The organism is Polyangiaceae bacterium (genome assembly GCA_020633205.1).
Taxonomy (GTDB): Bacteria; Myxococcota_A; Polyangia; order Polyangiales; family Polyangiaceae; genus JAHBVY01.
The window spans coordinates 228,450-400,799 of the sequence record JACKEB010000017.1 but is presented as its reverse complement, the minus strand read 5'-3'; the positions used below and the strand labels follow the sequence as shown (position 1 = coordinate 400,799).

The 172,350-nt window shown below is 64.0% G+C and carries 154 protein-coding genes and 1 tRNA gene; 83 read left to right on the top strand and 72 right to left on the bottom strand.

The annotated features are described in order from the left end of the window. The 3 genes from H6718_28180 to H6718_28170 all read left to right on the top strand — a co-directional run. A partial coding sequence (locus H6718_28180) for a DNA-directed RNA polymerase subunit beta' (GenBank protein MCB9589326.1) occupies nucleotides 1-564 on the top strand: 564 nt, incomplete at its 5' end. Nucleotides 565-679: 115 nt separating this feature from the next. After that, entirely contained in the window at nucleotides 680-1,471 is a 792-nt protein-coding gene (locus H6718_28175; protein MCB9589325.1) for a hypothetical protein, read from the top strand. A gap of 173 nt (nucleotides 1,472-1,644) precedes the next feature. After that, a complete protein-coding gene (locus H6718_28170) occupies nucleotides 1,645-5,166 on the top strand; it encodes a protein kinase (GenBank protein MCB9589324.1) in 3,522 nt (1,173 codons plus the stop codon). On the opposite strand, the gene H6718_28165 is transcribed toward H6718_28170, so the two are convergent. After that, entirely contained in the window at nucleotides 5,163-6,017 is an 855-nt protein-coding gene (locus H6718_28165; GenBank protein MCB9589323.1) for a hypothetical protein, read from the bottom strand. The genes H6718_28170 and H6718_28165 overlap by 4 nt on opposite strands. 39 nt (nucleotides 6,018-6,056) lie before the next feature. After that, nucleotides 6,057-6,542 (bottom strand): hypothetical protein, encoded by a 486-nt coding sequence (locus H6718_28160; GenBank protein MCB9589322.1) that lies wholly within the window; start codon nucleotides 6,540-6,542, stop codon nucleotides 6,057-6,059. Between the two features lie 94 nt (nucleotides 6,543-6,636). Between H6718_28160 and H6718_28155 the strand changes: the two genes are divergently transcribed. From H6718_28155 to H6718_28140, 4 genes are all read left to right on the top strand, one after another. After that, a complete protein-coding gene (locus H6718_28155; GenBank protein ID MCB9589321.1) occupies nucleotides 6,637-7,221 on the top strand; it encodes a sigma-70 family RNA polymerase sigma factor in 585 nt (194 codons plus the stop codon). 101 nt (nucleotides 7,222-7,322) lie between these two features. Further along, nucleotides 7,323-8,174, top strand: a complete 852-nt coding sequence (locus H6718_28150) for a hypothetical protein (protein MCB9589320.1) — start codon at nucleotides 7,323-7,325, stop codon at nucleotides 8,172-8,174. Between the two features lie 109 nt (nucleotides 8,175-8,283). After that, nucleotides 8,284-9,480, top strand: a complete 1,197-nt coding sequence (locus H6718_28145) for a DUF2236 domain-containing protein (GenBank protein ID MCB9589319.1) — start codon at nucleotides 8,284-8,286, stop codon at nucleotides 9,478-9,480. Nucleotides 9,481-9,537: 57 nt separating this feature from the next. Continuing rightward, a complete protein-coding gene (locus tag H6718_28140) occupies nucleotides 9,538-10,068 on the top strand; it encodes a hypothetical protein (GenBank protein ID MCB9589318.1) in 531 nt (176 codons plus the stop codon). Nucleotides 10,069-10,147: 79 nt separating this feature from the next. Here H6718_28140 and H6718_28135 read toward each other — a convergent pair whose 3' ends face one another. Further along, nucleotides 10,148-10,789: a TetR/AcrR family transcriptional regulator gene (locus H6718_28135; GenBank protein ID MCB9589317.1), complete on the bottom strand. Its 642-nt coding sequence runs from the start codon at nucleotides 10,787-10,789 to the stop codon at nucleotides 10,148-10,150. Between the two features lie 600 nt (nucleotides 10,790-11,389). On the opposite strand from H6718_28135, the gene H6718_28130 reads away from it, so the two are divergent. The 9 genes from H6718_28130 (at nucleotide 11,390) to rpsS (ending at nucleotide 18,309) form a co-directional block, all read left to right on the top strand. Continuing rightward, a complete protein-coding gene (locus H6718_28130) occupies nucleotides 11,390-11,788 on the top strand; it encodes a 30S ribosomal protein S12 (protein MCB9589316.1) in 399 nt (132 codons plus the stop codon). Between the two features lie 10 nt (nucleotides 11,789-11,798). Beyond that, complete coding sequence (rpsG, locus tag H6718_28125) at nucleotides 11,799-12,269, top strand: 30S ribosomal protein S7 (GenBank protein MCB9589315.1); 471 nt, start codon at nucleotides 11,799-11,801, stop codon at nucleotides 12,267-12,269. Nucleotides 12,270-12,606: 337 nt separating this feature from the next. Then, nucleotides 12,607-14,730, top strand: a complete 2,124-nt coding sequence (fusA, locus tag H6718_28120) for an elongation factor G (protein MCB9589314.1) — start codon at nucleotides 12,607-12,609, stop codon at nucleotides 14,728-14,730. A gap of 13 nt (nucleotides 14,731-14,743) precedes the next feature. Further along, entirely contained in the window at nucleotides 14,744-15,934 is a 1,191-nt protein-coding gene (gene tuf / locus H6718_28115) for an elongation factor Tu (protein ID MCB9589313.1), read from the top strand. A 2-nt stretch (nucleotides 15,935-15,936) separates the two neighbouring features. Further along, nucleotides 15,937-16,245, top strand: a complete 309-nt coding sequence (gene rpsJ, locus H6718_28110; GenBank protein ID MCB9589312.1) for a 30S ribosomal protein S10 — start codon at nucleotides 15,937-15,939, stop codon at nucleotides 16,243-16,245. 7 nt (nucleotides 16,246-16,252) lie between these two features. Further along, nucleotides 16,253-16,885 (top strand): 50S ribosomal protein L4, encoded by a 633-nt coding sequence (gene rplD, locus H6718_28105; GenBank protein MCB9589311.1) that lies wholly within the window; start codon nucleotides 16,253-16,255, stop codon nucleotides 16,883-16,885. Further along, nucleotides 16,882-17,199, top strand: coding sequence for a 50S ribosomal protein L23 (rplW, locus tag H6718_28100; protein ID MCB9589310.1), 318 nt, complete (start codon nucleotides 16,882-16,884; stop codon nucleotides 17,197-17,199). The genes rplD and rplW overlap by 4 nt, the downstream gene beginning before the upstream one ends. Before the next feature lie 4 nt (nucleotides 17,200-17,203). After that, the gene (gene rplB, locus H6718_28095; protein ID MCB9589309.1) at nucleotides 17,204-18,031 is read left to right on the top strand and encodes a 50S ribosomal protein L2; all 828 of its coding nucleotides are present in this window, start codon (nucleotides 17,204-17,206) and stop codon (nucleotides 18,029-18,031) included. Then, a complete protein-coding gene (gene rpsS / locus H6718_28090; GenBank protein MCB9589308.1) occupies nucleotides 18,031-18,309 on the top strand; it encodes a 30S ribosomal protein S19 in 279 nt (92 codons plus the stop codon). Before rplB ends, rpsS begins: the two co-directional genes overlap by 1 nt. Nucleotides 18,310-18,398: 89 nt before the next feature. Here the strand turns inward: rpsS and H6718_28085 are convergent, their stop codons facing one another. From H6718_28085 to H6718_28065, 5 genes are all read right to left on the bottom strand, one after another. After that, nucleotides 18,399-19,862, bottom strand: coding sequence for a hypothetical protein (locus H6718_28085; protein ID MCB9589307.1), 1,464 nt, complete (start codon nucleotides 19,860-19,862; stop codon nucleotides 18,399-18,401). 119 nt (nucleotides 19,863-19,981) lie between these two features. After that, nucleotides 19,982-20,464 carry a hypothetical protein gene (locus tag H6718_28080; protein MCB9589306.1) on the bottom strand — a complete coding sequence of 161 codons (483 nt, stop codon included), beginning with the start codon at nucleotides 20,462-20,464 and terminating at the stop codon, nucleotides 19,982-19,984. 97 nt (nucleotides 20,465-20,561) lie between these two features. Continuing rightward, on the bottom strand, nucleotides 20,562-21,329 hold the full coding sequence (locus tag H6718_28075; GenBank protein ID MCB9589305.1) for a hypothetical protein: 768 nt from the start codon (nucleotides 21,327-21,329) through the stop codon (nucleotides 20,562-20,564). Between the two features lie 201 nt (nucleotides 21,330-21,530). Then, nucleotides 21,531-22,415, bottom strand: coding sequence for an SDR family NAD(P)-dependent oxidoreductase (locus H6718_28070; protein ID MCB9589304.1), 885 nt, complete (start codon nucleotides 22,413-22,415; stop codon nucleotides 21,531-21,533). A 200-nt stretch (nucleotides 22,416-22,615) separates the two neighbouring features. Continuing rightward, the gene (locus tag H6718_28065; GenBank protein ID MCB9589303.1) at nucleotides 22,616-23,380 is read right to left on the bottom strand and encodes a hypothetical protein; all 765 of its coding nucleotides are present in this window, start codon (nucleotides 23,378-23,380) and stop codon (nucleotides 22,616-22,618) included. An 860-nt stretch (nucleotides 23,381-24,240) separates the two neighbouring features. Here H6718_28065 and rplV point away from each other — a divergent pair. The 24 genes from rplV to rplQ all read left to right on the top strand — a co-directional run bounded on the left by rplV (nucleotide 24,241) and on the right by rplQ (nucleotide 35,984). Next, a complete protein-coding gene (rplV, locus tag H6718_28060; GenBank protein ID MCB9589302.1) occupies nucleotides 24,241-24,582 on the top strand; it encodes a 50S ribosomal protein L22 in 342 nt (113 codons plus the stop codon). Between the two features lie 37 nt (nucleotides 24,583-24,619). Next, nucleotides 24,620-25,312: a 30S ribosomal protein S3 gene (gene rpsC, locus H6718_28055; protein ID MCB9589301.1), complete on the top strand. Its 693-nt coding sequence runs from the start codon at nucleotides 24,620-24,622 to the stop codon at nucleotides 25,310-25,312. A 7-nt stretch (nucleotides 25,313-25,319) separates the two neighbouring features. Continuing rightward, entirely contained in the window at nucleotides 25,320-25,733 is a 414-nt protein-coding gene (rplP, locus tag H6718_28050) for a 50S ribosomal protein L16 (GenBank protein ID MCB9589300.1), read from the top strand. Then, on the top strand, nucleotides 25,733-25,942 hold the full coding sequence (gene rpmC / locus H6718_28045; GenBank protein MCB9589299.1) for a 50S ribosomal protein L29: 210 nt from the start codon (nucleotides 25,733-25,735) through the stop codon (nucleotides 25,940-25,942). The genes rplP and rpmC overlap by 1 nt, the downstream gene beginning before the upstream one ends. A gap of 83 nt (nucleotides 25,943-26,025) precedes the next feature. Continuing rightward, nucleotides 26,026-26,235, top strand: a complete 210-nt coding sequence (gene rpsQ / locus H6718_28040) for a 30S ribosomal protein S17 (protein MCB9589298.1) — start codon at nucleotides 26,026-26,028, stop codon at nucleotides 26,233-26,235. A gap of 10 nt (nucleotides 26,236-26,245) precedes the next feature. Beyond that, nucleotides 26,246-26,614 (top strand): 50S ribosomal protein L14, encoded by a 369-nt coding sequence (gene rplN / locus H6718_28035; protein ID MCB9589297.1) that lies wholly within the window; start codon nucleotides 26,246-26,248, stop codon nucleotides 26,612-26,614. Beyond that, the gene (gene rplX / locus H6718_28030; GenBank protein MCB9589296.1) at nucleotides 26,614-26,931 is read left to right on the top strand and encodes a 50S ribosomal protein L24; all 318 of its coding nucleotides are present in this window, start codon (nucleotides 26,614-26,616) and stop codon (nucleotides 26,929-26,931) included. Before rplN ends, rplX begins: the two co-directional genes overlap by 1 nt. Next, complete coding sequence (rplE, locus tag H6718_28025; GenBank protein ID MCB9589295.1) at nucleotides 26,928-27,485, top strand: 50S ribosomal protein L5; 558 nt, start codon at nucleotides 26,928-26,930, stop codon at nucleotides 27,483-27,485. Before rplX ends, rplE begins: the two co-directional genes overlap by 4 nt. Before the next feature lie 17 nt (nucleotides 27,486-27,502). Further along, nucleotides 27,503-27,688 (top strand): type Z 30S ribosomal protein S14, encoded by a 186-nt coding sequence (locus tag H6718_28020; GenBank protein MCB9589294.1) that lies wholly within the window; start codon nucleotides 27,503-27,505, stop codon nucleotides 27,686-27,688. 13 nt (nucleotides 27,689-27,701) lie between these two features. Then, a complete protein-coding gene (rpsH, locus tag H6718_28015; GenBank protein MCB9589293.1) occupies nucleotides 27,702-28,097 on the top strand; it encodes a 30S ribosomal protein S8 in 396 nt (131 codons plus the stop codon). Nucleotides 28,098-28,129: 32 nt separating this feature from the next. Then, nucleotides 28,130-28,678, top strand: a complete 549-nt coding sequence (gene rplF, locus H6718_28010) for a 50S ribosomal protein L6 (GenBank protein ID MCB9589292.1) — start codon at nucleotides 28,130-28,132, stop codon at nucleotides 28,676-28,678. Nucleotides 28,679-28,691: 13 nt separating this feature from the next. Then, nucleotides 28,692-29,054, top strand: a complete 363-nt coding sequence (locus H6718_28005; GenBank protein MCB9589291.1) for a 50S ribosomal protein L18 — start codon at nucleotides 28,692-28,694, stop codon at nucleotides 29,052-29,054. A 17-nt stretch (nucleotides 29,055-29,071) separates the two neighbouring features. Continuing rightward, nucleotides 29,072-29,665 (top strand): 30S ribosomal protein S5, encoded by a 594-nt coding sequence (gene rpsE, locus H6718_28000; protein MCB9589290.1) that lies wholly within the window; start codon nucleotides 29,072-29,074, stop codon nucleotides 29,663-29,665. Beyond that, on the top strand, nucleotides 29,662-29,847 hold the full coding sequence (gene rpmD, locus H6718_27995; protein MCB9589289.1) for a 50S ribosomal protein L30: 186 nt from the start codon (nucleotides 29,662-29,664) through the stop codon (nucleotides 29,845-29,847). Before rpsE ends, rpmD begins: the two co-directional genes overlap by 4 nt. Next, entirely contained in the window at nucleotides 29,844-30,329 is a 486-nt protein-coding gene (gene rplO, locus H6718_27990; GenBank protein ID MCB9589288.1) for a 50S ribosomal protein L15, read from the top strand. The genes rpmD and rplO overlap by 4 nt, the downstream gene beginning before the upstream one ends. 22 nt (nucleotides 30,330-30,351) lie before the next feature. Beyond that, the gene (gene secY / locus H6718_27985; protein ID MCB9589287.1) at nucleotides 30,352-31,683 is read left to right on the top strand and encodes a preprotein translocase subunit SecY; all 1,332 of its coding nucleotides are present in this window, start codon (nucleotides 30,352-30,354) and stop codon (nucleotides 31,681-31,683) included. A gap of 10 nt (nucleotides 31,684-31,693) precedes the next feature. Further along, nucleotides 31,694-32,317 carry an adenylate kinase gene (locus tag H6718_27980; GenBank protein MCB9589286.1) on the top strand — a complete coding sequence of 208 codons (624 nt, stop codon included), beginning with the start codon at nucleotides 31,694-31,696 and terminating at the stop codon, nucleotides 32,315-32,317. 14 nt (nucleotides 32,318-32,331) lie between these two features. Beyond that, a complete protein-coding gene (locus H6718_27975) occupies nucleotides 32,332-32,574 on the top strand; it encodes a translation initiation factor IF-1 (protein ID MCB9589285.1) in 243 nt (80 codons plus the stop codon). A 12-nt stretch (nucleotides 32,575-32,586) separates the two neighbouring features. Further along, nucleotides 32,587-32,700, top strand: coding sequence for a 50S ribosomal protein L36 (gene rpmJ, locus H6718_27970; protein MCB9589284.1), 114 nt, complete (start codon nucleotides 32,587-32,589; stop codon nucleotides 32,698-32,700). Nucleotides 32,701-32,715: 15 nt separating this feature from the next. Continuing rightward, nucleotides 32,716-33,081: a 30S ribosomal protein S13 gene (gene rpsM, locus H6718_27965; GenBank protein ID MCB9589283.1), complete on the top strand. Its 366-nt coding sequence runs from the start codon at nucleotides 32,716-32,718 to the stop codon at nucleotides 33,079-33,081. A gap of 50 nt (nucleotides 33,082-33,131) precedes the next feature. After that, nucleotides 33,132-33,524 (top strand): 30S ribosomal protein S11, encoded by a 393-nt coding sequence (gene rpsK, locus H6718_27960; protein ID MCB9589282.1) that lies wholly within the window; start codon nucleotides 33,132-33,134, stop codon nucleotides 33,522-33,524. Nucleotides 33,525-33,543: 19 nt separating this feature from the next. Then, complete coding sequence (gene rpsD / locus H6718_27955) at nucleotides 33,544-34,173, top strand: 30S ribosomal protein S4 (protein ID MCB9589281.1); 630 nt, start codon at nucleotides 33,544-33,546, stop codon at nucleotides 34,171-34,173. Nucleotides 34,174-34,428: 255 nt separating this feature from the next. Beyond that, the gene (locus H6718_27950; protein ID MCB9589280.1) at nucleotides 34,429-35,454 is read left to right on the top strand and encodes a DNA-directed RNA polymerase subunit alpha; all 1,026 of its coding nucleotides are present in this window, start codon (nucleotides 34,429-34,431) and stop codon (nucleotides 35,452-35,454) included. Nucleotides 35,455-35,492: 38 nt separating this feature from the next. Beyond that, entirely contained in the window at nucleotides 35,493-35,984 is a 492-nt protein-coding gene (gene rplQ / locus H6718_27945; protein ID MCB9589279.1) for a 50S ribosomal protein L17, read from the top strand. Nucleotides 35,985-36,219: 235 nt separating this feature from the next. Here the strand turns inward: rplQ and H6718_27940 are convergent, their stop codons facing one another. Continuing rightward, nucleotides 36,220-38,304 carry a hypothetical protein gene (locus H6718_27940; GenBank protein ID MCB9589278.1) on the bottom strand — a complete coding sequence of 695 codons (2,085 nt, stop codon included), beginning with the start codon at nucleotides 38,302-38,304 and terminating at the stop codon, nucleotides 36,220-36,222. A gap of 17 nt (nucleotides 38,305-38,321) precedes the next feature. Next, nucleotides 38,322-38,600 (bottom strand): acylphosphatase, encoded by a 279-nt coding sequence (gene yccX, locus H6718_27935; GenBank protein ID MCB9589277.1) that lies wholly within the window; start codon nucleotides 38,598-38,600, stop codon nucleotides 38,322-38,324. A 152-nt stretch (nucleotides 38,601-38,752) separates the two neighbouring features. Here yccX and H6718_27930 point away from each other — a divergent pair, with 152 nt between their 5' ends. The 5 genes from H6718_27930 to H6718_27910 all read left to right on the top strand — a co-directional run bounded on the left by H6718_27930 (nucleotide 38,753) and on the right by H6718_27910 (nucleotide 44,561). Then, complete coding sequence (locus tag H6718_27930) at nucleotides 38,753-40,795, top strand: GAF domain-containing sensor histidine kinase (GenBank protein MCB9589276.1); 2,043 nt, start codon at nucleotides 38,753-38,755, stop codon at nucleotides 40,793-40,795. Continuing rightward, nucleotides 40,795-41,883, top strand: coding sequence for a (Fe-S)-binding protein (locus tag H6718_27925; GenBank protein MCB9589275.1), 1,089 nt, complete (start codon nucleotides 40,795-40,797; stop codon nucleotides 41,881-41,883). Before H6718_27930 ends, H6718_27925 begins: the two co-directional genes overlap by 1 nt. Continuing rightward, complete coding sequence (locus H6718_27920; GenBank protein ID MCB9589274.1) at nucleotides 41,876-43,429, top strand: HAMP domain-containing protein; 1,554 nt, start codon at nucleotides 41,876-41,878, stop codon at nucleotides 43,427-43,429. Before H6718_27925 ends, H6718_27920 begins: the two co-directional genes overlap by 8 nt. An 81-nt stretch (nucleotides 43,430-43,510) precedes the next feature. After that, a complete protein-coding gene (locus H6718_27915) occupies nucleotides 43,511-43,870 on the top strand; it encodes a hypothetical protein (GenBank protein MCB9589273.1) in 360 nt (119 codons plus the stop codon). 37 nt (nucleotides 43,871-43,907) lie between these two features. Beyond that, nucleotides 43,908-44,561, top strand: a complete 654-nt coding sequence (locus H6718_27910; protein MCB9589272.1) for a non-canonical purine NTP pyrophosphatase — start codon at nucleotides 43,908-43,910, stop codon at nucleotides 44,559-44,561. Between the two features lie 37 nt (nucleotides 44,562-44,598). Here H6718_27910 and H6718_27905 read toward each other — a convergent pair whose 3' ends face one another. Both H6718_27905 and H6718_27900 read right to left on the bottom strand, forming a co-directional pair. After that, a complete protein-coding gene (locus H6718_27905) occupies nucleotides 44,599-45,843 on the bottom strand; it encodes a cellulase family glycosylhydrolase (GenBank protein MCB9589271.1) in 1,245 nt (414 codons plus the stop codon). A gap of 160 nt (nucleotides 45,844-46,003) precedes the next feature. Next, complete coding sequence (locus H6718_27900; GenBank protein MCB9589270.1) at nucleotides 46,004-46,948, bottom strand: hypothetical protein; 945 nt, start codon at nucleotides 46,946-46,948, stop codon at nucleotides 46,004-46,006. A 344-nt stretch (nucleotides 46,949-47,292) separates the two neighbouring features. Between H6718_27900 and H6718_27895 the strand changes: the two genes are divergently transcribed. The 4 genes from H6718_27895 to H6718_27880 all read left to right on the top strand — a co-directional run bounded on the left by H6718_27895 (nucleotide 47,293) and on the right by H6718_27880 (nucleotide 49,274). Further along, on the top strand, nucleotides 47,293-47,568 hold the full coding sequence (locus H6718_27895) for an AtpZ/AtpI family protein (protein MCB9589269.1): 276 nt from the start codon (nucleotides 47,293-47,295) through the stop codon (nucleotides 47,566-47,568). Beyond that, nucleotides 47,543-47,944: an ATP synthase subunit I gene (locus H6718_27890; protein MCB9589268.1), complete on the top strand. Its 402-nt coding sequence runs from the start codon at nucleotides 47,543-47,545 to the stop codon at nucleotides 47,942-47,944. The genes H6718_27895 and H6718_27890 overlap by 26 nt, the downstream gene beginning before the upstream one ends. 6 nt (nucleotides 47,945-47,950) lie before the next feature. After that, nucleotides 47,951-48,721 carry a F0F1 ATP synthase subunit A gene (atpB, locus tag H6718_27885; GenBank protein ID MCB9589267.1) on the top strand — a complete coding sequence of 257 codons (771 nt, stop codon included), beginning with the start codon at nucleotides 47,951-47,953 and terminating at the stop codon, nucleotides 48,719-48,721. Nucleotides 48,722-48,935: 214 nt separating this feature from the next. After that, a complete protein-coding gene (locus H6718_27880; GenBank protein ID MCB9589266.1) occupies nucleotides 48,936-49,274 on the top strand; it encodes an ATP synthase F0 subunit C in 339 nt (112 codons plus the stop codon). 120 nt (nucleotides 49,275-49,394) lie between these two features. Here the strand turns inward: H6718_27880 and H6718_27875 are convergent, their stop codons facing one another. The 4 genes from H6718_27875 to H6718_27860 form a co-directional block, all read right to left on the bottom strand. Then, nucleotides 49,395-51,083 (bottom strand): AarF/ABC1/UbiB kinase family protein, encoded by a 1,689-nt coding sequence (locus tag H6718_27875; protein MCB9589265.1) that lies wholly within the window; start codon nucleotides 51,081-51,083, stop codon nucleotides 49,395-49,397. Nucleotides 51,084-51,086: 3 nt separating this feature from the next. Further along, entirely contained in the window at nucleotides 51,087-51,530 is a 444-nt protein-coding gene (locus H6718_27870; protein MCB9589264.1) for a hypothetical protein, read from the bottom strand. Between the two features lie 20 nt (nucleotides 51,531-51,550). Next, entirely contained in the window at nucleotides 51,551-52,825 is a 1,275-nt protein-coding gene (locus H6718_27865; GenBank protein MCB9589263.1) for a L,D-transpeptidase, read from the bottom strand. Nucleotides 52,826-52,998: 173 nt separating this feature from the next. Continuing rightward, the gene (locus tag H6718_27860; protein ID MCB9589262.1) at nucleotides 52,999-53,379 is read right to left on the bottom strand and encodes an FHA domain-containing protein; all 381 of its coding nucleotides are present in this window, start codon (nucleotides 53,377-53,379) and stop codon (nucleotides 52,999-53,001) included. 158 nt (nucleotides 53,380-53,537) lie between these two features. Between H6718_27860 and H6718_27855 the strand changes: the two genes are divergently transcribed. Then, nucleotides 53,538-53,723: a hypothetical protein gene (locus H6718_27855; GenBank protein ID MCB9589261.1), complete on the top strand. Its 186-nt coding sequence runs from the start codon at nucleotides 53,538-53,540 to the stop codon at nucleotides 53,721-53,723. A 199-nt stretch (nucleotides 53,724-53,922) separates the two neighbouring features. Here the strand turns inward: H6718_27855 and H6718_27850 are convergent, their stop codons facing one another. Continuing rightward, on the bottom strand, nucleotides 53,923-55,614 hold the full coding sequence (locus tag H6718_27850; protein MCB9589260.1) for a hypothetical protein: 1,692 nt from the start codon (nucleotides 55,612-55,614) through the stop codon (nucleotides 53,923-53,925). A gap of 444 nt (nucleotides 55,615-56,058) precedes the next feature. Between H6718_27850 and H6718_27845 the strand changes: the two genes are divergently transcribed. Further along, nucleotides 56,059-58,788, top strand: a complete 2,730-nt coding sequence (locus H6718_27845; protein ID MCB9589259.1) for a DNA translocase FtsK 4TM domain-containing protein — start codon at nucleotides 56,059-56,061, stop codon at nucleotides 58,786-58,788. A gap of 65 nt (nucleotides 58,789-58,853) precedes the next feature. Here H6718_27845 and H6718_27840 read toward each other — a convergent pair whose 3' ends face one another. Then, nucleotides 58,854-59,738, bottom strand: a complete 885-nt coding sequence (locus H6718_27840) for a bile acid:sodium symporter family protein (GenBank protein ID MCB9589258.1) — start codon at nucleotides 59,736-59,738, stop codon at nucleotides 58,854-58,856. Between the two features lie 241 nt (nucleotides 59,739-59,979). Between H6718_27840 and H6718_27835 the strand changes: the two genes are divergently transcribed. After that, nucleotides 59,980-62,010: a cyclic nucleotide-binding domain-containing protein gene (locus H6718_27835; GenBank protein ID MCB9589257.1), complete on the top strand. Its 2,031-nt coding sequence runs from the start codon at nucleotides 59,980-59,982 to the stop codon at nucleotides 62,008-62,010. Nucleotides 62,011-62,031: 21 nt separating this feature from the next. On the opposite strand, the gene H6718_27830 is transcribed toward H6718_27835, so the two are convergent. From H6718_27830 to H6718_27815, 4 genes are all read right to left on the bottom strand, one after another. Next, complete coding sequence (locus tag H6718_27830) at nucleotides 62,032-62,790, bottom strand: hypothetical protein (GenBank protein MCB9589256.1); 759 nt, start codon at nucleotides 62,788-62,790, stop codon at nucleotides 62,032-62,034. 15 nt (nucleotides 62,791-62,805) lie between these two features. Next, nucleotides 62,806-63,612 (bottom strand): UDP-3-O-acyl-N-acetylglucosamine deacetylase, encoded by an 807-nt coding sequence (locus H6718_27825; protein ID MCB9589255.1) that lies wholly within the window; start codon nucleotides 63,610-63,612, stop codon nucleotides 62,806-62,808. 26 nt (nucleotides 63,613-63,638) lie between these two features. Continuing rightward, nucleotides 63,639-64,679 carry a site-2 protease family protein gene (locus H6718_27820; GenBank protein MCB9589254.1) on the bottom strand — a complete coding sequence of 347 codons (1,041 nt, stop codon included), beginning with the start codon at nucleotides 64,677-64,679 and terminating at the stop codon, nucleotides 63,639-63,641. 204 nt (nucleotides 64,680-64,883) lie between these two features. Continuing rightward, nucleotides 64,884-65,528 carry a hypothetical protein gene (locus H6718_27815; GenBank protein MCB9589253.1) on the bottom strand — a complete coding sequence of 215 codons (645 nt, stop codon included), beginning with the start codon at nucleotides 65,526-65,528 and terminating at the stop codon, nucleotides 64,884-64,886. 278 nt (nucleotides 65,529-65,806) lie between these two features. Between H6718_27815 and H6718_27810 the strand changes: the two genes are divergently transcribed. Beyond that, nucleotides 65,807-66,946 carry a hypothetical protein gene (locus H6718_27810; GenBank protein ID MCB9589252.1) on the top strand — a complete coding sequence of 380 codons (1,140 nt, stop codon included), beginning with the start codon at nucleotides 65,807-65,809 and terminating at the stop codon, nucleotides 66,944-66,946. A 168-nt stretch (nucleotides 66,947-67,114) separates the two neighbouring features. Here the strand turns inward: H6718_27810 and H6718_27805 are convergent, their stop codons facing one another. Continuing rightward, nucleotides 67,115-67,768, bottom strand: coding sequence for a hypothetical protein (locus tag H6718_27805; protein MCB9589251.1), 654 nt, complete (start codon nucleotides 67,766-67,768; stop codon nucleotides 67,115-67,117). A 69-nt stretch (nucleotides 67,769-67,837) separates the two neighbouring features. On the opposite strand from H6718_27805, the gene H6718_27800 reads away from it, so the two are divergent. From H6718_27800 to H6718_27790, 3 genes are all read left to right on the top strand, one after another. Further along, nucleotides 67,838-69,247, top strand: coding sequence for a serine/threonine protein kinase (locus H6718_27800; GenBank protein ID MCB9589250.1), 1,410 nt, complete (start codon nucleotides 67,838-67,840; stop codon nucleotides 69,245-69,247). 66 nt (nucleotides 69,248-69,313) lie between these two features. Then, nucleotides 69,314-70,390 carry a hypothetical protein gene (locus H6718_27795; protein MCB9589249.1) on the top strand — a complete coding sequence of 359 codons (1,077 nt, stop codon included), beginning with the start codon at nucleotides 69,314-69,316 and terminating at the stop codon, nucleotides 70,388-70,390. 137 nt (nucleotides 70,391-70,527) lie between these two features. Then, on the top strand, nucleotides 70,528-71,772 hold the full coding sequence (locus H6718_27790) for an HlyC/CorC family transporter (GenBank protein MCB9589248.1): 1,245 nt from the start codon (nucleotides 70,528-70,530) through the stop codon (nucleotides 71,770-71,772). Nucleotides 71,773-71,799: 27 nt separating this feature from the next. On the opposite strand, the gene H6718_27785 is transcribed toward H6718_27790, so the two are convergent. Beyond that, nucleotides 71,800-72,300 carry a hypothetical protein gene (locus tag H6718_27785; protein MCB9589247.1) on the bottom strand — a complete coding sequence of 167 codons (501 nt, stop codon included), beginning with the start codon at nucleotides 72,298-72,300 and terminating at the stop codon, nucleotides 71,800-71,802. A 106-nt stretch (nucleotides 72,301-72,406) separates the two neighbouring features. Between H6718_27785 and H6718_27780 the strand changes: the two genes are divergently transcribed. The 3 genes from H6718_27780 to H6718_27770 all read left to right on the top strand — a co-directional run bounded on the left by H6718_27780 (nucleotide 72,407) and on the right by H6718_27770 (nucleotide 75,743). Continuing rightward, a complete protein-coding gene (locus tag H6718_27780) occupies nucleotides 72,407-72,907 on the top strand; it encodes a hypothetical protein (GenBank protein MCB9589246.1) in 501 nt (166 codons plus the stop codon). Between the two features lie 298 nt (nucleotides 72,908-73,205). Next, a complete protein-coding gene (recA, locus tag H6718_27775; GenBank protein ID MCB9589245.1) occupies nucleotides 73,206-74,360 on the top strand; it encodes a recombinase RecA in 1,155 nt (384 codons plus the stop codon). Between the two features lie 594 nt (nucleotides 74,361-74,954). Beyond that, entirely contained in the window at nucleotides 74,955-75,743 is a 789-nt protein-coding gene (locus H6718_27770; GenBank protein ID MCB9589244.1) for a hypothetical protein, read from the top strand. Nucleotides 75,744-75,749: 6 nt separating this feature from the next. On the opposite strand, the gene H6718_27765 is transcribed toward H6718_27770, so the two are convergent. Next, a complete protein-coding gene (locus tag H6718_27765) occupies nucleotides 75,750-76,541 on the bottom strand; it encodes a hypothetical protein (protein ID MCB9589243.1) in 792 nt (263 codons plus the stop codon). Nucleotides 76,542-76,594: 53 nt separating this feature from the next. Further along, on the bottom strand, nucleotides 76,595-77,899 hold the full coding sequence (locus tag H6718_27760) for a hypothetical protein (GenBank protein MCB9589242.1): 1,305 nt from the start codon (nucleotides 77,897-77,899) through the stop codon (nucleotides 76,595-76,597). A 318-nt stretch (nucleotides 77,900-78,217) separates the two neighbouring features. On the opposite strand from H6718_27760, the gene H6718_27755 reads away from it, so the two are divergent. Next, complete coding sequence (locus H6718_27755) at nucleotides 78,218-81,568, top strand: thioredoxin domain-containing protein (protein MCB9589241.1); 3,351 nt, start codon at nucleotides 78,218-78,220, stop codon at nucleotides 81,566-81,568. A gap of 63 nt (nucleotides 81,569-81,631) precedes the next feature. Here the strand turns inward: H6718_27755 and H6718_27750 are convergent, their stop codons facing one another. From H6718_27750 to H6718_27715, 8 genes are all read right to left on the bottom strand, one after another. Further along, complete coding sequence (locus H6718_27750; protein MCB9589240.1) at nucleotides 81,632-82,624, bottom strand: peptidylprolyl isomerase; 993 nt, start codon at nucleotides 82,622-82,624, stop codon at nucleotides 81,632-81,634. Nucleotides 82,625-82,742: 118 nt separating this feature from the next. Then, nucleotides 82,743-83,282, bottom strand: coding sequence for a hypothetical protein (locus tag H6718_27745; protein ID MCB9589239.1), 540 nt, complete (start codon nucleotides 83,280-83,282; stop codon nucleotides 82,743-82,745). 153 nt (nucleotides 83,283-83,435) lie between these two features. Next, nucleotides 83,436-85,463 (bottom strand): VWA domain-containing protein, encoded by a 2,028-nt coding sequence (locus tag H6718_27740; GenBank protein ID MCB9589238.1) that lies wholly within the window; start codon nucleotides 85,461-85,463, stop codon nucleotides 83,436-83,438. Beyond that, on the bottom strand, nucleotides 85,460-86,374 hold the full coding sequence (locus H6718_27735; GenBank protein ID MCB9589237.1) for a DUF58 domain-containing protein: 915 nt from the start codon (nucleotides 86,372-86,374) through the stop codon (nucleotides 85,460-85,462). Before H6718_27735 ends, H6718_27740 begins: the two co-directional genes overlap by 4 nt. Beyond that, nucleotides 86,374-87,567, bottom strand: a complete 1,194-nt coding sequence (locus H6718_27730) for a serine/threonine protein kinase (protein MCB9589236.1) — start codon at nucleotides 87,565-87,567, stop codon at nucleotides 86,374-86,376. The genes H6718_27735 and H6718_27730 overlap by 1 nt, the downstream gene beginning before the upstream one ends. Continuing rightward, on the bottom strand, nucleotides 87,564-88,574 hold the full coding sequence (locus H6718_27725; protein ID MCB9589235.1) for a LysM peptidoglycan-binding domain-containing protein: 1,011 nt from the start codon (nucleotides 88,572-88,574) through the stop codon (nucleotides 87,564-87,566). The genes H6718_27730 and H6718_27725 overlap by 4 nt, the downstream gene beginning before the upstream one ends. Further along, on the bottom strand, nucleotides 88,571-90,331 hold the full coding sequence (locus tag H6718_27720) for a serine/threonine protein kinase (protein MCB9589234.1): 1,761 nt from the start codon (nucleotides 90,329-90,331) through the stop codon (nucleotides 88,571-88,573). Before H6718_27720 ends, H6718_27725 begins: the two co-directional genes overlap by 4 nt. A gap of 56 nt (nucleotides 90,332-90,387) precedes the next feature. Further along, the gene (locus H6718_27715) at nucleotides 90,388-91,299 is read right to left on the bottom strand and encodes a hypothetical protein (GenBank protein ID MCB9589233.1); all 912 of its coding nucleotides are present in this window, start codon (nucleotides 91,297-91,299) and stop codon (nucleotides 90,388-90,390) included. A gap of 519 nt (nucleotides 91,300-91,818) precedes the next feature. Here H6718_27715 and H6718_27710 point away from each other — a divergent pair. Further along, nucleotides 91,819-92,325, top strand: a complete 507-nt coding sequence (locus H6718_27710) for a hypothetical protein (GenBank protein ID MCB9589232.1) — start codon at nucleotides 91,819-91,821, stop codon at nucleotides 92,323-92,325. Between the two features lie 2 nt (nucleotides 92,326-92,327). Here H6718_27710 and H6718_27705 read toward each other — a convergent pair whose 3' ends face one another. From H6718_27705 to H6718_27680, 6 genes are all read right to left on the bottom strand, one after another. Next, the gene (locus H6718_27705) at nucleotides 92,328-94,397 is read right to left on the bottom strand and encodes a TonB-dependent receptor (GenBank protein ID MCB9589231.1); all 2,070 of its coding nucleotides are present in this window, start codon (nucleotides 94,395-94,397) and stop codon (nucleotides 92,328-92,330) included. Nucleotides 94,398-94,596: 199 nt separating this feature from the next. Continuing rightward, nucleotides 94,597-95,997: an HTTM domain-containing protein gene (locus H6718_27700; GenBank protein MCB9589230.1), complete on the bottom strand. Its 1,401-nt coding sequence runs from the start codon at nucleotides 95,995-95,997 to the stop codon at nucleotides 94,597-94,599. Then, nucleotides 95,990-97,363: an imelysin family protein gene (locus H6718_27695; protein MCB9589229.1), complete on the bottom strand. Its 1,374-nt coding sequence runs from the start codon at nucleotides 97,361-97,363 to the stop codon at nucleotides 95,990-95,992. The genes H6718_27700 and H6718_27695 overlap by 8 nt, the downstream gene beginning before the upstream one ends. A 101-nt stretch (nucleotides 97,364-97,464) precedes the next feature. Continuing rightward, nucleotides 97,465-99,033, bottom strand: a complete 1,569-nt coding sequence (locus H6718_27690) for a hypothetical protein (protein MCB9589228.1) — start codon at nucleotides 99,031-99,033, stop codon at nucleotides 97,465-97,467. A gap of 221 nt (nucleotides 99,034-99,254) precedes the next feature. Further along, nucleotides 99,255-100,760, bottom strand: a complete 1,506-nt coding sequence (locus H6718_27685; protein ID MCB9589227.1) for a glycosyltransferase family 39 protein — start codon at nucleotides 100,758-100,760, stop codon at nucleotides 99,255-99,257. A gap of 15 nt (nucleotides 100,761-100,775) precedes the next feature. Further along, nucleotides 100,776-102,371, bottom strand: a complete 1,596-nt coding sequence (locus H6718_27680) for a helix-turn-helix domain-containing protein (protein MCB9589226.1) — start codon at nucleotides 102,369-102,371, stop codon at nucleotides 100,776-100,778. A 262-nt stretch (nucleotides 102,372-102,633) separates the two neighbouring features. Between H6718_27680 and H6718_27675 the strand changes: the two genes are divergently transcribed. The 3 genes from H6718_27675 (at nucleotide 102,634) to H6718_27665 (ending at nucleotide 105,470) form a co-directional block, all read left to right on the top strand. Next, nucleotides 102,634-103,686, top strand: coding sequence for a thioredoxin domain-containing protein (locus tag H6718_27675; protein ID MCB9589225.1), 1,053 nt, complete (start codon nucleotides 102,634-102,636; stop codon nucleotides 103,684-103,686). A gap of 3 nt (nucleotides 103,687-103,689) precedes the next feature. Further along, nucleotides 103,690-104,433: a 3'-5' exonuclease gene (locus H6718_27670; GenBank protein ID MCB9589224.1), complete on the top strand. Its 744-nt coding sequence runs from the start codon at nucleotides 103,690-103,692 to the stop codon at nucleotides 104,431-104,433. 83 nt (nucleotides 104,434-104,516) lie between these two features. Next, the gene (locus tag H6718_27665) at nucleotides 104,517-105,470 is read left to right on the top strand and encodes a hypothetical protein (GenBank protein ID MCB9589223.1); all 954 of its coding nucleotides are present in this window, start codon (nucleotides 104,517-104,519) and stop codon (nucleotides 105,468-105,470) included. 14 nt (nucleotides 105,471-105,484) lie between these two features. Here the strand turns inward: H6718_27665 and H6718_27660 are convergent, their stop codons facing one another. Next, the gene (locus H6718_27660; GenBank protein ID MCB9589222.1) at nucleotides 105,485-105,910 is read right to left on the bottom strand and encodes a GFA family protein; all 426 of its coding nucleotides are present in this window, start codon (nucleotides 105,908-105,910) and stop codon (nucleotides 105,485-105,487) included. Nucleotides 105,911-105,964: 54 nt separating this feature from the next. Then, nucleotides 105,965-106,450 (bottom strand): hypothetical protein, encoded by a 486-nt coding sequence (locus H6718_27655; GenBank protein ID MCB9589221.1) that lies wholly within the window; start codon nucleotides 106,448-106,450, stop codon nucleotides 105,965-105,967. A 110-nt stretch (nucleotides 106,451-106,560) separates the two neighbouring features. Between H6718_27655 and H6718_27650 the strand changes: the two genes are divergently transcribed. Beyond that, on the top strand, nucleotides 106,561-108,180 hold the full coding sequence (locus tag H6718_27650; protein ID MCB9589220.1) for a hypothetical protein: 1,620 nt from the start codon (nucleotides 106,561-106,563) through the stop codon (nucleotides 108,178-108,180). 92 nt (nucleotides 108,181-108,272) lie between these two features. Here H6718_27650 and H6718_27645 read toward each other — a convergent pair whose 3' ends face one another. After that, nucleotides 108,273-109,319 (bottom strand): FHA domain-containing protein, encoded by a 1,047-nt coding sequence (locus tag H6718_27645; protein MCB9589219.1) that lies wholly within the window; start codon nucleotides 109,317-109,319, stop codon nucleotides 108,273-108,275. A gap of 148 nt (nucleotides 109,320-109,467) precedes the next feature. On the opposite strand from H6718_27645, the gene H6718_27640 reads away from it, so the two are divergent. Together H6718_27640 and H6718_27635 are read left to right on the top strand one after the other, a co-directional pair. Beyond that, complete coding sequence (locus H6718_27640) at nucleotides 109,468-111,519, top strand: PilZ domain-containing protein (protein ID MCB9589218.1); 2,052 nt, start codon at nucleotides 109,468-109,470, stop codon at nucleotides 111,517-111,519. 78 nt (nucleotides 111,520-111,597) lie between these two features. Beyond that, on the top strand, nucleotides 111,598-113,013 hold the full coding sequence (locus H6718_27635; protein MCB9589217.1) for a serine/threonine protein kinase: 1,416 nt from the start codon (nucleotides 111,598-111,600) through the stop codon (nucleotides 113,011-113,013). 17 nt (nucleotides 113,014-113,030) lie between these two features. Here H6718_27635 and H6718_27630 read toward each other — a convergent pair whose 3' ends face one another. Continuing rightward, on the bottom strand, nucleotides 113,031-113,525 hold the full coding sequence (locus tag H6718_27630; protein MCB9589216.1) for a hypothetical protein: 495 nt from the start codon (nucleotides 113,523-113,525) through the stop codon (nucleotides 113,031-113,033). A gap of 73 nt (nucleotides 113,526-113,598) precedes the next feature. Between H6718_27630 and H6718_27625 the strand changes: the two genes are divergently transcribed. Then, nucleotides 113,599-115,164 carry an FAD-binding oxidoreductase gene (locus H6718_27625; GenBank protein ID MCB9589215.1) on the top strand — a complete coding sequence of 522 codons (1,566 nt, stop codon included), beginning with the start codon at nucleotides 113,599-113,601 and terminating at the stop codon, nucleotides 115,162-115,164. A gap of 41 nt (nucleotides 115,165-115,205) precedes the next feature. Here the strand turns inward: H6718_27625 and H6718_27620 are convergent, their stop codons facing one another. The 8 genes from H6718_27620 to H6718_27585 form a co-directional block, all read right to left on the bottom strand. Further along, nucleotides 115,206-116,042 carry a PhnD/SsuA/transferrin family substrate-binding protein gene (locus H6718_27620; GenBank protein ID MCB9589214.1) on the bottom strand — a complete coding sequence of 279 codons (837 nt, stop codon included), beginning with the start codon at nucleotides 116,040-116,042 and terminating at the stop codon, nucleotides 115,206-115,208. 76 nt (nucleotides 116,043-116,118) lie between these two features. Continuing rightward, complete coding sequence (locus tag H6718_27615) at nucleotides 116,119-118,371, bottom strand: tetratricopeptide repeat protein (GenBank protein MCB9589213.1); 2,253 nt, start codon at nucleotides 118,369-118,371, stop codon at nucleotides 116,119-116,121. A 12-nt stretch (nucleotides 118,372-118,383) separates the two neighbouring features. Next, nucleotides 118,384-119,199, bottom strand: coding sequence for an SDR family oxidoreductase (locus H6718_27610; GenBank protein MCB9589212.1), 816 nt, complete (start codon nucleotides 119,197-119,199; stop codon nucleotides 118,384-118,386). A 137-nt stretch (nucleotides 119,200-119,336) separates the two neighbouring features. Then, the gene (gene tsaD, locus H6718_27605) at nucleotides 119,337-120,416 is read right to left on the bottom strand and encodes a tRNA (adenosine(37)-N6)-threonylcarbamoyltransferase complex transferase subunit TsaD (GenBank protein ID MCB9589211.1); all 1,080 of its coding nucleotides are present in this window, start codon (nucleotides 120,414-120,416) and stop codon (nucleotides 119,337-119,339) included. A 64-nt stretch (nucleotides 120,417-120,480) separates the two neighbouring features. Beyond that, nucleotides 120,481-121,107 carry a hypothetical protein gene (locus tag H6718_27600; protein MCB9589210.1) on the bottom strand — a complete coding sequence of 209 codons (627 nt, stop codon included), beginning with the start codon at nucleotides 121,105-121,107 and terminating at the stop codon, nucleotides 120,481-120,483. Beyond that, nucleotides 121,104-125,189 carry a HEAT repeat domain-containing protein gene (locus H6718_27595; protein ID MCB9589209.1) on the bottom strand — a complete coding sequence of 1,362 codons (4,086 nt, stop codon included), beginning with the start codon at nucleotides 125,187-125,189 and terminating at the stop codon, nucleotides 121,104-121,106. The genes H6718_27600 and H6718_27595 overlap by 4 nt, the downstream gene beginning before the upstream one ends. Nucleotides 125,190-125,424: 235 nt before the next feature. After that, nucleotides 125,425-126,363, bottom strand: coding sequence for a hypothetical protein (locus H6718_27590; protein ID MCB9589208.1), 939 nt, complete (start codon nucleotides 126,361-126,363; stop codon nucleotides 125,425-125,427). Between the two features lie 477 nt (nucleotides 126,364-126,840). After that, nucleotides 126,841-127,968 (bottom strand): c-type cytochrome, encoded by a 1,128-nt coding sequence (locus H6718_27585; GenBank protein MCB9589207.1) that lies wholly within the window; start codon nucleotides 127,966-127,968, stop codon nucleotides 126,841-126,843. Between the two features lie 859 nt (nucleotides 127,969-128,827). On the opposite strand from H6718_27585, the gene H6718_27580 reads away from it, so the two are divergent. From H6718_27580 to H6718_27555, 6 genes are all read left to right on the top strand, one after another. Next, nucleotides 128,828-129,535, top strand: coding sequence for a hypothetical protein (locus tag H6718_27580; protein ID MCB9589206.1), 708 nt, complete (start codon nucleotides 128,828-128,830; stop codon nucleotides 129,533-129,535). 223 nt (nucleotides 129,536-129,758) lie between these two features. After that, nucleotides 129,759-130,547, top strand: a complete 789-nt coding sequence (locus H6718_27575) for a TetR/AcrR family transcriptional regulator (GenBank protein ID MCB9589205.1) — start codon at nucleotides 129,759-129,761, stop codon at nucleotides 130,545-130,547. Between the two features lie 112 nt (nucleotides 130,548-130,659). Continuing rightward, the gene (locus tag H6718_27570) at nucleotides 130,660-131,064 is read left to right on the top strand and encodes a hypothetical protein (protein ID MCB9589204.1); all 405 of its coding nucleotides are present in this window, start codon (nucleotides 130,660-130,662) and stop codon (nucleotides 131,062-131,064) included. A gap of 245 nt (nucleotides 131,065-131,309) precedes the next feature. Beyond that, entirely contained in the window at nucleotides 131,310-132,680 is a 1,371-nt protein-coding gene (locus H6718_27565) for a TolC family protein (protein ID MCB9589203.1), read from the top strand. Then, nucleotides 132,677-134,506, top strand: coding sequence for an efflux RND transporter periplasmic adaptor subunit (locus tag H6718_27560; protein MCB9589202.1), 1,830 nt, complete (start codon nucleotides 132,677-132,679; stop codon nucleotides 134,504-134,506). Before H6718_27565 ends, H6718_27560 begins: the two co-directional genes overlap by 4 nt. Beyond that, complete coding sequence (locus tag H6718_27555; GenBank protein MCB9589201.1) at nucleotides 134,506-137,673, top strand: efflux RND transporter permease subunit; 3,168 nt, start codon at nucleotides 134,506-134,508, stop codon at nucleotides 137,671-137,673. Before H6718_27560 ends, H6718_27555 begins: the two co-directional genes overlap by 1 nt. Before the next feature lie 8 nt (nucleotides 137,674-137,681). On the opposite strand, the gene H6718_27550 is transcribed toward H6718_27555, so the two are convergent. The 7 genes from H6718_27550 to H6718_27520 all read right to left on the bottom strand — a co-directional run bounded on the left by H6718_27550 (nucleotide 137,682) and on the right by H6718_27520 (nucleotide 145,605). Next, a complete protein-coding gene (locus tag H6718_27550) occupies nucleotides 137,682-138,686 on the bottom strand; it encodes an NAD-binding protein (protein MCB9589200.1) in 1,005 nt (334 codons plus the stop codon). Nucleotides 138,687-138,737: 51 nt separating this feature from the next. After that, nucleotides 138,738-140,198, bottom strand: a complete 1,461-nt coding sequence (locus H6718_27545) for a multicopper oxidase family protein (protein MCB9589199.1) — start codon at nucleotides 140,196-140,198, stop codon at nucleotides 138,738-138,740. Between the two features lie 73 nt (nucleotides 140,199-140,271). Beyond that, nucleotides 140,272-140,631 carry a hypothetical protein gene (locus tag H6718_27540; GenBank protein MCB9589198.1) on the bottom strand — a complete coding sequence of 120 codons (360 nt, stop codon included), beginning with the start codon at nucleotides 140,629-140,631 and terminating at the stop codon, nucleotides 140,272-140,274. A gap of 77 nt (nucleotides 140,632-140,708) precedes the next feature. After that, the gene (locus H6718_27535) at nucleotides 140,709-142,862 is read right to left on the bottom strand and encodes a copper-translocating P-type ATPase (GenBank protein ID MCB9589197.1); all 2,154 of its coding nucleotides are present in this window, start codon (nucleotides 142,860-142,862) and stop codon (nucleotides 140,709-140,711) included. Between the two features lie 157 nt (nucleotides 142,863-143,019). Then, the gene (locus tag H6718_27530; protein MCB9589196.1) at nucleotides 143,020-143,796 is read right to left on the bottom strand and encodes a hypothetical protein; all 777 of its coding nucleotides are present in this window, start codon (nucleotides 143,794-143,796) and stop codon (nucleotides 143,020-143,022) included. Between the two features lie 329 nt (nucleotides 143,797-144,125). Next, complete coding sequence (locus H6718_27525) at nucleotides 144,126-144,914, bottom strand: hypothetical protein (protein ID MCB9589195.1); 789 nt, start codon at nucleotides 144,912-144,914, stop codon at nucleotides 144,126-144,128. Between the two features lie 40 nt (nucleotides 144,915-144,954). Next, the gene (locus tag H6718_27520) at nucleotides 144,955-145,605 is read right to left on the bottom strand and encodes a methyltransferase domain-containing protein (protein ID MCB9589194.1); all 651 of its coding nucleotides are present in this window, start codon (nucleotides 145,603-145,605) and stop codon (nucleotides 144,955-144,957) included. Between the two features lie 253 nt (nucleotides 145,606-145,858). Here H6718_27520 and H6718_27515 point away from each other — a divergent pair, with 253 nt between their 5' ends. Beyond that, on the top strand, nucleotides 145,859-147,322 hold the full coding sequence (locus H6718_27515) for a HAMP domain-containing histidine kinase (GenBank protein MCB9589193.1): 1,464 nt from the start codon (nucleotides 145,859-145,861) through the stop codon (nucleotides 147,320-147,322). Next, nucleotides 147,319-148,683, top strand: coding sequence for a sigma-54-dependent Fis family transcriptional regulator (locus H6718_27510; protein MCB9589192.1), 1,365 nt, complete (start codon nucleotides 147,319-147,321; stop codon nucleotides 148,681-148,683). The genes H6718_27515 and H6718_27510 overlap by 4 nt, the downstream gene beginning before the upstream one ends. Before the next feature lie 22 nt (nucleotides 148,684-148,705). On the opposite strand, the gene H6718_27505 is transcribed toward H6718_27510, so the two are convergent. Then, nucleotides 148,706-150,514, bottom strand: coding sequence for a VWA domain-containing protein (locus H6718_27505; GenBank protein MCB9589191.1), 1,809 nt, complete (start codon nucleotides 150,512-150,514; stop codon nucleotides 148,706-148,708). A 283-nt stretch (nucleotides 150,515-150,797) separates the two neighbouring features. Here H6718_27505 and H6718_27500 point away from each other — a divergent pair, with 283 nt between their 5' ends. Continuing rightward, entirely contained in the window at nucleotides 150,798-151,667 is an 870-nt protein-coding gene (locus H6718_27500; GenBank protein MCB9589190.1) for a carbon-nitrogen hydrolase, read from the top strand. A gap of 53 nt (nucleotides 151,668-151,720) precedes the next feature. Then, entirely contained in the window at nucleotides 151,721-152,764 is a 1,044-nt protein-coding gene (locus H6718_27495; GenBank protein MCB9589189.1) for an agmatine deiminase family protein, read from the top strand. Between the two features lie 174 nt (nucleotides 152,765-152,938). Here H6718_27495 and H6718_27490 read toward each other — a convergent pair whose 3' ends face one another. From H6718_27490 to H6718_27465, 6 genes are all read right to left on the bottom strand, one after another. Beyond that, the gene (locus tag H6718_27490; protein MCB9589188.1) at nucleotides 152,939-153,217 is read right to left on the bottom strand and encodes a hypothetical protein; all 279 of its coding nucleotides are present in this window, start codon (nucleotides 153,215-153,217) and stop codon (nucleotides 152,939-152,941) included. A gap of 68 nt (nucleotides 153,218-153,285) precedes the next feature. Further along, complete coding sequence (locus H6718_27485) at nucleotides 153,286-153,990, bottom strand: Rpn family recombination-promoting nuclease/putative transposase (GenBank protein MCB9589187.1); 705 nt, start codon at nucleotides 153,988-153,990, stop codon at nucleotides 153,286-153,288. A gap of 232 nt (nucleotides 153,991-154,222) precedes the next feature. Beyond that, nucleotides 154,223-156,313 (bottom strand): response regulator, encoded by a 2,091-nt coding sequence (locus H6718_27480; protein MCB9589186.1) that lies wholly within the window; start codon nucleotides 156,311-156,313, stop codon nucleotides 154,223-154,225. Between the two features lie 12 nt (nucleotides 156,314-156,325). Continuing rightward, nucleotides 156,326-156,892, bottom strand: a complete 567-nt coding sequence (locus tag H6718_27475; protein MCB9589185.1) for a hypothetical protein — start codon at nucleotides 156,890-156,892, stop codon at nucleotides 156,326-156,328. A gap of 131 nt (nucleotides 156,893-157,023) precedes the next feature. Next, on the bottom strand, nucleotides 157,024-158,700 hold the full coding sequence (gene ilvD, locus H6718_27470; GenBank protein MCB9589184.1) for a dihydroxy-acid dehydratase: 1,677 nt from the start codon (nucleotides 158,698-158,700) through the stop codon (nucleotides 157,024-157,026). Nucleotides 158,701-158,785: 85 nt separating this feature from the next. Continuing rightward, entirely contained in the window at nucleotides 158,786-159,799 is a 1,014-nt protein-coding gene (locus H6718_27465; GenBank protein MCB9589183.1) for an SUMF1/EgtB/PvdO family nonheme iron enzyme, read from the bottom strand. Nucleotides 159,800-160,023: 224 nt separating this feature from the next. On the opposite strand from H6718_27465, the gene H6718_27460 reads away from it, so the two are divergent. Further along, entirely contained in the window at nucleotides 160,024-161,217 is a 1,194-nt protein-coding gene (locus tag H6718_27460) for a LysM peptidoglycan-binding domain-containing protein (protein MCB9589182.1), read from the top strand. Between the two features lie 73 nt (nucleotides 161,218-161,290). On the opposite strand, the gene H6718_27455 is transcribed toward H6718_27460, so the two are convergent. Then, nucleotides 161,291-161,482: a hypothetical protein gene (locus tag H6718_27455; protein MCB9589181.1), complete on the bottom strand. Its 192-nt coding sequence runs from the start codon at nucleotides 161,480-161,482 to the stop codon at nucleotides 161,291-161,293. A 278-nt stretch (nucleotides 161,483-161,760) separates the two neighbouring features. Between H6718_27455 and H6718_27450 the strand changes: the two genes are divergently transcribed. Continuing rightward, entirely contained in the window at nucleotides 161,761-164,073 is a 2,313-nt protein-coding gene (locus H6718_27450; GenBank protein ID MCB9589180.1) for an erythromycin esterase family protein, read from the top strand. 33 nt (nucleotides 164,074-164,106) lie between these two features. Here the strand turns inward: H6718_27450 and H6718_27445 are convergent, their stop codons facing one another. The 3 genes from H6718_27445 to H6718_27435 form a co-directional block, all read right to left on the bottom strand. Continuing rightward, nucleotides 164,107-165,120, bottom strand: a complete 1,014-nt coding sequence (locus H6718_27445) for a hypothetical protein (GenBank protein MCB9589179.1) — start codon at nucleotides 165,118-165,120, stop codon at nucleotides 164,107-164,109. A gap of 121 nt (nucleotides 165,121-165,241) precedes the next feature. Further along, nucleotides 165,242-165,955: a response regulator transcription factor gene (locus tag H6718_27440; GenBank protein ID MCB9589178.1), complete on the bottom strand. Its 714-nt coding sequence runs from the start codon at nucleotides 165,953-165,955 to the stop codon at nucleotides 165,242-165,244. After that, a complete protein-coding gene (locus H6718_27435; protein ID MCB9589177.1) occupies nucleotides 165,921-167,753 on the bottom strand; it encodes a hypothetical protein in 1,833 nt (610 codons plus the stop codon). The genes H6718_27440 and H6718_27435 overlap by 35 nt, the downstream gene beginning before the upstream one ends. A 150-nt stretch (nucleotides 167,754-167,903) precedes the next feature. Between H6718_27435 and H6718_27430 the strand changes: the two genes are divergently transcribed. Continuing rightward, a tRNA-Leu gene (locus H6718_27430) sits at nucleotides 167,904-167,985 on the top strand. 597 nt (nucleotides 167,986-168,582) lie between these two features. Here H6718_27430 and H6718_27425 read toward each other — a convergent pair. After that, nucleotides 168,583-168,852 (bottom strand): transposase, encoded by a 270-nt coding sequence (locus H6718_27425; GenBank protein ID MCB9589176.1) that lies wholly within the window; start codon nucleotides 168,850-168,852, stop codon nucleotides 168,583-168,585. Further along, a complete protein-coding gene (locus H6718_27420; GenBank protein ID MCB9589175.1) occupies nucleotides 168,777-169,313 on the bottom strand; it encodes a transposase family protein in 537 nt (178 codons plus the stop codon). Before H6718_27420 ends, H6718_27425 begins: the two co-directional genes overlap by 76 nt. A 718-nt stretch (nucleotides 169,314-170,031) precedes the next feature. Here H6718_27420 and H6718_27415 point away from each other — a divergent pair. Together H6718_27415 and H6718_27410 are read left to right on the top strand one after the other, a co-directional pair. After that, complete coding sequence (locus tag H6718_27415; GenBank protein MCB9589174.1) at nucleotides 170,032-171,519, top strand: IS21 family transposase; 1,488 nt, start codon at nucleotides 170,032-170,034, stop codon at nucleotides 171,517-171,519. Continuing rightward, nucleotides 171,512-172,273, top strand: a complete 762-nt coding sequence (locus tag H6718_27410) for an ATP-binding protein (GenBank protein ID MCB9589173.1) — start codon at nucleotides 171,512-171,514, stop codon at nucleotides 172,271-172,273. Before H6718_27415 ends, H6718_27410 begins: the two co-directional genes overlap by 8 nt. The last annotated feature ends 77 nt before the right edge of the window (nucleotides 172,274-172,350 follow it).

Below are 172,350 nucleotides of genomic sequence, written 5' to 3'. Positions count from 1 at the left end.
GGTCCTGCGAACCCCCACGACATCTTGCGCGTGAAGGGCGAGAAGGAGCTCGCGGCGTGGTTGGTGAACGAAATCCAGCAGGTTTACCGCCTGCAGGGCGTAGGCATCAACGACAAGCACATCGAAGCCATCGTGCGTCAGATGCTGCGTCGCGTGCGCATCAAGGACGTCGGCGACACCAACTTCCTGATCGACGAGCAGGTCGAGAAGTACGTCTTCGAGCGTGAGAACGCGCGCGTGATGGAGCGCGGTGGGCACCCCGCCGTGGCCGAGCCGATGCTCTTGGGCATCACCAAGGCCTCGCTCTCCACCGAGTCGTTCATCAGCGCCTCGTCCTTCCAGGAGACCACGAAGGTGCTCACGGAGGCCGCCATCTGCGGCAAGACCGACGACCTCCGCGGTATCAAGGAGAACGTCATCATGGGTCGCTTGATCCCCGCAGGTACCGGTCTGCCGGCTTACAAGCGCCTCCAGGTCATCGTGGAGGACGACGTCCACCACGCAGCGGCCGCGCGGGTCTATCACCCCGCTCCGCAGATGACCGCAGCGATGAACGAAGACTGATAGCAGTCGACAGTTGGGCGCAGCCCTGTGAGCGAGGGATTCGGGATGAACCGGGTCCCTCGTTCGCTTTTGTGGTGGTTCGCTTTTGTGCCCGGCGCGCCCTAACATGAGGGGGATGGCTCGCTCTCGGGGGACGATCTGGCTACTGCTGCTGATGCTCAGCGGCTGTAGCTGTGACTCGGACAGCAAGCCCGCTCGGCCTGGAGCCAGCGCGAGCGCCCCGGTGGAACAAGGGACGCCACCTCAGCCTCTCGCCAGCGGCATTCGACCTTTGGTGCCGCGCGGAAGTGCTTCGGTCGCTCAGCGCGAGCAACTGGCGCCGCTCGCTGGGCCGAAGCAGCTCAGCCTGGAGCTCGCAGGTAAGCCCGTCGGGCGCACGCTGGTGCCCGTCGGTGAGAAGCTGACGCAGCCGGTCCTGGTGGTCTTGACCACGCCGGACACCGCCAAGGAGTGCGAGCGCTGGGAACAGGTCAAGCCGAGCTCAGGCTTCCTGCTGTGTCCCTCACCGGCTTCTGACTCAGCAGCGGGGGTAAAGAACTTCAAGGACTCCATCCAGGCGCTCTCTGCGAAATTTGGCAAGCACGTCGGGCAGCGCAGCACCTTGGTGGGCTACGGGGCCGGGGCAGACACAGCGTTGGATTTGCTTCGGGAGAGCCCTATCTTGTTTCCTCGAGGATTTTTGATCGGGGGAGGGGTTTCAGGCTTTAGCTCAGGTGTCGTGCAGGCTTTCGCAGCGCAAGGCGGCGAGCGAGTCCTGTTCGCGTGTCAGGACTGCGCGGCTGGCCGCAGCGTGAGCAATTTGCTGCGAAGCGGCATTCAAGCAAAGCACTTGGATCAAGCGGAGCTCGACGCCGAGGCGCTGAAGAGCGCCTGGGCGTGGCTCAGTGAAGGCGACCCCTGGTGGTGAGCTATTTTCCCGGTTTCGCCTTTCGCCTATGCTCATCTCAGGCAATCTGCGGGAAGATTGCTGGAAACAGCCCGGTGTTTGTCGCGGGGAAATGTTGGCTCTTCGCGCCTCCTACACGTGGATTGCCCGAAGGCTGACTGGTCGGTCATCGCTGCACCTGGCATCATCGCGGCGTGGAGCGACCCGCGGAGGACTCCGATGCGTTGATGCTTGAGCTGGCTCGCCAGGTGGAGCCCCCACAGACTCGGCTTGGCGCTGACTTCTCGAGCGATCGCTACACCATCGAGCGCCGGCTCGGGGAGGGTAGCTTCGGCATTGTGTACGAAGCGCGCGATCGACTGTTGGATCGCCCCATCGCGCTCAAGGTGTTGCGCGCTGCGTCTGCGGAAGCGCTGTATCGCTTCAAGCGCGAGTACCGGCAGATGCGGACACTAAGCCACCCTGGCCTCGCGCGCCTCTACTCGTTGTACGAGTCAGAGCACTCTTGGGCGTTGACGATGGAGCTGATTCGCGGCGAGCCCGTACTGCGTTTCCTCGCGAAATCACCTCAGAGCTTGCGTGGGGCTTTTTCGCAGCTCGCCGCTGCCTTGTTTGCACTACATACCGCGGGTTGCGTGCACCGAGATATCAAGCCGGACAACGTCCTCGTGGAGTACGGTGGGCGCGTCGTCCTGGTGGACTTCGGGCTCACGTCGGATGCAGACGGGGAGTCGACGGTGCGCTGCGGGACGCCTCAGTACGCAGCTCCGGAGCAGTGGACCTCTGGCGTCGCCACGCCCGCAAGCGATTGGTACGCGTTCGGTATTCTGCTCTATGAGGCTGTCTGCGGCCGGCGCCCCTTTGAAGGTAGCACGGAGCACCTGTTCGAGCAGAAGTGTCGGGGGCTCTCGGGGCTTGAACCGACGCAACTGGAAGTCGGTCATGCCGACCTGGCCGAGCTTGCGATGGCGCTCCTCTCCCCGGAACCCGACCAGCGCCCCTCTGGTGCGGATGTGCTGGAATGTTTCCAAGCGGATATTCCTGCAGTGGCCGAGGCTCAAGAGCCCTTCGTTGGAAGAGCTGTAGAGCTGCAGCAGTTGGAGGCGGGGCTCGAGCGACGGCAGGGGATAATCTGGATCGAGGGCCAGAGCGGTATCGGAAAGACCGCGTTGGTGGAGCATTGGCTGTCCACCTTGGGCGGGGGAGCACTAGTGCTCAGGGGCTTCTGCTACGACACGGAGTCGATTCGCTTCAAGGCGCTCGACGGCGTGTTTGATGATCTGGCGAACTACTTGCGGCGCCTACAGGAGCCAATCGCGGCGCGAATAACACCACGCGATCCTTCCGCCGCCGCCGATTTGTTTCCCGTTCTGCGTAGGGTGAAATCGTTCTCGCGGGACTCAAGCTCCGAGCTTGATCGCGAGTTTCGTTTCGCGCGTGGAGTCGAAGCGCTTCGTGACCTGCTCCAGGGGGTCGGAGGGTACACGTCCCTCGTCATCTTCATCGATGACCTGCATGCGATTGACAGCGACGGCGCACGCTTGCTTCAGCTTATCTGTGCCGGGCAGGACTCACCGCGCATGCTCGTCGTTGCCACGGTACGCAGTGACCTGGCGGGGAATGTGCAAGAGTTGAAGGCGGAGCTCGAGCGTCGCTGTGCTGCGTTTTCCACGATGACTCTTCGTGCGCTAGCGCCTTCGGCGTGTAGCGAGCTCGCCAGTCGGTTGCTGGTTGGAAGGAACCTTCCGCAGACCGGTGAGGCCGCGATTGTGCGGGAGTCCCTCGGTGTTCCCGGGTTCGTGCGTGAACTCGTGGACAGCATTGAAGCGCACGCACCCGTCGCACCCTCGCTTGATCGCGCGCTGCAGAGACGCATCAGTCGGTGCTCGCCCCCCGCCCAGCGTCTCCTCCAGGGGCTTGCATTGTTTGGTGCCCCGATTGCCGAGCGGATTTGCCTGGACCTCGCCCGCGATCCGCGAGCTCTGGACGAGGTAGTAGACTCCAGCTTGGTGCGGTCTACGGCGGGCTCGCCCCGCGGACTGGGAATTCGCCATGACCGCATCGCGCTTGCTGTTGTCTCCGGCATGCCCACGCAGCTGTGCCGCGAGCTCCATGGGGAGCTTGCGGTGTTGCTCAGTTGCCACGCGCCTGAGAGCGTGGGCGAAATTGCACGCCATTATCGGCTGAGCGGCAATCGCGCCGCCGCGCTGCGGTGCAGTCGTGACGCCGCGCACGCCGCGGAGGATAATCTCGCCTTCTTGCGCGCTGCGGAGTGCTACGGCGTGGCGGTCGAGTGCACGGACGAGCCTCAGGTTCGATCAGAGCTGCTCGAGCGCAGAGGGCATGCGTTTCAACTGGCCGGGCAGCCCGGCCTTGCTTCTCGCGCCTTCCTGGACTCCGCGCGGTTGTCTGGAAGCGTTGCCTTGCGGATTCATGCGGCGGGGCAGATGATGCTGAATGGCGAGCTTGGGCGAGGCTTCGCGGCACTGCATCCCATCCTCGATGACGTCGGGATTCAACTCCCCGAGCGCGGAGCTGCGGGTATTGCTCAGGCGATCAACATCGGAGCTGAACTGGCGGCAAAGGGGTACGACTTCACTCCCAAAACTCCCGCTGAGCTAGACCATCGCGACGTTCGACGGGTGGAGGTCCTCATGACCCTGGCTTGGAGCTTGCCATTTCACGATGTGCTTGCTCTGCCCATCTCGGCGCTGGCGTTCAAGCACGCCCTCGATCTTGGGGATGTCTCCCTGATTCAGGCCGCTGCTGGGCTGTATGTACACAACCATTCGCCGGTACTCACGCTCCTCCCGGGAGTCGCGACTGCCCCGCTCGAGCTGTGTCGCCGTCTCTCTCCGCTCTTGGGACAAAAGGCAACCCCTTGGCTCCGGATGGCCGAAGCTGCGGTTCACCTGTTCCGCGCGGAGCACGCCCAAGCTCTCGCGCACTTTGAATGGGTTGGGGAGTGTGCCGAGTTTCGACATCGGGACAGTTCCCGTGCGGCGTCGCTGATGACTCGGGCCGCGCACCTCACGGACTTGCGGGACGTACTCGATAAGCTCCCACGCTGGAGTCGAGATGCGGAGCTTCGCGGGGCCTACTTTTTACAGGGGACGATTGCCCTGTTCTCCACGCCATTCTGGCTAGCGGCTGATCGGGTTCAGGCCGCTCGTCAGAGCGTCGCGCGGGCGCGGGCCCACGACGTTGAGTCCGATGTGGTTCAGGTCATCACGGCGCTTCAGGAACTCAAGGTCGAGATCTACACTGGGGGCGACATCGACAGCACTCGGCGGCGTGTGGACGCTCTGGTGCAGAACAGCCCAGTCATGTCATCCACGTATATCGCTGGTGTTTACCGCGCGTTGTGCGCCGCGGCACTTCTCGTGGGGCCGGAGCCGAACGTTGACCAAGTGGCGTATGAACTTGATGCGCTGGCTGCCCTGCCCCCTACGAGTGGACCGCGCAGCATCGGTCTCTCCGCCGCGCTGCACGCACATGGGGCGGGGCCGAAGGCGGCGGAACGCGCGTGGCGTGATGCGATCGCGCAGCTCGAGGAAATTGATTCCCCAGTCTACCTCGCTCACGCGCGCTTTCAGCTCGATCGCGTGCGCTTTGGGGCGCGCGCGGAAGGGCGCCAAGCGCACCGCGATCTGCTCGAACTGGGCGTTGCGAATCCACGCAGCCACGCGCGGTTGCTGCTCGGGGTGGGTGACTAGATGCTGGGTGAAAGCAGCCAGCCGACTGAGGGTAGCCCCGTACAGTCCGCCGGTTGACCGAGGGGAGCGCAAACTCCAATACACTGGTAGTACCCTGTGGAAACGCCTGGAAAAGGACAGGCGAGAGTTTTGCAACTCGAGGAAGTGGACAACCCACCGCCGCAGCCTGGGGCCGCCTGATAGACCTGAACTTCGGTCCCGTTGATTTCCGTGCGGGTAATGCCGCTGCCTTTGACGGCGACCGTCCGCGAGCTCCCAGAACCGCTGATCGAGATGCCGGTGCCAGCGGAGAGATTCGTGAGGCCGGCGTCAGCGCTGCACGTCGGGACGCCGGACGCGCTAATGCCTCGCAAGTAGGAGCCAGAGCTGCAGGAAGCGGTCAGGGCCCGCTGATAGCTCGCCGGTCCAAGGCCGCCCAGCGCTGCTGCGTCGTCAGCGCTGCTCGCGACGCTGGCGAAGTCTGCTTCGGCAGCGTGTAACGCGTAGGGGACGGAGCCAATAGCGCTGCGAGGCGATAGCACCTCCGCGTTGATCTGGACCTCCAACCAAAGCGGAGTGCCATCGAATATCGCGGCACTGAGGGGCTGACCCGCCGTGCCGAGATCAGCCAACACCAAGCCGTTCGCTGCGGTGGTGGTGTGCGTCTCTGTCCAGACCTGGCTGCCGTTCGTCTCAGCGTCGAAGAGGCGGAAGGTGATGCTGATCGCGCCATCCACTGGACCAGCCGCAGTGGTAAGGCTACCCGAGAACGGCAGGCTCGTAGGCACCTGTGCCGCCGAGGTGCGAGCGAACGAGGCGCTTAGCGCTAGTGCGACCAGCAGAGGGGTTCGTTGGATGTTGAACAGTGACATGCGTGCTCCTCTCGGATGTCTGACCCGAGAATTGTTTCCCTAAGGATTTGACCTGGGTGCCGCGCATTCAAGCGAGTGCGTAGCGCTGCTGCCCGTGCGTTGATGTAGCGGCCGACCTAGCTGAAAGCTCAGTCGGTAGCTCGTGCCAGTCGAAAGACCCGAAGCGCCGGATAACTCGCTGGGCGCGGTCGACGTGCCACTCACGGCACCCACGCCAGCGGTTGCGCCCGTACCAGCGGTTCCGCCAGTGGCTCCCGTGCCGCCACTGCCGCTTGTGCCGCCGCTGCCCGCGGTTCCGGCGCTGCCGCCAGAGCTGCTGCCGCCTTGGGCCCCAAGACCTCCCGAGCCGCCGGTGAGCATCCCGGCGGCGCCGCCTTGGCCAGCGCTCGCGCCTGTTCCTGCAGCGCCAGCGGCTCCGCTCGTTCCTCCACTCTGCGTCTGGCCTGTCGCGCGCTCTTCCGCGCCACAGGCGCTGAGGACCAGGCTCAAGCCGAGAGCTACCCAAAACGTTCGCAACATGGACATGCCCGCTCCGCGCTGGGTGTTCCGCCAACGCTTACGGGTAGAGACGAGTCGTCTCGGGTGTGATCAAGAAAACGCACACGCTAGAATTCACCAGGTGGAGCGGGCTGCGTTAGAGGCTGAGATCAGCGCCTTTCGGGAGGGTGGCGACCTACGCGGCGCATTGGAGGTCGCGCTGGCGGGCTATGGCCGCGAAATTTCCCGCTTCCTGCTGGTGCGGGTGGGTGACCCAGTCCTGGCGGCGGACGCCTACTCTCAGCTTACCGAGGATTTGTGGATCGGACTCCCCACGTTCGAAGGGCGTAGTTCGTTCCGGACTTGGATGTACGTTGTCGCGCGCAACGCAGCCACCCGGCTGCAACGAAGTCAGCGCTCCGAGTCAAAGCGGAGCGCTGATCTCTCCGAAGTGGCGGACCTCGCGGAGCGAGCCCGCAGCGAGACCTTGACGTTTCTCCGTACGGAATCGAAAGAGCGGTTAGCGAAGCTGCGGAAGGAACTCGAACCTCTGGACGAACAGCTGTTAATGCTGCGTGTCACCCGGGGCCTAGAGTGGAACGAGGTGGTTGCCATCCTCGAGGGGAGTGTGGAACTCGACAGCGAACACCAGCGGCGTTTGGCCGCTCGCTACCGCCAGCGCTTCCGTGCGTTGAAGAACAGGTTGAAAGCCGAGTTGAGCGGGTGAGGTTTGTACCGCTGCTGATACTGGCCGTCGGCTGTGCGGTGCCGGCGATGGCCTGTGGGTGCGAGAGGCGGGCTCCGTCACGCGCGGCACCTCGACCGGCTGTGGCGAGCGCGCCTCACCCCCAAATCCAGGAGCCTCGAGTTCAAGACGCCGGCAGTGACGTTCAGGAGATCACGCCTGCATCGAAGACGCCCTCAGCGCCCAAGCCGCTGCAGGCCGACAACGAGTTTCAGACGCTCAGTGTGCCCGGCTATCGCGACGGCGTGATTGCGTTACCGCTCGGAATCATAGAGGAACGCCCGGTGTTGGTGGCGCTCCATGGCAACTACGATCGTCCTGAGTGGCAGTGCATGGTTTGGTCAGAGCTCATCCGGCACCAAGCCTTCGTGGTGTGTCCTCGAGGTGTGCCGCGTACCGACGCGCCCAAATCGGAAGACCGCTGGACCTACGGTGGGATCCCGGACACCCTGAAAGAGACCTACGCCGCGCTCGCAGCGGCTCGCGCCGCCTACCCCGAGTACGTCGACCCAGGTCCGGCGATGTTCACCGGCTTTTCGCTGGGAGCGATCTACGGGGTCCACGCCCTGGGCGCCGATGCGAAGAAGCGAGCCGCGTATGGGGCGGGGGAGGAACCACCGTTCGGTTATGCAGTTCTGGTGGAAGGTGGCTACCAAGGTTGGTACCCCGGGCGCGCGAAGCAGTTCCGCGCGGATGGGGCTCGGGGCGTGGTGTTCGGCTGCGGTCAGTACGCCTGCCGGGCCAAGGCGAATGGCCTCGTGAAGCTCCTCGAGCGCGCCGATCTGCGCGTCGGCGTTGGTTTTGGAGGCAACGTCGGCCACACCTACGACGGCCAGGTCGCTGCAGCCGTGGCGTCGCAGCTTCCAGCGATGTTCGGGGACGACCCGCGCTGGAAGCCCGTGGTGGACGCACTCTCAGCCGCCGAATCGCGCTGATTTCAGCCGCTTTCATGAACCCTTGAGCAGCGCTGATTGACTGACTCCACGACTCAATCTAAAACTGTTTTAGATGACGCGGTCGTAACGCTCACGTTGGAGGCTCGCCTTGAGTCAGATCCCTCTCGAGTTGGTGAACCTAGACCTAGCGCGCGAGCGCTATGGCACTGAAGTCGATGAGTACGCGCATTACTTCTACGCGACGGACCCGCTGGCCGATGCGGTGATCGACGACTTTGAGGAGCTTGGCTGGCAGCGCGGCTTCGAGATGCTGGCGCGGGCACTGGATCGCGGCATCGATGCCGTGGCGGACGCTCCAAAGAGCTTGCGAGCGCTTTTCCGTCAGGCGGACCGGGTTCCAGACTGGGTGGACTGGGAGCGGGTCGACCTCGGTGCGCGGACGTTTCAGCGCGGAGGCATCCACGCGAACGTCGTCCTCAGTGCTGTCAGCTTGATGGTGGCCTATCGCTCTTCGGTCGCGAACAAGCCCTTGCTCTTCACCCGAGCTCTGGAGCAAATGGCGCCTCGTCGCCTTGCGGAAACGGGTCGATTCGTCGTTGCTGTCTGTCAGGAGAATGGCCTCAGGCGCGATGCGGAGGGCTTCAAGCTTGCGATTCGTGTACGCCTGATGCACGCGAAGGTGCGGCATCTGATTCAACGCTCGCCCCGCTGGAACGCGGAGCGCTGGGGTGCGCCGATCAATCAGGCGAACATGGCCGGCACCACGATGCTCTTCTCCCTGGCGCTGGTCGATGGACTGCGCAAGCTCGGCTTCCACATCTCCTCCCGAGAGGGAGCCGCGGTGATGCACTTATGGCGCTACGCCGGGTGGTTGAGCGGCGTCGACGAACGCTTGCTGTTCGACGATGAAGATTCCGCGCGGCATTTGTATGAGCTGGGTTCGATGATCCAACCGGGCGCGGACGAGGGGGGTCGCGCTCTGGCGGCAGCGCTCAGTAGAGCTCCGCAGCTGCATGCGCGTAACCCGGTGGAGGCTGCCGTGGGTCGCGTCGTGGTGCGCTACATCGACGGCATGGCCTGGGCGCTCAACGGCGCTGACTTGGCCTCGGATCTCCGCATCCAACACAAGCACTGGCGTCACGCGATCCACCTCTCTCGGTTGATGATTCGCCCCCTCGAAGGCTTCCGCCGCACGTTGCCGTTTGGCTCCGAGCTGTTCGCCGCCTGGGGCAATCGCACCATGCACCACGGAATCGCCGTGCAACTCCGGGGGCTTGATGCGGATTTCAAGCCCCCGGTTCGCTTGCCGAGCGTGCCGCCACCGTCGGTGTTTCGCGCTGCCTGAGTCGGCGGCCGCCGTGAGGATTGTCGTCTGAGCGGACCAGCGCTAACCAGACGAGCGATGACCGACCGCAAGCTCAAGGTGATGACGGCCGTAGGCAGTGACAGGCCCGGGTTGGTGAAGGCGATCTCCGCCTTGATTCACGGTTCCGGCGCGAACCTCGAGGATAGCCGCATGGCCATTCTCGGCGGCGAGTTCGCCCTGGTTCTGCTCTACTCTGGGCCGACTGAAGCGCTGGATCGGGTTCAAGCGGGCACGGAGCCTCTGAGCTCGAAGCTCCAGCTGCAGTTCATCATCAAGGACACCGCGAGCCCGGCGGCGCGTCCCTATCGTTCCTACCGCTTGCGCGTGAGCGGCCTAGATCACCCCGGAATCGTTGAGCGGGTCACCGCGGTGCTCGCGCTGCGCGAGGTGAATGTGGAGTCTCTGGACACGCGGCTCGCACACCAGCCGATGACCGGCACACCGACCTTCGTGCTCGACGCCATCCTGCAGATCCCCCCGGAAGTAGCACTGGGTGAGCTACGCAAGGCGATGAATGAGCTGTGCGACGCCGCACAGCTTGATTTTCAGCTGGAAGCGCGGGTCTAGTAGATCCTCGCGGAAGAAGGCTTCGCGGGTTGAACCACGTCTGCTTGCTTGCCCGCCTCGATCGATTTTGGGGGTGAGGTCAGGCGTTCGTGCGCTGTACCGGCGCATCCATCAACTGAATCGCTGAGTGCACCAAGCTGCGCAGCTTGTCCTCGTCTCGAGCAAGCGGCCCCAAGTGCCCGTCCACCGCAAGGAACGCGAAGCCGTGCACAAGCGCCCAGGCGCCAAAGATCAGTGTTTCCTCGCGGACTCGCGCGGCGACGTTCGCTGCGCCTGCAACCAGCGCTTCACGTACCAGGGTAAACGCCGTGACAGCGCTGGCGGCGAGCTCGGCGTGCTCCGTGTTGCGCAGCACCCGGCGGCTGACCATCACGCGAAAATGAGAGGGATGAGTGGCTGCAAAGACGACGTACTCGACCCCCATTGCCTGAGCGACGGCCGTGGGGTGCTGCTGCTGGGCGGCTGCGGCTTGAAGGCGTTCAGCCAAGAGCTGAAAGCCTTCGGTCGCGATGGCCGCCAGCAGCGCCTCCTTGTCGGCGAAGTGGTGGTACGGCGCCGCGTCGCTGACGCCTGCGGCCTTGGCCGCTGCCCGCAAGGTGAATGCCTCGGGGCCAGTGATGTCGATCAGCTCCAGCGTCGCATCGAGCAGGGCGCGCCGCAGATCACCATGGTGATAGGTGCCTGCTTTCTTGCTCAGCGCGCGCTTCTTCGTTGTTGGCATGGAGTCTAGGTCGTGGAGAAACACCACGACTGATCGCAAGCAAAGACACATCGCCCCCAACCCGGTGATAGAGCGCGGCTAGCCGTCAGCTCGGAGGTCTATTGGGGATATGACTCTAGCGTTTTGTCGCTCGCGTGCATCGCGGAATGTGAGGCGGCGAGCGCGCGGTTCGAGAGGTCGAGGGAGCCTCGGTTGTGCCCCGAGGCAGGCGGTGTGAGTGACGCTCTGATTCGGCTGAGTTGCCGCGGAGCCACTCGCGGGCACCCCCGTGCGGGCCGTCGTGAACGCCTGAACAGGCCTTTTCAAAGCACCTCACCCCCGATCGATAAACTCCTGAGATCCATATGGATTTCGAAGTGGCGAGAGCGCTGTCCGAGGCCAAAAACGTTGTTTTGAGGGCGCTTGCCCGGCTCTGCTTGACAGGAGGCCCGCCGCAAGTACCCTTCCGCTCCCCCGCAGCCCGGGATCTATTTTCTTGGCTGTGGAGCGCCTTCGAAGCGCACGACCCTGCAGTCGGGTTCGCGCGCCGGGCTCTTCGAGTCAGGGTGCGAACCAAACCCAGTTCCTAATCAGTGGCTCTCGCCACGACGCAGCAGGCCAATGCCCACTATTCAACAGCTCATTCGCAGCGGACGCAAAGCCGCCGCCGCCAAGACGGACTCGCCGGCACTCAAGTCGTGCCCGCAGAAGCGCGGCGTTTGCACCCGCGTGTACACGACGACCCCCAAGAAGCCGAACTCGGCTCTGCGCAAGGTGTGTCGCGTGCGTCTCACCAACGGGATGGAAGTCACCAGCTACATCCCCGGTGAAGGACACAACCTCCAGGAGCACAGCGTCGTGCTCATCCGTGGCGGTCGTGTGAAGGATCTTCCGGGTGTGCGCTACCACGTGGTGCGCGGCACGCTCGACGCTTCGGGCGCTTCTGGTCCGAGCAGCACCAACAAGGCCAACCGTAACCGCAAGCGTTCCAAGTACGGCGTCAAGCGCCCGAAGTCCTGAGGTCAGACCAATGCCCCGTAGGCGCGAAGTTCCCAAGCGGAAAATCACCCCCGATCCCAAGTACAAGGACAAGCTCGTCGCGAAGTTCATGAACGCCCTGATGCTCGACGGAAAGAAGAGCACCGCAGAAGGCATCATGTACGGCGCGTTCGACATCATCGAAGCCCGCTTCAAGCAGGATCCGTTGGAGGTGTTCCGCAAGGCGCTCGACAACGTGAAGCCCCGCCTCGAGGTGAAGAGCCGTCGCGTCGGTGGTGCCACCTACCAGGTTCCGGTCGAGGTTCGCCCCGAGCGTCGCGTTGCTTTGGCGATGCGCTGGCTGGTCGGCTTCTCCCGTAGCCGCGGGGAAAAGACCATGCGTGAGCGCCTGGCCGCTGAGTTCGTGGATGCGAGCCAGCTGCGTGGTGGCGCCGTCAAGCGTAAGGACGACACCCACAAGATGGCCGACGCCAACAAGGCGTTCGCTCACTACCGCTGGTAGTCGCTCAGTCTTTTCGAGACGAAACCTTTTTCGAGTTCAGGAGTCACCGCGAGGCGATGCGTCAGCTCACATAAGGATCGGGTTACGAGATCCGTCGGCAAGAGCCGACCCTCCGAGGAGCCAGCACTTTCGAGTGCCCCGGGGGAGCTAGCCAAGAGCTAGTCACGATTGGCGTACCCCGAACCCCTTCTAGGCGAGGACCTTCCGTGTCCACGTGCTCTTCAAGAAAGCGAAGAGCCGAGCCTAGAGGGGGTTTCGTCCGTTACGAGCCCAAAACACAAACCTCACGGAAACACCGAACTACACCGACTCCCTCCGAACGCAGCAGCAACCCAGCATGGCACGCGAGTTTCCTCTAGAGCGCACCCGAAACATCGGGATCATGGCGCACATCGACGCGGGTAAAACCACGACGACGGAACGCGTGCTGTTCTACACCGGCATCACCCACAAGATCGGTGAGGTGCATGACGGCGCTGCGACCATGGACTGGATGGAGCAGGAGCAGGAGCGCGGCATCACGATCACCAGCGCTGCGACCAACTGCTTCTGGACGCCCACGGAGGGCAGCGGACCGCTGAGCGGCCAAGAGCACCGCATCAACATCATCGACACGCCCGGCCACGTCGACTTCACCATCGAGGTGGAGCGCTCCCTGCGCGTCTTGGATGGTGCCGTCGCGGTGTTCGATGGCGGTAACGGCGTCGAGCCCCAGAGCGAGACGGTGTGGCGTCAAGCGGATCGCTACAACGTGCCGCGCATCGCGTTCATCAACAAGATGGACAAGATGGGCGCTGAGTTTCAGATGAACCTGGACTCGATGAAGGAGCGCCTTGGCACGGTGCCCGTCCCGATCCAGTGGCCAGTCGGTGAAGCCGACCAGCACCGCGGTATGGTCGACTTGATCCGCATGAAGGCGGCCATCTTCGACAACGAGACCCTCGGAGCCAGCTTCGAGTGGACAGATATCCCCGCGGATCTCCAAGACAAGTGCGCAGAGATGCGCGAGGCGATGATCGAGGCCTGCGCAGACGTCGATGACGCGATCATGGAGAAGTTCTTGGAGGGCGGCGCCGATGCCATCTCCGAGGCTGAAATCCACGCTGCCCTGCGCAAGGGCACCATCGACTTCAAGTTCGTGCCGGTCCTTTGCGGATCCGCCTTCAAGAACAAGGGCGTGCAGCTGTTGCTAGACGCGGTGGTCAACTACCTCCCGTCACCCGCTGACTTGCCCCCGGTCGAAGGCACCGACCCCAAGAACGAAGAGAAGAAGCTGACTCGTGCCGCGAGCGACGACGCTCCGTTTGCCGCGTTGGCCTTCAAGATCGTCAACGACCCCTTCGGCAACCTGACCTTCTTCCGCGTCTACTCCGGCAGCGTCTCGAGTGGCACCGCGGTCTACAACGTCGCGCGCGGCAAGCGCGAGCGCATCGGGCGCATCCTGCGCATGCACGCCAACAAGCGCGAAGAGCTCAAGCAGTGCTTCGCCGGCAACATCTACGCTGCCGTCGGTCTGCGTGACACGCGCACGGGTGACACCCTCTGCGACGAGAAGCACCCCATCCTGCTGATGCCGATGACCTTCCCTGATCCGGTCATCTCCATCGCCATCGAGCCCCGCAGCCAAGCCGACGTCGACAAGCTCGGCATCAGCCTGCAGAAGCTCGCCCAGGAGGATCCCTCCTTCCGCACCTTCACCAACGAAGAGACCGGTCAGACCATCATCGCCGGGATGGGTGAGCTCCACCTGGAAATCCTGGTGGATCGCCTGCGCCGCGAGTTCAAGGTCGAGGCCAATGTCGGCAAGCCCGAGGTGGCCTACCGCGAGGCGATCTCCAAGGCGGTCGAGGCGGAAGGCAAGTTCGTTCGCCAGTCTGGCGGTCACGGCCAGTACGGCCACGTCAAGATCAAGCTCGAGCCACTGCCTCGCGGAACTGGTTTCCAGTTCGAAAACGGCATCGTTGGCGGCATCATCCCCAAAGAGTTCATCCCCTCGATCGAGAAGGGCATCCGTGAAGCCATGGGGCGCGGCGTGCTGGCTGGCTTCGAGCTGGTCGACGCGAAGGCGACGCTCTACGACGGCAGCTTCCACGAAGTGGACTCGTCGGGCCCGGCGTTCGAGATCGCCGGCTCGATGGCATTCCAGGACGGTGCGAAGCGCGCTGGGCTCCACCTGCTCGAGCCCGTCATGAAGGTCGAGATCGTCACTCCCGAGGACTACATGGGAGAGGTGATCGGGGACGTAAACTCTCGTCGCGGTCAGATTCAGGGCATGAATCAGCGCGGCGCGAACACACAAATCATCACTGCACTAGTTCCCCTCGCGACCATGTTCGGGTACGCGACGGACCTGCGCAGCAAAACTCAAGGTCGCGCGACTCACTCGATGCAGCTGGAAGGCTACGAGGCAGTTCCGGGACCGGTTCAAGAAGAAATCGTCGCGAGAGTTCGCGGCCACTGAGAGCGAGGAAGTCATGGCGAAGGAGAAGTTCGTACGCAAGAAGCCCCACGTGAACGTCGGCACCATCGGTCACATCGACCATGGCAAGACGACGACCACGGCGGCACTGCTGAAGGTCCAGGCAGACAAGGGTCTGGCGCAGCCGATCAGCTACGGCGACATTGCCAAGGGCGGCATCGTTCGCGACGAGACGAAGACGGTGACCATCGCGGTTAGCCACGTGGAATACGAGTCTCCGATTCGTCACTACGCCCACGTCGACTGCCCCGGTCACGCGGACTACATCAAGAACATGATCACCGGCGCGGCGCAGATGGACGGCGCGATCCTGGTGGTGAGCGCAGTCGACAGCGTGATGCCGCAGACCCGCGAGCACGTGCTCTTGGCGCGTCAGGTAGGTCTGAACCACATCGTCGTGTTCTTGAACAAGTGCGATGCGGTCGAGGACGAGGAGATGCTGGAGCTGGTGGAGATGGAAGTCCGCGAGCTGCTCAGCAAGTACCAGTTCCCGGGCGACGACGCCGCGGTGGTGAAGGGCGCTGCTCTTCCCGCGCTGCAAGGCGAGGCGAAGTGGGTCGACACGATCACGGAGCTCGTGCAGGCGCTGGATGACAACATCCCGGAGCCGGTCCGCGAGATCGACAAGCCGTTCCTGATGGCGATCGAAGACGTGTTCTCGATCAAGGGCCGCGGCACCGTGGCGACGGGTCGTATCGAGCGTGGCGTGATCAAGGTGAACGAAGAGGTCGAGATCATCGGCTTCGCGGACACCCGCAAGACGGTCGTGACCGGCGTGGAGATGTTCCGTAAGTCGATGGACTCTGGCCAAGCTGGCGACAACGTCGGCTGCCTGCTCCGCGGCATCGACAAGGACGAGATCGAGCGTGGTCAGGTTCTGGCCAAGCCGGGTTCCATCACGCCCCACACCAAGTTCATTGGTGAGGTGTACGTGTTGAAGAAGGAAGAGGGCGGACGTCACACGCCGTTCTTCACGAACTACCGCCCGCAGTTCTACATCCGCACGACGGACGTGACTGGCGCGGTGAAGCTGCCCGAAGGCGTGAAGATGGTCATGCCGGGCGACAACATCACGATGGACATCGAGCTGATTGCGCCCGTCGCGTTGGAGGAGCAGATGCGCTTCGCCATTCGTGAAGGCGGCCGCACCGTCGGCGCTGGTGTCGTCACGAAGATCGTCGAGTAATCATGGCTGACAACAAGATCCGAATCCGCCTGAAGGCGTTCGACCACCAGCTGCTGGACAAGTCCACCACGGACATCGTCGACACCGCGCGTCGCACTGGCGCGCGCGTGGCTGGCCCCATCCCGCTCCCGACGGCCATCCGTCGTTACACCGTCCTCCGCGGACCGCACGTGGACAAGAAGTCCCGCGAGCAGTTCGAGGTCCGGACCCACAAGCGTCTGATCGACATCCTCGATCCGACCCCCCAAACCGTTGACGCCCTAATGAAGCTCGATCTTTCGGCAGGCGTGAACGTCGAGATCAAAGGCTGAGGACGCCATGAAGATAGACGTCTTTAACCTCAAGCGTGAGAAGGTTGGCGAGCTCGAGCTAGCGGACGAAGTGTTCGCAGCCGACGTGAAGGAGCACCTGTTGCACGAAGTTGTCGTGTCGCAGTTGGCCTCTCGCCGTGCCGGCACGCATGCGGCAAAGGAGCGCTCCGCGGTGAGCGCTTCGAAGAAGAAGGCTTACAAGCAGAAGGGCACTGGTCGTGCTCGTCACGGTCAGATCAGTGGCCCCACCTTCGTTGGTGGTGGTCGCGCTCACCCCCCGCGTCCTCAGGACTGGAGCCATCGCCCGCCGCGTCGCGTTCGCGCGAGCGCGCTGAAGAGCGCTCTGAGCCTGATCGCCAAGGAAGGCCGCTTGGTCATCGTCGACGAGATGAAGCTCGACGAGATCAAGACCAAGGCTCTCGCTGGCGTGCTGGATGCGCTCAAGGCCCCGACCAAGACGCTGATCGTCGACGACAAGGGCAACACCAACCTCCAGCTGTCGATCCGCAACATGGAGTCGAACCAGTTCCTGCCCCCCGAGGGCGTGAACGTGTACGACCTTCTGCGGCACGACACCCTGGTGGTGTCTAAGGACGCGGCCAAGGCACTCGAGGCCCGTTGCATTGGGAGCAAGTCATGAACCTGGCCCCTGAGCACATCATCAAGCGCCCCATCGCTCTGACCGAGAAGGCGGCTCGCCTCAAGGAGGACAACAAGGTTGTCTTCGAGGTGGCCCTGGGCGCGAACAAGATTGAAATCAAGAAGGCCGTCGAGGCGCTGTTCGATGTCGAAGTCAAAGACGTCAACACCCTGATCCAGCGTGGCAAGGTCAAGCGCATGGGTCGTCGCACCGCGAAGCGCCGGAACTGGAAGAAGGCGATCGTCACCCTGCGTGAAGGTCACGACATCCAGTTCTTCGACGAGTCGGAAACCGCCGATCAGGACGAGGAATAGACCGATGGGAATCCGTAAGAGCAAGCCGACGTCCCCTGGCCGTCGCTTCTACACGGTGAGCGACTTTGCCGACGTCACCCGTGACGAGCCCGAGCGCAGCCTGCTGGCTCCCGGCTCCAACACCGGTGGCCGCAACAACTACGGGCGCGTTACCTCGCGTTTCCGTGGGGGTGGGCACAAGCAGCGTTACCGCATCATCGACTTCAAGCGCCGCAAGGTGGGCGTGCCCGCGGTCGTGGCTCACATCGAGTACGATCCCAACCGCACCGCTCGCATCGCGCTCCTGCACTACGCGGACGGCGAGAAGGCGTACATCCTGTGCCCCGATGGGCTCAAGCAGGGTGACACCGTCATCTCCAGCCGCAACGCGGACATCCGCCCCGGCAACTCGCTGCGCCTGCGGGACATCCCCGTTGGCACCGCGATCCACAACCTCGAGCTCCGCAAGGGCAAGGGTGGCCAGCTGGTCCGCTCCGCCGGTGTGGCCGCTCAGTTGATGGCGAAGGACGGCGAGTACGCTCAGGTGAAGTTGCCCTCTGGCGAGGTGCGTCGTGTTCACCTGGAGTGCCGCGCCACCGTGGGCACGGTGTCGAACTCCGAGCACCAGCACGTCAACCTCGGCAAGGCCGGGCGCGCGCGTTGGCTCGGGCGTCGTCCCCACAACCGCGGCGTTACGATGAACCCCGTCGATCACCCGATGGGTGGTGGTGAAGGCCGCACCAGCGGTGGTCGTCACCCCTGTTCGCCCTGGGGCCAGCTTGCTAAGGGCCTCAAGACTCGCAAGAACAAGCGGACCGACGTGATGATCGTCAAAGGCAGGAAGCAGAAGTAATGCCCCGTAGCGTAAAGAAGGGTCCGTTCATCGACGGACACCTGATGAGGAAGATCCAGGAGGCGGTCGAGGCCAACTCCAAGAAAGTGATCAAGACCTGGTCTCGCCGCTCGACCATCTACCCCGAAGCGGTGGGCCTGACCTTTGCCGTCCACAACGGCCGTAAGTTCGTTCCGGTGTTCGTCACCGAGAACATGGTGGGTCACAAGTTCGGCGAGTTCGCGCCGACTCGTACCTTCAACGGCCACGCGGGTGACAAGAAGAAGAAGGGCCGCTGAGCTCTTCCTTCCAATATCCGCAAAGAAAAAAGCCTCCAGGAGACTGGAGGCTTTTTTCGTTTGTTGGCGGGGAATTACAGGAGAAGCCGTTACTGGTTGCTGGACAAGCACTCGGTGTAGCACTGGAGCGTCCGACACTCCTCGTACATCGAGTACGCGAGACTGTCGGAACACGTGGGATCCCACCCCAGCAAGCACTCGCGGCAACGTGCATTGTCCACGCAGTGCATCAGTCGACGGCAACAGCGTTGCTCCACGCAGTCGGAACACGTGGTGGGGGTGAGCACGGCGGAGCAATCAAGTCCAGCGCTCTCAATATTGCCGCCGGGGTCCGTACCCGCTCCTTGTGGCGCCGGGAGCCACTTCAACGGGAACGGCTCATCACAGACGTCCTCGGGACACTTGATCTCCCAATATTGGTTCGGACCCCAGCACCAAACGGTGTCGTCTTCGCGCACTGCGCATGTGTGCGCGGCGGCCTGCGAAGAGACCACATGCTTCACTCCACTGAGCTTGATCACCGGACCAGGCAGGTAGTGGTCGAAATAGTCCTCGTCACCTCTCCCCAGAACCCCTCTCGAGCCGTGACCCCAGCAGAAGACAGAACCCTGCTCAGTAACTGCACACGAGTGGCGCGAGCCGATTCCGAGTTCGCTCACCGGGGGTAATCCGTACACCGCCTTGGGCTCGATGCAGTTGTCAGAGCCGCACCAGTCGTCATTGTCCAACCAAGGATACCCAAGCTGCCCGTATCTGTTGTCCCCCCAGCACCAAACGCTCTTGTCGAACCTTAGTGCGCAGGCGTGGCTGGCTCCGAAGTCCAAGGCCTTGACGCTCTTCAGTTGCGGTACGGGTGTGGCGTCGACGCCGTCGCGCCCCCAGCAGGTCAGGGTCCCATCTGTCTTGAGCCCACACGTGAACCAACTCCCGGGTTCGAACTGCTTGAAACCTTGCCCTACGGAAGTGGCAACCTTGATCTCGTCAGCGGTGTCATTGGGATCTACTTCGCCGTGGTCATTCTCTCCCCAGCAGTACCCCTCTCCGCTGGTGTCTATCGCACAGAACTGCGCGAAACCTGCCAGGGACACCACGCCTCGCAGCTCCGCACCGCTCGGCTTGAGTACTCGGTTGAACTTCGTGTCGTACCAGTACTGACACCCCACGGAACCGTCCTCCGCATAGATGACGCACGCGGCATTCACGCCAAGAGCAATGTCGCTGATAAGTCCGCCGACGCTTAGCGGCTTGTTGCAGATGAGTGTGCCTTGGTCGGTGACAGCACAGGTGTATTCGCCGCCGACTCTAAGCTTCACGATGTTTGGAACTGTTTGGGTGCCCCCAGAGCCGCCAGACGCTGCTTGACCGGTTGTTCCAGCGTCGCCGCCGCTCCCTGTGCTGCCAACCGCTCCGGTGCCTCCCTGAGCGCCAGCGTCGGTCGTGTTCGTTCCGCCAGCGTCCGGGTCATCCGATGGCAAGACCGGGTCCGGATCTCCCCCGCACGCAAGGGTCGCGACAACTACGACGAGGATGGGACCGAGCAGCGCAGTACGCATGGCTTACCAGCGTACATCATCCCTGGAATCCGTGTCGGCCTGATTGGTAGCCGCGCGGTCGCGTTTTGCGATTGCTCCCAACGGGCTTAGGTCCCGCGGCTGCGACCTCCAGCGGGATGTCATTGCGACGCGCTGTGCTGGCTCGGCACGTTGCGCGTCCAAACCGCTGTCTGCTTGGAGGTGTACAGCAGCTTGCCTGCCTGTTCGAAGCGGAAGCTGTAGCGACCAAATGTCTGGCCTCGCACCGACTTCACTTTGTCTGCGACCAGCTCGAGCTCGATGGGAGGACCAATTTCCCCGAGGTTACGAAAGCTGGCCTCGTGGATGTGTGTGCCAAAGCCAACCCAACCTTCGGTCATTTTCAGTCCGAGCCCGTACACCGCGTGGATGTTTCCCAGCGTGCCCGTGATCTGAATCATCAGAATCCCAGGCACATGCTTTGGCTGACCGGGCCACGGCTTTTGGGCGGCAACGACGGCGCCCATCTTCGAAGTGTCCGTGATGGCGCGCACGCGCTCTTTCGTTACTTCAAGAACGTCGTCCACGTACCACTGGTCGGGGGTGTACAGACTCTCGACCTCGAAATCGTCGGGCATTGCCATGGCGGCGAGAGTTGCGCCCAAGTGGCGCCGAAAATCAAGCCCGAGGGCGCTGCAGAACAGGACGCACTGGGACAGGACGCAACAGAGCCTCGGCGCACTAGAACAGCGGCAGCACATCGACCGCTTGATCAACGGCGAGGGGCTGCCCAACAGCAGTGGGCGTGCGAACCTCGGGGCCGCAGTAGCCGTACCCGGTATCTCCGTACCAGCACAGGCACTGGGAGTTCCCGCAGTAGTTCAGGGGGTCGAACTCCAGCGTCGCGTCATACAGGTGATACCCTGCGGAAACTGGCCCGTAGAGGTAACGCGCAAACCAGTTCTCGTTCGCTGGAACTTCATCCTGGGCGTAGACCAGCACCGCAGGTGCGATGTACGCGACCTGTGACGTCAGCTGCTGATAGTCGAGGACCTGTCCCACGCCAGGGTACAGCGCCACGATGCTCGTCGGCACGACCCTAGGGCCGCCTTTCTCATACTCGTCGCCCCATATCTCGGCGACTTCAAACGCTCCGCGAGGCGGCGCCGGGACCTGCAGCGTGAACGTACCGCCCCCTCCGGCAGCGGGAACGATCGGGGCCCGTGCGCCGATGAAGGGCACGTCCTGCTCACAGCCCGCGTTCTCCGGGTGGGCGCTCGAGCCAGCGCGGAACACGACCGCCACGTCGCCGTCCTCGAGGGGAGTGGTTCCGCTGAGCGTCAACACTGGCGCCCCGGGTGTTGCCTCCCAGGCGCAGACCGCGGCTGTTTCCGTGCCTGAACTTCCGGGGAGTCCTACGTCGCCCTGACCATCCCCGGCATCGCTTCCGCACCCAGCGGCAAACAACAAGCTGGAAGTAGCGGCCACACCAACGACTAGCTTCACCATTCCGTCAGAATAGCGTGAGGTCAGGGGCTCCGTCACTCACGCCGAGGGCACCCGCGTTGGTTCAGTCGTTGGAAGTACGTACTTGTGGGACCGCATGGCATCGCTTTTGGAGTTACACGTTCGGCGCTGCTGACTTCGTGGAGCAGTTCTGTTCGCGGATCAGTTCTTTGGCTTGTGAGTGGCTTGCTGAGGCTATGCGCCTCAGTTTAGCGCCTCTTGTGCCGTCTCCGGCTCGACCTCCGGCGCTTCCGGGCGGCTCTGAGCACTGCTCTTTCGGTAGCCAAGGCGATAGATCGCCTTTACGAGATGCATGCTCAGCGCAGGTGCGGCGCGACGGAGCCAATCGGTGACGTGAGCCTCGAGCCCAATCATCTGCCGCTGACGTCCATGGCGGATGGCTTTTACGATGTACTTCGCTGCTCGGGAGGGCGGCATACCCTGGCTCTCGAAGCGGTCAACCACCTTGGCCCGCTGGTACTCCTCTCCGGCGCTCATGCGACCAGCGCGCACGATGTTCGTTGCGATCATCCCGGGATGCACCGAGGTGACTCCGATTCCCAGCGGGCTCAGCTCAACCCACAGCGACTCGGTGAACCCACGCACCGCAAACTTGGTGGCGCAGTACGCGGTCTGCGTTGGGATCCCCGTGAGTCCAAACATGCTCGAAATGTTGACGATGTGGGCTTCGTCCGCGCGCTTGAGGTGCGGGAGGAACAGCTTGCAGCCGTACACGACGCCCCAGAAGTTGATCCCGACCAGCCACTCATAGTCACTCAAACTCTGCTCATCGAACGCCGACGTTGCCGCAACCCCCGCGTTGTTGATCAAGATGTTCACGCCCCCGTGGGCAGCGATCACCTCCTCCACGAAGCGCTCCATTGCTTTCAGGTCAGCGACGTTCACTGCGTGGGTCGTCACGCGGACACCCAAAGCTTCGGCTTGTTTCCGTGCGGACTCAAGTCCGGCCTCGTTCAAGTCAGCGAGCGCCAGATGGCAGCCCGCGGCCGCGAGCTCAAGCGCCGTAGCGCGCCCGATACCGCTCGCTGCTCCGGTGATAACGGCGACCCTGCCTTTGAACTGCTTCATGTGGACATCATTCCCCGCTGGGCGCGAGTAGTCAGGCGGGTCAGTCCCCGCTCTCCGGAGTCTGGTTCGCTATCGAACCAGGGTCAATAGGCCTTGGGGTTGGGGGAGAGGGAACGCCGAACGGGGCAGAACGGCCCTACAAAACGCCGCGAGGCGCCCCGCAATCGGGACGCCTCGTTGGGGCTCGACCCACTATTGGGTCAGTTTGCGTCGTTGGTGGTTGGATCCGCGAGACAGGCGTTGAAGTCGTCGGTGCAGTTGCCGGTGCCCGCGTTGAAGCAGTAGGCGATCTTCTCCTGGGCATCGAGCGTGTAGCCGTTGATGACTGCCTCGCAGGTGGTCTGCAGGCCGGCGCATCCCGCCTCGTAGTCGGCGCAGGTCGCGTCTTGGAACTGCAACTCACAGGCGTTCCCGAAGGCCGCTCCGTAGCAAGCGTCTGCTGCGGTGTCGTGACTCGCGCTGCAGGCATCACCGCTGATTGCGTCGAGGCAGTTGTAGACCGACTCGAACACACCAGGACGCCCGTACAGCTTGGTGTACGCGCAGACGACGTTGCCATAAGCCGACACGGTGTTGCCGTTGTCGTCGCACTGGGTCGCCGCGTAGGCCAGGTTGGCGCAGTCCGGCGTGGTAGTGGCGGTGTCATCCAAACACACCGCGCCACCGGTTCCACCGGTGCCACCCGTGGTGCCGCCAGTGCCGCCCGTGGTCGTACCTGCGGTGCCGCCGGTCGCGCCAGCCGAGCCGCCGGTTGCACCGGTGCCGCCCGTCGCGCCGCCTGTTCCCGCGGTGCTGCTTCCGCCGGTTCCCGCGGTTCCACCCGTGGCGCCGTTGCCTCCGGACCCCTTACCCGCGACACCACCGTCAGTGTTGTCGACGTTGCTGTCCTCTTCGACCACGCATCCGACGAGGGCTGAAGAGGCGATGAGGGCGACTGCGGACCAAGCGAAAATACTCTGCTTCATGCTGATTCTCCCAAGCTAGTGACGTTGGCTTAGAGTTGGTTGGGCTGCGGCCTACGTGGTTAACCCGGGCCCGTTCTGCATTATCCAAAGCAACCTGCGTGCCTTGCAGGTCGCCTGTACTTCCTCGCGCGGCGAGACCGCTCGTCTGACGAAGTGATACGAGCGTACCTTCATCGCATTCCCTCCAACTGGCCAAGCCAGTGGCGAGACGGCGAGGACGTTCCGATCGAAAGCACCGATCTGAAGCAGGGCGTTGGGAGGCGAACCAAGGGCGAACCAGGTGAGGGGAAACCGGCTCAAACACGGTTCGTGCTGCGCGCGTACGCTGCACCCTCACCCCCAACCCCGCGATCAATAGCCCCGACGAGGCGAGGTGCTGCGACACGGCTGCGCCTAAACCCCGCGCATTCCATCGATCTGCGGCATGTAACGAAAAATACCCGCGAAAGATCTTGATCCGCCCTGCTGATGGAGGCAGATGCGCCCGCCATTCTTCCAACCGGGCCAGCTCCCCTAGAGCTGTCCGGCGACGCAACGGGAGGACTTCGGAGCTCACCTCGCTGAGGTGACTCGGAGTTTCCCCGCGGCGACAAACGGAAGCGCGACCTGAACAGCTGTTCGGGAAGTCGTTGTAATCAAAACGAATCATCGCGCTTGCACGGTCGAAGTCTGTTTGCTAGTAAGGCGACCCCTTTTCGGAGGCCCCTACCAATTGTGGTTGGACCGCCTCCAACAGCCGCCCTTCGGCGGCGCGCAAGCGGCCCTCGGGCCTCCAGCGTGCAACCGGGACCTGGCTGTCATGTTCGGGCACCGGTTCGCCGGTACCCAGGGTCGACGTGTCTCTAGAGGAAACTGTCGAGATGATCAGTGAAGCTACAGCGAGATTTCAGCGCATCAGTCCGCGTAAAGCGCGGATCATCGCTAACCTCGTCCGCGGGCGAGACGCAGCCGAGGCACTCCAGATGCTGGAGTTCACCCCGAAGGCTGCCGCTCCGATCGTAAAGAAACTGATTGCCAGCGCCGTTGCGAACGCGCGCGTGAGCAATCCGAGCGTCGACGCCGACTCGCTGTTCATCAGCAAGGTGACCGTCGACAAGGGGCCAACCCAGCACATGCGCCGTTGGCGTCCTCGTGCGATGGGTCGGGCAACCCGCGTAGAAAAGGGCGTCAGCCACATCCACGTCGAACTCGACGCGCGCTGACCGAGAACTGGCCTGAACCAGAGAGCAACGAAGCGTTATGGGACAAAAAACGCATCCGTACGGCTTTCGTCTAGGCGTCATCAAGACGTGGACGAGCAAGTGGTACGAAGACAAGAACTACAAGCAGTGGCTCCATGAGGACGTGCGCATCAAGCGCGCGGTCAAGGACTACCTCTACAACGCCAACGTGGCGTCCGTTGAGATCGAGCGTGCTGCCAACAAGGCCAAGGTCATCGTCTACACCGCTCGCCCCGGAATGGTGATCGGCAAGGGTGGCAAGGGCATCGAGATCCTGAAGAGCGGCAACCTCGACTCGGCCCAGAAGGGCGAGACGAAGTTCCCCGGCGTTCAGGCTTTCACCGAGAACGAGGTCTTCATCGACGTGCAAGAGGTGCGCAAGATGGAGACGAACGCCCAGCTCGTCGCAGAAAACATCGCGACGCAGCTCGAGCGCCGCATCGCTTTCCGCCGGGCAATGAAGAAGGCCCTGAGCACCGCGATGAAGTTCGGCGCCAAGGGCGTGCGCATCCGCTGTGCCGGCCGCCTCGGTGGCGCGGACATGGGGCGTATCGAAACTTACCGCGAGGGCCGCGTGCCCCTGCACACGCTGCGCGCAGATGTCGACTTCGGCTTGGCTCAGGCCAAGACCACTGCCGGCATCGTGGGCGTCAAGGTCTGGATCTTCAAGGGCGAAGTGCTTCAGCGCAAGGCTCGCCGCATCCCCCAGTGAGGTAGACGTGCTTTCTCCGAAGCGCACCAAGTTTCGCAAGCAGCAGAAGGGCCGCAACCGCGGTACCGCGTGGAAAGGCAGCGATGTGTCTTTCGGCGACTTCGGGCTGCAAGCAGTAGGCGCCGCCTACCTGACCGCGCGTCAGATCGAGGCTGGCCGTATGGCGATCACCCGTCACGTGAAGCGTCAAGGCAAGCTCTTCATCCGCGTCTTCCCCGACAAGCCTGTCACGAAGAAGCCGCTCGAAGTCCGCATGGGTTCCGGTAAGGGCTCCGTGGATCATTGGGTCGCTCCAGTGAAGCCGGGTCGCGTGCTGTTCGAGATCAGCGGCGTGCCGGAAGACATGGCTCGGATCGCGTTCGAGCGCGCAGCTTCCAAGCTGCCGGTCGCGTGCCGATTCCTCGCTCGTGGGGTGCTGTGATGAAGGCCAAGGACCTGAGGGAGCGGTCAACGGAAGACCTTCTCGAGCTGAAGGCTCAGCTCAAGAAGGATGGCTTCGGCTACCGCATGAAGAACCACACCAGTCAGCTCGACGACACGAGCCTGATTTCGAAGGCCCGCAAGGACATCGCGCGCATCGAGCTGATCCTCAGCGAGCGTGCAGCGGCGGGTGAAGGAGCAGCCTCGTGAACGCAGAAAACTCAGCTGCACACCAGCACGACCCCAACCGCGGCTTTCGGCGCAGCCTGATTGGGCGCGTCACCAGCGACAAGATGAACAAGACTGTCGTCGTCGAGGTGACCCGCTTCAAGATGCACCCGATGTACAAGAAGTACGTTCGCGTACGGAAAAAGTACAAGGCGCACGATGAGAACAACGAGTTCAAGACCGGCGATCGCGTCGAGATCACTGAGCACCGCCCGCTCTCCAAGGAGAAGCGCTGGAAGGTGACCAAGCTGATCGAGCGCCCCGTTCAGGAGTAGGAGGCGTACCGTGATTCAGGCACTCAGCATTCTCGACGTCGCCGACAACTCTGGCGCCAAGCGCGTCCAGTGCATCAAGGTCCTCGGCGGCTCCGGTCGTCGTTACGCCAAGGTGGGCGACATCATCGTGGTCTCCATCAAGGAAGCCATGCCCGGCAGCAAAGTGAAGAAGGGTGATCGCGCCAAAGCGGTCGTCGTTCGCACCGCGCGCGAGCACCGTCGTCCCGACGGCAGCTACATCAAATTCGACGGCAACAGCGCCGTTCTAATCAACGCGCAGAAGGAGCCCGTTGGCACCCGTATCTTCGGACCGGTCGCCCGTGAGCTTCGTCACAAGCGCTTCATGAAAATCATCTCCCTCGCTCCGGAGGTGCTGTGATGCAGCGGCTCAGAGTCGGTGACGACGTGATCGTCACCAGCGGAAACAACAAGGGACGTCGCGGCCGCATCAAGCAGCTGCGCGGTGATCGTGTGGTGATCGAGGGAGTGAACCTCATCAAGCGCCACATGAAGGCCACCCCGAACCAGCCCGGCGGCATCCTCGAAGTCGAGGCGCCGATTCATGCCAGCAACGTGATGCTGATCGATCCCGAGAGCGACAAGCCAACGCGCGTTCGCTCCTCGGAGCAAGACGGCAAGAAGGTCCGCGTCGCGGTGAAGAGCGGCAAAGAGATTGCGGAGCCAGTCAAGTCATGAGCGAGCAAGCAACCACTGCGCGCCTGCGGACCAAGTACGACAAGGAAGTCGTACCCGCATTGATGAAGCGCTTCGAGTACCAGAACATCCACCAGGTGCCCCGCCTCGAGAAGATCGTGGTGAACATGGGCCTGGGTGCAGCGGTCGGTAACCCCAAGGTCATCGACTCTGCAGTGGAGGAAGTTCGCAAGATCACCGGGCAGCAGCCCGTAGTGACCCGCGCCAAGAAGTCGATCGCTGGATTCAAGCTCCGCGAGAACATGCCGATTGGCGTCAAGGTTACCCTGCGGAAAGACCGTATGTGGGAGTTCATGGATCGCCTCTTGAGTTTGGCGCTCCCCCGCGTTCGCGACTTTCGCGGCACCAGCCCTCGCGCCTTCGATGGTGCGGGCAACTACACGCTCGGTCTCAAGGAGCAGATTATCTTCCCCGAGATCGATTTCGACAAAGTGGACTCTGTTAAGGGCATGAACGTCACCTTCGTGACGACTGCGAACACGAATGAGGAAGCCAAGGAGCTCCTCGACCTGTTCGGCATGCCTTTCCGGAAGTAAGGCCTCAGGAGCATTAAATGGCACGCGCTAGTCAGTGGGCAAAGTTGAACCGCGAACCGAAGTTCAAGGTGCGGTTCGTCAATCGTTGCCGCGTGTGTGGACGGTCCAAGGCGGTCTACAGAGACTTCAACCTTTGCCGCATCTGCTTTCGGCAGATGGCGCTCCGTGGGGAGCTGCCGGGCGTAACCAAGGCAAGCTGGTAAGGAGCGGAACGAAATGGTTTCGGATCCCATCGCAGATATGCTGGCACGCATTCGCAATGCTGCCCTCGCGCATCACGAGACGACGCGCATGCCCCTCTCCAAGATGAAGAAGAGCATCGCCGAGATCCTCAAGCGTGAAGGCTACATCGCCGACGTGCGTACCGAAGAGGTGCTGGGCAAGCCCTCAATCATCCTGGCCCTCAAGTACGACCGTGATCGCACGCCGGCTTTCCGTAAGCTGCGTCGCGTATCGCGGCCCGGTCGCCGGGTGTACGTGGGGCACAACGAGATCCCGCGTGTCATGAGCGGCCTGGGGATGTCCATCCTCAGCACCTCTCATGGCCTGATGACGGATCGCGAGGCTCGCAGCCGCAAGGTTGGTGGCGAGCTCCTGTGCGAGGTGTACTGAAAATGGCCGAGGCAACTTCAACTCAACCGAAGCTGTCCCGCGTGGGCAAGCGTCCGGTTGCGGTTCCGAAGGGCGTCACTGTGACGCTCAAGGATCAGCAAGTGGACGTGCAAGGGCCCAAGGGCAAGTTGAGCCGCGCAGTGCCGCAGGGCACCGAGATCACTCGCGAAGGCGATGATCTCAAGGTCACCAGCAGCGCACCGGGTCGCGACGGAGCTCGTCTCCAGGGTCTGACCCGCGCGCTGCTCGCCAGCATGGTTCAGGGTGCAGCCACCGGCTACACCAAGACCCTCGAGCTGGTCGGTACCGGTTACCGTGCGGAACTCAAGGGCCGCATGCTGCACCTCTCGGTCGGCTTGAGCCACCCTGTGGCGTTCGAGCTCCCCGAGGGCCTCAGCGCAACCATTCCGGCGGAGTCCAAGGGCGCCGCGGTCGTGCTCGAGTGCGCGAACAAGGAAGTCATTGGGCAGTTTGCCGCCACCGTGCGCAACGTCCGTCCCCCGGAGCCGTACGGCGGCAAGGGGATCCGCTACCGCGGTGAGCAGATCCGTCGCAAGGCGGGCAAGGCCGGTAAGAAGTAAGGAACCAGCCGTCATGACAGCAAAAAGGCTAGAGGGCAGGGAGCGTCGCAAGCTCCGCACCCGGAGCAAGATCAGCGGGACCTCAGATCGGCCCCGTCTCAGCGTCTTCCGCAGCGCCAAGCACATCTACGCGCAGGTGGTGGACGATATCGAAGGGCGTACGCTCGCTGCAGCTTCCACGCTTTCTCGCGACTTGAAGACCACGCTTGGCGAGGACGACAAGACCGCGGCGGCGAAGAAGGTGGGCGCGCTCATCGGGCAAATCTGCCTGGAAAAGAACATCAACAAGGTGGTCTTCGATCGGAACGGCTACCTCTATCACGGGCGCGTCAAGGCGCTAGCCGAGGCCGCCCGCGAGGCTGGCCTCCAGTTCTGAGGCAGTAGGAGCTTACGATGGCATTCGAAAACCTAGTCGACGAGGAACGCCTCAAGGAGCGCGTGATCCACATCAACCGCGTCGCGAAGGTGGTGAAGGGCGGTCGCCGCTTCAGCTTCTCCGCGCTGGTGGTGGTAGGCGATGAAGCCGGTCACGTCGGCGTTGGTCTTGGCAAGGCCGGCGAGGTCCCCGAGGCGATCCGCAAGGGCAACGACAAGGCGCGCAAGAACATGTTCAAGGTGCCGATGATCGGTGCCACGGTCCCCCACGAGGTGATCGGCGAGTTCGGCGCTGGCCGCGTGCTGCTCCGTCCCGCCGCTCCTGGTACCGGCGTTATCGCGGGTGGCCCGGTTCGCGCGGTTGTCGAGTCCGCGGGCATTCAGGACATCCTGACCAAGTGCCTGGGCTCGAACAACAAGCAGAACGTGGTCCACGCGACCATCGCGGCACTCCAGGCGCTGCGTGCGCCCGAGGCGTTCGCTGCTGCTCGCGGCATGGACATCAACGGACTGCTCGAGGACTACCCCGTGCTCCGCATGTCTTCGCAGGCGGCTCAGTCCTCCTCGATCGTGCCTGGCACCACCAACTTCGGTGAGGGAGGCCAGCAGTGACTCGCTTGGTCGTGCGGCAAGTCGCCAGCACCATCGGTCGTCCACAGCCCCAGCGCTTGGTCCTCAAGGGCCTCGGGCTGCGCGGTATCAATAGCGTGGTCGAAGTCGACAACACGCCCAGCTTCCGCGGGATGATCAAGAAGGTCATGCACCTGGTGGAAGTTCAGGAGAAGAAGTCATGAGCGACGTGCTCTCACGTCTGACCCATCCCGCCGGTGCTCGTCACGCTGAGAAGCGTGTCGGCCGCGGCGTCGGTTCGGGTCTGGGCAAGACCTGTGGTCGCGGCATGAAGGGCCAGAAGGCTCGTCATGGCGGCAACTTCGGTAAGCTCCACTTCCAAGGCGGACAGACGCCCATCCAGCGTCGTCTCCCGAAGCGTGGTTTCCGCGTGCCGTTCCCGATTCAGACGGTCATCGTCAACCTGAGCGATCTCGAGCGCTTCGAGGCTGGCTCCACCGTAGACGAAGCAGCGCTCCGCGCCGCTCGTCTGGTCCAGGGTCGCGATGTTCGCATCAAGATCCTCGGGAATGGTGAGCTGACCAAGGCGCTTACGGTCTCGGCCAATCGCTTCAGCAACTCGGCCGTAGAGAAGATTCAGAAGGCTGGCGGCAAGGCAGTTTTCGTCGACGCAGGCGACGAGAACGCCGAGCAAGCCGCTTCCTGAGCTGCTACACACCCGGACCCTAATGGCTGCACTCGGCGGATTCGCAAGTATCACCAAGGTGCCCGAGCTGCGTCGGCGCATCGCGTTCACCTTGATGGTGCTCGCGATCTACCGCGTTGGCGTCTTCATCACGATCCCTGGCGTTGACCGTGGCGTGATGAAGCAGGTGGTGTCCGGCGGCCAAGGACTGCTTGGTCTGTTCAACTTGTTCAGCGGTGGTGCCCTCGCGAACCTTTCGGTGTTCGCGCTGGGCATCATGCCGTACATCTCCGCGAGCATTATCGTTCAGCTGCTTGGCATGGTGTCCAAGCAGGTCGAGGAGATGCGCAAAGAGGGTGAGGCTGGTCGGCGCAAGCTTGAGCAGTACACCCGCTACGGCACCATCGTTCTCAGCATCTTCCAGTCGCTGGGCATCGCCTTCATGTTGGAAGGCCTGCAAAACCAGAGCTTGGGAGGCAACCGCTTCGGTGACGTGGTCACCAACTCGGGTTGGCCGTTCCGTCTCACGGCGATCATCACGCTGACGACGGGCACTGCGCTCCTGATGTGGCTCGGTGAGCAGGCGACGGAGCGCGGCATCGGAAACGGCATCTCGCTCATCATCTTCGCCAGCATCGTCAGCGGCATTCCCCACGGAATCGGTCAGTACCTGCAGGCCAACTCTGGGCAGCTGCAGCCATTGACCATTGCGATCATCCTGGCGGTGATCCTGGCCTGTGTCGGCATCGTGGTGTTCTTCGAGCAGGCTCAGCGCCGCATCCCGATTCAGTACGCACGGCGGCAAGTCGGGCGGCGTATCTACGGTGGCCAACAGGCGCACCTGCCGTTGAAGGTGAACATGGCGAGCATGATCCCGCCGATCTTCGCCTCGAGCTTGCTCGCCTTCCCCGCGACTCTCGCCGGGTTCAACATCCCGGGCATGAGCCGTTTCAGCTCCGCGCTGAACCGCCAGGACTGGGTGTTCCACGCCCTGTATGGCGCACTCATCGTCTTTTTCTGCTTCTTCTACACCGCTGTGACGTTCCAACCCGTGGACGTCGCGGACAACCTGAAGAAGCAGCAAGCGAACATCCCAGGGATTCGTCCCGGGAAGCAAACCGCCGAGTACATCGACCGCGTGCTCACCCGCCTGACGGTCGGCGGCTCCGCTTACGTCGCCGCGATCTGCATCGTGCCCGCGCTCATCGCTCAGGGCCTCAAGGTGCCGTTCCAGTTCGGTGGTACCAGCCTGCTGATCGTGGTGGGTGTGGCGCTCGAAACGTCGAAGCAGATCGAGGCACACCTGATCACCCGCAGCTACGAAGGTCTGACGGGACCGCGCACCACTCGTTTGAGTGGGCGCCGGCCTGCGTAGGGAGGGGATGATGAGGATCGTGCTGTTGGGACCGCCGGCGAGCGGCAAAGGGACTCAGGCCAAGCGCCTGGTAGAGAAGCTGGGCGTGCCCCAGATCTCCACTGGGGACATGCTGCGCGCTGCCAAGGCTGCAGGAACCGCGCTTGGCAAAGAGGCCGAGAAGTTCATGAACCTCGGCCAGCTGGTCCCAGACGAGGTCGTCATCGGCCTAGTGAACGAGCGCCTAGACGAGGCGGATGCTCAGAAGGGCTTCATCCTCGACGGCTTCCCCCGCACGCTGCCCCAGGCCGAGGCTTTGGACGCGGTGCTCGAGAAGAAGGGCATGCCCCTGACCTCGGTGCTCGAGATCAAGGTGGCCCGAGACCTCCTGATTGAGCGCGCTGTCCTGCGCCGTACCGATGTTCGGACTGGACAGATCTATCACCTCAAGTACAATCCTCCGCCCCCTGATGCGGAGCTCCAGCATCGAGCAGACGATCAGGAGGAAAAAGTCGTCCAGCGCCTCAATGATTACGAGGCGATCACCTCGGCACTGCTCCCCTACTACGAGCAGCGCGGCTTGCTGAAGCAAGTAGACGGGGTGGGCGAGCTGGACGAAATCACAGCCCGCATCACCGAGGCTCTCGGCAACTAACGGCGAGCGCCCGGATGAGTTCTTTCAAGGAGGACGATCGAGATCAAGAGGAGAAGCAACAAGGCGAAGCAGGCCTAGTCGAAGAGGTACTACCCCGCGGAATGTTCCGCGTGCGTCTCGACTCAGGAAGAACGCTTCGTGTTGGGCTCACCCCGGCATCGCGCCACTCGATGGTTCGACTCATCTCAGGAGACCGTGTCTTGATCAAGGTCTCCAGCCAGGACCCCTCTCGGGGTCACATCATCAAGAAGCTCTAAGAGGGTACCCCCATGAAGGTCCGGCCCAGCGTTAAGAAAATCTGTGACAAGTGCAAAGTGGTGAAGCGCTCAGGCGTGGTTCGCGTTCTTTGCACCAACCCTCGCCACAAGCAGCGCCAGGGCTGAGAAGAGGATATCGGAATGGCCCGTATTGCTGGAGTTGATCTCCCCCGTCGCAAGCAGATCGAGTTCGCACTGCCCTACATCTTCGGAATCGGTCAGAAGACCGCCCGTGAGATCTGCGAGCGCGCCGGCATCGACAACACCAAGAAGGTGGACGAGCTGTCAGACGCCGAAGTGAAGCAGCTGCGCGACACCATCGAGAACAACTACAAGGTGGAGGGTGACCTTCGCCGTGAGGTGCAGCAGAGCATCAAGCGCCTGATGGACCTCGGGTGCTACCGCGGGTTGCGTCACCGCAAGGGCCTGCCGGTCAACGGTCAGCGCACCCACACCAACGCGCGTACCCGCAAGGGCCCGAAGCGCGGCGCCGTCAAGCGCCGATAGTCACAGGCTTTATAAGTTTTCCACTTGGATAATACGAGACAGGCGTAGCGATGGCGACGAGCAAAAAGCGTGGCGGCAAGAAGGTCGTCAAGAAGAACGTCGGAGCGGGCATTGCCCACATCCGTTCGACCTTCAACAACACGATGGTGACGATCACCGACGTGAACGGAAACACCATCTCTTGGGCCAGCGCCGGCACGCGCGGCTTCAAGGGTTCACGCAAGAGCACCCCCTGGTCAGCGCAGCTGGCTGCGGAAGAGGCGGCTCGTCGCGCGATGGAGCACGGGATGCGTTCCGTGGCTGTGTTCGTGCGCGGTCCAGGCGCCGGTCGCGAGAGCGCGCTGCGTGCGCTGCAGTCTGCAGGCTTCCGCGTGACGCTGATCCGCGACGTCACCCCCATCCCTCACAACGGCTGTCGCCCCCCGAAGCGTCGGCGCGTCTGATTCAGGCTTAGGAAGTATCATGGCACGGTACATTGGTCCGGTTTGCAAACTCTGCCGTCGCGACGGCACGAAGCTCTATCTGAAGGGCGCGCGCTGCTTCTCCGAGAAGTGCTCGGTGACGCGCCGTCCGTATCCGCCCGGTCAGCACGGTCAGGGCCGCATCAAGATGAGCGAGTACGGCCTGCGTCTGCGCGAGAAGCAGAAGGTTCGTCGTATCTACGGCGTGCTGGAGAAGCAGTTCCGCGGTTACTACGCCTCCGCGAGCGCGCTCCGTGGCCGTACCGGTGAGGAGATGCTCGGCCTGCTCGAGCGTCGTCTCGACAACGTTGTGCACCGCATGGGCTTCGCGGCGACTCGCCGTCAGGCTCGTCAGCTGGTGCGCCACAATCACCTGCTGTTGAATGGCAAGCGGGTCAACATCCCCAGCTACCGCGTGAACCCCGGCGACAAGATCGAGGTTCGCGAGAAGAGCAAGAAGATCGCCTACATTCAGGCGGCGATCGCGCTCACCGACTCTCGCCCGACCCCGACCTGGCTCGAGGTGGACCGCGAGAAGCTCGAAGGTGTGTTCAAGTCGATGCCTGCTCGCGACGAGCTCAACGAGCCGTCGATGCGTGAGCAGTACATCGTTGAGTACTACTCACGTTGATCACACACGGTTCGGCGCCAAGCCCGCGGTGAGCGAGCACGGCGTCGAACGAGCCTCCTAGAGGCTCAAAAGCAAGATGGATGACTTCGGCGGCAACATTGCCGCCGTCGTCGTATGGCCCGGTTGGAGTTTCCACTACGAAACACCGGGCAGCGGGCAGACCGCGAAGGGCACCGGCGGAGCGGGTTCCACGGGTCCTTGGGACGGTCGCGCAGGGAACACCTCGATAGAGGCTAGCAGCGAAAGGAACAGCGAATGGTAACTCCCATGATGGCGCGCAACTGGCGCGAGCTGATTCGTCCGAAGGCGATCCAAATCGATCCCGAGAGCAGCACGGACTACTACGGCAAGTTCACCTGCGAGCCTCTCGAGCGTGGCTTTGGCATCACCGTCGGCAACTCCCTTCGCCGCGTGCTGATCTCCTCGCTGCAAGGCGCTGCGATCACCGCCGTGCGCATCGAGGGTGCCCTGCACGAGTTCACGTCGATCAACGACGTGGTGGAAGATGTCACGGACATCGTCCTCAACCTCAAAGAGGTCGTGTTCAAGGCCGAGGCTCCCAAGCAGTACACGCTGCGCCTCGAGAAGGAAGGCCCTGGCCCCGTCGTCGCTGGTGACATCCAGCTGGTGGACGGCCTGCGCATCCTGAATCCCGATCATCCCATCGCGACCCTCGACAAGAAGGGCCCGTTGGCGATGGAGCTGACGGTCAACGTCGGTCGTGGCTACGTCTCAGCGGAGCGTAACAAGACCCCCACGATGCCCATCGGAACCATTCCGATCGACTCGCTGTTCGCGCCGGTCCGCAAGGTGAACTACACCATCCAGAACGCGCGCGTCGGGCAGCAGACGGACTACGACAAGCTGATCCTCGAGGTGTGGACCAACGGTGCGGTGAAGCCTACCGACGCCGTTGCCTTCGCCGCAAAGATCCTCAAGGAACAGCTCTCGATCTGGATCAACTTCGAAGAGACGGAGGAGACCCAGTACACCCAGCCCGCCCAGGACGAAGAGCCTCTCAACGAGAACCTCTTCCGCTCCGTCGACGAGCTGGAGCTCTCCGTGCGTTCCGCGAACTGCCTGCAGAACGCCAACATCACTCTGATTGGTGAGCTGGTTCAGCGCACCGAGCAGGACATGCTCAAGACGAAGAACTTCGGTCGCAAGTCTCTGAAGGAGATCAAGGAGATCCTCGCGACGATGAATCTGAGCCTCGGCATGAAGTTCGACAACTGGCCTCAGATGCTCGAGCGCTGGAAGATGCAGCAGGCTCAGGGCTGATTAGCCGAACGTTAGAAGATTCCACGAGGAAATAAGTCATGCGACACCGAAAAGCCGGTCGCCAGTTCGGCCGTAACACCTCCCACCGCCGCGCCATGCTGCGGGCATTGACCGCCAACCTGATCGCCCACGAGCGCATCGAAACCACCGACGCCAAGGCGAAGGAGCTTCGTCGCGTGGCCGAGCGAGTGATCACCCGCGCCAAGCGCTTGGGCAAGATCGCCTACACCCCCGCCGCGGAGCTCAGCCAGGCGGACCAGGCTCGGCGCCAGGCCGCCCAGCAGCAGGTTGGTCGCTTCCTGCGTCGCTTCGGCACCGTTCAAGACGGCGTTGAGGCCCGCAAGGTCGACCTCTTGGAGAAGGTGTTCGTCGATCTGGCGAAGCGCTTCGCGGATCGTCCAGGCGGCTACACCCGCATCGTCAAGGTGGGACACCGCCGCGGCGACAACGCACCGATGAGCATCATCGAGTTCGTGACTGGGGACGCGCCCGCAGCGACCAACGCTGCGACGACCGACGCCGCAGAGTGAACGGATAGCGGGCGATCGCTCGCACCGCCAACGGCCACCTTCCAAGCTGGGAGAGTGGCCGTTTGGCGTTTGTCCGGGTTGGTGCCTCGAGCGCTGAGGCGCTCAAGTCCCGTTGAAGGAGGCGTGTTCGCTCTTGGGAGTCGCCCGAGTGTTGCGGCAACGGCGGTCTCCAGCTCGCTCTGAGCGGCAGCTAGAGCCCGTCAGAACGTTTCAGCCCGGCCTCGGCGTCTTAGGCTCAGTCCTCTTCGATTGGCGGCAGCTTCAGCGCGCCACCCCCGAGTCCCGGCAGAGGCGGCAGCACGGGAGCCTCGGGCTTTGAGGCAGCGCCGGTCTCACCGCTACTTTGGGCGGCGGTCCCTTCGGCGCGGGGCGCTTCGACGGGCTCATTGCTGCTAGGCGCCGGGGTGTCCGTGCCCTCGGGAGCGCTGGCCGGCGCTTCTTCCGTAACCGTGGGGAAATGTAGCGTGGCGACCGCTGGAGACGCGTCAGGCGCCGCCACGGGGGTTGGGGGGGAGGGTGCTTCGGGCGAGTCGGCTGCAGGCGCCTGAGCTTCGGGGGAGGCGTCTTTGGGCGCCTCGGGCGCGACGCTGGACTCTGCTGCTTCGGCTTCGGGGGCGATTGAGGCGCTCGCGGCGCTGGCTGGCGCTTCCTCACCCCCTGATGCGGAGACGCGCTCCTCGGAGACGGCGGCTTCAGCGGCGGGCGAGGCTGAGGCCTCCGTGGTGTCCGCGTCGCTTGGCGTGTCGCTCTCGGGAATCGGTTTGGGCTCTGGCTTTTCGGGCAAGCGGGGCTCTGGGGAGCCGCGGCGTAGGGCGATCACCGCGATCGCGAGCAGCGCCACGATGCCGATCGCGCCTGCCGCGAGGTAGTGATCGCTCTGCTTCTTCTTTTTCTGTTCCCCGCGCTGGATCTCCTCGAGTGCCTGCTTCGCCCGCTTGTTCTCGGGGTTCAGCTCGAGGGCGCGACGAAAGGGCACCTGGTCAGCAACTCCGCGCGCCACCAGGTCTTGCCCTTCCAGGTACCAGAGCAGGCTCTGGACGCGGTTGTCGACCTTCTCGTCCGTGGAGAGCCGACGGGCGCGACGTAGTGCGGCTTCCGCGGCGGTGGGATCTTCATCGAGCTTCTGCTCCGCGAAGTCGACGTAGCTGTCGATCATTTCCGCACGGCGATCGAATAGCGGACTGCGGGCGAGCACTTTGTCGAACGCCTCTTTCGCCTCGACGACTTTTCCCGCTTTTTGTGCAGCCTTTCCGCTGTCGAAGAGCTTGTACACCTGAGCGAGGCGCAGGCGATCGAACTCGCCGAATAGCTCGCGTGCGGTGCGGTCCCAGCCCCAATCCGCGGGAGGCTTCTTCCCGACGATGTTCGCGTAGGTGTCCCGCAATGGCCAGTTGGCGGTCTCCTTCATCAGCGCTACCGCCTGACGCGAAGCTTCGCGGACTTGGGGTCGCTCGCTGTTGGCGAAGGAGATGACCACGCGCGCTGCATCCGGGTCGCGGGTGTATCCGTAGGCGCGCAGCACGTCAGCCAGCACATCGGGATCCGGTGTCTGAACGGCCTCCGAGGGGATCGCCTTGCCGAGGGCATCCAGTTGACGATCCGCCCAGTGCGCGATGCGCGGCGCCTGATGGCGGCGAGTCTCGATCAGCGCGGGGAGCGCCTTGTCCCCGAGCTTCTCTAGCTGAAGCTGCGTATCCACGCGGAGAAATTCTCCGAAGCGCACATACACCTGTACCAGCGTGCGCACCGCGGGAGTCGTGCCGATTTCCCTCAGCATGCGGCTGATGGCGATGACCTGGGTCACCGCCTTCCACTCGGCGTTCTTCGGCTCCGGGTACTCCGCGAGCATGTCCAGGTAGTCTGGCGTAGTGACCTTGCCGCGTTTCCCCGCGGCTTTCATCTTTTCGCGCTCGGCGCTGCGCGCCTTGTCCCGGATATCGAGCAGCTTTCGCTTGAGCTCTTCGCCCTTCGTGGACTCGGCGAGCTGACCCAAGGTGTGCGATAGCGCCGGGACCCACTTTGGTTCTGCCTCGACCAGCTCTCGAACCGCGCGTTCGCGGATCACGGGGTCTTCAGAGACCACGCGACCCAGCAGGTCTTTCACCGCCTCCAGTGCTTCCGGGGTTGGCTGGGGCAAATCCTGACTGGGGACCGCTGGCAGCGGGGCAAGGATATGCTGGCTCTCGGTCGTCGGCGCGCCGGCGTCTCCGCTGCTGTCAGCTCCCGCGTCCTCTTCCGCGCTAGCGCTGACCGTGAGCGAACAAACCAGCGCCGCCGCTAACCACGTCGCGCGCGGCTTTTTCAGCGTTCGGCAGGACATGACGCGGCGGCGGGTGCTCAACTCAAGATACGGAAGTCGGAGAATTCGCCGGTGAAGCTACGCCAGCGGGTATCGACGCGTTCCACGCGAGCGGCTGTTGGCCCCTTCTGAGCCCAACCAAACAGCTCGCGAATCGAGACTTCTTCCCCTTCAGCGAGGATCTCCACGCTGCCATCAGCGCGGTTCTTCACCCAGCCTCCCAGGCCGAGCCGACGAGCCTCGCGCTGGGTCGATGCGCGAAAGTAAACGCCTTGGACGCGACCCCGAACGATCAAATGCAGTTGTTTCAAGGCCATGAGCAACCCGGTAGGTAGCCGAGGGTGGGGGCATTGGCAACTTGCTGCCCACGCAGGGGCCACAGACCAGCGTGCGGTCAGCCAGCGTTGGCAGGGGAGACGATTTTCGCCCGCGGCCCCGCGGCCGTGTCCACAACGCGGCGGATCTATGAATGATTCCCGGTGTCTGCGATGCCAGGGCCAGTGTGTCACCGGGTGGACCGCAGTGGGGCTTCCGTGGTCTGATCGCCGCCGTGAGCCCGCGTCGCGCCGAAGTAGCTGGGGATGAGCCCCGGATCGCCGAATTGAAGGCGGCGCTGGCGCGCGAGGAGCGCATTTCGAAAGCGCTGCGAGAAGTCGGCTCGGCGCTCGGCACGACCCTCGACTTGGACGATCTGCTCGAGCTGATCCTCGACAAGCTCACGGACTTGCTCGATGCGGATCGCGCGACGCTCTACCTGCTGGACGAGGCGAATCGCGAGCTGGTGAGCCGCATCGTCGTGGGCTCCCGAGTGCGCAGCATCCGAGTCAAGGTGGGCCATGGCATCGCGGGTGCCGTCGCGCAGACCGGCAAGCCGCTGCGGGTGGCGGACGCGTACGCGGATCCTCGCTTCGAGCCCGAGTGGGACATGCTCACGGGTTACCGCACGACGAGCATCCTGGCGGTCCCGCTGAAGAACCACCTGGGGCGGACCATTGGCGTGATCCAGGTGCTGAACAAGCACGCTGGGTTGGCTCCCGGGCAGCCACGCCGCGGGGAAACAAAAGCAGAAAAGCACGCCCAGCCCGAGTTCAACGGTGAAGATGAGGCGATTCTGAGCGCGTTGAGCACCCAGGCGGCGGTGGCCATCGACAACAGTCGCCTGTTCTTGTCGCTGATCCAGAAGAACCGCCAGCTGCTCGATGCCAAGGAGCAGCTCGAGCGTGGTGTTCGTGACTTGTCACTGCTCTTCGACCTGGAGCGTGCCACCGCTCGCGCAGCCTCCCTCGAGGACCTGGCTCGCGCCTCGCTGCTGGAAATCGCGCGCGCTTGCGATGCGCGCGGCGCGGCGCTGCTGGTTGCTGATGAGGAGACTGGCGACCTGGTCGAGTATGTCCTCGACGCCGACGCGACCAGCGAAGTCCAGAAGCTGGGCGTGAAGTCCGGCGATGGTTTCCTCGCGGCAGCGATGGGCAGCCAACAGGTCGTACGTGTCAGCGACGCTCAGCAACAGACGAGCTACAGTGAACGGGTCGAGGGCGCGTTCCCGTTCGAGGTGGAGAACGCCGTTTGCGTGCAGCTCGAGGGAGATGGGCGCCCGCTCGGCGCCATGGGTCTTTTCAGCAAACAAGACGGTCGCGATTTCGGCGAGGAGGACATCTCGCTCCTGAAGTTGGTGAGCGCGAACGTCGCCACCGCTGTGCGGCTGTTTCGCGCGAGCGAGGCTAGGGAGCGGAGTCATCGGCTGACCACGATTGGCCGGCTCCTTTCCGGCATCATCCACGACTTCAAGACGCCGATGACGGTGATCAGCGGCTACGTGCAGCTGATGGAGGCTGAAGACGATCGCGAGCGCCGCGCGGAGTTCGCTGAGGCCGTGCTCAAGCAATTCGACATGCTGACCAGCATGCAGCGCGAAGTGCTGGAGTTTGCTCGTGGCGAGCGCCGGGTATTCGTGCGCAAGGTGTACCTCCACAAGTTCTTCGCCGACATCGCCTCCCAGCTGAGGCTCGAGTTCGAAGGTCGGCCGGTGGAGCTGGTGTTCAAGGTGGACAACAAGGTCGTGGCGCGCTTTGACGAGGGGCGCGTCGCCCGGGCGATTCACAACCTGGCGCGCAACGCGGTCGAGGCCATGGGGCCGCGCGGTGGCACCTTGACAATTTCTGCGCGGAAAGAGGCGGCGGCGGGGGCGAAGACGGGCTCCAAGAAGAAGCCACCCGAGGAGCTCGTGATCTCGGTAGCGGACACCGGGCCTGGCATCCCCGCCGAGATCGAAGACAGCCTGTTTCAGTCGTTCGTGACCGCAGGCAAAGAAGGCGGGACCGGCCTCGGCCTCGCCATTGTGAAGAAAATCGTGGAGGAGCACGAGGGATCGATCGAGGTCGAGTCATCGTCAGGGGGCGCGTGCTTCATCTTGAAGTTCCCCAGCGAGGGCCCTGCTCCTGAACCCAAAGCCAACCGATCTCGCGCTACCAATCGGCGGCCGAGCGTCAAGACGTCCCTGAAGAGCACTTGATGACCAGCTTCAAGCTTCCTTTGCTGCAACACCGTGAGGCAGCGCTCGAGACCTGCGCCTATTGTCCCAAGCTTTGCCGCGCGGCTTGCCCGGTGGCCGACGTCGAGTCGAGCGAGACATTGACTCCGTGGGGAAAGATGGGCCTCGCTTGGTATCAAGCGCGCGGTAGCCTCGAACTCAACTCGAGCTATGCCGCGACGGCGTGGGGCTGCTCGGGTTGCTACGCGTGTCGCGATCACTGCGATCACAAGAATCCCGTCGCGGAGACGCTGCTCGACGCTCGGGCAGAGGCTTTCGTGCGCGGGCTGGAGCCTCCTCGGGCGCGCAGCATCGCCAAGTCCGAGCCGAAGCGCCGTGAGCGACGCGAAGCTGCCCTAACTGCGCTCGCCGAGCATCCAGCGGTCGATCCGAACGCCCAAAGTGCGTTGCTCTTGGGCTGCGCCTACGCCAATCAGGAGCCTGAACTCTCCCGCGCCGCGCTGGACGTGGTGCTGCGTGTGCACGGCAAGGTGCGCCTGCTGAGCGGCTGCTGTGGTGGCGTTTCCCGAGCGGCGGGCGATGCGGAGACGGCGGAGCGCGAAGAGCGAGCCCTGGCCGCTGCCGCGGAGAGCTCCAAGCAGCTCATCGTGCTGGACCCTGGCTGTGCGGGCGGCGGTCGAGAGTCTGGACTACGCGCGCGAGGAGCGCTCACCCTGGTGGAGCTCGTCGCCACACGGCTGGATCTGCTGGGGCGCCTGGACGTCCCAAGCGGGGCCCGCTGGCACGACCCCTGCCAGCTTGGACGCGGTTTGGGGGTGTTCGAGGCGCCGCGTGCGATCCTGACTCGAATCCTTGGGGAAGCGCCGGGCGAGTTTGCGCGTTCCCGCGAAGAGGCAGTCTGCTCCGGAGCCGGAGGCCTATTGCCGGTGACCATGCCCGACGCATCGGGGCGCATCGCGGCAGCACGCATTGCGGATCACGAGGACGCAGGAGGCGGCACCATCGTCACTGGCTGCGCGTCGAGTCTGCGACGCTTCAAGAAGAGCGGCGCGGAGGCCCTCGATATCGTGGACTTGATCGCTCGGAGCCTCGCCGCGGGCGATGCTTGACGCGCGCCGTCGCACGGTCGCCACGCGCGTACTGCTCTCCTACGCGCTGGTGACCCTTGCGTTGGCGGTGATGACCGGCTGGGGCGTGGTCGCGCAGCGTCGCGCTGCTGCGGAGGCAGAGCTGATTCGCTCGGGTTACCTCCCGCTGTCGTTGGCGTTGCGCGACGCGGTGCACGGGCAGGATAGTTGGAACATCCAGCTGAACCACATCACCAGCGCGCGTAACCCCGTGGACAAGCGCGTGTGGTTCGACACGGCGCTCAAGGCAGGCCGTCCCAAGGCCTTCGGTGAGGTGAGAGCGGCGTTGTCTCGTGCTTTCGTCAGGTCCGACGAGCCCAGCGTGAAGGCGATCGGGATCGAACTCTCGCGCGAGGCAACACAGATCGAGCAGTCCCTCGGGAAAGACAAGGAGGAGCTCGCCCAGCTCTTCGATGCGCTGGCTCGCGGCGATGCCGAGCGGGCTGAGTCACTGCGCGACAACCTGGTTACGCGCGGAAGCAAGGGCAAGCGGAGACTGAGCGATCTCGAGACGCGCGTGGAGAAGAACGTCGACACGCTTCTCGATCGCGCCCGCGCCCGGGAGCGACTGGCGATTCAGCTGGCGTTTGGACTTGGCGTCTTCACGGCCCTGGTTGGACTGGTCGCGGCGCTGTACGCGCGTCGCGTGTTGCGCCCCCTCGCGCTGGTCACCGAGCGCGCGAAGGCGGTGGCCGAGGGTGACCTCACCCCCCGCGAGGTCGTGCCCTCGAATGATGAGATCGGCGAGCTCGCAGGCACTTTCGAGACCATGGTGCGTGCCATCGCCCGCGCGAACGAGCAGCTCGTCAGTCAGGAACGCCTCGCGACCATCGGTAAGATGGCTGCGCTCGTCACCCATGAGATCCGCAATCCGCTCTCCAGCATCGGCCTGAACGTAGAGCTACTGGAGGAGGAGCTCGAAGGCGCAGATGATGAGACGCGCAGCTTGCTCAAGGCCATCAAAGGCGAGCTTGAGCGCCTCAGCGCGCTCTCGGAACAATACCTCTCCGTCGCGCGTCAGCGCCCAACTCAGCTCGAGCGCGAGAACTTGAGCGATGTGGTTGAAGAGGCCCTGGAGTTTATCCGTAAGGATCTAGCCCGACGGGGCGTCGTGCTTCACATCGACCTCGACGTCACACCCCCACCGGTGTTGCTCGACGAAGCGCAGATCAAGCAGGCGCTCTTCAACTTGGTGCGCAACGGCGCGGACGCGATGCCCGAAGGTGGCGAACTTTGGGTGAGCGTGAAGAGCGACGCCGCGGACGTGCTCTTGGTCGTGGAAGACATTGGAAGCGGGATCGATCCCGATGCGCGGGAACGCCTGTTCGAGCCGTTTTTCTCAACCAAGAGCCAGGGCACCGGATTGGGGCTCCCCATCACGCGTCAAATCATCGAAGCCCACGGCGGTGAAATCAGCGTCGCGGCTCGTGAACCCAAAGGCACCCGCTTCACCATCCGCCTCCCAAGCTGCGAGTCAGAACGCGAGTCCAGCCAGCGCCCCCTCGAGCGCGCCGCGGAGACCTACTAGCTTTGGTGGTTTCGAGCTGGCGCTCGGTGCCAACGTCCAAGGCGCGGTAGATTGCTCCACCCCACCGCGTACAATGCGCCCATGAGGCTGGGGTTCATCCTGACGGTGCTGATTACGTGTGGAATTGCGGGCTGCAGCAGCAGCGACGATGGCAACTCGGCCGCGCAGCAGGATTTCCTGGACCGCTGCAAGCTGGCCACGGATCTGGCCTGTCAGAAGGGCTTCGACTGCGACAACTTCTTCGTCACGAGTCAGTTCGTGAGTGTCGCGCAGTGCCAACACGAAGCCGAACAGAACTACAAGAAGTCGGTGGGGAACTTCTCTTCCAGCCAGCTCAGGGACTGCGCCAACACCTGCGACCTGATGCGGTCCGATGTGGAGGCGCTCACTTGCGACAAGTTCGATGACGCGGTCTTCGCTCGGTATTCTTGCGGGAACTAAGTCTTAGCTGTGGCTCAGTCTCGTGGGAGACTGAGCCATGCCCGAGGCGTTGATCCACATCGTCATCGCGACGACCGACGAGCGCAAGCGCGCAGAGCTGCAACGTCTCCTCGCGGATCTCCCGGTGGCTTGGTTGGGGGTGAGGGAGCTACTTGGCCCTGACTATCAGCATCCGTTGGGGGCCGGCAGTAGCCTCGAGGAGAGCGCGCGCTCCAAGGCCAGCGCCGTGTGCGAAGCCACTGGCATGTGGTGTTTGTCCGACGCTTCGGGGCTCGAGGTCGATGCGCTGGACGGAAAGCCGGGAGCGCGCTCCGAAGTGTTCGCTCACGATCGCGCGACCGATGCCGAAAACAACGCGGCCCTGCTCTCCGCCTTGGAGGACGTGCATGACGAGGAGCGCCACGCGCGTTTCCGTGCGGTGCTTTGCCTTGTCAGCCCCTGGCAGGGTGAGCTGGAGCTGGTGGATGGCTCCGTGGCCGGACGCATCGCTCGCAGCGCCCAAGGGAGCGGCGGCTTCGGCTACGGCCCGTTGCTGCTCCTCGACGAGCTTCCGGGAAAGACGCTCTCCAACATCAGCGACGCCGAGCGTGATGTTTACGGGCATCGAGCGCGAGCCGTGAACGCGCTGCGTCCACGGCTGCTTCGACGCCTCGACGCGTTGCTAGACGAAACCGAGCGCATCGCCGGCTAGAGGAGCGGTGATGCGTGTTCAGCAGCGAGACGCGTCGCTAGTTACACGTCCCGCTCTGCACCCATGACGAACGCACCGAAGTGTTTTGGATGCTCGCGGGTAGACTCACAGCGACCTCCTTGCCCCAACCGAACAGCGAGTCGTAAGCGAAGGTCTCCGTCATGTCGAACTCGGCGCAGTCGCCGTTCCAGCGCTTGTTTGGATCGTTGTCTCCCCACGACCATGCGAGCCAGCCGATACCGCGCGTGTTGGCCTCGGTGATCAAGCCCCCGTAGTCCAGAGTTGCGCCGCATCCCGGCGGCTCGCGATTCGCGAACTCGCCGATGATGAAAGGCAACTTGGCCGCCTGGAAGTCGTCCATCAGCTTCGCGAGCTGAGTGCGCGTGAGCGGATCGTAGAGGTGCGCGGAGAAGATCAGGTTGTGATCCGGATCGGCATTCATCAGCTCAGCGCCCTTATCCAACAGCACTTGGTAGTCCCGACCGCAGCGACCCGCGTCGATCATCAGCGGTACGTGAATCCCTGCGGAACGCATCGCTTGCACGATCGAGCTGTAGCTGCTGGCGAATGCGTTGTCGTTTGGTGAGCTAGCCTCGTTGGCGATGTTCACGATCAGGTGCGCCTGGTGCTTCTGAATGAAGCTCACCGCATCGCTACTGGTCCAGTAGCTCTGAATGTCTCCTAGGTTCCACTGGCAGGTGGAGTCGTGGAGCTCCAGGATGGGCACCATCTGGTTGTCGACCGCCGCTTGCACGGCGGACTCAGCTTCGTTGATGGCGACGCCGTGGGTGCCGAACCAGAACAAGCGCACGGCGTTGGCTCCGGTCTTGGCGATCTCAGGCAGTGCCGCGCCGGCGCGGTCCACGTACATCGTGGGGTGGTTCACCCCGCGCATCACGAACTCTTCTCCGCACGGATCGTAGATCTTGCCGTCGCTGGTGTAGAAGGTGTCTTGCTGCGGGCCACTGCCAGCGGAGCCGCCAGCGCTCGTTCCCGCGCCACCGGCAGTGCCCCCGCTGGAGCTACCCCCGTTTCCAGCATTGCCGCTGCCGCCGTTGGCAGTGCCTCCGTTGGTGTTTCCTCCGTTGGCAGTGCCTCCGTTACTGCTGCCGCCGCTCGCGCTGCTACCGGCGGATCCGCCGCTCGGGTTGCCCGCGGTGCCACCGACCCCTCCGCTGCCGCTGGCTCCACCAGTGTTACCGCCGGGATCCGAATCGGAAGAGCAAGCGATCAAGGAGAGAGTCAGGGCGGTGACAGCTAGAGTGCGAAATCGTTGGGCCATAGGGAGGCTTCCTTTCGCCTCCACCATGCCTCGCCTGAATGCGAATAGGGCTCGTTTCCAGGCGCAAACGCGTTTCCGTATGAGAGTTGCGCTTAATGCGCACTTGGATGGTCGTTTCCCCTCGGACGCGCAGCCGGGAGGTTTCCTGTTGCAGTAGTTTTCAGTTCTTGCTGCCGAGCAGGTCGAAGTGAGCGCCCATTTGTAGTGTCACCCAGGCGTGGCTCGCGACGATGTCCGCTTGCTCACTCTCGCTGTTCGTGGCCTTGTTGTAGTAGGTGGCCGTCCCGAATTGGCCGCCGCCGAGGGTGAGCATCGGGCTTAGAGAAAACGCGCGTGACAGCCGAATATCCGCGCCAATGCCGATGCGCGACTCGAACGGTGCGTCTTCCAAGCGCAGCTCGTCGCCGTTGGCCCAGCTGGTGCGGAAGCGCCGCCCACCGACCACGATTTCGATCAGCAGGCCGACGTTGTCAGGATCGGACGAGAAGCGCAGTCCGAGCCCGAAGAAGTCAGTCTCGGCGTCCTGTTGCTCACCGTTGCCGGCGATGTCCAAGTCGCCTTTGCCCAACTTAGCGCGTTCCCATGTGAAAAATAGCACGTGGCGGCGTCCCAAGCGGGCTCCGACGTCCAGCTCTCCCATGGGACCGCTGCTCGCGTAGTTCTGCCACTCTTCGCCTTCCGAAGCCAAGCAGATGCCGCTGCGATCCACAGCGGTGCATGTGGCCCAGACGTTTCCGAACGGATGAAAGTAGCCGATGCGTCCGCCAAGCCAGAGCGAGTACTCCGGCGCGAGGTGGCGGGGGCGCGGCGGGGGTGGCGGCTCGTAGACTCCCGGCGCTTGTGGCTCGTAGACCACGATGGGCGGCGGCGGTTCGCTCGTCGCGTAACCTGGAGGTGGTGGCTGTCGCTGCGCGGGTGGCGGTGGCGTCTGCGTTTCAGGTGCTGGCTCCACGTAATACTGAGGACCAGGGCCTGGCGCGGGCTGCGCTTCGGGCGCCGCGGGATCTACGGGCGGTGGCTCTGGAGCCGCGCCTTGGGCGAAAGCCGTCGCTGGCGCCAACAGCGCCACCCCGAGAGCCACTGGACAAATGCCTAGCCGTGACATGACCAAAAGATACCATCCGTCGGGAGCCACCGCCGTTCGGGAGCGGCTCGAGCTGCGAGCTGGACGACGACCAGCTTGGGTTCGCGGGAGCCGGAGCGACGCGCTCTCCCCCTCAACCTGCTGGACTTCGGGCCGAATGCGGCGCTCCGCAAGTGCTTCTTGTCGCATGCAGGGCAGAGATCTGGCCATGGAGTGGCACGCAGGTCTCAGACGTGCGATAGCCGGCGCGCGCTGACGTCTTGCGTTGGCGTCCCCCTGGCTCTGGGGTGAGGCGCGGTGCGTCGAAACGCGCGTTGACCCTGGCTAGAGGTGCGTGCTAATCGACCGCCGCCTTAAAGGGCACCGTGCAGCAAAACTGGAAAGCCCTCGGAACTGTTGGAACCGTCGGGCTCGAGTTCGTCCTCAGCATCGCCGTTGGACTCTGGGTTGGCCAGAAGCTCGATGGTTGGCTCGGGACCGGACCGTGGATGACCGCCCTCTGGCTGGTTTTTGGATTGGTCGCCGGCATCCGCGCCATCGTTCGCGCCTCAGCGCACCTGCAACGGGAAACCGAAGAACTAGAACGCCAAGAACGCGAAGAGCGCAAACGCTACCATGAACGCAAAGGCCACGACCGATAGCTCGAACAGCGGGATCGCTCCCGTGCTGTGGGCGCTCGGCTTGGTCGGCGCTGCGCTAACGGCGGGTTCCTTTCTCTACTTCGGTGCGAAGCATGGCTTCAGCACTGGCCTCGGCGTACTCCTCGCCGCAGGCAACCTGTGGGTCATCGCCAAGGTGATCAGCGGGTTCTTGAGTCCTTCCGAGGGCAAGTCCAAAGGTGGGCTGTTCCTCGTCACCCTGTTCAAGTTTGCCGCCTTGTTTGGCGGAGTGTTCGCCCTGCTCAGGCTGGGCGCCGTAGACATCCTCGCTCTCGGAGTGGGCTACGCCGCGTTGCCGCTCGGTATCGTACTCGGGCAGTTCAAGACGGTTCCCACTCAGGTGCGAGAAGGAAACTAAGCCACAATGGGTCACTACAGCTGGCTGACGCTTCTTCTCGAGAAGTTCAAAGGCAACCTGAGCCGCAACGCTCACATGCTTGGCGAGTCCTTCGTGGGTAACCGCCACGGCACGTGGGAAGACTTCGAGCCGATCACTGCGAGCCTGCTCATCGCCGTCTTGCTGATCCTCATCGGCATGCGCGTGCGCAGCAAGCTGACGAAGCTCGAAGAGGCCGTGGTGCCCGATGACGAGCTTACCCTGCGGACCTTCATGGAGGCCTTCCTCGGCTACTTCTACGACCTCGCAAAGAGCGTCATGGATGCCGACCGCGCCAAGAAGTACTTCCCGCTGATCGCTTCCTCCGCGTGCTTCGTGTTCTTCGCCAACCTGATGGCGCTGATCCCCGGCATGCCGGTTCCCACCAGCAACCTCAGCATCACCGCTGGTAGCGCGCTGGTGGTCTTCGTCGCCTTCAACGCCTACGGCATCATGGTGAACGGCGGCGCGTACATCAAACACCTCGCAGGCCCCTCGCCGATGCTGGCGCCGCTGATGTTCCCCATCGAGGTGATCTCGCTCTGCGTGCGCCCGGTGACCCTCGCCGTTCGACTCATGGTCAACATGGCGGTGGACCACTTGGTGCTCACCACGTTCATGGCGCTCGTCGCCATCATCGTGCCGATTCCGGTCATGTTGCTCGGCTGCATCGTGGTCGTCGTGCAGACGCTGGTCTTCACGCTGCTGACCACGATCTACATCGGTCTCGCAACCGAAGACATGCACCACCACCACTGAACAGGTGGCCGCGACGCTGAGTCGCGAGACAGCGTGGCGCTACACAGGTAGCGGCTCCCCACGGCAAAGAACCAACAGCTTCGCATCCCGCGCGCGGGATCCAAGAACCAACCCACTTAACGGCCCCCGGACTTTCCCCCAAAAAAGCGGTGGCCACCGCGAGCAAAACACACTAAACGCTCGCGCGATCGAGACGAATAAGGAGACTCTCAAGATGTCCACCAAGAACAAGCTGGCCCTCGCCATCGCCACCGTTGCCACCTTCATCAGCTCCAGCGCGTTCGCCCAGGCGGGTGCAGCAGCCAACGAGTGGGACACCAAGGGCTGGATGGGCCTCGCCGCTGGTATCGCCATCGGCCTCGCCGTCCTCGGTGGTGCGCTCGGCCAGGGTCGCGCCGCTGCCGCCGCTCTCGAAGGCATCAGCCGTAACCCCGGCGCTGCCTCCAAGATCCAGACCCCGATGATTCTCGGTCTGGCTCTGATCGAGTCTCTGGTGCTCTTCGGCTTCCTCGTGGCGTTCTTGCTCCAGAGCAAGATCACCTTCGGCGGCTGATTCACTGCTGAAATCAAAACGACCGTTGCACGCCCTTCCCCACGGAAGCGGCGTGCACTGGTGTTTTGTGGTTTTGAGTGGCTAGCTAGCTAGCGGGGGGGAGGCTAGCAGGTGCCCCCGCTACTTCTTGCGCAGGCTACGCAGCGTATCCAGCGACACGTGGAGCAGGTACAGGCCGACGGCGAGCACCATCAAGATGCCGCCCAGCCAGTGGTGCTCCGAAGCCACCAGCCAAGAGCCGCTGAGCATCAGCGCCGAGGACACCACGCCCGACGAGATACGGCGCCCAAGGCGATCCGTGATGGCTTTGCTCTCGAGGGACTCTGTCTTGACCACCAGGCGGCCGAGGGCGATGTCGTCGAGCAGTTCGCTCAGCTGCTGCGGCACGTTGTAGGTGGCGCCGCTCAGGCGCTCTACCCGGCGTAGTAGCTCGTTCCCGATGCGCTCCGGCGAGTAGCGCTTGCGCAAGATCTCGAGGAACAGCGGCTTGACCTCGTTGAAGACGTCGAGCTCCGGATCGATCTCCTTGCCCACACCTTCAATGGTCATCAAGGCTTTGCCGACCAGCATGAAGTCCGGTGGGATTTCCAAGCCGTACTTCGTCGCGCCTTGAACGAGGTCGCGGATAAGCTCCGAGAGCTCGATGTCCTTGAGCTGCTTGCCAAGGTACTTCTCCGCCAGGAGGGACACTTCCGCGCGGTACGCGTTCATGTCCACCTTCTTGGTCTTGGTGCCGATGGCGTAGAGCGCGTCGGCGATGCCCTCGTAGTCCTTGCGCACCGCCGCGACCATCAGGTCCACCGTGAGATCGCGCATGCGTGGGGAGAGGCGCCCCACCATGCCGAGGTCGATCATGGCAAAGACGGGCCGCTCCGGCGTCCCCATGATGAAGACGTTGCCCGGATGCGGATCCGCGTGGAAAAAGCCGTCTTCGAAGATCTGCTTGACGACAATATCCACGGCGATGCGCGCGAGCTTCTTGCCATCGTGGCCGCTCGCCATCGCGTCGTAGATCTTTTGTCCGTCGAGGAACTCCAGGGTGAGCACCTGCTTGCTCGAGGCTTGCTTGTAGACCTTGGGGAACTTGACCTGCTTGTAGCCCTCGAAGTTCTCTGCGAAGCGAATCGCGTTCTCCGCCTCGGTGCTGAAGTCGAGCTCCGAGGTGATGGCGCGATCGAACTGCTGCACCAAGCCGATGGGGGAGTAGATCTTGCTCTCCGGGATGGTGCGCTCGACCAGCGCCGCGAGGCCGTGGAGGATGTCGACGTCGCTCTTCACGGTGTCGCCGATGCCTGGTCGCTGCACCTTCACCGCGACCTTCACCACGCCTTCATCCGTCTTGAGCGTGGCGCGGTGCACCTGAGCGATGCTGGCGGCGGCGAGGGGCTCTGCGTCGAAGGTCTCGAAGACGTCTTCGATGGGTGCACCGAGGGAGTGCTCGATCTGTCGCCTGATGTCTTCGTAGGCAACGGGGGGGACGGAGTCTTGGAGCTTCTTGAGCTCGCGAACTAGGTCCGCCGGGAGCACGTCGGTGCGCGTGCTGATGATCTGGCCGAGCTTGATGAACGACGGGCCCAGGTCTTCGAGCACACGGCGCGCACGCACCGCGGAGGACATGTTCTTCGCCTCGGCGGCGCCCTTCTGCTCTTCCGCATCGAGCTCCGCGTCGAGCTCCGGGTCCTTCTCTTTGCCCTTCTTTCGTCCGAGCCCGGTGCGATAGACGATTTCACCGAAGCCATGTCGAACTAGGACGCGCGCGATGTCGCGCACGCGCGCGAGGTCGCGCGCGGCGGTCAACAGTGAGACCACAGGCTATTCCAATCCGACTTGGCTGAGCCCCGCGGAAAGCTTGGAACGCAGCGCCATGAGATCGAAGGCGCCTGCGCTCGCTGAACCCACGGACTGCACCGCGCGCTCGGCTCGCTCGCGCGCGACGTTGCTCAAACCCAGGCGATCGCCGAGCAGTCGCAGCGCCTCTTGCTCCTTGGCATCGACATGACCCTTGAGGCCGACGACCCAACCGGCGGCCGCATAGGTGAACAAGCGCGTGAGGCGATTCATGCGGATCGTTTCCACATGGTCCAGAGTGATGCGCTGAGCGATCGCCGACTCAACGGCGCTCAGATCGCCCTGCTGCAGCCCAAGCTGCTGCGCGGCCATTCGGATGCCCTGGGCCTCCTCGGGAGCCATCTCACCATCCGCCCAAACCACGGCGGCCAAGGCCACCAAGGTGTCGCGCCCGATCTCTAGATCCATGCCGCGTAGTGTAAGTGAACTCAGCGCACCCGTACCAGCGTGCCGGGGTCGTACTGCGTCGGGATGACGGCGCTCCAGCCTGCGGGCAAGCGCGGACTTGCCCAGTGAAAGAAGCGCTCTGCGGCGCGGGGCGTCAAGTTCACGCAACCATGGCTTTGGCGCCTACCAAAGCGCCGGTGCCAGAAGGTGCCGTGAAGGCCGTAGCCCCTCTTGAAGAACAACACCCAAGGCACTTCCTCGATCGCGTAGTAGCGCCCGGCGTATTCGTTCTCCAGGTTGTCCATATCCGTGGTGCGCAGCTTCACCCAGATGCGATGGGCGCCCTTGGGCGTGGCACGCTCGCTCTTGCCAGTGCCTTTTCCGGTGCTCGCAAGGGCGGTGAAGAGCGGCGTCGAGCCGCGATAGGCCGTGACGACTTGTTGATCGATCTCCACATCGATCCAGCGCTCATCAGGCTGCACCTCGGGCGGTGGCTCGGTTGGTGTGGGCGCGCGCACATCGCTCTCCGAGACCCAGCCACGCTCGATCTTGAACCAACGCTTGCGATTCTTGGTGACGACCTCACTGAAGCGAATCGACTCGAACTGATTCAAGGTGGTGACCCGTTCGCCGCCGTTCGGCTTGCTGCGAACTGTCGTCATGGGTGAGTACACCCAGCCGGCGTCCAGCTTTCCGTCCTCGAGTTCCTCAGTGGAGAAGCCCAGTGGCCGCGCCGGATTGAGATCGCGCATCGGGAGCCAGAGGCCTTTGGTGTTCAGTCCGTAGGCTTCGCCGACGACGTTGCGTTCGATGCGCACCAGCGCGACGGACATACCGGGCTCGTATTGATTGTCTGGGGCGCCGACGTCGCCCAGGGACAACTTGGAGTAGCCGAAGCTGCCGTCCGCCCCTGCGAAGTAGTAGTCGAGGGGCAAGCCACTGCTGGTTGGCGTTGGGTTCGGATCCTCGGGGAAAGGCGCCGCCCGGGAGAGCTCGACGTTTGCGTCACACACCCAGGCGAGCGGACCCACGTTCAGCCAGGTGCCGCTGCAGCCTGGGCCACGTTGGCTGCCGTAAAGCGGGAGCTTCGCGCCAAGCAGGGCGGTGCCGCGTCGAGGCGACTTTCGATCTGGGCGGGTCCATAGGTACTCACCCTGTCGTAGGATGAGCACGCTGCGCGCGTCGTCTGGCAGAGGCACCGAGGACTGCCACAGCGGCTGGCTCCTGGCGGTGCTGTCGCTCAGCGCGGCCATGCCCAAGGCACCCAGGACAGCAAGCCAGGGTGCCGCTAACAGGAGCAACGGCCGCGATCTCACGCAGCGATCGTAGCGCGCTGACTTGGGGTGGGCCCAAGTTGAGGGCACCAGAGCACCTCACCCCAAAAGTTGGGGCTGAACTCGGCTTGGTTACGCGCGTGTGTGGGGCACAAAAGCAAACGACCCGCGCCTTGGGACGGCACGGGTCGCTGCTATTGGGAGCTGCGCTGGGCTCAACCGTGGAAGGTGAAGCGCATCTCGTGATCGCAGACCTTGAAGAAGTCGCCTTCGTTGATCACCTTGCGTTGCACCCGCTGGCCTTGGTGCTCGATGCCGTTGGTCGAGCCCATATCCACCATGTAGTACTGGCCGTTCAAGAACTCGATCATCGCGTGCTGACGCGAGACGTTCGGGTCCTTGATTGTGAGGTCGCTCGACTGCTTTCCGCGGCCGATGATGAAGCGCTCCTTGGTGACCGGGAAGCGCGTCCCCTCGTACTCGACGAAAAGCGCCGGAGCCGGATTGTATCCCTGTGCCGGGGCCATGCGCTGGGCCGGCGGCGGGGGTGGAGGCGCGGCCGGAGGCGGCGGAGGCGGCGGAGCCGCGTGAGGCATGGGGGGCGGCGCGGCGGACCTGAGCGCATGGGCGCGGGAGGCGGCGGCGGCGCTGGCGGGGCGGGGGGAGCCGGCGGGGCCGGTGCGCGGCCCGTAGGGGGCGGCGGCACACGGCTCGCCCCAGGAGGCGGCGGGGAGGCGGCGGCGGTGCTGCACCCATGGGCGGAGGCGGCGGCGGCGCTCCGGGCGGCGGAGGCGCACGACGAGAAGTCGGCGGTGCCGGCGGCGGACCACTGCGCGAGGGCGGCGGCGGCGCCTTGGAGCTACGCGGCGGCGGCGGTGCGGCCGAAGGGGGCCCGGGAGGGGGAGGCGCCGCGGCGCCGGCCGGTTGCCCCGCGGAATAGCCGCGTTGACGCGCGTACTGCTTCATCGCGTCGTTGATCAGGTAGTCGACGGAGCATTCTAGCTCCTGTGCCATCTGTTCGAATCTGACCCAGAGGGCATCGCGGCATTGGAAGGAGCGAGGCGTCTTCTTGTTGGGATCCGTCATGCTTGAGCCCTAAAGCTTCATTGCTTTCAGCAGGTGGGGGGTCGAGAGCTTACTCATTCTTTGTTGTCTTCCGCCTGTTTTTTCGCGGCTTCCTGCTTCTTGCGCTCTTCCTCTTCCTTCTTTTTGTCGGCCTCGGTGCGCTTCTCCATGGAAGGTTTCACGCAGTAGCGAACGAACTCCCCAATGTTGGAGACTTCTTTGGTCTCGGTCTTGTCCCCCTTGTCGCCCACCGGGACCTCACACTTCCACTCGCAGTCATCGGCCTTGCAGCTGGGCACGCGGGTGGACTCTTGCTCGAAAGGCGTCACCTTACCGAGCTGATCCTTTGTTCCGTACTTGCTGTAATACGCCAATGCGGACAGACGGACCGACGGCGAGTAGCCAGAGCCGAGGTACTTGTCAGCAAGCTCGTCGCCCTTCTTGTCGCCTTTGAGCTCGCCCATGCGCACGCCGTAAAGCACGGGTTCGGAGATCGACATGCCCTTGTCGTTGCGCGCGAGCTTGCTCATGAACTCATCGAGCTGACTCTGATCGCTCATGCGCAGCGCGAGATCCGCGGCAACCCAGCGCAGCTTCCAGTCGTCGGCTTTGAACAGCTCGTACAGCTTGTCGATCACGAGCTTGCGCGGCATCTCGCCGACGCGCTGAAGGGCGACGGAGCGAATGGTGTTCGAGGTGTCCGACGCGGACGCGAGCTTCATCACGACTTCGATCTGCTCGGGGCGATCCTTGTCGAGGTGACCGGCCAGCGCCGCCAACGCGGTTGCGCGGCGCTTCTCCAGCTTGCCTTCTTTGTCTTCGCGGGACGCGTACTCGAGCAGGTAGTCGACCACCGGCTTGCCGCCAACTTCCTTCATCGAGCTGAAGGTGCGGAGCAGCTCTTCTTCCTGGTAGGCCTCGAGCTGCCCAGCGAGCTGATCCTTGGTGACCTTGGTCAAACCCGACGCCTTGTTTGCGGCGTCGACAGCGGCTTCCTTCTGCTTCTTCCAACGCTCGCTCTCGATCTCTTTCGCGATCTTCACGAGCGCGGTGCTGGCAGCGAGCTTCGTTTCCGCGTCGCCGAGCTCGGCGACCATGCTCGCCATGTTGCTGATGCGCTTCGCGCCGGGCACCATCAGCTTCGGTAGTTCCTTCACACCTGGAGCACCTAGGGTGCGCAGCACCTGCTCCATGCCTGACATCTGAGTGGTGTTGTCTAGGCGATTGGCGAAGTCCGCCATGGCCCACTCAGCGAGCGCGGCTTTGATCTCGCTGCGCAGTTTGTCGTCGCCAATCAGGTCCTTGTCCTCGTAGGTGAGCAGCGCATAGGCCGCATCTTTGTAGGGGTACGAGGTGTCGGCGGGAGCAGGCTGACCTGCCTGCGCTTGAGGCGGCGGCTTACGGATCTCGGCGACCAACTGCGGAACGACCTTGGCGACGATCTCCTTTCGGTCCTCCGCCGCCAGGTTGCTCAACGCCTCCAGCAACCCCACGCACTCGGGGTTGTCGGCGCAGGTGATGCCAACGCGCTTTCCGCCGCGCGGCTTCATGCGCACGAGCGTCATGGCCGCTTCGACGCGCAGATCGAGCGGGTACTTGTCGTGGGTGAGTACCGCGATGAGCTTTCCGGGACCTTGCTTGGTTCGGCCCCAACGGTGCACATCGTCAGTGGTGGTTCGACACCCAGTGGTGATGAAGACGGAGGCGAGGGTCGCCGTGAGCATCCCGGTTGCAGCGGCTCGCCGCGCGTAAAGGCGCCATACCATTGGTTTACCTATCTTCTCCCCAACCCGTCGGTTGCCCGCTTGCTAAGCGGGAGACGCCTCACTGCCCTCTCCGTATCCGCGGGAGAACGCCGTGAGGCTGATGGTGGCGGGCGCCCAGCTGGGCCCTGCCGCGTCAAATAGTAGCCTTCGCTGTCGTCGTGACTCAAGCAGACGACCAAGTGCATCGTGCCCTCAGGACCTTCTACCTGTCCCACGCTGCCGCAGGCTAGCAGTGGCTGGGCTCATCCCCGCCATTTTGTGGCCTGACGGTCGCCCAGCGTGGTTCCTTTAGCGGCTCCAAACCCACCAGGTGAGCGGCAATCGCGGCTTATCGAAGTGCGCTCGCTTCCATCCCGGCTCCAATCGCGCACGGGCTGGCCGAAAACCCAGCAGGAGCTTTCCTGGTAGGGCGAGGTGCGCTAATGTAGGCAAAGGTAATCCTGAATGGGTGCAAGGCTTTTCACTCCCCGACGTGCGGTCGCTGGCGCTGACGAACCGGAAGCGCCTGCCAAAGTTGCGAGCCATGCCGAGCCTCTGCGGAAGGGACGCGAGGCGGCGGCGTTACTGTTGTTCGCCATCGCCGTCTTCCTATGCCTGGCGCTGGCCAGCTTGCGCACCGACCCGATGGACCCAGCCCTCGAGGGGGCCGACTGGATGGGCCCCGTTGGTGCTTTCGTCGCGGGAATTCTGGTGCGTGCGTTTGGGCTGGTTGCCTGGTTTGCACCGATCGAGCTGGCGCTGCTCAGCGCGCCGCTCTTCACGAAGCGCGCGAATCGCGCGAACGCCCTGCGACTGGCGGGCGATCTGGTTGTCGCGATCATCCTCTCATCGTTGGTGCAGGTGGTCGCTCCAGAGCTCCTAGCCTTCGGGCGAGCGCCGGCTGCAGGCAACGTCGGCTTGCTGTTTGGCGAGCTGATGCGCGCCATGTTCAGCACTTTGGGTTCGTTTCTGGTGGGCAGCACCGCCGTGGGGCTGATCCTCATTGGGCGGAGCTCCTTCTCCTTCATCGAACTCTGCCAAAAGGCGATGACCTTTGGTCGCTGGCTGATGGTGCGTTTCCGTGCGGCAGGTGACCGGCTGGGTGTCGCTTGGCGACAGGCCCAGGAGATCCGCCAACAAAAGCGGGCGGAGGCAGCCCTTGCCAAGCTGCCGCACATCTCCGACAAACCGAGCGATGAAGCGATCATCGCGCACCTCACTGACGACGACTCGGATTGGTCGCCCCTCGAGTCCACCGGCGAGCCGCCGCTAGCGCTCAGCGAGCAACTCAAGCAAACCTTCCAGCTGCGCGCCAAGCTCGACTCTGAGCCAGGGCAGACTCAGTCGCCGCCTCAAGCCGAGGAGGTGAGCAAGGCGCCTCAAGCAAAGACGCCGACTCCCACTTTGGCTGACGCCGTGCTCGGGAGTGACGACGCCGAAGATGTTTCTCCGCGGAAGCGAAAGAAGCAGAAGCAGATCGAGGTAGAAGCCCCGGAAGTCGAGCCGGAGCAGCCCGACGAGACACTGCTCGAGGCAGCCGAGGAGCCCGAGGCGGTGGACCTCACCCCCAAGAAATCCAAGGGAAAAAAAGCCAAAGACGTCGAACTCGGGCCTACCATCGTCGACACCAAGCCTCAGCAGCAGACCGAGAAGGCGCGGCGCATCGCCAAGAAGAAGGCAGGCACCTACGAGCTGCCGTCTACCGAACTCCTGGAGGCACCGCCGCCAACGATTCAAGAAGTCGACAAGGCTTCCGTGCTGGAGCTCTCGGATCGTCTCGAGAAGACGCTGGCCGACTACGGCGTCACCGGCAAGGTGGAGGAGATCCATCCAGGGCCCACCGTCACCACCTACGAGGTCGCGCCCCAGGCGGGCACCAAGGTGAGCAAGGTCGCGGGGCTCAGCGATGACCTGGCGCTTGGGCTGAGCCGCAAGGTGCGCATCATCGCGCCCATCCCCGGCAAGAGCCGCATCGGCTTCGAGCTACCCAACGACGAGCGCGTGCCGGTCAACCTGCGCGAGCTGATCGAAGACAAGCGCTTCGCCAAACTGGCGGAGAAGGCGCCGCTGCCCGTGGTGCTCGGCCGCGACATCGTCGGCGCGCCTTTCTATGCGGATTTGGCCAGCATGCCCCACGTGATCGTAGCGGGCGCGACCGGCGCCGGTAAGAGCGTCGGGCTCAACGTGATGCTCACGAGCATCTTGTATCACCGCTCGCCGGAAGAGCTGCGCATGCTGATGATCGACCCCAAGGTGGTCGAGCTCGCGCCGTTCGACGGCATCCCACATCTGCTGCTGCCGGTGGTCACCGACATGAAGCAGGCCGCGACGGCACTCAAGTGGGCCGTCGACGAGATGGAGCGCCGCTACCAGCTGTTTGCCAACGCCGGGACGAAGAACATCGGCACCTACAATCGCTACGTCGATCGGGTGCGAAACGGTGAAATCCAGCTGCCCAAGGCTGAAACGGTGACCGCCGTCGATGCCTCGGGTGAAGAGATTCAGATCCCCGCGGCAAAGGAGGGCGACGACGGCCTGCAGCTGCCGGACCGCCTGCCCTTCATCGTGATCGTGATCGACGAGTTCGCCGACCTGATGATGCAGCAAGGCAAAGACGTGGAGGCGTCCGTAGCTCGCCTCGCGCAAAAGGCACGAGCCGCCGGGATGCACGTCGTACTGGCGACTCAGCGCCCGAGCGTTGACGTCATCACCGGCATGATCAAAGCCAACTTCCCCACCCGAATCGCTTTCCGTGTGGCACAGAAGGTGGACAGCCGCACTATCCTGGACGAGATGGGCGCCGAAGTGTTGCTCGGCAAGGGCGACATGCTGGTGAAGATGAACGGCGCCAACGACACTCGGCGTGTGCAGTGTCCCTTCATCAGTGAGGAAGAAGTCGACGCGCTGGCTGACCACTGCCGCTCCCAAGGTGAGCCTGTCTATCAAGATGAGATCTTGAAGGCCGCCGAAGAGGAGGGCGGAGACGAGGACAACTCCGAGCCGATGGACGCGCGCTACGACGAAGCAGTGCGCATCGTGGCCGAGACCCAGCGTTGCTCCACCAGCTGGCTGCAGCGCAAGATGACCATCGGCTATAACCGCGCGGCAAAGATTGTAGAGATGATGGAGAAGCAAGGCATCGTTGGTCCGCCCAACGGCGCGAAGGATCGCGAGATCCTGATCTCCAATCACTGAGCTTTTTTGGGGGGGAGGGTAAGCCGCTCACCCCCGTTCAGTGCTGCGCGCCGCCAGGGAGCTCGCTACGCCGCAGCCGCCGGCTCGGTGCCCTTACGCCCCAGGTTCACCAATACCGCGAAGATCGCGCCCGTCGCGAACATGATCAGGCTGTAGATGGCTGGAGGGATCCCCATCTCGGCGTTCTTGAGGATTTCGGTGGTTACGAAGAGCGCGGTCGTGCCGTTCTGAATGCCCACCTCGATGCCAATGGTCACTGACTGCTCGCGCCCGAGTCGCACACCCTTGGACACGAAGAAGCCGAGGGCCAGCGCGGTGACGTTCAGGGCGAGGCTGCTCAAACCCGCCTGCGCGAAGAAATCAGGAAGCTTCTCCCAGTTTTCGCGCATGATGCCCGCGATCACCAGCGCCAAGAACAGCAGGGACAGCCACTTCACCGCCGTTTCCGAGCGGATCGCAAATCCGGGAGCGCGGCTGCGGATGAACATGCCGATGCCCACCGGCAGCGCGGTGATCGCCACCAGCGTGACGATGGTCTTCGCGATAGGCAGCTTGATCGCCTGCCCCGCGGCCATGAAGTGCTCGAGGGCCGGAGCGAGCAGCAGGGGAAGCGTGAAGGGGCTGACCAGGCTGACCACCGCCGTCAGCGTGATGGACAATGCGATGTCCCCCTTGGAGAGGTAGCTCAGCATGTTGGAGGTCGTGCCGCCGGGGCTCAGCGCCAACACGAACAGGCCAACCGCCATCGCGCCCGTCAGGCCGAACACCTTGATCACTCCCAGCCCAAGCAGCGGGAGCACGAGCATCTGCAGGCCAATCCCCACGGCAACTGCTTTCGGCTTCTTCACCACGCGGCCGAAGTCGGCGGGGACCAGGGACATGCCCATGCCGAGCATGATCACGAACAACGCCAGAGGCAGAACGACCTTAACGAGCAGACTCGACTCCATGACCCTCCATGCTCGGCCACACACCCCGCCCGCGCGTCTCGCGATACGTTGGACGCCCTCGGGCAGCCGAGCGGCCGAATCCTAACAGCTGTTTGGTAACCGCCGCAGGGGAAGTTCGACCCGGAAAATTCGGTCCCGCGTGGAAAATGCCGTGGAGGGGCGCAACTCGTCACTACATCGCCCGTACGCGCTTGCCCGCACGCCGCGACCGGGACGTATGATGAGCGCCTCCTGGGTTCTGATGACTTCGAGGTTGCTGGCGTTCGAGATCCCCGAGCCGCGGGAAGACGATGATGAGGACGTCGCGTGGGCGCTGCAGACGGCCGTCGTGCAGTGGAATCGTCAGGCCTACGCGGACACCATCACCTGGCTGCGGCGCGCGGAAGATTTCGCGAAGGGCGTCGGGGCGACTGAGCGAGCGGGGCAAATCGATCAGGTCGCGACGCGCATCGCAAACGAGATGGCAGACCTCGCCTCCAGCGAGGAAGAGACGGACGTCATCACGTCCGCGCCCAAGCTCGAGGCGTTCGCTGACGTCCGACCGCGAGACAGCTTTGGCGACATAGAGGTCGATGTCGTCATTTCAGATCCTGCAGCGAGTCCCTCCCCTCCAGCTCCGCCGGTCAATCTCGCTTCGACGCAGCAGTCCACCTATCAGAGCGCAGAGGTTGCAGCCGCGAGGGCGAAGTCGCGCCAGCCCAGCGAGCGCGAGCCAGATGTGACGGTGTCGAATCACCCTCCGCCGCCTCCGAGGCGTCCGCCTCCGCCACCACGCACTGGGGCTCCGCCACCGCCGCGCACTGGGGCTCCGCCACCGCCGCGCCCGCCGCGCGCCGGAGGTCCACCGCCGCCCCCAAGCGCGACGGGTATTCCACCACTTCCTCCACCGCGTGCGATCGCCGAAGCGGTGAGCCTGGATGCTGACCTGGTCCGCGACACCGCGGTCGAGATGGACGAGGAGCCCGGTGGGAACACGGAGCGGGTCGCTCAAGCGCTGGATCGCATGCGGCGAGACTCTTCCGTCGATGCGCTGCTGAGCGACACGCCTTCGTCGATGCCGGCACCGGTGTCTGCCTCCGAGTTGATCGAGGCGAGCGGCGTGGATTCCTTGATGGACTCCGCGGCGCCCGTGTCCATGTCGGAGTTGATCCCTGAATCGACGGCAGATCGACCGACGCCCGACTTTGGTCAACACAGCGCGTCCGAGGCCCCGGTTCAGGATGCTCCGACGCTCAAGCGGATCCGTACGGCAACGCCTACCGACGTCATGCCCGCGGCGCGTCGTCCGGACGCAGGCGTGCCGCGTCCCCATACGGAGGACGTCACCGAGCAGATGGTCGCCTTCGATCGTCCCACGGTGGTGGCTGACCGGACGTCGTCGGTACCCCCCTCGGTGGATCTGGAGTCGGAGCCTCCGGGCGCCGATCCAACGGAGCGCAAGCTCACCGCCGCTGAGCCCGCGTCGCCTTCTTCGTTGCCACCGCCAGTCGACGAACGCCCGACGGAGGTGCCCCTCAGCGCAGGCCTTGGACCGATGGTCGAGGGCGTTTCACTGATGGAGGTCCAGGGGCTGGAGGACTTGCCGGAGGAGGCCCAGCTCGAGCTGGTGCAGAGCGCGGAGCTGGTCACCCTTGGCATAGACGAGGAAATCAGCCAGTTCGAGGTCGCGTTGGTCACCGCCGGCGAGGTGCGAGTCATGCCAGCCGTGGATGATTTGGTCGCGGCCTCCGCGGGAGTTGGACATGTCGTTTTCACCACGGGCTCCCTCGAAGAGGGCGTGGCGCTCCGCGCTGTCGCGGGCGAGGCGGGCGCGACCGTTGCCGTGTGGAGAAAGGGCGCGATGGAACGCGCCACCGCAGACTGCCCATGGGTCGCCGACGAGCTGAAGTTGGTCGCGGATCGCTTCCAGTCCCTGGCGGGAGCCGCGATGGGCATGCTCGGCGAGCGCCTGGATGAGACGCTACGCGGACAAGTCACGGATCGTCTCGACGTCCGTCGATTGCTGCCTGACGAAGTGGTGGTGGAGGCGGGGAGTCCCGTACCGGGCCTGTTCATCGTCGGCGCTGGCCGCCTCGAGCAGGTCAACGGCGACGACGTGGAGGAGCTCTTGCCAGGCGACTTCGTGATGCCCGCGCAGATCCTGAGTGCCGGCAAGGCGCCAGCCACCGTACGCGCCGGCGCAGGGGGCGCCGTGGTGCTCTTTGGTGAGCGGATGACCGCCCATGAGCTGTTGATGATGGTGCCCCCGCTGCTCGAGATTTTGAGCGCTTGAGCCAGCGTCGGGTCAGGCCGGCTACTCAGCGCCAGCGACGCTGACAGCTTGCGTGTTCGAGTCGCGGGCCTCGATCTCCCAAGTCAGCTCTTGGTGGCCCTGAGCGCCCGCGAAGCGCAGCCCGAACCAGCGAGCCTTGGGCGAGATGGTGGGTGAACCATCGGCTTTCCGTGTGGGAAATCGCAGGCGAAACGCGCTACGCCAGGGCGTGGTGTAAGGGAAGTACGTGCGCTCGATGGCTCCCGGACGCTTGATCACGACGATCTCGCTGGGGGCGGTTTCGTTCCCCTGTTCGTCAATCAAGCGCACGATCCAGGCGGCGTTCTCCGCCGTGAGATCGGCCCACTTGTGCTTCTCTGCGAAGAGCGCGGTGTAGAACTGGTGGTACTCCCGCGACTCCGAGAGCGAGCGCTCGAGCAGCAGCTTGCGCTGGTCGATGGTCAGGCGATAGTCGGACGAGTAGCGCACGACGTACGCCCAGCGGAAATCCCAGCTCTCGTACGTCGCGGTGACGTTGAGCACGTTGTCGAGCTCACTCATGACGATGAGCTCTGCGTCCCGAGTCCAATCACGCAGGACGGCCTCATAGTCGGTGGAGACGTACTCCCGCGGTCCCTCGTGCATGCTGACCTTGGGCGTCCCGCAGGCGCAGAAGAGCCAACTCCCGACGATCGCCAGCGTGCCGAGGGCGAACCCTCTCGAGAACCGCGGTAGCCGAGTCTCCGCCACGTTGGCGCGTGGCTCATCATTTCCGCGTTGGCGCTGGCTCTGCCGCCTCACGCTGGGAACCATACCCTAAACTCGACGGATCAGCTGCGCTTCCTTGGCGGCGCGCATCAAGCGGTGATTGTTGCCGTGGCCGGGGTGGTCCGCCGTCAGCTCGCCCAAGAGCGGCCCGCCGCAGAGGTAGAGATCACCCAGGAGATCGAGCAGCTTGTGTCGCGCTAACTCCGCGCCTCGCATCGGTCCCCCGGGAGGCATCACAGCGCCCGCGTCGTCCAGCACCATCACGCTCCGTGGGTCTACGACCCGCGCGCGCCCCGCCGCGAGGAGCCGCTCATGATCCTTGCGAAACCCGAATGTCCGAGCTGGAGCGATCTCCGCCAGGAAGTGTGAGCGAGTGCCGTCCCAGGTAGCCCACTGTTCGCCGACGCCGGGGAAGTCGACGCACACTTGGACGAGCACGTGATTGGCTGGCTGAAAGGTGTAGCGCGCGGTGCCGATCGATAGCTCGCCCGGTCGCGCGATCACATAGCGAGGGGGCGCTTCCGGCAAGTCCAGGCCCAGCAAAGCGAGGCTGAACTCGAGTGCACCGCCATCCAAGAGCGGCACCTCCGGCCCGCTCGCGCGGATCTCCACGTCTTCGTACACGCCGAGGCCTGCCAGGGCGGCACACAGGTGCTCAAACAAATCTAGGCGGAAATTGGGGTCAGCCTGGACTCCAACCTGGACGCCATAGTCGGTGCGCAGCACCTCGAGCTCGTCGAGCGGTAGGCTCTTCTTGCCGATCCGCAAGCGCACCGGCCCGAGATCGCGATCCATCGCGACGCTGCACAGGGCGCCGGTGTGGAGGCCCCGGCCATGAAACGCGATGCGATCCATGGCGGCGAGCCTAGTTGCAACGGGTGCTAGCTACCAGTGAGACGACCGACGTCGCCCACGCTGACGACGAGTAGCAGCATCAGGAGCACGGCCATCCCAACCAGGTGCACGGTTGCCTCGACCTTTGCGTTGGCGCGCCGACGAGTGATCGCCTCGTAGCCGAGGAACATCAAGCGGCCGCCGTCCAGCGCGGGCACCGGCAGCAAATTGAACACCGCGAGCCAGGTGCTCAGCACGCCAAGCAGCATGAGATAGGAGTCGGGCCCGTGCTTGACGGACTTGGTTATCTCCTCGCTGATGCGGATCGGTCCACCGAGCTCCGCTTTCTCCTTCAGCGTGATCAGGCGTCCGAGGCTTGCCAGCATCTGGCCTACCAGCTCCGCTGGCATGACCACGGCAAGCTTCGCTGCCTTTCCGAACGGAACCGGCTCGCGAAGCTCCTTGGAGCTGATCCCGATTAGGCCTTTGCCTTCGGCGTTCTTCGGGGTCACGGTCAGCATCTGCTCGCTGCCTTCGCGATCGACTACCACCTCGAGCTTCTTGTCGGGGCTAGCCTGGACGGTGGTTAGCAGATCCTTCCAGGTCTCGAGTTGCTTACCGTCGATGCTCTTGATCGTGTCGCCGCTCTTGAAGCCCGCCGCCGCCGCAGGCATGTCTTTGCTGACTGTGTCGACGCTGAGCGTGGCCTTCTTCTCTCCCCCAACCAAGATTGCCGCGAGGAAAAGAATTGATGCGAACAAATAGTTGGCGAGAGGGCCCGCGAAGATCGCCGTGATGCGCGCGATCAAGCTGGCGTTCGCGTAGCTCTCCTTGTCATCCGGGTCGATGTCCTCCAGCGGGTTCATCCCGTGGATCTGCACGTACGCCATGAAGGGGATCGGCGCGACCTGGTAGATGGTGTCGCTGTCCTTCGGCTTGTGACGCCAGATGGCTGGCCCGACGCCGATGCTGAACTTCAGCACCTTCATTCCGAACGCCCGAGCCGCCACGAGGTGACCGGACTCGTGCACCACCATCAGCAAACCCAACCCCAAGATTGCCGCGACAATGCCGATAACCTTATCCATCGATCCTCTGTGTATAGTCCGCTTGGCCCATCGCCGCCACGCCCCGCCGGCGAGGCGTCAGCGTTGCTCGCCTGCTTTGGGCTCACCGATTTTCGAGCGGCCTCGAACAAAAGCGGCCGAATAGGACTTACGGGCGAGCTAGCCCTTTGGTTCAGCTTTTGGCGAGCTGTTCAGTTTTGACTCAGTCTTGCCAGCCCGGTTGGCCTACAGCAGGAACGAAACACCCACCGATACACTTGGATAGCCCAGGCGGAGCGTCAGGCTCAGGTTGTCCGCGAAGTGGTAGCGGCCACCTGCGTAGAAGACGAACGGGTCCAGTCGGTCCTTGTCGTTGCGCCGGAAGCGATAGGCGATGCCCGGCTCACCAAAGACCGACCAATCTCGAGACACCCAGAAGTTCCACTGCATCACGAGCGGCAGCACCAGCTCGCGGTAGTCGCGGCTCTCTCGTACACAGGTCTGGTTGCCCACTGGCCCAGTACAGATGACCGCGTCGGCGCTGCCGTAGAACAACAGGTCCGCACCGAAACCAATTCCAACGGTGTTGTTGATCGAGCTGACGAACCCGTTGTCCACCAGTTCGAAGGTGAAGCGCCCGCCAGGACCGTAGCCGTTGCCCTGAACCGGACCTGGTGCATTGCCCACGCCCAGCAGCAGATGAGGCTCGGCCTCCAGGGAGTAGCGCGGGTGAGCGCCGGGACGCTTGATGGTCGAGGTGTCCGCAATCGCGCTGCCAGCCAGACAGAGTCCAGTGACCACGACCGCGAGGGCGACCAACGAGGGAACGCGACGAGGGGAGGCGGGCACGTGCTTCGGAACGAAGCGCTGCGCAGCGACGCGTGATGTCATGCCTCAAACCTTACTCGAGGTGCCTCGGCGCGTGAGCCTTTCGTCGCTTTCCGGGCATGATCGACGGCGCGCGGCGCGGCGATTCTTGCGCCCTCGCGGCAGCCCAGAGCAGCTCCTCAGAGCACCTGTTCAGAGCCGGAGAGATGCGACTTTCGAGCATGCTTCGCGCGTGTTGCTCGGCTCTCGGCGCGCTGCTAGGTTGCGCGCCCCGTGATGCCGTGAACCCGCTGCCGAGTATCCGGAAGCAGGGTGCGCCGCGAGGGACTCGAGAGGAATCCATGACTGAGAATCTGCCTGCCGGCGCTCAAGCCGCGAACCTTCAGCTGACTGGCGGTGCCGCCATCGTGGCCCCCGTAAGCGCGTTCCCCGGTGGCGTGCCATCGAACGCGTTGATCCTGCTGCCGCTCACGCAGCCCTCTGACGAGCTGAAGGGCCAGCTGGAGAAGGGGCCCCTCGCCGTGACTCCCGAGCAGATGTGGCAGCTCCTCGGCTTCAACGGTCCGGCGGTGCAGGTCACGGATCAAGAAGGTCGTCCGATCGCTATCGGCTTGGAGGATCTCCTCGCTGGTCTCGAGAAGAACTGGAAAGAGAACAAGGACGATCTGAACGCCGGCCGCATGTACGCCCAGGAGCTCGTGAAGTACGGGCGCCTCGAGGCGGCGGAGAAGGCGCTCGCCAAGGTGGTCGCTCAAGGCGGCATGGTCGGCGAGGACTGGCTCGGACTCGGCGTGACCCAGCTCCAGCAAGAGAAGTGGGAAAAGGCGGAAGCGACCCTCAAGGGCGCGCAGAACTTGCTCAAGGGCAATCCGTTCCCCACGTTGCACCTCGCCAAGGTCGCCAAGGGCAAGGGCGATTCCGCGGGGGAACGCGAGCTGATCGAGAAGGCAATCGAGATCGATCCCAAGTGCGTCGATGCTTGGGCGTACCTCTTTAGCCAGGTGCGCGAAGCCTCCGATGAAGACGCCGCGGTCAAGGCGGTGGATGAGCTGGCGAGCAAGGAGGCGAACAAGGCCACCGCCGCGCCGTACATCGCGATCCAAGGCTTCTACGCCAACGAAGAGAGCACCCGTGAGCAGGCGCTCAAGTGGGCCGAGAAGGCCGTCGAGCGCAACAGCGACGACCCCCTGGCCCTGGTGTGCCTCTCCGCCCTGCACGGCCAAAAGGGCGACCTGCCCAAGGTGATCAGCCTGCTACAGCCTCACGAGGCGAAGATGGCGCGCGACGTGCGCCTGGCGAACAACTACTTCGAGGCGCTGTTCCAGAGCCGTCAGATCGACAAGGTCACCAAGCTCTTGAACGCACTCGCGGGTTCACCGAACCGCGAGGTGAAGCAGTTCGCCATCGAGCGCTCCCGTGCCGTGGCTCAGTACCTCCAGCAGCAGCAACGTCAGGTCGCTGCGGCTGCTCAACAGCGCTGAAAAGCGTTTCCGTACGGCTTAAAGAGGCCGAACGACGCGGTGCCCCCTTTGGGTGGCGCCGCGTTGCATTTTGTTCTCCCCCCCCAAAGAAAAAGCGTTCGAAACGCGGAGTTCTGGCGCGTTTTTGGGGGTGAGGTCCACCGCAGCTCGCCCCAAGCTGGCTCAATCTTAGTGCCGGCTGCTCGCGATGATCACGCTCTTGGCATCCGCCGGTGGCTTCTCGTCACAGCCGCGATGCGGCCCTCCATCCGTTACCGCGAGGATACTCAGGACGCGGTTCGGCGACTTGCTGCCCGCGGGTAGTCGCCAGGTTCCCCCGCTCTTGTCGTCCTTGTAGCCGTTCTCTCCAAGGCGACTGGTGTACGAGGTGAGGAGCGCGCTGGGGGCCTCGGTGGAGGTGAAGGCGTCCCACTGGGTGTAACCACCACCGCCGCTCTCGAGCACGCGGCCCGCGCACAGGTGTTTGAGTGATTTGTGCACGGGGAAGCCGTAGGAGCCCATCACCGCGTCGATGCTCGCCGTCTTGGGATCCTTGCCCCGCTCGGTTGGGGCCGGCGGCAGCACCGGCATATCCTTGGGCCGAACGCGGCGTACGGGGGCCTCCACGATGCCATCGTCGTCCACCTTCGCGGGCTCTTCGGCCTCAGCGCTGGCCTCCGGTTCTGGAAGCGCCGTGAGCCCCGACGCGCTCGCTGGTGCGAACCATGCGGAGGGATCCGGAGTGGCTTCGGTGCTCTCTGGTTTGTCCTTCTGGCAGGCGAACAAACCCAGCGCGAGCAGAGTTACTGAAGTGCGCCGAACGAACGCGATGGAACGTGACACGCGCGTGGACGAAGAATTCACAGTCCGGATCTTGGCCGCAATGCACACCCTCTGGCGACAATTTCGTTCGTGAAGCCTGGGGATTCGATCGTCGGAAAGTACGTGCTGAGGCGCCGCCTGGCCCAAGGCGGAATGGGTGAAGTTTGGTCTGCGTGGCATTGCTACACGGATCGCGATTTCGCCATCAAGCTGCTGCTCCCTGAGCTGGCGGAGCATGAAGAGGCGCTTGGGCGCTTCTTTCAGGAAGCGCAAGCCACCGGGCAGCTGATGCATCCCAGCATCATTCAGGTCTACGACGTCGGGCAGCTCGAAGACAACCGACCGTTCCTGGTGATGGAGCTGCTCGAAGGTGAGAGCCTCGAAGCGCGGCTCAGTCGCGAGACGGTGCTGGATAGCCTCGAGGTGTGCCTGATCTTCAGTCAGGTCGCCCAGGCGCTCAAGCTGGCTCACGAAAAGGGCATCATCCATCGGGACCTCTCGACCGCGAACGTATTCTTGGCCGCTCAGAGCTACGGCCCACCGGTTCCGAAGATCTTGGACTTCGGGGTGAGCAAGAACCTTGGGCCAAACTACGACGGCAAAATCCGCACTGGTAGCGGCGCGGTGCTCGGCTCGCCGGACTACATGAGTCCAGAGCAGGCGGGTGGCGCCGCAGACGTCGACCCGCGCACGGATCTATGGGCGATTGGCGTGCAGATGTACGAGTGCATCGCTGGCGCTTGTCCTTTCCGTGCGGCAAACTACAACGCCTTGATGCTCGACATCATGACGCGGGAGCATCGTCCGTTGACGGAGGCGATGCCGAGCGTCGATCCGGAGCTGGCGAGCATCGTCGACCTCTGCCTCAAGAAGGATCGGGAAGATCGCATCGCGAGCGCTGGCGAGCTGGCTGAGCGACTCGAGCGACTCGCGCTGAGCCTCGCGGATCAACTGGGCCTGGAGCGCCCGGGGCCGCGTCGGCGAGCAACGGATCGCTTGAGCGTGACTGCGGTTCCGCCGCGCGCGTCCTTTCTGCCGCCGTCCCGCGCTTCGCTTGTTCCAGCTCCAGCTTCGCGCGCCCCGGCAGCAGCGCCCCCAGCGAGTGCTTTGGCGCGACTGGGGCGTTCGCGAGTGTTGGTCGCGGCGGGTTCCGCCTTGGGGGGCACCTTGCTCGGCATGGCGCTCACCGCGAGCAGCGGCGAACCTGCAGCCGCCGCGGAGCGCCACACCAAGGCGCACACCACCCACGTGACCGCCGCGGAGGGATCCGGTGAGGGCCCCGAGGTGACACCCGTCGAAGAAGCCGCTCAGCAGTCCCCGGACTTGGTGGAAGCGATGACCCGCGGCCTTGGCCTCGACAAGAGCATCAAGACCGACGCTCCTGCGGCTCAGCCAAAGCAAGCCACGCCGACGCAGCAACGCAGCACCGGGCCTCGCGGGAAGGCAAAGCGAAAGGCTGCGCGGCATGGCCGAGTGGCGCTGCGCAAGAACCCGTACTGAAGCGCCCGCTGGGCCGCAAAGCGTTGGAGAACGTAACCGAAACGGCCAACCTGCGTAGGGGGTGGGATGCACGAGGTTTGGGAACAGGGCGTCGAGGCTGAGGCGGATCGAAGCGCGTTGCGCGTCGCGAGCAAGTGGCTGCTGGGCGCACTGTGTGGCCTGGCCGCGCTGGGGGTCAGCAACACCGCGTCGGCGTTCGTGTCGACTCCCGTTGGTGGCCACCCGGGAGAGATCGACGTCAACGCGCAGCTCACGTTGGAACGCGGCAAGCTCGAGCCCAACGAGAACCAGGCTTCTTATCGCAAGGTCAAGGGCTGGCAAGAGTACAAGCTCGGTGTGGGCTACACCTGGGGTGATCTCGGGCCGATCGAGTTCTTTTCCACGCGGCTAGAGGCGACCTACTTCACGACGCCCGAGGAGACCAACGATCCTGGCGAGTGGGCGATTCAGCCCGCCGGGAGCTCCACCGCCACGCAGATCCAACCCGAGTGCACCGCGGGCGCCGAGTACCTCGGGAACGGCCTGTGTCGGTTCTACGAGAAGGACGACGGTACGATCCTGAGCGCAACGTTCAGCGGAGCCATCATCCACGATCCGAAGTACGCGCTGGGCTTGTTTCTCAAGTTCAGCGCGCCCGTGGGGATGAACCTGGAGAAGTTCGGCAACCCGCGCATGGACTACTTCGCGTTCGGTTGGCAGGGTGGGGTGGAGCTCACGAACTGGCTAGCCTACGAGAGCACGCTCTATGTTGGTCTAGGTACGCGCCCCTTCAGCAAAGAGAAGAACGGCAGCGTTGCCCTGGGGAATCTGTTTCACTTCAAGGCCCGGCAGTGGCTGTTGCCTTGGAAAGCTGGCTTGAAGTTCGGCCCCTATGTGGAGGGCGACATCAACGAGCGCTTCGACGAGCGCTACGATCGCGCCTACAGTCCTCAAGTGTTGCCGCAGCCGGGCGACACCGAAGCTCACCAGCATCAGGACCGCATTCGCTCCGCGCGCTTCGCGCTAGCACTGCTCCCCTACTTTTTGGTGACTGAGCACCTGGCAGTGGAGGCGGGCTACATTCAGAAGTTCTTCGGCTACGATGCGCCCGCGACTCAGGCGTACTTCGTCGGTTTGCGCGGGCTCGCCGACTTGGGTGACTGAGCGGCGTTCGCGCGCAGCTAGCGCACTTTTCGCTGCAAAATCCTGAAGAATGCCCTGTAAAACCCTGGGCTTTGCGCTCCCACGGCGGTGGTGGTGGCGGGCGAACCTAGATCCGGTGATAACCTCGGGCCTCCCCGATGTTTTCATTCGTCTTGGCGGTCGCCTCGGCACTGACGTTTTCATTCCTGTGCTCGATGTCCGAGGCCGTCCTGCTCAGCCTGACCCACGCACAAGTCGCTAAGTTCGGCGACTCGCGGGCAGGCCGCCTCCTGCGTAAGTTCAAGCAAGAGATCGACGCGCCCATTGCGGCGATCCTGGTGCTCAACACGGTCGCTCACACGATCGGCGCCGCCGTGGCTGGCGCTAGCTACGGTGAGGTCTTCGATGAGTCCACGCTGTGGATCTTCTCGCTGGTCTTCACGCTAGCGGTGTTGTTGCTGACTGAGATCGTGCCGAAGACGCTCGGTGTGTCTCAGGCGCAGCGCTTCGCGCCGTTCGTCGCGGTGTTCGTCAACTTCCTCACTTACGTCTTCAAGCCGGTGCTCTTCGTCACCCACTTCCTCTCCAGCTTGCTGCGCCGAGGGAATCCGGAGAAGCCCGTGACCTCGGTGGAGGAGATCCGCCTGCTCGCAATGCTCGGTCGCACCGAGGGCGCCGTGGGGGCGATGGTCGCCGGAATGATCGAAGGCGCGACGCTGCTGAAGGAACTCACTGCCTACGATGTGATGGTTCCGCGCGGAGGTGTGAAGTACCTCAGCGGCAACAAAGACATCGAAGAGAATCTCGAGGTGATCCGACGCTCGAATCACAGCCGTTTTCCCTTCACCAAGTCGGGCAACCTGGACGAAGTAGAAGGCGTAGTCCTCGTCAAGGAGCTGATGTTCCAGCTGCGGGAGTCCCCCGACGAGCCGCGTTGGGAAAGGCACCTGCAGCCGCTCGTCGTAGTCCCTGAGTCGATGCTGCTTGATCAGCTGCTGCGGAAGTTCCAGGAAGAGCGCCGTCACATGGCGATCGTTGTGGATGAGTACGGCGGCACCACGGGCATCGTGACACTGGAAGACGTGCTCGAGGAGATCGTCGGCGAGATCGAAGACGAGACGGATCGCATCGATCGCTTCGTGCAGCAGCGGCCGAACGGCAACCTCGTGTGTCGCGGCATGGCTGAGACCCGCAAGGTCTTCGATCGCTTGAACATTCAAGCCGAAGACTTGGAGACCGTGACCATCGGCGGCTTCGTCGCCGAGCAGCTCGGCCGTGTGCCAAAGGCTGGAGACGCGGTGGAGTTCGGCGGCTTCACGTTCAAGGTGCTGGCTGCGTCACCCAAGCGCGCCGAGCGGGTGGAGATCCGTCAGGGACCACGCAGCATGGTGCCGCCGAGCTAGTGTGTTGATTGGTTCAGCGAATCACGCTCAGAGCGAGTCGAGAACTGCTTGCAGGTCGTCCGAGAGGCCGTCCTCCGCTGATGTCAGCTCGCGAAGCAGGTCGCCAATCAGACCCACGCGGATCAGGTCCTTGCCGTTTGCGTAGCGCATGCCGTCGTTTGCGAAGCGGTAGATCCCGTAGCCCGCAGGCGTGGCCTCGTCGACCATCAGCAGGCTCTCTTCGCCGCCGCCATCGGAGCCGATGAACAGCGCGGCGTGGTCACCCAGACCCGCATCGCTCAGCGAGCCGCGGATGTCGTCGTACGACTCATCTGCGAGCTCGGCCGTGGTCTCATACGTTCCAAGATCATCCATCCACAGGTGTGAACCCAGGGCGTAGGCGAACGCCGCGAGAGGCCCAGGCCCTAGCCCGTCGGCGATCTCCATCATTTCCTCGTTGGGCACAGGGGCAAGCTTGGTTGCCTGGATCTTCTCGAGCAGCGCCTTCAGTCCAGGTTCCAACTCGCCTTCGACGTACGGATTGTCCATCCGGCTACGATATTGGGGCAGGGCTGATAGCGCGACGCGAGAGATCTTCGGATTGTGAGCCAAAGCCTCGGGCCTCCCCGAGTTCAGCAGGTTAGAGTCGGGGAGCATGGGTAAACAGCGATGGGAGCGGACGCGCCCGCGGGCGTTGCGTTGGTTGCGAGTACCGTGCGCGGCGCTCAGCCTGGTTGGCTTGGCCGTTGCGTGTGGCGATCACGAAGCCGCTGAGTGCACGAGCTACGACTGCGATTCGATCAACAACCTAGGTGGCAGCGGTGGCCAGGCTGCTGCTGCTGGGCCCGGCTACCCCTGCGATGTGTACGCGGTGCTGCAGAGCAAGTGCTTCCGTTGCCACGGGGATCCAGTTGAGAATGGCGCTCCGTTCACCCTCGCAACGTGGGAAGACACGCAGCAGGATTACATCGGCAATCCGCGCTGGATGGCGATGCAGAACGCGGTCGAGACCGACTTCATGCCCGCGACCTTCTTCAACGATCTAGCTGAGCCGTTGGAGCCGCCGGTCGAAGGGCTCACGGCCCCCGAGAAGCAAACCCTCCTCGACTGGTTCGATGGGGGCGCACAGAGCGTGGAACCGGGTTGCGAGTTCTAGCGATCGACGCCCGATTCGAGGTTGGGGGTGAGGGTGCGCAGGTGCTGCTCCGCGCCTTGGTCGGCGGACATTGTCTGTCATAGTGGTCCCTGGCTAACTCTCAGGAAATGCAGCATATTCCGTCTCGTCGTTGGGGCCCGCTGGCGAGCAACCGAGCAGCCTCCACGGCGCCGAATTGACATCTGAACGGTTGAGCAGTATTTGTTCAGTCGTTCGCGGGACTAACAGCAACACCGCCGCCAACAACCGCACCGCTAGCCATGAGCCGGAAGCGGAAGATCAGGACAGGAGACGCGCCATGATGGACGACAAGGAAAAAGCCAAAGCCCTCGAGCTCGCCGTTGCCAGTGTAGAGAAGGAGTTTGGTCGTGGCGCGATCATGCGCTTGAAGGATGGCGAGAAGATCGGCGCTGACGTTCCTGTCGTGCCCACCGGCTCCCTTGGCCTGGACCTGGGACTTGGCATCGGTGGCTATCCTCGCGGGCGCATCGTGGAGATCTTCGGCCCGGAGTCGAGCGGTAAGACCACGTTGACGCTCCACGCGATCGCCAGCGTACAGCGCCAAGGTGGCGTTGCAGCGTTCATCGATGCTGAGCATGCGCTGGACGTCACCTACGCGCGTCGCCTCGGTGTGAAGACGGATGAGCTCCTGATCAGCCAGCCCGACTACGGTGAGCAGGCCCTCGAGATTGGAGAGATGCTGGTGCGCTCTGGCGCGGTGGACATCATCGTCGTCGACTCCGTTGCTGCACTGGTGCCCAAGGCAGAGATCGAAGGCGACATGGGGGACTCCCACGTTGGTCTACAAGCGCGTCTGATGAGCCAGGCGTTGCGCAAGCTGACGGGCTCAGTCTCTCGCTCGAACACGCTGTTCTTCTTCACCAACCAGATCCGCATGAAGATCGGCGTGATGTTCGGCAGCCCTGAGACGACGACGGGTGGCAACGCGCTGAAGTTCTACTCGTCCGTACGCCTGGACGTGCGTCGTATCGGAGCGATCAAGGAAGCCTCCAAGGACAAGAAGGGGGAAATGTCCGTGGTGGGCAACCGCACGCGCGTGAAGGTCGTGAAGAACAAGATGGCTCCGCCGTTCCGCGAGGTGGAGTTCGACATCATCTACGGCAACGGCGTTAGCCGTTCGGGTGAGGTGCTCGATCTCTCGGTCGATGCGGGTATCGTCCAGAAGAGCGGCGCCTGGTACTCGATGGATGGTGAGCGCATCGGACAGGGGCGAGACGCTTCACGCACGTACCTCGAGGAGCATCCCGCGCTGATGGAGAAGCTCGAGCGTATGGTGCTCGAGCGTGCGGGGATCCAGCGCAAGCTATCGGGACCGGCCGCAGAGGCGCAGGCCACGGCGAGTGCTGAAGCAGCGAACGAGAAATCGAACGGCGAGAAGTCGAACGGAGCGGCGAAGCAGTCCGCAAAGGCGCGCCCAAGCGCACGGAACTAGGCCGCCAACCGCGTCGCGTGTGGCGACGCAGGTCTGTCCTCCGTTCTGCCGCAACCGAATGGCAATCGAAGACACGCCTGGGACGGCACGTGTCTCAGCCGAGTCACACCGCCCGCGTCCGATGGATGCAGTGGTCAGTGACGCCAGCTCGTGGAGCCAGCCTGCCCTTGGACTTTGTTTCCACACCCTGTGGATAACCTCTGGAGAGGCTGGGCAGAAGCGCGTCAAACGGGGGTTCAGTTTCACCCACCCACTGCGCGCAAGCTGGGGACAACTCGCCCCAGATCGTGGGGATTTTGCCCCCCGGCTCCCGCCTTTTTGTTTTGATTTCAAGTGTTTGAAGTCAGCCGGGTCGGATCCCCAGGCAGGCCTCCTAGGTTGTGGAAATCATTGAGCCTCTGGGCCTCGCTTGACGGCGCCTAGGGCTGTCCGTACGTGCTGAAGAGGGCTCTCTGCGAGTCCCGAAACACGGGAACTCAACTGCATCCCACGCCGAAGGTCGGCGTGTCCATTCGTCCCCTCATGCCTCGTCCCGCCTCGCTCTCCTGGTTGCTCGCAACGCCCTCCGGCGTCACGCGCGGGCGCGCGAAGCCGCTGACCCACGCACCGCGTTTGGCTCCAGCGGCCGTGCGACTTCCAGACTGGCGCGCGTTGCAGCTGCCGCTCCAGTTCGCGACGCGTGTTCCGCAGATCTTCGTTCACGAAGGCGCTCGCCAATCGTTGGAGCGGCGCATCGAGAACGCGCTAGGGCAGCCCGTTCGTCTCGCAGTGACGGACAACCTCCACCGCATGGTGAGCTGCGGCAAAGAGCGCGGGATCCCGCGGGTGCGGGTCCACATGATGTTCCTCGATGCTCCGGAGCGAGTGCTCGAGGCGCTGGTGCAGTTCGTTGCACACGGGGATCGCGCGTCGTCTCAGGTGATCGGCGACTTCATCGAAGCCAACGGCCATCGCATTCGACCCAAGCGTCCCGTTACGGTCCCGCTGCGTGCCCGGGGTCAGCATCACGATCTACTGCAGATCAAGCAGCGCTTGGACCTTCGCTACTTCGACGGTTCGACTGATGACGTGATGATCACGTGGGCGCGTCGCACCGCGCCTCGCGGCCGCGCGCGCCGCGCGATCAAGCTGGGGACCTACAGTTCGCCTCAGCGCTTGATCCGCATTCACCCCGTCTTGGATAACCGTTGGGTGCCTCGCTACTTCGTGGAGTACATCGTCTTTCACGAGCTGTTGCACCACGTGGTCCCCGCTGAGCGCAGCAACGGTCGGCTGATTCTGCATAGCGAGGAATTTCACCGTCGCGAGCAGGAGTTCCGCCACTATGAGCGGGCGCTCGAGTGGGAGCGCGCTCATATCGACCGGCTGCTGCGCTGGCGTTGATTGATCTCAGAACTCGAGGGCGAGGCCCAGCATCCAGGTGTTGTCGCCGACGTTCATCTTGCCGCCGCCGAAGCCGTCGAGGTTGCTGACGTACCACTCGAGGAAGAAGTAGGAGTTGTTCACTCCTGAGTTCTCGTCCATCTCGATCGCGCTGCGCTCATCGAGAGAGTCCAAGAGCAACATGCCGCCCAGCGCGAACTGCCAACCGTAAGACGTGTCGCGCCCGATAGTGCCGTTGTCGTCTCGCGCTGACTCATCGCCCGAGCGGCTCCACCACAGCGCATAGCCCAGGCCCGCCTTGCCATAAGGCACCAACGGGATGTCCAAGTCCTTGGCCAGCACGTCGACGCGAAGCACACCAACGAGGTACATCGGCATGATCGTCAAGCTCGTCTCTTGCTCCGAGCGTTCGCCGGTGCTGGTCAGAGGCGCCTTCGCGGTGGACTTCGTGTAGCCCCAGCCGATACCGGGCCCGAGGCTGCCGAAGTGAGGAATGCGAAGCAGCTGCCAGTCGAACTCGAGTCCAATGAGGTAGCGACTATCGTCGCCGAAGGTATCGGCATACGGAGTCGCGGCTCCGTTGAACTCATCGTCGACGTTTGGGACGTAACGCCCAAAACGGACTTCCACCGCGCCATACTGCGGAGACTCGAAGTGAACGTCCTCGCGGCCTCCGTAGGCCCCAAGCTCGTCCACGCCTTGGGCGGTGGCAGGGGCGGCCCAAGCCAACGTGCTTGCGGCGAGTGCAATGGGCGACAGTTTGAGCAGAGGGCGCCGAAGATGCTTGGGGTCGAACACGCTATAAGTCCTGATAGGCCTTGGAGAGAAGGTATTTCCGCGGGGTAAACGGCTCACTTCATGCGGCGTCGGCGCCACACCAGCGCGCCCATTGCCACGAGTACGAGGCCGAGCATTCCAGGCGCGCTGGACTGGTTGATCGAACAGTAACCGTTTCCACCCTCGCCGCCTGCTCGACGGTAGACTTCGTAGAAGTCATCGACGGGTTCCGGAGTGGCGCAAGCGAGATCCGAGAGCGTTCCAACGTTTCCGAGGTCGTCGACGGCAGCAACCCCCACGGTGTATTCGGTGCCATTCGCCAGGTCCTTTACGGTCCCCGAGGTAGCGATGCTGTTGGTGGTTTCTCCGCACTTGTACTCGCTTGGAGGGATCTCCCCGGGTACGAGCACGCTCGCTTGGCAGTTGCTGGTGCTTCCAGCGCTTCCACCGCTTCCGGCCGCGGCAGTCGTGCCTGCACTGCCCGCCGTTGAGCTGCTACCGGCAGCGCTCAGTGTGCCGCCGCTGCCTGCTGCTCCACCCGAGCTGCCGCCAGCGCCTCCTGTGCCCGCCGCTCCACTGCCAGCGACTCCGCCGGTCCCTGCGGTTCCCCCGCTGCTGGCACCCGCCATACCCGCGGTTCCGCCCGTTGCCGGGCCCATTGGCTCGAATGATTGGGTAGTTGTGCCGCCCGGCTTGGGTTCACAGAAGAACTGATAGCTTGCGATGTCGCCGTCGTTCAGCGCCGTCCAAGAGACCTTCAGCTGGTCCTCTCCCAACCCCAGGGAAACATCACTCGGTCCGTCGGGACCGGCAAGATCGTAGGCAACGTCCCAGCCGACGTTCGCAGCGGGAACGCTGCTGCTATCCAGGGAGATCGTCAGGGTGACGTCGGTGGTCGCACCGGCTTCGAGATCCGTGCACGCGGTGGCCACTGTGCAGCCCTCTTGCGTCTCGTTTGCCGAGGTGCAGCGCTTCACCAGCTGGCGCTTCGCGAGGATGAGCTCCTTGAATAGGATCTTGAACGTGAAGTTCGCTTCCTTCACCGATTGGGTCGTCTTCAGGAGCGCGCACTGGGTGTCGTCGTTGTAGTTCTCGCTGTTGCAAGTGCCGGCTCGCACCGACAGGGTGTTGCCCACGGTCGCCCCGCTCGCCGACAGCTCGAAGTAGCCATCCGCGTCGCAGTCTGCCTTCGAGATCGTCAGGTTCAGCTTGGCGTCATTCCGCTCGACGCTGGGTGTCCGATCGTATTGAGACGTGGCGACCGCGAACTGTGCCCAGGCGGCGCTGGGCAGGAGCCACAACGCGCCCAGGACCAGCAGGCTCAGCCACAGTCGGCTACGAGGAGCGTGGCGAGAAGACTTGGGTTGAAACGGCGACATCGCTGGGCCTTTTGAGCACAGAGCGTGCCATGGCGCAAACCTGGATCGCGTGCTGTGCGTCTAGCAAGAGGTGGAAGTTGAGCGGCGTTTTAACCGTGCTTTGGTGCCTTGCGGCCGTCTGAACCTGATGATGCGAGCCTTGCTTGCGCCACTTCGGCGCTGGAACCCCGGCGTAGCCGCGCTCCCTGACATTCTGACACGCCGACTGCCGGATGGGAGCGAAGCGCGCCTGCAACCGAAAGTCCGAGCTGTCCCTTCGAGCGACGCGCGGGCGACGTTTGGGGAGGCGGCCCCAGTGACCGCGCTATAAGGAGGAAGATGGCGCTCTCGATTGGCCAAAGCGTGCTCGGCTTCACAGTCTCCAAGCTGGTGAGCGCGTCTGGTGCACCGCTCGCGTTGGGCACGCGTGGCAACGACGTCGGGCTGTTGGTCGAGCTGCCGCAGCGCCTTGCTGGCGCGAAGATCTCGGTGCGCTCCGACGATTGGCTGCGCCGCGCCCGCCACCTGACCTTGGGTTCGCCCTCCCTGATCGCGCCCAATGCGCTGGGCGAAGTCGGCGACTTCGGGGTGGCGGTGTACCCGGTGTCCGGCCGCTTGGTGACGGACGGCCGAGCTCCCGTCTCCGTGGAAGAACTCGCCCGGGCGTTTACGCCGGTGGTTGAGAGCGTTGCCACGCTGCACGACCAAGGTTTGCTACACGGCGTCCTGCGCACGGAGTTTCTGGTGCGCGGGGAAGGTCGCTTCGCCTTGCTCGGTGCCGGGCTCGAGGGCCTAGCGCGGGAACTCGGCGGGCCCCGGCTCGTGCGGGACTTGATGCCGAAGGATTTCACTCCACCGGAGCTGCGCGGGCAGAATCCTCCGATCGCTGCCGAGTGGGGTGATGCGTACGCTCTGGCTGTCATGCTTGCGGAGCTCTTGGCGGGTCGCCAGGCGAGCGGAGAAGAGCCGGTTACCCCGCGGGCGCTTGGCGCGGCAGTGCCAGACGCACTCGAGCAATACCTGTTGCCCAGCGTATCCGCGAGGATATCAGACCGGCCTCGAGACTTGCGTGCGTGGTGGAAGCGCGTGCTCGAGATCTTGGAGACTGAAGTGCCGGTCGCCGCGCCGCCAGCCGCGAATGCGCCCGTTGCAGCAGCGCCGCAAGCGACGAATGCGCCCACAGCCGTGCCGACCGCATCGGCTGCCTTGGTGAGTGAGCAGCCTGCGGCGCCCGAGGCCGTTGCAGACGCAGCGCCGCCGCCGGGCGCTCCGACCATGGATTCGGCTAGGTCTGGCGGAGCTCCCATCGAGTCGCCCCAGAGCGCGCCGGAGGGCTCGCTCCCCGCGGGTTCGTCCGTCGGCGGCTTCACACCGCCGCCGGGCACGGCGTTGCCGGTCTCGCCTCCCTGGGCCGGTGAAGCGCAGCGCTTCGAGCCTCCGCACATTCCGGGCACGTTGCCGCTCCGGCCACCGGTTCCACCGGGACCGGCAGTGCCAGCGCCTGCAGCAGTTCCTCGGGGAATCAACGTCCCGGGAGCAACGCCGGTGCCCTCAGCGACCAAGGTGCCCGCTCCTGCCGAGCTACCCCCGCCGAGCTGGCTCGCTCCAAAGCCCAAAGCGGCGTTCACCCCCGGTGCTTCACAAGCAGCTCCGGCGTCCTCGCGAGGCGACGTCGTGTACGAGGCTGGCGGGTTCACGGCGCCTCCTGGTGTCGCCGAGGGCGAAGTGGTAGCGACGGATCAGGAGCCGGAGCGCCTCGGCCGCCCTGGCATGCCAACCTTCGCCAAGCAAGAGACGCCGGGCATGGTGCCGGCGCCTCCCAAGCACAACTCCCTAGGCTTCAACGTCGCCGCCGGGAAGTACGTACCAAAGCAGATCGAGCCGACCCAGGCCGTGGTCGACGATGCTGCTCAGGTCTCCCCCCTGGCCGCTTCGTGGGAGAAGCCTCCGGAGAGCGCGTCGAGCGTCAAGGAGCCGAGCGCGCCGCCAGCCACGGGGCTGCCCCCGTTGCAGGCCGACTCCCACAGCGCTGAAGAAGTAGCCGGGGGGCCAGAGGCATCGGCGCTGGTCAAGCCGAGCACTGAGCCGGGCGCCCCGGAGCCGAGCAATCGGCCGTCGGTGGTTGGACCGCCGGTGCCTGACAAGTTCCTCGCGGAACCAAAAGGGCAGGAACCGTCCAACGACGGGCGCCGCAAGCTCTTCGTGGGCATCGCGATTACTTCTGCTGCGGTGCTCGTCGTGGCTACGCTGGGCATCATTTTCGCGATTCGTCTCAGCTCGCGGGGGGCGACGGCTGCCGCGCCGAGCGCGACCACGGTGCCAGCCGCACCAGACGCTGGGGTCGCGGCGGCGCCGACTTCTCCAGCCGCACCGACTGCTCCAACTGCGGCGCCCGGCCCCGTGGACGCGGGCTCCGCAGCTCCGCCGAGCTTCGCGAAGGGCGCAAGCAGCGGCGAATTCGGGCTCGCCGGCGCGCGCGACGAGACAGCGTTGCTACCGCTGCCGCGTCATGCGCCGGTGTGGGGCGAGGCGACAGCGCCGGTTACGCTGGTGGTGTTTGGTGATCTTGAGTGCAAGCACACGCGGCGACTTTTTAGCGTCCTCGACACGCTGAAGAGCGACTTTGGAAAGGATCTACGTCTCGCCTGGGTGCACACACCCTTGCACGTGCATCCGGGGGCACTGCACGCAGCGCAGTCTACGGCGGCGTTGACTCGAGAGTATGGCTCAAGCGCTTTTTGGCGCGTGCTCGAAGAGTGGGCGCACTCCCCGGACGCTCCAAACGACGCGAGCTTGGTCCGCTGGGCAGGTGACGCTGGCATCCGTGTGGATCCAGCGAAGCTGACGGGAGACAGCATCGCGGAGAAGCAGGTCGCCGAGGACCGCGCGCTGGGGATCCGCTTTGGCGTTCGCTCGACGCCAACGCTCTACCTGAACGGTGCGCTGATCGAAGGCTTCCATTCTCGCGGTGAGCTTCATCGCGCGATCCAGAGCGAGCTCTCTGCCACGCGTAGCCTGGTGGCAGCGGGCGTCGAGCCAAACGCCCTCTACTCGACTCGGGTGAAAAAGAACCTGATCGACGTGGGTGAGGCGATCCCCCAGCGCGTCTGTCCTGCGTTGCTCGATGCGCCAGTGCTCGGAAAGTCCGATGCGCTGGTGACCATCGTCGAGTTCTCAGATTTCGAGTGCGCGTATTGCGAGAAGGTGCAGCCCACCTTGAAGCAGCTGCGCGCACGCTACGGCGACGATCTGCGATTGGTTTGGAAGCATCTACCGCTCGGCGTCCACGAGCGGGCGCGCCCAGCTGCGACCCTCGCCATCGAGGCGCAAAAGCAGCTGGGGGACGCAGGCTTCTGGAAGGTGCATGACGCTCTCTTCGCAAATCAGGCGGACCTGTCTGACGCCGCGCTGCTCAAGATTGGAACCGACGCTGGCCTACCCGCTACGGTGATGGAAGCCGTGCGCGGTGACACGCGTCGTCCGCGCGTCGAGGCGGACATTCGTGAGGCGGATCGCGTCGGCGCGAAGGGCACGCCCACGTTCTACGTCAACGGCCGCTTGCTCGAGGGCGCGCAACCGTTGGCCAAGTTCGACGAGCTCGTGAGCGCGGAGCTGAAGGTCGCCCGACGTCTGGTCAGCGGCGGTACCCCGCGGCAAGAGGTCTACGACACGGTCTGCGGCCGGCCCTAGTCGCTACCTGGCAGGTGTTCTTCGACAACGGGCAGGCCTAGATCGCTGCCGCGTGCGGTGAGATCACAGTCGCACTTCGACGTGGGTGCGCTTGCGGAGCGTGCGCAGCCAGTGCTCCCGGGCTTTGGCCATCTTCTCCATGTAGACGCGTCCCTGGAGCTGATTGCGCGCCTCTTCGTAGCTGGGGAGTTCGCTCTCCGTGCGCTCCACCAACTTCAGGACCACGAAGGTCCCACCTAGCCGTACCGGATCGGAGACGTCGCCGAGTTCCAGGTTCATGACGGCTGCCCGCAAGTCCTTTGGCAGCTGACTTGGGAGCTGACGGGGTAGCAGGCCTCCCTGGTCCTTCGTCTTCACGTCGACCGAGTACTGCTTCGCCAGTTTGCCGAAGTCGCTCCCTGAACGAGCTTTGCTCGCAATACGCTTCGCTTCTGCACGCGCTTTCGCGATGCCCGCGTCATCGGCACCGGCAGGGATGTTCACCATGACCCATGCCGCGCGGAAAGCGAGCTTCCCACGCTCTTCCATCACGATCGCGCGGTAGCTGCTCTTGAGATCTTCTTCGGTGATGCGAATCCGGCCGGCGATGCGCAAGTTCATCAGCTTCGCTTCGAGCAGCTGGCGCCGGAGCTCGGAACGATACTCCGCTTCGGTCATGCCACTGGAGATCGCCTCGCCGATCAGCTTGTCCACGGAGACCTTGTTCTGCCTCGCAACGCGCACGATCGCGTCGTCAATCTCCTTGGCGGTGATGGTGATCCGCGCTTGATTGGCCGCGCGCCGCTCCAGCTCCTCCTCGACCATACGCTCCAGCACCTCTTTGTAGACCTGTGAGGTGGCGGCGGCGCGTTGGGCGCCGGGGGGAGTCTGCTGGTACACCCGGGTCAACACCGGCTTCGCTCGCTGACGCAGGTCCGAAAGCAGAATCGCCTGCTCTCCGACCACCGCGACGACGCGCTCCACCACCGTCGCGGAGCTCGTCTGCGAGCTGGCAAGCAAGGCCAATCCCACGAGGGCGGCGGCCAGCGAGGTGTTGCGTGGTGCTCGAATGCGCATGGGGATCGCGCATAGCACAACGCTCTGAGCGCGAAAGCGGCTGAAGGCGACCTTGCACAGCTCCTCTCCCCCAAACCCCAGGAAAGCAGCAGAATCGGCCCTTTTTACAGGCGCAATGTCAGCGCCGCATGTGCTCGCGGTCCGCCGTTGTGACGAAGAAACCCCGTGGCCAATGGCGATAGTAGCTGGCGCGGAACACCGGTGTACCGTCCTGATCGTAGTCGTCGGTGAGGCGCCCGACGATGCGCACCAGCGAACCCACGCCGACGCTGTAGCGACCGAGGTCGTCGTCGCCGCTCAGCTTGAGCTGGGCGTGTACCACGGCGTGTTCGCGGTCACTCACGGTGACGCGGCAGGTGTCCTCGTCATCGGCGTCGCATAGGTTGCGGGGCTCCAGGGTGCGCACGCTGAGCTTCACGTAGGCCGTGCCTGCGTCACCCGAGTCGCGTTGCATGACCACGCCAAACAGGCTGATGTTCTTGCCCTGCCACTTCTCCGGGTTGCGCGTCGCCATCACCGGGTCGTACTCGGTGGCCCCTTCGAGGGCGCTCTCCTCCGCGTCCAACGGCGAGTAAGTGCGGCTATGCCCGTACGGCCCTGCGGAAGAGCAAGCGCACAGCACGGAAACGAATGCCATCGAGAGAATGCCCCGCATCATGGGCTTCCCCGTAACATGAAGACGCGCCCTTGTCTTCACGCCGAACCACCGGGTGGCCTTCGCTCCTGCATTTCGCGTGTTTGCCGCGTTGCCTGTGTTTGGCAACGGGTTGCTATTGGCTACGCGTTGCTTATGGCTACGCGTTGCTATTGGCTACGCGTTGGCCGTGTCCCCTGCACGCCGACTTGCCGGCGGCTCGGCGTCCCCACCTTCACGTGACCGGCGCCAGACTCGCACCAGGAGCTCCAGGGTCAAGAGCGCCAGTAGCCCGAACGCGATGTGCGGAGACACGTCGATGCGCGAGGATTGGGTGTTTTCCGGACTCGCCAAGCTTGTCTGCGCCGTCGCCTCCGCCTGGCGGCGGAGTTCGTCTGCCGAGACGCTCACGATGCGGTACGTGGCCTCGCCACTTTGATCCACGCGGTAACGCCCGAGACGATCGGGAGTGACGCGCCTGGTCGCGGGTTGCGACTCTTCGGAGGTCACGAGCTCCGCCTCGAGTTGCCCACCGGGTCCCGTGACCTTGAGTTCCCCGCTGGCGGGAAACAGCCACGCCACGCCAGCGGTCGTGCGCGTCGGGCCACCTAGTCGCTCCGCCTGTTGAAGCAGGTGATCCAACAGAGCCAGGAAGGCGGGGCGCAGGGCGAAGTCGCTTTGCTCTGCGGAAATGGGTAGGCCAATGACGTAGGCTTGGCCGCGACCCACGTTGCGCCGCGCCATGAAGGGGCGACCGTCGGACCAGCGAGCCAGCACCTCCGCGTCCTTTGGCAACGCGCCTTCCAGCACCGCACGCCCCTTGGGCTCTAGCTGATCCAGGCCGCTGCCATCACTGATCAACCAGGCGAGGCTGCTCTCGTCGAGGCCGGCCACCTCCGTGGGCTCCCACCGCACCGCGTCTAGGAACGGATCCAGCTTGGACGCCAGCTGAGCGCGTGCAGCGGCCGGCCCCGCGAAGAGCACCGCAACGCGCCCGCGCTCGAGCCACTTCTTGATCGCGGCACGCGCTTCGGGAGAGAGCCCTGCTGGGTCATCGAGGACCAGCGCTCGCAGACCGTCCAGCTCCTTTGGATCGTCGGGGGCGAGGGCTAGGGGCTGAACCGATACATCTGCGTCGAGCGCCGACAGCGCGTGCTCTACCAGCGTGGGCCCGCCGGTGACCGTACTGCTCCGAGTTGCGTCGCTCAGCACGCCGACACCCATCGCCGCAGCCTTGGGGCTGATTGGGCACGCGTCATTCTCTGGTAAGTCGTCGCTGCCGTCGAGCGCGACCTCCCAGCCAGCGACGTCCGATGGCAGCTCGAGCGTGAGCTCCTGTGAGCCGGCTTGGGACGCCAGCGGCGCTGCCTTCGGCGGCTTGGCGTCGGCAGGCTCCGCGCCGCTCGGGCCGAGCGCGGGCGTAACCGGTCGCAGTGATAGTTGGCGCCCGCTAGTCGCGCTGGCGTCGCTGCACACCACTTGAGCGGTCACGGTGTTTCCCCGCGCAATCGCATCCACGAGGCCGCAGTCCTTCACGGCCTTCTTCAGCGCGTCTAGCGGGGCGACGACCGGGATCTTGCCGTCGGGGATCGGCTCGCCCGCGAGGTCACTCAAGAGCACCACGCGCTTGTCCGTGTGGGGGAGTCGCTCGAGCGCCGAACGCGCGAGTTGGCTCGCGCCAGCCAGGTCCGTGTCGCGATCGGTGGCGTGGAGCTTGCTCAACGTCTCGCGGGCCAGGGACAAGTCGGTTGTCGCTGCGAGCACCAGGCGCGCGGGTGAGCCTGCAGCGACGATTGCTACAGCGTCGCCCTCGCGGGTCGAGTCCAGGAGCTCTTCGGCGCCGAGCAGGGCCTTCTCGATGCGGCGTTCGCCCGTCGGCAGCTTGGCGCGCATACTGCCCGAGTCGTCCACGACGATCGCCAGCGCCACCGAAGCGCCACTGCTCCTATCGAGCGCCAGACGCGAGCAACGCACGAAGGGCGTAGCCCCCAAGAGCGCGAGCAGCAAAATCATTGCCGCGCGGATTAAAAGCAGCGCTCGGTCTTCCAGTCGCGTGCGCTGGCGCGCCACTGGAGGCGACGTGGGGACGAGCTTTGCAGCAGGGAATTCGCGCTCCTCTGCGCGGCCCCGGCGTAGGAGGTGCGCCAGTAGAGGAGCGATGACCAGACCCGCGATCGCCAGCGCGGAGAGCACCAGAAAGCTCATCCGGGTCGACCCTCGGCGGCGCGAATAATCGCCCGTACAACGTCGACCGGGTTCTCGGCGCTGTTACACACCACCAGACGCCCGCGCCGACTGACCAGGCGCGCTCGCCAGGTCTCTTGGAGCTTGCTGAGCGCCGCGAGATAGCCATCGCGCGCGGTTTCAGCATCTGTTTCCACGAGGTATCGAGTCTCCGTCGCGCGCAGCCGTAGTGGGCCGCTGAGGCTGAAGTCAGCTTCCAACGGGTCCAGCACTTGCACGACGATCAGCGTGCGGCGTTGGGCACCAAGGGACGTGAACTGGTCCAGCGCCTCGAGAGGCAAGTCGAGCAAGTCGCTGAAGAGTATGACCACTGCACCGCGGCGAGTATGGCGCGCCACCGAAGCGATCACCCGCTCGAGCTCGGCGGTGTCGAGCGGCCCCGGTGCGCTCGGAGCTGCTTGCTCCAAGCTGCCAACGATGCGCTCGAAAGCCTCGCGTCCACCCATGGCAGGCAAGGAGCGCACGCCGTCGCCGCCAAGCCACTCGACGGCGACTGGGTCGCCAGCGCCGATTGCGATGCGCGCGAGAGCCGCCGCGAGCAGCGAAGCGAACGCCAACTTCGCGCCCTTCCCACGCTCACTCTTGAACGACATGGAGGCGCTGGCGTCGACGATCAAGCGCAAGACACGGTCGGTCTCCGTCTCGAACTCCTTGATCATCAGGCGCCCGTGGCGCATCAAGGCACGGTGATCGAGCCAACGCAGGTCGTCGCCTGGCGTGTATTCGCGGTGCCCACCGAACTCGATGCCCGCGCCCTTGCGCGGGCTGCGATGCAGGCCCGCGTACACGCCGTCCGCCACGGTGCGCGCGGTCAACCGCAGCGGTGAGAGCTCTCCCCAGTCGAGCCCCTTGGCGAGGTTCAGCTCAGGCATCAGCTCGTTCCTAGGCTCACGGCGACGCCAGCGGCGATTCCGACCAGCGCAGCGATGATCGCCACCAGCAGCCAGACCTTGCTGCTGCCTTGTTCTGCTTGCGCCGGTCGAGCGTCTAGCGTCACGGCGACCATATCCACTTCCGTGCGGCCCAACCCGTCGGGCAGCTTCATGTCGTGCTGGGTGTCCGTCAGCGAGAGGTCATCGCTGCTCGGAGGTGCGATGCTGTGGATGTCTTCAGGGCTCTCCAGCGCCTGCTGAAGAGCCTCCCTCAGGTGGCGCGCCGACGGGTAGCGAGCGGCTGGCTCCTTCGCCATCGCGTGCAGCACCACGGACTCGATGGCGGGCGGGATTTTGCGATCCGGCGCGTGGCTAGAAGGCGGCACCGGCTCCTCCGTGAGGTGAGCGGTCATGATCCCAATAGGCGTGTTGCCCCTGAACGGCAGCTTGCCGCTGATCAGCTCATACAGCAGCACGCCTGCGGAGTAGATGTCGCTGCGCGCGTCGACCTCGTCCCCGCGAGCTTGCTCTGGTGCCATGTACTCGGGAGTTCCGAACACCATGTTCTGTTCGGTGAGCGCCGTCATTGAGACGCTCGATGAGCCATGAATCAGCTTCGCCATCCCGAAATCGAGCACACGGACGCGTCCGCTATCGAAGGCCTCGGACTCGCTGTCCACGCCTTCCAAAATGACGTTCCCTGGCTTGAGGTCGCGATGCACCACGCCGGAGCCGTGAGCTACCTCGAGCGCGGTACATATTTCTGTGAGGATTTTTACTGCGTCGTGAACGCGTAACCTCACCCCCTGCATCAGGACATCTAGCGCCGTGCCACTGACGAGCTCCAGAGCCATGTAGAGCTGGCCGTCCGCCTCGCCAAAATCCAGTAGGCGCACCAAGTGTTCGCCCTCGAGGCGGCTCAGGATGCGCGCCTCGCGCGCGAAGCGCTTGCTGATCTGGTAGTTCTTCACCAGGTGCCGGTGCAGCACCTTCAGCGCTACCCGCTGTCCGACTCTTGGCCCGGGGAGCGTTTCCCCAGGGAGTTTTACTGGGCTGGTCTCTGCGCCCGCTTCGCTCTCCTCGACGCACTCTGCGACGTAAACGGCGCCACTCGCGCCCGCGCCGAGGACCTCTTCGATGCGGTAGCAGCCGAGGCGGCTGCCCCGGCGAAGCGTGGAGTTGGGCTCGTTCACGGCGCGGCTCCAGCGTCGGAGCTGGTGCTCGCCGAAGGGGCGGGGAGTGCGCGGGTGTCCTCTGCCGGTCCACACGCGGAGATCAACTTCGGGCTCAGCTCGATGGGATCGAGCCGCGCGAGGGGGTCGTTCTCGAGCCAGGCCTTGCAGGCTGCGGTGGCGAGGCCAACGGCGCCCAGCGCCGCGTACGCCTCGAGCAGCTGACGCTGAATCGTCGCGACCTGGGGGCGGCTGAGTTTCCCCATGGCAAGGAAGGTTCCGCCGCGGCGGATGGCGTCCACATAGCGACCACCGCGGACGTCGCCTAGTAGAGAAGGTAGCTCCGACTCGACTTGCAGCTGAGCGTCTCGCGACTGACCTTCGGCTTCACCCAGGCGCGCTTCCGCCGCCACGGCGGCGTACTCACGGCCTTCCTTCGTGAGGGCGAGATCCGTGAGCGGGACGAGCACTACATCGCCGCGCAAGAGCTTGCGTCCACCGAGACCGTTGTAGTGGTCGAGCACCCAGGCTTTGTTGCGGTCGCCCGTGAACTCGTAGGCGACCTTGACGATGTCGTCGCCGTCTTTGATCACGACTCGCAAGTTGAATGGCACGATGATCTCGGAGCCGTCCTTTGGCGCGAGCCATGGCGAGGTGTCGTTCGCCGCCGAGAACACCACATCGCGATACTTGGCGCCGAGCAGGTCCTCCGCGAGGGCTGGCCAGGTGTCGCCAGCGACCACCCGGCGATGACCGATGGCCGGCACCTCGAGGCGCATGCCGGGGACGATGCGCGTCCCGCCTTCCAGATCCAGCCCGTTCGCCGCGACCAAGATCTTCTCGTGCTGGATGCGGCCGTACATGCGCTCAGCGACGCTGGCCAGGGTGTCCGTCGGGCGCACCAAGTACGTGAAAGCGGAAGCCGGCTCGGTGAGGAACACGCTGAGCAAGCCCACGGCGAGCGCACCGAACCACTTGCGTCGCGCCGGCTTGGGCGAAACTTGAGCTGTTTGGCGCTCCCGCGTCACGGCCGAGTTCTAGACTCTTTTCGCGCCGGCGGCAGTGAACTTTGCGTCGTTGAGTCGATCGGAACGCGCTTCAGTAGGTCCTCGAGCTCTCGCGCGTTGGCTGGACGCTCTGCTGCACGTTTTTTCAGGCAACGCATCACGGCCGAGTCCAGCTCCTCAGGGATGTGGAGGTCGGGGTAGCGCTCCCGCATGGGTACCGGAATCGCGCGCTGGTGCAGTTCGAGCAACTCTCGTCGGGTGCGCGCCTGAATCGGGATGTCCCCGGTGAGCGCCTCGTACATCAGCACCCCGAACGCATAGAGGTCGGAGCGTGGCTCGACCGGCGCGCCGATGCACTGCTCCGGGGACATGTACTCGGGGGTGCCGAGGGTGTAGCCCTCTTCGGTCAGCGCCTCAGCGCTAGCTAGCTTGCTCATCCCGAAGTCGAGCACCTTCACTCGACCGTCGTCGCAGATGAAGATGTTGCCGGGCTTCAAATCCCGGTGAACGACCCCGAGACGATGCGCAGCGTAGAGCCCGCGGCAGACCTGGATGAACCAGGGGACCGCGGCGTCGGGAGTCACCCGCCCGCTCTTCCGCAGGAGCTCTGCGAGACTTTTTCCGCGCAGCAATTCCATCACGACGTAGATGGATCCGTCTGGCATCTGATCCAGGTCGATGGTGCGGATCACGTTCGCGTGCTCGATGGAAACCTGCACCTGCGCTTCGCGGCGCAAGCGGGCGATCTCGGCGGCGTCCAGAGCGGCGGCGCCGCGCAGCACCTTGATGGCGACCTGAGAGCCGAGCGCGATGTGCTCGGCCGCATACACCGCGCCGATGCCGCCCGAGCCGATCTTGCGCAGGATGCGGTACTTGCCGCCGAGCACCGAACCCATGAGACCACCGCCAGTCGGCGCGTGAGTCATGCCGCGCAGTTCGAGGCCACGCTCGAGCGCTGCGATGCGGTTCTTTTCGAACGTGCGTGAGACGCGTTCACGTCGCACCCGGTCCATCAACCCGCCGATAACGGCTCCCAAGCCTCCGCCAACCACGGCACCAATCGTGGTCGCGATCCAGCTGCCGCTGAAGGCCACGGAGCCTCCGCTCGCGATGGCGCCAGCGACCGCCGTCATCGGCAAGCGCGTGGCGGCGCTCGGAGACTCCCAGCGCAGGTGGTAGGTGCAGGTCGCGTCGCCGTCAGCCAGGCAAGAGGTCGAACTCACGATGGCGTCCGGTAGGCCCCACAGGCGTGGAACGGCGGCGAGCTCAGCCTGGCGTGCGATGCACAACAGACGGTCGTTCTGTGGCGACTCTGCCTCCGGGCGTGGTGAGTACACGACCTCAGCCTTGCCGGCGCCCGTCTCGTTCAACGCGTAGGTACCGACGCGCGTCGTCTCCGCGGCGTGGGCGGTGAGGTAGCGGTAGGCGTCGATGGGGTGCGAGGAGACACGCAGCAAGTTGACGTAGGTGCCGAGGGTCTCCGGGTGGGTCATCCACTCGCCTCGGTTCCGTACGGCATCATCCCCCAACGCCGTGCTCAATGCGCGCAGTGCGCGGCGCGCCGCAGCGACGCTGATCCACTCGGTTTCGTCGTCGAGCACCATGGGTGAGAGCCCAACGGTAGACAGCAGTGCCCGAGCCGTCTTCTCACCGCGTTGGTCGCGCAGGCGCAGGAGATACGGCTTGAGGATCGCCGCGCGCAGCTCTTCCTTGCCTCCCCCCGTGTAGGGGATGCTCTGCGTGCGATGCCGCGAAGAGCTGGGCGAGTTGCTGCTCATCAGCGCATCAGCATACAAGGCCGAAGGCTCAGGCACAGCCTATCGCTGAATAGCGGCTAATGAATCGCCTCGAGTTGCACCCACAGCGGCAGATCGCAGCCACGGGGCGGCCTCGGATCGCACTCATTTGCGGCGCCTGCTGCGGCGCCTGCTGCCGTCCCTGGCTCGCCCCGGGGGGCCGCTGGGACTGGCTCGCCAGCTTCGCTCAGCCGCTCGGTTTCGTCCGGATCGGGGGGAGAGGAGCCCTGGTCGCCGCTTCCGGACGTCCGAATTGCTCCGCGCTCGCTCCCTGCGCCGTCATCTGCTGCGTCGGCACTCGCTGCGCTGCTGTCACCTGTCGAGCTGCTGTCACCAGTCGAGCTGCTGTCACCAGTCGAGCTGCTGTCACCTGTTGTGCCGTCACGCATCTCGAAGGAGCCCAGTCGGGCGAGCGCGCGATCAACACACGCTTCAAGCGTTTCCGTGGGGCATGCATCGTAGTCGCCCACACTGCTGACCCTCGAGGGATCTTGCACCGCCCACTGAGTTTCGAATGGAGATTCGCCGCGCTCTCTGCGCAGGTCTGCTGCGCCTACGCTCAGCTCTCGTACCCAGTGGGTCGCGTCGCCGCACTCGCCAGCTAGATCGATGCGGACGAGCTTCTCGACTGCGGTTCGCCAAACGCCACTCTGCGCCCAACGCGCGCTGACGCGGTTCACCACATCCATGCTGGCGTCTCGGCGTCCCGCCCCAAGGTGATCTGCGAAGGCACCGAAGTCACGCCAAAGGTCCCTGCTGCTCGTCCACTCTTGGGTTGCCGCCTCGACGCTGGGAACGAACACATACGCCGCTTGGTCGAGGTGACCGAAGCAGCGCTGGAGTGGGCGCCATCCGGCTTCGGTCAGCTGGACAGTGACAATGCCGCGTCCCTCGAGCAACGCGATTTCGAGTTCAGCGCTCAGCTGTGCTGACTGGTGAAGCGCAGGCAACCTTGCGCTTTCAGGGGTTTCGAAAGGAAGCGACGGCTCCGGTTCGGGAGCCGGACGCGGTCCCGGACAGCTCGCCGACACGAAGCTCGATGCGACGCAAAGGGGGGCACCGCGCCAGAGTTGCCGAAACGTCCGCCGTTGCAGGCCCGCTAGTCGACCGCCTGCAGCCAACCGACCGTCTGCTGCCCAACCGTCACATCCCCAGCGCATCCGTCCAAGAGTACGCAACGATTCGACTCACCCAGTCTTAGAAACAGCGCGGGCATCAAGCAGCGCCCACCTGCGCCAAACCGCAAGCACAGCCGCAAGGACCCGGCCACCCGAAGCGCGCGTTACCACTTGAAAAAAGGTGGTCGTACCAAGGCTAGAGAACCGCAGACTGCTGTCACCACGGGATCGAGGCAAATGGCAAGGGCTCTTCGGTATCGCAGCAGGACCGAGAGACAGCATGCATTCGCCCTCTCCCCAAAATGCTCGCCTCTTGCGACCCTGAAACAGCTATGGCATCCGGGAACATCCATGACGCGCGCTGAAGAGCCTTCAGCTCCTGACGACCAGCCGACGCTTACCCACGCGACGGAGGTGCCGTTGGAACCCGAGCCTGCGCTGCCGCCCGAGAAGCAGCACATCGCACCGACGCGTCCGCCGGAGGAGTCCAAGTACAAGACGCTGGAGCTGCGCAGCTTCGAGGTCGACGAAGTGGACGATCGCCGTGCTCCGACGCGCAAGATCGAGCGCAACCAAGTCCAAGCCCTGCTCGATCAATACGGCATCGGTGGCCAGCTCCCGCCGAACAGTCCGTTGCCGATGATGAAGGGCACGCCGTTGCCGGGTACGCCAGTACCCCAAACGCCAGCGGCGCAAGGACCGCAATCCCAAGCGCCCCAGTCGCGTCCACCGCAGTCGCAGCATCCGCGCGGAAGAGCGCCGGCGCCTGCGACTTATGCGTGGCTCTGGGTTGCCGTGCTGCTCGGTGCTGCCGTCGTGGGCGTGCTGGTTGGGCTGGTCCTCTTGAAGCTGCGCTAGCCTTAGAGTTGGGCTTTCAAACCGATCTGGACCCATCTCGGCGCGTTGGGGCGAGCGCCGTAAGGTCGGTGGCCGGTGATGAAGTGGTTGTCCGTGAGGTTACGCACGTTGGCGTAGAGCCGAATCCCCTTGCTGAGGTTGAAGAACGCCGACGCGTCGAGCCAAACTTGAGGGTCGGTGGCGAGCGCCTGGTCCAGTGGACCCGAGCCAGCGATCTCGCGCGTGGCGGCGACGTAGTTGAAGCCTAAGTTCCCACCGGCTCTCGAGTGCTCGAGCCCTGCCTCGAGGTGCAGCTGGTGCCTGGGCACGTAGGGGACTTCGTCACCTTTGGTCACGCTGCCAAAGATTGGGTCGTCGGACTCGAAGCTGGATTCGAACTCGCTGTAAGTCAGCGTGTAGGCGCCGGCTACAGGTGCTTTCAGTGACCCGCCCAGCGGGAACTCGTGTTGGATGCTGCCTTCGACCCCGAAGATGCGCGCCGCGCCAGCATCGAACTGGCGATCGAGATCGTCGTTCAAGCAACCGCTTGAGAAGGTGCAGACGTCGGTCAGGTTGGAGTAGTCATTGTAGAAGCCAACCGCTTCCAGCAGCGTGCGGGCCTTTGAGTAGCGGACACCAGCCTCGTAGTTGATGCTCAGTTCCGGTTTCACAAACTCCGCGCTGCCTGGCGCAGGAGGGCTGAAGCCGCGATAGCCTCCCGCGAGCACGCCAAAATGATCGGTGAGCGACCAGAAGGCACCCAAGCTCGGCAACACCACGACCAGCGAATTCCCGCGCTCCTGGAGCGACAGGCGGTCGACGAAGCTGCCGGCGATGCTCTCCGTGCGCACTCCGGGAGTGATGATGAAACGCCCAAAGCTCATGGCGTCTGACACGTGCACGGCCGCAGCGTACGATGACGCTTCGTTCAGCGCGGTGACTTCGGTTGGCGTTCCGTCAGGGAATAGCTCGCCTCTTGCCGCAAGGAAGCCGTCCTCGCTGTGGCGTCGCTCGATGCGATCATAGTGGGCGGTGACACCATACTCGAAGCGATGGGCAAGGCCACCGGTCGAGGTGTCCCAGCGCACACGAACGTCGACTCCCTGCGAGACGAACTTGCGTTGGTTGGGGCCGATCAGCAGCGTCTCGGCGGGTGAAGTGCTCTCGGCTTCGCCTCTCAAGATTGCGTAGAAGACCGCGTTTTGAGGGCTGTTCGGGTCCTCGAGTACGCTCGCTATGCTTGCCCCGCGGAAACTATTGACCTTGCGCCAGATGCGGGAGAAGTCGTGTCTGTAGGCCTTGGTCGTGATCTTGAGCTTGGGGAGCGGCGAAATCTCGTGGGTTAGCGTCGCGGACGTCCGGTGCCACTCCATGCGGTCCAACTGACTCGCTGAGTAGCGAGCGAGGGGAGTGCGCTTGAAGTCGTCGTCGCTCAAACCGAGGTACGTCTCGTTGGATACCTCATCGGCGTATGAGAGCTTGAGGTTGAAGTGATGTGGCGCTTCAGCCGTCGGGTTGGGCACGTAGCTCGCCTTCGCCATCCACTCGTTCTTGACGAAGCCTGTGTCTGCGCCGCTCGGCAGTTCCTTGAAGCCGTCGTTGCCGAGGTGCACGCCTTCGATCAGAAACCCGGTCGTCCCGTCGCTCGACCCGAAGTAGCCGTGGGCCTTGCGATAGCCGTACTCTCCCAAGCTGATGTCCGCTCTCGCAGATGTTTCCGTGGGGATGGGGCGCGTGATCAGATCGATGGCACCACCAACCGACTGCGGACCGTAGGCGATCGCCGCCGGACCCTTGATCACCCGGACGTAGGTCATGCGGGTCATCAGCGGGAAGAAGTACGCCGCGGGAGCGGAGTATGGCGCGGGGCCGAAGGGGATGCCATCTTCTAGCAGCGTCACCTTCTTCGAGCGATCGGGGTTCACTCCTCGCATGCCGATGTTGGGGCGCAGGCCGAGACCATCTTCGCCCCGTGAGTAGACACCAGGAACGCGGGTGAGCACCGCGTGCGGATCGTCATACTCGTACCGCTCCAGGTCCCGTTCGCGGACTACGTGAGCGGAGCCCGCCGTCTTTCCAATCGGTGTGGCCATCACCAACACTTCTTGTTCCGGCTCGGCTTCGCTTGCGGGGTCTGCCTCCGGCGTGACCGATGACTCGGAGTCTTCGGGTGTTGGGGGTGAGGGGTGCGGTGTCTCGCTCCAGGTGAGAGGAGAATAGGCGGTGCAAGCGAGGGCGCAGGCGACCGTCCGCATGAGGCGTGTCATAAAGCTCTCTTCAAAAGCGCTGGCGTCAATGGGCAGCGAGGCGCTGCTGGGTGTTGGACCGGAGTCGGAGCGGAGGCGTCGCAGGTGCCGCGAACACCCAGTTAGCCGGCCCGATACCGTCTCGCACCCGTGCGAGATCCACTCGGGGGTCGATCAAGCGGGACATCGGGCGACCATTCATTGACGCCCAGGCGTCCGCGTGAACCTGGACGTCAGCTATCCCTCGCTGCTCATAGTCGGCAGCGATGTGGTGCGCGAGCTGCAAGATGAGGTCGGGTTGGGTCGCGAGCTCCCGCTCTTGGATGCGTGTCAAATAGTTCCGGGGGGAAACGTGCTGGGTCAAGCCGCTGGGTGTGCGGACGACGTAGGTCACGCTCCCGTTCTTCTCGCGGGCCATGACGCGCCAAGAGAAGCGCATGCCTTGCTCGTGCCAGAGTACGTTGCCGCCATAGGTCCAATGTCGCAACGGAAGCGCTAGCTGCACCAGACAGAACACTGCGAGTCCCCATGCCAAGGCGGGAGGCACCCGTGCGACGCGCGCGGATCGGCTAGGAGGTCTCCGTAGCCTCTCGCGAGTCCACCGGCCTATTCGAGCAAAGGCGCTTGGAGGAAAGAACACCAGCGCTGCCGCCAACATGATGAAGGGGAACATCCCGATTGGGAACAGCACCCGCGTCAGCACGTGGAACGTGACCGCGACGATGTACGCTGGTGCGCGGGTGCGTCGATAGAGCAGCAGCCAAACCACACTGAGATCGAACAGGAAGCCGCACCAACTCATCACCAGCGCGGCCCCTGGCAGCGCGAACACGTCTCCCAGAAATGGAATGTGGGTTCGCGAACTGAGCCAAATCCCTAACGGTTGTCCGTGGATCAACCAGTCGCTGTTCGCCTTCGCGAGCGCGGCGAAGGTGTAGACGATGCCAACTTGAAGCCTGAACAGCCACAGCCAGAAGCGTGGGTGCTGAGCCTGGGGGGACGCGCGTCCAAGCCATACGTCGAGGGACGCGAACTTCCCCGCAGGCGACAGGCTGAGCAGCAGCGTCAGGATGCAGACCAGGTAGTAATGGTTCAGGTAGTTCGCGACGTCGACCAACTGCAGGTAGCTGAAGCAAAGAAACAGCGCGACGCAGCTAACCCGGAAGAACAACCCGAGGCTGACCAGGACGCCGAGCAGTGCAGTGAGCCAGAAAAGCCCGTGCATCGCCGCCGAGTCAACTACCGGCACCCAGCCCAGACCCCAATAGCGGAAATGGAACGTCGGTTCCGTGAAGAACTGCTCGACCCATCCGTACGCGATGAAGCGAAGCGCGCTCACCGTCACAATCGTCCCGAGCGCGAAGCGCAAGACCACCAGCCACTCAGCCGCCACCGGTTGGTGGAGCGCCGCCGTCAGCCTCGAGGAGCACCGCCGCGCGTCAGTCATTGTCGCCCTCGGCGCTCTTTGGCAGTTCGAGGTTAAGCACGGTGACGAACTCGGTCTTCAGGATGTCGGTCAGTTGCTTCACGGCGGCGTACGCACGTTCGACGCTGGCCTTGTCGCTCGTCACCGCCGCGTCCAGCGGTCCTGGCACTTTCCCTAGCTCGAGCTGCGCCCCATCGAGTGCGCTCAACATGCGCTGACTCACTGACTCCGCACCAACCGCGATCAGCCAATCGTCGAAGCCGAGACGAAGCCCCGAATCCGTGCAGCCCTCGAAGAGATCCCGAAACCCTACGAGGTTGTTCGCGATATGCGCGAGTGAGCCCTTGCTGTACGGGAGCTCGACCGCTTCGGGACACGCCTCGGCGAAGCAGTCCACCAGCCCTACCGGCCTGCCGAGCTTCCAGTCCTTTAGCTCCTTGTCGACGTAGAACAGCGCGTCGCTGACCGCGTTGAGAGCAGCCTGATCACTATCGAACACGCCGGAGCCGTTGCCTGCCGTGGCGAGGGTGCTGCAGAAGTTCTTGCCTTCTGGAAATGCGTCCTGTGTCGGCACCCAGAACTCGACCAAGCGCGTGGCGCTCGTGAGGACCAGAGAGCTGACCGCTCCCGCGTAGGCCGCCTTGCGCCCACGAAGCTCCGCGGCGCCGAGCGCGCTCCAGCTGCCGTTCGCGTTGATTGCGGAGAAGCTCGAACAACCGTTGTCAGTGCCAGGATAGAAGAGCAGGTAGTCGAGGGCGGAGTGAGTGCGCCCGTTGATCAGCGACGAAGCGAACTCTGGCTTCGTGTAATCCTGACTGACGAGCTGCTCGTCAACCTTGCAGCGACTCACCAGGGGCCAGCCGTAGATCTGATCTCGAAGATCTTGCGCGCCAGGCTCGCCGCTGCGCGCAGCTGGGCCAAATCGGAAGAGTTCTGCGCGTTGCCATGAGGAAATTGTTTTGCGCCAAGCGTTCTGCGCCGAGAGCGCATTGACGTCCGAAGGTTCGGCCGCAAAGGCTTGGGTGGTGCGCTGAAGTTCCAGCGCGGCCTGGCGGTGAGCCTCGTAGCGAGTCAGAGCGCACTGGGCGATCGACGCCAGCAGTGCCGACTTGCTGAAGCTTTCTGGCTCTGCTTCGAGCTGGCAACTCAGCGCCGCGTGTTCTCCGGCATCAGGGCCTGCGTCGAGCGCCCCGCCAGTTCCACCCAATGTCCAGCCACCACCGGTCCCGGGAGCTCCACCAGCTCCTGCGTTGGCGCTGCCCCCAGCACCCGTGGGTGGCGCGATCTGCCCAGAGTAGACGTGCTCATCGGGTGGCGGCTTCCTACAGCCGGCCCACACACAGATGGCCGCAATCAACCCCAGCGTTGCCTTGCGTACCTGGATCATGAGTATCCTCGAGGATATGAGCGCGCCGTGGGTTCCAACACGGCGCGCGCGCGGTCGGGTTTTACAGGGCGTTGAAAGACACCCAGCCAATCAACATCCTATTAGAGCGGCAGCAGAACGAGCGCCGCGTCGTCGTCCGCGCTGTCCACGCGGAGGTAGCCTGCTGCGGCGAGCCACTTGCCGTCGGGAGACACAGCGGCGCCGAACAGCGCTTGATCCACGCTCCCGAAGTCGTAGAGCTTCACTCCGTCGGTGTCGAAGTTCGTGTCGAGCGCTCCGTCCGCCGTCGTGATGAGGATCATGGCGTGGATCACGCCCGTGCTCGGCGAGCCTGAGCCGACATGGACAGTGCGGTCGTCGGCGAGTGGCAAGACGTTGCGTCCGCGGTCGTTGTCGGCTGCGATGTCGTAGATCAGGCCACCGTTCGTTGCCCACGTGGTGTCAGCAGCGCCATCGGCGTTGTAGCGGAACGAGACCAGGTCGACGGTTCCGGTGCCCTGCTCGCGTCCATACCCCGTGGTGACGTACTTGCCGCTGCTTTGCAGCGCCGCCCCGTAGGCTTCGGCCATGCCGGGGGAGGGGAGCGGTGCTGAGCGAAGGATCCCATCTGTATCGAAGGACGTGTCCAGTGTCCCATCAGCATTGAACCGGGCGAGCACGATCTGGTTGCTGCCGCTCACGTTCGTGTAGCCGCCGTGGAAGATTTTGCCATCTGGCTGGACGAAACCGTTGCGCCCGTTGTCGTTGAGGTCCAGGCCATCCACCCCGTACACATGCTTCCCTGTGGAATTGAACGTGGTGTCTAATGCGCCTTCTGACGTCAGTCGCGCGACGAAGCGGTCCCGGTCCGCCCGAGCCTCCGCCTTCGCCATGCCAAAGAGCAAGATGCGGTCTTGTGAGTCCACTGTCGCGTTCCACAGTGAGTCGTTGATATCGCTCGTGCCGTCGTTGCCACCCGTGGTGATGTCGATGATCGCCACCCCGTTCGTCCCGAAGGCCGTGTCGAGGGTGCCATCGCTGTTGAAGCGCGCGACGGCGATGTCTGCGTCGACGTAGGTCGCATTGGGGTCATGCTCCACCGTGCCGGCGACGACCACCTTGCCATCGCTCTGGATGCCGAGGCCCCTTGCTTGCTCGAGGGTTCCCCCGGCGACGGCGTTGACATACGCGATTCCCCCAGTTCCGAAGCTCGCGTCGTAGGTGCCATCCAAGTTGAAGCGTGCCACCACGAGGGCGGAGTCCCCGTTGAACTCGGAGTAGCCCGCAGCGTACGGCCGACCTTGAGCGTCGAAAGCCGCCGCCCAGAAGCGGTCGTTCTCCGTTTGTGAGAGCGGTACCGCGCCTGCGAATTCGGTACCAGACGTGCCGGCCGCGCCACTCGTTCCAGCAGCCCCGGCAGTTCCGCCGGTTCCAGCAGTTCCGCCCGTCCCACCGGCGCCAGCGCTACCAGCCACGGCACCCGTCCCGGCCGTACCGCCAGTGGTGGAGCCCGCGCTGCCCCCGCTAGCGGCGCTGCCAGCATTGCCGGCTGTACCTCCATTCCCTGCGGAACCACCTGCGGCGCCGCTGCCCCCGCTGCCTTTGCTGTCCTCCGAGTCGCTGCCGCACCCAATCAGGGGGACACAAGAAGCGAAGCCGACGAGAAATCCGAGACGGGTGAGGGGATGCATGCTTACGAGACCTTCCTTTGGCGAGCCCCAAGTCGAGGGCTGGTTTCGCTCCTATCTTTGTTGAAAATGATTTTCAATATCTATTTGCGGGGTGCGAGAGGCGGATCCTGCGGCCATTTTGAGCCTCGGTTAGTAGAAAATGGATGTCGTTTTCATAACCTACGCCCAGCAAACGGGCCCGATCGAGGCATTGCACCCGAAGTCTCCGGACGTCCGGATCGCTAGCCGAGGTTGGGAGCCGCGCCGGCTTCCGGCGGTGTGGGCTGCGGCTCGACCCCTGCGCTGGTGCGCGCGATCAGTGGACGCGAGCGCCGGAACGCCGCAGCACCCAGCAGGCAAAGCACTGGAGTTACTACCAAGTGGTAGCGATCGTCCCCAAAGAACACCGCGTGAATCAACGTAGTCGAGAACAGCAACCCAAACGCGTAACGGCCCACGCCTCCATGCAACGGCCGACCCGGTACTGGCAGCAACGCCAGCAGCGGAATCAACGTCGGGAGCCAGAAGAACGGGTGTTCGTCGTTGAAGATCGCGTATCCCGCCAGCCCCAACAACACGCTGAAGAGCATCGCTTGAACCACCCAGGCCAACGTGGCCTGGTTGCTGAGCTCCTTGCTGTCGCGCTGCGGGTTCCTACGTCGGTCGCTGAGCGGCAGACCAACCACGGAGAACGCCGCCAGGATTAGTAATCCACGGTGGAAATGCGAGAGCAAGTTCCGCCCGGCTACCCGACGATGCTCCGGCCAGGCGTTGGGGTTCGCTTCGCGGAGGTACTCTATCGCGAACGACTCATGGTCATAGGTGTGGCCCAGCTTCTTGGGCATCAAGGAGATCCAACGTTTCGGATCCTTGAGGATGGCCTCGCGCCCCACCTTCGCCCAACAACGATCCTGTTGCACCTGTCCAGTGACGACAGGGCAGCCATCTTGAGCCTTCAACGTGCGGAAACGTCCGCTGTCGGTTAGCGCGCCGATGGCCAGGTTCCAGCCACCGTTTGTCGACACGAAGGCGCAACCATCCATGCGGTTGCAGTTGCGAATGGTCCAGGGCATGACCACGGCGAACGTAACGGCGAGGCTAACCGCCGCCAGCGCCAACGCCCGCCAGCGCTTGCCATCATGCAGCAGCGCCGAGAGCGGCGCTGCCAGCAGCACCGAGGGCCGCACGAGCGTCGCAAGTCCCAGCATGATGCCGCCGTAGGCGGCGCCTTTCAGCTGGCCGCGGCGGCTGTAGATGATCAGCGCTGCCCACGAGAGCAGCAACGCCGTCAACAGCTCCGTCATGACGACCGCGCTGTAGGCGATGAGCCCGGGATGCAGGGCGATCAGCGCAGCCGCTACGCGCGCACGGTTCGTGCTGAGGAAGCAGCGCCCGAGTCGATGCCCCACGGCGATCTGCAGAGCACCAATCGCGGCGTTTGCGATCGGTGCCACGAGCAGGCCCCGCCCAAACACCAAATAGAGCAAGCCGAGAAAGGCGCTGTAGCCTACCGGGTAGTGGCACCAGGCTTTCCACACGGCTTGGCCACCGACGATGACATCCTCGGAGTAGCCGAGGCCCTCGGCGATACGTGTGGCGCCGAAATGGTAGTAGTGACCATCCCACACCGGTTCTCGCGACCACGCGATGGCCACATAAAGACGCGGCAACAGGCCGAGTAGGCTGACCACCAAGGTGAAGCCCCAGTCGGGGGTGTGCGACGCGTTCTTGGCTGCAGCGTCAGGCACCGTGCCGGCTCATCCTCACGGATCCACTCCGTGCGCTTGGCGCCACGCGCGGTGCCGCTTGAGGTAGCTGCGGCTGACTTGCGCCGGATCCACCTTGAGGTACTTGGCCACCTCCTGGACGAAGCCGCGTGTGTACACCGCCGCCGGCAGACTTCGGAAGTCCTCTTCTTCGATCGCCTTGAGGTGGGATGCGCTGATTTTCGTGCGATTCGCGATCTCTTCGATCTCGATGCCCAATGATTGGCGCACCTTCTTCAAGAGCGCACCACTAAACTCAGTTTCCGGGTGGATTTCTCGCGCCAACTCCGCGCGTAGCATGGCGCGCTCCGCCGCGAGGGCTGCGTCCACCTCTGGCCGTGGCGGCTGCTCACCGGCCTCGGCCTCAGGGAACGTTGACTTGTCGTACGCGCGTCGCCGAATGGGATCGAGCAGCGTATCGTAGGCCTCATCAACGCGCGCGCGTTCGCGGGCCAGCTCTTCTTCCGTCAAGAGCGAGGTAAGCGGAAGGCTGTCCTGTTGATAGATCTCTCGCTGGCGCTTGTAGGCGCGGCGCAACTCTTCGTCGCTGGCGCCGCGGTGAGTCCACAGCACTTCGTATAGGTTTGGCTCCGCGGGCACGATGGGCACGGGTGTGGCCACCTTGGTTTGCTCGCGCGTGGTCGCCAGCGCCAGAATGCGCCGAGCGATGCGCTCGATGTTGCGGGCGGCTTTGCTCGTGGGCGAGTCGATGAGCAGCGGCCGGCGGCGAACTACGGAGAGCCAAACAGAGTCTTCCTGTTCGACGTGGCCGACGTAGTCGAACTCCACGCCCAAGTAGCGCCGGCTCATGTCGCACATCGCGGTGCCGAGGTCGTTGTCCGTACGTAACCGCGCGGAATTAACCACGAGTCGCGGTCTCAGCTTTGCGAGCTCAGCGGCCGCCAGCTCGGCAACGGAGCTGTCGTAGCGAGCGATTGCCCGCACCATTTCGATGGGTGAGGGCAGGGGCGGAAGCGGATCCTGCGCGCGCTCCACCATGCGAACCTTGAAGCGGTCCTTGATCAGTGTGCGTCGTAGCTTGCGTTGGAACAGCGCGCGGGCGAAGCGGTAGGTTGCCTCGACACTTGGAGGCTCAGGCGAGGTGACGCAGAGCCCGAGGTCTGCCGTGAGGAACAAGTCCAGCGTGGCGGGTGTAGTCCCTGCGCCCAGATCGAGGATCACGTAGTCCACATCCAGCTGCCGCAGCCTGAAGGCCCAACGCGCCTTGCGCCCTGGACGTAGCGGCACGGTGGAGTTTCGGGAGTACGCCTGAGGCAAGAGCAGCAGGCCAGGCACCTGCGTCTTGATCGGCGTGAGTTCTTCTTCTTCGGGAGCGTCTTCGTCGTTGCCTGCCCGGGGCATCGCCTCGCCGAGCATCGTGTGCAGATCCGCGCCTGCGGGGTTGGCGTCAGCCACCACCACGGTGCGTCCGAGCTGAGCCAAGTAGACGCCCAGGTTGATCGCCACGATGCTCTTTCCCACACCGCCGCGACCACCAGCCACAGCGATCACGTGGCGCACGACTCGCGGCGCGTCTGCGCCGGGTCCGCTATCGGGCGGCGGTTCCGAGGGATAGAGGCTTCCGCTAGACATGGTTAGGGGGCTGAGCACGCGGACGTGGCGCGCTGGGCGCGTGGCCAACGGTGCGCCATGGAGCGAGGCAATTCAGGGGCTTTGCCCGGGAAAGGCGGGAATAAACCACGAGTTGAGAGGCTGAGCGCTAGATACTTTCTGTCATCGACGCGAGCGCGGCACGCATGTAACGCAGATCCGCGTCCGAATCGACAAGTCCTCACAGAGGCGGGCTGCCGACCGGGTAGCATTGCGCCGCACCTCACACTAGAGTCCCCCAACCATGCCCTCGCTCAGGTCCGTCCTCGGCACAGCAGTGCTCGCGCTTCTGCAATTGAATTTCAGCACTTGCGAACATCGGGGAGACGAGAATCCACCAACCGCGGACTCGGCGACGGTGGACAACGTCGAGCTACCGGGCGTGGACACCACGGAGCTCACTCGTCGCGAGCAGCGGGAGTGGTCTACCTATGTCAGCGACCTGCTGGCGCCCTGTCCGGATCAGCCTGTCAGCATCGCTCAGTGCGTGAAAGAAGCCCGCAAATGCGACGGTTGCAAGCCTGCGGCGGATTTCCTCCTGACGCAGGTACGTCGTGGGCGCACGCGCAATCAGGCTGAGGCGGCGTTCCGTGTGCGCTTCTCTACAGATGAAGTGAAGCCCGTCGAGATCGGAGACTCCCCGACCAAGGGCGCGAAGGACGCGCCGGTCACCATCGTCGAGTGGGCCGACTACGAGTGTCCCCACTGCGGCATGATGGCCCCCATCCTGGATGGCTTGGTGGAGCGCTTCCCGGGCCAGGTCCGCTTCGTGTTCAAGAACTACCCCCTGGCCATCCATGAGCACGCCGAGATGGCAGCTCGCGCCGCGGTTGCCGCAGGGAAGCAGGGCAAGTTCTGGGAGATGCACGACCTGTTGTTCAAGAACCAGGCGAGCTTCACCAACGACTTCGCCGGTTTCGCCAAGCAGTTGAACCTCGACGTGAAGAAGTTCCTCAAGGACATCGACAGCGAAGAGGTCGCCGACGCCGTGGCGAAGGACAAGAAGGAGGCCGACAAGCTCGGGCTCGAAGGGACGCCGATGATCTACATCAACGGTCGGAACTTCACGAGCGGCTACTTCGACACGAAGGAAGACTTGGACGACTTCGTGAAGCTCGAGATCAAGCTTCGCACCGGCAAGGACGTGGAGCCGAAGCCGATGCCGAAGGCGCCGGCGAGTGCAGAAGAGGGTGGGGATACCCAGCCCGTCGCGGCTCCGTCAGGCGCGAAGACAGCGCCGAGTGAAAAGCCAGCGCCTAGCGCCAAGCCCAGCAAGCCTGCTCCGAGCGCCAAGTAAGCCATGAAGTCAGGCATGGAGGGCGAGGGGTGTTTCCCCACGGGACGCCACTATCCCGGCATCGCTCATCTGTTGCGCGTGGTCGCGAGCGGACTCGCTGATGAGTTCGACGGTCAAACCGAGATGCACCGCCTGCCGGTGGTCAGCATCGACACCGAGACTACAGGCCGCGATCACAACGTCGACCGTGTGGTCGAAGTCGCGTGCGTGATCTACCGCGAGGGACAGGTCGTGGCGCGCCACGATTGGCTGGTCAATCCCGGAATGCCGATCCCCAAGGAAGCGTTCGACGTTCACGGCATCAGTGATGACGACGTGAAGGACAAGCCGCCGTTTTCCTCGGTTGCTTTGGAGATCCTCGAGGCGATGCGTCAGGGCGTGCCCTTGGCCTACAACGCCGAGTTCGACCGGGACTTCCTCCACGCTGAGTTCGCCCGTTGCAATTTGGACGTTCCCAATCTGCCGCCGGCAGCGCGCAAAGGCGTGGAGTGGTTGGATCCGCTCACCTGGGCACGAGAGCTCCAGAAGGATGCAAAGAGCAAGTCCCTTGGGGACGTGTGTGAGCGCCTAGGTATCGACATCGGCCGCGCCCACCGCGCAACGGACGACGCCGAAGCCGCAGCCAAGGTGCACGGGATCTTCGCTACGGACTCGAGGGTGCCCCGCAACTACGCCGCGTTCGTTCTCGAGCAGAAGCGCCTAGGCCGTATCTTCGACGACGAGCGCCGCATGTGGCGCCGGGCCTAGCTGCCGCCCCGGAATCCGCGGCGTCCACACGGCGTTTCCGTGAGATGTGGGATCCAGTCCTTCCCAAGCTATGCTGCTCGACGATGAGCCGTCGTAGCCCGATCTTGGTTTGGGGGTTAGGAGCGCTGCTCGCCCTCCCGTGCTGCGGCGGTGAGCAACGCAAAGCCGACGCTCCTCCAACCATTCGGGTCGGCGATGAAAAGACCCAGGAGGAAGCTGAGCCAGTCGAGCGGTCAGAGGTCAAGGGCGTCATCGTCTGGGCGCGCCCGGACGACTCCGAGCAAACGACCAGCTACTGGTTGGATCCCGAGGGAAATGTTCTCAAGGAGCAACCGGGGATTTTTATGCTGGCCGGGGGTAAAGAGTGGGAGTTCTCGAAGACCCTCGGGCGCATGCCCGTGTACGAGTGCGATGCAGTGATGGGCGACACAGCCAGCGCCCCGACGGATCACAAGGAGACTCAGGTCCCGAGCCTGATTGAGCTCAAGACCCGTCGGAGCTGGGAGCTCTGGGAGCAGCCAAAGCCGGGGCCTGAAGAGCGCTACAATGACTACAGCCAAAATGTAGGCCTGATCGCCTCTGCGGGTCGCTATCTGGTGCTCGCAGATTTCACCTGGGTCTACGGCTGCGGTGCCCACGGCTTCAGCGTGGCGACCTACTCCGCGTATGACCTAGAGCGCAAGCAGAAGCTGCCCTTGCTTTCTCCCGCGGAAACGAACGAGCTGAGAGGGCACGAACTGAGTCAGGCGGTTGCCGCGTTCAAGGCTGCAGGGGACGGTTTCGACGAACCGACCGAGGAGCAGGTGACGTTGATCAACGTCATCCCGGAGGTCACTCCTCAGGGAAAGCAGCAAGCCGAGCTCGTGTTCTCCATTGGCACTTGCTACGCCTGCACCCACGGCGAAGGTTCGAGCTACACGGCAACTACCCGCGTAGTCGCCGAGACGTTGCCGCGCGCTCTTGCAGAGCAACCGCTACCGAAGGCGGTGGTGCGCTTCGCGGGGACTCATCCAGTGCGAGGCTGGTCGGCGAGGTAAGCTAGTCAGGGCGACTACTGCGTGCTGCGAACGGCGGCCTCGTCGCCAGGCCAGCTTTCGAACTCTGGCAGTCCGTCGCTGATTTCGTACCAAGGAGACTTGGAGCCTACGAAGATGTGCGCCTCCGGAACGCGCCCAGGATGCTGCTCAAGCCCGCCCAAGGGCAGCCCGATGATGTCGGGTAAGTCGGCGTACGTGTTGATCAGGTTCGAACCACAGATGGAGCAGAACGAGCGAGTGACGTTCGGCGCTGAGTTGTAGAAGGAAAGCTGCTCCTCCCCCCGAACCCACCTGAAATGTTCGCGACGGATGGATGCTCGGGTCCTGAAGGCGGCACCATGCCAGCGTCGGCATTTCGAGCGATGGCAGTTGTAAACCGGGCCAAGCGCACCGGTAACTTCGTAGGCGATGGCCTCGCAAAGGCACTTACCAGTCAACATATTGCCTCTTGCAGACGCCGCAGACGAAGCTGGTATTCCCGCGTGAGTCGGCCGCTAGGCGCCGCGCACACCGTGCATGCGCATCAGCTGGCGGGTGCCATCGCTGAGCGGCACGCCTGCGAGGTCTAGCTGCTGAACGCACCAATTGACTCCGTCGGGAAACGACGCCGAGTACTTGAGGGGTAGCGGGTGTTGATAGATCCAGCTCACCGCGGTCATTGCGCCGCGCACCAGGCTGGACGTCACCACGCGTACGTCACCCAACGAGAAGCGACGCATCAAGGGCTGCCACTCTTGAGACTTCTGAGCTGCCAGTGCTCTGGTCTTCGCGGCGGGGCGGCTGCGCACGACGCTCAGATCGGACAAGGTGATGTTCATGCCCGCGCGTTCGTTGGATGCTGCCGCTCGAGTGACGGCGCTCTGCATGATCCGCTCGTAACCCTCGAACAGCGCGCTGTAGGCGTCGTAGTCCATGCCATCCGTCAGCGTCATGACGATGATCGGCCAGTAGGCATCGGTGACTTGCGGTGCGTGGGCCATGGTGAACGTCGCGCTCGACAAATATAGTCGGTTGACTCAAGCGGTGCACAACCGCACGACGTTCTATTCGTTCACGTGCGCTCGCGATCGCGTTGTGTACCGTTCGCGCCATGCATCGAACGATTCGAGGGGCGTTGGGGAGTTGGGGTGCGGTGTCGCTATTGACGTTATGCGTCGCGTGCGGATCCCAGGACAGCACTACGGCTGACGATTCGAGCGGTGGCACCTCGGGTAGCGCGGGTGCGGGGATGGGCGGAAACGCTGGTGCTGCGGCCGGAACATCCAGCGCGGAAACTGGTGGCGCGAGCGGCAGCGGGGGGACGGCTTCTAGCGGTAACGGCGGTACGGGCGCTAGCGGCGGCACAGCTTCGGGCGGCACCGGAGGGGCTAGCACTGGCGGGACCACTGGCGTTGGTGGCGGAAGCGCTGGGATCAGCAGCGGAGGTGTCGGCGGTACCCATGACGCCGGCGGCAGCTCGGCGGTTGGCGGAACCGGCGGCACTGCAGGCGGAGCCGGCGGCACTGCAGGCGCAACCGGCGGCACTGCAGGCGCAACCGGCGGAGTTGGGGGGACTGCCGGTGCAGCGCCGCTGGCGGACGAGATTCAGCTCAGGCTCACCAATCCCGGCGGCAGCACCTTGCTGAACGAGATCACCCAGTTTCGTCAGCTCAAGAACGGTGATCTCCTGATCGCCGGGCGCGGGAACGGTAGCCCGAATCAGCCCGGTGTGTTGATCCGATTGAGCCCATCCCTCAAAGTGCTCTGGGCGCGCGCCTGGCAGAACGAGACCCGTCAACAGTTCACCGACGTCCTTGAGCTGGATGACGGTGATCTAGTGGCATCGGGATACTATTATGCCTCCCTCTTCGAACCGTATCCCCTCGTGATGCGCCTTGGTGGTGACGGTATTCCCAAATGGGAACAGCACGGAACCGGCGAGGGCAAGGCGCTCGCGCTGGCGCTTGGCCCCAGTGGAACCTTGTTTATCGCCGGGACTCGAGGAAAGGAGGTCACCCCGAGCGGAACCGTCATGGAACTTGCGCTCGATGGGTCGACGATTCGTTCGCTTGGATTCGACCCTGGGATCGAGCGTGAAGTGAAGTGGATTCATCGGGGACCAGGCAACGACATGCTCGTGGTCGATGATTCGGGGCGCGTGATTCAGCTCACCTCGGCCGGTACGTTCCGCACCGGGTGGCGCATGACGGAGCAGCCCATTCAACTGCAGTTCGCTCCTGACGGCACCATCGCCTTCGTGGAAGACGGTGGCTATTATTCCGAGTTCGACATTCAGACAGGCGTACTGAAGCGCCGCTACCTCAGTGTGCCGACGGGACGTATCGACCTCGACCGCGTGTCGTTTCTCGGCAGTCACCCCATCGGCGTGCAAGATGGCAGCAGCTTCACGACTGTGATTGGCGACGTGCGTAACTCCTCTTCCTGGAACCTGATTTTCAAGAGCGGCGGTGGCTACGCGCACTGTCTGGAGAGCGCGGATGGTGCCCTGTATTGCGTCACGACCCGCTCCGCATATCGCCTAGCGGATCCAAGTCTTCCGGCAACGTGTGAGCGGGGAACGCTGCCCCATGGCTTCGTCTCCACGACACCCGCAACGGTGCATGGCGCTGGAGCTGGTAGCAACATCTCGGGAGGCAACGTCTACGAAGCCGTAACCATCACCGCCCACAGCGACCTGACGGTAGACCAGCTGGATGTGTGCCCGCCTTGATTCCGTGCGGTTCTGTCTGCGCTTGAAGCTAACCGCTGCGGCTGTCGCTCTTGTCCGCAGCTAACCACTGCGGCTGTCGCTCTTGTCCGCAGCTAACCACTGCGGAGCAACAACAGCATTCCAAGCACCGACAGCGCGAGCACGCCGATCGCCACGGCGGCTACGATGAAGTCCGTCTTTCCCCAGCCCGCCTTCGGCCGCCGGGTGCGAATCGTCGTATCCAGGCGAGCGTCCTTCTTGGGACGTTGAGCAATCGGCGCGGCAGCGCGCGATGAGGCTGCTGCCTTTCCCGATGAGCGCGCACCCCGCACCAGGTCGGAGAGTGCATCGCTGTCCGGCGCGGGTGTCTCCGCCTTGGGCGCGACGGTGTCTGGTGGGTCCACGGAGTCGTCCGGGGACATGTGCTCGTCCGCCGCGCGCTCCAGCTCTTCCAGAGCGAGCGCCACCGGGTCCTCGAAGCGCATCCGGTTGCTGCCGATGCCGAGGATTGCCGTTGAGGGCCAGCGCGTCTCCCGCTCCGCGGTGAGCTGCTGGCCGTCCAAGAAGGTGCCGTTCTTCGAGTTCAGGTCGCGCACGAAGACTTTGTCTCCGCGTCGGATGAGCTCGCAATGGCGGCGCGACGCGTCTTCGTCGTCGAACGCCAAATCGACGCTCTTGCCCCGACCGATCACGTAGCGATGCTCAAACAGCCCCAGCACCAACTCGCGCCCTGAGTCCGCACCTTCATAGACGGCGAGCTTGACCGAGGCGTCCTCCCCCTGGGAGCTCAGCGCGTTGGCCACCAAGGCGAGAGCCAGCTCTTTGGTGCTGTTGGGAGTGGCGAGCTGGGGTGCTACGGGCTTGATTTGAACTTCCAGCCAGACCCGGCCGACGCGGATCACGTCCCCACTTCGCAGCACCCGAGGTGACTGGGCGCCCAAGCGAACCGAACCGACGAACGTGCCGTTGGTGCTGCCCTCATCGACCACGATGTAGTCTGCGCCACGCTGGCGAATGGAGGCGTGGCGGTGGCTTACGCTGGGGTCCGGAAGGCGCACTTCGCAGCCGTCTCCACGTCCGATCACGACGCGCGGGGCGTCGAAGCTCAGCTCCGGTGGGCTCTCCACCTCGCCTGATCGGACGAGAACCGAGATCGGCATGCGCGGCGGATGATGGCACGAGAGGCCTTCTTAGCCAGCAAATTTGGCCCAAGTAGTCGCGCTCACGTATCGGCGCTTATCGACCGATCGCGCCTCGAGTGGTGCGAGGTCGGACCCAGGCCCGCGTCTGGGATCCGGGAGGACTCAAATGCAGAAGCAGGATCGTCGAGCAAGCGGCGTCAAACGCGTACCCGTGCAGACATTGGTCGAGATTTGCGGCCGAGTACCGGAGGTGCCCGCCTTCGAGGCGCAGAGCATCGAGGTGAGCGGGCGTGGCATGCATGTACGAACCCGCTATCTGCCTCCGGTTGGAGCACCGCTGGTGTTGCGCTTCGAGGAGGCTGGTCACCAGATCCTCGTCGAAGGTGAAGTGGCCTGGGCCGAAGACCAGGAACGCGGCGGAGAGTTTGGCATTCGCTTCACGGCGCTCGATAGCGGTAGCGTGGACGCCCTCAAGAAGCTCTGCGGGATCCATGCGGAAAAGCAAGAGGAGCCGGAAGAGGACTACGAACTAGAAGCGGCAGCGGAACCCGGCGAAGCCCAGCGTAAGCGCAAGACCGCAGGCACTCGGGTGCGCCTGCACATCGACGGCTTGGGCTCGCCCATGAAGGCGCAGGTACGAAAGGCTGGTGGTCGCGCGATGACCGTCGGCTCGAAGCTCGAGTTCCTGAAGCTCGGTCGGCATCTGGACATTGAAGACCTGGACGCGGGTGACCGCTCTGGGGCGTCCATCGAGACCGTCGACGTCGTGATCGACCCGCAGTCTCAGGTACCCCAGCTGGTGGTGTCGCTGGCGTATGACGAGGCGTTCGCAGACATCACCCCCGAGCCCAGCGTGGTGGATGCGGGGGAGTCCGCCGGTGCTCTGCGCGAGTGCTCAGACGACGATCTCGAAGACGAGTTGGATGAGCCAGGCCCGGCGACTCGCATCGCCGGGACTCCGGAGCGCGTCGCCGCGCGAGCGGTCGCTTCCGAGCTCGACGACGACGAGCTGGATGACGAACCCGATTTTGACTCGGACTACGACGGCGTGGACGCTGAGTACGAGGATGAGCACGAACCAAACGCGTTCCAGACCAAGCTTGGCGCAGCGGCCTCTCAGGCTGGTGAGATCGCGAAGAACACCGGAACTGCGCTCAAGCACGTCGGTGCGAGCGCGGCGTCCAAGGTGGGCGGCTGGATCAAGACCGCGCGCAGCAAGCAAGCTGGAAAGGCTGAGGCTCGCACCCAGTCAGCTCCTGCCACGCGGAAACAAGGTGCGGGACGGCGCGTCCAGGGCGCTCCGCTGTCCGGCGTGATGAGCGCCGACGGTAGGCGCCTGCGCCCCCAGTCGATGCGCGGGTCGAAGCTCCCGCCGAGTCAGGCGCGCCGTCAAGAGGCCGCGCCGGAAGCTCCGCCGCCGGCCACGAAGAAGCTAAAGCGTTACGGCGCAATCGCAGGTGCCGCGGTGATGCTCACCACCGTCGCTGTACTCGCCATGAAGAAGCCGTCCGCGCCCGCCGGGGGTGAAGAAGCGCTGAGCAAGCCAGTCGCCGCGGAGGAAACGCCCCTCGCGCCGAGCGAAGACGTCACCAACGTGGATGAGCAAGGCAACCCGATCCCCGCCAATGCCGCCCAGGCGCCCGCTCAGCCCCAGGAAGATCCCCAGGGAAAGACGACGCCCAACGGAATCAGCGCCGACGTTCCGCTCTTTGGTCCGACGAATATGGCGCCGACCGAGGCAGCGCCGGTGGATGAGTCGGCGGGCGCCTCCGCGCTCGACGAACCCGTGGACGACACCCCCCCCGTTGCAGACGAAGCCTGGGATGAAGGTGGCGACAAGGCGGACAAGGGCGATGACAAGCCCACGGCGGAGAAGGTCGATCCCAAGAGCGTGAAGCCCTGGGGCCGCGGCACCGTGAGCCGGCCAACGATTCACCGCATCCGCTTGGACTCTCCCGGCGGCGCGATCCAAGGTGCGATCAACCCAACCGGTTTCGTCGTGGTCATCCCCGGACGCAAAGTCATGGAGTCCGGGGACTCGATCTCCAAGCGCGACAAGCGCATTGCCCGAGTGAAGACCTCGAACGGCGGCAACGGAGCGCAGATCACGTTCCAGTTCAAGAACGGCATTCCCGGCTACCGCGTGCGGCTCCGGAAAGACTTCGTCGAGTTCCTGATCAGTGAACCGAAGAAGGGCGGAGCGCTGGCCAAGCGTTAGTTCCAGAGTGGACGACCCTGCGCGGTTTCTGGCTCTAGGCTTGGGTGTTTGCGAGCCGTCCGTAGTAGAGCTGCGGCTGTGAGCGCGAAGGGTTCAGAGCGAAGCCAAGGCGCGGCGTCGGCCCGCGGGTCGTCGCGTGGGCTGCGCTCGTTCCCCGGCTTTCAGACGCTGGAGCTCTTGGGGACCGGCCCCATCGCGGATCGCTACAAGGCGCTCCAGCAGCCGCTCGGACGCACGGTGCTGATCAAGGCGCTGTCCCCGAGCATCCTGCCTTCATCCCCGTTTGCCGCCAGCCTCGAGCACGAGGCGCGGTTGCTCGCGCAGCTCGAACACCCGAACCTGCTCAAGCTCTACGACTTCGAGCGCAACGACGACTCGATGTGGTTGGTGCTCGAGTACGTCGAGGGCGTGAACCTGCGCGACCTCCTGCGCACGGGTGACGAAGGCAGAACTCTCGAGCCCCTCGAAGCGGTGAGCGTTGCCCTCGAGATCACTCGGGCCCTCGAGCACGCCCACGAGCACGGAATCGTTCACCGCAACTTGCGGCCGGACAACATCCTGCTCACCCCAACCGGCGGCCTCAAGCTGCTCGAGTTCGCGGCGGCTAGCGATGAGCGTATCCCTACGGCACCAGAGCTGATGGACGGGGAGGTCGCGGCACCAGCGTACTTCTCGCCGGAGCAAATCCTTGGTGAGCCCCCGGACCCGCGTAGCGACCTCTTCGCGCTGGGTGTGATGCTCTACGAGATGATCGGTGGACAGCGACCCTTCGATGGACCCGATCTGCGTTCCACCACCCAGCGCATTCGCCACGACGTCCCTCCGGCGCTCTCTCGCGTCGCGCCCCATGTGTCCGGTCAACTCGAGCGTATCGTCCAGCGTCTGCTGGAGAAGATGCCCTCGGATCGCTTCGGTTCTGCGGCGGAGCTGGGTCTCGCGTTGCGAGCTGTGCTGGAGGATGACGAGCGGAGCCCAGCGGAGCACATCCGCCGCGCTTTGGCGCGGGCCGGCCTGGCCCCTGAAGAGGTCCTTGACGCTGACGACCCGGCGCCGCTGGAGGAGCCGACCCGCAGCCTCGGTAGCGCTGTGCTCGGGATGCTCGCGGCCTGCGCGCTGGTGTTGCTGGGCGGTGTCGTGATTCAGATTATTTCCGCGAGGGAAGGCGCTATCCCCAGCGTCACTCAAGGATCCCACGCGCTCGAACTGCGGCCCAATCAGGCTGGCTATCTGAGGGTGGTCGCCGATCCTTGGGCTCATGTGATCGTGGACGGCGAAAAGGTCGAGACCACGCCGTTCTCGGAGCCGATCCCGCTCCGCCCAGGTACGCACTACGTGCGGCTCGAGCACCCTGCGGCTCCAACTGAGCGACGCACCATCACGCTGGCGTCCGGCGAGAGCATTCTGCTGGACGTGAAGCTGGATGTTCCACGGCGTCCGGCACCTGAGCTTGCACAAGGCGACGCTGGCGCAGATGCAGCAGACGCCTCACCTTAGCCTCACGGCTCGAGTTCTCACGGCTTGGTGCTGTAGGCGAGCTTCAGTTGCAGCTCGCCTGCCACGCCTTTCGGCATGCTGGCGCCAAGGACGCAGCGCGTGATGCAGGCTTTCCCGGGAGTCGAATCCGCGTACTTGGTCAGTTCGAAGTTCTCGAGAGCGCCATCAGATTTGAGCGTGGCTTTCGCCTCCACCATCGCGATCTGTTTGGTGTCGGGTGAGAGCGCGTACGCGCACTCCACCAACGCCTCGCGCTGCGCGTCGAGTGCTTCCTTCGCGCCACTGGGACCGGTCACCGTCAGTTCCAGCTGATCGCGAAACGGGTACTCAGTCTCCGTCGGCTCGCTGCTGACTCCGATGGATCGGCCCGCGGAGAAGGCCTTCACGCTGGTCGGCGCCTGCTCCTGAGAAGCCCCCGGCTTGGGCGCCGACGACGACTCTTGGCAGGCGATGAGCCACGGTGCGACGAGGAGCGCGAGCCCAGTCGCTCGACCCAGGCGAATTCTTCCCATAAATAGCGAGCATATCGTGGATGTTCTCGAGTGTTTGGGAGCTTCTGTACGATGGTAGGAGGATGCGGCAGGGATGAGCCTCGACGCGGCACTAGATCAGTGGGCCTCCCTCTTGGGAGCGGCCAACGTGATTCGTTCAGGACCATCGCTGGATGACCTGAACCGCACGACTCAGAGCCGAAGTGCAGGGGGAAGCGCGCCGTTGATGGCCGCGCTGCGACCGAGCAGCCGCGAGCAGTTACCTGAGCTCTTGGCCATCGCTCGTCAGCACCAGGTGAGGCTGCACCAGAGTAGTGCGGGCAAGAGCTGGGGCCTTGGGACTCGACAGGCGCCGGAACCTGCGGTGTTGCTCGACCTGAGCGGGCTCTGCCGCATCAGCGACTTCGACTCCCAGCTGGGGGCCATCGACGTGGAGCCCGGGGTGACCTTCCAGCAGCTGTACGAGTACTTGAAGGCCCAGCGCTCGCGGTTCTTTCTGAACGTGACCGGGTCTTCGCCCCACTCGAGCGTGCTTGCGAATGCTCTGGAGCGCGGAGACGGAGCTGGCCCCTACGCCGACCGTTTCGCGCACATCTGTAACCTCGAGGTGATGCTCTCTTCCGGCGAAGTGTTGCGTACTGGCTTTGGTAGTTTCCTTGAGGATACGAACCCGGGGCTGCAGCGCGTGGCGCGCTGGGGCGTGGGTCCGGCGCTCGACGGACTGTTTTCTCAGTCAGGCTTTGGTCTCGTCACCCGGCTCACCCTGTGGCTGTGCCCACTGCCACGCTCGCTTCACCTTGCAACGTTCGGCTTGAAAGACCCAGGGCGACTCGGCAGGCTGTGGGACGCTCTCGGCGAGCTCAAGCTCGATGGCACCCTCAACGCAAGCATCGGGCTATGGAACGACTATCGCGTCGTCTCCAGCGTGGCGCGCTTCCCCGCTGGGGCGGACCCCGCACAGGCGCTGCCACGACAGACGCTCGAGGCAATGCCGGAATGGCCTGGGATGCGCTGGAGCGGCACCACCGCTGTGTACGCTGCGAGTCGCGACCAGGGTAATGCCGCGCGGATACATATGGAGCGCTGCCTGCGGCCGCTGGTCGACGACCTAGCGTTCTTCGAGGCCAGTGGAGACGCCAGCGTTGGTCGGGAGCTCCTGCATCCGGGGCACCCGGCGTTCAAGTTTCTACAGGGGATCCCCCACGAGCACAGCCTGCAGAGCGCGTACTGGCGGATGCCTCCGGAGCGTCCTCAGAGCTCACCCCTCGATTTGGCTCAGGATGGCTGCGGAGTGAACTGGGTGTGCGCCGCGTTGCCCTTCAGAGGGCGCGATCTGGTGCGCGCCGTGAGCCTCAGTGAGCGGATCCTCACGGAACACGGATTCGAACCGCTGTTCGCTTGCGTTGCGACCGCGCCGCGCAGCGTCAACTGGGTTCCGCTGATGGTCTATGACCGTGACGTGCCCGGAGCAGATGACCGCGCCAGCGCTTGTCACGACGCGCTCTACGCCGCGCTTTCTGCAGCCGGCTACCTGCCGTATCGCCTGGGCACGCAGTCGCTGGCGTCCCTACCGAACAGTGCCGATCAGCGCTCCGCGGTCCTCGAGCGCCTCCGGGTCGCGCTGGACCCCGCCGGTGTGTTCGCGCGTCGCTTCGCCTAGTGTTCGGTCTCCGTAATTCGCCTCATCAGCTGGCGGCGCGGTCAGGCGTCGTCTTCGACGGCAATGAGTTCGAGCGACTGGGCGTGCTCGACGTCTTCCCGGAGCTGTTCGAGCCGCTTCTGATCGGGCGCCTCGTACTTCTCTGCGCCGAAGACGCTGAGCATGGCGTTCGGCGCCTCCTTGCACAGAGCCTGAAGGGTGGTCAGCAGGTCTGTTCCCAGGAGGTCCACCGTCGCCCGATTGCCCAGCCAAAGGTCGCTGGGAATCGGCGTCGACACGACTAATATCCGTACGGTAGCGTCGTGCTGGGAGTCCTGGAAGCCTGCCCGTAGAAGCTTCTTGGTCGCGTCGCCGTCCTCGAACACCGCAAAGGTCGCGCCGACATCCGCCTGTCCCGTCAGTACGGCGTCGACCACGGCGCCGTGGGAGAAACAGAAGATCTCCGTCTTGAACAGCGTCTGCGGGTCGAGACCCTGGCTTGCCAAGGCCACGCGAGGAAAGACGTAGCCGCCTGCTGAGGTGGGGGCCACCCAGGCGACGCTCGTCCCCTGCAGCTGACTCGCGCTCGTCAGGTTCGAGTCAGCACTCGTGAACAATACACTGTGATAGTAGGCCGCACCCTGACGCACCGCGCTCGCCATCGCGATTCCTGTAGCCATGGATGGATGCGTCAGCGCCAGGATAGGCGAGGTCCACGCCAGATCGATCTCGTGGTCTTCGAAAGCTCGGGCGAGCATCTCTGGGCGGCGGTAGCGGACGAACATCACCTCGCTGTTGAGGCGCTTCTCCAGCAGCCGACGGATCTGCTCGAGCTGGACCGAGGTCATTGGGTCGTCCCACACGGGGACCAGACCGATAGCGATGCGGGTTACTGCCACGTTGCCAGAGCGTAGCAGGATGTTCCTTCCACGGCTGCCCGGTTCCGAGCACCGAGTGGATTGTGCTCCTCGGTGCCTAGTCCTTCTTCGGACCTTCGTTGTATCCGCGCGGACGATACTTCGGGTCGACCCCGTTGTGCTTCTCGCCGTTGTAGACCAGGTCTCGCGCGAGAAACGCCAGCCAGGAGCCGGGGTTCTTGTCTGCTAGGTCGAGCAGCTCTTGCTTGTGCGGCTCCCAGGCTTTTTCGTCCCACAGGCACTGCAGCGCCAGGGAGATCAGGTTTTGGTCAGCCGGGTTGAGTTCGAAGCCCCGCTTGTAGTGAGGCCACGCCTCCTCGGCGCGGCGCATGCGGCAGAGCGCGTCGCCGTAGTAGATGTGCGCCATGGGCCACTCCGGAGCGAGCTCCATGGCCTTTTTTCCCTCGACCAGGCGCTGCTCCATGAAGCCGCGCGCGCCGAGCATCACCGAGTAGTTCAGGTGCGCCTTCGCGCTGTTCGAGGAGCTCTGGGCGGTTGCGCGCCAGAAAACCAGGTCGTTCGTGTAGTCGAGGGCGTGCATGCGTGCGCTCTGCAGCTGGAAGACCACAAAGGCCGTGACCACGGCCACCCCCGCCCAGCGCCCAAGCTGACGCTTGCGCTCCGTTCCGGTCTGGAAGAGTTTCCACTGAGAAATGTGCAACAGCGCCCAGGCGTAGAGCGGCGCGAGGCCGATCACCGGCAGGTACCAAAAGCGCTCGGCCCGTACCGTGGGTAGCAGCACCGGGATGTTGGAGTGGGGGAAGTAGGAGACCGGCACCCAAACCAGCGTGAAGGCGATCAGCGCGTAGGTGATGACCCGAGGCGACCAAGTGAGTTCTGGCACCACCACTTCGGGCGCCGGGGCGCGCTGGTCATCGACGGTCTGCGGCTGGAGGGTTTGAGGCGCCACGAACTCGCTGACGCCGTTCTGGGTTGCATCAGCTTGGGGGGGAGGTGCGTCAGGTACCGCTGCTCCCTCTCCCCCAAAATCCGCAGCATCAGGCAGCGCAGCTGACGGTGTGTCGCTGGCGGCGTCAGGTGCACCCGCCTGGGGGGCGGCTTTGCGTTCGTCACCCACGCGGAACAGCGAGGCGATCCAGTAGGCGATGCCGACGATGGGTGCGACGAACATGCCCAGGAAGCCGAGAATGATGCTCGGCGTCAGCAGCTTCGGTGGGATTGGTTCCTGGGGGAAACTGTAGTCACCCGCCAGCTTCCAAGGGAACAACGTCTGTCCGATGCCTCGCGCGTAGACGCGCAATGCGCCACCGATACGATGAGGCAAGTCGGCGTTCACCAACGGATTGTTGATCGGGTCCTTCGGCAGCCGCGGTTGGGCGAACCAGCGCATGAACGCATGCAGAGCGCGCCGGGTGATCGGCTCCGTCTCGGGCAACGGTTGTAGAAGCTCTTCGGGTAGCGATACCGGAAACCAGCGCCTGCGCAGCTCCGTGTAGAGCACCAGTGCCGCCACCGCGCTGCCCAGCGACAGCAGCGTGCGCAGGACGCGATGTGGCCGCTCCGGGTGCATGAGCGGCGCAAAGATCAACGCCGCCCACGCCACGAGTGGCACCGCCACGATGGCGCTCTCCTTGGAGAACAAGCCGAAGAGCAGCGACATGAACACGCCGAACGGCATGGCCCACGCCGGCAAGCGCAAGCAGAGCAGCGCCAGTAGCACGCCCATACCGCCCAGCACATCCGCGATGCCGACGACGCCAGTCACGGCTTCCGTCAGCACCGCGCTCGCCAGGAACACCAGCCCTGTGAGCCACGCGAACCCGCGTTTCCCTGGGGCAAGAAACATCGCGAGGCGACACAAAAGTGCCGCGTTGATCGCGTGGAGCATCAGGTTCACCCAGTGGGGAAGCCACGGGTGCTCGCGCAAGCGCCACAGCGCGCGCCAGATCAGATTCGGGATGGGCCGGTAGGACCCAATGCTACCCGTCGGGGGTAGACCCCAGAAGTCGCGGGTGAATGCGTCCCGCCACAGCAGGTGATCGCCGTTGACGTACGGGTTCGCGAGCAATGCCTCCTGCTCGTCAAAGATGCAGTTGGTCGTCGGGCTGCGGGTGTAGACGATGGCCACCAGGATCAGCCCTGGCAAAAGCGCGTTCCAGAACGTCGGGTCTTGTTCCGTGAAGTAGCGCTTCAGCCAGTACCACAAGCGCAGCGCGACGTTCGGCTTTGGCGGCCCAGCCGGTTGCTTTGGGGCTGCGGGCGGCTGACCGCCACTCTGGCTTGCTGGCGCCGCCGCAGGCTCCGCGGATGCGAGCGTTGGCTGCTCGTCATGTGGGTCTGACCCGGGCACCGCCCGGTCGTATCAGGTTTCTGCGGGTTCTTCGATGGGCCAGATATCGCCCCACAACGAACCGCCGCCGTCGATGTAGTAGGTCGAGCCGGTCACGAAGTCGTTTTCTCTGCTGGCGAGAAACACAATCACGCGGGAGACCTCTTCGACGGTGCCTAGACGCTTGAGGGGCGTCGCTTGGCGCGAGAGCTCCAGCGTGCCTTCGCCATACTGCGTGGTGCCGGAAGAACGAATCGTACCCGGAGCGCATGCGTTCACCCGAATGCCGTGGTGTGCCCACTCCACCGCAAGCGTCTTCGTCATGTTGTCCACGCCGGCCCGAGCGGCGCCCGTGTGGACCATTCCGGGGAAGCCCCGATAGATATCGGCGATCACGTTGACGATGCGGCCACGCTTTGCGGGGATCATCGCGCCGGTGGCCACCGCGTGGGTCATGCTGAAGAGCCCGATCAGGTTGTTGCGAATGACCGCCTCGAAACCGCGGGAAGATAGCTGTTCCGCTGGGCACGGGAACTGACCGCCGGCGTTGTTCACCAGCACGTCGATGTGCCCCGCTTGGTCGACCACCTGCTTCACGAAGGCATCGCACGAGTCGGGGTCGCGCACGTCGGCGATGCCTCCGATCGGCTCGGGCCCGTAGCCACGTAGCGCCTCGAGGCCGGCGTCGATGTTCTCTTGCTTGCGACTGCAGATGGCGACGGTCGCGCCGAGGTAGGCCAGCTCCTGTGCGGTGGCGAGGCCAATCCCGGTGCCTCCGCCAGTCACCACCACGACCTGGCCTTCGAATAGACCCTGAGCGTAGATGCTCTTGAACGACTTCTGCGCCATCAGGCTCGGAGTACTGCAAACCTCGGCAGGGCGCCACACTCGAAGTGAAATGTGGTCAGTTCAACTATCAACCCAGTGGCGGTGGAAGTTGCTTCCACCGCGCACGCCGCGGCAATCTCGTATGCAAACGCGCGCGATCACGCTTCGTGAGGCAGGTTTCGCGTGCGTTTCCCTCGGCCTTTGCGCGTGACTCGCGGCAGGCTGGTCTTGGTGCTGGTGGTCAGCTGACCACGGTCGTCAGCCCCAGTGGCAAGGCGCTGGATACCTGCGTAGGCGATCATCGCGGCGTTGTCCGTGCAGCCGCGTAAGGGCGGGGCCACGACGTGGATTTCGCGTGATGTCCCGAGCTCAACCGCCCGAGCGCGCAGCTGACGGTTTGCGGCTACGCCGCCTCCGAGCACGACGCAATCGACTCCCTCTTGAGTTGCCGCGCGGAAAGTTTTGCTGAGCAGAGCGTCGACCACGCGGGTCTGAAAAGCAGCACACAGATCCCGAAGTGTCTGGTCGTCTCCGGGGCGACCGTGCTCCTCAACCCAACGCGCCACGTTGGTCTTCAGTCCGGAGAAGCTGAATTCGAGGGAGTCACGTTGAGGCATGGGCTTCGAGAGCTTCACTCCCTTGGCGTTCCCCTCCGCCGCCAAGCGGTCGATGATGGGGCCACCGGGGTAGCCTAGCCCCAAGAGCTTCGCGACCTTGTCGTAGGCTTCGCCCGCTGCGTCGTCTCGCGTTCCACCCAGCTCGCGGATGCCGTCCGCTTGCTTTGAATCCACGCGGTAAATCGCAGTGTGCCCACCCGAAGCGATCAGCGCGATGAAGGGCAGGCGCGGCGCGAGTGGTTCCAGGTTGGGAAAGCGCAGGTAAGCTGCCAACAGGTGACCCACCAAGTGGTCCACACCGACGACCGGTAGCCCGCTCGCCCAGGATAGACCTTGGGCGAGCTGCACACCGACCAACAGTGCCCCTGCGAGGCCGGGGCGGCACGTGACGGCGATGCCATCTAGATCTCCCAGTGCGAGGCCCGCGCGCTCGAGTGCCGCCTCGACGACGTAGCGGCCGTTCTTCAGGTGATCGCGCGACGCGAGTTCGGGGACCACACCGCCGTATTCGGCGTGAAGCTTCACCTGGCTGTGGACGACGTCGCTCAGTACCACACCGTCGTGGTCGACGATGGCAGCCGCGGTTTCATCGCAAGATGTCTCGATGCCTAGGACTCGCACCGCCGAGCCATACCATGCATTCCGAGCCTAGCCAGCGAGCACCCGCCCCCGCGGTTCAGAGCCTTCAGAAGCCGCAGCTACCACTGCTCAGCTGGGTGCGAAACAGCGCAAAGGCGGGACGCGGCCCGGCGGCGGTCTGAGTCGGCGGCTTCAGTAGCCTGAGCTCGAGCTCGTTGTCGTTCATCAGGCTGACTACAGCCAACATGGGGCCGCGACAGCTGGACTCGACCCACGCGAGGAAGCTGAAGTCGCGACCATCGCCGAAGCTCAGCTGGCTCAGCGGGTCGCTCGACAACTCCTGCACGGGGATCATGGGCGCTCCATCGAACGTCGCTTCTGGCGCGCACGGGCCGCTCGTGTCGTTCGAGCTCAAGGTGCCTGGCGCGCTATCCAGATGCTCGGTGTCGAGAGTCACCCGGATGCGCAGCTCCTGAGAGAAGCCGCCCACGCGCTCCGGCGTGCGAATGAACTCGGCACCGATGATGTTTCCGCAGTACGCCTCACCGGGGCCGGTGTCGTAGCGTTCCAGATCCTTACAGCCCGCGAGGAGCGGGCTCAGCAGCGTGAGCGCTAGCCCAACGCGCAGCGCTCGAAAGACGCACAGCGCTGGAGAGACAGACAGCGCTGGAGAGACAGACAGCGCTGGAGAGACAGACAGCGCAGGCACGAGCTGCGAAGTGCGGCGCCTCATAAAGCTTGCTTCGCCGCGGCTTGCAGTCGCGGTTCCGAGTCATGTTGCGCGAGGTAACTCGCCACTTGCTTGCCGCGCACTGGGTCGATCTTGAGCAGCGCCTTGAAACACGCCTCACGCACGATGGCGAGCTCGTCGCTCTTCGCGGCTTCGCTGAGCGCCTTGAGCACGTCCTCGCTCTTCGCGCCGCTCCCAAGCTCTGCCAGTGTGTCTGCGGCGCGCGCGCGCAACGTCCAAGGGTGCTTCTTCTCGAGCAGCTTTGCGATGGAACTCGTCACGCTGGCGTCCGCTTGTCCCAGGCCACCGAGCGCCGTGAGTGCGGTCAGTTGCACGCCTTCATCGCGGTCGTTCAGTCGCGCGACCACTGCGCTCCTCGCGGCAGGCTCTGGGCGCGCCGCCAGGAACTGCACTGCGCGGCTTCGCACCTCGGAAGTGGGGTGATTCGACAGCGAGATGAACGGCTCTACCGCGCCATGGGCGATCCGCTCGAGGGCAGCTCGGAGCTGCTTCTTTTTCCCAGCGGAAAGTTTGCTGAAGTCTTGCTTGTAGCCCAGGGCACCGGTGTCCAGCTTGGAGTCGCTGCCAGGCAGCATCTCGGCGACGACCTCTGCGCGCTCTGGCGAGCTCTGAACGGCGCCGCCCACCGACTCGGCCAGCGACGGCGCGAGCTTGATGATAGCGTCCGCTGCTGCGTCGGCACTGGGTGTTTCGGGGGTGAGGGAGCTAACCAGCTGCCGTACGTCTACCTTCCCGGACCTGGGCGGCTTGTCCAGCGCAGAGCCGATATCGAATTGCCCCGTGGCAAGCACCACCGCGGCGCTCTGCGCGGCCTCACGCTGCCGGTCGTCGGCGCTCAGCCAAGCTTGAGTAATCGCTCGTCCGGCGCGCGCATCCTTCAAGCGAGCCATCGCCAAGATCGCCTGACCGCGCACCAAAGCGTCGTTGGCCTCTGCGAGCTGTGCCAACACATCAGCCTGCTGGGACGCGCCGCGCTCTCCGAGCGCGAAGGCCGCGGCCGCTCGTGGGAGCGGCCCGGCCTCTAGCGAGCGCGCGATCTCCGCGAGGCGCGCCGTGTCCTGAGGCGTGCCGACCAAGCCGAGCCCCAGCGCGCCACACGCGCGCACGCTAGGCGCGTCACTCTCCAGGAGCTTGAGCAGCAGCGGTCGAGCCTTGGGGTCCTGCATGCGTGCTACGGCAAACGCCGCGGCGACGAGCACCGGGTCGGCTTCCTCCGAGCGGACCTGATTCCCCGGGGCAATCAGCTCGGAGAGCTTCGGCAACAGGCCGGGGTCTTTGAGCGCCGCGACGGCGAGCATCGCCCAGACGCGTAGCTCCGGATCCGCCTTGCCGGTGGCATAAGCAACCAGCGAGGGGCCTGCCCCCTTGTTCTGAATATGCGAGAGCAGCTCGAGGGCCGTCCGTTGCTGCGTGCCTTGGTCGTCGCTCAGCGCGTCGAGCAGTGGCTTGACCGCGCGTTCGCCGATCTTCGCGAGCTCTGCCGACGCCTTCTTGGCCTCTGCTTTGTTTGCGCTCTTCGAGAGGTGAACCAGTGGGAACGCCATGGCGCCGTAGATCTCGACCAAGAGGCGGCGATAGATCGGCTTCCCAGGGTTCCCGAGCGCAACGGGCAGGAGTTCCTTTTCCAGGGACTCTAGGCTGCCGCGGCCCAGGTTCAGCTGCATGCTGATACGCGTCGCTTGGCTCACCAAGTCTTCATCTGGAGAGGCCCGTACGACCCGCCGTAGCAGCCGATCTGCTTCGTCGATCTCACCCCGATTGATCAACAACTCGGCGAGCTGGAAGTAGACAGGGAACAGCCGATCGTTCTTGGAGATGGCCTGGCGGAACTGAGCGATCGCCTTGTCGTTGTCTTGGCGGCGCCGATACATCTCGCCGAGCTTGCGATGGCCCTCGGCGTCGTCAGGCGATAGCTCCACGGCTCGCGCCGCATATTTGATCGCCGCATCGTCTTGATAGAGCTCTGCCGCGTAGTTCGCCATGCGCTGGTAGTATTCACGGGCGCGCTTCGGCTCGACCTTGACCAGCTTCTCTAGCACCGCGATAGCGCTCTTGAGCTTGCGCTGCACGACCAGCACGTGTTCGAGGCGCAAGAAGCTCTCCGCGTCTCCTGGTGCGGCGTTAGTGACTTTGGTCAGCACCTTCTCCGCCTCGGAGTAGCGCTTGCGCCTTACGTGTATTTCCGCAAGGAGCCGTCCGGCGTCCAGGTCTGGTGGCTTCCCGTTGAGCCTACGGCTGAGCGGGGTGACCTTCTCTTCGATCTGCCCAGAGAGTGACCACAGCGTGACGATGTGTTGTCGCGCCTCGCGAGCGACGTGGGCGGCGCTTGCATCGAGCAGCAAGCCTTCCCAGATCTTGAGCGCCTGCTCGTACTGAGCCTGCTTCTGGGCGGCGGATGCGCCAGCGCCCGTGCGCTCCAGCGCAAGCGCGTAGGACTTCTTGTAGTTCGTGAGCTTTGGGGCGAGCTTCACGGCCTCGGCGAGGCTCTCGAGCGCCTCCTTGGGCATGTCGTGCTCCAAGTAGACTTCTCCGAGCGTGAACAGCGCACGGGCCTTGTTGGGGATCAGGTTCATGATGCGCTTCCAGGTGCGCACGGCCTTTTCCTTGTCACCGTCCTGGTAGTAGCGATCTCCAAGCTCGACCAAGTGACGTGGATCCCGCGGATCGCGCGCCAGCCGTTGCAGCACCTCCATCGCGCGCTTTCGCTCCTCAACACGCTCATAGAAGTCGACGAGCGCGGCGAGGGTTTCCTCGTCTCCCTTTGAGCGACCTTCGAGCTTCTGCAAGTGCTCCAGCGCGGCCTTGCGATCGCCGCGTTGGATCAGGGCCTCCGCCAGCTGGAAGACGAAGTCTGGGTTTCGCGGTGCCGCGCGGATTAGCGCTTCGTATTGCTTGATGGCTTCTTCAAGCTCACCTTGGATTTGCAGCAGCTGGACTACCTTGAGCCGCGTCTCGATATCGCTCGACTTCTTCGCCAGAGCCTCTTGGTAGGCCTTGAGCGCCTTCTTGACCTGCCCCGTCTCTTCGTAGAGTGCGCCGAGCATCTTGGCGCGGTAGAAATCTCGAGACGTCTCCTTCTCGACGAGGGTGATCAGTTCCCGTAGCTTATCTTCCGCGCGGTAAACCTCGACGATTACATCGTAGATCTCGCGGCGTACACCGGCCTCTGCGCCAGCGATCTGCAGGGCGCGCTTCAAGGTCTTGAGCGCGTCTTTCGTCAGCTTGGCTTTGGCTTGTGCCTGCCCCAGATCGCGCAGCGCTGGTGCGAGCACGCGGTTGTCGCCGCTCGCATGCTTGACCACGCTCTCGAACTCGGTCACCGCGCGCTTGTACTTCGCGCGCAGCATCAGCTCGCGACCGAGCTCCGCGCGCACGAAGAAGCTGCCCTTGGCCCGCGTGACGAGCTTCTCGTGAAACTCCGAGGCTTGCTTGTAGCGCTCTAGGTCCAGTGCGAGCCCCATCAACGTGCGTAGGGTCTGCTCGATGTCTGCATCGATCTTGAGCCGGGGCAGCGCCTTCTCGAAGCGGTCGAACGCGCCCGCCTTGTCGCCGCGATCTTGGAGCAACTGAGCCAGGGCGATCAGCGCCACGTGATCCTTCGGGCGCTCCGCAATCGCCGCCTCGTAGGTGGTCACCGCGCGATCCATCTGGCCGTCTTGGCGGTAGATACCTGCAAGCGCGACCTTGGCGTTGTACGCCTTCTTGCCCTTGCCTTCGGCGAGCTTTTCTAGGTCCTCGATCAGCTTGTCGAGCTTGCCGTCGCGCTCTCGGTAGAGCTGCGCCAGACGTTGCAGGGGGAACTGCGCACCTGGCTGCTTCAGTACGATGTCCCGGTAGCGCTTGATCAGCTTGTCCGGGTCTTGCTTGCGAGTCGGCTTGTCCTTGGGTTTATTTCCGCGCGGTTTTTTGCCTTGAGGTTTCGTCGCGCCGGGCTTCGGACGCTTGCGGCCTCCCGGGTTGAACTGGGCGTCGGCACTGCCCGCCAGTGAAAGCCCGAATAGGAGCGCGAGCGCTGCTCCGGCGCGTCCGAACCAACGCGCGCGAGCGCGCCCTCCTGTGGTCATCGAGCGACCCTTCCCCGATGAAGGCATAGGGCAACCTTAGCAAAAGCCGCCCAGGCGACAGCGCTCGGGGTGTACGGCGCAGAAAAACCGAGCCCCAGCGGCCAGGATTCGTGCCTCACCCCCCAAAAAAACCCAGGGGAGCTAGACGTTGGGTCGGCGGGGCGTGGCCCAGGCGTGGAGCGATCGACGGGGCCCATCCGCTTTGAGACGGACGAACCCCGAGGAAGTTTGGCTCTCAGTTGCCGCCGCCGAAGCCGCCGAAGGGTGTGCCGCCGCCCCCGCCGCCGAGCAGGCCGCCGCAGTCGCTGCCGCATGAGGAGAAGACGCACTGCACGGAGTTGAACGCCTGAAGTGCGGCGTTGAAGTCCCCGTTGAAGCAACCCAGTAGGCACTGGAAGTCGAGCCCACCGCCACCGCCACCGCCGCCCCCAAGGCATTGGGTGAACGCGCAGATGGCGCCGTCACGACACGCCTGATCGAGCAAGCACTGCTGAGCAGACGGGCAGTTCTGTCCGACGCAGCTGATGCAGTCCACGATGCCGCCTCCGCCACCGGTCCCGCCAGTCCCACCGCTGCCGCCGCTGCCGTTGCAGTCACTGCCGCAGGTGGTGCTCTGGCAAGTGCCAAGCCCCAGGGCGAGCTGCGCAGGCTGACCTTGCACGCCGCCGTTCTGCTGAATCACCTGCCCACACGGGCCGAGGCACTGAGCGCCGCTGCACCCCGCCGCCTTCGCGCAATCGACAATGGCGATGCAGCCGCTGTCATCCTGGCAGGCATCCCACTCTGCTCGACAGCCACCACACGTGCACTCGTCGCAGGTGTCGGTCGCTGCCGCGAGGCAATCATCCGGCGCGCCACCCGAGGCGCCACTGCCCCCGAAGCCCGCGTCACCACCAAAGCCACCCTCGGCGCCGACACCACCTTGTGCGCCTCCGCCTGCGCTGCCGCCTTGAGCGCCGCTTCCTCCGAACCCGGCGTCACCCCCAAAGCCACCTTCGGCACCGAAGCCGCCCTCAGCGCCAAAGCCACCCTCAGCGCCGAAGCCACCGGTGCCACCGTTGCCCTCAGGTGCTCCGAAGTCGATGGTGGTGCGTCCGCATGCGGTCGCCCAAACCAAACCGGAGACCAAGAAGAGACCGAGACCTAGCTGACGCTTCGTTGACGAGACACGCATCTTAAGCACTCCATCCGCGCGTTGGCTGGCGTCTACTGCTGGCGAGCCGGGCGCGGTTCGGGGGAAGGGGAGAAGCGAGAGTTTAGCACCCAGCTCCCACCAACGAAACGCGCGACATCGATGAGCGGGCGATTGTTGAACACTTCAAGCTTCAAGCATCGCTTGCTCGCGTTTGCATTTCGGCGCACGAGGCGCGAACCCGGCAACGGTTCGAAAGAGCAGCGGCAAACTCTGCGGCCTACCGCCGAGGTGGAGTGGGCTTCCACGGATGACGTCTGAGGAATGCACTGCGTCGCTGAAAGTTTGCAGCCCCGCACGATTCCACCGCGGGGTTTGCCTGGCGCGCCACCAACGCGAGACGGCCAGCGGCGATGTACGCCACTGGCCTGCATTCGGAACCTTGGTGCTCGCTCTCGTGACTGGTCGAGGCGCGCGTTTAGCCAGAGAAGCCAGAGCGAGCGAGCCGCAAAGAGCGCGCTAGGGCAGCTTTGGCTCCTCGAGCTTGCCTTCGCAGTTGAGCGCGCCGAGGAACGCGACGATCTGCTTGATCTCTGCGTCGGAGAGCTTCTTGTCGACGAGTCGCGAGTCCTTGTTTGGATTGTCGTAGCCGCCACTGGCCATGAACTTGACTGCTTCTTCCAAGGTCTTGGCGTGGCCGTCGTGGAAGTACGGGGCGGTCTTGGCGACGTTGCGCAGGCTGGGTGTCTTGAACGCGGCGAAGTCCGTCTCGCTCTTGCTGATCGCCTTGCGCCCTGGATCCACTTCCTCGGGCTTCTTGCCTTCGATGCCGACGCCGGTGTTGTGGAATGCGCCGTCGGCGACGGCGAAGGCATCAGAGAACATGGGCGGCGTGTGGCAAGTGTTGCAAGCGGCCTTGCCCACGAACAGCTCCCAACCGGCTTGCTCATCGCTGCTCATGGCGGACTTGTCGCCAGCCATGGACTTGTCCCATTTCGTATCCGCGCAGAAAAGCGTGCGCTCATAGGCCGACACCGCTTTCGCGATGTTGTCTGGTGTGACGCTGTCCTTGCCGAACACCGCTTCGAATTGCTTCGCGTAGCCTTCGATCTTGGCGATCTCCTTCGCCTTGTCTTCGAGCTTGTCCTTTCCGACGCCCATATTGCCTCCCGCCCAAGCGCCCTTCATCTGAGCTTCGAGGCTGTCGGCTCGGCCGTCCCAGTAGAGCTTCGGGAGGTACGCGACGTTCCACATGGCTGGAGCGTGGCGGGTGAGCGGCTTGTCCCCCGCGCCGATCGCGAGCGGGTCGTGTCCACCGGTACCGTCCTCGTTCATGTGACACGAGTAACAAGACCGGCTTCCGTCCACGCTCAGGCGCTTGTCGAAGAACAGCTGATGACCGAGTTCGACCTTCTCCTTGGTCATCTCGTTGTCATCAGGGATCTTGAGCTTGAGCAGATTCTTCGGGGGGATCGGCAAACCGTTCTTATCCACGCTGGGCGCAGCGCTTGGCGTGGCCTTTGCCGTGGCCTCAGGCTTCTTTGCTTCGCTGGGCTTGCTCGGCTCTGCCGGCTTGTCGTCGCAAGCCACCGAGAGCAGCGCCGCAGCGCTGATCGCGCCAATCAGTGTGGTGAGTTGAGCCTTCATGGTGTTGTCCTCCGCGCCCCGTCCGTGTTGGGTTTCCGGTCGACCGCGTCTGCCGTCTCAAGCAGCGCCTGCTCATCTCGGCTCGCGCCCGTGTGGACGCGAGGAACAGCTATCCCCCAGTCGGCCTCGTTGGTTAGCAGAGCAAGCCACGGTTGCGGAAACGATGCAACACGTTGTTTTAGGGCTTTTTGTCGCAATGCTTACGGCGTCGCAGCGTTGACACGGAACTCTCGGGGCGGGGCCAAATGGCGGTGCCTCATCGCCTCGCTCTGGGGGAATGGACGGGGTGCCGAGCCGCTGCGACCCGACTCCCCGGCGCCTGCCTCGCGTCGGCTGGGAGTGACGCCCGGCTTGGCGCTGAGTCAGCTCGCTGAAAAATTTCCCCAAGGAAATTATGGGGAAAGAGTTGTGAGACCAAGCGAGCGTTCGGTTGTCGGAGCGATACGCTGACCATCAGGTCATGCGAGTTCCAATGCGGAGATTCGAGTGGTCGGTGGACACACATCCAGCACGTGGGGCGTCGCCCCCGTTGTGCACGAGATGTGGGGCGGTGCCACCACGCAAGCATGACCGCAGCACTGGATGCTCCGCACTGAATGAAAAACCGCAGGGATATTTGTGCCGAATCGCTGGCGCTCGTCGATGATTCGCGCTGCAATGACTGGAGCGAGGTGTTGAACGACACCCTCCCCCCAACAGCAACCCTGGTAGTGCCATGTCTCCGCAGCTCGCTGCAAAACTCGCCCGCCCCCCGAAGCTGTGGGCGCACGAGTTTTGCGCCTTTGGGCTGCTATTGAGACCAGGAACGCTGCGTTGATTTGTTCAGCGAATCACAGATTCGCCTCACTAGGAGATCACAATGCTTCGACGAGTTTCACGAGTGGCGACGACCGAACTACGGAGCAGTGCCAGCGTGCTGGCGCTTGCGTGCGTTTTCACGTTGGCCGGCGGGTGCATCCAGACCGACGGCGATAGCAGCTCAGGTGGAACGGCGGGCTTGGGCGGCAGCGGCGCATCCGGAGGCAGTGGTGCTTCGGGTGGCAGCGGCGCATCGGGCAACGGGGGTAACGGCGCGTCTGGTGGCAACGGCGCGACCGGCGGGACCGGCGCAACGGCTGGTTCCGCGGGGAACGCCGGCACCGCGGGCGTCGCGGGCAGTGGCGGGTCGAGCGGCAGCAGCTCCACGGACCCCCTGGATGCCCTCCGCGATGCCTGCGTCAAGCGTATCAATGACTTTCGCGCGACCGAGGGCAAGCCCCCGTATGCCCGTTGGACCGACGGTGAAGCGTGCGCCGATGAGCAGGCAGGCAACGACGCGAATGGCGGCGGCGCTCACGGTAACTTTGGCATGTGTGGCGAGTTCGCTCAGAACACCTGCCCGGGCTGGGGCAGCTATGACGATGTCATTCAAAACTGCCTGCAGGCGATGTGGAATGAAGGCCCCGGGGAGCCGTTCAGTGAGCACGGCCACTACATCAACATGTCGAGTGACAAGTACTCGAAGGTGGCTTGTGGCTTCTACAAGATGGCGGACGGCAGCATCTGGGCCAGCCAGAACTTCAAGTAGACGGCAGCCGAGTGAGGATCCGGCGCGCGGCAGCCCGCTGAGGATCCGGCGCGCGTGAACATCAGCGCAAAAGCGCCCGGTTGCAGCATCTCCTCGTCGCACCACTCGATAGCGTTGCCGCGGAATCTGCTCAGCGGAATCTGCTCAGGGAACGGCAGCTGTTACCGGGCGGAATGTGGCGCGACTTGCCAAGGCCCTTCGGGGTGACTAATGCTTCTCTTCAGTGTCTGGAGAGCAAGCGAGTAACTCGGCGGCGGATACCGAGGTCGTTGGGCCCGCGTCGCGCGAAGTCAACAGCGCGAAGAGCGGCAAGCGGCGGCGCAAACTAGGGCCAGCGCGTGCCCAGGCGAAGGCGCAGACTCGCCAAGCGCTGATCGACGCCGCCGAGCGCTTGTTTATCCAGGAAGGGTTCGATCAACCAGGGCTAGACGTCATCTGCAGCGTGGCAGGCCGCACCCGTGGCGCCTACAACGTGCACTTTGGCAGCCGGGAACACCTCGTTGAGGCGGTGGCCCTGCGTGCACTGGAGAGCTTCGAGGCCGAGCTCCTGGGCAACGGGCTCTCCTTGCCGTCCGGCGCGGCGCCCCCGCGTTCTGTCCCGGCGCCTAGCCAGCCCTTTCCGGAGCCGGATGGGGAGGCGCGGCGGCTCCCTGTCGCTCTGATCCTGCATGCAGCGGCTCGCATCCCAAACGTGCGCGAAGCCGTGCTTGCCAGCTTTGAGCGCATTCGGCGCTACCTAGGGGAAATGGCCGCGCAGGGGCGCCTGAACGAGCCCGGCAGTTTCGATCAAAACGGCAGCTTCGAAGAACACGTCGGCTTCGATAAACACGCCGGATCGAATGAACACGGCCGCGCCACGTTGCGTCTAGACGCTGCGCCCACCACCGTGGCGCCGATGCTGCTCGCAATCGCGCTTGGGATTGAGTTGTTGGAGGCTGCGGGGCCTCGTCGTTTGGATTTGGACCGCCAGGAGCTGAATGAGCTCCTTTTCACGCTGCTCAAGCAGCGCTGACACCCGCTCACAGCTGCAATCCGCTGCGCCCCTGCAAAATCGCGCACAAGTTTCGTTGTTGCGGCTACGCCGTTGCGGCGCCGCAGTGTGGCAGCTACCTTCCTTGAGCGTCGTGTCTGCGTTGAGAGTCAAGCTGGCTGCCTTGTTGGCGCTGGTAGCGTTGCTGCTGCCGGCGACTTCGGTGGGGCGCGTGCTGACTCTTTGCAAGATGTCAGGGCGGATGGGCGCCTCCTGTTGTTGCCACGGCGATGCACATCAACGCGCTGCCAAGAAGCCACAGCCCGCAAAGGCCGAGCGCCCTGGTTGCTGTGAGCAACGACTGACCAAGACGACTCAGGTCCTCTCCGCCCAGAGCGAAGCGGATCTCCCGCCGAGCCAGGCAGTGTTGGTCGCGGAGCTCAGCTTACCTGAAGCCTCCGAGCCTCGGCTCGAGGTTGAAGAGGTCCCCCGGGTCGCGCGCGGACCTCCGCCTCTAGGGCCACCGCTCTATCTGAAAAACTGCAGCTTCCTGATTTGAGTCGCGTTTCCGTGGGGAAGGCATGGCGGCCGCGTGTCGATATGACACGGCGCTGCTGACGTCGGTCCCGCGTCTCGTGCGTGATTCCTGTTCGTCATGGGCACGAGTGCCTCGTGTTGACGTGCTCGCGTCGACCACCCGGCATGGCCCGGCTTCACGCCATTGCGTGTAGCCGTTGCTCGTTGGCCATCACCCAGTGCTTCCGGCATCGCTGTGAGGGGGCGGTTCGTCGCCCCGAGAGCTTCATGTTTCAAATCAACCCTAGTCACACCGTCCGCCTCCTTGCTGCGCTTGCGTGCGGCATCCTCGCTCCCGCCTGCGCGAGTAGCACCCGCATCGAGTCGCCCGTTCGCTACTCCGGCAGCGCCGGCGTTAGTCCCGCGCGCGCGTCCGCCGATACGGCCAAGCTGCGGAAAGCGCCAAACCTGAGCCGGAAGTCGCTGGTTAGCGCCGTGCTCGAGCGAAACCCGGAGATCGAATCCATGCGGCAAGCGTACACGGCTGCGCGCGCTCGCCCTGCGCAGGTCTCCACGCTGCCAGACCCGATGCTGATGTATGAGTTCGCTCCGCTCTCGATAGGCGCGAGCGACGTGCCGTACGGCCAGACCATCAAGCTGAGCCAGCGCTTTCCTTGGCCGGGCAAGCTCTCCGGCAGCGAAGACAAAGCCAACGCCGAAGCGGAGGTAGTCGAGCAGCGGGTGGAGATCACCCGTCTCGACTTGGCGAAGGAAGCCTCCACCCTGTACGACGACTACTGGCTGGTCGGCCGTGCGCTGGAGACCAACGCCGAACACCGCGAGCTGCTCAAGAAGCTCGCAGAAGCCGTGCGAGCGCAGTACGCGGTGGGTCGCGGTCAAGCGCGCGACCAGGTCGCCGTCGATGTGGAGTTGGCGCAGCTGGAGCGGCAAGATTTGGTGCTCAGCTCCGACCAAGAGAGCCTGCGCGCGCAGCTCAACGTGCTGATGCACGAACCGCCTGACGCGCCGCTGCCGAAGCCTCCGCGCAAGCTCGACGTCGCAACCGAGGCGCCTCCGAGTAGTCCAGAACTTCAACGCATTGCCTTGGGGAATCGAGCGGAGCTGCGAGCCGTGGACGCCGAGGTGCGTGCGGCGGAGGCTGCCGGTGAGGTAGCGGAGCGCCAGTACTACCCAGACATCACCGTGTCGGGCACCTACACCAGCATGTTTCGCATGACGGAGCACCAGTGGATGCTTGGAGTCGAGTTGCCGCTGCCCATCGCTCAGGGCTCGCGGGACGGAGCGGTCGATGAAGCCAACGCACGCGCCGCGTCAGCTCGCGGTCGGGTAAAGCGCGTCGCAGACCAACTGCGGCTCCAGGTCGACGAACAGCGACGGCGATTGCTCCAAGCGATCGCGATCGTGAAGCTCTACGAGAAGCGCCTCGTGCCGGTGGCAAAGCAGCAAGTGTCGGTTGGTTTGGGGGCGTACCAGACGTCGGGTACCGACTTCTCCGATGTGATCTCTGCGGAGAACAAACTGCGAGACATTCAGTTGGCTGAGCTGATGGCTTGGGCTGAGCTCTCGAAGCGCCGCGCGGAGCTGTGTCGCGCCGTCGGGCAGCCCGCTCACCAGTGCAGGCTAGGAGGTGCAAAGTGACCGCCAACAAGTGGCCGGGGCGCATCGCCGCGGTGCTCGCGATCGGCGTGCTCGTGGGCTTGGGCGTCTACTTCCGGGGGCCGCTCCAGGCGTGGTTCGGCTTGGCGCCAGCTCCAAGCGTCGCCACCGCCCCGAGCGCCGACATGTCAGCGATGCCGGGGATGGATCACGCGCCAGCCAAGCCACCGGCAGAGCTCCCCCCGGAGCTGCCGAAGACGGAGTACTCGGCGACGCGTCTCGCGAGCCTACAGACCGCGCTGCTTGCTTATGAAGACTTGCGGTCCGCGTTGGCGAGCGACACAGCAGCGGATGGGCTCGCTGGGCCAGCCAAGCGCCTCGAGGCCGCATTGAACGCGAGCTTGCAAGGCGAGGAGCTAGACGCACGTATCCGCAAGGCAATTGATGCCGCCATCGCCGGCGCCCAGGAGATCCAGGGTGTCGATGGCTTGGAAGACGCTCGCAAGGCCTTTGGGACGCTGTCCAAACAGTTGGTCGCGGTGGTCGCTACCGACGAGCGCCTCGCGAAGGGCGAGCACCTCTTCAAGTGCCCAATGGCTGATGGCTACGCGCACTGGATGCAGCCGACTGAGCAACTCTCGAACCCGTATATGGGACAGAAGATGCTGACGTGTGGCTCCGAGGTCAGCCTCGAGAAGCATTTGCAGCCCGCCGAGGAGCTTGCAGAGCACTCTCACCCCCAACCCGGGGCGGACGAAATCGCTCACTGGACGTGTCCGATGCATCCGTCGGTGAAACAACCGACGGCGGGACAGTGCCCGATCTGCGGTATGGACTTGGTGCCGGTCACGAAGGCTGAGCTCGAAAGCGGAGTGATTATCGTCGATGCGGCTAGACGTCAGCGCATTGGGGTGAAGCTCGCGACGGTCGAGAAGAAGGCCTTGAAAAAGCAGCTCCGCGCCGTGGGCCGCATCACCTACGACGAGACACGCATCTTCGATGTGACCGTGAAATTCAAAGGTTTCATCCAGCAGTTGTTCGCTGACTCCACGGGGAAACGGGTCAAGAAGGGACACTCCCTGTTCACCATCTACAGCCCGGAGATCTACCAGGCGCAGCAAGACTTGTTGATCGCACGGAAGAGCGCCGCGGCCTTTGGCGGCGACGGCGGGTTGCTCGGCAGCGATGCCACCAAGGGTATGGAAGAAGCCGCCGAACAGCGGCTACGTCTGCTCGACGTGCCGCGCTCCACCATCAAGCGGGTAGCGAAGAGCGGCAAGCCGATGCGCTACGTGCCCATCGTGAGTCCAGCCAGCGGCTACATCGTCGAGAAGAACGTCTTCGAAGGCTCTGCGGTCGAGCCGGGGATGCGCCTGATGCGCATTGCGGACCTCGACAAGGTCTGGATCGAGACCGAGCTCTACGAAGCGGAGCTGCCGTTGGTCAAAGTTGGCGCGCCCGCTGTGGTCACGTTGCCCTACCTGCCAGACAAGAAGTTCGAGGGCACCGTGAGCTTCGTCTACCCGTACCTGTCGGGTAGCACTCGCACCGGCAAGGTGCGAATCGAGCTGAAAAATCGTGAGATTGAGCTCAAGCCAGACATGTACGCGAACGTCGAGCTCTCCGCGGATCGCGGAGAGCGCGTGGTCGTCCCCGTTTCCGCAGTGATCTACGCTGGGCCGCGACGACTCGTGTTCTTGGACCTCGGCGAGGGGCGACTCAAGCCGCAAGAGATCAAGGTCGGCATCAAAGCCGGTGATGACTACGAGGTGCTCGACGGGCTGAAAGCAGGCGACCGTGTCGTTAGCAGCGGTAACTTCCTGATCGCCGCGGAGAGCCGGCTCAAGAGCGCAGAGGGACACTGGTAATGCAACCGACCGAAAAAGTCGGCGTCGTTGGCCACGTGATCGCCCTATGCGCGAAGAACCGCTGGCTCGCGCTGTTGGTGGTCGCGGCGCTCGGGATCTGGGGTGCCATATCCATGCGGAATGGTCCGCTGGATGCCATTCCGGATCTCTCCGACGCTCAGGTGATTGTGTTCACCGAGTGGCCGGGGCGCAGCCCCGACTTGGTCGAAGATCAGATCACGTATCCGATTTCCTCGACGCTGCTCGCTGCTCCCAAGGTGAAGGCGGTGCGCGGGCAGTCCTTCTTTGGATTGTCCTTCGTGTACGTGGTGTTCGAAGACGGCACCGACATCTACTGGGCGCGATCGCGGGTGATGGAGTACCTGAACACCGCGCAATCCAAGTTGCCTGACGGCGTGACTCCGAGCATCGGTCCAGACGCGACGGGCGCTGGTTGGGTCTACCAATACGCGCTCGTCGATTACTCGGGGAAACACGATCTGTCGGAGCTCCGAAGCCTGCAGGATTGGAACATCCGCTTCGCGCTCGAGAGCGTGCCTGGCGTCGCCGAGGTGGCTTCCGTTGGTGGCTTCGTGAAGCAGTACCAGGTCAACGTCGACCCGAACAAGCTGCGTAGCTTCGGTATCCCAATGACCAAGGTGATCGCCGCGGTGCGCGACGCGAATCAAGAAGTCGGTGGGCGCACGATCGAAATAGCGGGTCACGAACAGATGATTCGCGGTCGCGGCTACGTGAAGAAGCTCTCAGACTTGGAGAGCATCCCGCTCAAGGTGCGCGACGATGGCACGCCAGTGACGCTGGCCGAGGTCGCCGAAGTGCAGCTCGGACCTGAGATGCGTCGTGGTGTCGCTGAGCTGAATGGCCAAGGTGAGACCGTCGGTGGAATCGTGGTCATGCGCTACGGCGAGAATGCGCTGAACGTCATCGAGCGCGTCGACAAGCGCATGGAGGAGATCAAACAGGGCCTGCCCGAGGGCGTGCACTTGGAGGTCACCTACGATCGCTCTGGCTTGATCCGCGAGTCGATCCAGACGCTGCGTCACACGCTGCTCGAAGAGATGCTCGTCGTTAGCATCGTCATCTTCCTGTTCTTGCTTCACGCGCGCAGCGCGCTGATCCCGGTGTTGACGTTGCCGCTCGGTGTGCTCCTGGCGTTCATCCCCATGTACTACCAGGGGCTCACGATCAGCATCATGAGCCTCGGCGGCATTGCGGTCGCGATTGGTGCGATGGTCGATGCCTCGATCATCTTGATCGAGAATATCCATAAACGCCTCGAGCTTTGGCAGGATGAAGGGGGGGAGGGGAGCCGCGCTGATGTCATCGTGCACGCGATGCAAGAGGTCGGGCCGAGCGTCTTTTTCTCGCTCCTCATCATCACCGTGAGCTTCCTTCCGGTGTTCACCCTGGAGGCCACGGAAGGGCGCTTGTTCAAGCCGCTCGCCTTCACGAAGACCTACTCCATGGGTTTTGCTGCGATCCTCGCGGTAACGGTGACTCCCGCATTGGCGGTGCTGCTGATCAAGGGGAAAATCCGCGGCGAGCATCACAATCCGGTCAATCGCTGGCTCGTCCGGCTGTACTCGCCGGTGGTTCGCGGCGTGGTGCGCCACCGCTACTGGGTGATCGGCGCGGCGCTGCTCGCGATGTTGTTCAGCATCCCAGCGTTCATGCGTTTGGGAAGCGAGTTCATGCCGCCACTGAACGAAGGCGCGATCCTCTACATGCCTACGGCGCCTCCTGGCATGAGCGTGGGGGAGGCGACGACGGCGCTCCAGTCCATGGATCGGCAACTCTCGAAGTTCCCGGAGGTGGAGAGCGTGTTCGGCAAGATGGGGCGCGCTCGCACGCCTACGGATCCGGCTCCGCTGTCCATGGCGGAGATCACGATTCAGCTCAAGCCGCGCGATCAGTGGCGCCCAGGGCTGTCTTACGACGACCTGGTCAAGGAGATGGACGAGAAGCTCCAGTACCCCGGCATGCCGAACATCTGGTGGATGCCGATTCAAACCCGCACGGAAATGCTTGCGACGGGTATTCGGAGCCAGCTCGGCATCAAGGTGTTCGGAGACTCGCTGAAGGAGATTGAAGAGACAGCGATCTCCATCGAGCACGCCCTCGAAGACTTGCCTGGCACTCGCAGCGCGTTCGCTGAGCGCTCCACGGGAGGCTTCTTCGCTGACTTCGAGGTGAAGCGGGGAGAAGCCGCGCGGCATGGGCTCAGCGTCGCCGACATCAACATGGTCGTGATGAGCGCCATCGGCGGCAGCAATGTCTCCGAAGCCGTGGAGGGCCGTGAGCGCTATCCGATCAACGTGCGTTACGCGCGTGAATTCAGGGACGATCCAGAGTCCCTGGAGCAAGTGCTCGTCGCCACCCCGGGCGGCGCACAGATCCCGCTCTCACAAGTCGCGACCCTCGACTTCAAGACAGGGCCGCCGATGGTGCGTAGTGAGAGCGGGAAGCTGGTCGGCTTCGTCTTTGTCGACGTCGTGGGCCGCCCCATTGCTGACTACGTCAAGGACGCGAAGGCGCGGGTTCAAGAGCGGGTCAAGGTACCGGCTGGGCAGCGCTTGGAGTGGGCTGGACAGTTCCAGTACTTCGAGCGCGCGAAGGAGAAGCTCACCTACGTCGTGCCGCTGACGCTGCTGCTCGTCTTGCTGCTGCTGTACTTCAACACGAAGAGCCTCGCGGAAACAGCCATCGTGCTGCTTGCGGTGCCTTTTTCGCTGATCGGCGCCGTGTGGTTGCTCTACTTGCTAGGCTTCAACCTCTCGGTGGCGGTGTGGGTCGGCATCATCGCCCTGGCCGGCTTGGACGCAGAAACGGGGGTGGTGATGTTGCTCTACCTCACGTTGGCCCACAAGCGCCGCATCGAGCGCGGAGAGCTACGCAGCGAGGAGGATCTGGAGGAAGCGATCGTTGAAGGCGCGGCGCAACGCATCCGCCCGAAGCTGATGACCGTGCTCACCACGCTGATCGGCCTCGTGCCGGTGCTGTGGAGCACAGGCACCGGCGCCGACGTCATGCAGCGTATCGCGGCTCCGATGGTCGGCGGGCTCGTCACTTCGTTCTTGTTGGAGCTGACCGTGTACCCGGCGATTTTTGCCGTGTGGAAGCGGCATACCATCGCTCCTCTCCCCCAACCGGAGGAGGTTGGGGGTTAGCACCTTACCTAGTTCAGCATGAGCACCGGCTCGGTATTCAGGATGGAGCAGATCTCGCTGACGTCGAAGATCTGCTCGATGTGGTGAACCCCGGGCCTTCGCCGACTTGGGAGTAATTCGATGACTCGCGCCGCGATCATCGCGGTGGACTCCGCCTCGATCTTTCCGTTCAGGGTCGCTCGGCTCACCTGACTCTTTCCTCCCCGTGTCCCCGAGACTTCGATAGCTAGCGCCCACGCCTCTGACCCGAAGTGGGCGTGAGGTGCGAGGTACTCGACGAGCCACCGAAGGCCTCGCAACTTCAGTGCAGGCCCGAGTTTCACGGCAACGCGGGTCCAGCGTGATGACTCGACGGTTACCAACGTGCGCGCGGCCGGCAAGCCAAGTGTGCGCTGGACTACGTGTTGGTCTGCGATGTCGAGAGGCGCCGCCCAGCACGCTGACGGGAGATTGGGGAACCGAACCTTCTCCAACACCGTCCGGTTTTCTGTCTGCGAAAAGCTATCCAGGAACCAGCGGATTGCGGCGCTGCCGTGTCTCTCACCCAGCCCGAGGAAGAGACCGATTCTGGCGTCGCTGCAGGCGTCCAAGCGTGTGGCGGCGGCTTTCACCAGCAGGTTGGTCATTCCGGGAGCCAACCCCACTGACAGCGTGGCTGATGCACCCGTTCGAATCGCGGTCGAGTCTAGCGCTTCGACTGCTCTGAAGAACTCGTCGCTTGCCGTGATGTCAACGTAGTCACGACCTGTCTCGAGTACCCATCGCACGAAGTGCGTGTCGACCTGGTCCATGCAGCATGCCACGACATCGCATGTGATACCCGCTGCTTCCCAGGTGCGCGGCTGCTCGAGGTCTATCATAGCGTGTCTGCACCCGAGCCTAGCTGCGGCTCTTACGGCGCTCGCTTCGCTGCGCCCCGCCACTATCACGCCGTGCCCGCGGTCCAGGAGTGTGCGCGCGAGGTGCGTTCCGACCCGACCGTAGCCACCGACAATCAAGATCTCAGTACTCATCTGTGATCTCCCCGAGGGGGGGATGGTGTTGCCATGAGGATATGTAGACTGCTAGTCGCCGCTGACCTGGAGTTCAGTCATCATGCCCGACTCGGCGTGCTCCAGGACGTGGCAGTGCATTAGCCAGCGTCCCCAATCAATTGGTACCATCCCAACGTCGACGGTCTCGTGCGCATGAAGCAGCACCGTGTCGTTGAAATAGGGGGTGTTCTGAGCAAGCCCGTTTCTTGCGATGACCTTGAAGAATTGACCATGAATATGCATGGGGTGCAGCCGAGCCGAGTCGTTCCTGAATCGCACCCTCACCCAGCGTCCACCCTCCAGTTCCGTGACTCGGTGTTTGCCCCAAGGCAGACCGTTGATGGTCCACTGGATTCCATGCGGACCCCCGCGCTGAGCGTCGAGCGCATAGGTTATGTCCACGGGGCGGTTGAATGCCTGTTGCCAGTATGGAACTCGTGCGTTTGATGGCGCCACGAACTTCGGCGCGGCGACGGGCTCTCCGGATACGGCGATCGACGTAAGCGTGAACGGTCGTCGGGTGAAGTGGTCTGTCACCTCGAACACTTGACCAGATGAATCCACCGGGATCTGAAGATCGAGGTCGAGCCGGTTGCCCGGCGCGAGCTCGAATCCCGTCATTGCCAAGGGTTCTCGGGTGTACATTCCGTCCACCGCGATAACTCTAGGGGAGAGGGCCCCGAAATCAGGTCGGTAGACCCGGCCGTTGGAAGTGTTCACTAGGCGCAAGCGCAGCCTCTCCCCGGGGCGGGCGACCATCTGCGGAGTACTTCGCCCGTTTACAGTCACCGACTGACCCCAGCGGCCGTCCATCGCTAGGTCGTGTCGAGTCACGAACCGAGGGTCGATCTCCCCATCAGCGCCTAGACGCCAGTCATCAAGCACCCAGACTTCGTCGCGGCTGTACGGGAGTGAGCTGGCATCGTCGACTACGAGCACTCCGTAGAGTCCGCGCTCCACCTGTTCCGCCCCGCGAACATGGGGGTGAAACCAGAACGTGCCCGCGTCCTTTGGCACGAACCGATACGTGAAGCTGCCGCCAGGGGGTATCGCCTTCTGGGTTACCCCGGGTACGCCGTCCATTGCGTTCGGGACTCGCACACCGTGCCAGTGGATTGTCGTGGGCTGGGGCAGGTCGTTGCGGAACTGCACTTCCACTTTCTCTCCAAGTCGCACACGCAGAATCGGGCCCGGCACTTGACCGTTGTAGGCCCAAACTGACAGCGCTCGCCCGTCAATCATGTTCAAGCGAGTTGTTGAAGCTCGCAGCCCGAAATGCCGCACGGAAGCGGCTACGGGCGCGGCTTTGGGGTATGCCAGAGCAACCTCGCTAGCCAGAGCGATGCGGTCGGCGTCGCTCTGACTTGCCGGAGTTGCGCTCTCCGATTCCTCGGTCTTGCTGTGCGGGATGAGAATTGCGGCGAGAATTGCCAGTGAAGTCCCGAGTACGAGCAACCGGGTTCGGCGCTTTGGTCGTTCACGGTGCGTCATGTCACGGGCACCGCGCCCGCTGCACGTTCACTCGCTTGGCCTCCGCGGCGACGCCTGGGCATCCACGCCACCGTCAGTGCATGCCCGAGTTTCCAGCGTGCCCCATCCCCTCCATATGCCCCGAGCCCGAGGTTCCCTTTTGGACCAACGCCATTGAGCAGACTGGGCACTTGCCGTCTCCCTTGTTCTTCGCCGCATAGTGCACCTCGCCCTTCATCTCACACATCCACGCGCCGTCCGGAATGCGATCGCTGGAGACCGGCGGGTCGAAGCGGGTCCCGTCTGCTGCGACCTCCACTTTGTTCGAGGCTGCCTTTACGCTGGCGGCGGCAGCGGCGGGGCCTGTCTCTTTCTTGTCGCAGCCCGCGATGCCCAGGGCGATGACGCCCACGGCGATTGCGATTGAGGTCAGGGTTAGCTTGTTTTGCTTCATCATGTCGTGCTCCAAGTTGCTGTACGGAAATGTTGGTTTTGGTTCCTGATGGGGCGGCGCTCGTGGCCTCGGTGCCCCTACACCTCAGCCCGCCGCAGGCGGAGCGCATTCCCGATTACGGAAACAGAGCTGAGGCTCATCGCCGCCGCGGCGATCATTGGTGAAAGTAGCAGACCAAAAAATGGGTAAAGTAGCCCGGCAGCGACGGGGATCCCGGCGGAGTTGTACCCGAACGCGAAGATCAGGTTCTGCCGGATGTTCGCCATGGTCTTCTTTGAAAGTTTCCGCGCGCGAACGATGCCCCCGAGATCTCCCTTGACCAACGTTACGCCCGCGCTCTCCATCGCGACGTCCGTCCCGGTACCCATGGCGATCCCAACCTGGGCCTGAGCGAGGGCGGGGGCGTCGTTGATACCGTCCCCAGCCATGGCAACAACGTGCCCGTCGGCCTGAAGTGATCGGACCTTAGCGGCCTTCTCGTCAGGGAGTACCCCCGCGATCACCTCGTCGATTCCAAGCTTGCTTGCGACTGCCCGAGCCGTGGTTTCGCTGTCTCCTGTCAGCATCACGACTTTCAGCCCTTCGGCGTGAAGCGCTCGAATCGCGGCGGGCGTGCTGCTCTTGATGGGATCGGCGACTCCAACGAGCCCAGCCAGCTGGCTCCCTATGGACACGAACATCACGGTCTGACCCTCGGCGCGCAGTTCCTCCGCACGGGCCTCGTATGCTGCCACGTCAACATCCAGGCTCCGCATCATCGCGCGGTTGCCGAGCGCGACCGTGGCGCCCTGTACCGTTCCGGAAACTCCCTTTCCGGTCACCGAGGCGAAGTCTTCAGCAGCGGGAATCGTGAGGCCGCGTCGCTCGGCACCGCGAACCAGTGCGGCGGCGAGAGGATGTTCACTTCCCTTCTCCAGGGCAGCAACGACGGAAAGCAGCTGGTTGTCTGTCAGGTCACCCACCGCCACCAGTGTTGTCAGTTCGGGTCGCCCCTCTGTGAGCGTGCCGGTCTTGTCGACCACAAGTGTGTCGACCTTCCGCAAGAGTTCGATTGCTTCTGCGTTCTTGAACAGCACCCCGAGGCCGGCTCCCTTGCCTGTGGCGACCATGATGGACATCGGAGTCGCAAGCCCAAGCGCGCACGGGCACGCAATGATCAGTACCGCGACGGCGTTGATGAGGGCATAGGCCATCGGCGGTTCGGGGCCCCATAAAGACCAGATGACGAACGTCAAGATAGCGATCAGAATGACCGCTGGAACGAAGAACGATGCCACCACGTCGGCGAGCTTCTGTATCGGGGCCCGGCTCCGTTGAGCCTCAGACACCATCGATACGATGCGAGACAGGAGCGTGTCCGCGCCCACCTTCTCCGCGCGGATGATCAAGACTCCGGTCCCGTTTACGGTCGCACCGATCACTTGGTCGCCTGGCGATTTTTCCACAGGGATCGGCTCCCCTGTCACCATCGCCTCGTCAACGGTGCTCTTGCCCTCCAGCACGCGACCGTCAACCGGTACCTTCTCTCCCGGTCGAACCCTGAGTTTGTCTCCTGGTTCAACGCGCTCCAGCCCTACGTCCTCTTCGCTTCCGTCTTCATTGATTCTCCGTGCGGATTTGGCCGCCATGCCCAACAGCTTCTTGATCGCCGCGCCCGTGCGACTCCGCGCCCGCAGCTCGAGCACCTGCCCCAACAGAATCAAAGTGACGATCACGCCAGCGGCCTCGAAGTAGACAGCGACCTGACCACCGTGGCTTCGAAAGGACTCGGGAAACAGGCCCGGAAGGAGGGTGGCGACGACGCTGTAGACGTAGGCGACACTCACCCCCAACCCAATCAGGGTGAACATATTCAAGCTGAGTCGGCGTACAGAATAGACCGCGCGCACGTAGAAGGGCCATGCTGACCAAAGGCAGACCGGCGTCGCTAGCGCAAGCTCGATGAACTGGCGTGTGCGCCCAGGAAGTAGGCTGGAAACTGGCTGCCCCGGCAACATGTCTCCCATCACAATGAGCAGCAGCGGTGCCGCGAGCGCCGCCGCAAACCAGAAGCGCCGAGACATGTCTCGGAGCTCTGGATTGGCTTCGGTTTCCTGCTCGCCCTGAATCGGCTCGAGCGCCATCCCGCATTTAGGACACGAACCAGGCGCATTGCTGCGGACCTCGGGATGCATCGGGCAGGTCCAAATAGTGCCATGCGGAAATGATGGCAGCTTTGGCTCGAGCGCCATCCCGCACTTGGGGCAGCTGCCCGGCGCGTCCTGCTCCACGTCGGGATGCATAGGGCATGTGTAAGTCGTCCCTGAAACGGACTGACCCGCGGCTGCAACGTGCCGCGCATGTGTATGCCCCGTGGTGTGGTCGTGCATTGGAGACTCGTTTTTGTGTTTAGTGTTGATGCGCGACCTGAAGTCGCCGCGCCCGCGCGTAGACTTCGTCCGCGACCTTTGGGTCGGTGGCGAGGATCTGCACCGCGAAGCCCTCGTCCGCGACCTCCGCTTTGGCGCTGATTCCGTTCGGAACAAGCGGACAATCGGGCATTTCCGGCACGGTGTGCCCCAGGGAAGCATTTCGAGCCAAGTGGCAATCGATGACTCGCTGGAGGCTCTCGACGGTCATACCGGGGACGGCGCGGAAGACGACCCGAACGCCTGCCAACGCGCTCGAGTGCTCGGCTGGCGCTCCGCCTTTCAGGGCGGGCTTCTCTTCTGCCAGCACCTTTGTAACTCGGAGAATGTCATCCACATGCTCGAAAGGACTGATATCTCGGTCGTCGGGCGCAATTCCAGAGCAGCTCTTCTCCTCGGCTTGCACCAGAGCCTGCGACGCTGCGCGATGCGCCGCGGCGAGCTTTCGGTGTTGCTTCGCTTGTTCCAGATGTTTTGCCGTAGGGTTGATGACTGAAGTCCAGCAGAACCCCACATCGAACTCCACGTCCGCGGTACCCGTAGAGGACACCCCGCGCCCAGTAGGGCGACATCGGGAACGCACGGTTGTCGCGTCGGGGTCGTACTGGGCCGCGTGCTCCGCAGCTTCTCGGTCCTCCTGCGCGGCTTCGGCTTCGTGGTGCTCGGTGCTAGCGTCATGGGGCTTCGGTCCGCTGGAACCGCATGCCGAGAGGGTGAACGCCAGAGTGAGGGTAGAAAACGTGAGAATCGAGCGCATCGGTTAGTCCTTTCAAGCTCACGCAGAAGCATCGACTGTGCCAGGATCGAGCGCAGTGTAACTGAGATGGTTACACCCATCTTTCATGGTTTGTGCCGACGCGGTGCCGATAGACAAGCCCCGGATTGCAGAAAAAACAGCGGTCGTGCGTGTGCGCGCGCAGATGCTGCGGCATTTTTGCACGCGACCACATGCGGTCGGCTTCACAGATTGAACCGATTGGGTTACATCACACGGGGCTAGAGACTTCGACCGGTCCGAGCGGTGATCATGCGACACAGTTTCCGCGAGGGAATTCTCTCCACCGGCACCTACACCTCGCAGCCGAGTTAGCGCTGCTTGCACGACCTTGATGCGGACCAACACATGTCGCAGACGCTGTCGCCTTGGGAGAGCGTGTGTGGACGCTGGTAGTGTCCTCGTTCGCCGAGTTTCGCTCCGGCTATTAGGTCGGCGGCTGGCCAGTCGTACTGGCACCAGGACTGGAAGAACGCCTCGACTTCCCCGCGGTCGCCGTGAGCTTCCGCGTATCGCTTCACGAAGCCTAGCGGGGCGCAGTAGCTCCAGTGCGTGTGATAGCTATCCGACTCCCGCCAAGCGCGAACCTCGTAGCCCGGAGCCCCTGGGGCACTGAAAGGGAAGCGCATGAGCGCTTCGAGCACGAGGTTCATTCGCTTCTGGGGATCGCGCTCAAGCAATCGGGCCAGCGAGAGCGGGACCCGCAGCAGTCGCTCGTAAACCTTCCAGCCCACGTCTGCGAACAGCTGCACGGCGTAGTCCTTCTGAACGCCTCGCTCGATGAGCGCGTGGAAGGCCGCGATGGTAAGAACCCCAAGGAACACGTTGTGCCGATTCCCCAGTGTCGGGATCTGGCCCCAGTTTTCCTCTTGCGCCACGAGTGCCACACGGTGCCAAACGTCCTCGAGAAAGTCGTCAACATCATCCCTGAGAAAGCGGCCGGCCTGGGGGCGCTTCGGATCCCAACGGCGACCTTCCAGTGTAGCGCGCGCCGCGCGGCGGACGACCGGTTGATAGACGCGAATGAGCACTTGAACCAGGAGGACCGGTGCTGCCTTTTGACCGCGAATCGTGTTTGGGTGTCGTGCTCGTGATTGCACCTGGCCTCCGATCGTTTGGTTCTATGTTCGCGAGAGGCGTTCAAGCAGGCGTTAGCGGAGCCCTCGCCTCGATGCGCTTGACCACATCCAGCGATAGGTCCGTTTCAACGATGTTTACGAACCCGGCGCGTTGAACGTCACCGACCGTGTTGCGGTCGATGTGAGCGCCCCAGAGGTGCGCGGGAATGGGATCGAGCCAGCGCATCAGCGTCGCAAGCACGAAGTGCCGAGACAGCACATGCTCGAGTAACAGCAGCTGCCCGCCAGGTTTGAGAACGCGTTTCGCTTGGCATAACCCACGCACTGGGTCCGGTACTGAGCAGAACAAGAACGTAGCGACGACTACGTCAAAGCTCTCACTTGGATAGGAGAGCGCTTGAGCATCACCCAGATCGAGTTCGACGGCTCGACGGAACTGTGTCGCCTTACCCTTGGCCAGAGCGAGCATCCTCTCGGAAACATCCATCGCGACAAGTTCACGATGCTCGGGGTAGTAAGGGATGTTCTTTCCGGTTCCGACACCCATCTCGAGGATGCGACCTCGCGCAACCCGCGCCCACAGATCGCGCCGCCAGTGCCTCGCCCGACGCTCCATCATCCACTCGAAGCCGTCGTAGACACGGGCGACCCGGTCATAGCGCCTCTGGACGAGCTGAGTTTCGCGGTTGGGCAGAAAAAGCTGCGACGTCATGAGTGGCTCTATTCGTTTCTATGCAGAAAGCATGGAGCGTGCCGATCGAGCCAAACAAGGCCGCTTCAGTGTAACGGGGTGGGCTACAACCACTTCGAATTCCGGTGGGCCGCCGTGCCTCGGATGTCGCCGCAAGGGCTGCCGGACGCAGGAAACTGGCGGCAATCCCTGCGAGGTTTTCGCGCCGAGAACGTCGCGCGCGGCGGTGCCGATGGCTGGCACGGCTGCTGCTAGACTCTGTTAGCTACACCCAATGACCGACTCAGCCACAAGCTTGCGTCCCTCGATCGCCCGGCAGCTCGCGCTTGGATACTTTGGTGTGAGCGTCGTGAGTGTCGTGATGTGCGCGAGCTTGCTGTTCGTCATCTTCGACGTGGGTGGACTGGTTTCGATCATGCGCGGGACCGAGGACTCGATCCAGCGAGGACTCGAACTGTCCGCAGCGGTGCGCGAGCTGAACATTCACATCGGGCACTCGCTCATCGAGGGCGACGAAAGCCACTTGGACCATTACCGCAAGTGGCGGGGTGTCGTTCATCACCAGATCGACAAGCTAGAGCAGGAGCTACCTGCTTCGGAGCGTCCCAAGCTAGAGCAGCTGCGCAAGCAAGAGCAACGGATGCACCACGTGTTCCTGACCCAAGCCCTCCCGGCCGCCGAGGCGAATGACACGAAGGCCTATCGGCGTGCTCATCGCGAGATTGAGAAACTCGGGGAGGCACTCGCCGAAGGCGCTGACGCGCTGGCGACTGATTCGAACTCACGCATGGCGCGATCCCACGTGAGCGCGAAATCGGCAACCAACCTCGGATTGGCTTCGGGCGGAGCCTGCGTGCTGATCGTCGTGCTGCTTTCCGTCATATCAACCATGCGACTAAGGCGTCAGGTGCTCTCCCCCTTGGTCAAGCTCACCGCCGCAGCAGAACAGGTTGGTCGAGGCGAGTTCGATATCGAAGTGGGGAACGTGGGCAGCGGTGAGCTGCAAGCGCTGGCGCGCGCGCTGGATGACATGGCGCGTGAACTGGCCTTCCGTGAGGCTCGTTTGCTGAAGCAGGAGCGCATGGCAGTTCTGGGTCAACTCGCGGCGGGGGTCGCCCACGAGCTCAACAATCCCATCGGCATTATTCGCGGCTACCTCAAGACCATGCTGAGCGAGGTTGTGGAGGGGGAACTCCGCGAGGAACTCGTTATCCTCGATGAAGAGGCAGAGCAGTGTCAGCGAATTGCGGAAGATCTGCTTTCCTACTCGCGGACACCAGTGCTGGCCAAGACGTTCACGCCAATCGCGGAGTTCGTCCACCTGGTTCGCGACCGGTTCACAGAAAGAGGTAGTTGCGCGCCAACGATCGAAGTTGACGTCGAGCCAGCCGATGTGCCGATCGATCCTGGACGTCTCCGTCAGGTGCTGTTCAACCTGCTAGAGAATGCACTTGAATCGAACCCGGAGGGAGAGCTGGTCAGTGTACGTGGCCGAAAGCTTTCGAGGGAATACGTGATCGAGGTTGAGGACGATGGCGATGGGGTGAATGAACAAGACAGAGCTCGGATATTTGAACCCTTCTTCAGCAAGCGGTCAGGAGGTACAGGCCTGGGCCTCGCCGTCTGTGCAGGCATCGTCGGCGCGCACGGAGGCAAGATCGAAGTTGAAAGCGGTGAAATGGGGGGCGCGTTGTTCCGCATCACACTTCCGCTCGCGGCTGAAGGAGGCAGTCGATGACTAGCCGAAAACCCGTGCTGCTGGTCGTGGACGACAAGCCAAACATGCTGCGCCTGATGTCGAAAGTCATGAAGCGCGATGCGACCGTGTTGACCGCGCGGAACGGCGCGGAGGCACTTCGTCATCTCGTAACTGAGCAGGTTCATGGGGTGCTCTGCGACCTCAAGATGCCCGACATGAGTGGACTAGACGTCCTGAGAGCCACGAAGCGTCTTCGCCCAGACTCCGAGTTCGTACTGATGACAGCCTATGCGACGATAGGCACCGCCGTGGAAGCTCTCAAGCTGGGAGCGTTCGACTACGTCACGAAACCATTCGAACCAGAAGCGGTTCGGGGCGTGCTTCTCGTTGCGTTGGCGCGGGCGTCGTTGAACGACCCGGAGTCATCGCCGGATCTCGAAGTGCTACCCGGTCTAGCGTCGCGCTGCCGCGAGCTCCGCGATGTCGCTGCTGGCGCCGAGCGCGCGTCAGGCCGCCACCGACGTGTGCTAATCCTCGGGGAATCGGGGACTGGTAAGGGAACGCTCGCTCGGGCGTTGCACCGAGTGGGCCCTCACCCGGAGGAACCGTTCTTCCACCTGAAGTGCGAAGGCAGCTCACCGGAGAGTGTAGAATTGGACCTCTTCGGAAGTGAGAGTCCTCAGGGCGTCCGCAGCGGCATGCTGGACGCCACGCGCGGTGTTGTCTGGATCGACGAGGTTGCAGCACTTCGACCGTCCATCCAGACGAGGCTTGCGGAAGCCCTGGAGAGTCGCTCGACGGTCCCGATCGGTGCTCCAGGGGGCAGCGGGCCGCATGAGTTCACCGCACTCGTGGTGTGCACTAGTCGGCATGACGTTGCGCGCATGGTTCGTGCTGGTACTTTTCGCGGTGCTTTGGCGCAGGGCCTCGGAGAGGCACTTGTGATGCCGCCGCTGCGTCGTCGCGTTCCCGACATTGAGTTGCTAGCTTATCAGTTTCTGCGTGACTACGTGTCTATTACCGGACGGAATCGGATACGCGGCATTCAGCGGCTGGCGCTGGATGCAATGACTCGATACGACTGGCCAGGAAATATCACGCAGCTACGCAGCACCATCGAGCGCGCTGCTGCAGCTGCCACGAACTCAGAACTCGAGCTCGACGATCTGCCGTTCGAGGTTCGGGGATACTTTGGAGTTGGAGGCGAACTGGGGACGTGGAGCGATGCGGTGAACGCTGGCCGTGTCGAGGTCGGGCGGCGGTACTTGGAGGCTGTGCTGAAGCGTTTTCAAGGGCGGATCTCCGACGCCGCTTCCTACGCTGGGGTGGAGAGAGAGAGCTTCTACCGGTTACTGCGCAAGCATGGTCTCGACCCGGAAGCGTTTCGTTCTGCTGACTAGGGTTCGCAGAGAGACCGCTCCTCTACTGCTGCGCGACCCGTTGACTGCACGGCTTGCTCTTCTCGTCCTTGCCGAGGCCAGCGATCTTCATTGGATCCCAGCTCAGGGAGTCGACGGTGGTCTGAACCTTGTTGCTGATCAGTTCCGCGAGGTTTCCACTCGTGTAGTTGTCGTGGCGGGAGCCGCAGCTGTCCTTCGGATCGCCGGCCCCAGTGCTCTGGGGGCCCGCGCCGCCGCGCAACACGAACAGGTTGGTTCCGCCGGTGAACATCGCGATCTGGCGCCACACGCTCTGCCCGAGGTCGTCCATGCCCGATGCCGCGATGGTGTGCAGCTGAATGCCGCGCTCCGAGGCATCCAAGATCGACTTCGTGTAGGGCGTGTCGTCGGTGTAGTGGAGCTGGGGCGGCGCATCGCCAATCAGGAACGCCAAGCGTCCGAGGGAGTGGTCGCTCCACTTGAGCTTCGTCAGCGCGACGCGGATCCCTTCGTTCACGTGTTCGGGCATATCGCCGCCGCCGTTGGCGCTCAGCGTCGAGACTCGGTCTGCGAAACCGGAGATGTCCGTCGTCATCTGATGGGTGCGCGTCAGGTACACATCGCCCTTATCTCGATACTCCACCAAGCCGATGCGTGGCGTGATGCTCATGCCCTTGAGCGTCTTCGCGACTTCCTCGAGGGTGTCCTTCATCGCCGAGATTTCCTCGGACATCGAACCCGTGGTGTCGAGGATGAAGGCGATGTCGAGCACCTTGTTGTCGGGCAGTGCCCGGACCAGCGGGAGCTTGAAGTCGAGGGCGCCGTCTTTGGCGGCGACGCTCAGTTGCTTGGACTCTTCATGTCCGAGGCAGCTCACGGTCACCTTGACCAAGTTGCCCTTCAGACCGGATGCGCGCGGAAACAAGATGGCGCGACCATTGGCTTGAGTCGTCAGGATGACGCTCTTGCCCTGCTTGTCTTGCACCTTCAGCTGGCAGTTTGGGATGGGCTGATTCTTCGCGTCGCGTACCACGAGGAAACGCCGGTGAGTGACGTCCAGCGGAGCTCCGAGCTGGCCTTCGCCCTTCTGATACTTGAGGAAGTCGCGGTAGTTCGCGTTGTCGTCCCACTCGCCGGCTTTGACGCCGCGCGCTTGCTGCCCGGCAGCGCGGACACTCGGCTTTGCGCGGCGGGCTTTGCCTGCTACGGCGCCACCGACTGACCCACCAGAGACGCCGGCACCACCGCCGCCCTCGCCCACGCCGCTCAGTCCGAGCCCTCCAGCGCCGTAGCTCTCACCAATCTCGTCCCCCCACGCGCTCCCGGAGGCGCTCGAACCAGCGGAGCCCTTCGGTCCCTTCGCGACGTGGCTTCCACCGAGGCGCCCGTGGCCGGAACCAAAACCCGCGCCGGTTCCGGTCCCTGCGCCATGACCGATTGTCCCCACGGAACCGAGTCCGATGGATCCCTCAGCCTTGCCTCCGCCGCCTCGACCTTCGCCGCTGAGCTCTTTCCCCGCGACCTTGCCTGGCTCCGCTTTAGCCGGGGGTGGATCCACGATCGGAGGTGCTAGCGGCTCTTTGACCTTTGGATCCGCGGGGAGAGTGATCTGCGCCACGTCCTTGGCGATCCCCACCGCGGTGCTGCTCGCGGCTGCCGTCGGCTTTGCCGGGGCGCTTGGGTCACTCACCGTCTGCTGATTGCTAGGCGCACACCCCGCGAGCAGTGCCGCCGCGAACAGCCCGAGGCCGAGTCCAAGCCGACGTCGCTTGCTAACCGGCGCGGGATGAGGGGTTTCTGAGGGCTTGGACAAAGCAACGCCAGCACGGCGCCGCAGGCAGTGGTCGGCCATTGGGGTGTCTCCGAGTCGCAACGCGCTGCGCTGCGAGCAGATTGGTGCGCTGAGAGCGCAGCTGTGAGGCGTCGGGCGACGCGCGGGCCAAGCGAGTGGCTCAGCTGGGCGGCTTAGTCAGCGGGGGTTTTGCGAAGTTCCCAGAAACTTCATCCCCCGAGCGGGAGAGTTCCGGGGTTGAGTCGGGATTGTCGCTGGCCGAGCAGGTTCCAAGCAGTAGACTCGCGCCGCCATGAGCAGCCAAAGTCGACAAAACCTCAGAGCTTTTCCTCGAGGCCGCAAGGTGAAGGTGGGCCTCGTCCAGATGTCCGTCGGCAGCGACAAGGCTGCGAATATCAAGAAGGCGGTCGAGCTGACTCGCGACGCGGCCAAGCGCGGAGCCCAGGTGGTCTGCCTGCAGGAGCTCTTCGCGACCCAGTACTTCTGCCAGGTCGAGGATCAGGCGCTGTTCGACTTGGCGGAGCCTATCCCCGGTCCAAGCACCCAGCCGTTCCAAGCGCTGGCTGCGGAGCTGCGCATCAGCATCATGACCAGCAACTTCGAGCGCCGCGCGCCGGGGCTCTACCACAACACCACGGTGGTGCTGGGTGAGCAGGGACAGATCGCGGGGCGCTACCGCAAGATGCACATCCCGGATGATCCTCAGTTCTACGAGAAGTTCTACTTCACGCCTGGGGACCTTGGCTTCGTGGCCATCGACACACCTTACGCCAAGCTCGGTCCCCTCGTGTGCTGGGACCAGTGGTACCCCGAGGCGGCGCGCCTGACCGCGCTCAAGGGCGCGGAGATCCTCTTCTACCCGACGGCCATTGGTTGGCTCCCCGCGGAAAAGGCTCAGTTCGGCGCCAAGCAACTCTCCGCTTGGCAGACGATTCAACGCAGCCACGCAATCGCCAACGGCGTCCACGTGGTGGCGGTGAATCGGGTCGGACAAGAGGGGCCGCCCGACGGCATCCAGTTCTGGGGTCACTCCTTTGTGTGCGATCCCTTTGGCGAGGTGTTGGCGGAGGCCGGCGAAGACGAAGAAGTCTTGGTCGTCGAGCTCGACCTCAGCCGTAGCGAGGAGACGCGCCGCGAGTGGCCTTTCCTCCGGGATCGCCGCATCGACGCCTACGGCGCGATCACCAAGCGCTTCGCAGACGAGGATCAGTGAGCAAACTCAAAGCGAACGCTGGCCAAAAGACGCCCAGGGCGCTGGGCTTTCGTATGCCGGCGGAGTGGGAGCCGCAAGCCGCGGTCTGGCTCGCCTGGCCACACCACCGTACGGACTGGCCGGTCAAGAAGGCCGCGATCTACTGGACGTTCGCCGAGATCGCTCGCCTGATCAGCGAAGTGGAGCGTGTGCGCTTCTTGGTGGCCGATCGTCGAGAGCGCTCCCACGCCACCAAGGTGCTCGGGCTATCGGGCGTGGATCTAGCTCAGATTGATTTCGTCGAAGCACCGACCAATCGCTCGTGGACGCGGGACAGCTTGCCCTCGTTCGTGGTGAAGGGGCGCGGCAAGCAACGCGAAGTCGGCGCGGTGAAGTTCCGCTTCGACGGCTGGGGGCGCTACCGCGATCACCTGCTTGACGATGCCGCAGGGATTCAAGTTGCGGAGCGCATGTTGCACCACTGGCTACCGACCTCAGAGGTGAAGGGCAAGCCGCAGCGGGTGGTGCTGGAGGGCGGCTCGATTGATGTCGATGGGGAGGGCACCATCCTGACTACGGAGCGTTGCCTGCTGCACGGCGAGCACTCGCGCAACGCGTGGCTGGATCGTCAGGGCACCGAGCAAGTGCTGAGCGATTTTTTGGGGGTGAGCAAAGTGCTCTGGTTGCCCGACGGGATCGCCGGTGATGACACCTCGGGGCATGTGGACGACTTTTGCCGCTTCGTCGCTCCCGGCAAGCTCGTGATGTGCGAGGAAAAGAACCGCCGTCACCACAACCACAAGCCACTCAGCGAAGCGCGAGCGCGCCTTGAAGGGCAAACAGACGCCAAGGGCAGGAAGCTCGAAATCATCGGCCTGCCGATGCCGCGAGACGTGCGCTACGGCGACCTGATCCTGCCGGCGAGCTACGCGAACTTCTTGTTCGTCAATGGGCGCGTGCTGGTGCCCACGTTCAACGATCCCAACGACTACCTCGCCCTCGGGATCTTGCGCGAAGTGTTGCCAAAGCACGAAGTCGTCGGCGTGTACTGCCGCGATCTAGTGCTCGGCCTCGGGACGATTCACTGTTCGTCGCAGCAAGAGCCTGCAGGTCACTGAGGTCGTGCGAGCATCCATCCATCTAGTGTCCCCCTAGGTCTTGTTTTCAGTGCCGCGCGGAATTGGTGGGCACGCCTATCAGGCACTAACGTTCGCTGCGTGCGGTGCTCCGCGAAGGACCGAGCGGGCGCTTCGGGAGAGCGAAGGACTCGGCGAAGATCTAAGGTTGTCGACTTAGCGGAACAGCTCTTCGAGCGTTTGGGCGTCCAGCACCCGGTCGGTCCACTGCGCCAGCTGCTCTTCGCCCGCAGCTGCTAGGCGGCCGAGCACGGACTCGTCTACCGCTGAGTCTCCGAACTTGCGACGGAGCTGCCGCTCCAACACCCGGCGCTCACCTTCTGCTCGCCCCTCTGCCATCCACTGTTGTGCGCTGTTCATGATCGCTTCCTTCACCCCAGGCGCGCGTTCCTCGAGCGCGTCTAGCAAGTCCCGGTCCGTCAGCACCTCGCTCACGAGCGACAGGTAATGTAGCACAAACGAAACCGCCGCACGCCCGTCTGGCAGGCTCCAAAGTGCAGCGATCACCCACGCCCAGAGCAAGAGCGCAGCTCTGGTCGCCTCTTTCCGACGCCATCTCGGAGCGCCCAGAGCGTCAACGGGACAATCAGGGAGGCGACGTCGCGCGCTCGGGCTCGCAGCGCTTCGTCGCTGAGGTTGCTCACATCGTCCAGCACCACTTGGAAGTCCGGCACGTGCTCACGCACGCCGGGGATGGCCAGCACCTCCGGGTCGAACAGCTCGTGGAAGCTCTGCGCCACCGTCCAGCCCGTGTGGCTGTGGTGGAGCACGACGGGCAACACCACCGGCGCCGGTAGCTTCCCACCGTGGCGGAAGTAGCGCGCCAACACGTCGAGCACGTAGCCGCCCACCTGCACCAACGTCTCCGCTTTCGCGTCGCTCTTGTGCTCGAAGACGACGTAGATCCGAGCCTCGTGCCCGGCGAGTTGCACCCGAAACAGCAGGTCTGCCTGAGTCTTCGCAAACGCGGGATCAATAAACGTCTCGGGGAGCACCTCAAGCGTCGACCAATCGAGCACTGCCACCACGGCAGGAGGCAACACTGCCTCCAACTCCAGTCGGGCGTTCTTGGGATCACCGAAGATCTGCTTCACGAGCAGGTCGTGCGGCTGCCGTGGCTTCGCTTCAGTCGGTGCTTGCGCCTCCCTCTCTGTCTGCGCCTCGGTCGCAGTCGACTCTGCGGTTTCGTCCTCGGGTGACCTGGCCATTCGTGATGGCTACCACGCGTGGTTCAACGCGACTATGCCTCTGGTAGGACGGAATATGTCCGCGCGGCAACGGATTTCCATTGCTCCTAGGTAGTTGGTGTCCCGCCTTCGCGCGGACGCTGCCGCCCTCGCGAACGAGGTTAGTGTCCACGTACTCAGCTCGCCAAGCGCGTTCGCGCCCATCAGCTGACCATCGAAGAAGCACGGACGCGGGCTGCAGGTGACTGTGGGCTCAATCCCGCAGTGCGTCGCGCAGCTTGTCGCTGAGTTGCTCGAGGGTGAATGGCTTGTGCAAGAGGTGCACGCCCTCCTCCAGCACGCCCTGAGCAGCGATCACGTTGTGGGTGTAGCCAGACATGAATACCACGCGTAGATCGGGGCGAAGCTCCAGCAGCGCCTGGTAGAGATCATGTCCGCTCATGCCAGGCATCACGACGTCGGTGAGCAAGATGTCTATTTCATCCAGGCGCTCGCGACCGATTTGCAGGCCCTCTTCACCATTCCGCGCGGAGACAACTTGGTAGCCGAGGCGAGAGAGCATGCGCTCTGCCATGCGCCGCACAACGGGCTCATCTTCGACCACCAGGATGGTGCCGGAACGCGACGGCCTGCTCGAGCGGCGCTTCTCCGGGCGCTCGGTGCTGGGGAGGGCGTCCTCCTCGACCAGCGGGAACAGCACATCAAAGCGCGTGCCCAGGTTCACGTCGCTGGTCACGCTGATGTGACCGCGGTGCTGACGGACGACGCCATACGTCGTCGCCAAGCCAAGCCCAGTGCCATGCCCGGGCTTGGTGGTGAAGAAGGGCTCGAAGATCTTGCCCAGCACGTCGCTCGACATGCCCGCACCGGTATCCTCTACCGAGAGCAGCGCGTAGCGACCCGGGGCGAGCTCGCTGCCCTCCGGTGACTCCTGAACCGGCAGTAGCTGCGTGGTCAGCGTGAGTACGCCGCCGCCAGGCATCGCCTCTGCGGCGTTGGTCGCGAGGTTCATCACCACCTGCGTGAACTGGTTTGGATCGACCTCGACCAAGAGCGGCTCCACACAGGGGCGCATGCGAATGCTCACATTCTCCAAGATCAAGCGCCGCAAGAGGCCGTACAGATCACGCAGCTCGTCGTTGAGGTTCAGCCGCCGAACCTCCAGCACCTGTCGGCGACTGAAGGCCAGGAGCTGTTTGGTGAGCCCGGCTGCGCGGCGCGCGGCTTGATCTATTTCCGCGAGGTCTCGCCGGTGAACCTGCTCGATGTCGGTCGTGTCGAGCAGCATCTCCGTGTAGCCGAGGATGGCGGACAGCAGGTTGTTGAAGTCATGGGCGATGCCTCCAGCGAGGCGACCGAGCGCCTCGAGGCGGCGCGTCTGCTGAAGCTCGGACTCGAGGCGGCTCTGCTCGCGCTCAGCGCGCTGCTGGGCTTGAATGGCGCTGCTGAGCCGCGTGAGATCGTTCAGCACGATCCCGATCAAGCCACCGTCGCTGTGCTCGAGAGGGAACAGCCGGAGCTCGACGTCTCGTTGATTGTCCGCTTCTCGCAGCAGCGTTCGGAACTGAAGCTCGCCGGTATCTAGCGCCTGCTTGAACGCGGGCTCCAGGCGCCGCGCTAGCCCCGGGTCGATGTCGTGCAGCGAGTTGCCGACGTGATTGTCCGCAGCAAGCTGATTCGCGTCTGCCATCGCGCGGTTCACCCATGCGAAGCGCATGTCGGAATCGACGACCGCGATTTGCAGTGGCAGCTCACTCACGAAGCGGCCGAGGAGCTCTTTCGTAGCACGTGCTTCTTGCTCGGCGGCCGCGCGAGCGAGTGTCGAGCCAAGCATGCGGCCCACCTTCGCGACCAGGTCGACTTCCCACTCCTGCCAGTGCCGTCCAACGACGCCTTCCACGCCCAGCGCCGTCACCACGCTGCCGGCGACCTCTGCTGGCACGATCACCTGGCTGTTCAGCCCATAGGTGACGCACAGCTCGCTGAATGCGTTGGCTCGAGGGAAGCGCTCCGGGTCGATGCGCACCCGCTCGCCGCTCCGTAGCTGGTTGACCAGCCAGCTATAGGCTTCTGCGCGAGGCGGCCCGAACACCGCGCTGAAATCCGAAGTATCCCCGTGGCAATAAAGGTGCTTGATGTGCAGGCGCTCAGGCGTTCCCAGACCGAGCACGAACACCCGGCGGGCCTCCAAGAACTTCCCTAGCCTCGCCAGTTTGCGCTCGATGCACGCCCCAACACCCTCAAAGGGGACGCGAAGCAACTCGTTGCTAACGCGGTCGATGAGCGCGCGCGCCCCCGCCTCCCACTCCGGAGACGGTTCTTGTGGCGTGGCTCCAGCGGACATCGGAAAGGACGATCAGAGCGAGCGCTTGAGGATCACACGCGTCGCGTCGGGGTGGATGCCGATGATCGTGACCCGGCTGTCGTCGATCTTGCGTGCGCGCAGCATCGCCGGGTTCACCTTCAGGAAGATGATCGCCAGAAAGGCGCCGATGCCGACCAGGAAGCCGAGCAAAAGCATCTCCGGGGAGCCCAAGAAGTAGGGACCCAGGATGCCAAGCAGCAGCACACCGATACCGACCATCGCCATCACCTTTCCGCTGCGCCAGCGCGCATCGCACTCGGAGCACAGCGGAATCACCATCTTCGCGGTCTTGCGCAGGACCAACATCGCGATCAGCCCAGGCAAGGTACAGAGGAAGATCAAGATGAAGACGTAGGGCGGGTTGTACTGAAAGAGATGATCTTGAAAGCTCGTCACCTCTTTCGAGCCGCACTTGAGACACACCTTGGGGAAGGTGGCCGTCTTGTCGATGACCAGGTTGTCCCCGTCTTGTTCCGCGTGGTACCGACCCCCGCCGTCCACCTCGGGATCGGCTGGCGCTGCCTCGGACTCTGGCGGTGCATACGGATTGTCGCTCACTCATCCCCCAAGTACCCGCGCCTCGAGGGCGCGACAGCGCGCACTCCGCGCTTGACCACAAACTCAAACCGCCATCCAGGAGTGGACGGCGGTTTGAGCATACCGGGGGTTGAGGGGCGTGAGGAGGGAGACTATTCGACTTGGGTCACCGCGCCTTCGGCCGCGGATGACACTAGTGCCGCATACTTTGCGAATACACCGCGGGTGAAGCGCTTCGGCGGAGCGACATAAGCCTGGAGACGACTCGTGATTTCGTCGTCACTCAGCTCCACTGACAGTAGATTTTGGTCGGTGTCGATCACCACCACGTCGCCGTCCTTCAGGGCGGCAATCGGGCCGCGGACCACGGCCTCGGGGGCTACGTGTCCAATCATTAGCCCGCGCGTTGCGCCGCTGAAACGTCCATCCGTGATCAGCGCCACGTCCTCGCCCAGGCCCTGACCCACGAGCGCTGCGGTCACACCCAGCATTTCGCGCATCCCAGGGCCACCTTTGGGTCCTTCGTGACGGATCACGACGACGTCTCCCGCCTGCACCTTACGCGCCTCCACGGCGGCGAACGCATCTTCCTCGCACTCGAAGACTCGTGCTGGCCCGCGGTGCTGCGTGCGCTCGTGGCCGGCCATCTTCACGACCGCGCCCTCGGGAGCGAGGTTGCCCTTCAAGATCACCAGCCCGCCCGTTTCCTTGAAGGGCTTCTCTGCGGAAGCGATCACGGTCTGCCCGGGAGTCTCCTGCGCCTTCTCGCCTTCTTCAGCCAAGGTGTGGTCGCTGACGGTCTTGGCGCTACCGTCGATTAGCTTGCCGTCCACCAGGCGCTTGGCGACCAAGCGCGTGCCACCGGCCTTGTGCAAGTCGAACGCCGTGAACTGACCGCCAGGCATCAGATCCGTGATGATCGGCGTGCGCTTGGAGATCGCCATGAAGTCGTCGATGCTGAGCTCGACGCCGGCTTCCCGTGCGATGGCCAAGAAGTGCAGCACGGCGTTGGTCGAGCCGCCGGTTGCCGCGACGGACGCGATGGCGTTCTCAATCGAGGTGCGGTTGACGATGTCGCTGGGCTTCACGCCTTCGTGCAAGAGGCGCATCACGCGCCGGCCAGCTTCGCGCGCCGCTTCGTCTCGCTCTGCGACGCTCGCCGGCACGCCGCTGCCAAAGGCTGCAAGGCCCAGGAACTCCATCGCCATCGCCATGGTGTTCGCCGTGTACTGTCCACCGCAGGCTCCGGCTCCGGGGCAAGCCTTCTGTGTGATCTCGTCGAGCTCCTTGTCGCTCATCTTGCCGGCGCTGTGGCGGCCCACGGCCTCGAAGACGTTCTGAATCGTGACGTCGATGCCGTTGTGTTTCCCTGGGGCAATTGAACCGCTGTACAGCACGACGCTCGGCAGGTCGAGGCGGATCAGGCCCATGGCAGAGCCGGGGATGGTCTTGTCGCAACCAACGATCGCCACCATGGCGTCGAAGCGGCAACCGTGCCCCATCAGCTCGAGGCTGTCGGCGATCACCTCACGGCTGATGAGCGAGGCCTTCATGGCCTGGCTGCCCATCGACACGCCGTCGCTCACGCTGATGGTGTTGAACTCCATCGGCGTGCCGCCCGCTTCGCGTACACCTTCCTTCACCAGCTCGGCCAGGTGGCGGTGGTTGTAGTTGCACGGCATGGTCTCGGTCCAGCAGGTGGCCACGCCAACCAGCGGCTTCTTCAGGTCCGCGTCGCTGAAGCCGATGGCATGCAGCATCGCGCGGGAAGGCGCCCGAGACGGGCCATCGAGCAGGGTACGGCTCTTTTCGCGAGGATCGTGGGTCATGATGTCTCCGTGGGGCACCGCTTTGGTGCCGCAACTCTTGCGCGGTGAGGCTCACCGCCAAAGGCTCTCGAGCGCTGGGCGCGAGTCAGTGGGCGCCGCTCTTGGTAGCGCAGCGGAAGCCGACGTCTACCTCGCGGTAGATCGGCGGCCGCGACTCTCGGCGCTTGCCCCTGAGCTCTTCGGGCTTTTTGCTCTTCCAGCTGCCGCCGCGCACGCTGTAGTCCTCGCCGCTGGCCGCAGCTTTCGCGTAGGGCGCATAGCTGGTGCTGGTCCACTCGTTCAGGTTGCCCACGATGTCGTAGACGCCGGACACTTGCGGCGGCAGCGACTTGACGGGGCAGGGACCATCCGCCTTGTTCCAGCAAGCGTTGTTCGCGTCTGGCGCTTTATTGCCCCACGGAAATTCAAGGCGGTCCTCGCCGCCGGTGGCGAGCCACTCCATCTCTGTTTCGCTGGGCAGGCGCTGGCCCTTCCACTTGCAGAAGCGCTCGGCGTCGTCGTGGCTGACGCAGTTGACGGGTAGATCTTGCTTCTCTTCCAGGTTCTTGGCGAAGCGCGCGGTGCAGAGCGTGCTGCGCTGCTCGACGGCGGCGGCGCTGAGCTTCTCTTCGGTTTGGATGCTCTCCGGCGGCGCGTCGCAGATGTCGTTGGCTACGCAGGCTTTGTAGGCCTTGAGGTTGACCTCGGTCGCGTCGATGCAAAACGCCTCGACCTTCACTTCGCTTTGCGGTTGCTCATCGGGTCGACCTTGGCCTTTTGGTGAGCCTTGGCGGAGTGTGCCGCCTTCGATGGCCACCATGCCCGGCGGACAGTCGCCTTGAGACGGATCGCTCGGCGGGGCGTCGACGGGTTCGGCGGACTCCGTGGGTGCCGCGATGGGCTTGGCCGCTGTCGTCGGCTTCGGTGGAGGCGCTGCGGGTGTGGGCTCGCTGCCGCCGCAGGCGGTGAACGCAGTGAACGCGGCTGCCAAAGCCGCCAGCGAGCCGAGTGCCTGTGCGCGTCCAAACAGGGTGGTCACGGCCGCGTACTTTGCGGAGTCGCCTGCGTTGGGGTCAAGCGCTGGCGTGCAGTTTGGTGCAGGCTGGCGCGGATTCTTCAACGCCGTTCCTCACCCCCAAAATCCGCTCAGGCAGCTGAAGATCCAGGGAAAATCCTTGCGGAACGTGAATTGCTAGCAAACTCGGCCGTATAACCCAGGGTTGAAACTCGTTGGTCGTCGCTCCAAGGTTGGCCCGCCGACGAGGGATCTGGCAGAGCCAAGCGGGCGCATTTTTTCGGCGCCCGAGGCGTGAGCAAGAGGCCCCCTCGGCTCCGAAGCAAGTCATGCGAATTCGTGCCTGGATTGGATTGATATTGGTGGCGCTGCTGCTGTCCGGCAGCAGCCTGGCGGCGCCCAAGACCCACGTCGTCGAGAAGGGGCACTCGCTGTGGTCCATCGCCCGTCGCTATGGCGTGACGGTGACCGCGCTGCGCGCGAAGAACCACCTGAAGAAGGGGGACGCGCTGCAGATTGGTCAGCGCCTCGAGATCCCGCCGAAGGACTGGAAGCCCGATGGCTCGGAGCCTTCGAAAGACGACGACACCAAGGACGAGAAGCCGTCGCGCAGCAGCAAAAGTCCCGACTGGGTGAACGCCAAGCCTGCACCGGAGACGCAGACGCAGAAGACGGCGAAGGAGCGCGGCGTGAACCCGTGCAACACGCCGGATCCGGGTTGGGGCACGTACACTCGCTGGGATCGCGCCCCCAGTATCGGGCAGATGATCATGCCCGAGCGCGGCGGTGTCTCCAGGAGCGGCGCGTTCGACGTGATGATCCACTTCCACGGTCACGAGCCGGTGCGCAAAGAGTGGGTCAAGGTGATGAACGGCACCGTGCTGGTGGGTATCGACCTCGGCATTGGTTCGGGCCCTTACGAGGCGACCTTCCGCTCGCCTGCCGCCTTCAAGGCGCTGCTCGCCTCGATCGAGAAGGGCGTGGCGGAGCACTCAGGCAACAAGAAGGCTCACATTCGCAAGCTGGGTCTTTCCGCATGGAGTGCCGGGTACGGCGCCGTCGAGTCGATCCTGCGTATCCCTGAGTACGCGAAGAGCGTGGATAGCGTCGTGCTGCTCGATGGATTGCACTCGGCGAACACCGAGCCGATGAAGAGCAAGCAGCTCGACCCCTTCGTCGACTTTGCGAAGCAGGCCGCGCGCCGCCGCAAGTTCATGTTCGTCTCCCACTCGTCGATTATTCCGCCGGGATACGCGTCGACGACCGAGACCATGCATTTCTTGGTCAACGAGCTCGGCGGCAAGCCGCGCAAGGGTCGCCCGCGCAAGAGCGACCCGATGGGCCTCGACTTGATCGACCGCTACGACCGCGGTTTCTTTCATGAGCGCGGCTACAGCGGCAACGACAAGATGGACCACTGCGCGCACATCGGGCTCTACAAGGATGTGCTCAAGGTCCACATCAAGCGGCGCTGGAATAGCCCTCGGGGCTACGCGGCCAAAGCGACGCGAGCGAAGAAGTAAGGGCGACGCGAGGGATCAACCGGCGCTCGCTTGGCGCCGGTCGACGGCGAACCTACATCGTCGCCGCCCCGCGTCAGCACTCGTAGACCTGGACCTCCCCAAGGCGTTGGTGGTCGCCCTGGCGTTGCCAGTAGCAAAACAGCCGGCCCGACATGAAGAGCACCGCCAGTTCGACGGGCAGCCCTTCCGCCTGGGCGTAGCCAAAGAATGGGTCCTTTTCCAACCAGTTCCAGTTCATGCCTGGGAGATCGGTTTTGCGTGCCAACTCTTGAGGACTAGCCCAGCTTTGTTTGCCTGAAAGCTTAAGGCCTGAAGAAAGCGCACGTAGGCGCTCAAGGTTTGGGCGAGGCGCGCTGCAGCGAATTCGGCCTCTTCAGGCGCGATTGACCTCGCATGGGGTTCACTGGCGGTTCATGGGGGGAGGCTGCCAGGTGCCAGCGCGCATTGCCGCGAGGCAACGCAGCTTCGTGAGGCGCGCTACGGCAAACGCGAGCAACGGGCAAACCCAAGAGCTTTCGAGCGGATGGGTCGAATGGCGCACCCATGCAATCGCTCTCCTCGTCGCTGTTTCCGACTGCCTGTTTCCTCTTTCTGCTCTTGGCTGGGTGTGCACCGACTCGACCTTCAGCAGCCGGCGGGATCCGTGATGCGACCGGAGCCCAGTGTAGCGACGTAGACGCCGAGCCACAGGCGGCAACGGACAGCCAGCGTGTGTTCTCCGCGGACTTCGAGAGCACCCAAGGCTGGGATCTCCGGGGAGCTACTGCTGACACCGCCGTCAAGCGCTCCGGCAAAGCCAGCGTATCCATGCGGCAAGGAGCTGGAGAGTTCGCGAAAGTCGGGCGCGCCCTCGACGCCTCGCAGCTGCGCGGGCGACGCATTCACATCCGCGCGTGGTTGAAGTCCAAGGATGTGAGCGGCGGATGGGTTGGCCTGTTCGTGTACGTCGCTCGCGACAAGCAGCGCCTCTTCAGCGACAACATGCAGGGTCGGGGACTGACGGGGACGACGGATTGGACTCAGGCGGAGATCGCTGCGGACATCCCTTGGGACGCGACCAGCGTGACGGTGGGTGCGCTCAGCGCGGGAGAGGGCGAAGGCTGGATAGACGACCTTGAAGTCGTGTCCTCGCTCTTCGGTGCGCCGATTGAGCTCAAGGGCCGAGTCACCGACAAGCAGGGTAAGCCGGTGGGCGGTGCCTGGATCACCGCGGCGCGCTCCATGCGGCGAGATGCGGTGGTCTTGGCGCGTACGAACGCGAAAGGCGACTACAGCCTGGAGGTGCCAATCGGGAACTACGGGTTGACCGTCACGGCGCCTCGTCACTTCGCGGTCCAGCGCACCAAGCAGGAGCTTGTCTCCGATCGCCGGATCGACTTTCAGCTCGCAGGGGACGAGGGGCTACACCTGCAAGGAAAAGTGACGAGTGAGCTCGGCGCCGGTGCGGAGCTGGACTGTGTGCGAGCCAGCTGGGAGCTTGCCATCTACCATATCCATACGGATAGTGATGGGAGCTACAACCTGACGTTGCCCCGGGGTGACTACGCTTGTAGTGCGACACAGGGTGACGCGCGCTCTGAGATCGCCTTCATTGCTGAGCAGCCGAGCGCCGTGCGGGATTTCAAGGTCGTCGCCAAACAACCCGTGCCGGACGCGGTGGTCGACTGGCTGCGCGAGAGCGCCGTCCCGCTGCGCACCTGGCGCACGGGACACGGCTTCTCCGATATGAAGCCGTTGGCGAAGCTCGTAAAAGGCGCGGAGGTCGTGGCGCTCGGGGAAGCGACCCACGGCAGCCAGGAGTTCTATCAAGCGAAGGGGCGGCTCTTGGAGTACCTAGTCGCCGAACACGGCTTCTCCGTGTTGACCTTCGAGGCGAACTGGCCAGAGTCCGAAGCGCTGGAGCACTACGTGCTCACCGGCCAAGGGGATCCGCGTACGGCGCTCAAGCGCCTCAAGTACTTCATGTGGGAGACCGAGGAGGCGCTCGAGGTCGTCGAGTGGATGCGTGCCTGGAACGCCAAGCACCCGCGAAAGGTGCGATTGATTGGCGTGGATGTGTACCTCACCGAGGGGTCAGCCGCGCGTGTCGTTCAGTTCTTGTCTCAGGTGGATGCGGAGTTCCTGGCGTCGAAGCGCAAGCTGCTCTCGCGCCTCCAGAGTGAGCCGTTCGAGCAAGAGGATCTGAGTGTTGAAGGCACGCTGACCGCACTCGGCGAAATCACCAGCGGTTTGGATGAGCGCCGTGCAGCTTACGTTGGGGCTTCGAGCGAGCGCGCCTGGGGTGAAGCGCGTCACGCAGCGGACCTCTTGCTGTGGGCCTACGAAGCGCGCAAGGATCCGACTGCTCGAGAACGTGGCATGGCGAGTTCGGTCGATTGGGCCCTGGCTCAAGCAGGGCCCAATGCCAAGGCGGTGTACTGGGCGCACAACGCCCATATCGAGCGCGTCAGCGCGTTGACCAAGCGTACGGGTAATTTCCTCGCGGAACGAAAAGGTGCGCGCTACCGGGCGATTGGGGCGCTCTTCGGCGGGGGCAGCTTCCGCGCTGGTGACTGGACCGGTAGTCGCTCCCATGACGAGCGCACCTTCAGCATTGGACCTCCACCCCTGGGCTCGATCGAGTCGGCGTTTACGCGCGCCGGCTGGCCCCTCGCAGTGGTCGACTTGCGAAAGCCAGCGGGCACGGCAGCACAGCGGGACGCAGCGACAGCGTGGCTTGCTCACCCCCAAACCATGCGTGAGATCGGCGGCGCGTTCGTCTCCGAGGAGGCGATGCAGGACGATGTCCTCCTCGGCCAACGCTTTGATGGGGTCTACTTCGTGCAGACGACCCGGGAAGCTACTGTGCTCAAGTGAGTGATTCGGCCGTGCGGCTTCTCAACGCGAGTCTCAGAGTGGCGTCAGCTTGCGGATGCGATCCTTGTGGGAGATCTCGACGATCTCGTTCCGCTTGCCTTCAGGGAAGCGATAGCGCCCGAAGTGAGTCGTGAACACGCTGACGTCGCTGTTGTTGACAGCGGTGACGGTGCGGCAGTCGGAGACGAGGCCGTCGTACATCCGGTTGCCCATCTGCACCTGGCCGAGCTTCACGTCGCACACGTCATACAGCGTCCACTGCACGGGGTGTGACGAGAACCAGCTCGACTGCGATGCGTTGACCTTGTCGCGACCCATCTGCGCGCCGTCGAAGATCAGCCACTCCGCCCAGTACTTGGAGAGGTTCGCTGCGCTCTTGCTATTGAAGGCCTGCTCGAAGCCGAGCTGATCGGCGTGAGACACCTTCATGAAGGCGCTGTTCTTGTTGCCGGTGCGGATACCGATCGCGCGCTCGCAGCAGAGCGCCATGCGGGAGTCCGAGCGCTCGCTGGCGATCGTTTCCGCGCGGCTATCACAGCCGCCACCGCCCCGAGTAACCACCGACGTTCCGTTGGCCCAGCTGGCGGTCCAGCTGCTGTAGGTTCCGACGGCCGGGTTCGCGGCGCAGGCTTTGATGTACTGAGTCTCCGTGCACAGCGAGAGGCCCTGGCTCGAGCAGCTCTGGGCGGCCTCCACGAAGTTCTTGCTCTGGTCCCCCCCGTTGCGTTGCGCGGCGAAGCCTGGAGTCCAAACACCGTTGGATGCCTCACCTTCGCCTACCTGAAAGCGTGAGATGGTAGGGATCTGTGGTGGAGCAGGCGCCGCGGGCTGAGGCGCTGCCTGGGGCTGAGCTGGAGCTTGCGGCTGTGGTTGCGCTTGGGCCACCGGCTGAGCAGGGACTTGTGGCTGCGGCTGCTCGGCGGCTGCTGGAACCTGCGGATTCGCAGGCGCAGGGGGTGACTCGTCCTTGCCCTTACAAGCGAGCAGCGCAAGGCCTAGGCCAAGTAACCCAACTAATGCAGTGTGCATCTCACGATTTGCAGCCATTACCCTGAGGATACACCAGCTCACTCAGCGATGGAGCGCAAAACGCCTCGAAGTTTTTCGATCGCAGCGAGCTGCTAGTCTTGCTGCTTTTTAGATCAAGCCTTTCAGCCTTGCTCTGTTTTTAGATCAAGCCTTTCAGGCGTGCTCTGCGTACGGCTTCGTTGCGGCTTGTGGCGTGGAGCTTTTCGTACACCTTCTTGATGTGGGAGTGCACGGTATGTGGACTTAGGTTGAGTTCCTGAGCGGCGTCCTTGTAGGTGTAGCCCCGCTCGAGCAGTGCGAGCACGTCCCGCTCGCGGGCGGTGAGCAGGTAGTCCTCGGCGACGATGTTTTCATTTTGAAACACGCGAATCACCGAGCGTGCGATGCGTGGGCTCATCGGCGCTCCGCCGGCGGCCAAGTCGAAGATAGCCTCGACCAACTCTTCGGGTGACGCGCCTTTGAGGATGTATCCGGTCGCGCCGGCACGCACTGCCGCGAACACCACGTCGCGTGCTTCGGAGACGGTGTGAGCCATCACCTCGATTGCAGGTCGTCGCGCCTTGATGGCGGTGATCAGCTCGGGACCACCAATGTCTGGCAGCTCGAGGTCCACGAGCACCACGTCGGGACTGAGCGCTTCGAGCGCCTCGAGCAGTGGCCGCCCTTCGCCAAAGCCTTCAACGAGCTCGAGAGGGGGCGCGTTCGACAGTACGTCGACGAGGGTCTCGCGGTAGCTCGGGTCGTCCTCGACGAGCGCAAGCCGCAAGGCAGGTCGGGCTTCAGCTGTCACTGCGCTTTCACTCCGTTTGTCCTCTCCGCTAGCCCTCTTCGTCAGATCCCTGGTTCTCAGCATACTGGATCGGAAGTGGGATCGAGAGCGTCAGCCGCGCGCGGCGAGACTCGCGGTCCATTTCGAACTCCAAGTCGCCACCGAGCTCCGCGGCGCGAGCGCGCATACTGCCCATGCCGGCGCCCAAGTTCACGCCCGGAGCCGCGTCGCTCGCAGTTCCTTCGGCTGTCCCGTCGTTGATGACCTCCAGGCGCAGGTGTGAGTCGTCGACCTCGAGCGCGACCGTAAGGCGTGGCTCCTCGCTGTGCTTGCTGACGTTCGTCAGCGCCTCTTGCAGCACGCGCAGCACCTGAACGTAGAGGAACGCACCCGGCGGCTCACTGGCCTTCACGTCGACCCGCACGCTCGCGCTGCCACCGGTTACTTGCACACAGCGCTGGGCGCCCAAGCGGATTTGCGCCTCGAGTTCACTCCAGGCGACTTCCTCACTGTCGAGGGCCTGCATCAGGTTACGGATCTCGCGGTTGCCTTCCTCTGCGAGGGCGCGAATCGTCGGCAGTGGATCCTTCTTCTTCGGTGCAGCGGAGAGCATGGAAATCGTGGTGGTGATGCGGCCCAGGCCATCATGCAAATCCCGCAGGAGCAACGTGCGTTCCCGCGCGGTAGCGATAGCCTCTGCTGCAAAGGCGTCGCGCTCGGCCCTGAGTGCGGCCAAGCGCCGCTGCAGTACGGCGCCGCTCGCGACGAACAGCCCAAAGGAACCCAAGTGCGCCGTGGTGTCGCCGCTCGCGATCACACCCAGGCTGAGCAGCAGGTCGCGCACCGAGAACGCAGCCACGACCACCAAGCCGACTCCCCAGATCTGCGCCTCGCGTACTCCACGCAGCGCTTGGCGCGCGACCACCGCCATGACCAAGGCCCACTCCGCCAAGTAGAGCACCCTCACCCCCGCCAAGAAGGGATTGGAGAGCTTGGTCGACACGTTCAGGAAGAGCAGGAGCAAACCACCCGCCGCCGCAAGCACGTTCACCGGTAGCAAACGCCACACCCAGCGTTCGTCTGGCGCGAAGGTCGCAGCGAAGAACAGCATGAAGCCGACACCCGTGCCTCCAAGCCCGGTCGCCCAAAGCGTCAGCCAGAGCTCTGGGCTCGGTAACAACAGATCGCGGATCTGCGTGTAGAACGCCGACCATAGCCCTGTGGAAATGAGCCAGATGCCGAAGCCGAGGAAGGCGCGCCGATCCACGCCGCGCAGCGCTACGCCCAAAGCGGCAAAGCCACCTAGCAAGAAGACGACGATCAGCGCAGCGCGCAGCGCGTCTCGTCGGAGCATGCCCTGCATCAGCTCCTGAGGCTTGCCGACGCGTACCTCACCCCGCAGGCCGGTCTTCGAGTAGTCGCTCTCGATGCGCAGGCGGAGCCAGCGCCCGCCTCCAGTCTCCGGGAGCTCGATCAGGTGAAAGGCCCTCGCGCTCGCGAGTTCGCTCTCGTCCGCCGCGAGCGTGCTTGCCCCGAGGTACGCCGCGAACTTCGTATGCACTGGAGGTAGCAAGACACTTTGCCCTGCGGAATCTGCTGGTAGTTCGACCGCCACCCAGACGAAGCGCGACTGCTGATTCGGGATCTGCCGCGGCATCATCACGCTCCGCCAAGGCGGCTTTCCTTGGGCGAGCCACGCGCCGTCGTCTTCTTGAAACGAGTAGTAGTAGGGTCCGTGCACGACCTCTGCCCACGCCGCGCTCACCCACAGGACGCTGAGCAGCACGCCAAGCGCCGCGACCCACCACGCGCGTCCGCGTCGCCCCACCACGCCACGCACGGTAACCCGACCTCGCCCAACTCGCTGGGTTCGGCGTCGCATTTGGGGGTGAGGTCAGGCGCAGCCGGCGCGAAAATCACCAAGCAGCCAGGTGCCCAGAGCGCCGACACAGCGCCAAATTCAGCCAAAAACCCAGGTGCCAGCGCGCCCCCCTTGAGCACCCGCAGATCTCCGACTAGGTTTCGCCCCCTCGCACGAGTGGCGGAATTGGCAGACGCGCCGGATTTAGGTTCCGGTGCCGCAAGGCGTGGGGGTTCAAGTCCCTCCTCGTGCACAACTCAAGGCAGCGTGGCGGCGACATCGCTGCCCGCAGGCGCCTGCAGGATCGGGCCTTGGCCTAACTGGAGACTCCAGTGAGTGGCGGCACAGTCGCTTGGCGACGTCGCTCGGCGCTGAAGAGCCGGGGACAAGTCCTAGTCTTTGTTCGCTGACGGGCTGACCGGCGTCGCTCCGATTGTCCGGTCAAGGTGACTCACGGCTGGTCGAGTCACCTTACGGAGGTCGCTGAGTGTTTGCGATTTGAGGAGCGGGACTCGAGCCTTCGGCCGAGTCCGGGTGTGTTGGGTTGCGGTGCGGTGCCGCGTGGGTGGAGTCGCGGCGTGCTGCGAATTGAGGAGCGGGACTCGAGCCCTCGGTGCGTTTAGTTACCGTGGGCTGCTCACGGCCTCCGTGCGAATCCAAGGTCTATCGTTCGAGCAGAGAACGAAGTTCGCCGTCAACTTCTGCTAGGCGTGCGCGTTGAATCTTCGAGCGTGCCGCGAGCGCGTTCAGGGAGCTTACCTCATCAACCGTTAGCGGCTTTCCCAGGCACTCCCGACGAGTCTCAGGGTAGTTGTCGCGTAATTCGATATCGGTGTTCGTCAGAGCTGCGTCAAGCGGCTTGAGCCATCAAGGTGGTTGTCGCTGCTGAGGGGTTGAGCGTTACGGGGCCTGCGGGCTGGCAGTTGCGGATGCGGCGAGCCCAGCGCTCAGGGTGCCGCTTGCGTGCTGCTTCATAGGTCCGCTGCCGGTGCCGGAGAATCGCTCGTTCGTCGCCGTTGTGCCTCGCGGCAGGCGTGATCCAGTTCAGTGCGCTGTGACGGTGCTCGTTGTTGTACCAGCGTACGAAGGCGTCGACCCAACATGTGCTTCCTCGAGGCAATGGAATGGCCCTCTAGGGTAGCCCACGCGAGCTTTCATCGTCCCGAAGAGCGACTCGACGAAGGGGTTGTCGTCGCTGGTTCGTGGACGGCTGTAGGAGGTCAGCACGCCAAGGCGCTCCAATGTGGCCTTCAGAATCGCGCCTTTCATCGGGCCGCCGTTGTCGGAGTGCAGGACGACTTGGTCGGGACGCAATCCTTCTTTGCGTTGCACCGCGGAAAAGAGTTCAGCGGCCAGTTCGTCACTCTCCTGGTCATAGACTTTCGCCGCGACGATGCGACGGCTGAAGATGTCGGTGACGAGGTAGAGGTAGTAGAAGATGCCTCTAATTGGCGACTTCAGGTACGTAATGTCCCAGCAGTAGACCTGGTTCGGTGCGTCGGCGACGAGTTCATCGGGCTTCTTGTGGCGGCGAGGGCGGGTGTTCTCGCGATGGTGTTGAAGCTTGTACGCGTGTGTCAGTGATCACGGCAACGCGTGGCGGATCGGTGAAAGCCGCGGCTTCGTGATCGCACGCGTTCACCGTTCACCGATCGGGTTCTGGGCCGGCACCGCGGGCCCAGGGCACGCTTACGTTCGCCGAAATTAGCGAAGGCCCTAGAGGTAACGACTCTGGGCCTTCTGGGGTCTCCGGCTTTGGCTAGTACGGAGGCAGGCAAGATGCCCAAGGCCGGAGCTCCATGTCCAGAAATCGGCGACATGGGGAGCTTTGGCTGGCTACGAGTACCGGCTTTTCAGCTGCGCGGTTTGCGGGACGGTGGAGCGCCTCTGTGGGCGATGCGATCGCGGTCAGCGGTTGTGTCCGGCCTGCGCGGTGAGGCAGCGGCAGGCTTCGCTGCGGCGAGCGGGTAGCCGGTACCAGCGGACGCCACGCGGGAGGCGCCTGCACGCGGCCCGGCAACAGCGCCTTCGTGACCGGAGGGCCAAATTTACCGCGCAGAAAGTGACGCATCAGGCCGTGACACAAGGTCTGGTTCAACAGACGTCGTGGACTCAGCCGGAAGCGTCCGGCGGAAAGGAAGTCCATGACGAGTCAGCTATCCAGGTGGCCCGCTGTTCGCGTTGTCGAGCACCTCTCCCGATCTGGGCGAGAGTCGGTCCCCAAACACGTCGTCCTCGGCGGTGCAGTCAGCGCAGGCCCAGGCCGCCACGAGGCCCCCCAGGCTAGGGAGGTGCAGAGGTGATCCCCAAGGAAAAGGAGGCCGAGGTTCTGCGGCTGTTTCGCATTGAAAAGTGGCCGATCGGCACCATCGCTACCCAGCTCCGGCTACATCACACCACGGTCCAACGCGTGCTCAAGCAGACCGGCGAGGAGGAGCGAGTCATCGCTCCAAGACCATCCATGGTCGAGCCCTTTTTGCCGTTCATTGCTGAGCAGCTGGAGAAGTACCCCCGCCTTCGAGCCAGCCGCCTCTACACGATGGTCAAAGAGCGCGGCTACCCCGGCGGGCCCGATCACTTTCGACGTCTAGTGGGGCGGCTACGTCCTAAGCGAGCCGCCGAGGCGTTTCAACGCCTCAAGACGCTTCCCGGCGAGCAAGCGCAGGTGGACTGGGCGCATTTCGGAAAGCTCCAGGTGGGTCGGGCGATGCGCACGCTGTGGGCCTTCGTAATGGTGCTCAGCTACTCGCGCCGCGTATTCCTGCGCTTCATGCCTGGGGCCTCCATGCCCTTCTTTCTGCGCGGGCACGTCGAGGCATTCGCAGAGTTCGGTGGGGTGCCGCGAGTCCTGCTGTACGACAACTTGAAGAGCGCCGTGCTTGCCCGCCATGGCGATGCCGTGCAGTTCAATCCACGCCTGCTCGAGCTCGCCACGCACTACTGCTTCGAGCCGCGCCCCGTGGCGGTCGCGCGCGGAAACGAGAAGGGGCGAGTCGAGCGAGCGATTCGCTACGTCCGCGACAGCTTTTTCGCCGCGCGGGAGTTCAAGGACCTCGCCGACCTCAATCACCAGGCAGACGACTGGACAGCCACGACTTCGATGGCTCGCAAGTGGGTCGAGGACAAGGAGCGCACCGTCGGCGAAGCCTTCGACGACGAGAGATCCTCACTGCTCAAGCTGCCGGACGAGCATTTTCCGGCGCTGGAGCGCGTCGAGGTGGAAGTCGGCAAGACCCCCTATGTGCGATTTGACCTCAACGACTACTCCGTGCCCCACGACCGCGTGCGTCGCACGCTCGTCGTCCTGGCCGACCTCGAAGTCGTCCGCGTCGTCGACGGGCAGGACGTCGTGGCGCTGCACACCCGCAGTTGGGATCGCGGCCAGCAAGTCGAAGACCCAGCGCACGTGCAACGACTCATCGAGGAGAAACGTGCGGCTCGCAAACACCGCGGCATGGATCGCCTGACCCACGCCATCCCCAGCGCTGAAGCCTTTCTCCGCATCCTTGCGGATAGAGGAGGAAACCTCGGGTCTGCCACACAAGCTCTGCTTCGAGTGCTCGATACGTCCAGCGCGGCAGAGCTGGAGGAGGCGTTCGTCGAAGCACTTGAGCGCGATGCCATCCAGGTCGGCGCCGTTCGACAGATCCTCGATCGACGACGCTCGAATCGTGGCCTACCGCCACCCGTCTCCATCCCGCTTGCAAAAGGACCCATCGCAAACCTGATCATCAAACCCCATGCGCTCTCCACCTACGACACCCTCAAGGAACAACCCGATGACTGACTATTCTCCCGAGGAAATGAAAGCTCAACTCAAGGCGCTCGGCTTGTTCGGGCTCTGCGCCTGCTGGGACCAAATCGCAGACAAACCCTGGCTACGAGAAGTGCTCGAAATCGAGGAGCGAGAGCGGCGAAAGCGGAGCCTCGAGCGAAGACTTCGAAACGCGCGCATCCCAGCGTTCAAGAGCATGGCGGACTTCGACTGGACTTGGCCAAAGAAGATCGACCGCGAAGCCATCGATGAGCTGCTCAGCCTCTCGCTGCTAACGACAGGGCACAACGTGGTGATCGCCGGCCCGAATGGAGTCGGCAAGACGATGATCCTGAGAAACGTAGCGCACCAGGCCGTCGTGCACGGACACACCGTACGCACCACGTCGGCGAGCGACATGCTCGCGGACCTCGCCGCTCAAGACTCCGCAGCGGCGCTCGGCCGACGCTTGCGCCGCTACACGGTGCCCGCGCTCCTCTGCGTCGATGAAGTCGGCTACCTCTCCTACAACAGCCGCTACGCCGACCTCCTCTTCGAAGTCGTCACGCGCCGCTACGAAGCCCGCAAACCCATCGTTCTCACTACGAACAAGGCGTTTGCGGAGTGGAGTGAGGTGTTCCCGCATGCCGCCTGCGTCGTCACACTCGTCGACCGCCTCACCCATCGGGCGGAAGTGATCGACATTACGGCAGACAGCTACCGCAGCAAGGAATCCAAGGAGGAGAACGTCGCCCGATCCAAGCGACGCCGCACCAAGAAGCCCTGACGCCAACTCGTTCACCGGTGAACTTCACCGCTCTCGCGCGCGCATTTCACCGGTGAACTTCACCGAACTTCCGCGCC

What these genes read in the sequence shown, in the direction of transcription:
- H6718_28175 (MCB9589325.1), top strand. Translation starts at nt 680, where the DNA reads ATGGCTCGCTCTCGGGGGACGATCTGGCTACTGCTGCTGATGCTCAGC.
- H6718_28165 (MCB9589323.1), bottom strand. Translation starts at nt 6,017, where the DNA reads ATGTCACTGTTCAACATCCAACGAACCCCTCTGCTGGTCGCACTAGCG.
- H6718_28160 (MCB9589322.1), bottom strand. Translation starts at nt 6,542, where the DNA reads ATGTCCATGTTGCGAACGTTTTGGGTAGCTCTCGGCTTGAGCCTGGTC.
- H6718_28140 (MCB9589318.1), top strand. Translation starts at nt 9,538, where the DNA reads ATGACCGACCGCAAGCTCAAGGTGATGACGGCCGTAGGCAGTGACAGG.
- H6718_28135 (MCB9589317.1), bottom strand. Translation starts at nt 10,789, where the DNA reads ATGCCAACAACGAAGAAGCGCGCGCTGAGCAAGAAAGCAGGCACCTAT.
- H6718_28130 (MCB9589316.1), top strand. Translation starts at nt 11,390, where the DNA reads ATGCCCACTATTCAACAGCTCATTCGCAGCGGACGCAAAGCCGCCGCC.
- rpsG (MCB9589315.1), top strand. Translation starts at nt 11,799, where the DNA reads ATGCCCCGTAGGCGCGAAGTTCCCAAGCGGAAAATCACCCCCGATCCC.
- fusA (MCB9589314.1), top strand. Translation starts at nt 12,607, where the DNA reads ATGGCACGCGAGTTTCCTCTAGAGCGCACCCGAAACATCGGGATCATG.
- tuf (MCB9589313.1), top strand. Translation starts at nt 14,744, where the DNA reads ATGGCGAAGGAGAAGTTCGTACGCAAGAAGCCCCACGTGAACGTCGGC.
- rpsJ (MCB9589312.1), top strand. Translation starts at nt 15,937, where the DNA reads ATGGCTGACAACAAGATCCGAATCCGCCTGAAGGCGTTCGACCACCAG.
- rplD (MCB9589311.1), top strand. Translation starts at nt 16,253, where the DNA reads ATGAAGATAGACGTCTTTAACCTCAAGCGTGAGAAGGTTGGCGAGCTC.
- rplW (MCB9589310.1), top strand. Translation starts at nt 16,882, where the DNA reads ATGAACCTGGCCCCTGAGCACATCATCAAGCGCCCCATCGCTCTGACC.
- rplB (MCB9589309.1), top strand. Translation starts at nt 17,204, where the DNA reads ATGGGAATCCGTAAGAGCAAGCCGACGTCCCCTGGCCGTCGCTTCTAC.
- rpsS (MCB9589308.1), top strand. Translation starts at nt 18,031, where the DNA reads ATGCCCCGTAGCGTAAAGAAGGGTCCGTTCATCGACGGACACCTGATG.
- H6718_28085 (MCB9589307.1), bottom strand. Translation starts at nt 19,862, where the DNA reads ATGCGTACTGCGCTGCTCGGTCCCATCCTCGTCGTAGTTGTCGCGACC.
- H6718_28080 (MCB9589306.1), bottom strand. Translation starts at nt 20,464, where the DNA reads ATGGCAATGCCCGACGATTTCGAGGTCGAGAGTCTGTACACCCCCGAC.
- H6718_28075 (MCB9589305.1), bottom strand. Translation starts at nt 21,329, where the DNA reads ATGGTGAAGCTAGTCGTTGGTGTGGCCGCTACTTCCAGCTTGTTGTTT.
- H6718_28070 (MCB9589304.1), bottom strand. Translation starts at nt 22,415, where the DNA reads ATGAAGCAGTTCAAAGGCAGGGTCGCCGTTATCACCGGAGCAGCGAGC.
- H6718_28065 (MCB9589303.1), bottom strand. Translation starts at nt 23,380, where the DNA reads ATGAAGCAGAGTATTTTCGCTTGGTCCGCAGTCGCCCTCATCGCCTCT.
- rplV (MCB9589302.1), top strand. Translation starts at nt 24,241, where the DNA reads ATGATCAGTGAAGCTACAGCGAGATTTCAGCGCATCAGTCCGCGTAAA.
- rpsC (MCB9589301.1), top strand. Translation starts at nt 24,620, where the DNA reads ATGGGACAAAAAACGCATCCGTACGGCTTTCGTCTAGGCGTCATCAAG.
- rpmC (MCB9589299.1), top strand. Translation starts at nt 25,733, where the DNA reads ATGAAGGCCAAGGACCTGAGGGAGCGGTCAACGGAAGACCTTCTCGAG.
- rpsQ (MCB9589298.1), top strand. Translation starts at nt 26,026, where the DNA reads ATGAACAAGACTGTCGTCGTCGAGGTGACCCGCTTCAAGATGCACCCG.
- rplX (MCB9589296.1), top strand. Translation starts at nt 26,614, where the DNA reads ATGCAGCGGCTCAGAGTCGGTGACGACGTGATCGTCACCAGCGGAAAC.
- rplE (MCB9589295.1), top strand. Translation starts at nt 26,928, where the DNA reads ATGAGCGAGCAAGCAACCACTGCGCGCCTGCGGACCAAGTACGACAAG.
- H6718_28020 (MCB9589294.1), top strand. Translation starts at nt 27,503, where the DNA reads ATGGCACGCGCTAGTCAGTGGGCAAAGTTGAACCGCGAACCGAAGTTC.
- rpsH (MCB9589293.1), top strand. Translation starts at nt 27,702, where the DNA reads ATGGTTTCGGATCCCATCGCAGATATGCTGGCACGCATTCGCAATGCT.
- H6718_28005 (MCB9589291.1), top strand. Translation starts at nt 28,692, where the DNA reads ATGACAGCAAAAAGGCTAGAGGGCAGGGAGCGTCGCAAGCTCCGCACC.
- rpsE (MCB9589290.1), top strand. Translation starts at nt 29,072, where the DNA reads ATGGCATTCGAAAACCTAGTCGACGAGGAACGCCTCAAGGAGCGCGTG.
- rplO (MCB9589288.1), top strand. Translation starts at nt 29,844, where the DNA reads ATGAGCGACGTGCTCTCACGTCTGACCCATCCCGCCGGTGCTCGTCAC.
- secY (MCB9589287.1), top strand. Translation starts at nt 30,352, where the DNA reads ATGGCTGCACTCGGCGGATTCGCAAGTATCACCAAGGTGCCCGAGCTG.
- H6718_27980 (MCB9589286.1), top strand. Translation starts at nt 31,694, where the DNA reads ATGAGGATCGTGCTGTTGGGACCGCCGGCGAGCGGCAAAGGGACTCAG.
- H6718_27975 (MCB9589285.1), top strand. Translation starts at nt 32,332, where the DNA reads ATGAGTTCTTTCAAGGAGGACGATCGAGATCAAGAGGAGAAGCAACAA.
- rpmJ (MCB9589284.1), top strand. Translation starts at nt 32,587, where the DNA reads ATGAAGGTCCGGCCCAGCGTTAAGAAAATCTGTGACAAGTGCAAAGTG.
- rpsM (MCB9589283.1), top strand. Translation starts at nt 32,716, where the DNA reads ATGGCCCGTATTGCTGGAGTTGATCTCCCCCGTCGCAAGCAGATCGAG.
- rpsK (MCB9589282.1), top strand. Translation starts at nt 33,132, where the DNA reads ATGGCGACGAGCAAAAAGCGTGGCGGCAAGAAGGTCGTCAAGAAGAAC.
- rpsD (MCB9589281.1), top strand. Translation starts at nt 33,544, where the DNA reads ATGGCACGGTACATTGGTCCGGTTTGCAAACTCTGCCGTCGCGACGGC.
- H6718_27950 (MCB9589280.1), top strand. Translation starts at nt 34,429, where the DNA reads ATGGTAACTCCCATGATGGCGCGCAACTGGCGCGAGCTGATTCGTCCG.
- rplQ (MCB9589279.1), top strand. Translation starts at nt 35,493, where the DNA reads ATGCGACACCGAAAAGCCGGTCGCCAGTTCGGCCGTAACACCTCCCAC.
- H6718_27940 (MCB9589278.1), bottom strand. Translation starts at nt 38,304, where the DNA reads ATGTCCTGCCGAACGCTGAAAAAGCCGCGCGCGACGTGGTTAGCGGCG.
- yccX (MCB9589277.1), bottom strand. Translation starts at nt 38,600, where the DNA reads ATGGCCTTGAAACAACTGCATTTGATCGTTCGGGGTCGCGTCCAAGGC.
- H6718_27930 (MCB9589276.1), top strand. Translation starts at nt 38,753, where the DNA reads ATGATTCCCGGTGTCTGCGATGCCAGGGCCAGTGTGTCACCGGGTGGA.
- H6718_27925 (MCB9589275.1), top strand. Translation starts at nt 40,795, where the DNA reads ATGACCAGCTTCAAGCTTCCTTTGCTGCAACACCGTGAGGCAGCGCTC.
- H6718_27920 (MCB9589274.1), top strand. Translation starts at nt 41,876, where the DNA reads ATGCTTGACGCGCGCCGTCGCACGGTCGCCACGCGCGTACTGCTCTCC.
- H6718_27915 (MCB9589273.1), top strand. Translation starts at nt 43,511, where the DNA reads ATGAGGCTGGGGTTCATCCTGACGGTGCTGATTACGTGTGGAATTGCG.
- H6718_27910 (MCB9589272.1), top strand. Translation starts at nt 43,908, where the DNA reads ATGCCCGAGGCGTTGATCCACATCGTCATCGCGACGACCGACGAGCGC.
- H6718_27905 (MCB9589271.1), bottom strand. Translation starts at nt 45,843, where the DNA reads ATGGCCCAACGATTTCGCACTCTAGCTGTCACCGCCCTGACTCTCTCC.
- H6718_27900 (MCB9589270.1), bottom strand. Translation starts at nt 46,948, where the DNA reads ATGTCACGGCTAGGCATTTGTCCAGTGGCTCTCGGGGTGGCGCTGTTG.
- H6718_27890 (MCB9589268.1), top strand. Translation starts at nt 47,543, where the DNA reads ATGAACGCAAAGGCCACGACCGATAGCTCGAACAGCGGGATCGCTCCC.
- atpB (MCB9589267.1), top strand. Translation starts at nt 47,951, where the DNA reads ATGGGTCACTACAGCTGGCTGACGCTTCTTCTCGAGAAGTTCAAAGGC.
- H6718_27880 (MCB9589266.1), top strand. Translation starts at nt 48,936, where the DNA reads ATGTCCACCAAGAACAAGCTGGCCCTCGCCATCGCCACCGTTGCCACC.
- H6718_27870 (MCB9589264.1), bottom strand. Translation starts at nt 51,530, where the DNA reads ATGGATCTAGAGATCGGGCGCGACACCTTGGTGGCCTTGGCCGCCGTG.
- H6718_27860 (MCB9589262.1), bottom strand. Translation starts at nt 53,379, where the DNA reads ATGCCTCACGCGGCTCCGCCGCCTCCGCCGCCTCCGGCCGCGCCTCCA.
- H6718_27855 (MCB9589261.1), top strand. Translation starts at nt 53,538, where the DNA reads ATGGGCGGAGGCGGCGGCGGCGCTCCGGGCGGCGGAGGCGCACGACGA.
- H6718_27850 (MCB9589260.1), bottom strand. Translation starts at nt 55,614, where the DNA reads ATGGTATGGCGCCTTTACGCGCGGCGAGCCGCTGCAACCGGGATGCTC.
- H6718_27845 (MCB9589259.1), top strand. Translation starts at nt 56,059, where the DNA reads ATGGGTGCAAGGCTTTTCACTCCCCGACGTGCGGTCGCTGGCGCTGAC.
- H6718_27840 (MCB9589258.1), bottom strand. Translation starts at nt 59,738, where the DNA reads ATGGAGTCGAGTCTGCTCGTTAAGGTCGTTCTGCCTCTGGCGTTGTTC.
- H6718_27835 (MCB9589257.1), top strand. Translation starts at nt 59,980, where the DNA reads ATGACTTCGAGGTTGCTGGCGTTCGAGATCCCCGAGCCGCGGGAAGAC.
- H6718_27825 (MCB9589255.1), bottom strand. Translation starts at nt 63,612, where the DNA reads ATGGATCGCATCGCGTTTCATGGCCGGGGCCTCCACACCGGCGCCCTG.
- H6718_27820 (MCB9589254.1), bottom strand. Translation starts at nt 64,679, where the DNA reads ATGGATAAGGTTATCGGCATTGTCGCGGCAATCTTGGGGTTGGGTTTG.
- H6718_27815 (MCB9589253.1), bottom strand. Translation starts at nt 65,528, where the DNA reads ATGACATCACGCGTCGCTGCGCAGCGCTTCGTTCCGAAGCACGTGCCC.
- H6718_27810 (MCB9589252.1), top strand. Translation starts at nt 65,807, where the DNA reads ATGACTGAGAATCTGCCTGCCGGCGCTCAAGCCGCGAACCTTCAGCTG.
- H6718_27795 (MCB9589249.1), top strand. Translation starts at nt 69,314, where the DNA reads ATGCACGAGGTTTGGGAACAGGGCGTCGAGGCTGAGGCGGATCGAAGC.
- H6718_27790 (MCB9589248.1), top strand. Translation starts at nt 70,528, where the DNA reads ATGTTTTCATTCGTCTTGGCGGTCGCCTCGGCACTGACGTTTTCATTC.
- H6718_27785 (MCB9589247.1), bottom strand. Translation starts at nt 72,300, where the DNA reads ATGGACAATCCGTACGTCGAAGGCGAGTTGGAACCTGGACTGAAGGCG.
- H6718_27780 (MCB9589246.1), top strand. Translation starts at nt 72,407, where the DNA reads ATGGGTAAACAGCGATGGGAGCGGACGCGCCCGCGGGCGTTGCGTTGG.
- recA (MCB9589245.1), top strand. Translation starts at nt 73,206, where the DNA reads ATGATGGACGACAAGGAAAAAGCCAAAGCCCTCGAGCTCGCCGTTGCC.
- H6718_27760 (MCB9589242.1), bottom strand. Translation starts at nt 77,899, where the DNA reads ATGTCGCCGTTTCAACCCAAGTCTTCTCGCCACGCTCCTCGTAGCCGA.
- H6718_27755 (MCB9589241.1), top strand. Translation starts at nt 78,218, where the DNA reads ATGGCGCTCTCGATTGGCCAAAGCGTGCTCGGCTTCACAGTCTCCAAG.
- H6718_27750 (MCB9589240.1), bottom strand. Translation starts at nt 82,624, where the DNA reads ATGCGCATTCGAGCACCACGCAACACCTCGCTGGCCGCCGCCCTCGTG.
- H6718_27745 (MCB9589239.1), bottom strand. Translation starts at nt 83,282, where the DNA reads ATGATGCGGGGCATTCTCTCGATGGCATTCGTTTCCGTGCTGTGCGCT.
- H6718_27740 (MCB9589238.1), bottom strand. Translation starts at nt 85,463, where the DNA reads ATGAGCTTTCTGGTGCTCTCCGCGCTGGCGATCGCGGGTCTGGTCATC.
- H6718_27735 (MCB9589237.1), bottom strand. Translation starts at nt 86,374, where the DNA reads ATGCCTGAGCTGAACCTCGCCAAGGGGCTCGACTGGGGAGAGCTCTCA.
- H6718_27720 (MCB9589234.1), bottom strand. Translation starts at nt 90,331, where the DNA reads ATGAGCAGCAACTCGCCCAGCTCTTCGCGGCATCGCACGCAGAGCATC.
- H6718_27710 (MCB9589232.1), top strand. Translation starts at nt 91,819, where the DNA reads ATGACGCGCGCTGAAGAGCCTTCAGCTCCTGACGACCAGCCGACGCTT.
- H6718_27705 (MCB9589231.1), bottom strand. Translation starts at nt 94,397, where the DNA reads ATGGCCACACCGATTGGAAAGACGGCGGGCTCCGCTCACGTAGTCCGC.
- H6718_27700 (MCB9589230.1), bottom strand. Translation starts at nt 95,997, where the DNA reads ATGACTGACGCGCGGCGGTGCTCCTCGAGGCTGACGGCGGCGCTCCAC.
- H6718_27695 (MCB9589229.1), bottom strand. Translation starts at nt 97,363, where the DNA reads ATGATCCAGGTACGCAAGGCAACGCTGGGGTTGATTGCGGCCATCTGT.
- H6718_27690 (MCB9589228.1), bottom strand. Translation starts at nt 99,033, where the DNA reads ATGCATCCCCTCACCCGTCTCGGATTTCTCGTCGGCTTCGCTTCTTGT.
- H6718_27680 (MCB9589226.1), bottom strand. Translation starts at nt 102,371, where the DNA reads ATGTCTAGCGGAAGCCTCTATCCCTCGGAACCGCCGCCCGATAGCGGA.
- H6718_27675 (MCB9589225.1), top strand. Translation starts at nt 102,634, where the DNA reads ATGCCCTCGCTCAGGTCCGTCCTCGGCACAGCAGTGCTCGCGCTTCTG.
- H6718_27670 (MCB9589224.1), top strand. Translation starts at nt 103,690, where the DNA reads ATGAAGTCAGGCATGGAGGGCGAGGGGTGTTTCCCCACGGGACGCCAC.
- H6718_27665 (MCB9589223.1), top strand. Translation starts at nt 104,517, where the DNA reads ATGAGCCGTCGTAGCCCGATCTTGGTTTGGGGGTTAGGAGCGCTGCTC.
- H6718_27660 (MCB9589222.1), bottom strand. Translation starts at nt 105,910, where the DNA reads ATGTTGACTGGTAAGTGCCTTTGCGAGGCCATCGCCTACGAAGTTACC.
- H6718_27655 (MCB9589221.1), bottom strand. Translation starts at nt 106,450, where the DNA reads ATGGCCCACGCACCGCAAGTCACCGATGCCTACTGGCCGATCATCGTC.
- H6718_27650 (MCB9589220.1), top strand. Translation starts at nt 106,561, where the DNA reads ATGCATCGAACGATTCGAGGGGCGTTGGGGAGTTGGGGTGCGGTGTCG.
- H6718_27645 (MCB9589219.1), bottom strand. Translation starts at nt 109,319, where the DNA reads ATGCCGATCTCGGTTCTCGTCCGATCAGGCGAGGTGGAGAGCCCACCG.
- H6718_27640 (MCB9589218.1), top strand. Translation starts at nt 109,468, where the DNA reads ATGCAGAAGCAGGATCGTCGAGCAAGCGGCGTCAAACGCGTACCCGTG.
- H6718_27630 (MCB9589216.1), bottom strand. Translation starts at nt 113,525, where the DNA reads ATGGGAAGAATTCGCCTGGGTCGAGCGACTGGGCTCGCGCTCCTCGTC.
- H6718_27625 (MCB9589215.1), top strand. Translation starts at nt 113,599, where the DNA reads ATGAGCCTCGACGCGGCACTAGATCAGTGGGCCTCCCTCTTGGGAGCG.
- H6718_27610 (MCB9589212.1), bottom strand. Translation starts at nt 119,199, where the DNA reads ATGGCGCAGAAGTCGTTCAAGAGCATCTACGCTCAGGGTCTATTCGAA.
- H6718_27600 (MCB9589210.1), bottom strand. Translation starts at nt 121,107, where the DNA reads ATGAGGCGCCGCACTTCGCAGCTCGTGCCTGCGCTGTCTGTCTCTCCA.
- H6718_27595 (MCB9589209.1), bottom strand. Translation starts at nt 125,189, where the DNA reads ATGACCACAGGAGGGCGCGCTCGCGCGCGTTGGTTCGGACGCGCCGGA.
- H6718_27590 (MCB9589208.1), bottom strand. Translation starts at nt 126,363, where the DNA reads ATGCGTGTCTCGTCAACGAAGCGTCAGCTAGGTCTCGGTCTCTTCTTG.
- H6718_27585 (MCB9589207.1), bottom strand. Translation starts at nt 127,968, where the DNA reads ATGAAGGCTCAACTCACCACACTGATTGGCGCGATCAGCGCTGCGGCG.
- H6718_27580 (MCB9589206.1), top strand. Translation starts at nt 128,828, where the DNA reads ATGCTTCGACGAGTTTCACGAGTGGCGACGACCGAACTACGGAGCAGT.
- H6718_27565 (MCB9589203.1), top strand. Translation starts at nt 131,310, where the DNA reads ATGTTTCAAATCAACCCTAGTCACACCGTCCGCCTCCTTGCTGCGCTT.
- H6718_27555 (MCB9589201.1), top strand. Translation starts at nt 134,506, where the DNA reads ATGCAACCGACCGAAAAAGTCGGCGTCGTTGGCCACGTGATCGCCCTA.
- H6718_27550 (MCB9589200.1), bottom strand. Translation starts at nt 138,686, where the DNA reads ATGAGTACTGAGATCTTGATTGTCGGTGGCTACGGTCGGGTCGGAACG.
- H6718_27545 (MCB9589199.1), bottom strand. Translation starts at nt 140,198, where the DNA reads ATGACGCACCGTGAACGACCAAAGCGCCGAACCCGGTTGCTCGTACTC.
- H6718_27540 (MCB9589198.1), bottom strand. Translation starts at nt 140,631, where the DNA reads ATGAAGCAAAACAAGCTAACCCTGACCTCAATCGCAATCGCCGTGGGC.
- H6718_27535 (MCB9589197.1), bottom strand. Translation starts at nt 142,862, where the DNA reads ATGGCGCTCGAGCCAAAGCTGCCATCATTTCCGCATGGCACTATTTGG.
- H6718_27530 (MCB9589196.1), bottom strand. Translation starts at nt 143,796, where the DNA reads ATGCGCTCGATTCTCACGTTTTCTACCCTCACTCTGGCGTTCACCCTC.
- H6718_27520 (MCB9589194.1), bottom strand. Translation starts at nt 145,605, where the DNA reads ATGACGTCGCAGCTTTTTCTGCCCAACCGCGAAACTCAGCTCGTCCAG.
- H6718_27515 (MCB9589193.1), top strand. Translation starts at nt 145,859, where the DNA reads ATGACCGACTCAGCCACAAGCTTGCGTCCCTCGATCGCCCGGCAGCTC.
- H6718_27510 (MCB9589192.1), top strand. Translation starts at nt 147,319, where the DNA reads ATGACTAGCCGAAAACCCGTGCTGCTGGTCGTGGACGACAAGCCAAAC.
- H6718_27505 (MCB9589191.1), bottom strand. Translation starts at nt 150,514, where the DNA reads ATGGCCGACCACTGCCTGCGGCGCCGTGCTGGCGTTGCTTTGTCCAAG.
- H6718_27495 (MCB9589189.1), top strand. Translation starts at nt 151,721, where the DNA reads ATGCCGGCGGAGTGGGAGCCGCAAGCCGCGGTCTGGCTCGCCTGGCCA.
- H6718_27485 (MCB9589187.1), bottom strand. Translation starts at nt 153,990, where the DNA reads ATGGCCAGGTCACCCGAGGACGAAACCGCAGAGTCGACTGCGACCGAG.
- H6718_27480 (MCB9589186.1), bottom strand. Translation starts at nt 156,313, where the DNA reads ATGTCCGCTGGAGCCACGCCACAAGAACCGTCTCCGGAGTGGGAGGCG.
- ilvD (MCB9589184.1), bottom strand. Translation starts at nt 158,700, where the DNA reads ATGACCCACGATCCTCGCGAAAAGAGCCGTACCCTGCTCGATGGCCCG.
- H6718_27460 (MCB9589182.1), top strand. Translation starts at nt 160,024, where the DNA reads ATGCGAATTCGTGCCTGGATTGGATTGATATTGGTGGCGCTGCTGCTG.
- H6718_27450 (MCB9589180.1), top strand. Translation starts at nt 161,761, where the DNA reads ATGCAATCGCTCTCCTCGTCGCTGTTTCCGACTGCCTGTTTCCTCTTT.
- H6718_27445 (MCB9589179.1), bottom strand. Translation starts at nt 165,120, where the DNA reads ATGGCTGCAAATCGTGAGATGCACACTGCATTAGTTGGGTTACTTGGC.
- H6718_27440 (MCB9589178.1), bottom strand. Translation starts at nt 165,955, where the DNA reads ATGCTGAGAACCAGGGATCTGACGAAGAGGGCTAGCGGAGAGGACAAA.
- H6718_27435 (MCB9589177.1), bottom strand. Translation starts at nt 167,753, where the DNA reads ATGCGACGCCGAACCCAGCGAGTTGGGCGAGGTCGGGTTACCGTGCGT.
- H6718_27410 (MCB9589173.1), top strand. Translation starts at nt 171,512, where the DNA reads ATGACTGACTATTCTCCCGAGGAAATGAAAGCTCAACTCAAGGCGCTC.